At 46.8% G+C, this 180,131-nt stretch carries 152 protein-coding genes, 1 tRNA gene and 2 pseudogenes; 84 read left to right on the top strand and 71 right to left on the bottom strand.

The genetic code is table 11. The annotated features are described in order from the left end of the window. Nucleotides 1-310 precede the first annotated feature (310 nt). The 4 genes and pseudogenes from ONT19_RS15525 to ONT19_RS15510 all read right to left on the bottom strand — a co-directional run. Nucleotides 311-1,210 (bottom strand): MlaD family protein, encoded by a 900-nt coding sequence (locus tag ONT19_RS15525; RefSeq protein ID WP_264953290.1) that lies wholly within the window; start codon nucleotides 1,208-1,210, stop codon nucleotides 311-313. Nucleotides 1,211-1,260: 50 nt separating this feature from the next. Further along, the gene (locus ONT19_RS15520; protein WP_264953289.1) at nucleotides 1,261-2,601 is read right to left on the bottom strand and encodes an N-acetylmuramoyl-L-alanine amidase family protein; all 1,341 of its coding nucleotides are present in this window, start codon (nucleotides 2,599-2,601) and stop codon (nucleotides 1,261-1,263) included. Nucleotides 2,602-2,656: 55 nt separating this feature from the next. Beyond that, entirely contained in the window at nucleotides 2,657-3,034 is a 378-nt protein-coding gene (folB, locus tag ONT19_RS15515; protein ID WP_264953288.1) for a dihydroneopterin aldolase, read from the bottom strand. A 66-nt stretch (nucleotides 3,035-3,100) separates the two neighbouring features. Further along, nucleotides 3,101-3,559, bottom strand: a pseudogene (locus tag ONT19_RS15510) (adenosylcobalamin-dependent ribonucleoside-diphosphate reductase); the annotation flags it as partial. Between the two features lie 369 nt (nucleotides 3,560-3,928). Between ONT19_RS15510 and ONT19_RS15505 the strand changes: the two are divergent. Continuing rightward, complete coding sequence (locus tag ONT19_RS15505) at nucleotides 3,929-4,666, top strand: nitroreductase family protein (protein WP_264953287.1); 738 nt, start codon at nucleotides 3,929-3,931, stop codon at nucleotides 4,664-4,666. A gap of 166 nt (nucleotides 4,667-4,832) precedes the next feature. On the opposite strand, the gene ONT19_RS15500 is transcribed toward ONT19_RS15505, so the two are convergent. The 3 genes from ONT19_RS15500 to ONT19_RS15490 are packed head-to-tail and all read right to left on the bottom strand — an operon-like array spanning nucleotide 4,833 to nucleotide 7,005. Then, nucleotides 4,833-5,438 carry an FKBP-type peptidyl-prolyl cis-trans isomerase gene (locus tag ONT19_RS15500; RefSeq protein WP_264953286.1) on the bottom strand — a complete coding sequence of 202 codons (606 nt, stop codon included), beginning with the start codon at nucleotides 5,436-5,438 and terminating at the stop codon, nucleotides 4,833-4,835. Between the two features lie 22 nt (nucleotides 5,439-5,460). Beyond that, nucleotides 5,461-6,603 (bottom strand): DUF4848 domain-containing protein, encoded by a 1,143-nt coding sequence (locus ONT19_RS15495; RefSeq protein WP_264953285.1) that lies wholly within the window; start codon nucleotides 6,601-6,603, stop codon nucleotides 5,461-5,463. A 24-nt stretch (nucleotides 6,604-6,627) separates the two neighbouring features. Continuing rightward, nucleotides 6,628-7,005, bottom strand: coding sequence for a hypothetical protein (locus ONT19_RS15490; protein WP_118190085.1), 378 nt, complete (start codon nucleotides 7,003-7,005; stop codon nucleotides 6,628-6,630). 235 nt (nucleotides 7,006-7,240) lie between these two features. On the opposite strand from ONT19_RS15490, the gene ONT19_RS15485 reads away from it, so the two are divergent. Further along, nucleotides 7,241-8,884 carry a helix-turn-helix transcriptional regulator gene (locus ONT19_RS15485; RefSeq protein ID WP_264953284.1) on the top strand — a complete coding sequence of 548 codons (1,644 nt, stop codon included), beginning with the start codon at nucleotides 7,241-7,243 and terminating at the stop codon, nucleotides 8,882-8,884. Nucleotides 8,885-8,954: 70 nt separating this feature from the next. Here ONT19_RS15485 and ONT19_RS15480 read toward each other — a convergent pair whose 3' ends face one another. The 6 genes from ONT19_RS15480 to ONT19_RS15455 all read right to left on the bottom strand — a co-directional run bounded on the left by ONT19_RS15480 (nucleotide 8,955) and on the right by ONT19_RS15455 (nucleotide 19,016). Beyond that, complete coding sequence (locus tag ONT19_RS15480; RefSeq protein ID WP_264953283.1) at nucleotides 8,955-10,418, bottom strand: MFS transporter; 1,464 nt, start codon at nucleotides 10,416-10,418, stop codon at nucleotides 8,955-8,957. Between the two features lie 110 nt (nucleotides 10,419-10,528). Then, nucleotides 10,529-11,494 (bottom strand): 5-dehydro-4-deoxy-D-glucuronate isomerase, encoded by a 966-nt coding sequence (gene kduI / locus ONT19_RS15475; RefSeq protein ID WP_264953282.1) that lies wholly within the window; start codon nucleotides 11,492-11,494, stop codon nucleotides 10,529-10,531. 29 nt (nucleotides 11,495-11,523) lie between these two features. Next, nucleotides 11,524-12,888, bottom strand: coding sequence for a PTS galactitol transporter subunit IIC (locus tag ONT19_RS15470; protein WP_264953281.1), 1,365 nt, complete (start codon nucleotides 12,886-12,888; stop codon nucleotides 11,524-11,526). Nucleotides 12,889-13,141: 253 nt separating this feature from the next. Continuing rightward, complete coding sequence (locus ONT19_RS15465) at nucleotides 13,142-15,619, bottom strand: bifunctional UDP-N-acetylmuramoyl-tripeptide:D-alanyl-D-alanine ligase/alanine racemase (RefSeq protein WP_264953280.1); 2,478 nt, start codon at nucleotides 15,617-15,619, stop codon at nucleotides 13,142-13,144. A gap of 52 nt (nucleotides 15,620-15,671) precedes the next feature. Further along, entirely contained in the window at nucleotides 15,672-16,493 is an 822-nt protein-coding gene (locus tag ONT19_RS15460) for a GSCFA domain-containing protein (RefSeq protein WP_264953279.1), read from the bottom strand. A 15-nt stretch (nucleotides 16,494-16,508) separates the two neighbouring features. Then, nucleotides 16,509-19,016 (bottom strand): YfhO family protein, encoded by a 2,508-nt coding sequence (locus ONT19_RS15455; RefSeq protein ID WP_264953278.1) that lies wholly within the window; start codon nucleotides 19,014-19,016, stop codon nucleotides 16,509-16,511. Between the two features lie 239 nt (nucleotides 19,017-19,255). Between ONT19_RS15455 and ONT19_RS15450 the strand changes: the two genes are divergently transcribed. Beyond that, the gene (locus ONT19_RS15450) at nucleotides 19,256-19,933 is read left to right on the top strand and encodes a PorT family protein (protein ID WP_264953277.1); all 678 of its coding nucleotides are present in this window, start codon (nucleotides 19,256-19,258) and stop codon (nucleotides 19,931-19,933) included. Here ONT19_RS15450 and ONT19_RS15445 read toward each other — a convergent pair. Continuing rightward, complete coding sequence (locus ONT19_RS15445) at nucleotides 19,930-20,031, bottom strand: BRO family protein (protein ID WP_153091287.1); 102 nt, start codon at nucleotides 20,029-20,031, stop codon at nucleotides 19,930-19,932. The two genes, ONT19_RS15450 and ONT19_RS15445, sit on opposite strands and share 4 nt — an antisense overlap. A gap of 553 nt (nucleotides 20,032-20,584) precedes the next feature. Between ONT19_RS15445 and ONT19_RS15440 the strand changes: the two genes are divergently transcribed. From ONT19_RS15440 to ONT19_RS15405, 8 genes are all read left to right on the top strand, one after another. Then, nucleotides 20,585-20,680: a smalltalk protein gene (locus ONT19_RS15440; protein ID WP_153083472.1), complete on the top strand. Its 96-nt coding sequence runs from the start codon at nucleotides 20,585-20,587 to the stop codon at nucleotides 20,678-20,680. A gap of 597 nt (nucleotides 20,681-21,277) precedes the next feature. Next, complete coding sequence (locus tag ONT19_RS15435; protein ID WP_264953425.1) at nucleotides 21,278-24,304, top strand: SusC/RagA family TonB-linked outer membrane protein; 3,027 nt, start codon at nucleotides 21,278-21,280, stop codon at nucleotides 24,302-24,304. 12 nt (nucleotides 24,305-24,316) lie between these two features. Beyond that, complete coding sequence (locus ONT19_RS15430; RefSeq protein WP_264953276.1) at nucleotides 24,317-25,708, top strand: RagB/SusD family nutrient uptake outer membrane protein; 1,392 nt, start codon at nucleotides 24,317-24,319, stop codon at nucleotides 25,706-25,708. A gap of 26 nt (nucleotides 25,709-25,734) precedes the next feature. After that, on the top strand, nucleotides 25,735-26,961 hold the full coding sequence (locus ONT19_RS15425) for a DUF4929 domain-containing protein (RefSeq protein ID WP_264953275.1): 1,227 nt from the start codon (nucleotides 25,735-25,737) through the stop codon (nucleotides 26,959-26,961). Between the two features lie 29 nt (nucleotides 26,962-26,990). After that, the gene (locus ONT19_RS15420; protein ID WP_264953274.1) at nucleotides 26,991-29,816 is read left to right on the top strand and encodes a M16 family metallopeptidase; all 2,826 of its coding nucleotides are present in this window, start codon (nucleotides 26,991-26,993) and stop codon (nucleotides 29,814-29,816) included. A gap of 28 nt (nucleotides 29,817-29,844) precedes the next feature. Continuing rightward, nucleotides 29,845-30,717, top strand: coding sequence for a ChaN family lipoprotein (locus ONT19_RS15415; protein ID WP_264953273.1), 873 nt, complete (start codon nucleotides 29,845-29,847; stop codon nucleotides 30,715-30,717). Nucleotides 30,718-30,959: 242 nt separating this feature from the next. Continuing rightward, nucleotides 30,960-31,658: a 5'-methylthioadenosine/adenosylhomocysteine nucleosidase gene (locus tag ONT19_RS15410; RefSeq protein WP_264953272.1), complete on the top strand. Its 699-nt coding sequence runs from the start codon at nucleotides 30,960-30,962 to the stop codon at nucleotides 31,656-31,658. A gap of 101 nt (nucleotides 31,659-31,759) precedes the next feature. After that, entirely contained in the window at nucleotides 31,760-32,245 is a 486-nt protein-coding gene (locus ONT19_RS15405; protein ID WP_117587516.1) for an S-ribosylhomocysteine lyase, read from the top strand. A 22-nt stretch (nucleotides 32,246-32,267) separates the two neighbouring features. Here the strand turns inward: ONT19_RS15405 and ONT19_RS15400 are convergent, their stop codons facing one another. Further along, nucleotides 32,268-33,179: a transporter gene (locus ONT19_RS15400; protein WP_437183780.1), complete on the bottom strand. Its 912-nt coding sequence runs from the start codon at nucleotides 33,177-33,179 to the stop codon at nucleotides 32,268-32,270. 57 nt (nucleotides 33,180-33,236) lie between these two features. Then, entirely contained in the window at nucleotides 33,237-35,039 is a 1,803-nt protein-coding gene (typA, locus tag ONT19_RS15395; protein WP_144151912.1) for a translational GTPase TypA, read from the bottom strand. A gap of 184 nt (nucleotides 35,040-35,223) precedes the next feature. On the opposite strand from typA, the gene rpsO reads away from it, so the two are divergent. After that, nucleotides 35,224-35,493 carry a 30S ribosomal protein S15 gene (rpsO, locus tag ONT19_RS15390; RefSeq protein ID WP_022122065.1) on the top strand — a complete coding sequence of 90 codons (270 nt, stop codon included), beginning with the start codon at nucleotides 35,224-35,226 and terminating at the stop codon, nucleotides 35,491-35,493. Nucleotides 35,494-35,588: 95 nt separating this feature from the next. Then, complete coding sequence (locus tag ONT19_RS15385; RefSeq protein WP_264953270.1) at nucleotides 35,589-36,710, top strand: helix-turn-helix transcriptional regulator; 1,122 nt, start codon at nucleotides 35,589-35,591, stop codon at nucleotides 36,708-36,710. Between the two features lie 66 nt (nucleotides 36,711-36,776). On the opposite strand, the gene folK is transcribed toward ONT19_RS15385, so the two are convergent. From folK to ONT19_RS15330, 11 genes are all read right to left on the bottom strand, one after another. Next, on the bottom strand, nucleotides 36,777-37,184 hold the full coding sequence (gene folK, locus ONT19_RS15380) for a 2-amino-4-hydroxy-6-hydroxymethyldihydropteridine diphosphokinase (RefSeq protein WP_118080701.1): 408 nt from the start codon (nucleotides 37,182-37,184) through the stop codon (nucleotides 36,777-36,779). A gap of 92 nt (nucleotides 37,185-37,276) precedes the next feature. Then, nucleotides 37,277-38,461 carry a tRNA preQ1(34) S-adenosylmethionine ribosyltransferase-isomerase QueA gene (queA, locus tag ONT19_RS15375; RefSeq protein ID WP_006849071.1) on the bottom strand — a complete coding sequence of 395 codons (1,185 nt, stop codon included), beginning with the start codon at nucleotides 38,459-38,461 and terminating at the stop codon, nucleotides 37,277-37,279. Between the two features lie 13 nt (nucleotides 38,462-38,474). Beyond that, nucleotides 38,475-39,191, bottom strand: coding sequence for a tRNA pseudouridine(55) synthase TruB (gene truB, locus ONT19_RS15370; protein ID WP_117727307.1), 717 nt, complete (start codon nucleotides 39,189-39,191; stop codon nucleotides 38,475-38,477). A gap of 9 nt (nucleotides 39,192-39,200) precedes the next feature. Then, on the bottom strand, nucleotides 39,201-40,046 hold the full coding sequence (locus tag ONT19_RS15365; RefSeq protein ID WP_118151656.1) for an undecaprenyl-diphosphate phosphatase: 846 nt from the start codon (nucleotides 40,044-40,046) through the stop codon (nucleotides 39,201-39,203). A 29-nt stretch (nucleotides 40,047-40,075) separates the two neighbouring features. After that, a complete protein-coding gene (locus ONT19_RS15360; RefSeq protein ID WP_006849068.1) occupies nucleotides 40,076-40,306 on the bottom strand; it encodes a DUF3098 domain-containing protein in 231 nt (76 codons plus the stop codon). A gap of 79 nt (nucleotides 40,307-40,385) precedes the next feature. Further along, the gene (locus ONT19_RS15355; RefSeq protein ID WP_264953269.1) at nucleotides 40,386-41,264 is read right to left on the bottom strand and encodes a cell division protein FtsX; all 879 of its coding nucleotides are present in this window, start codon (nucleotides 41,262-41,264) and stop codon (nucleotides 40,386-40,388) included. Between the two features lie 285 nt (nucleotides 41,265-41,549). Beyond that, complete coding sequence (lpxA, locus tag ONT19_RS15350) at nucleotides 41,550-42,332, bottom strand: acyl-ACP--UDP-N-acetylglucosamine O-acyltransferase (protein ID WP_022122071.1); 783 nt, start codon at nucleotides 42,330-42,332, stop codon at nucleotides 41,550-41,552. A gap of 30 nt (nucleotides 42,333-42,362) precedes the next feature. Continuing rightward, nucleotides 42,363-43,757 carry an efflux transporter outer membrane subunit gene (locus tag ONT19_RS15345; protein ID WP_022122072.1) on the bottom strand — a complete coding sequence of 465 codons (1,395 nt, stop codon included), beginning with the start codon at nucleotides 43,755-43,757 and terminating at the stop codon, nucleotides 42,363-42,365. Nucleotides 43,758-43,784: 27 nt separating this feature from the next. Continuing rightward, a complete protein-coding gene (locus tag ONT19_RS15340; protein WP_264953268.1) occupies nucleotides 43,785-47,051 on the bottom strand; it encodes an efflux RND transporter permease subunit in 3,267 nt (1,088 codons plus the stop codon). Between the two features lie 33 nt (nucleotides 47,052-47,084). Next, entirely contained in the window at nucleotides 47,085-48,296 is a 1,212-nt protein-coding gene (locus ONT19_RS15335; RefSeq protein ID WP_118190945.1) for an efflux RND transporter periplasmic adaptor subunit, read from the bottom strand. Nucleotides 48,297-48,472: 176 nt separating this feature from the next. Continuing rightward, nucleotides 48,473-49,915, bottom strand: coding sequence for a CCA tRNA nucleotidyltransferase (locus ONT19_RS15330; protein ID WP_022122075.1), 1,443 nt, complete (start codon nucleotides 49,913-49,915; stop codon nucleotides 48,473-48,475). A gap of 193 nt (nucleotides 49,916-50,108) precedes the next feature. Here ONT19_RS15330 and ONT19_RS15325 point away from each other — a divergent pair, with 193 nt between their 5' ends. From ONT19_RS15325 to ONT19_RS15305, 5 genes are all read left to right on the top strand, one after another. Beyond that, nucleotides 50,109-50,657, top strand: coding sequence for a DUF1599 domain-containing protein (locus ONT19_RS15325; RefSeq protein WP_228112588.1), 549 nt, complete (start codon nucleotides 50,109-50,111; stop codon nucleotides 50,655-50,657). Between the two features lie 8 nt (nucleotides 50,658-50,665). Continuing rightward, on the top strand, nucleotides 50,666-52,759 hold the full coding sequence (locus ONT19_RS15320; protein ID WP_264953267.1) for a BT_3928 family protein: 2,094 nt from the start codon (nucleotides 50,666-50,668) through the stop codon (nucleotides 52,757-52,759). A gap of 143 nt (nucleotides 52,760-52,902) precedes the next feature. After that, a complete protein-coding gene (locus tag ONT19_RS15315) occupies nucleotides 52,903-53,550 on the top strand; it encodes an SPOR domain-containing protein (protein WP_264953266.1) in 648 nt (215 codons plus the stop codon). A 348-nt stretch (nucleotides 53,551-53,898) separates the two neighbouring features. After that, a complete protein-coding gene (gene folE, locus ONT19_RS15310) occupies nucleotides 53,899-54,492 on the top strand; it encodes a GTP cyclohydrolase I FolE (protein WP_117727317.1) in 594 nt (197 codons plus the stop codon). A gap of 125 nt (nucleotides 54,493-54,617) precedes the next feature. Further along, complete coding sequence (locus ONT19_RS15305; RefSeq protein ID WP_264953265.1) at nucleotides 54,618-55,370, top strand: exodeoxyribonuclease III; 753 nt, start codon at nucleotides 54,618-54,620, stop codon at nucleotides 55,368-55,370. A gap of 229 nt (nucleotides 55,371-55,599) precedes the next feature. On the opposite strand, the gene ONT19_RS15300 is transcribed toward ONT19_RS15305, so the two are convergent. After that, nucleotides 55,600-56,106: a toxin-antitoxin system YwqK family antitoxin gene (locus ONT19_RS15300; protein ID WP_022122080.1), complete on the bottom strand. Its 507-nt coding sequence runs from the start codon at nucleotides 56,104-56,106 to the stop codon at nucleotides 55,600-55,602. A 381-nt stretch (nucleotides 56,107-56,487) separates the two neighbouring features. Between ONT19_RS15300 and ONT19_RS15295 the strand changes: the two genes are divergently transcribed. The 7 genes from ONT19_RS15295 (at nucleotide 56,488) to ONT19_RS15265 (ending at nucleotide 64,927) form a co-directional block, all read left to right on the top strand. Continuing rightward, complete coding sequence (locus ONT19_RS15295; RefSeq protein ID WP_264953264.1) at nucleotides 56,488-57,693, top strand: zinc-dependent metalloproteinase lipoprotein; 1,206 nt, start codon at nucleotides 56,488-56,490, stop codon at nucleotides 57,691-57,693. Between the two features lie 46 nt (nucleotides 57,694-57,739). After that, nucleotides 57,740-58,984 carry a 3-phosphoshikimate 1-carboxyvinyltransferase gene (locus ONT19_RS15290; protein ID WP_264953263.1) on the top strand — a complete coding sequence of 415 codons (1,245 nt, stop codon included), beginning with the start codon at nucleotides 57,740-57,742 and terminating at the stop codon, nucleotides 58,982-58,984. Between the two features lie 20 nt (nucleotides 58,985-59,004). After that, nucleotides 59,005-59,388 (top strand): hypothetical protein, encoded by a 384-nt coding sequence (locus tag ONT19_RS15285; protein WP_264953262.1) that lies wholly within the window; start codon nucleotides 59,005-59,007, stop codon nucleotides 59,386-59,388. Nucleotides 59,389-59,433: 45 nt separating this feature from the next. After that, entirely contained in the window at nucleotides 59,434-60,234 is an 801-nt protein-coding gene (locus ONT19_RS15280) for a metal ABC transporter permease (protein WP_118151638.1), read from the top strand. Between the two features lie 47 nt (nucleotides 60,235-60,281). Continuing rightward, nucleotides 60,282-63,338: a tetratricopeptide repeat protein gene (locus tag ONT19_RS15275; protein WP_264953261.1), complete on the top strand. Its 3,057-nt coding sequence runs from the start codon at nucleotides 60,282-60,284 to the stop codon at nucleotides 63,336-63,338. Between the two features lie 63 nt (nucleotides 63,339-63,401). Then, nucleotides 63,402-63,923: an RNA polymerase sigma-70 factor gene (locus tag ONT19_RS15270; protein WP_264953260.1), complete on the top strand. Its 522-nt coding sequence runs from the start codon at nucleotides 63,402-63,404 to the stop codon at nucleotides 63,921-63,923. 53 nt (nucleotides 63,924-63,976) lie between these two features. Further along, nucleotides 63,977-64,927 carry a FecR family protein gene (locus ONT19_RS15265; RefSeq protein WP_264953259.1) on the top strand — a complete coding sequence of 317 codons (951 nt, stop codon included), beginning with the start codon at nucleotides 63,977-63,979 and terminating at the stop codon, nucleotides 64,925-64,927. 169 nt (nucleotides 64,928-65,096) lie between these two features. Here ONT19_RS15265 and ONT19_RS15260 read toward each other — a convergent pair whose 3' ends face one another. The 4 genes from ONT19_RS15260 to ONT19_RS15245 are packed head-to-tail and all read right to left on the bottom strand — an operon-like array spanning nucleotide 65,097 to nucleotide 71,082. After that, nucleotides 65,097-66,977, bottom strand: a complete 1,881-nt coding sequence (locus ONT19_RS15260; RefSeq protein WP_264953258.1) for an MGH1-like glycoside hydrolase domain-containing protein — start codon at nucleotides 66,975-66,977, stop codon at nucleotides 65,097-65,099. Nucleotides 66,978-66,982: 5 nt separating this feature from the next. Beyond that, entirely contained in the window at nucleotides 66,983-70,138 is a 3,156-nt protein-coding gene (locus tag ONT19_RS15255; RefSeq protein WP_437183486.1) for a glycoside hydrolase family 2 TIM barrel-domain containing protein, read from the bottom strand. 33 nt (nucleotides 70,139-70,171) lie between these two features. Continuing rightward, nucleotides 70,172-70,774, bottom strand: a complete 603-nt coding sequence (locus ONT19_RS15250) for a lysine exporter LysO family protein (RefSeq protein WP_264953257.1) — start codon at nucleotides 70,772-70,774, stop codon at nucleotides 70,172-70,174. Next, the gene (locus ONT19_RS15245; RefSeq protein ID WP_022122090.1) at nucleotides 70,771-71,082 is read right to left on the bottom strand and encodes a LysO family transporter; all 312 of its coding nucleotides are present in this window, start codon (nucleotides 71,080-71,082) and stop codon (nucleotides 70,771-70,773) included. The genes ONT19_RS15250 and ONT19_RS15245 overlap by 4 nt, the downstream gene beginning before the upstream one ends. Nucleotides 71,083-71,394: 312 nt before the next feature. On the opposite strand from ONT19_RS15245, the gene ONT19_RS15240 reads away from it, so the two are divergent. Together ONT19_RS15240 and tsaE are read left to right on the top strand one after the other, a co-directional pair. Continuing rightward, nucleotides 71,395-72,948 carry a PglZ domain-containing protein gene (locus tag ONT19_RS15240; RefSeq protein WP_264953256.1) on the top strand — a complete coding sequence of 518 codons (1,554 nt, stop codon included), beginning with the start codon at nucleotides 71,395-71,397 and terminating at the stop codon, nucleotides 72,946-72,948. A 50-nt stretch (nucleotides 72,949-72,998) separates the two neighbouring features. Then, nucleotides 72,999-73,409, top strand: a complete 411-nt coding sequence (gene tsaE / locus ONT19_RS15235; protein WP_022122095.1) for a tRNA (adenosine(37)-N6)-threonylcarbamoyltransferase complex ATPase subunit type 1 TsaE — start codon at nucleotides 72,999-73,001, stop codon at nucleotides 73,407-73,409. A gap of 89 nt (nucleotides 73,410-73,498) precedes the next feature. Here the strand turns inward: tsaE and trxA are convergent, their stop codons facing one another. Continuing rightward, the gene (gene trxA, locus ONT19_RS15230) at nucleotides 73,499-73,813 is read right to left on the bottom strand and encodes a thioredoxin (RefSeq protein ID WP_117727848.1); all 315 of its coding nucleotides are present in this window, start codon (nucleotides 73,811-73,813) and stop codon (nucleotides 73,499-73,501) included. 37 nt (nucleotides 73,814-73,850) lie between these two features. Continuing rightward, nucleotides 73,851-77,561: a DNA polymerase III subunit alpha gene (gene dnaE / locus ONT19_RS15225; protein WP_118081211.1), complete on the bottom strand. Its 3,711-nt coding sequence runs from the start codon at nucleotides 77,559-77,561 to the stop codon at nucleotides 73,851-73,853. A 165-nt stretch (nucleotides 77,562-77,726) separates the two neighbouring features. Between dnaE and ONT19_RS15220 the strand changes: the two genes are divergently transcribed. Together ONT19_RS15220 and pssA are read left to right on the top strand one after the other, a co-directional pair. After that, on the top strand, nucleotides 77,727-78,419 hold the full coding sequence (locus ONT19_RS15220; RefSeq protein ID WP_264953255.1) for a phosphatidylserine decarboxylase family protein: 693 nt from the start codon (nucleotides 77,727-77,729) through the stop codon (nucleotides 78,417-78,419). A 71-nt stretch (nucleotides 78,420-78,490) separates the two neighbouring features. Next, the gene (gene pssA, locus ONT19_RS15215; protein WP_144153662.1) at nucleotides 78,491-79,219 is read left to right on the top strand and encodes a CDP-diacylglycerol--serine O-phosphatidyltransferase; all 729 of its coding nucleotides are present in this window, start codon (nucleotides 78,491-78,493) and stop codon (nucleotides 79,217-79,219) included. Between the two features lie 105 nt (nucleotides 79,220-79,324). Here pssA and pyrH read toward each other — a convergent pair whose 3' ends face one another. The 3 genes from pyrH to ONT19_RS15200 are packed head-to-tail and all read right to left on the bottom strand — an operon-like array spanning nucleotide 79,325 to nucleotide 81,244. After that, entirely contained in the window at nucleotides 79,325-80,035 is a 711-nt protein-coding gene (gene pyrH / locus ONT19_RS15210) for a UMP kinase (protein ID WP_006847854.1), read from the bottom strand. A 59-nt stretch (nucleotides 80,036-80,094) separates the two neighbouring features. Then, the gene (locus ONT19_RS15205; protein WP_264953254.1) at nucleotides 80,095-80,832 is read right to left on the bottom strand and encodes a biotin--[acetyl-CoA-carboxylase] ligase; all 738 of its coding nucleotides are present in this window, start codon (nucleotides 80,830-80,832) and stop codon (nucleotides 80,095-80,097) included. 34 nt (nucleotides 80,833-80,866) lie between these two features. Then, nucleotides 80,867-81,244 carry a YraN family protein gene (locus tag ONT19_RS15200; protein ID WP_006847856.1) on the bottom strand — a complete coding sequence of 126 codons (378 nt, stop codon included), beginning with the start codon at nucleotides 81,242-81,244 and terminating at the stop codon, nucleotides 80,867-80,869. A gap of 103 nt (nucleotides 81,245-81,347) precedes the next feature. On the opposite strand from ONT19_RS15200, the gene ONT19_RS15195 reads away from it, so the two are divergent. Beyond that, nucleotides 81,348-81,794, top strand: a complete 447-nt coding sequence (locus ONT19_RS15195; protein ID WP_117587405.1) for a nucleoside deaminase — start codon at nucleotides 81,348-81,350, stop codon at nucleotides 81,792-81,794. Here the strand turns inward: ONT19_RS15195 and ONT19_RS15190 are convergent, their stop codons facing one another. Together ONT19_RS15190 and rsmI are read right to left on the bottom strand one after the other, a co-directional pair. After that, nucleotides 81,795-82,646 carry a hypothetical protein gene (locus ONT19_RS15190; RefSeq protein ID WP_200757044.1) on the bottom strand — a complete coding sequence of 284 codons (852 nt, stop codon included), beginning with the start codon at nucleotides 82,644-82,646 and terminating at the stop codon, nucleotides 81,795-81,797. Between the two features lie 70 nt (nucleotides 82,647-82,716). Next, nucleotides 82,717-83,481: a 16S rRNA (cytidine(1402)-2'-O)-methyltransferase gene (gene rsmI, locus ONT19_RS15185; RefSeq protein ID WP_022122104.1), complete on the bottom strand. Its 765-nt coding sequence runs from the start codon at nucleotides 83,479-83,481 to the stop codon at nucleotides 82,717-82,719. Between the two features lie 95 nt (nucleotides 83,482-83,576). On the opposite strand from rsmI, the gene ONT19_RS15180 reads away from it, so the two are divergent. From ONT19_RS15180 to ONT19_RS15170, 3 genes are all read left to right on the top strand, one after another. After that, nucleotides 83,577-84,161 (top strand): thymidine kinase, encoded by a 585-nt coding sequence (locus tag ONT19_RS15180; protein WP_119229586.1) that lies wholly within the window; start codon nucleotides 83,577-83,579, stop codon nucleotides 84,159-84,161. Nucleotides 84,162-84,175: 14 nt separating this feature from the next. Then, complete coding sequence (locus tag ONT19_RS15175) at nucleotides 84,176-85,303, top strand: AI-2E family transporter (RefSeq protein WP_153113106.1); 1,128 nt, start codon at nucleotides 84,176-84,178, stop codon at nucleotides 85,301-85,303. A gap of 78 nt (nucleotides 85,304-85,381) precedes the next feature. Further along, nucleotides 85,382-85,454 (top strand) — tRNA-Lys (locus ONT19_RS15170). An 82-nt stretch (nucleotides 85,455-85,536) separates the two neighbouring features. Here ONT19_RS15170 and ONT19_RS15165 read toward each other — a convergent pair. Further along, nucleotides 85,537-86,421: a DNA/RNA non-specific endonuclease gene (locus tag ONT19_RS15165; protein WP_264953253.1), complete on the bottom strand. Its 885-nt coding sequence runs from the start codon at nucleotides 86,419-86,421 to the stop codon at nucleotides 85,537-85,539. A 429-nt stretch (nucleotides 86,422-86,850) separates the two neighbouring features. On the opposite strand from ONT19_RS15165, the gene ONT19_RS15160 reads away from it, so the two are divergent. Next, nucleotides 86,851-87,495, top strand: a complete 645-nt coding sequence (locus ONT19_RS15160; RefSeq protein ID WP_264909652.1) for a DUF4840 domain-containing protein — start codon at nucleotides 86,851-86,853, stop codon at nucleotides 87,493-87,495. 185 nt (nucleotides 87,496-87,680) lie between these two features. On the opposite strand, the gene ONT19_RS15155 is transcribed toward ONT19_RS15160, so the two are convergent. Next, a complete protein-coding gene (locus tag ONT19_RS15155; protein WP_153093203.1) occupies nucleotides 87,681-88,928 on the bottom strand; it encodes an AAA family ATPase in 1,248 nt (415 codons plus the stop codon). A 285-nt stretch (nucleotides 88,929-89,213) separates the two neighbouring features. Then, a pseudogene (locus ONT19_RS15150) lies at nucleotides 89,214-89,336 on the bottom strand (Rpn family recombination-promoting nuclease/putative transposase); the annotation flags it as partial. A gap of 167 nt (nucleotides 89,337-89,503) precedes the next feature. On the opposite strand from ONT19_RS15150, the gene ONT19_RS15145 reads away from it, so the two are divergent. Both ONT19_RS15145 and ONT19_RS15140 read left to right on the top strand, forming a co-directional pair. Continuing rightward, nucleotides 89,504-89,800 (top strand): type II toxin-antitoxin system HigB family toxin, encoded by a 297-nt coding sequence (locus tag ONT19_RS15145; protein WP_106812020.1) that lies wholly within the window; start codon nucleotides 89,504-89,506, stop codon nucleotides 89,798-89,800. Between the two features lie 2 nt (nucleotides 89,801-89,802). Next, nucleotides 89,803-90,180 (top strand): helix-turn-helix domain-containing protein, encoded by a 378-nt coding sequence (locus ONT19_RS15140; protein WP_106812019.1) that lies wholly within the window; start codon nucleotides 89,803-89,805, stop codon nucleotides 90,178-90,180. A 145-nt stretch (nucleotides 90,181-90,325) separates the two neighbouring features. Here ONT19_RS15140 and ONT19_RS15135 read toward each other — a convergent pair whose 3' ends face one another. The 4 genes from ONT19_RS15135 to xylE all read right to left on the bottom strand — a co-directional run bounded on the left by ONT19_RS15135 (nucleotide 90,326) and on the right by xylE (nucleotide 93,592). Continuing rightward, nucleotides 90,326-90,466 (bottom strand): hypothetical protein, encoded by a 141-nt coding sequence (locus ONT19_RS15135; RefSeq protein ID WP_264953252.1) that lies wholly within the window; start codon nucleotides 90,464-90,466, stop codon nucleotides 90,326-90,328. A gap of 9 nt (nucleotides 90,467-90,475) precedes the next feature. Beyond that, a complete protein-coding gene (locus tag ONT19_RS15130; protein WP_022120813.1) occupies nucleotides 90,476-90,580 on the bottom strand; it encodes a smalltalk protein in 105 nt (34 codons plus the stop codon). 25 nt (nucleotides 90,581-90,605) lie between these two features. Further along, on the bottom strand, nucleotides 90,606-91,190 hold the full coding sequence (locus ONT19_RS15125) for an HU family DNA-binding protein (protein ID WP_181975300.1): 585 nt from the start codon (nucleotides 91,188-91,190) through the stop codon (nucleotides 90,606-90,608). A 950-nt stretch (nucleotides 91,191-92,140) separates the two neighbouring features. After that, the gene (gene xylE / locus ONT19_RS15120) at nucleotides 92,141-93,592 is read right to left on the bottom strand and encodes a D-xylose transporter XylE (RefSeq protein WP_118080861.1); all 1,452 of its coding nucleotides are present in this window, start codon (nucleotides 93,590-93,592) and stop codon (nucleotides 92,141-92,143) included. A gap of 206 nt (nucleotides 93,593-93,798) precedes the next feature. Here xylE and ONT19_RS15115 point away from each other — a divergent pair, with 206 nt between their 5' ends. The 4 genes from ONT19_RS15115 (at nucleotide 93,799) to ONT19_RS15100 (ending at nucleotide 97,823) form a co-directional block, all read left to right on the top strand. After that, nucleotides 93,799-94,755 carry a methylenetetrahydrofolate reductase gene (locus ONT19_RS15115; protein ID WP_118080863.1) on the top strand — a complete coding sequence of 319 codons (957 nt, stop codon included), beginning with the start codon at nucleotides 93,799-93,801 and terminating at the stop codon, nucleotides 94,753-94,755. Continuing rightward, the gene (locus ONT19_RS15110; protein ID WP_264953251.1) at nucleotides 94,756-95,868 is read left to right on the top strand and encodes an ATP-binding protein; all 1,113 of its coding nucleotides are present in this window, start codon (nucleotides 94,756-94,758) and stop codon (nucleotides 95,866-95,868) included. A gap of 87 nt (nucleotides 95,869-95,955) precedes the next feature. Beyond that, nucleotides 95,956-97,320: a PSP1 domain-containing protein gene (gene ricT, locus ONT19_RS15105; RefSeq protein ID WP_264953250.1), complete on the top strand. Its 1,365-nt coding sequence runs from the start codon at nucleotides 95,956-95,958 to the stop codon at nucleotides 97,318-97,320. 20 nt (nucleotides 97,321-97,340) lie between these two features. Further along, nucleotides 97,341-97,823 (top strand): gliding motility lipoprotein GldH, encoded by a 483-nt coding sequence (locus tag ONT19_RS15100; protein WP_118080867.1) that lies wholly within the window; start codon nucleotides 97,341-97,343, stop codon nucleotides 97,821-97,823. A 45-nt stretch (nucleotides 97,824-97,868) separates the two neighbouring features. Here the strand turns inward: ONT19_RS15100 and rodA are convergent, their stop codons facing one another. From rodA to ONT19_RS15070, 6 genes are all read right to left on the bottom strand, one after another. Beyond that, entirely contained in the window at nucleotides 97,869-99,332 is a 1,464-nt protein-coding gene (gene rodA, locus ONT19_RS15095; protein ID WP_217326957.1) for a rod shape-determining protein RodA, read from the bottom strand. Between the two features lie 31 nt (nucleotides 99,333-99,363). Beyond that, the gene (gene mrdA / locus ONT19_RS15090) at nucleotides 99,364-101,214 is read right to left on the bottom strand and encodes a penicillin-binding protein 2 (protein ID WP_264953249.1); all 1,851 of its coding nucleotides are present in this window, start codon (nucleotides 101,212-101,214) and stop codon (nucleotides 99,364-99,366) included. Between the two features lie 63 nt (nucleotides 101,215-101,277). Beyond that, nucleotides 101,278-101,775, bottom strand: coding sequence for a rod shape-determining protein MreD (gene mreD, locus ONT19_RS15085; RefSeq protein WP_264953248.1), 498 nt, complete (start codon nucleotides 101,773-101,775; stop codon nucleotides 101,278-101,280). Between the two features lie 29 nt (nucleotides 101,776-101,804). Continuing rightward, nucleotides 101,805-102,677: a rod shape-determining protein MreC gene (gene mreC / locus ONT19_RS15080; RefSeq protein WP_022120424.1), complete on the bottom strand. Its 873-nt coding sequence runs from the start codon at nucleotides 102,675-102,677 to the stop codon at nucleotides 101,805-101,807. A 31-nt stretch (nucleotides 102,678-102,708) separates the two neighbouring features. Continuing rightward, nucleotides 102,709-103,731, bottom strand: a complete 1,023-nt coding sequence (locus ONT19_RS15075) for a rod shape-determining protein (protein ID WP_006847875.1) — start codon at nucleotides 103,729-103,731, stop codon at nucleotides 102,709-102,711. A gap of 177 nt (nucleotides 103,732-103,908) precedes the next feature. After that, complete coding sequence (locus tag ONT19_RS15070) at nucleotides 103,909-104,502, bottom strand: IMP cyclohydrolase (RefSeq protein ID WP_264953247.1); 594 nt, start codon at nucleotides 104,500-104,502, stop codon at nucleotides 103,909-103,911. A gap of 488 nt (nucleotides 104,503-104,990) precedes the next feature. Here ONT19_RS15070 and clpB point away from each other — a divergent pair, with 488 nt between their 5' ends. The 4 genes from clpB (at nucleotide 104,991) to ONT19_RS15050 (ending at nucleotide 113,063) form a co-directional block, all read left to right on the top strand. Next, entirely contained in the window at nucleotides 104,991-107,507 is a 2,517-nt protein-coding gene (gene clpB / locus ONT19_RS15065) for an ATP-dependent chaperone ClpB (protein WP_022120423.1), read from the top strand. A 721-nt stretch (nucleotides 107,508-108,228) separates the two neighbouring features. After that, nucleotides 108,229-109,476, top strand: a complete 1,248-nt coding sequence (hflX, locus tag ONT19_RS15060; protein WP_022120421.1) for a GTPase HflX — start codon at nucleotides 108,229-108,231, stop codon at nucleotides 109,474-109,476. A gap of 28 nt (nucleotides 109,477-109,504) precedes the next feature. Then, nucleotides 109,505-111,361 carry a DUF4954 family protein gene (locus tag ONT19_RS15055; protein ID WP_117587997.1) on the top strand — a complete coding sequence of 619 codons (1,857 nt, stop codon included), beginning with the start codon at nucleotides 109,505-109,507 and terminating at the stop codon, nucleotides 111,359-111,361. A 43-nt stretch (nucleotides 111,362-111,404) separates the two neighbouring features. After that, complete coding sequence (locus tag ONT19_RS15050) at nucleotides 111,405-113,063, top strand: fumarate hydratase (RefSeq protein ID WP_264914129.1); 1,659 nt, start codon at nucleotides 111,405-111,407, stop codon at nucleotides 113,061-113,063. A 108-nt stretch (nucleotides 113,064-113,171) separates the two neighbouring features. Here the strand turns inward: ONT19_RS15050 and ONT19_RS15045 are convergent, their stop codons facing one another. Further along, on the bottom strand, nucleotides 113,172-115,835 hold the full coding sequence (locus ONT19_RS15045; RefSeq protein ID WP_264953246.1) for a thiol protease/hemagglutinin PrtT: 2,664 nt from the start codon (nucleotides 115,833-115,835) through the stop codon (nucleotides 113,172-113,174). A gap of 231 nt (nucleotides 115,836-116,066) precedes the next feature. Between ONT19_RS15045 and ONT19_RS15040 the strand changes: the two genes are divergently transcribed. After that, nucleotides 116,067-117,356, top strand: a complete 1,290-nt coding sequence (locus ONT19_RS15040) for a hypothetical protein (protein WP_264953245.1) — start codon at nucleotides 116,067-116,069, stop codon at nucleotides 117,354-117,356. Between the two features lie 13 nt (nucleotides 117,357-117,369). After that, nucleotides 117,370-118,428 (top strand): YncE family protein, encoded by a 1,059-nt coding sequence (locus ONT19_RS15035; protein WP_264953244.1) that lies wholly within the window; start codon nucleotides 117,370-117,372, stop codon nucleotides 118,426-118,428. 60 nt (nucleotides 118,429-118,488) lie between these two features. On the opposite strand, the gene ONT19_RS15030 is transcribed toward ONT19_RS15035, so the two are convergent. Both ONT19_RS15030 and ONT19_RS15025 read right to left on the bottom strand, forming a co-directional pair. Next, nucleotides 118,489-120,975 carry a C10 family peptidase gene (locus ONT19_RS15030; protein ID WP_264953243.1) on the bottom strand — a complete coding sequence of 829 codons (2,487 nt, stop codon included), beginning with the start codon at nucleotides 120,973-120,975 and terminating at the stop codon, nucleotides 118,489-118,491. 21 nt (nucleotides 120,976-120,996) lie between these two features. Then, the gene (locus ONT19_RS15025) at nucleotides 120,997-122,391 is read right to left on the bottom strand and encodes a hypothetical protein (protein WP_264953242.1); all 1,395 of its coding nucleotides are present in this window, start codon (nucleotides 122,389-122,391) and stop codon (nucleotides 120,997-120,999) included. A gap of 358 nt (nucleotides 122,392-122,749) precedes the next feature. On the opposite strand from ONT19_RS15025, the gene ONT19_RS15020 reads away from it, so the two are divergent. Continuing rightward, on the top strand, nucleotides 122,750-123,133 hold the full coding sequence (locus ONT19_RS15020) for a hypothetical protein (protein ID WP_234564652.1): 384 nt from the start codon (nucleotides 122,750-122,752) through the stop codon (nucleotides 123,131-123,133). Between the two features lie 685 nt (nucleotides 123,134-123,818). Here the strand turns inward: ONT19_RS15020 and ONT19_RS15015 are convergent. The 13 genes from ONT19_RS15015 to ONT19_RS14955 all read right to left on the bottom strand — a co-directional run bounded on the left by ONT19_RS15015 (nucleotide 123,819) and on the right by ONT19_RS14955 (nucleotide 141,260). Then, complete coding sequence (locus ONT19_RS15015; RefSeq protein ID WP_264953241.1) at nucleotides 123,819-125,483, bottom strand: ABC transporter ATP-binding protein; 1,665 nt, start codon at nucleotides 125,481-125,483, stop codon at nucleotides 123,819-123,821. Further along, nucleotides 125,480-125,746 (bottom strand): PqqD family protein, encoded by a 267-nt coding sequence (locus tag ONT19_RS15010; RefSeq protein ID WP_118415655.1) that lies wholly within the window; start codon nucleotides 125,744-125,746, stop codon nucleotides 125,480-125,482. The genes ONT19_RS15015 and ONT19_RS15010 overlap by 4 nt, the downstream gene beginning before the upstream one ends. Before the next feature lie 13 nt (nucleotides 125,747-125,759). Then, nucleotides 125,760-126,263, bottom strand: a complete 504-nt coding sequence (locus ONT19_RS15005; protein ID WP_218435482.1) for a S24/S26 family peptidase — start codon at nucleotides 126,261-126,263, stop codon at nucleotides 125,760-125,762. Nucleotides 126,264-126,302: 39 nt separating this feature from the next. Beyond that, the gene (locus ONT19_RS15000) at nucleotides 126,303-127,226 is read right to left on the bottom strand and encodes a hypothetical protein (RefSeq protein ID WP_264953240.1); all 924 of its coding nucleotides are present in this window, start codon (nucleotides 127,224-127,226) and stop codon (nucleotides 126,303-126,305) included. 251 nt (nucleotides 127,227-127,477) lie between these two features. After that, nucleotides 127,478-128,869 carry a phosphoglucosamine mutase gene (glmM, locus tag ONT19_RS14995; protein ID WP_203055442.1) on the bottom strand — a complete coding sequence of 464 codons (1,392 nt, stop codon included), beginning with the start codon at nucleotides 128,867-128,869 and terminating at the stop codon, nucleotides 127,478-127,480. Between the two features lie 20 nt (nucleotides 128,870-128,889). After that, nucleotides 128,890-129,588: a DUF4827 domain-containing protein gene (locus ONT19_RS14990; RefSeq protein ID WP_118151588.1), complete on the bottom strand. Its 699-nt coding sequence runs from the start codon at nucleotides 129,586-129,588 to the stop codon at nucleotides 128,890-128,892. Between the two features lie 163 nt (nucleotides 129,589-129,751). Further along, nucleotides 129,752-130,786 (bottom strand): DHH family phosphoesterase, encoded by a 1,035-nt coding sequence (locus tag ONT19_RS14985; protein ID WP_437183487.1) that lies wholly within the window; start codon nucleotides 130,784-130,786, stop codon nucleotides 129,752-129,754. Nucleotides 130,787-130,801: 15 nt separating this feature from the next. Beyond that, the gene (locus ONT19_RS14980; RefSeq protein ID WP_022120329.1) at nucleotides 130,802-131,713 is read right to left on the bottom strand and encodes a nucleotidyltransferase; all 912 of its coding nucleotides are present in this window, start codon (nucleotides 131,711-131,713) and stop codon (nucleotides 130,802-130,804) included. A gap of 187 nt (nucleotides 131,714-131,900) precedes the next feature. After that, nucleotides 131,901-134,306 carry a BamA/TamA family outer membrane protein gene (locus ONT19_RS14975; RefSeq protein WP_264953238.1) on the bottom strand — a complete coding sequence of 802 codons (2,406 nt, stop codon included), beginning with the start codon at nucleotides 134,304-134,306 and terminating at the stop codon, nucleotides 131,901-131,903. Further along, nucleotides 134,306-139,066 (bottom strand): translocation/assembly module TamB domain-containing protein, encoded by a 4,761-nt coding sequence (locus ONT19_RS14970; protein ID WP_264953237.1) that lies wholly within the window; start codon nucleotides 139,064-139,066, stop codon nucleotides 134,306-134,308. The genes ONT19_RS14975 and ONT19_RS14970 overlap by 1 nt, the downstream gene beginning before the upstream one ends. A 17-nt stretch (nucleotides 139,067-139,083) precedes the next feature. Beyond that, complete coding sequence (locus tag ONT19_RS14965) at nucleotides 139,084-139,752, bottom strand: RluA family pseudouridine synthase (RefSeq protein ID WP_264953236.1); 669 nt, start codon at nucleotides 139,750-139,752, stop codon at nucleotides 139,084-139,086. Nucleotides 139,753-139,780: 28 nt separating this feature from the next. Further along, nucleotides 139,781-140,539 (bottom strand): 3-oxoacyl-[acyl-carrier-protein] reductase, encoded by a 759-nt coding sequence (gene fabG / locus ONT19_RS14960; protein WP_022120325.1) that lies wholly within the window; start codon nucleotides 140,537-140,539, stop codon nucleotides 139,781-139,783. A gap of 91 nt (nucleotides 140,540-140,630) precedes the next feature. Beyond that, nucleotides 140,631-141,260, bottom strand: a complete 630-nt coding sequence (locus ONT19_RS14955; RefSeq protein ID WP_264953235.1) for a LexA family transcriptional regulator — start codon at nucleotides 141,258-141,260, stop codon at nucleotides 140,631-140,633. A gap of 246 nt (nucleotides 141,261-141,506) precedes the next feature. Between ONT19_RS14955 and ONT19_RS14950 the strand changes: the two genes are divergently transcribed. The 24 genes from ONT19_RS14950 to ONT19_RS14835 all read left to right on the top strand — a co-directional run bounded on the left by ONT19_RS14950 (nucleotide 141,507) and on the right by ONT19_RS14835 (nucleotide 161,978). After that, nucleotides 141,507-141,701 (top strand): hypothetical protein, encoded by a 195-nt coding sequence (locus tag ONT19_RS14950; RefSeq protein WP_154481224.1) that lies wholly within the window; start codon nucleotides 141,507-141,509, stop codon nucleotides 141,699-141,701. Then, nucleotides 141,698-141,898: a helix-turn-helix domain-containing protein gene (locus ONT19_RS14945; RefSeq protein ID WP_264953234.1), complete on the top strand. Its 201-nt coding sequence runs from the start codon at nucleotides 141,698-141,700 to the stop codon at nucleotides 141,896-141,898. Before ONT19_RS14950 ends, ONT19_RS14945 begins: the two co-directional genes overlap by 4 nt. 19 nt (nucleotides 141,899-141,917) lie before the next feature. After that, nucleotides 141,918-142,151, top strand: coding sequence for a hypothetical protein (locus ONT19_RS14940; RefSeq protein ID WP_264953233.1), 234 nt, complete (start codon nucleotides 141,918-141,920; stop codon nucleotides 142,149-142,151). A 34-nt stretch (nucleotides 142,152-142,185) separates the two neighbouring features. Further along, nucleotides 142,186-142,815, top strand: coding sequence for a hypothetical protein (locus ONT19_RS14935; protein WP_264953232.1), 630 nt, complete (start codon nucleotides 142,186-142,188; stop codon nucleotides 142,813-142,815). A gap of 2 nt (nucleotides 142,816-142,817) precedes the next feature. Continuing rightward, the gene (locus ONT19_RS14930; protein WP_264953231.1) at nucleotides 142,818-143,972 is read left to right on the top strand and encodes a DUF2800 domain-containing protein; all 1,155 of its coding nucleotides are present in this window, start codon (nucleotides 142,818-142,820) and stop codon (nucleotides 143,970-143,972) included. 34 nt (nucleotides 143,973-144,006) lie between these two features. Further along, the gene (locus ONT19_RS14925) at nucleotides 144,007-144,579 is read left to right on the top strand and encodes a DUF2815 family protein (protein WP_264953230.1); all 573 of its coding nucleotides are present in this window, start codon (nucleotides 144,007-144,009) and stop codon (nucleotides 144,577-144,579) included. Between the two features lie 83 nt (nucleotides 144,580-144,662). Beyond that, nucleotides 144,663-146,636, top strand: coding sequence for a DNA polymerase (locus tag ONT19_RS14920; protein WP_264953229.1), 1,974 nt, complete (start codon nucleotides 144,663-144,665; stop codon nucleotides 146,634-146,636). A 24-nt stretch (nucleotides 146,637-146,660) separates the two neighbouring features. Further along, on the top strand, nucleotides 146,661-147,398 hold the full coding sequence (locus ONT19_RS14915; protein WP_264953228.1) for a DUF1566 domain-containing protein: 738 nt from the start codon (nucleotides 146,661-146,663) through the stop codon (nucleotides 147,396-147,398). A gap of 470 nt (nucleotides 147,399-147,868) precedes the next feature. Next, nucleotides 147,869-150,322: a virulence-associated E family protein gene (locus ONT19_RS14910; protein ID WP_264953227.1), complete on the top strand. Its 2,454-nt coding sequence runs from the start codon at nucleotides 147,869-147,871 to the stop codon at nucleotides 150,320-150,322. 282 nt (nucleotides 150,323-150,604) lie between these two features. Continuing rightward, nucleotides 150,605-150,985 (top strand): hypothetical protein, encoded by a 381-nt coding sequence (locus tag ONT19_RS14905; RefSeq protein WP_264953226.1) that lies wholly within the window; start codon nucleotides 150,605-150,607, stop codon nucleotides 150,983-150,985. Beyond that, on the top strand, nucleotides 150,982-152,382 hold the full coding sequence (locus ONT19_RS14900) for a DEAD/DEAH box helicase (RefSeq protein WP_367399990.1): 1,401 nt from the start codon (nucleotides 150,982-150,984) through the stop codon (nucleotides 152,380-152,382). Before ONT19_RS14905 ends, ONT19_RS14900 begins: the two co-directional genes overlap by 4 nt. Before the next feature lies 1 nt (nucleotide 152,383). Then, complete coding sequence (locus tag ONT19_RS14895; RefSeq protein ID WP_154481201.1) at nucleotides 152,384-152,728, top strand: HNH endonuclease; 345 nt, start codon at nucleotides 152,384-152,386, stop codon at nucleotides 152,726-152,728. Nucleotides 152,729-152,883: 155 nt separating this feature from the next. Beyond that, nucleotides 152,884-153,588: a hypothetical protein gene (locus ONT19_RS14890; protein ID WP_264953225.1), complete on the top strand. Its 705-nt coding sequence runs from the start codon at nucleotides 152,884-152,886 to the stop codon at nucleotides 153,586-153,588. Between the two features lie 8 nt (nucleotides 153,589-153,596). Continuing rightward, nucleotides 153,597-154,325 (top strand): DNA-packaging protein, encoded by a 729-nt coding sequence (locus tag ONT19_RS14885; protein ID WP_264953224.1) that lies wholly within the window; start codon nucleotides 153,597-153,599, stop codon nucleotides 154,323-154,325. Beyond that, nucleotides 154,325-156,073: a terminase large subunit domain-containing protein gene (locus tag ONT19_RS14880; protein WP_264953223.1), complete on the top strand. Its 1,749-nt coding sequence runs from the start codon at nucleotides 154,325-154,327 to the stop codon at nucleotides 156,071-156,073. Before ONT19_RS14885 ends, ONT19_RS14880 begins: the two co-directional genes overlap by 1 nt. Before the next feature lie 303 nt (nucleotides 156,074-156,376). Continuing rightward, nucleotides 156,377-157,567 carry a phage portal protein gene (locus ONT19_RS14875; protein ID WP_264953222.1) on the top strand — a complete coding sequence of 397 codons (1,191 nt, stop codon included), beginning with the start codon at nucleotides 156,377-156,379 and terminating at the stop codon, nucleotides 157,565-157,567. After that, a complete protein-coding gene (locus ONT19_RS14870; RefSeq protein WP_264953221.1) occupies nucleotides 157,551-158,252 on the top strand; it encodes an HK97 family phage prohead protease in 702 nt (233 codons plus the stop codon). The genes ONT19_RS14875 and ONT19_RS14870 overlap by 17 nt, the downstream gene beginning before the upstream one ends. A 12-nt stretch (nucleotides 158,253-158,264) precedes the next feature. Next, a complete protein-coding gene (locus tag ONT19_RS14865; protein WP_264953220.1) occupies nucleotides 158,265-159,545 on the top strand; it encodes a phage major capsid protein in 1,281 nt (426 codons plus the stop codon). 8 nt (nucleotides 159,546-159,553) lie between these two features. Next, nucleotides 159,554-159,877, top strand: a complete 324-nt coding sequence (locus ONT19_RS14860; RefSeq protein WP_154481188.1) for a head-tail connector protein — start codon at nucleotides 159,554-159,556, stop codon at nucleotides 159,875-159,877. Next, nucleotides 159,867-160,172 (top strand): head-tail adaptor protein, encoded by a 306-nt coding sequence (locus ONT19_RS14855; RefSeq protein ID WP_264953219.1) that lies wholly within the window; start codon nucleotides 159,867-159,869, stop codon nucleotides 160,170-160,172. The genes ONT19_RS14860 and ONT19_RS14855 overlap by 11 nt, the downstream gene beginning before the upstream one ends. 11 nt (nucleotides 160,173-160,183) lie before the next feature. Beyond that, complete coding sequence (locus tag ONT19_RS14850; RefSeq protein WP_154481184.1) at nucleotides 160,184-160,732, top strand: hypothetical protein; 549 nt, start codon at nucleotides 160,184-160,186, stop codon at nucleotides 160,730-160,732. Between the two features lie 43 nt (nucleotides 160,733-160,775). Further along, nucleotides 160,776-161,120 (top strand): tail completion protein gp17, encoded by a 345-nt coding sequence (gene gp17 / locus ONT19_RS14845; RefSeq protein WP_195838427.1) that lies wholly within the window; start codon nucleotides 160,776-160,778, stop codon nucleotides 161,118-161,120. Nucleotides 161,121-161,124: 4 nt separating this feature from the next. Next, complete coding sequence (locus ONT19_RS14840) at nucleotides 161,125-161,592, top strand: phage tail protein (RefSeq protein ID WP_264953218.1); 468 nt, start codon at nucleotides 161,125-161,127, stop codon at nucleotides 161,590-161,592. A 56-nt stretch (nucleotides 161,593-161,648) separates the two neighbouring features. Further along, nucleotides 161,649-161,978: a hypothetical protein gene (locus ONT19_RS14835; RefSeq protein WP_264953216.1), complete on the top strand. Its 330-nt coding sequence runs from the start codon at nucleotides 161,649-161,651 to the stop codon at nucleotides 161,976-161,978. Nucleotides 161,979-162,300: 322 nt separating this feature from the next. Here ONT19_RS14835 and ONT19_RS14830 read toward each other — a convergent pair whose 3' ends face one another. Then, entirely contained in the window at nucleotides 162,301-162,726 is a 426-nt protein-coding gene (locus ONT19_RS14830; protein ID WP_264953215.1) for a hypothetical protein, read from the bottom strand. A gap of 72 nt (nucleotides 162,727-162,798) precedes the next feature. Between ONT19_RS14830 and ONT19_RS14825 the strand changes: the two genes are divergently transcribed. The 13 genes from ONT19_RS14825 to ONT19_RS14765 all read left to right on the top strand — a co-directional run bounded on the left by ONT19_RS14825 (nucleotide 162,799) and on the right by ONT19_RS14765 (nucleotide 178,036). Next, nucleotides 162,799-165,720, top strand: coding sequence for a hypothetical protein (locus tag ONT19_RS14825; protein ID WP_264953214.1), 2,922 nt, complete (start codon nucleotides 162,799-162,801; stop codon nucleotides 165,718-165,720). A gap of 670 nt (nucleotides 165,721-166,390) precedes the next feature. Beyond that, nucleotides 166,391-168,457 (top strand): hypothetical protein, encoded by a 2,067-nt coding sequence (locus ONT19_RS14820; RefSeq protein ID WP_264964890.1) that lies wholly within the window; start codon nucleotides 166,391-166,393, stop codon nucleotides 168,455-168,457. Further along, the gene (locus ONT19_RS14815) at nucleotides 168,450-170,042 is read left to right on the top strand and encodes a hypothetical protein (protein WP_264953212.1); all 1,593 of its coding nucleotides are present in this window, start codon (nucleotides 168,450-168,452) and stop codon (nucleotides 170,040-170,042) included. The genes ONT19_RS14820 and ONT19_RS14815 overlap by 8 nt, the downstream gene beginning before the upstream one ends. Before the next feature lie 11 nt (nucleotides 170,043-170,053). Beyond that, entirely contained in the window at nucleotides 170,054-171,208 is a 1,155-nt protein-coding gene (locus ONT19_RS14810; protein ID WP_264953211.1) for a hypothetical protein, read from the top strand. A gap of 19 nt (nucleotides 171,209-171,227) precedes the next feature. After that, entirely contained in the window at nucleotides 171,228-171,722 is a 495-nt protein-coding gene (locus ONT19_RS14805; RefSeq protein ID WP_264953210.1) for a hypothetical protein, read from the top strand. After that, nucleotides 171,715-172,758: a hypothetical protein gene (locus ONT19_RS14800; protein WP_264953209.1), complete on the top strand. Its 1,044-nt coding sequence runs from the start codon at nucleotides 171,715-171,717 to the stop codon at nucleotides 172,756-172,758. Before ONT19_RS14805 ends, ONT19_RS14800 begins: the two co-directional genes overlap by 8 nt. A 4-nt stretch (nucleotides 172,759-172,762) precedes the next feature. Then, nucleotides 172,763-173,923: a hypothetical protein gene (locus ONT19_RS14795; protein WP_264953208.1), complete on the top strand. Its 1,161-nt coding sequence runs from the start codon at nucleotides 172,763-172,765 to the stop codon at nucleotides 173,921-173,923. Nucleotides 173,924-173,944: 21 nt separating this feature from the next. Further along, a complete protein-coding gene (locus tag ONT19_RS14790; RefSeq protein ID WP_264953207.1) occupies nucleotides 173,945-174,715 on the top strand; it encodes a DUF1566 domain-containing protein in 771 nt (256 codons plus the stop codon). Between the two features lie 71 nt (nucleotides 174,716-174,786). Then, on the top strand, nucleotides 174,787-175,164 hold the full coding sequence (locus ONT19_RS14785) for a four helix bundle protein (protein ID WP_264953206.1): 378 nt from the start codon (nucleotides 174,787-174,789) through the stop codon (nucleotides 175,162-175,164). A gap of 265 nt (nucleotides 175,165-175,429) precedes the next feature. Next, on the top strand, nucleotides 175,430-176,614 hold the full coding sequence (locus tag ONT19_RS14780; RefSeq protein ID WP_264953205.1) for an RNA-directed DNA polymerase: 1,185 nt from the start codon (nucleotides 175,430-175,432) through the stop codon (nucleotides 176,612-176,614). Nucleotides 176,615-176,742: 128 nt separating this feature from the next. After that, entirely contained in the window at nucleotides 176,743-177,075 is a 333-nt protein-coding gene (locus tag ONT19_RS14775; protein WP_264953204.1) for a hypothetical protein, read from the top strand. Nucleotides 177,076-177,086: 11 nt separating this feature from the next. Further along, nucleotides 177,087-177,497 (top strand): N-acetylmuramoyl-L-alanine amidase, encoded by a 411-nt coding sequence (locus ONT19_RS14770; RefSeq protein WP_154481154.1) that lies wholly within the window; start codon nucleotides 177,087-177,089, stop codon nucleotides 177,495-177,497. Between the two features lie 11 nt (nucleotides 177,498-177,508). Then, a complete protein-coding gene (locus tag ONT19_RS14765) occupies nucleotides 177,509-178,036 on the top strand; it encodes a hypothetical protein (RefSeq protein WP_264953203.1) in 528 nt (175 codons plus the stop codon). Nucleotides 178,037-178,054: 18 nt separating this feature from the next. On the opposite strand, the gene ONT19_RS14760 is transcribed toward ONT19_RS14765, so the two are convergent. Together ONT19_RS14760 and ONT19_RS14755 are read right to left on the bottom strand one after the other, a co-directional pair. After that, nucleotides 178,055-179,293 carry a site-specific integrase gene (locus ONT19_RS14760; RefSeq protein ID WP_264953202.1) on the bottom strand — a complete coding sequence of 413 codons (1,239 nt, stop codon included), beginning with the start codon at nucleotides 179,291-179,293 and terminating at the stop codon, nucleotides 178,055-178,057. 221 nt (nucleotides 179,294-179,514) lie between these two features. After that, nucleotides 179,515-180,111 (bottom strand): TetR/AcrR family transcriptional regulator, encoded by a 597-nt coding sequence (locus tag ONT19_RS14755; RefSeq protein ID WP_006847902.1) that lies wholly within the window; start codon nucleotides 180,109-180,111, stop codon nucleotides 179,515-179,517. Nucleotides 180,112-180,131 lie beyond the last annotated feature (20 nt).

Here is a 180,131-nt window from a genome sequence, read left to right as displayed (position 1 = left end):
TGATTACTAATATTATTAATACTTTAATTCACAAATGACGGGACGCACCGAAAGATGCGAAATCACGTGCAAAGTTACAAAAAAAATAGGAGAAATGCAAATCCCCTTATTTAAAACATTTTAATAGATAGTCTTTAAATTACTGAATACCAAACACTTGTCTAAAATACAAATATAGCAGACTGAAATTCAGTGAAACAATAATGTAACGTCCCCGAAACGGCTAACAAACAAACAGTTTGCGAGTCATTTCGGGGCGTGAAACATACCGAATCTTATTTAGACTAAATTTATTTAGCTCGGACTCTTTTTACTTGTCTTTTCTGCCGAAAACAGAGAAATGGACATAGCGTTTCGGATGTGCCTTCAAGTCGATAACCAAGGAGTCGGCATGACCCATGGTTGACGTCAGATTGTCGTACAGCTTGGTATCGTTCATCAGCAATCCGAGGCTGCCCTGGTTGCTGTTCAGCTTCTCAGTAAACTGATGAGCACTCTCCAAAGTCTGGTTCACCTTGTTCAAAGTGCCCTGCACGTCAAGACTGGCCAGATTAGCTGTGAGGCGGTTGGTATTATCCAGCACGCCATTTGCCTTTCCTATCATACCCGGAACCTGTTTGTTGAGTCCTGCCATCAGCGTATTCAACTCACGTGTAGAAACAGTGAGGTTGCTTGTGATGGTTTCCACATTATGCAGCGAAGCAGCCAGAGCCGGATCAGCCAGCAGCGCATTCACGCTGGTAAGGATAGAATCCAACTTAGGCAACATCTTTTCCACTACCGGAACCAGGTTGGCAGCCTTATCCATCATGCCTCCGTTTACAGCACCCGGAATGATACCACCCGGTTCTACTCTTTCGCGCGGATTGTTTGCCAGAAGCAGATTCACCTGCAGGTTACCCATCAGGTCTTTTACTATTTCGGCTTTACTGCCCTGCGGGATTCTCAAATCCTTGATAATATCCACCTTTACTTTGATAGGACCATTCTCCTTGTAATCATATTCCAAACCATCCACGGTACCTACCTTATAACCATCCGCATAAATAGGCGTAGAGGCACCCAGTCCCTGGATGTCATCAAACGTTATAAAATAGGTATTGTTGGTAGAGAACAGATTCATGCCTTTCAGAAAATTGATTCCGAAATACATAATCAAAATACCGACAATAGCTACAAGAGCTATCTTGATTTCTTTTGTTAGCTTCATATTTATCTCTTTATATATTCGTGCTTATATCTTATCCTTACTCAGGTCAATCAGCGGTTTCTGTTCTGTTTGAACTCACGAATAGCCTGATTCACATCATATTTCTTTCCATTCTTGAAAGCTATGATGAAAGCTTCCGGGAACTTCTCGGCAAGCGTCTTGCGCAAGCGGAAAATCTCATTATAGTTGGTAGAGGCTCCCATCGTATATTTCACCATATTGCCTTCCTGATAACTGTCATAACCGGTTTCGCCCTTAAAATGGGCATCGCCCTTGCGGAGCATGCGGTTGCTGACAAATATCTGAAGCTTGAAGACAGGCGCATCGGCTACATTGGCTTTATGCTGTGCCGGCTTGTTCTGAGCTACAGTTCTGTTCTGCTGGTTCTGTCTGTTCTGCTGCGTCTGTCTGCTCTGCTGAGCCGGTTTATCCTGCTGGTTCTGTCTTCTGTTCTGCTGAACCGTTTTAGCCTTTGTTGCTCTGGTTTCCACATGCTTCACCGTTCTTCTCGGCGCAGTATCCACCTCCTCAGCACGGCGCTCGTTCTTCTCCTGCTTCGTATCAGAAACTATCTTGGCAACCGGCACCGATTCTGTATCCGCAGCTCGATAAGGAACCGAGATGGATTTATCGTATTTATTGCGATATTGCGCAAAACCTTCGTAGATACCTCGGGCGATATCATCCACCCTGCTGGCATCGTTGAGCAGTCTTTCTTCATCGGCAGTAGTGATGAAACCGAGCTCTATCAGACAGCTAGGCATCGAGGTTTCTCTGAGAACCAGGAATCCTGCCTGATGCACACCCTTATCCGGACGGTTGGCACCGTTGCATACCTTTCGCTGGATATTGCGCGCCAGTTCTACGCTTCTCTCCATATTCTTACCCTGTATGAACTCGAAGATGATGTAGCTTTCAGAAGATCTTGGGTTGAAACCCTGATAGGTCTGCTGATAGCCCTTCTCCATCGAGATAACGGAGTTCTCTCGCATAGCCACATCGAGATTATCCTTGGCACGGTGCATACCGAGCGTATAGGTTTCAAAACCGCGGGCTATCTTACCGGCTGGCAGCGCATTGGTATGTACCGAGATAAACAGGTCGGCATTGGCGCGGTTAGCAATGTTGGCACGCTCTTTCAGAGGAATAAAGACATCCGTCTTGCGGGTATAGATGACTCTCACATCCGGCATATTGCGCTCAACATATTTGCCAAACTGCAATGCCACAGAGAGATTGATATTCTTTTCTTTGGAAATAGCACCAAGTGCACCCGCATCATGGCCGCCATGACCTGGGTCGATAACGAGCGTGAAACGGCGGTTGGCGCCTGTCGCTGTCAGCACCAACATACACAATAGGGTCAATATGAATGTTATTTTCTTCAACATATCTTTCTGATGATTTTGCAAAATTACTACTTTTGTATCAGAAAACCTAAATCTACTATAAAGTTTTATCATTTGTTAATACAACTTCTACCCCTGCGCCGTCACAATCTGCTCCAAAAGGAGGATTAACTTTGGTAATGGCGAGTTGTATTTTCTGAATAGTCGGATATTCTGCAAAGAGTCGCTTTCCTATTCTTCCGGCTACATGTTCCAGCAGTTTGCTAGGTATCTCCATCTCCTGTTTCACGAGTTCATAGAGTTCTGCATAGTTGAGGGTTCCAGCCAGTTCATCGGTTTCCATGGCTCTGGAGAAATCATAGCTCACCTCCAGATTCACCACATAATCGTTGCCCACCAGGGTTTCCTGTGGCAGAACGCCGTGATATGCATGGAAACGGACATTCTTCAAGTATATCTTACTACGGAAAAGCATAGTTTATATCAGTTTCTATCTTGGGGATTAGGATTCGGAATCGCTATCATCGTAAAGTTTCATCAGGCTACCATCCTTCAGATATCTCTTCAGGGCTGTCACAACACCTTTCTTCCAGGTATTGATATTATCTGAAGTAAGCTGGAGCTGATAAACGAGTTTGATGACATGTTCGATAGGCATACGGTAGCGCAGCACACCGGAAATCAGCTTGGCATAGTTCCAGTATTCAGGATTAAACTTCTCGCTCAATCCCTCAACCGTAATCTTATAGCCTCGCTTGTTCACAAACTGGAAGTCGTATCGCTTCAAGCCTCCATCCAGAATGGTCTTCACAATCTTGCCTTTGCTTACAGATTTAGGCAGCATGATACCCTCGTCCTCATCCTGCAAACCCGTGAAGATTTCGTATGGATGACCGTCGAGCAGTCCTACCAGAGCCACCCATTTCTCCTTATTATTCTGGAATCGCACCACATCGCATTCCAGTTCTCGAGGTCGCACCTCCATCACTTCAGGAGAGAAAACAGGAAGATGAGTCTCCTCTGAAACAACATTGGCTATCTGATCATAGAGTTTATTCCAATCAGACTGTTCTACATGATAATTCTGATGAAGTGTTGCCAGATTAGCATTCAATTCATCTATAAGAGCCTTGGAAGCCTCTTCAAAAGTCATATTTTCAGTATATTTCATATCAAACGTTTCATATTTAGGTGCAAAATTAAACTTTTATTTCTAAAATCTGAAACGTTTTGGCATATATTTCACTAAAAAAGCGAAAGAAAGACAACTTTTTGGGAAACTTTCACTAACTTTGCAGCAAAATAGGGTTCTGAAATGGAACAGAACTCCTATATATATAATAAGGTATAATGATAAAATAAAAAAGATATGGAATCGATTAAGAACAGAACAAGCATCAGAAAATATGCAGAGAAGGAAGTATCTGAAGAACTCCTGAACCGCCTTTTGGAAGAGGCAGAGCACACCCCGACAATGGGAAACCTGCAGCTTTACAGTGTTGTGGTAACAAGAAGTGAAGAAGGAAAGAAGGCGCTGGCGCCAGCCCACTTCAACCAGCCGATGGTAACAGAAGCCCCTGTCGTCCTCACCATCTGTGCCGATTATCGCCGCACAACCCTCTGGGCAGAGAACCGCAAGGGAACCCCGGGCTATGACAACATTCTCTCTTTTATGAATGCAGCTACCGATGCTCTTCTTTTCACCCAGACCTTTACGAACCTAGCAGAAGAAGCCGGTTTAGGCACCTGTTTCCTGGGAACTACGGTTTATATGCCAAAGATGATCATCGACACCCTGAAGCTCCCTAAGCTCGTAATGCCAGTAGCCACATTGACCATCGGCTGGCCGGCAGAACATCCAGCCCTGAGCGACCGTCTCCCTCTGCGCAGCATCATCCACCACGAGCATTTCGAAGATTACACCCCAGAGAAGATTGACGACTTCTATGCAGAGAAGGAAGCTCTTGAAGAGAACAAGGAGTTCGTTCGCATCAACAACGTAGAGACCCTAGCCCAGGTTTTTACCGACATCCGATACACAAAGAAGGATTGCGAGGCGATGAGCGTTGGGTTTATCGAAGCCCTCAAACAGCAAGGATTTATTTAAAGGTAAAAAAGTAAAAAGGTAAAAGGGTAAAAAGGTAAAAGGGTAAAAAGCTCCCTCTCCCTCTTTGCGCCCCCGTTCCCTGCGATTCCATCGCAGGTCCCAATCCTTAATCATAAAGCCCCAAAAGCGCATCAGCAAACAAATGCCGATGCGCTTTTTTGTAAATTTACGTATGTTTTATTCCAAGCAACGTAATGTCAAATATCATTGTACTGTACGCAGGAACAAAAGGACTAACAGAACTTTGATTCTTCAAAGCAAGATTATATGGTACGTATACCATCCAGCGATCACCGATATGCATTTTCTGCAAAGCAGTAGACAAGCCATCAATTTCTTGTTTTTGCAATGTTCCTTTTGCAGAAATGGTTAATCGCAAATCTGAGGAGACATTCCTATCCTTCCCTGAAAACGTAGTATAAAATACAGTTCTCCTTTCTTCATTATCAGTTGGCATTAACATACCTTGAATATCTACCACAACCGAATCGGTATAAATCGGAACAGAAGTATTTGTACTATTTTCTAGAACATGCACTACGATATAATTTTCTTTCTGTACTCCAAACTGCTCTTGAAGAGACCAATTACGTATAATTTTCCAATTATTACTTCCAGCATTAATTGCTGAATCAGCCTTGAAAAATATACCTTGGAAAAACACATCATTCCTCTCTTTCCAATTAGCATATTCATCTTCTTGTTCAGATGATTCGCTACAAGATGCTATTGTCAAGAGTAGCAATACTCCATAAATCAGTTTCTTATACATTTTCATTCATTCCATTCATTTTTTATCTTTTACCTACTAAAGATATTTTACAAGGAAAAGAATTTTCTTTTTTGAACAAAGGGAAGTTTTCACGAGGAGCGTGTTGTGTAGGATATATAGAACTTCCGGTACTCTGATATATTACATTTCCATTAGCATCTTTCTCAGACATTCTATCTGTCCATACAAAAACTTTACCTGTAACTTCATATTTATTTATCATAACAATAGGATTTTGGGTAACTTCAGCTACATGAAAATTAATTTTTGTATATGAATAGAATTCTTTGGATGTGCCAAAATAATATGTATTCGGACTTAAATTTGAAGAAAGTGCATCCGGATTTAACTTATCTAATCCTTCCATGTTTTCCAATCTAAAAAAGAACTGTCGATTAGCCCTTTTCCATCCATACCACATTTTGTATTGCGCACCAAAATGTATAAACAACTTGAATTCATCAGTAACGTAAACAGAACAAATTGTTTTATGATTACCATCTTTTTCAATAAAACCATTTACTGGCCAAGAATCTTCACTCGTGTAGTCTTTCTCAACACTTCTTGTCGAATTTGGCGAATATTCTGTATAACTTGTTGCAAAGATTTTCTTATCGTCATCATTCATTTCATCAGAAAAAGGGATATCTCGAAGAGCACCATCAACTAGAACTTTATTACATTCACCGACTAAGTACGGAGCAACAGCAGTATCTTTTGAAGCAGGTTTATAAAGAGATAAGTCTGTAGAATCAGCAGCATTAGCTACTAATATACCTGCATACTTTGTCTTATAATCCAAATATTTTGCTCTGAAATCATCCACAGATGAAGCTGTTGCACCTATTTTATCAAGTTCCTTATCTGCTTTATCATTAATCATAGCCAAGCTTTCAAAGCCCAAACTTTTAACCAATTGAGCTCGTTGTTGTGATGTCTTTGTCCTTAGAATACCAACAAAGTGATTAAAGCCTTCCTCATTATCAAAAGCCAAGACTTTCACTTGAGATTTAGTATTCGAGCTACAAGTTACCTTGTCACCACTATTAATTGTAACGACATGTGGCAATTTCACGTTTGAAGTTGTTACATTAGCTCCATCTTCATCAGAACATGATGAAAAGAATGCGCATAGAAGCGCAAATAAAAAAAATACATTTTTCATTTTTAAAACCTTAAAATTAAACTTTTATTTAATAAAACCTATAAATTCACAATCATTAAGAACAATAGTAATTCTAGACACTTTGTTAATTATATCGGGTGCCATTGAAATAACAACACCATTTTCAAGAATACACTGTTTTCTATAAAGAAGGGTTCCGTCACCAGAATAAAAAGACAACACTGAGGGTTGTGGACTATCAGCACCATCAACAACAGAGACCATCAATTCTGTTACTTGCAACAATATTCTATTGTAACGAAGGGGAGCCTTATTAGAATTATGTCTACCACCATTATAGATAGAGCAAACTACATCATACTCCTTTTCGATACTCATATTCTCCTCTGCAGAAACACCTAGAAAAGAAAACACAATAAATATAAAAACTAAAACTTTCATTACTCTAATAATTAAAATTCGGATGCAAAAGTATTGAAAAAATGCATCATTAAACAATATAAACATTGACAACCATTTGACAAATGGGGAAATTAAGGAAAATAAGCATTTATCGCATAGATATTACAAATAAATGTATTAACTTTGCATTATGAAAAAGTTTATTTACATATTTATCGTTATGTGCGTTATGTCCTGCTCTAAAAGAACAGATAATCGCAGTCTTTTTTATGCTATGGCTAAAGATTTATACAAAGACCAAAACATAGCATCAAATTTCCTCGATACCATAAATGTCTCTTCATTCAACAAAGAAGAACAAATGTATGGTGAACTTTTAAAGATTCAAGCAACAGATCTAACAGATCATGACATCAAACCATACGAGAAAAATATCAGCAGAATAATCAATTATATGCAAAACAAAAAGGATTATACTTTTCTAAAATTAGCCTTATACTATGCAGGCAGAATAAAAAGTGAAAAAGACGAAGCAATGAAAGCTGTCAATTTCTACACAAAAGCAGCGAGTATCAAAGACACCATTTTAAACATAAACAACAAATGTTATTCCCAACTTGGAAATATTTACTACGACCAATACTTATACGACTACGCTATCGATATGTACACAAAGGCATATAACGAAGCATTCATCGCAAAAGACGATATTGCTATGGTCAAAATATTGAAAGACAAAGCCCTTGTTCTTTTAGATAAGGGAGAAACTACACTTGCGCTCAAACTTTTAAAAAAAGCTTTGAAAATGGCTGAACACACTAAAGATATCAGGTGTATCAATAGTGTAAAAAGCTATTGTGTTATTGCATATACGGATAAAAGAGATTGGGGAAATGCCCAAAAGTTGCTTCCAGACATACTACACAATATCAATAAAGCAGACTCTAGTGCAGTTTATTTTATTGCAGCTAATCTATATAAGCAAACAGATATATCCAAAGCCAACATGCTATATTCCTTTCTGAAGAATAAAGGAAACATATATGCAAAAGAAGAAGCATATAAGTTTCTTACAAAAGAATCACTAGGAAAAGAGAAGAACTTTGAAAGTATAAAATTTTTCGAACGGTACACACATATTGTAGACAGCATTCGGAGAAATACGAACTCTGAAATGATGGCAAAAATCAAAGGACTGTATGATTATCAAAAGCAGAAAGAAAGAATCACCAGAATATCAAAAGAGAAAAATGAATTCAAACTTTTGTTTGCTTCTACAACTGTTTTTTTACTCTTAGTTACAACTTTTGCCTTTTTATTAATCAGTAGATTGAGACGAAGAGCTCAGGAAGAAAAAAGGCAAGTATTCATGCTGAAGAAATTGCAAGAAGAGATGCGCCAAAACAGTCTGGAGAAAATAAAAGAAAACAACAAACGCATAGATGAATTAGAATTACAACTCATAAATGCTACAAATGAAAAAGATGAATTGAAGAAAAGATTAGCTGATGAGAAAGAAAAACTGTTAGCGCAGAATGCCATAAACAAACTGAAGATTGAAGAAGAAAATCGAGCTTTAGGCAGCATCAAGAACACTGATATAGGGATCATGATACAAAAGAAGAAAAGAAGTGAAACCAAAGAGTATCTGACAAAAGAAGAGAGAAAACAAATGGAAGATACCTTTAATCAGTTCATGCCAAGTTTTAAAGAAAAACTTTGGTCGGTTTATGATATCAGCAATCGAGAGTTAAATGTTTGCATGCTCATCAAATTAGGGTGCAAGCCTGCTGATATGGCATGTCTGTTAGGATGCACACCATCAGCCATCTCGAAAATAAGAATCAGATTATACAAAAAGTTCTTTAATAAGCTGGGGAGTGCAGAAGATTGGGACAGGTTTATTCTTTCTCTATAAGTATAAATATGATAAAAGCTCATTTGCCTTGGTGCAAATGAGCTTTTAACTTATATAAAATATGTGATGTTTATTCAACCACGATTGGCTTGTACTTAGGAACCAATGCCTTCATGATGCACCAGCCTACGAGGTAAGCTACACTACAGATGCAGAATACAATCATGTAGGCACCTGGCTTGCCATCGAAGCCCATGAAGCTGAAGGCTGAACCCTGACCCTCTGCATAGGTGAAGAGCATACCGGAACCCTTGTTGATCAGGAAGGAACCGATACCACCTGCCATCGCACCAATACCGGTGATAGTAGCTACAGTTGACTTAGGGAACATATCACCGATGGTTGAATAGAGGTTAGCTGACCATGCCTGATGACCTGCACCGAGCAAACCGATGATGATAGCTGGCCACCATGCACTGTACTCACCCATAGGCTGGGCAATCAGACCGAGCAATGGGAAACAAGCGAAAATCAACATCGCACGCATTCTACCGATATATGGATTCATACCCTTCTTGTCTACAAAGTAGGTTGGCAAGTAACCACCACCAATACTCAATACGGTTACAATAGCATAGAGAGTGAAGATAAGGGCGATACCCATACCTGAATCTGAAGAATAACCATACTGGTCAGAGAAATAAGCTGGTGCCCAGAAGAGGAAGAACCACCAAACACCATCAGTCATCAACTTACCTACGATGAATGACCAGGTCTGACGGTAGCTGAAGCACTTCAGGAAGCCGATAGTTTTCTCCTCAGCGGCAGTCTCTGTCTCTTTCTCAGCCTCAACCTTTTCAAGGTCCTCATCCTGCTCAATATAAGTAAGCTCAGCCTTGTTTACATGCTTGCTCTTAGATGGTTTGTCATAGAGCCATACCCAGAGGCCCATCCATACATAACCGAGCACACCGATGATGATGAAAGCCCACTCCCAGCCCATGCTGCGAGCCAACAATGGAATGGTAGCTGGAGCTGCCAAAGCGCCTACTGAAGCACCACTGTTGAAGATAGCGGTAGAGAAAGCACGGTCTTTCTTAGGGAAATACTCTGCTGTTACCTTGATGGCTGCAGGGAAGTTACCAGCCTCACCCACAGCAAGAATCAAACGGCAAGAGAGGAACAGCCATACACTGATTGTTGCAATCGCTACAGCTGCATCACTACCTGCCTGTACCATGCGGAGCGCCTCGATAGAATCATATCCTTCCATCTGCATAGCTACCCAACCGCAACCGGCGTGCATCACAGCACCTGTTGACCATACGAAGATAGCGATGAGATAACCTTTCTTGGTGCCCATCCAGTCAACGAACTTACCTGCGAAGAGGTTGGCGATGGCATAGAAGATTGAGAAAAGACCGGTGATGGTACCATAGTGATCATCTGTCCAGTGGAATTCTGGAGCAATAAAGTCTTTCCATGTTAAAGAGAGAACCTGACGGTCCATGTAATTGACTGTGGTTGCGATGAAGAGCAGCGCACAGATTACCCAACGGAAGTTGGACATTTTGCTTGTTGTAATAGGACTCATTTTGCAAAAAGTTTTTAAGCGTTATACTTATTTTTATTTTAGATTACTATTTAGACGGCAAAGCCTGGCTCAGATTCATCATGAACCAGGTTGCCATATCATGTATCTTATTATTCCAATGTAGGAATCTTCACTACCTGCATATCGTTGTAGATCAGATTCTCACCTGCCATACCCCAGATAAAGGTATAGTTGCTGGTACCTGCTGCACAGTGGATAGACCACTCTGGAGCAATCACAGCCTGCTCGTTGTTCAACCAGATAGGACGTGTCTCCTGTGGTTCACCCATTACGTGGAGAATCTTCTGACCCTCTGGTACATTATAATAGAGGTAAGTCTCCATACGGCGGAGGTGAGTATGAGCTGGCATGGTGTTCCATACAGAACCCTCCTTCAACTCAGTAACTCCCATCTGCAACTGGCAGGTACGAACACCGGCTACACCGTCGATAATCAACTGGTGGATTACGCGGTCGTTGCTCTCCTTCAGGCTGCCAGCCTTGATGTTGTTGGCATCCTTCAGGGTAACCTTCTTGGTAGGATATGTCTGATGAGCACAAGCGCTGTTCATATAGAACTTAGCTGGCTTAGCTGCTTCCTTGCTGCTTACCTCGATGTTCTTGGCACCACGACCTACATAGAGAGCCTCCTGGAAACCAAGTGTATACTTCTTGCCGTCAACGGTAACAGTACCCTCGCCACCGATGTTGATGATACCCAACTCGCGGTTGTCGAGCAGATTTTTCTGATCGTTTGGCTTGTCTGTATAGAGAGGAGCGATAGAAGTCAGCTTCAGAGGAGCAGTTGTTGGCTCAGCACCACCGATGAGGAAGCGGTCGAATAGGGTGTATGTCCAGTTTACCTCGCCTGGAGCAAACACCTTCTCGATAGCGAATTCACCGCGAAGACGGTCTGTTGTATAGTGCTTTGCATCCACCGGATTGCTTGCATAACGAACGTTGTAGTTAGTGTAGGCATTTTCTGCCTTCACTTCATAACCACATTTTCCACACTGGCCAAAAGCCTGACTTGCTGTTAATACCATTGCTGCTAATATTAATGTTAATTTCTTCATAATTATCTTGTTTTTACTTTTTTACCTTTTTACCCTTTTACCTTTCCCTCTTCCTTCACGATGCGCTGACGGTTGATAACCATCATGGCTACCGTGATGACTGCGAGAACACCCATACCTACGTATGAAAGCTTCACACCGCGATAGATAACCCATCCGAAGAGAGAGGATGCGAAATCGAGTGCACCGCCTGAGAATCCGTCAGGGATATGAGCGGCATTATCGCCTGTTGCTGCATAAACCTGGTTGGCTGCCAGCGTAAAGTCTGGTGCCATATCGGTAACGAAATAGAGACCGATGACGAGGGTTACCAGGCCGATGATAAGCGTCTTCACCACATTACCTCTTGTAAACGGCAGAATCATTGGGAAGAGGTAGAACATACCTGCCAACGATGCCAAAGGCAAGAACTGGTTGCCTGGCAGGAAGACTGCGATAGCCAAGATAACCGGAATCAGAATCACAGATGCTACCAGGGTAGTAGGATGACCGATAACCAGGGCAGGACTCATACCGATATGAACCTTCTTGCCGTTAAACTTGGTCTTCACCAACTCCTGTGTCTTCTCTGAGATAGGCTTCAAACCGTCGATAAACAGGGCTGTAATACGAGGAATCAACTCCATCACGGCTCCCATCGTTACACCCAGGAAGAGAATCTTCTTGATATCGAGCTGGGCTGCCCAACCTATCAGGGCACCTACGATAACACCGAGTACCAGTGGCTCACCGAGCACACCAAACTTCTTCTTCAGTCCCTCTGCATCGATATCAAGCTTAGAGAAGCCCGGAATCATATCGAAGAGTTTATTGAAAACGATTGCGAATGGCATGAAACTCTGGCAGAATGGCTGCGGAATAGAGATACCATCCAAATCGTAATATTTCTGGAATCTGTCGGCTGTCAGGTCTGCACAGACCAGGGTATTGATGTAGCAGACGATGGCTGCGAAATAGCCCCAGAGCAAACTCTGACCCATCACGAAGTAAGCCACCGCACCGATAAAGGCGAAGTGCCAGTAGTTCCAGAGGTCGATATTTACGGTACGTGTTGTCTTGGTAATCAACATCAGGAAGTTGACACCCAGACAGATTGGGATAATCAATGCGCCCACTGCTGTATTGTAAGCTACAGCTGCAGCTGCAGGCCATCCCATATCAAAAACGTTTAACTGTAGGTGGTAGATGTCTGAAATAGCCTTCAATGGGTCGTTGAAGTTGGTAGTCAGCAATGCAGTTACCACGCCCAAGCCTACGAAACCCACGCCTACGAAGAGTCCCGACTTCAGAGCCTTTCCGAATTTCATGCCAATACACAGACCGATGACCGTGAAGATGATAGGCATCATCACGCTCGCACCGAGACTGATAATATAGCTAAATACTTGTTCCATTTTAATTTTTTGAATTGTTTAATTGTTAGAAAATACTCGACAAGGAGCACCCTTTTTTGTCTTTAGATGATTTGTTGTGTGCAAAGATACACTTTTTTCTTCAATTACAATACGTTTTGATGGAAAAATTTACGCAAAAAAAAATCCTATCAGAACATTTCTGATAGGATTTCTCTATTTTTTATACGTTTTTAAATGATTTTTTACTGAATCGGTCTTCATTCTTCCCTCTTCGTTCTTCCCTCTTCACTTCCTAGTCCTGGAAGTAAACTCTCTTCACACGGTTGCTGATGGTGGTCAGCACCTCGTAAGGGATGGTCTCGAGGATGTCGCTCAGTGTCTGGACAGGCAGATGCTCGCCGAAGATTTCTACCGAATCTCCTTCCTTGCAAGGGATGTCGGTCACGTCTATCATAGCCACATCCATACAGATGTTGCCCACATAATCTGCCTTCTGGCCGTTCACCAGACAGTAGGCATGACGGTTGCCCAGACGGCGGTTCAGTCCGTCAGCATATCCGATAGGGATGGCTGCGATGACGCTGTCTCTGTCGAGAATTGTCTTGCGGCTGTAGCCCACACTGTCACCTGCCTTCACGTTATGCATCTGCAGAATGGTTGTCTTCAGGGTGCTCACGCAGTTGATGGTCTTGTTGTTGCGCGAATTGATACCATAGAGTCCGAGTCCCAGACGGCACATATCCAGCTGGCGCTCCGGGAAGTGCTCGATACCTGCCGAATTGCAGATATGGCGCAATATCTTATGGTCGAAGGCTGCCTGCAACTGCTTGCTGCCCTTGTCAAAGAGTTCAAACTGATGAGCTGAGAAATCATCGAAGCTGTCGTCATCGCTGCCCACGAAGTGAGAGAACACAGAACGTGGGATGATGGCATTCTGGTGCTTCAGCTTGCCGATGAGTTCCTCCATATCGTTCTCAGGGTCGAAGCCCATGCGGTGCATGCCGGTATCCAGCTTGATATGGACAGGGAAACCGGTTACGCCCTCTTTCTCAGCTGCCTTGATGAGCGCATCGAGCAGACGGAAAGAGTAAACCTCCGGCTCCAGGTCGTAATCGAACATGGTCTTGAAGGCGGTCATCTCCGGATTCATGATCATGATGTTGCTGGTGATGCCGTTCTTGCGCAGCGTAACACCCTCATCGGCTACAGCCACAGCCAGATAGTCTACACGATGATCCTGCAGGGTCTTGGCTATCTCCACGGCACCTGCACCGTAGCCGTCTGCCTTGATCATGCATACCAGCTTGGTTTCCGGCTTCATAAACGCACGGTAGTAGTTCAGATTGGCTACCACGGCGTTCAGATTCACCTCCAGCGTAGTCTCGTGTACTTTCTGTACCAGCAGTTCGGTGAGCTGGTCAAAGCCAAACTGACGGGCGCCCTTCAGCAAAATCACCTCATCGCGCAGGGAAGCAAACACCTCGCTGGCGATGAATTCCTCTACATTCGGGAAGAAGAACTTCTCTGAAATCTGAATCTCATCGTGCTGCTTGCAGAGTTCAGGACCGATACCGATGAACTTTACCACGCCACGTTTACGGGCTAAATCGCTCACCTCTTTATATAATGCCTCCGGTTCCTGACCGCTCTGGTAGATGTCGCTCAATATCAGCGTATGGCGACGACCGCGATGGTCTGGACGGCGGTTCATGAAGTCGAGGGCGATATCAAGCGAATTGATATCACTGTTGTAGCTGTCGTTGATCAGCGTACATCCGTGCTGTCCTACCTTCACCTCCAGTCTCATTGCCACAGGTTCGAGCTGTGTCATGCGCTTGTCGATATCTTCAGCCGAAAGACCGAGTTTCAATGCCACGACGGCAGAGATGATGGCATTCTGTACAGATGCATCGTCGATGAACGGGATAGAGAAACTGTCTTCCTCACCTTTATATATATAGGTAATCACGCTCACGCTCTGCTGCTTTTCGATGTTCTTTACATAGAAAGGAGCCTCCGGGTTCTTGAGCGACCAGAAGAGTTTCTCGCCTTTATAGTCGGGATATTCGGCTATCACCTTGTTGATAACCTCGTCATCGCCATCATAGATTACGGTCTCTGCATCATGGAAGAGGATGAGTTTCTCCCGGCATTTCTCCTCCAAGGAAGAGAAGTTCTCCTGATGGGCAGCACCCAGATTGGTCAGTACGGCGATGGTTGGCTGGATGATGTCACGCAGGGCAAGCATTTCGCCAGGCATACTGATACCTGCCTCGAAAACGCCCACCTGGGTCTGCTCGTTCATCAGCCATACCGACAATGGCACACCTATCTGAGAGTTGTAACTGCGCGGACTGCGGGTAACAAACATGCTTGGCGAGAGCAACTGGTAGAGCCACTCCTTGACCATGGTCTTGCCGTTTGAGCCCGTGATGCCTACGATAGGGATGTTGAACTCGTCACGGTGGCGCTCAGCCAGACGCTGGAGAGCCTCGAGCGTGTTTACTACCTTCAGGAAGTTGGCTCCCGGATAATCAGAAGCATAGCCCTTAGGCACATTCGTTACAACAAAGTTTTTCACACCTCTGCGATACAACTCAGGGATGTAGTTATGACCATCATTACGCTCCGACTTGAGCGCAAAGAACAGAGTTTCCTCTGGGAAACAAAGTGAACGACTATCGGTCAGGATAAAACCGATGTTGGTATCATTGTCTCCATAGCGACGCGCACCTATCAGTGTGGTTACCTTTTCAATAGTATATGTCATTGTCTTGTTATTTAAATATTCTTTATTTTATAAGAGATGATATTTCTCCATTTTATAAGAGATGATATTTCTCCTCAAATTGTCTTTTCTTCTCTTCCGTCCTGGCGATGAACTTCTGGTGTTCCTCGCTCTCGGGATGGAAGGGCTTGTGGCCGAGTGCTTCGCGGATAGGCCTCCAGTCTTCCAGAAACTGCTCGGCTGCCTTGCCGAAGTAAGTTGCCCGGAACCGCTCCCAGATATAGTCTACAGCCTGCTGGCTCGGGTGCAGCATGTCTTCCTTGTAGAAGCGGTAGTCACGGAGTTCATCGTTCATAATCTCGTAAGCCGGGAAATAGCTCACTACCCCCGGATTCTCCTTCACCAGCTTATCGGCTGCCAGCAGGAGCGTAGCCTTCGAAAGCTGACTCCCGTGATAGCCGTATTTCGCATAGCGGATAGGGCTTACCGTGATGATTACCTTCAGAGTGCCTTCACTGCCATCAGATGCTGCGGTCTGCGATTTCAGCAGACTGATAGCCTTCTGCAGATAGCCGGCACATTCGTCCACGCTCAGTTCCCGCTCTTCGAAGAGGCGCTGCGGGCGCTTCTGGCAGTTGTCCACTATCTCGCCCGTCTCCTTCAGGATATACACATGGTTGGTACCCAGCGTAAAGACAGCCACCCGGGGACGGACCTCGGAACATTTCTCTACCGTATGGAGAATGCTTGCCGGATTATACATCACCCCGAAGGGATTCACCGTAGCCCGGAAGCGGTTCTCCACAAACCGCCTACCCAGATTGTCGGCAAAGCAACTGCCCACAAAGAGCATCCGCTCTGCCGCCCCTATCTCGAAGTCGGCCTTCGGAATATCTATTTCTGTGCGAAACAGCATAAGTCTTTCTCCTTTTTATTCATTCACTTCCGGAGAAGCCTTCTTGCGTTTTCTCACCTCAACCACTACACCTATTATAATAAGGAGAGCCAGAACGCCATAACCGATGTAAGCCACCGTCTCGGTATTCTTGAGCGACTGAGGATGGAAATCGAGCACTACCTTATGGTTACCAGCCTTCACGTTCAGCGCACGCAGAATATAGTTCACTCTGCCCAGCTCAGCCGGCTGTCCATCAACCGTAGCCGTCCAGCCCGGATAGTAAATCTCAGAGAATACGATCACGCCGCCCTTGCTCGACTTGACCTCGTAAGTCAGGTTGTTCGGCTTATACTGAATCATCTTCACCACCGAAGTATCATCCTGCTTCACGCTCTGCGCCAGCTGTTCCTTGAATTTGGCATCAGCCACAGCCACATGTCGGAGGTTCACCTTTCCCACGCCATCGATTTCCTCGTTGGCATTGTTCACATACTTCACCTCGTCTACAAACCATGCATTGCCGTAGGCATACGGATTCTGAACCGGAACGGTCTGTCCGCCCTGCAGCGGCATGATGAAGTATTTGGTATTCAGCATGTTCAATACCGGATAGATACTGTCGCCGTTCACCTTGGTCATATCGCCGCCCGCAGCAGCTACAGCCTGCATAGTCTTCTGCATCTCAGGAGCGATGTGAGCATCAATCATCTCCTGGTAACGACGGAGCTTGGCTGGATGATAACCGCCGATGCTCTTGTGGTAGTAAGAGGTCTCGTTCTCATTGAATGTATTCGATGCCAGATTCAGCACACGGTAGTCGAGTGCCTTGTCACGGCAGATAATCTTGTCGGTCTCGGTCATCTGCTGCGGTGTATCGCGCTGCGCCTTGTCCACGAACATATCATCGTAGAGATAGCGCTTGTTCACCATCCACATATCCACCAGACAGAGCACAGCGATACCGGCAATCATATATTCCTTGCCCAGCTTCTTCATCTTGAAGAGCATCAGCAGTGCCGAACCGATGAGGATAATCCAGAACGAACGCCAGCAGTCGGATGTGAAGATGCCCTTGCGGATATCCGTCAGATTGCTCATGATTGGAGAGATATACTCCTGAGGCAACTGCTGCAGCGCCTGTGTCTCCTGTACCGATACGAAATCAGGGAAGAATACGCCCGGCATGATGGCAAAGAGCAGACAGAAGCCTGCTGTCAGACCGAAACTGGCATATACATATTTTATCTTCTCTGTCAGAATCTCCGGCTCATCTACAATCTTCTTCAGCGCCATCATCGCCAGGAGCGGGATGGTGAATTCTGCGATAACCAGGATAGATGCCACCGTTCGGAACTTGGCATACATCGGCACATAATCGAGGAAGAAATTGGTAAACGGCATGAAGTTTCTACCCCAAGCGAGCAGGATGCTCAGGATGGTGGCAGCAAGCAGCGCCCACTTCATCGGACCCTTCACGATAAAAAGACCCAAGATAAAGAGCATGCAGACGAAGGCACCTACATATACCGGTCCGCTCGTTCCCGGCTGGTTGCCCCAGTACTGTCCCAGCTGCTGGTAAATCTGCACAAAGTTAGGATCAGCCTTCTCCATCGCCTTCTGGTTCTGCGCCAGCGGCACGGAGGCACCGCCCTTGGCATCCGGAATCATCAGCGTCCAAGTTTCGTCGATACCGTAGCTCCACTGTGTGATATAGTCTCTATCCAGACCGCTGCTGGTCTGGTTAGCCGAGTTTTTCTTTACAAGTTCACTCTTTCCTCGCATGGTTTCCTGACCATACTGCCAAGTATGATAAAGGTTCGAGAGGTTGAGTGAGATACCGATGAGGGCACCCACCACGCATACCGCCGTAGCCTTTCCGAAGCGTGCGAGTTCACCTTTCTTAATGGCATCTGCCAGAAAGGCAATCACCATGAAGAGGATGATAAAGAGGTAGTAATAAGTCATCTGCACGTGGTTAGCCTGCACCTCGAAAGCCGAGAAGATGGCAGTAAGGAGCAGTCCCTTGAGATACTTGCCCCGATAGGCAAGCACCACGCCCGCAATCATCGGCGGCAGATAAGCCAGCGCCCATACCTTCCAGATATGTCCGGCAGCGATGATGATGAAAAAGTAGGACGAGAATGCCCAGATGATACTTCCCAGCGCCGCCAGCGACTGTCTGAAGTTGAAGGCACGCAGCATGATATAGAAGCCCAGGAGGTATACAAAGACATACCAAACATAGTCTGGCAACCACAGATGATATGCCTTCACAATCTGGCTGAGCACCTGATTACTGTCATACGAAGGCGACATCTGATAGGTAGGCATACCGCCAAACACCGAGTTCGTCCATCGTGTAGTCTCTCCCGTCTGCTGCTGGAAGAGTTCCTTTTCATGTCCCAGTCCCTTTCCTGCCGCTGCATCATGACGGAAGAGGATTCGTCCGTCCATATCGGCAGGCATAAAGTAGACGAAGGAGATGATTGCAAATGCAATAACTACCAGAATATCCAGTAGATACTTCTTCAAAAATTTCATATTTCTATATAAACGTTTATAATTTGAAGGCAAAGATAGCACAAATTGGAGACAAAACAAAAAAATATAGCAAAAATTTATATTTTTTTTGTTGAGAAAGTTGTATTAGGTCAGAAATAGGGGTTCCCCTCTATCATTTAGGGAAACGCTCGCTGCCGTTTCGTTTTTTATCCCTACCTTTGCACTGTAAAACAAGTTTCTTCAAACAGAATATATTAATGTATAAAAGAATAAGAATTATGAAAAGATTAGCATTCATCATGATGGCATTGCTCCTGGCTCTGATGCCAGCAGCAGCACAGAATTATCGTGACAGCAGATATTACAACAAGCAGACGGGGCATCTCGACTACCGTTACAACCACAACTATGGCAGCCCGTATTACGGATTCCGCATCGGTCCTGCCTTCACCTTTGTCAATTCCGACGATTCCCGTCTGGATGGTGGCGACTGGCAGACCGGCCTGAATGTGGGCGTAGTAGCCGGCATCCCATTGACCGACAGCGCCCCACTCTATCTCGAAACCGGACTTTCGTATATAGAGAAAGGTGGCAAGAAGGATCTTCCTGAAGGCAAGAAGATGACCTACGATCTCAACTATCTTGAGATTCCAGCCGTACTGAAGTACAAGTACGAGGTAGACGACCACTTCTCCCTCCAGCCTCAGGTAGGCGGCTATTTTGCCATTGGTGTAGGAGGCAAGATCAAGAACTTTGCCGAGCGTGAAGCAGAGAGTTCATTCAAGGATGCAAACTTCCGCCGCCTTGATGGTGGTATCCGCATCGGCTGCGGCATCGGCTACGACATGTTCTATGCCGATCTCACCTACGACATCGGTCTTGCCAACATCTGCCACGACAGTTTCGACAAATCGCGCAATGGAGCCCTCCAGCTCAATTTCGGAGTTAACTTCTAGGAAACCTCAGCCGTAACCCAGTTCTTGAACTTCACGGCAGTAGAAAGCTTAGAGCCGAGAACCAAAGCATAGAAACCGCTCTCGTTAACATAGAGCATCTGTTGGGCACAGAACTGCGGTTCTCCTTTTTTAAAAAACTACCCATGCACCCTAAAACAGGGGGCATGGGTAAGACCATCCGTATTCAGTATTCAGTTATTCAGTTTTTTTTTAAACCCTTACATGGATAAAGGGTTTGAAAACCCGGAAGAAAGGGATTGGTTATTTTGTAATGTATTTTTATATTATATTATATATATTAGATATAGATATATAGATAGTATATAAACTTTACTTTTTAAGGGGGTAAAAAGTAACCCCTTAAAAAAAACTGAATAACTGAATACTGAATAAGGTGCTGTGTTTTCTTCTCTTTAACTCTATGTTTTCTCTTCTGAAAAAGTATGAGTTGCGGGGCGCAAAACGGCGAGTTAGGATTTTTAACAGGTTTCGATTGAAAGCGTGCTGAAAATCGCGCCTTATCACACGCTGAAATTTGGTGGTATCGGGAAATTGGCGTATCTTTGCATCGTCGTTCGAAGAAAGGCTGCACTCGACAAAGCGCGCCCAACCAAGTTAACATTTAACACTTAACATTTAACATTTAAAAATATGAAAGTAAATACCTGGAAAACGATTTTGCAGATTGCAATCTCCTTCCTCACAGCCATCGCTACTACGCTCGGAGTTACCAGCTGTAGCCTTTAAAAGTAAAAAGGTAAAAAAGTAAAAAGGTAAAAAAAGCCTTAACCCCCTCGCGCCCCCGTCCCCAGCGATTCCATCGCTGGTCCCCTCAAGTCTTGAAAAATAGCCCCCGGTGCATCACGCATCGGGGGCTATTTTTACCCTTTTTCTTTTTTACTTTTAATAGAGATAAAACCGCAAAACGCGGTAGCAAGGTGGATTAGCTCATTGATTATCAATCAAATATTTATTTTACTACAGCCATAATAACTAAACATTTTTTAAAACATCATCCCAAAATCTTACTTAACGGTAAAAACAGGCAATCTGACGGCAAAAAATCACAAAACAGACACATATAGAAAGATAGAAACTCTAAAATACTACACCTTTCTACTAAGAACTAGGTATTTTACACTATTTTCGACAAAAAGGTACAAAAAAAATGTTTAATTTTAAAAAAAAATTGTATCTTTGCCGCAGAAAGAAACATTCCGCATTATTACTAAATTGAGTTTCATGGAAAGACAGAGAGAGAATTTTCTTATGACGAGAAAAGTAAATCATAGCGTTACTGTCGGATTGGCTGCCCTTGCTTTATGCTCGGTGTCGGCTAATCTCATGGCTGCTGTGAACAACCCCGAGATAGCCCGAGAGGTTATCTTACCACAAAACGAAAGTTTAATTGGATACGTTTACGACCAGGATAAGAATCCGCTGCCGGGGGTTACCGTAAAAGTGGAGGGAACACAAATCGTAACCGTTACGGATGATGAAGGCCGTTATTCCTTCAGCCAGCCTATCAAGCGAGGTGCTAACGTAAAATTTTCGATGCTCGGCTTTAAAACTAAGCGAGTTGTTTATAAAGGTCAGTCGACTATCAGTCCGATGCTCGAACCTTCTGCTACCTCGGTTGGCGAGGTGGTGGTAGTGGCGCGCAGCAACATCAACGCTATCGACCTGCGTGCCAAATCGGGTGTGGTAGAGAATGTGGATATGAAGCGCGTAGAAGCTAAGCCGATGATTGACATGGCACTGGCACTGCAGGGTGCCGTGCCGGGCCTTGTCGTTACCAATACGGGCGATTTGGGTTCTGCTCCGAAGATCCGTCTGCGCGGAAACTCTTCGCTCCGACAGGGCAATGCAACCAACGAGCCGCTGTATGTGATGGATGGTCAGATTATCTCTGCCGAGACATTCTATAACCTGAACCCATCTGACATCAAGGACATGAAGGTGCTCAAGGATGCTACAGCCTGTGCACTGTATGGTGTGAAGGCGGCTAACGGTGTGATTGAAATCACATCACAGCGTGGCCATTCGGGTGCTCCACTCATCAACTACAGCACCAATATGGGTGTAACTACACGAGGCCGAAGAGGCCTCAAGATGATGAGCTCTGCCGAGAAACTGGAACTGGAGAGACTCATCGGTAACGTGGAGACTCCTGGCTACAGATACAGCGAGGATTACTACCGCAAGTACTTTGCCGACAATCCGAATCTGGCAAGCATGATTGCCGATGGCCAGAACAAGCTCGATTCTCTGAGAAATATCAACACCGACTGGTTCAACGAACTCCTGCGCAACAGCTTTTACCAGCGCCATAACCTGAGTCTGCGAGGCGGCAATGAGCGAACCACCTATTTCCTCTCAGCCAACTATTCCTATCAGGGCGGCCGTATCGAGGGAAATGACAAGCAGCGTATGGGCATCCGACTGAATGTAGACCAGAAACTGGGAAAGATTGGTTATGCCATGCTGGGCGTTACGGGCTCTTATTCGAAGACCAATACGCCTAACGGAACCTCAAGTGATCCTTCTTCGCTGATTTACGAACTGAACCCTTATGAACAGAAGACAGGCAAACTCTGGTCGTATCCGGGACAGACCTATAAGGACCTGATGAACCAGTACAGCGCCGAATCTACCGACAAGGAGTTTGGCGTGAACGGTAACATCACCCTGAACCTGCTTCCAGGACTGGATGTTGCAGCTGTAGCCGGTATCGACTTCGTACTGGATGAGTCACACCAGTTTACACCTTCTACAGCCTACTCTGAGACCCATAGCGGTGTGCCAGAAGTGGCACGCGGTATCTATTCGAAATCCAAGAATACCACCACCAATATCTCTGCCAACGTGCGTGCTACCTATACCCGTACGTTCAATGAGATTCACGACCTCACCTTCAGTGCCAACATGGATTATTATGATACCAACATCGATAATCTGAGCACTACCGGTTATGGCGTAGGAACCCTGAACTCGGCAGCAGCCATCAACCAGTCGCTCACCGGCTCACGCCGAGTGAAGATGAGCGCTCCTAGAGACAAGAACCGCCAGTTGGGTATCGGTGGCGTGCTGGGCTACAGTCTGCTGAGCACCTACGACCTCTATGCTACCTACAAGGTAGATGCCTCTTCGGTTCTACCATCAGACAAGCGATGGAACAAGGCATGGGCGGTAGGTCTGGGATGGACACCATCCAACTATGCCTTCCTGAAGGACAACAAGGTGATTTCACGCCTCAACTTCAAGGGCTCGTATGGTATCACAGCCAATCTGAACGGAGTTTCGGCTTCTACCACAACAGGAACCTTCTCCTACTCCACCAATACCTACGAAGACCAGCGCGTACTGGAACTTATCTCCTTATATAATAAGGACCTGAAACCAGAGCAGAACAAGTCGGTAGACCTGGGTATGAGCATGGACCTTTTCAACCGCATCACGCTGGATGTAAACTATTACAACCGCCGTACCGAACAGGCTTTGCTCGATGTGCCAATCCCTACATCTGTAGGCTATTCTACCCTGAAGCGCAACATCGGTGTGCTGGAGAACAGAGGTATAGAGCTGGGACTGAGTGCCAAGATCATCGATACCTACGATTGCCGACTCAGCATCGGAGCCAACCTTGCTTACAACGACAACAAGGTGCTCGACCTGTATTATGCCGACAAGATTTACACCACCGAAGATGCACTGGTTCCAGACTATGAGGTAGGCAAATCATACGATATGCTCTACGGACCTACGTCGCTGGGCATCAATCCGCTCACCGGTTATCCGGTATTCCTGCTGCCAGACGGCACAGAGAAACAGGCTACCGAGGCACTTACCAAGGACGATGTAGTGGCATTAGGCCATCTCACACCACCTTATTCAGGTACCTTCAACCTGAGTTTCTCATACAAGTCGTTCGACTTCGATATGGACTTCTACTACGTTCATGGCGGAATCCAGCGTTTCAACTACTCGTATGTGAGAGACAAGGACAATGTGAACAAGAATGCCGTAGCCGGACAGACCGATAAGATGTGGTTCAAGCAAGGCGATGAGAACAAGACCTACTGGACACCGTTCTACACCTCATCCACCGCAGAAGACAACATAGCACTCTATCCAAACTCACGCACCGTGGGCAAGAGCGACTACCTGCGCCTCTCTATGGTGAGCATGCGCTACCGCCTGCCAGCCGCTACCCTACACAAGATACTGCCATTCATGCAGTATGCCACCGTAGGTTTCCAGGCATCCAACTTCTTTACGTGGACCTCGTATAAAGAGAGCGACCCGGAAAGCGGAACCCTTGCCGGCACCACACAGCCAATTTATACATTCAATTTGAATCTTACATTCTAGGAGACAGAAAAGATGAAGAATATCAAGAATATCATCAAGAAGGCACTACTCTTCACGGGCAGCACCCTGCTTCTGGCAGCCTGCTCGCTCAATGTGCCACCACCAGACCAGTTTTCAGACCCCGATGCCATCACCGATGTCAACACGGGGCGCTCTCTGCTCACCTCCTGCTATCTGAGCTATCCGCATCAGGAGTATGAGTTTTCGCTCCTGGGCAACGACTTCTGCCCTACCAACCTCTCGGGAAAGGATGTTGAAACCCAGAACCTCTACAACTGGCAGGACAAGAACATCAGCAACCTCTCGTCAACCGTATGGCCGGCGTATTACACCTGTATCTCCAACTGCGATGTACTCCTGGAGCGTATCGACAAGATTACGACCGAGACCGCAGCCGATTTGCAGGAGAAGCAGGCTATCAAGGCAGAGGCGCAGCTGCTGAAGGCAATGTGCTATTTCGACCTGCTGCGCATCTACGCCACTCCATACGATGAGAATCCGGAGGCCGACGGCATCATCATCAAGAACATGTTCGGTTTCGAAACCAATGGCCGCAGCAGCAAGAAAACCTGTATCGGCATGATCAACAGTCTGATAACAGAGGCATCAGAAGTGAGAAACCAGCCCTCAAAGAACGGATGGTTATCGCAGACCGCAGCCGATTATCTGCTTGCCGAAACAGCACTCTATATGGGCGATTACAAGAAAGCAGCCGAATATGCCGACGATGTGATAGAACAGGGCGACGACAGCAAGATAGGCGGCGAAAGCTACTCCCGACTCTGGCGCACCGAGAGCTATGGCGGCAGAATCTTTGCCTTCAACACCCAGAACAGCTATTATGTCGCCATCGAATACGACAGCTCTGAAGGCGACTATTATGCCGTCAATCCGGCATTCACCTTTACGGATGAGGATGTACGCGCGAAATATACGCTCTATCCGAAAGACCAGAACGGTAAGACCCGCAACCTGATGGGCAAGTACAACATGATGAACAAGCAGGGCACCCAGCCTAACTACATCAACCGCATGCGTTACGCCGGAGCCTACTTCATCGCTGCCGAAGCCTATGCACGCGATAACAACGAACAGATGGCACGCGAGCGCATCAACCATTACCTGCAGCTGGTTTCAGCCGATCCTATCGCAGATAACACAACGGGCGATGCGCTGGTTCAGGCTATCCTGGCAGAGAAGTACAAGGAATTCGTAGGCGAAGGCAGCAATTACTTCGACCTGAAGCGAACCCACGCAGACTTGAACCGTGTGTCGGCATGGGGCGGAGCAGCCACAGCGAAAATCAGCAAGGACGATTACCGCTGGAACTTCCCTATCCCTGCTTCGGAATATAAATATAACAACAATGTGACCCAAAACGACAAGTGGCCAATTAACAGATAATATTAACATTTAAAATAAAGAGAACAATGAAGAAATTTAAATTCATACTTATGTGTATGCTCGCGATGCTGACAGGTTTCAGCGCATGCAGCAGCAGTGATGACAATGATGGCAAGCAGATGACCAACTATGTATCGATTTCTGCAGCCGGAAACAATATCATCAACGAGGATGATGATGAAGAAGTAAAATTCAACATCCTCATCGGTAATACCCTGACAGCAGACGCTACCATCAATCTTTCGCTCGAAGGAAATGATGACAATGTGGCTACACTCACTCCTTCTACCATCGCGCTGAAGGCTGGTGCCAAGACTGCATCCTTCACCGTAAAGTCGAACAAGAAGAGTCTGCTCAAATCAGATCGCGTACTGACCGTAAAGGCAACTTTCTCTGATGCCAACATGAAGACAGACGGGAAAGCCGTAACCCTGACCATCAAGCCAGACTCCGACATTCCTGTCCTCACGGCAGAACAGCAGAAGCTCATTGAGGGCTACAAGCAGAACCTCAACATCGACCTGACCAAGATTCTCGGTAAGGTAAAGGTAGATACCAAGGTTACCTTCAATGACGATGACAAGATTGATATCAACGACAACAAAGATACCCGTTCTTTCAGCGGCGTTACCATCATCACACTGAGCGAGAAGGCTACTGCCGACAAACCTGTATTGAAGATGGTTTCAAATGCAATGGGTATGGCTGCGTTCAACTATGAAATGCTGAGAAAGAGAACCGTAGAAGATGCAGAAAACTGGACACAGATGCCATACGGTAAGGCTGTTATGGAGAACATCAACTACGATTACAATAAGGAAACCTTCACCATGACACTGGATGGCATCGAGGTAAACCCGGCAGATATGACCCTCAAGTTTACAGGCAGCAAGGTAGATTTATACGGGGAAGAGATTACTACCGTTCCATTCGACTATACCTTCTCAGCATGGGACCGTCTCAAGGCTATGGCTGATGCAAACAAGTCGTTTGAAGTAGACGAAGGAGATACCAGGACCAATGTTCCTGTACAGGAGATCATTGATGGTGGCGGTTCGCTGAATCCTTATTCATTCTTCGACAATACCGATGTCGTAGCAGACGGAGAAGCGACAGATTATAAAAACATCTACGTTGCTCCAACAGGCAAAATCGACTTCACCAGCGGCAAGATGACCTTCGCCTTCCCTTGGTATCTTAATGATACATACGGATGCCAGCGGGTTGAAGCAACCTATACATTTGGTAATTAACAAGCATTTCACCATCTAATGCCGACATTATGTATAAAATAACAAAACAATTATTCCTATTAGCACTGCTGGCAGCTTTCTGTCTGCCGGCAGGAGCGAACAAAGATTCTAAAATAAACCTTCCACGGGGAACCGTGGAAGGCTACCTTGATAACGGACTCCACTATATCATTATGCCCAATGCACTGCCTCGCCACGGCATAGAGATGCGACTGGTGATGAAGGTAGGTTCTCTGCAGGAGAACGACCAGCAGAAAGGTGGCGCTCACTTTCTGGAGCACATGTCTTTCTCGGGTACCAAGCACTTTCCCCAGGATGCATGGGTAGATTATTTCGAACGGCTCGGTATGAAATACGGACGCGACATCAATGCCTTCACCGGCTTCGACCGTACCATCTACTGGCTCTCACTGCCGGTTGCCGACTTCGGAACACAGGTAATGGACAGCACCCTTCTTGCCGTACGCGACATTCTCGACGGGGTTTCTTTCGAACCTCAACTCGTAGAGCAGGAACGTGGCGTCATCAAGGAAGAACTGCGCGGCTACAGCACGGGCGATGACTTCTACAACCTGAAGATTGGCGACGGAAGATACATCCAGCGCATGCCGCTGGGCACAGAGCAGGATATCGAAACCATCTCGCGCAACCAGTTGCTCAACTATTATCACCAGTGGTATCTGCCTCAGAATGCCTGTCTGGTGGTGGTAGGTAATGTAGATGCCCAGGACATGCAGAAGCGCATCCAGGATACCTTCAGTTCTATAGCCAAGGGCCAGCCTACTCCGCTGGACAAATATCCGCTTACCTATAAGAAAAGTATCACCCTGCACGAGGTGAAAGATACCGTAGGCACCAGTTCCAAACTGGAGTTCATCATCCCTCACGAGGGTGTGGTAGGCAACACCATCGCTTCTACCGCCCTGAAAGAGCAATACCGACTGCTTATCGCGGCTATCAGCAAGCGACTGGCAGCACGGGGTATCAGATGCGACATCAGCGATGCCTGGTATCTCGCTACCCAGAACCACTTCTCTTTCTCTGTAGAAGGCAAGGGTAAGCAGGAACTCAAGGAGAAGATGACCCAGGTGCTCGGTGCCTTCGCTGATATCACGAAAAAAGGATTCGGAAAAGAGGAACTCGCTGACTATGTAACCGAAAAGGTGAACAGGATGAAGGCGGATACCATTGGATTCCAGTCGGGTAAATGGTGTGATGACTTCGTAGATTACATCATCTCAGGCGACCGCTATGTGGCATGGGACGAGGATATGGAAAAGGTAAAACTTCTGGTAAGCAACACCAGCAGCAGCCAGCTCCAGAAACTCTTCAAGACCATTCTGAACGAAGGTAAGCAATCGCTCCTCGTAGCCTACCAGAACAACGCCGGGAAGACTGAATCCTTCACCGAAAGCGAGTTGCAGCAACTTTGGCAGCAGGGACTGAAGACCCGCATGCCGGCTTATACCTACCAGCGCAAGGAAGTAGAGGAAAAGCAGCACGTTGACATACCAGCCTGTCTGTCTGCCACCCACCCAGATGCCAACGCATCTATAGTAAGCAAGCGCAAATACGAGGATATCGGAGTATCGGAATATCAGCTCGCCAACGGACTGAGACTGGTGATGCGACCTACAACCGACAAGGACAGCACCATCTATATCGCCATGCACGGACGTGGAGGCGTAGGCGACCTCAGCAAGCAGGAATATCCGCTGCTCAAAGACGCCGTAAGCTATGTAGACATGGGCGGTCTGGCACATATCAATACCGACCAGCTGACCAAAGTGATGCAGGCAGAGGGACTCTCTATGAGCGTAGGCATCGCCGACTACTGGCACCAGGTGCTCGCCTCAGCCCCAACCGACAAGGCACAGGAACTGATGAACCTGGTTTACGAGAAGATTACGGCTCCAGGCAAGTCATACGAAGATTTCAAGGAAGTACGCGATGCGGAAATCGAGAGATTCGGCAAGGAAACCCTGCTCGAACGTCTGCTCAAGCGCGACATCAACCGCAGGCTCTCCAGAAGAGTGGATTCGCTGGTGTGCAACATGCCGGCAAACAGCGGTGTCAAAATCCAGAAGGAAGACCTCAACAGGCTCAATCTGGATTCCATGACCAACTATTATACATCGCTCTTTGCTAACCCTCAGCAAACCACGCTGATTGTTACCGGCAACATCGATGAAGAGCAGGTTCTGGGCACCATCGTCAACACCTTTGCGCGCCTCAAGGCATCAGCCCACATGACCCGTTTCGAGGACAAGCCAAGCAACATGCCGAAGAGTCCTTACAAAGAGGCTTTCGAAAACGACGTGGAGACGCAGACCGTGCTGAACTACATCTATTCGGGCAACTACAAGCCAGGACTCCGCCAGTCACTCATGCTGAAACTGATGCGTGATGTCATGCAGAACCGCCTGCTGAGCATCCTGCGCGAGAAGATGAACATTGTTTATTCTCCATACGCCGACCTCTACTATGCCGGAGTGCCTCAGGCTAAATACAACTTCTGGCTGGAGATTGCGCTGAAGAACGAGAACCGCGACAAGGCTATCCAGGCACTGGACGGAATCATCAAAGAGCTGCAGACCAGCAGAATCAGCGAGGGAGAGCTCAACAAACTGAAGATGTCGTTCCTCGTTACCAAGCGCAAGTCGCTCTCTGATGACGCACCGGCAGAATGGAAGAACATCCTCACCACCCTCTTGCAGAACGGCGAGAGTCTGGAAGATTTCGACAACTACAGCAACTGCCTGAAGAGCATCACTACCGAGGATATCCGCAAGGGATTCGAAGAGTATGTGCGTCCTGAGCGCGTAGCTCTGCTCTATAAGGGCAACCCATTTTAAACTTTAAACAACCCAAAGAAGAAAAGATATGAAGAAGATATTATGGATGGTCATGCTCATGATGAGCATGACTGCCTATGCACAGAAGACACCTGAGATATACCGTATTTTCGATGCAAAAGGCAAGGAAGTTACTTACGAGAAAATGATCAAAACCGTAGCCGCCAGCGATGTGGTGTTCTTCGGCGAAATTCACAATTGCGTCATCAGCCACTGGATGGAGCTGAAGGTATTGGAGTCGCTGGCTGAGAACAACAATAAGCTGAAGGTAGGTATGGAGATGCTCGAAGCTGACAACCAGCTCATCATCGACGAATATACCGGCAGCGTAATCTCATCCGACCGCTTCGAAGAAGAATGCCGTCTCTGGCCTAACTACAGTACCGACTATGAGCCATTGGTTTACTATTCCAAGCGCCATCATCTCCCGCTGATAGCAACCAACGTGCCTCGCCGCTACGCCAATGTGGTAAAGGAGAAAGGTCTCGCCTATCTCGATTCACTCTCAGCCGAAGCCAAGCGCTATCTCCCGAAGTTGCCTATCAAATATGTGGAGAATGAGAATGCCCAATCAGGCTTTGCTCTGATGGGACTGATGGGCAAGGCTAAGGATTCAAAGCCAGAACTGATGGCACAGGCTCAGGCTATCAAGGATGCCACAATGGGCTGGTTTATCGCCCAGAACCTAAAGAAGGGCGAGCAGATGATTCACTTCAACGGCACCTATCATTCTGACGCTAACAACGGCATCATCCCTTATCTCAAGGAATATCGTCCTAAGACTACCGTCAGCACCATCAGAGCAGTGCGTCAGGAAGAGATTGACAAGATAGATGAAGATTATCTAGGACTGGCAGATTTCTATATCTGTATCGCAGAAGATATGAATATGTCATATTAACCCATCAAAATACGCAACAAAAAGCCCCTGGTGTGTTCTTACATCAGGGGCTTTTAACATTACGGGGGACCAGCGATGGAATCGCTGGGGACGGGGGCGCGAAGGGGCTAAGGCTCTTTTTACTTTTTTACCTTTAAAAGCCCCTTTTTACCTTTAAAAGCCTTTTTCCTTAAAAACTCCTTAAACTTTGCTACTCTCTGCAATATTTTTAGTAACTTTGCACCCAAAAGTTAGTATACAAGATGAAAATAGGAATTATCGTTGCGATGGACAAGGAGTTCGCGCAACTCAAGACATTATTGACCGAATCGCAGGTTGAGAGAAAAAACTATAAGGACTTCGTTATCGGAAAGATAGGCAATAACGAGGTGGTGATGCAACAATGCGGCATCGGTAAGGTGAACAGTACCATAGGTGCCGTGGAAATGATTGACAACTATCACCCTGACCTCGTCATCTCTTCTGGCGTGGCTGGAGGCGCTGATATCAACCTCAACGTGACTGAGGTGGTGGTGGCAACCAACTGCGTTTACCACGATGCCTACTGCGGCGAGGAATGCGAATTCGGACAGATTCTGGGCATGCCTGCTTCCTTCAAAACACCTAAGGAATATGTGGAGAAGGCACTCGCCATCAACAACCTGCCGGGCAACAAGCACCCGAAAATTCATGCCGGTCAGATTGTGAGCGGCGAATGGTTTGTAGACAGCAAGGAGAAGATGCGCTCTATCCTGGAACACTTCCCTCAGGCGATGGCGGTGGATATGGAGAGCTGCTCTATCGCACAGACCTGCCATATCTACAAGACGCCTTTCATCTCCTTCCGCATCATCAGCGATGTACCGCTGAAAGATACCAAGGCACAGCAGTATTTCGACTTCTGGGCTAAAATGGCTGAAGGCTCTTTCAATGTTACCAAGGCTTTTCTCGAAAGTCTTTAGAAGTGTTGAATGTTGAGTGTTGAATGTTGAATGATTCTTCACTCAATATTTAACACTCAACATTCAACACTCAACACTCAACATTCAACATTATAAAAAAGATGAATAAGATTCCAAGTTTTACAATCAATCACAATAAGCTGCTCCGCGGCATCTACGTGAGCCGTAAGGACGAAGTAGGCGGAGAAGTCATCACAACATTCGATATCCGCATGAAGGTGCCTAACCAGGAGCCTTGTCTGCACAACGGTGCCATCCATACCATTGAGCATCTGGCTGCCACCTATCTGCGCAACGACGAGGAGTGGAAGGACCGCATCATCTACTGGGGACCGATGGGATGCCTCACAGGCAACTATCTCCTTATCAAGGGCGACCTGGAGAGCAAGGACATCGTAGAACTGATGAAGCGCACCTTTAAGTTTATCGCCGATTTCGAGGGTGAGATTCCGGGACAGGCGGCAAAGGACTGCGGCAACTACCTGCTCCACGACCTGCCTATGGCGAAATATGAAGCCAGAAAATATCTGGATGAGGTGCTCTGCTGCATCAGGGAAGAAAACCTCATCTACCCTACCCAGGATTAGAAACAAAAAAAATATGGCAAGCTTACCACTTAAGCTTGCCATATTTTTCTTTATACCAAAGTTGCCAGCCATTGACCAGATTCTGCCATACTACATAGGCTCCCGGTGCTACGGCAGCAAGAGGATTCAGGAAGGTGAGGGTGAGCCAGATGCCCACTACCGTATTCTTCTGTCCCAACGCCTGACCGGCACTGATACTCGCACCGAAATGCCTGCCTACCGCCTTGCCGATGGCAAACTGGAGGAGACATACCAGCAGCGGTACAAAGAGCAGCAGAAGCATCGTTACGCCCGATACCTCGGCATGGAGCATGTTGCGAACCGTTTCGCCCATCAGTATCGTGAGGTTGAAACACCACATATAAAAACCCAAATCCTTTACATTCTTCACCTTATCCACCCATTTTGGCAGGAACCGGCGGCTCAGCAAGGCAAGCAGCAGAGGCACCACCAGCACGGTAGTGACATTGCGGAACACCATCGCACTCATCATGAGGAACGATACGTCTGCCCCCTTCTCTACCATCGGGAAAAGACTCGGAATGATGATTATCGTAAAAATGTTGGCGATGACCGTATAGGTGGTCAGCGAACCGATACTGCCGCCCAACTTCTCCGTAACCACAGCCACAGCGGCTGCCGTAGGACAGATGAAGCAGATGAAGGCACCCTCGAGAACCAGTTTGGTACTGTAATCTGAACCGAACTCAAAGATGAGCACCACCATCATCAATGCCAGCGAGGTACGGATGAGCTGGAGGATGAAATGCCACGCCTTAGGCTTCATCTCCTTGATTTCTATCTTACAGAAAGTAACATAGAGCAGGGAGAACAGCACCACCGGCATCAGACTTACCAACCTCGGACCACAATAATCGCCAATGGGCACCAGGAAGGGCACATTGGCGAATATCAGGTAGCCCAATGCTCCCATAACCAGGGAGCAGGGCAATGAAAACTTTCTAAAAAATCTCCACAAAAACATTTCTGTTTAGTCTTTGTTGCTGCGCTTGCGCTTCAGGTGATCGAGCTCGATCTTGCGCATACGCATGTTCTTTGGAGTTACCTCTACGTACTCGTCCTCACGGATATACTCCAGGCACTCCTCAAGACTCATCACGGTCTTAGGAATGACGCGGGCCTTATCGTCAGAACCGGAAGCACGCACGTTGGTAAGCTGCTTAGCCTTGGTTACGTTCACTACCAGGTCGTTTTCGTGAACATGCTCACCTACAACCTCGCCGCCGTAAACCTCCTCACCCGGGTCGATGAAGAACTTACCACGATCCTGCAGCTTATCGATGGCGTAAGCAAAGGCTGTACCGGTTTCGAGCGCAATCATGCTACCGTTAGAGCGGCGGCTGATTTCACCCTTGTATGGCTGATACTCCTTGAAGCGGTGAGCCATGATAGCCTCGCCCTGAGAAGCGGTAAGCACGTTGGTACGCAGACCGATGATACCACGTGAAGGGATATCGAACTCGATGTCTACACGCTCGCCCATGTTCAGCATAGAGGTCATATCACCCTTGCGGCGGGTTACCATATCAATCATCTTAGAGGCAAACTCCTCTGGTACGTTGATGGTCAACTCCTCTACAGGCTCGCACTTCACACCGTCAATCTCCTTATAGATAACCTGAGGCTGACCTACCTGGAGTTCATAGCCCTCGCGGCGCATGGTCTCGATGAGTACAGAGAGATGGAGCACACCACGGCCTGATACAATCCACTTATCGGTAGAATCCTCGTAAGGCTGTACGCGGAGAGCGAGGTTTTTCTCGAGCTCCTTGTTCAAGCGCTCCTGGATGTGGCGTGATGTACAGAACTTGCCTTCCTTACCGAAGAATGGTGAATCGTTGATGGTGAAGAGCATGCTCATGGTAGGCTCATCGACAGCGATTGGAGGCAGTGGCTCAGGATTCTCGAAGTCGCAGATGGTATCACCAATCTCAAACTTTTCCAAGCCGATAACGGCACAGATATCGCCAGAATCTACATGATCGGTCTTCTTGTGGCCCATACCCTCGAAGGTGTGGAGTTCCTTAATCTTGGTCTTCTCCTGGGTACCGTCGCGGTGGCAGATAGTAACGTTCATGCCGTCCTTCAATGTACCACGGTGAACACGACCTACGGCGATACGACCAGTATAAGAGCTGTAATCGAGAGATGTGATAAGGAGCTGTGGAGTACCCTCGAGCTGCTTAGGAGCTGGGATAACCTCAATAATCTTATCGAGCAGATAATCGATATTGTCTGTTGGATGATTATAGTCCTCGCCCATCCAGCCGTTCTTGGCAGAACCGTAAACTACTGGGAAGTCGAGCTGGTCTTCTGTAGCATCGAGGTCGCACATCAGGTCGAACACCATCTCGTACACCTCTTCAGGGCGACAGTTAGGCTTATCTACCTTATTAACAACAACGATAGGCTTCAGTCCGAGCTGCAATGCCTTCTGGAGCACGAAACGGGTCTGAGGCATTGGACCCTCGAAAGCATCGACGAGGAGGAGGCATCCGTCTGCCATGTTGAGCACGCGCTCAACCTCACCACCGAAGTCAGAGTGTCCAGGAGTATCGAGGATATTAATCTTAGTACCTTTCCAGTTGATAGATACATTCTTTGAGAGAATGGTTATACCACGCTCGCGCTCCAAGTCGTTGGAATCGAGCACTTCGCCGCTGTTATCCTGGCCGTCGCGGAACAGCTTACCGGCGAGCATCATCTTGTCAACCAATGTAGTCTTACCATGGTCAACGTGTGCAATAACTGCAATGTTTCTAATGTCTTGCATTTTAATTTTTACCTTAAATACTTAAATTTGGGTGCAAAATTACAAAAAAATCCCGAAATGTTTGCATAATTCGGCAAAAAGTTGTATCTTTGCACCGCATTTTTAATGAAACCGCCGTGAGGAAGGTCATCAGATGCACAAAATTAAACATATTCATATTTTATTAAATTAAGTTTTTACAGCTATGTATTTAGACAAAGCAAAAAAAGAAGAGATCTTTAGCAAGTACGGAAAGTCTAACTCTGATACTGGTTCTGCTGAGAGCCAGATAGCATTGTTCTCATACCGTATTGCTCATTTGACGGAACATGTTAAGAAGAACCGTAAAGATTATACTACAACACGTGCGTTGACACAGCTTGTAGGAAAGCGTCGTGCATTGCTCGATTACTTGTATGATCGCGACATCAATCGCTATCGTGCTATCATCAAGGCCCTCGGTCTTCGTAAGTAATCAGCTTAGGCAGACACATTGCTTAACAGAACAGAATCCCATCGTTCGCAAGAGCGATGGGATTTTTCTTGCTTACTCATAAATAAAAAAAGAATATGATTCATTTCTTAGAACAGCACTTTGTAGAACTTGTAACCATAACCAGCATCATCTATCTGACGCTGGCAACCATCCTGTTGCTCTACCAGACACCTGATACGGCCGTTTACAAAACTTTCCGCAGATCTAAAAGACTGATGGCAGGCGGAATGATGCTCATCAGCCTGAATATATGGATCTGGATAGCTTCATTTACAGGAAGCTGGACGGAATATAACAACTGGGTTCCCTGTTTCGACATCATCCTCTTCTATCTGATGGGCATCTGCTTCAGCTTCTCGCTCAGCAGTCTGCTCGACCCTCATTATATCTCCCGGAAGCGCTGCAGGACGATAGCCGTAAAGTTCACAATGACGGCTTTCTTCGCCCTTATCGCCATGACAGATGCGCTGAAGGCATACCAGATACCCCTGCTGCTTATCGCCCTGATAGGACTGCTGGAGATGCTCATAGGGCATATCTACTACTTCAACAAGTGCTATCTGAGAAGCAACGCCCTCTTCGAAAACTACTTCTCGAACGAGAAGAGCCATTTCATCAGATGGCTCAAGGTGAGCCACTGGCTCTTCTACGGCATGCTGATACTGGGCGTGATATCTATCCGTACGGGTGCCCTATTCAACTGGCTGGTGCAATTCTATGTGGTGGGCATGAACCTCTATATTCTGGTAAACATCATCAACTATGCCTCTGAATACGAGACGCTGATGAAGGCAGACTGCGATAAGACGGAAGAAGAAAAGAGCGGAGAAGCCAGCCCGAAGAAAGCCTACATCGAAACGCTGCGCCCTAGAGTAACGGAATGGATTCAGGAGAAATCGTATCTGAAGGACCAGTTCACGATAGATGATCTTGCCACCAGGCTGTATACCAACAAAACCTACCTCTCCTCATTCATCAAGGAAGAATTCGGCATGAACTTCAGCAGTTGGATAGCGAGTCTGCGCCTGGAAGAAGCCAAGAAAATGATGAGCGAGCATCCTGATGCCAAGCTGAAGGATATCGCCTACAACGTAGGTTTCTCCTCGCTGCCCTACTTTTCGAGCGTCTTTGCCAAACCAGAAGGTGTTACGCCATCTGCCTGGATGAAAGAACGCAGCAGGAATGCAGAAAGATAAGAAACAGAAAACGGGCTAGGAGCGAAAAAGCTCCTAGCCCGTTTTTGTATACTTACTAAAATTAAATTACTTAAGTATCTCCTTCAGCGGTTTCATCACGAAATCACGCTCCTCCATCAACGGATGGGGAACCTTGAAATCGGGCTCATCTATCACCAAGTCATCTATCATCAGGATATCAATGTCGATGATGCGGTCCTGGTATTCGCCATCCACCGACTTCATGGTGCGCCCCATTTCGCGCTCTATGCGCTGCGTAGCCTCCAACACCTGGCGCGGAGCCATCGTGGTGAGAACCAACACACAGGCATTGATATAGTCGTTGGGAGATGAATAACCCCAAGGCTTGGTTTCGTAAAGAGCAGACTGGCGCTCTACCACACCAATCTGCTCTCCTATCTTTTCTATTACCTCGCGAATGTTGCGCTTTCGGTTGCCCAAATTCGTACCGAGACTTAAATATACCTGATACATACTTATTCACACTTTTATAAAATTGTGGATAACTAAGCTAAAACCCAGAATATCAACAACTTCTATGTGTATAAAAACTGTTTATACCACTGTTAATCTGGAAGCATCAACAAAGAATCACCATAGCAGCCAAACATATAGCCATTCTTCACAGCCATCTTGTATGCCTCGTAAACCAGGTCGTAACCGCCAAAGGCTGCAGTACTCATCATCAGGGTTGACTCCGGATGATAGAAATTGGCTACGGCACAGTCAGCAAGACCGAAATCGTATGGAGGGAAGATGAACTTGTTGGTCCATCCATCGAAAGCCTTCATCATACCATCGGTACCTACAGCCGTTTCTGTTGCCTTCATCACACTGGTACCGATAGCGCAGACGCGATGGCCGGCAAGCTTGGTCTTGTTAACCAGATCGCATGCCTCCTGGCTGATCATCATCTGCTCAGAATCCATCTTGTGCTTGGTAAGGTCCTCCACCTCAATATCGTGGAAGTTGCCCAAACCGCAATGCAGGGTGATATAAGCCTCGTTGATACCGTTGATTTCCATACGCTTCATCAGCTCGCGTGAGAAGTGAAGACCGGTAGCAGGAGCAGTAACAGCACCCTCTACCTCAGCGAAAACACACTGGAAATCGTCCATATCATCCTCTGTAGCGTGATGATCCTCACGTGCATCGATAACGTAACGAGGAAGCGGAGCCTCGCCCAGAGCGAAGAGCGAACGCTTGAAGACATCATGATTGCCATCCTCATCATAGAGGAAACGGAGGGTACGGCCACGGCTGGTGGTATTGTCGATAACCTCGGCAACCATCTCGTTGACATCATCGAAGAAAAGCTTGTTGCCGATACGGATCTTGCGGGCAGGCTCAACCAATACGTCCCAAAGGCGCATCTCAGGATTGAGCTCACGGAGCAGGAACACCTCAATCTTGGCATCGGTCTTCTCCTTGGTACCATAAAGACGGGCTGGGAAAACCTTGGTATTGTTGAAGATGAAGGTATCGCCCTCTTCGAAGTAATTCACGATATCCTTGAACTGCAGGAATACTGGATTGCCATCGGCATCAACCATATCCTTGCCGTTTTCATCTTTCTTGTACATCTCGATGGTTTCTGACTTCTTGTGGAGAACCATGAGTCGGGACTCATCGCGGCGAGTAATCTCGAATGTACGTTCACCACTAGCCGTTTTTACCACGTGCTTTGCCTTATGCGGATAAAGTGCCACCTGATCTTTTGGCAACTTAAAGTTAAATTGTGATAGCTTCATGTTATATTTTTTATTACTTGGATGGCTGAAGGCTGTCTTCGAGAGGCTGCTCATCAAGCCATTCCTGGAAATGTTCAAAACTGATGCAGTTTTCTACTGCGAAACTTCCTGCCTTGGTACGGCGGAGGGCGGTAAGGTAGGCGCCACTATCGAGAGCCCTGCCGATATCACGGGCGAGGGAGCGGATGTAAGTGCCTTTGCCGCAAACCACACGGATGCTGGCGGTCTTCTCCTCATCGTTATAATCGGTGAGTTCTATCTCGTCTACACGCACGGTCTTCGGCTTGAGCTGAACCTCTTCGCCTGCCCGGCGCAAGGCATAAGAGCGGTCGCCATTCACCTTTACGGCGCTGTAGGTAGGCGGAACCTGCTGAATCTCGCCCACAAACTGCTTAAGCGTTTCCTCCACCAGCTGGCGGGTGATATGCTTCGTAGGATAGGTGTGATTCACGCTGTGTTCCTTATCGTAGCTGGCGGTAGTAGCACCGAGCTGCAGGGTAGCTGTATACTCCTTGGTATGGGTCTGCAGCTGTTCTATCTGCTTGGTACATTTACCGGTGCAGAGCACCAGCACGCCAGTGGCAAGGGGATCGAGCGTACCGGCATGTCCTATCTTCACCTTAAAACCGAGCTTCTTGCTGAGCAGATAGCGAACATGTGCCAGGGCTCCGAAACTCGACATGCGATAAGGCTTGTCGATGGCAATAATTTCTCCTTTTCTGAAATCCATAGTTTATGTTTAGTCAACCATCTGCATATCTACACCGCATAGGCCGCAGATGATAATGATAAGTCCTACTACGATACGGTACCAGCCGAAAGCTGCAAAACCGTACTTGGTGACATAATTGATGAAAAACTTGATGGCGAGAATGGCAACGATGAATGCTACCACTGAGCCTAATATCAATGTGAACAGGTTGTTGCCCTGGGTGAGCAATGAGCCGCCGCCATGGCTGATGAGCTTATAAACCTCGAGACAGGTGGCGCCAAACATGGTTGGCACTGCCAGGAAGAATGAGAACTCGGCTGCTGCCTTGCGGGTAAGACGCTGGGACATACCACCCACGATGGTTGACATGGAGCGCGATACACCAGGAATCATCGCTATGCACTGGATGAAACCGATAATCAGGGCACGCTTGTAAGTAAGCTTGGTCTGTTCGCTGCCTTTATTGAATATCTTATCGCAGAAGAGCATGAAAATACCGCCGATGACAAGCATCCAGCCCACCAGTTGTACATTGCCAAGGTTTGACTCGATGAAATCATTGAAGGCAAGACCCAATACCACGGCAGGCACGGTACCTACAAGCAGACGGGCATAGAAATCGAACATCGCCTTCCAATAGGTCTTCTCACCGGTCTTCACAGCCTCTGGATAGAAGAATCTCTTCCAATACAGACAGATGACAGAAAGGATGGCGCCAAACTGGATGATGACAGTAAAGGCGTTGACAAACTTATCCTGGATATCTACACCCAGCAAATTTTCTACTATAATCATGTGACCCGTACTGGATACAGGCAAGAACTCGGTCAGTCCCTCTACGATAGAGATAATGATAGTCTGAATAAAATCCATCTAATAATAATATGTATATTAATTATAAATTATTCATTGTCTTTCGGTTTGTGAATCACCGCATAGATGATTGAAAGGAAACCTATCAATGTTACAGTTGGTGCTACAACGATGCGACGGGTACTGAAAATATCAGTATCGAAGGTATGCTCGTTAGAACCGGCGCCACTCATCAGCAGAAAACCGATGATGATAATCGCCATTCCGATGCCTAACAAGATAAAGTTCATCTTGTCGAATGCTAAATTCTTCTTATCCATTATTTTTAATGTTTAATGTGTAATGTTTAATGTTTAATAAAGCAAGAGAATTCTTCACTCTTCACTCTTAACTCTTCCCTTATATTTTATACAAGTCTCCCGCCTTCATCTTCAGGAACTTATTGACTGAGATGCAGGCGCAGAAGGCGGTGATGATGATACCGAAGAGGAAGACGGAGCCACCGGTGATGGCAAGTTCCTGCCAGCCCAAAACGTTCATCAACTCAGGTTCGTGGAGCGACCATACATAGAGACAACCGCCCAGAAAACCATCTGCCAGCAGGGCTGAAACAACGCCCACAAGCATAGCCTTGCGCAGGAACGGACGGCGGATAAAGCCCCAGGATGCACCTACCAGTTTCATCGTATGGATGGAGAAACGGCGGGCATAGATGCCCAGACGCACCGTATTGTTAATCAGCGAGAACGAGATGAAGGTGAGCAGGGCTGCTACTATCAGCAATCCGATACTGATCTTTGCCAACGAATTGTTCACCTGTTCTATCAGGTCGTGCTGATAAGTAACCTCGGTAACACGTGGATATGCCTTCAGTTCCTTGGCAATCCACTTCAATGAATCATTGTTCGCGTAATCTGCCTTCGTCGTAATCTCTATGGAAGGCTGGAAAGGATTGACACCGGCAAACTCGCTCGGGTCGGCACCCAAATCGCGGGTAGCTTCTTTCAGTGCCTCTTCCTTGGTGATATAAGTCAGCGTATTGACATAAGGTCTTGCATTCAGGCGTTTACACATCTGCAATCCCTCCGGGTTAGTCATATCCTGTTCGAGCATTACCTGTACCACGAGATTCTCCTTCACATAGGAAGAGAGATTACGTCCCATGAGGACAGAGAAGATAACTAACCCCAACAAAATGAGCACCATAGCGGTACTGATACACAAAGTAATGACCTGCAATCCACGATGATTGCTAGGCTTATATTGTTTCTTTCTCATTTTTAAAAATCTTTACTAACTTAAAACCAAAAGGGCACAATAACCCAAATTGTCTGCAAAGATACGCATAAACGAAGAGATTACAAAATAAAATAGCATTTATTTACATTTATTCAATTAATTAATCGAACCACAGGTAAAAGTTAAGTTCAATTGAAAAAGAAAAGGGCCAACCTCACGGCCAGCCCTTCACATAATAAGTAAAATTCAAATAGGTATGACTTGAATTTACTAATTTACAAATACAATATTAGGGATGAAAAAATCCCAACATCTACACAATCTTTACATCTTAGTGATGACACCCTTCTCTGAACTCTCCAGGAACTGGATGATGTTCTGAATCTCCGGTCCATCTGGCACCTGATCCTTGATCTGGTTAATGGCATCGAAGAGGGATGTCTGACCATGGAATACCAGTCGGTAGGCATTAGCAATATGCTTGCGAACCTTCTCGGTAAGCTCAGCTGCTTCCATGATGATGGTGTTAGGACCTGCATACTTCACAGGCTTTCCACCGGCAATGATATAAGGAGGAATATCCTTAGAGAAGGCAGTACCTGCCTGAATCATCGCCAAGTCGCCTACTCTAGTCTTGGCGTTCTCTACTACAGATGTTGAGTAGATGACACCGTTACCAATCACACAGTCGCCCGCAATCTTGGTACCATAACCGAATACGCAACCGTTGCCGATTACGGTATCGTGAGAGACATGGGCACCTTCCATCAGGAAGTTGTTGTTGCCCAGAACGGTCTTGCCGCCCTTATGGGTACCACGGTTGATAACCACGTTCTCACGGATGGTATTGTTATCGCCGATGACTACCTCACTCTCCTCACCTGTAAAGTGGAAGTCCTGTGGGAGCGCAGCGATAACGGCTGCCTGGAACACCTTATTATTATTACCCATGCGAGTACCGTTCATAATGCTCACGAATGGATAGATGGTACAGTTGTCGCCGATGACCACATCGTCCTCAATATAGGCGAATGGATATATCTTGCAGTTGTCTCCAATCTTAGCCTTTGGAGAAACCTCTGCCTTTGGACTTATTATACTAGCCATAACTATAAACTATTAATTATTAACTATAAACTACTTAGCTCCTCCACCCAATGCATAGTAGAGATTTACTACTGCCTGCATCTTGTAGAAGTCATCAGCTACCTTAGAAAGCTGTACGTTGAGGAGTGAAGACTGTGCCTGGATGATTTCAAGGTAAGAGCTGCCTGCAATACCCATCAATTCCTTGGTAGATTCTACATTCTTCTCGAGCACTTCTATTCGCTTCTGCTCTATCTTGCTCTTCTCATCAGAGTAGTTGTAGAGAACAAGCGCATTGCTCACCTCGCTACCAGCCTTCAGCACGGTATTCTGCCAGGTGTTGTAAGCCTGCTCATACTGCATCTTAGCCACCTTTAAACCGGCTATGATACGGCCGTTCTGGAAAATTGGCTGGGTAAGAGAACCTACAGCTGAGAGCAACCACTTACCTGGGTTCACGATGCCCATACCACCTGAATTGGTGAAGGCACCTGTACCGGAAATGGTGATAGATGGATAGAACTTGCTGCGGGCGGTCTCTACACCATAGAAGCACTGGGCAAGATTCATCTCGGCTGCGTGGACATCAGCACGGTTGTTGAGCAACTGGATGCCTACACCGGTTGAGAAATTAGAAGGAAGACTCTGGTTATCCAACTTGCCACGGGCGATGCTATGTGCCTGGTCGCCGATGAGCAGACTCAGAGAGTTCTCTGTCTCACGAATCTGGCGCAACAGATCGGTCTTCTGGGTCAACACAGAATAGTAGTTAGACTCAGCTGACTGGATGGCTGGTGTACGGTAACCCAATCTGAGATCGTGCATCTTCTGCATAGTCTCCCAAGTATCCTTGGTCAATCCTTCCATATTGTTAACCAACTCCACCTGCTTGTCAAGCATCAACAGAGTATAATACATGTTGGCGATGTTGGCGATGAGGTTGGTCTTGACAGATACCTGATAATCCTGCAACTGGAGCAGCGCCATCTGGGCACTGCGCTTCTGAGAGAGCAGGTTGCCGAAGAGGTCTACCATCCAGCTGGCTGTAACAGGCATCGTGTAAGTCTTGGTGGCAGCCTGACCATCCCAGGAAGCGATGGTTCCCTGAGGAGTGAAAGCCAGAGAAGGCACGAATGCCAACTTGGCACACTTCAGCTGCTCTTCTGCTATCTTCACGTTCAAAGCCGCATTGAGGAGGTTGACATTGTTGTTCAATCCCTTCTCAATGATTGACTGGAGCTGAGGATCGGTAAAGACACTGCGCCAAGGGATATTGGCGAAGGTAGTAGTATCCTTTACAGCCAATGTATCTGTATCAGAAGCTACATCGCGAACGATACCGCTGGTCTTCACATCCGGACGCTCATACTTTCCGTAAAGTGTCTTGCAGCTGCTCAGGGAGAGCGCTGCGAGACCCAATATGATGATATTTAAATTCTTTTTCATTGTTTCCTTTGAAGTTACATTGCGTTATTACTTCTTCTCGATACCCTTCATTTCGTGAGCGGCGTTGGCATACTGCTCCAATTCGGCAGCTACCTCCTCGTTCATCTCGTCCTCGAACTTCATTGGGGTCAACTTCTCCTGCAACCACTGGAAGACTGCGAAGAGAGCAGGAACCACGAAGATCTGGCAGATTGTACCGAGCAACATACCACCTACGGCGGCAGCACCCAGGGTCTGGTTACCATTCTTACCTACACCTGATGCGAACATCAGAGGCAACAGACCGATAACCATCGCCAGAGAGGTCATCAGGATAGGACGGAGACGGGCACCGGCACCCAGGATAGCTGAGTACTTGATAGCCATACCCGTACGACGACGCTCGAGGGCGAACTGTACGATAAGGATGGCGTTCTTAGCCAACAGACCGATCAACATAATCAACGAAATCTGCATGTAGATATCGTTAGAGTGACCGAAGAGGTTAGTGAAGATAAATGCACCAGCCAAACCGAATGGGATAGACAATACTACAGACAATGGCAAGATGTAACTCTCGTACTGGGCACTCAAGATGAGGTAAACGAATACGATACAGAGTGCGAAGATCAAACCTGTAGAGTTGCTTGATTCAGCCTCAGAACGGGTCAAACCAGAATACTCATAGCCGTAACCCTCTGGCAATGTCTCCTTGGCAACCTCAGCAATCGCCTTCATACCGTCACCGGTAGAGTAACCGCTGTTAGGAGTTACAGATACATCCATAGAGGTAAACAGGTTGAATCGGGTGATGTTAGCTGGACCATAAACCTTCTTCAAGTTCACGAACTCGCTTACAGGAGACATGGTGCCATCAGCACAACGTACATAAATCTTGCTCAGATCGTCTGGACGCATACGACTCTCAGGTCCAGCCTGAATCATGACACGGTAGAGCTTACCGTAGGCATTGAAGTTAGATGCGTAGAGACCACCGAGATAACCCTGCATGACAGACAATACTGTTGATGGAGAGATGCCAGCCTGCTTGGTCTTGGCAACATCTACATCTACCATATACTGTGGATAGTTAGGGTTATACTGAGTCTGGGCGGTCTGAATCTCAGGACGCTTGTTCAACTCAGCCAGGAACTTCTTCACATTATCAAAGAACTTATTCAAGTCACCACCGGTCTTATCCTGCATGGTCATGGTGATACCATTCTGCATAGAGAAACCGGAAATCATAGGTGGAGCGAAAGCAAGAACCTGTGCATCCTTAATCGTAGCAGTCTGCTTGTAGATCATACCCAATACAGAGGTATACTCCATAGGGTTGACAAACAGCGCCTCGATACCGCCACCGGTACAAGCCTCCTTGATACGGTGGAAGAATCCACCCGGACGCTCCTCGAATGGCTTCAGCTTCACGATGATGGTACCCTGGTTAGAACCGGTACCACCGATAAAGCTATAACCCATGATGGCGTTACGGGTTGCGATGGCTGGGTTGCTAGCCAGCATCTTATCTACCTGCTTAACGACCTCTGCTGTACGTTCCTGAGAAGTACCAGGAGCTGTAGAGATACAAGCGAAGATAGTACCGGTATCCTCATCAGGCACCAGACCCGTCTTGGTAGTACCCATCAGGGCAACCAGACCTACGATACTGACAGCCACGAGGCTACCAGCGATGATGCCGTGGTTGATAACCCACTTGACACCACCCTTATACTTATTGGTAATCTTATCAAACTGATAGTTGAATCCAGCGTGGAATCGGTCGATGAAAGACATCTTCTTCTCGTGACCCTCCTCATGTGGCTTCAGCAACACGGCACAGAGTGCAGGAGACAAAGTCAACGCATTGATAGCCGAAATAACGATAGATACCGCCATGGTTACACCGAACTCACGGTAGAAGTAACCGGAAGTACCACCGATGAATGATACAGGAACGAACACGGCAGACATCACCAATGTAATAGAGATGATGGCGCTGGAAATTTCGTTCATCGCATCGATAGCTGCAGTAAGGGCACTCTTGTAACCCTGGTCGAGCTTGGCGTGAACCGCCTCGACCACCACAATGGCATCATCGACCACAATCGCAATAGCAAGCAGCAAGGCTGACAGCGTAAGCAGGTTGATGGAGAATCCGAAGATCCAAAGGAAGAGGAACGTACCGACCAGAGCCACAGGCACGGCAATCATAGGAATCAGCGTAGAACGGAAGTCCTGCAAGAAGATATACACTACGATAAACACCAGTACCAGGGTGATGATCAAGGTGAAGATAACCTCCTCGATAGATGCGAACAAGAACTCAGTAACATCCATCAGGATGACATTCTTCAACCCAGGAGGATAACTCTTCTCCAGTTCATCAAGCGATTTCTTTACGTCGCTGGCAATCTGGGTAGCGTTGGAACCGGCAATCTGCTGAACCATACCCAGCACGGCAGGCTGACCATCATTGAGCAGGTTAACGTTGTACTGCAAACCACCCAACTCAACCTTGGCAATTTCGCCCAGACGGAGAGTCTGACCGGAAGTATTACTCTTGATGAGGATATTCTCATACTCCATTGGAGTCTTCAAACGACCCTTGTAACGCAAGGTATATTCATACTGCATATCAGAGCTCTCACCAAAGCTACCAGGGGCAGCCTCGATATTCTGCTCTGCCAAAGCCTGAGAAACATCAGAAGGAACCAGTCCGAACTCCTTCATCTTCTCTGGCTTCAACCAGATACGCATAGAGTAGTTACGGGTAGAAGGGCTCTGCACATCACCCACACCACTGATACGTTTCAACTGAGGAATGACGTTGATCAGGGCGTAGTTGGTAACAAACTGGTCGTCGTAACGGCCATCGTCTGTAGTCAGAGCGAACATGATAACGTTAGAACTCTGACGCTTGGCTACAGTGACACCCACCTTGGTAACCTCGGCAGGCAGCAGAGACTGCGCCTGAGACACACGGTTCTGTACGTTGACCGCAGCCATATCAGGGTCAGAACCCTGCTTGAAGTAAACGGTGATCTGAGCAAAACCAGAGTTAGACGCAGAAGAGGTCATATAAGTCATGTTCTCCACACCGTTGATACTCTCCTCCAGCGGAGCAACGACAGAGTTCAACACCGTCTGGGCATCTGCACCCGTATAGGTAGCAGTTACCGTGATGGTAGGCGGCGCGATATTCGGATACTGCTCGATAGGCAGCGATACCAAGCCGATAATACCCAGCAAGACGAAGAAGATGGAAACCACCGTCGAAAGTACCGGGCGCTTTATAAAGTTTGTAAATGACATAATTTACTATTTTTCTTTATACCTTATTATATATTACTTCTTTCCGCCCATAGCAGTAGCGAAGGCATGAGCGTTATCCTGAGACTCAGCCAACTTGGCAGCCTCAGCAATCTTCTGATTGTAACGCTCCAGAGTGATAGGCTTGATCTGCTGACCATCGGTCAACTTGGTAATACCCTTTAAAACAATACGATCGCCTACATGAAGACCTGCAGTTACGATATAGTTCTTGCCATCATCCTGTGGATTGACCTTGATCTCAGAATACTTCACCTTGTTATCCTTGGTTACGATGTAAACGAAGATCTTATCCTGAACCTGAGAGCAAGCCTCCTGAGGGATAACGATAGCGCTGTTATGATCGTTAGGAACCACGATAGAACCTGCACCACCACTCTTCAGCAACTTCTCAGGGTTAGCGAAGTGAGCGATGAGAGAGATAGAACCGGAAGTAGCATCGATGACACCACTCATCTTAACCACCTTACCCGGGTGATTATAGATAGAACCGTCTGCCAACTGCAACTTGACAGCTGGGAACGCTGCGATGGCTGCCTGAATACTACCATTGGTCTTAGACATGCTCAAGATCTGAGACTCAGAGAGTGAGAAGAACACCTCCATAGTGCTGATATTGGAAACGGTAGTAAGAGCCTGACCAGAAGCACTTACCAGAGCACCCACCTTGAAAGGAAGGCTACCTACTACACCTGCAGAAGGGCTGGTAACGGTACACCAAGCCAACTGCTCGCGGGCTGAAGCCAATGCTGCCTCTGCCTGAGCTACCTGAGCCTTAGCTGTTGCATAGCTGTTAGCTGCTGTAGAGAGTTCAAATTCACCGATAATCTTGCTATCATACAATTTCTTATTGTTCTGATAGGTCAACTTGGCTGTATTAGCCTGTGCCTTAGCTGTATTTACAGCGGCAGCTGCAGAACGGACAGCAGCCTGATAGGTCTCGCTATCAATAGAGAACAAAGCCTGACCTGCTGATACAGTCTGTCCCTCGTGTACAAAAACCTTAGTGATAAAACCAGAAACCTTAGGACGTACCTCTACATCCTGGATACCCTTGATGGTAGCAGGATAGGTAGTCTGCAATGCGGCGCTGGAAGTACCGATAGTAGCCACAGCGAACTCATCATCGCTGAAGTCAGGCAGACCGCCCTTCTTACTTCCACCACATGATGTCAACGCAGCAAGAACACAAACTGCTGCAACAAACAAAACGCTTTTAATTTTCATACCTATTTTTATATTATAAATTTATTATTTAATCTTTTATCTTCTCTTATTCAAAAGTTCTTTCCGTCCTCTAACGAAAACTTTTATGCGCCTTTAAGTTTTAAAAGCGGTGCAAAAGTACTAATAATAAATGAATAACGGCTCGCTAGGAGCCGTTATTTAACAAAAATTATTCTCTATTTTGAGTTTTCTGCATTTACCAATCCCATCTCCTGAGCCTTCTTCATCAGAAGTTCCATCAACGGTTCACGCTCATTAGCCACCTTATTATCCAATACAGCATCCTTGAGATACTGCTTCAGGGTGCCTACCTCGCGGCAAGGGGTAAGATGGAACATCTCCATAATCTCATTACCATCGATGCATGGCTGGAGAAGTCGCTTATAATCACGTTCCTGCAGATCAACCAGTTTCTCGCGCACCATCTTGAAATTATCCAGAAAACGCTGCTTGCGCACCTGGTTCTTACTGGTAATATCAGCCTCGCAGAGCGTCATCAGGTCGTTGATGTCATCGCCGGCATCATTCAGCAGGCGGCGAACGGCACTGTCGGTAACCTCCTCATCAGCAATCACAATCGGACGCATGTGGAGTTCTACCAGCTTCTGCACATACTTCATCTTCGCATCCATCGGAAGTTTCATACGGCGGAAGATACCCGGAATCATCTTTGCACCTATTATATTATGACTGTGGAATGTCCAGCCGATATTGTTGTCCCAGCGCTTGCTCTTCGGTTTACCGATGTCGTGGAAGAGAGCAGCCCAGCGGAGCCAGAGGTTATCTGAATGCTTGCACACATTCTCGAGCACCTCCATCGTATGGTCGTAATTATTCTTATGTGCCCTGCCGTTACGGGTTTCCACCTTGTCCATCGCAACCAGTTCTGGCAGAATGAGATCGAGCAGACCTGTATCTTTCAGGTAATAGAAACCGCTACTTGGGTGCTTGGAGAGCATAATCTTGTTCATCTCGTCGCAGATTCGCTCAGCACTGATAATCTTCAGGCGCTCGGCATTGCGGGAGAGCGCATCATAGGTCTCCTCCTCTATCTGGAAATTGAGTTGGGTAGCGAAACGCACGCAACGCATCATACGCAGCGGGTCATCAGAAAAAGTGATATCCGGGTCGAGCGGAGTGGCAATAATGCCATCTTCCATATCGTAGACACCATCAAAAGGATCTACGAGTTCTCCAAAACGGTCTTTGTTCAGGCAGATAGCCATCGCATTGATGGTAAAGTCGCGGCGGTTCTGGTCATCCTCCAGCGTTCCATCTTCCACAATAGGCTTTCTGGAATCGCGCTGATAGCTCTCCTTACGGGCGCCGACAAACTCCACTTCAGTATCCTGATACTTCACTTGTGCTGTTCCGAAATTACGGAACACAGAGAGATGCGCCTTTCTTCCGAGCATCTTCTTCAAGGCAGAAGCTACCTCTATACCGCTACCAACCACAACGACATCAATATCATTGGAAGGTCGCTCCAGGAAGAGGTCACGCACATATCCACCTACTACATAACACTCCACAGACAACCCATCTGCTGCCTCTGAAATCTTATGAAATATATCCTTATCCAGTATCTGTGCCAGTTCGGCATTGGTCAAATTTCTCATACTCTTTTTACTTTCGGGGTGCAAAGTTACTGCAAATCGAAGACAATACAAAATAAAAAAAGGTTTTTTTTGTTTTTATTGTTGAGATGCAGCGTAACTTATCAAAAGTTACAGCAATATAAGCGAAAAACAAAATAATTATTTGGCTATTTCATAATAAATGCGTAAATTTGCACCGAATTTCGAAATTATTATGGCAGATTTATTGAAAACAGAACAGCAGTTTAAGGATGTCATGAGTGAATGCAGGACATTATTTGAGAAGAAGCTTCATGATTATGGAGCCTCTTGGAGAATCTTGCGCCCTTCTTCTCTGACAGACCAGCTCTATATCAAGGCGAAGCGCATCCGCTCGCTCGAAATCAAGAAAGAATCTCTGGTTGGCGAAGGTATCCGTCCGGAGTTCATTGCCCTTATCAATTATGGTATCATAGGACTCATCCAGCTCGAAAAGCCTTTCGTGGATGAAGTGGATATGACACCCGAAGAGGCTATGAAACTATACGACCTCCATGCAAAGGAGGCACTGGAACTGATGCTCAGGAAGAACCATGACTATGATGAAGCATGGCGCTCGATGAGAGTCAGCAGTTATACAGACTTCATCCTGACCAAGATTCAGCGCGTAAAGGAAATTGAAGACATCGCAGGCGCTACCCTCGTTTCTGAAGGTATTGATGCCAACTATATGGACATCATCAACTATGCCGTCTTCGGTGCCATCAAAATGAGCGAGAAGTAAAATATAAAATGATGAAGAATAAGGCAACTCACATATTAACAAAGATAGCGGTCAATATCGGGCGACTGCTGATGGCTATAACCTTCATTTTCTCAGGATTTGTAAAGGGAATTGACCCATTAGGCACGCAATACAAGATAACCGACTATCTGGAGGCGCTGCACATCGACTGGATGTTCCCCGACTGGAGCACCCTCGTGATGTCGGTATTACTAGCCACTGCAGAGTTTGCCATCGGTATCTTCCTCCTCTTCGCCATCCGACGGAGACTGATGAGCAAGATCACCCTTGCCGTGATGAGCGTGATGACGCTGATTACCCTGTGGATCGTTATCGCAGACCCAGTAAAGGATTGCGGATGCTTCGGTGATGCCGTAGTGCTCACCAATATGGAGACATTCATCAAGAACATCATCCTCCTGATATTCGCCGTCCTGCTTTGGAGAAAGCCGCTGGAGATGCAGAGACTCATCTCGAAACAGACCCAGTGGGTGGTGATCAACTACACCTTCCTCTTCTCCATCGTGATGAGCATCTGGAGTCTGTGGTATCTGCCGCAATTCGACTTCCGTCCTTATCATATAGGTGTCAACATCGCCAAGGGCATGGAGATTCCGAAAGGAGCCAAGCAACCCAAGTTTGATACCACCTTCATCCTGGAGAAGAACGGAGAGCGGAAGGAGTTTACATTAGACAACTATCCCGACTCCACCTGGACTTTCATCGACAGCAAGACGGTTCAGACCGAAGAAGGATACGTACCTCCAATCCACGACTTCAGCATAGCTGATGCCAAGACGGGAGAAGACATCACCCAGGAAGTGATTCACGATAAAGGCTACACCTTCCTCCTGGTTTCGCCACATCTGGAATTTGCCGACGACAGCAACTTCGGCAATATCGATGAGATTTACGAATATGCCAACGACCATGGCTACCGTTTTCTCTGCCTTACGGCTAGTACGGAGAAAGCCATCAAGCACTGGCAGGACATAACTGGAGCAGAATATCCCTTCTATGTCACAGACGAGACTACGCTGAAGACGATAATCCGCAGCAACCCAGGTCTTCTTCTGCTGAAGGACGGAACCATCATCCAGAAATGGAGCCACAACGATTTGCCTGACATGGCAGAGATTGGTGACAAGCCACTGGAGAAGACCGAGATAGGCAAGATGCCGGAAGTAAGTGCCGCCAAGAAGACAGCCGGCATCATCTCCTGGTTCATCATTCCACTGGTACTCCTCACCATTGCCGACCGGCTCTGGGCTTGGGGCGCCTGGATCAGAAAGAAAGAGAATTCGAACAGAATATTATCAACTTTTAAAAAGAAAAGAAAAATGAGAAAGAAAATTGTAGCAGGTAACTGGAAAATGAACATGAACCTGCAGGACGGTGTTGCTCTCGCTAAGGAGATTAACGAGGCATTGGTAGCAGACAAACCAAACTGCGACGTAGTAATCTGTACTCCATTTATCCACTTGGCTTCTGTAGCTCAGGTTTTGGATTCAGAGATTGTAGGCCTTGGTGCAGAAAACTGCGCAGACAAGGCTAAGGGTGCTTTCACAGGTGAGGTTTCAGCTGAGATGGTAAAGAGCACAGGTGCTCAGTATGTTATCCTCGGCCACTCAGAGCGTCGTCAGTACTATGGCGAGACAGCAGAGATCTTGAAGGAGAAGGTAGAGTTGGCTTTGGCTAACGGTTTGAAGGTTATCTTCTGCTGCGGTGAGACTCTCGAGGAGCGTGAGGCTGAGAAGCAGAACGAGGTAGTAAAGGCTGAGTTGGAAGGTTCAGTATTCCACTTGAGCGCTGACGCTTGGAAGAACATCATCCTTGCTTACGAGCCAATCTGGGCTATCGGTACAGGTAAGACTGCTACTTCTGACCAGGCTGAAGAGATGTTGGCATACATCCGCTCTATCGTAGCAGAGAAGTATGGCAACGAGGCTGCTGAGGATACATCAATCCTCTACGGTGGTAGCTGCAAGGCTAGCAACGCTCCTGAGCTCTTCGCTAAGCCAAACATCGACGGTGGTTTGATCGGTGGTGCTTCTTTGAAGGCTGCTGATTTCAAGGGTATCATCGACGCTTGGAAGAAGTAATCTCATAAGGATATTACATTTCCCGAAGGGATGCCTTCTTCGTGAAGCGCATCCCTTCATTCTTCATTACACCTTATTATATATAGAGATCCAAGAATAAGGTGCTGTTTTAAAACAAGACGACAAACATAAAAGGAATAGTCATGAAACAATTCGTCACATTATTGATTATGATCCTCTGCTCAACATTCACAGCTAATGCGCAGAACTACCTGGACCATCTCAAAAAGAAGGAACCGGGAAAGGGTGTTGTAACCGTGAACCAAAGTAAGGCGATTGATGAACTGGTAAACGGCAAACAAGTGATTCCACAAGACGACAAGACTAAGACTACCCCACAGAAAAAAGAAAAAGAGCCTGAAACTCAGCACAAGCAGGGTCCTGATTCCCTGAAGAAGACTGAGCCACAGCATCATGAGGCAACCCGAGAGAATGCCCACGTGAACAATGCCCAAAAGGCAGAGAATAAAAACGAAGAAAAAGAGACACCTGTAGTGGATATGCGCAAGAAAGTGATGCGCAAGAGCTATAAGGTTACAGGATATAGAGTACAGGCTTTCGCTGGCGGCAATTCGCGTAACGACCGTCTGAAAGCAGAACAGACTGGCAATCAGCTGAAAGTTCATTTCCCTGAGCAGCCGGTTTATGTTCATTTCTACTCTCCAAGATGGATTTGCCGAATGGGCAACTTCCGCAGTTTAGCTGAAGCCCAGAAGATGCTTGCCAAGGTTCGTTCCCTGGGATACAGACAGGCATGCCTTGTAAAGGGACAGATTACGGTACAGTACTAGTTAATAGTTAACAACTCAAGTTTCGCAAGTGGTTTAAGTACGGGCTGAAGGCCCAAAAGCTCCTAGCCCAGGGCATCGCCCTGGGTATCATAGCAATCAACAAGGCGCCCTGTAAGGGCAAAAGCTTTATGTGTTGCTTGGAGTTTTAAAGCTTTTGCCCTTACAGGGCGACAGGTATGCGTCCGTAATTACCCAGGGCGATGCCCTGGGCTAGGAGCTTCTGCCCTTTCAGGGCGTGTGGTGCAAAACTTGCGAAACTTCAGATAACAATTAATAGTTAATAGTTTACAGCATTGATACCGTAGGCCTAATTATTAATTATAAATAATCAATTATAAATTAAATAAGATGAATCCAGAAACAGAATTTCGCGAGGGATTGGACGAACTCGCAGAACACTATACAGAAGTATTGAAGCTCTTGGGAGAAGACCCTGAACGTGAAGGACTTGTAAAAACACCGATGCGAGTAGCCAAGGCTATGCAGATACTGACTCGTGGCTATACACAGGACGCGCACAAGGTATTGACCGATGCCCTCTTCGAAGAGAAATACAACCAGATGGTCATCGTGAAAGATATTGATTTCTTCTCGATGTGCGAGCACCACATGCTTCCTTTCTATGGCAAGGTGCATGTAGCCTATATCCCGAACGGCAAGATTACCGGTCTGAGCAAGATAGCTCGTGTGGTAGATATCTACAGCCATCGTCTCCAGGTACAGGAGCGTCTTACCCAGCAGATTAAAGACTGCATTCAGGAAACATTGAATCCGCAGGGCGTGATGGTAGTGATAGAAGCCAAGCACATGTGCATGCAGATGCGAGGTGTAGAGAAACAGAATTCCATAACCACCACAAGCGACTACAGCGGAGTTTTCAATTCACTGAACACCCGCCAGGAGTTTATGAGTCTGCTGAGAGGAGAAACGAAGAGAATTTAATTTTTTAATGTTGAATGTTGAATGTTGAATGTTGAATTAGGCATACGCCATATCAACTCATCATTCAACATTCAACATTCAACACTCCTCCCCAATTCAACATTCAACATTCAACATTACCAAAAATGAAGTTTATATCCTGGAACGTAAATGGCCTGCGCGCTTGCGTAGGCAAGGACTTCGAGAACCAGTTTAAGGAACTCGATGCCGACTTCTTCTGCCTGCAGGAAACAAAGATGCAGGAGGGACAGCTCGACCTTCAGTTTGAGGGCTACCAGAGTTATTGGAACTACGCTGAGAAAAAAGGATACTCCGGTACAGCCATTTATACCAAGCACAAGCCATTAAACGTAAGTTATGGCATGGGCGTAGAGGAACATGATCATGAAGGCAGAATCATCACGCTGGAATATGACCAGTTCTATCTCGTTACCTGCTACACCCCAAATTCGCAGACAGAACTCAAGCGCCTGGATTATCGCATGACCTGGGAAGACGATTTCCGCAAGTTTCTGAAATCTCTTGATGCCAAGAAACCAGTCGTCATCTGCGGCGATCTGAATGTAGCACACGAAGAGATAGATATCAAGAATCCGAAGACCAACCGTCGAAATGCCGGTTTCACCGATGAGGAGCGAGAAAAGATGACCGTTCTTCTGAACGATGGCTTTACCGACAGTTTCCGTTATCTCCACCCGGATGAGGTAACCTATTCGTGGTGGTCATACCGTTTCAAGGCGCGCGAGAAGAATGCCGGTTGGCGTATCGACTACTTCCTTGTCTCCAACCGTATCAAGGAACAGATTACAGAAGCTAAAATCCATACTGAAATCATGGGCAGCGACCATTGTCCGGTAGAAGTAGATTTAACGTTCTAATCCTACCTGTCATCCAACATCAATAAGAATAATCAGAAGAGGGTGAATCATAAGTTTATGATTCACCCTCTTCTTGTTGTTGGTAAATATAGGTCATAAAAAAAGGGGATGCACCTTCCTCACGGAAGCCATCCCCATATTGGTCATATCAACATAAAATTTTAATTTATATAAGAGAGATTTTCTTCTAATTCAATGAAGTAACAAAACTATAGTTGCTTATTTCTGATTACATGAACTGCTTCAACTCAGAGAGATTTCTCTTCTCAGAAGAACCGTCCTTGTAAGTTACCATGAAGTAATCGTGAACAGACTTGCCATTCTTGAACTGAACGACAGCTACACCGCCTTCACGGAGCTGGAGTGTGAAGTAGCCTTCGCGCTTACCATTGACATAGTTGCCATGCCACTTCTCCTTACCATTCTTATAATAGGTAGTAACCTCACCATTAAAGATAGTATTGCGATCGTTGCCGAGGTCGATAAAGCTATAACCACCTTCAGCACGGAGATTACCGTTCATATAGAAGTCCTGGAAAACGTCCTTCTTGTTAAGGCCTGAACCAGTAGTCATCAGCAGTCTGTAATAACTAGCCTGATCTGCACTGGTTACATTGCTCATATTTTCTGCATAGAAAATAGTGTCAGCTACAACTGTTGCATTCTCTACGTGCTTACGACCGAAAGCTGCTATGGTCATCAAAGCCATCAATGAGAATAATATCATTCGTTTCATATCGTTTATTTTTAGGATGTTATTGTAATTGTCTTTGTTTCTTTTTCTGGTGCAAAGATACAACGATTTCCGAAAAATTCATAATTCCTTAACGCTATTTTATCTTATTTTTTGAGCAAGTAATACTTTTTGTTTTTGAACGCACACAAGCTTACAATTTGCAATTTCATAGCCTGAAATTTCGCATATTGTACGAAGACATACCTTACAAAACGCTGTTTTCATGGTGTCAAGTTTACAAAATGTAACTGAATTGACATACATCAAGAAGATGAAAGCACAAGTTTTTTGGCATTTTGAGAAACTTTTTCAGGATATTTCTCGCCTATCTTCTTTTATTTTTGTATTTTTGCACGAAAATATATAATATAAGGTACGCGCATGAGAAAAATTCTTTATTTCATGATCGCCCTCACCGTCCTCAGCTTTGCATCATGCAAGGATACCGAAGGCTCTATCGGCGACCCTATCATATCCAACGGGCAAGACCGTGACACAGATATCATTACAGGCGATGATTATGTCTATCATCTGCCTGTCATCTTCCATGTCTTCTACAGTAACACCACGCAATACATTAAATATGACCGCCTCAAGGAGATTCTCTCCAACGTGAACGAACTTTACCAGGGTGATGTATACAACTATCAGATGGATACCATCCCGAGCGAGAACCTGCATATCCTGTTCGAACTGGCTGAAAAGGATGAGAGCGGCAAGAGACTCAGTACACCGGGTGTGGAATATATCAAGGTTTCAGAATCAGAGTTCGACTGCGAGAGTTTCATGAAGGACAAGAAGTATGTACAGTACTGCTGGGACCAGAACAACTACATCAATGTGATGGTATATGCCTTCAAGAAGACCGATGAAAACAGCACCACGCTGGGCATCAGTCATCTGCCTTACCAGGTAGGCGGCTATCCACAGATAGATGGTTTGAGCAATGGCAAGAACTATCCGCTGAGCAAACCGGGCAAATTTCCATATTGCGTTTCGCTCAATTCTATCTATGTGGGAAAGAAGAATGAAGGATCCCGGTATACTGAAGACAAGTATAACAGGAGATATAAACCCGATATGTTTGACCCGAATGCTACTTTAGCTCACGAACTGGGTCATTATCTGGGTCTCTTCCACTGTTTCTCTGAGAAAACAGTAAAGGGCAAATCAGAGGCAGCCGATGATGATGACGACTCAGACTATTGCGATGATACGCCTAGCTACAACCGAATAGAATACGGCAAGTGGCTGACAAAATATATCAGTGATGCTAAAGCCAACAATAAGGATACTTTAGACATGAGAGAGGTGGCCATACGCACCAACAGCAAGGGTGAGAAATGGCAGTCAGACAATCTGATGGACTACAGCATCTGTTACAGCATGCGATTCACCCCAGAACAGGCAAACCGCATCCGCCAGGTTCTGTATTATTCGCCCCTGATACCGGGTCCGAAGAAGATTCGTCCGAGAACCCGTGCATGGGATGAGATGCCGGAAACAGAAGATGACCTCCCTATCCGATATGCCAAGGAAAAGGCTGTCTGCATCAAGGACATCCGGATATTGAAGGCTGAGAAATAGCAAAATCAGGAAAAAGAGTATTAAAAGAAACAGAAACAAGAAGAAAATGAAATATACAATCAAGGCTCCACGCCAACTCAATGCAAGTATCAACTTGCCAGCTTCCAAGAGTATCAGCAACCGTGCATTGGTAATCAATGCCATGGCGGGATGCAAGTTGCAGCCCCGCAACCTGAGCGATTGCGATGATACAGAAGTCATCATTTCGGCACTGCGCGATATGCCTGATGTCATCAACATCAAGGCTGCCGGTACCGCCATGCGCTTTATGACCGCCTATCTTTCTGCTACACCGGGCGAGCATACCATCACAGGTACCGAGCGCATGCAGAACCGCCCTATTGCTATCCTGGTAGATGCCCTGCGCTACCTCGGAGCTGATATACAGTATGAAAAGAAAGAGGGCTATCCTCCACTCCACATCGTAGGTAAGCCACTGGAAGGCGGACATCTCGAAGTGGTGGGAAACATCAGTTCGCAGTATATCTCGGCGCTGCTGATGATTGGTCCTATCCTGAAAAACGGTCTGGAACTGAAACTGACGGGCGAGATTGCATCACGTCCTTACATCGACCTCACGCTGTGGACGATGCAGAACTTCGGAGCCAGTGCCGAATGGACCGATGTGGATACCATCACCGTAAAGCCACAACCTTACAGCTGCGTAGCCGACTACACCATCGAGAATGACTGGAGCGCTTCTTCTTACTGGTATGAAATGATGGCGCTGAACGGAAACCCTGATTCTGAGGTAAGACTCGAAGGTCTGTTCGACAGTTCCAAGCAGGGCGATTCTGTCGTGAAATACATCTTCAGTCTGCTGGGCGTGAAATCAGAATTTGAGAACCGTGATGTTCTTTCTCCTGTCAAGTTGAAAGTCCAGCGCTGTCTCTTGCCTCGTTTCGACTACGATTTCAGCGGTTCTCCAGACCTAGCACAGACCATCGTTGTAGCCTGCTGTGCCCTGGGCGTAAAGTTTAAGTTCACCGGCCTTGCCAGTCTCAAGATCAAGGAGACCGACCGCATCGAGGCATTGAAGAAGGAGCTGAAGAAGGTGGGTTACGTGATTTATGACGAGAACGATAACACGCTGATTTGGGATGGCGAGACTTGCGAGCCTAGTTTCGAGCCTATCGACACCTACGAGGACCATCGCATGGCACTTGCCTTCGCCCCTCTTGCCTTCAAGTTCCCTCAGATTGAAATCAACAATCCTGAGGTAGTGAGCAAATCCTATCCTCATTATTGGGAAGACCTGGAGAAAGTTGGGTTTGAGATAGTTGAAAGTTAATAGTTAATAGTTAACAGTTTATGCTATATTTAGTTTTGGCCCTGGTGGTCCTAGGCTTGATAAGCGCCATTTTTGGCATCATTTCTCATCGCAAGGGAGAGGGTGAAGAACCGCTGCAGGAAGGAGTTTCATGCAATACCTGCAACGGAGAGAACTCCAAATGCGAACAGGAATGCATGATGGAAGCCGCCACCAAGGAAATAGAATACTACGATGACGAAGAACTCGACCGGTTTGCAGGAAGAGCTGCCGACGACTATACCGATGATGAGGTAGAGGAATTCTCGGAAGTGCTCTATACGATGCAGCCAGACGAGGTGGCGGGATGGAATCGAAGTCTGATACTGAGAGGCATCAACCTGCCTAACCAGATTAAGGACGAAGTCATCAGTTTTTTAAGTTAAACATGCAATGCGCAAAGTTCAAAGTTCAAAGTTCAAAGTAAAGACATGGATATACTGCAATATACATTTTTTCAGAACGCGCTGATTGGCGCCCTACTGGCAAGTATTCTGTGCGGCTTTGTAGGCACCTACATCGTCACACGCCGGCTGGTTTTCATCAGCGGTGGCATTACGCATGCCTCTTTTGGCGGCATCGGTATCGGCGTATTTGCAGGCATCAACCCCATACTCTCTGCCATGGTATTCGCCATCTTGAGTGCCTTCGGCGTGCAATGGGTATCACGGAAGAAAGATGTGCGCAAAGACTCTGCCATCGCCATGTTCTGGACCCTGGGCATGAGCGTGGGCATCATCTGCTGCTTCCTTACTCCGGGATTCATGCCTGACCTGCCCTCTTTCCTCTTCGGAAGCATACTTGCCATCGACAGCACAGACCTCTGGCTTCTGGCAGGTCTTACCCTGTTTGTTGCAATACTGTTCACCTTTCTGCTGCGTCCTATCCAGACCATCGCATTCGACAGCACCTTTGCCAAATCGCAACATTTGCCGGTTACAGCGATAGAATATATGATGATGACGCTCATCGCCATGACCATCGTGGCAACCATCAAGATGGTGGGCATCGTACTTGCCATCAGTCTGCTCACCATACCACAGATGACTGCCAACCTCTTCACCTACAGCTACAAGCGCATGATAGGAGCCAGCATCGTGATAGGCTGCATCGACTGCATCGTGGGTCTCTATGCCAGTTATCTGCTCAATGTGCCATCAGGTGCAACCATCATCTTCGTCAGCATCATCCTGTTTGCAGCAGCAAGGATACTGGCAGCCAGAAAGCACTAAGGCTTTCACACGCCCTAAAAGAAAAATTTTAAATAAAGAAGAAACTTATGTTGAAGCATTTCCCATTCAGAAACCTCTTGCCAGCTATGGTTATCCTTGCCTTTGCAGTGACCATAGCAGGATGTTCTGCGCAGAAGAATACGGCGAAGAGCAGATGGTGGCATGCCTTCAACGCCCGATACAACACCTATTATAATGGGACCGTAGCCTATATCGAAGGCTCGCTCGAAAAGGAAAACGGAAATAAGGACAATTACTCTGAAATGATTCCTTATTATACGGTTGGCAACAAGAATAGCCGCGAACTGGGCAAGTCGAACTACGACCGCGCCATCGAGAAATGCGAGAAAGCCATTCACCAGCATAGCATCAAGCGCCGCCCGGTATGGGACAAGAAACGCCGCAAGACAGCCAAAGACCTGGAATGGCTGCAACGCCGTGAATATAATCCGTTCCTCTGGAAGGCATGGATGCTGATGGGGCGTTCCCAGTTTTTTGAAGGCGATTTCCAGTCGGCAGCAGCTACATTCGCCTATATGAGCCGCCTCTACGCTACCCAACCCGGCATTTACGGCAAGGCACGTGCCTGGCTCGCCAAGAGTTATCTCGAATCGGGATGGATATACGATGCCGAAGATGTAATCCGTAATATCGAGCGCGATTCCATCCACTGGCGTGCCCAGAAGGAATGGGACAAGACCTATGCCCTCTACTATCTGAAGACCGGACGCTATCAGGAGGCCGTTCCGTATCTCCGCAAAGCCATCGGCTATGAGATGCGACGCAAGCAGAAAGCCCGCCTCTGGTATCTGATGGGACAGGTAGAAGCACTACAGGGACATACCCAGAATGCCTACCGTGCCTTCAAGCATGTCATCCGTCTCAATCCGCCTTACGAACTGGAGTTCAATGCCCGCATCTCCATGACCGAGGTACTGGCAACCAACAACTCCCGGAAGATGGTATCTAAATTGAAGCGAATGGCAGCGAGCGACAAGAATCAGGAATATCTCGACCAGGTTTATTATGCCATCGGCAACATACATCTCAACCAGGGCGATACCCTTCAGGCTATTGCTGCATACGAAAAGGGTGCCGCGAAATCAAGCCGAAACGGAGTAGAGAAAGGTGTATTGCTGATGCATCTGGGCAATGTATACTGGCAATGCCACCGATATGGCGATGCCAAGCGATGCTATGATGCAGCCATCGGACTCCTAGACCAGGACCGCAAAGACTACAAACAGCTCTCCGACCGTTCGAAGGTTCTCGATGAACTGGTGCCTTATACCGACGCCATCCATCTGCAGGACTCCCTGCAATCACTTGCCCGCATGAGCGAAACAGAACGGAACGTCGCCATTGACAAGGTGATAGATGCCCTGAAAAAACAGGAAAAGGAAGAAAAGAGAAGACTTGCCGACCAGGAATTGGCAGAACAGCAGGGCAACTCTGACTTCGGAAGAAACAACGGCAATGGTTATAACAGCAGAAATAACAGGAATCAGGGAAACAGCAATGCCTCATCCGGCTTCGGAAACGGAGCCATGGGCAACGGCGGTTTCGGCAACACCAATACCTGGTATTTCTATTCCCAATCTGCCGTAGCCCAAGGCAAACAGCAGTTTGAGCGCCTCTGGGGCAAACGAAAGAACATAGACAACTGGCAGCGGAGTAACCAGACCGTAGTAGCCGATGCCAAAGGTGTAGAAGAAATGACTGATGAACAGCGCGATTCACTCCTCAACGAGGCACAGAAGAAAGACCTTGAGAAGGAGAAAGAGAAGAATCTGAGTGCAGAAGAAGATCCGCATCAGCGTGCCTACTATCTCGCTCAGATTCCGCTCACCGAAGAAAAGATGGCAGAAAGCAATCAGATTCTGGACGACGGACTGCTGCATGCCGGCATCATTCTGAAAGACAAACTCAATGATCTGGACGAAAGCGAACGCATGCTGCAGCGACTGGTGAAGAAGAACGCAGCATACGAACATCTCGATGATGCCTACTATCACCTCTACCTGCTCTACAACATCAGGAAGCAGCCAGCCATCGCCAGCCGCTATCTCGACCTGTTGAAAGCGAATTATCCGGAGAGCCAATGGACCGCCCTGCTCACCTCTCCTTATTATGAGGAAGATGCGAAGATGGGCATTCATCTCGAAGATTCGCTCTATGCTGCCACCTACGATGCCTTCAAGGCTAACCTCTATAATAAGGTGGTACACAACAGGGCTATCTCTGACAAGCGCTATCCTGAAGGAGCCAACCGCGACAAGTTCCTCTTTATCGGCGGACTCACCCAGCTCCACGAGGGTAATATCCAGGCTTGTCTTGATGATATGCAGCAGGTGGTAGAGAAATATCCGAACAGTCGACTCAGCGAAATGGCGGGAATGATTCTCAACGGAGTGAAAGCCGGCAGACAGCTCAAGGGCGGCACATTCGACCTGAGCAATGTATGGTCGCGCCGCAACGCCGTACTCAATGATGATGTCAAATCCAAAGCAAAGGTATTCAGCATTGAGCGCAACGAGCCGTTCGTCTTCATGCTCGCCTACGTTCCTGATTCTGTAAACGAGAACCAGTTGCTCTTCGAGATGGCGAAATATAATTTCACCTCCTATCTCGTGCGTAATTTCGACCTCGTCATTGACGAGCAGAATGGTCTGCACCGCATGCAGGTAAAGGGATTCCGCAATTACGACGAAGCACGCCAGTATGCTAACGACATCTACCAGCATCAGGCCATCACCCAGCTCCTCTCAAAGGGAGCCCGTGGCATCGTAATCAGCGAGCCAAACCTCCTGCTGCTGGGCACTAGTCTGAGCTACGACGACTATACCCTCTTCTATACCCAGCATCTGGCACCGCTGAAAATCAGCAAGGACCCACTGCTTGAAGAACCGGAGGAAATCATCCAGCAGGAAAAGACTGATGATTCAGAAGAAAATGAAGAAGAAACCGGAACTGCCGAAAGCGGAACAACCGGATTCCAAGAAACCGATGCGGATATAAAGGAAGAAAAAGCACCAAATACAACTTTCGACAACGACGACAGTCTGGATTTGGACAGCGAAGAATATGATTTAGATGGATTTTAGTGAATAGTTATCATGTTTAAAAAGACAGAAACAGAACTTATCCTTCAACTCAAAAAAGGATCTATGAAGGCATTCGATGAAATCTACGGGCTGTATGCCCGCAGACTCTTTGCCTTTTGCCTGAAATATACCAAGTCGAAGGAGAATGCCGAAGAGATCATGGAAGATACCTTCGTGTGGCTCTGGAAAAACCGAAGCACGCTGGAAGAGGCAGACAGCGTAAAGCCGCTGCTCTTCCTCAGAGCCAAGCATTACCTCATCAACGCCTACAGGAAGGTCATCAATTCGCCCGTATACGAAGACTACATGGACTATCTTGACCATCACAACAGCACCACTGCAGACAGCCAGTTGGAGTATGATGATTTCGTCAGACAGCTCAACCAGATGCTTGCCAAGCTGCCCAAGACGCAGCAGGAAATCATCCGACTCTCCAAGTTGGAGATGCTCAACAATCAGGAGATTGCCGAGAAGCTCAACTATAGTGAACAGACCGTTAAGAACCAGCTGTCCATGGGGTTGAAACAGCTCCGACAGCTTATCAACAACCGCACCAACCTGATGTGGCTCTTGTTTTTAGTATAATTTAACGGTACATTCTCTACCGAACCGTGTATAATCTAAAAAAAGATTGTTTTATGTTAGACGACATCAAGAATAGTACAGACTTAGCTAATCTGAAGGAACGGATCAACAACTGTTCTGATGAAGAATTAGCAGCAGCCATGGAAGAGGAATGGCTGCACGGCATCATCCCGGATAGCGGTATCTCTGACGAAGATTTGGCACGTATCAAGGCCGAAATTCATGAACAGATAGGAACCCGTAAGCAATTCACCCTGAAGCGCGTCCTCAAGTGGACCCAGATAGCGGCAGCTATTGCCCTGCCTATCTGCATGGTGATTATGGGAATGATGTATAAGGAAAACAAGCAATATGCCGCAATTCCGCTGACAGAAATCACCACCCAGGAAGGCGAACAGGTGAGCATCACCCTACCCGACAAGAGTGTGGTAGCGCTCAATTCGCTCTCCAGCATCAAGTATGCACCACAGGATTTCTGCAAGGACAATCGCGAGATTGAATTTGAAGGCGAAGCTCACTACAAGGTAGCCAAAGACGCCCGACATCCGTTCATCATCCACATGCAGGAAATGGAAATCAAGGTATTGGGCACTGAGTTTAACGTCATCAACAGAAAGAAAGAACAGACTGCAGAAGTTGCGCTGCTCAACGGTAGCGTGATGCTCACTTCCCTTGCCAACGGCAGCACCTATACGATGAAGCCAAACGAAATCGTAGTGGTGAACAAACAGACTGGAAAGATGGATATCCGCGAAACATCGCATATCGAGGATGCCTGTGCATGGCAGAAGAAGCAGCTGGTATTCCGCGATGCATCGCTGGGCAGAGTCATCAGAAGCCTGGAGAAGAATTACGGAGTAGAGATTGCTGTAGAAATGGATACCATCGAACCTTTCACAGGAACCTTGCCGAACAACAGCCTCACCGAGGCGCTGCAGATTGTCTCTGAAGCCTATCAGGTGAAGTTCTGCAAGACACCAGCCGGAAAGTATGTTTTGAGATAATATACACACACGCTTTCCAAGCGTATGGAATTTGCTTATTACAGTACATCATTTAGGGTAAAAATAAGCCTTTGAGCTATCATTTCCGATATGCTCAAAGGCTTTTTTATTTAGGCCTTAAGCTGTGCCAAATCCCGTTGGCATGACGTTTAACACATGAGAATCTCGTTTATTTTCCATAATCATTGTACATCATAATCAGGCAAGCGGCGCTCCAGCTGAAGTGGGAAGCCTGCATTGGCTTGCCGGTATGCGTGTCATAATTCTCATAGATTGGGGTACCTGCCGAAATGCCCTGCAAGTTGCGGAACACCTGGTCGGTATAGGCATCTGCCTTCTTCTTCTCACCATAGTTGCGATAGCCCTTGATGCCATAATAGGTCTGGTCGAGCCAGATAGGACCGCGCCAGTAACCCTGTGGATTGTACTTCGGATTATCGGCTGCTATCGTCGGGAATGGGATGAAGGTAGAAAATTTCTTCTTGTTGTCGAGCAACTTTCTTGCCTTGGCAAACTGCTTAGGCGTTGCTATGTTCGCCCAGAAAGGAATATAGCCCTCACAACCTGCTTCACGTACAAAACTTCTGTCGCCATCCAAACGGCGGTCGTAGAAGAAGCCATCTTTCTGGTCAAAGAAATAATCGGCAACCAGTCCACGATAGTCAGGCAAGTCGAAAGGCTCGCCCAGCAATCCGGCAAACTTCTTGAGCAAGGTATACTCCAGCGAGAGATAAGCATTCAGGTCAACACTCTCCTGGTCTGTACTCCATGCATCCTTGCCGTTCTGCAACATCTTGGTGCCGTCGAAACGGATGGCATTATCCATACCGCTCTCCCAGGCAGCTGCCTCCAGGGTTCCATCCACCGAACCGAACTCACAGATATGGTTCTTGTCATGATCCCTCTTCTCATACCACCACTTATGATATTTCAGAAGCTTCGGATACATCTCCTTTACGAAAGCCAGATCCTGGGTATGCTCGTAAATCTCGTTCACCGCCCAGGCTGCCAGAGGAGGCTTACTGTCGCGGTAGTTGTTCTCTGAAGCATCCGGATAGATGCAGTCGATAATCATGCCGTCTGGCTGCTGGTAGTCGAACATCACGCGGATGTTATCCTTCGCCAACTCTGGGAAGAAGGAAGCCATACCGGCAGAGAAACGCCAGCAATCCCATGCCCAGCAACCTACGAAATAGCCAACAGCATGACTAGGCACGATACCGTCATGATACAGGGCACCTCGCTTGGCACGCCAGTTGGAAAGCAGGGTGACGATGGATTTCGCAGCCACCCGGTTGTATTCTGCTGGCATATCATCACGTATCACCTTCTTCAGATAACCGTTCCAGCGCTTCTCGTTTTCATCGAGTGCAACCTTCGGATTGGCAAGCAGACTGGCTGTATGCACATGCTGAACCGAAGCCTCGGTATCCTGCTCTACTAGCGAAATGGCGATGGTGAGCTGCTCTACACCTCTTGGCACAGTAGCCAGATAGTTGTGGTCGGTATCAGTCACCTTAACCTCCTGAGGGAAGTCGATGATGACGCGTTCACCGTAGAAGTCACCGATGGTAACACGGTTCTTGTAACGTGATACATTGGCGCGAGTACTGATGCTGTCGGCAGTAAACGTGAACGGAACCTTAGACGGATTGGTAACTGTAAGCAACGCCGTACGGGCATCTACAAACTGCAGACTCTCATGGATATCGGCACCATCCTTCTTCAGACTCATCCTGATTTCGCCCGGATAATAGCTCTGTTCCTGCACGGTACCATCAATGAGAGATACCAGCGAACGGGCATACCAGTTGCGGTAATAGATACTGAAAGGTCCGCAGAAGCCTGCGGCAGGTTTCTCCTTCTCTGAGAGGGTGAACCCCATCCATGAACCCATATCCGTGAAGCATCCGTTCTGACGGCGGGGAGCACCCGGTGTCAGCTGGATGTCAAGAATATCCTTATACTCCTGACGGGTGGTCTGTGCCATGCCGTCCATAGACAGCATGGCAAGCCCCATAGTCAGTATAGCTATAGACTTAGTCTTCATATCGTTTATTTTAAGTTCTTAATAGTAAAGCTATAGCTCCACTCCTTTGGTGTGATGGTATATTCCGGATGCACCATAGCGCCCCAGGTATTATCGCCACCAACACCCATCTGCAAATGGTCGATGTTCACCCAGACCATGTCCTTCTTGTCAACACAGCCGCCATGACGGTGCTCGATGGTAGAAGGAACATAGAGGAGATCATCCTGTGGGAAGTTCCAGGCACTTACGCTCAATGGCTCAGCACCTTCCACCCTGATACCGGCTCCAGCCTTCGAAGCGAGGGTGAACCAGCGTACATCACATTTGTTGGCGGTTTCCTGTGCTCTTACGTATGGATGATACTGCTCCCATACGCTGGCAGAATACTTACCGATGAGGTAACCGCTCTTACGGTCGGCATAGTTCTCCTGCGGACCTCTACCCAACCAGGTCATCTGGTCGTAGTCGCCCTTCAGAATCATGCGCATACCGAGACGAGGCATCTCCGGCAGCGCCTTGTTGCCAGGCATGAAGTGCATGTTCACCTCTACATTTCCATTGGCAAGCATCTGATAGGTAATCTGCATCTGAGATTCCTGCTCAGGCATATCGAAGTCTGCGATGACGGTAGCCTTCTGGTTGTCTGCCTGGGTCTTGATGCCCTTCAGTACCATCTTCTTTCCAGCCTCACGCCAGGTAGCGCAGCGTTCCTGAGTGCCGTTAGCCACATCGTTGTCGGTAATACCGCGCCAGAAGTTTGGCTGCAAACCAGCCAGCAGCATTTCCTTGCCGTCATATTTCAAAGAGGTCATCTCGCCGGTCTTCTTAGAGAAGCTGATGCTGAAATCCTTGGTCTTTCCCTGGATGGTGACGGCATCTTCTGTCTCGGTCTTCTCTATCTGTCCGCTTACCTGTTCCTGAGCCTTTTCCAGTCGTACAGGCAGCTGCATCTGCTCGATGGCTACCTCGTGACCTGCAGGAACAGCTCCGGTAGCCTGCTTGCTGAAGGCGCGCAGGGTGAGGAAGTATTCCTTGTTGTCGGCAGCAGGAAGAGTGCCCATCGGTATCTCCATCTCCTTAGCCTGATGAGGCAGGAGGGTTGGGAAGTTCATCTTGCCGCTTCTGATGGTTTCACCGTTGGCTTCTACTGCCCAGAAGAGTTGATAATTGTCAAGCGTGGTATAGTCGAATCGGTTGGTTACCTTGATGCGGTTCTGCATGAAGGCTACTGGCTCGAAGGCGATGTTCTGGTAAACTTTCTTCACCTCCCAGATATGTGGATGCAGCGAGCGGTCGGCTGCTACAAGTCCGTTGGCACAGAAGTTGGAATCGTTTACTACACCTACGAATCCCATATCGCCACCATAAGCCCAGTATTTGTGTCCCTTGTCATCGGTCTTGGCGATGGTCTGGTCTACCCAGTCCCAGATGAAACCACCCTGCAACTGGTCGTATTTGTAAATCAGATCCCAGTAATCCTTGAGATTACCCTCGCTGTTACCCATGGCATGGGCGTATTCGCAGAGAATCAGCGGACGCTCATCACGCTGGTTGACATGGCGGCGCAAAGACCAGATGCGGGCATACATCGGACAGTAGATATCCGACTTGGCGTAGTAACCGCCGCCCTCATACTGTACCGGACGGGTTGGATCCATCGCCTTGCTCATATCGTAGAGTTTCTCGAAACTCTTGCCATATCCGCTCTCGTTACCCATAGACCAGATGATGACGGCGGTATGGTTGCGGTCGCGCTTGATCATGCGGTACATGCGATCGTGGAAAGCAGGATACCAGTCTTCTCTGTCTGCCAGCTGCTTATATTCTGTATCCAGAATACCATGACATTCGATGTTTGCCTCGCCCACCATGTAGAGACCATACTTATCGCAGAGCTGATACCACTCCGAATAGTTTGGATAGTGAGAGGTACGCACGGCATTGATGTTGAACTGCTTCATCATCTTCACATCCTTCACCATCTCACCGATGCTGAGGGTTCTGCCGTGTACGGCATTGTGCTCCTGTCGGTTTACACCCTTGATGGTGATGGCAACACCGTTTACCAGAAGCTGTCCGTTCTTCATTTCGATGGTACGGAAGCCGAAAGGCTGAGCCACACTCTCCTCTACCCTACCATTCCTGTCGGTAGTATTGATGACGAGGGTGTAGAGATAAGGGCTCTCGGCACTCCAAGGCTGCACGCTCTTCAACAGCTTTTCGAAATGAATCAAGGTATCAGCAGGTGAGGTGATGCTCTGGATTTGTTTGAAGAGAGATTTACCTGTTGCCGAAAGCACTTTCACCTCAACCTTCTGACCCTTCTGTGGATTGAGCATATTCACATCGAGTGTGAAATTGCCATCCTTATATTGATTGATTAGTTTATTTCCCAATACGTAGTCGTTCATTCTGCTCTTAGGACGAGCCTGGATGAACACATTGCGCTCTATGCCGCTATACTTCCAGTAGTCCTGGTCTTCCAGATAACTGCCGTCGCTGAAGCGGAACACCTTCATGGAAAGGCGGTTCTTGCCCTTCTTCAGGAACTTGGAGATATTGAAGTGGGCTGGCAGACGGCTATCTTCACTATAACCCACCATCTTGCCGTTGATCCAGAGATAGAAGGCTGATTCTACACCTTCGAAATCCATGATTACATCCATGCCCTTCCAGTTTTCAGGCACGGTAAATTCGTGTACATAATGTCCTACAGGGTTGTAATCCTGTGGTACGAAAGGAGGATTTGCCTTGAAAGGATAGGTTACATCGGTGTAGATTGGCGCATCGAAGCCCTGCAACTCCCAGCTGCCAGGCACATTGATATTCTGCCAATCGCTTACGTTATAGGATGTCTTGAAGAAATCGGTCAAGGCAAGACTCGGATTCTTCACCAGTTTGAATTTCCATACACCATCCAGCGAGCGGCGGCGCTCATTCTGGGTGTTCAACTGGAAACGGCGGGCGTCATCCATCTTCAACTGTGCCAAGGCTCCGTTCTCGCTTGTAAAAGGCAAGTAATGAGCGGTCATCGGCATGCGGTTGATATGGGTCACGGTGGCGTCCTGCCAAGGGTCTGAAGCTGCTGGCTGCTTACCATCCTGAGCCGCAAGGGCTACTGAGGTATGGGCACAGCACAGGCTCAGACATATCATGAATGAACTGAAAATATGTCTCATACGGGTTTGGTTTAAAACTGCTTTTAGTTATTTCTACAAAGAACAGAAGAAGGTAACCAGGAAGGGTACAGAAAAGTCGACACAGAAGCCATGGAAGATGGAAACGATGATGAAACTCTCGCCCGAATATCGGGTGATGATAGGCAACGTTGTATCCATGGTCGTGGCTCCACCTACACAGATAGGTGCCAGTTTGCCGAAGTATTTTGCCAGCAGCGGAGCACACAGCAGGGTGAGAATCTCGCGGAAGATGTTGGCAAGAAGGGCGATGGTTCCCAGTTCGGCGCCCCGGTATTCGGTGATGAAGATACTCGAAAGTGAGTAATATCCGAATCCTGAACCGATTGCCAGACAATCGGTAAGCTGGCGGTGGCTCAAGATGAGAGATACGGCGGCACAACCTGCCAGCGTACCCAGAATAGTCATCACAGGGAGCATCATCAGACGGGGATTCACCTTCTTGAAACTCTTCAGCACTGAGGTATCGCAACCGATGCTGATACCTACGCAGAACATCAGGCAGCAGAGCGCATAATAGCTCACGTCGCTATCCAGAAGACCTGCCGGAACCACATCACACAAGCCTACGATGATGCCCAGAACAAAGAAGCTTACGATAATCAAACTGCCTTTCATGCCTTGCCTCCTTTCCCGGTTTCAGCGTGAGCCGACGATTTAGCCTGCTTTGCTGTAACATACTTCCACAATGCCCAAGCAAAGAGTGCACTACCCAGACTGCCTCCCAAGGTCAGGGCTATCGCCTCAAGTCCCAGAGTCTGAAGACCGCTGATGATACGAGGGTTAGAACCTACCTCGATACCGAGCAGGAACAGGAGTACCCATATCAGCGCCGTGATGATACGGCCGATAAAACTCATTTTCTTGTTGCGGAGCAGATAGCCGGTACCTATTCCGCATAGCATAATCATTACTATCTTGAGCATTGTTTCTTGTTTTTCTTCTTTTTATTATTCGTTTTTATGAATTACCTTACCATAAAAAACGGATTCCCGGCCGTATTATTGCTAAATAGACAAACTTTTCAAGTAATTGCGTCTGATCATAATGCTTACGTTTAGTTATACAAATAAGTTTAAATTAACCTATGTTTTTAGGTTTTGTCACAAGGTAATACAAACGTTTTCATAAAAAGTACCAAAGAATCTTTATCATTAACTCTCTTTAACACAAAGTCGTGTTCCTCATTCCATTTTTCTTTGTACTTTAGCACCCCGAAAAGAAAAAGGATATAAAATATGAGCAACGGATTATTACTTTGGATAGACGACGAGATAGAACTTCTCAAGGCACACATCATCTTTCTGGAAAAGAAAGGATACGAGGTGCAGACGGTAAGCAACGGCCCTGATGCCATTGAACTTTGCCGCCAGCAGACCTTCGACCTCATCCTGCTCGATGAGATGATGCCGGGACTCAGCGGACTGGAAACCCTGCTACGCATCAAGGACATCCAGCCTGCCACACCGGTAGTGATGTGCACCAAGAGCGAAGAAGAAAACATCATGGACCAGGCAATCGGTTCAAAGATAGCCGACTATCTGATCAAACCCGTAAACCCGAACCAGATTCTGCTCTCGCTCAAGAAGAACATCCACCGCAAAGACATCGTGGCGGAGGTGACGCAGAGCGGATACCAGCAGGACTACCAGCAGATAGCCATGCAGATGATGGAATGCAGAAGTGCGGAAGACTGGATGGAGATTTACAGGCGACTGGTTAGCTGGGAACTGAAGCTGAGCGATACGGCAAGTCCGATGGCTGAGATGCTGGGCATGCAGAAGGAAGAGGCTAACCAGGGTTTCGCCAAATACATAGCCAAGAACTATCTCGACTGGGTGAGTCCCGACAACAGAGACCGACATCTGATGAGTCCCGACATCTTCAAGCGCAAGATATTCCCGCTGCTCGATGAGGGCAAGAAGGTGTTCATGATTGTGATAGATAACTTCCGCTATGACCAGTGGCGCATGCTGGCAGAAGACATCGGCGACCTGTTCGACATCGACGAGCAGCTCTACATGAGCATCCTTCCTACCGCCACGCAATATGCGCGCAACGCCATCTTCAGCGGTCTGATGCCGAACAAGATAGCCGAAATGTTCCCTGACCTCTGGGTAGATGAGGACGAGGAGGAAGGCAAGAACCTGAACGAGGCGCCGCTGATACAGACCCAGATAGAGCGATTCAGAAAGCACTATACCTTCAGTTATCACAAGGTGAACGATTCGCAGGGTGCCGACCGCTTCCTGGAGCATTACAACGAGTGCCGCAACTACGATTTGAACGTGCTGGTGATTAACTTCATCGACATGCTCTCTCACGCGCGTACCGAATCTAAGATGGTGCGCGAGCTTGCCAACAACGAGAGTGCCTACCGCAGCATCACGCAGAGCTGGCTCCGCCATTCGGTTCTCTCAGAGCTCTTCAAGCTCCTTTCGCAGAGCGATTACCAGGTAGTGCTCACCACCGACCACGGCAGCATCAGGGCATCGAAACCTATCAAGATAGTAGGCGACCGCAATACGAACACCAACCTGCGCTACAAGCTGGGCAAGAATCTGGCTTACCAGAGCAAGGAAGTGTTCACCATCAAAGAGCCTCACCGCGCCCAGTTGCCGGCACCTAACCTGAGTACCTCGTATGTATTTGCCACGGGCGACAGTTTCTTCGCCTATCCGAATAATTACAACTATTATGTGCAATACTACAAGGATACCTTCCAGCACGGTGGCATCTCGATGGAGGAAATGCTCATACCGCTCATCACGCTGACACCGAGAAAAAGGTAATGTCAGTTAATAGTTAATAGTTGATAGTTAACAGTTTATAGAAAACATATATGAAGATAAAAATTGACTCATTAGACACGATCCATGAAGCAGCCAAGGAATTTCTGCAGAACATGGGCGACGGCAAGGTCTTTGCCTTCTATGGCAAGATGGGAGCCGGAAAGACAACATTTGTAAAAGCCATTTGCGAAGAACTGGGCGTAGAAGATGTCATCACATCTCCTACCTTCGCCCTCGTAAACGAATATACAGCGGGCGACGGCTCACCTGTCTACCACTTCGATTTCTACCGCATCAAGAAACTCGATGAGGTATACGATATGGGCTACGAAGATTATTTCTACAGCGGCAACCTCTGTTTCCTGGAGTGGCCGGAACTGATAGAAGAACTGCTGCCGGAAGACTGCACCAAAGTGACTATCACCGTAGAAGAAGACGGAACAAGAAGCGTAGAATGGTAAGTCACCGACAGCCCCGAACAAAAAAAAGCATCTGGCTGAGAACATGTTTTCTCAAGCCAGATGCTTTTATCATTTCCTATCCGGGCTGATTACAGGAGGGCCTGGATCTTCTCGGTAAGGGTTGCCTTAGAGGCTGCGCCAACAAACTTGTCTACCAGCTGGCCACCCTTGAAGAAGAGGATGGTAGGGATATTACGAACACCAAACTCCATAGCGATGTCGTCATTCTCCTCTACATCACACTTACCTACTACCACCTTGCCGTCAAACTCCTCAGCAAGCTGTGATACGATAGGAGCAACCACGCGGCAAGGACCGCACCATGTTGCCCACAAATCTACTACCAATGGCAGTTCGCCATTCTTGTAGCTCTCGAAATTCTCGGTTGTAATTGTTACTTCCATTTTTCTATACCTTTTTATATTAAAACTAAAATTACTTCTAATTGATCTGATAGCTCATCTTAGGATGCTGCTCGATATACTGGATGAGGGCATGGCCCACACCCACCGTATGCTCACGGGCACGCATCAGCAGATAGGTATTGCTGTCTACATCATGTATCTGGAAAAAGAGCTGCGCCTTGCCCTCGTCATTCTCCAGAATAGTCTGCAGGTCGCTGACCATCGTTTCATCTATCGCATCGCTCTCCACATTGATGGTAAAGCGGTCGATGCGGTTCTCCTTGACCGTCTGCAGATACTCTACATTGCCTATCTGGAAATCGAGATAGTTGGCATTGCCGTAACGGGAAACGCACTTGGCGGTGATGTAGATGGTGCTGCCTTCAACCATGATGCCGCGCCACTTGCCCCAGTCCTCGCCAAAGAGAGCCAGCTCGCCTGAACCCTCAAAGTCTTCGAGCGTAACGAAACCGCACGGCTTGCCCGTCTTGGTAAACTTCGACTTCACACCCGTGATGATGCCGCCCAGCACCACATCCTCCTTCTTTGCCAGCTCCTGCTTGTCGCCCAGTTCAGAACAATGGGTATTGCAGAGGGAGTTGAGGATAATGCTGTACTCATCGAGCGGATGGGCAGAAAGATAGATGCCCACAAGCTCGCGCTCACGGTTCAGACGTTCGATGGTGCTCCAGCTCTCTGCATCAGGAATAGGCGGCGTAGCTATCTCTATCGCCTCGGTACCGCCAAAGAGTGAGTTGGCAGCCTCGTGCTGTTCCTGCTGGAAGAGCTGACCGTAGCGCACCAGCGTATCGAGGAAGGTTTCGCCCTTGTTGTTCTTGCCGAAGAACTGCTCGCGACGGATACCGAAACTGTCGAAACCGCCACTCAGCGCCAAGGTTTCGAAAGCCTTGCGGTTCACGCTGGAGTAATCTACACGCTCGGCAAAATCGAAGATGGTTTTATAAGGTCCGTTCTTCAGTCGCTCTGCTACGATGGCATCGGCTGCCGGAGCACCCATACCCTTGATGGCTGAAAGACCGAAACGTATCTCTCCATGCTCGTTCACACCGAACACGCGATAACTCTCGTTCACATCCGGTCCCAAGGTCTTGATGCCCATCGACTGGCACTCCTCCATCAGCTTGGTGATTTCGGTAATCTGTGCAAAGCGGCGGGTCATCAGCGCCGCCATATATTCGGCAGGATAGTGCGCCTTGAGATAGGCAGTCTGGTAGGCTACCCACGAATAACAGGTGGCATGAGACTTGTTGAAGGCGTAGGAAGCAAACTTCTCCCAGTCGCCCCATATCTTCTCCAGCACCTTCGGGTCGTGGCCGTTCTCCTGTCCCTGCTTGATAAACTTAGGCTTCATCGCATCTACGATAGCCTTTTTCTTCTTACCCATCGCCTTACGCAGGGCATCTGACTCGCCTCGGGTGAAGCTCGCCAACTGACGGGAAAGAAGCATCACCTGCTCCTGATAGACCGTGATGCCGTAGGTATCCTTCAGATACTTCTCCATACACGGGATATCGTAGGTAATCGCCTGCTTGCCGTTCTTGCGGGCAATGAAGTCAGGGATATAATCCATAGGTCCCGGACGGTAGAGGGCGTTCATGGCGATGAGGTCCTCAAACACCGTAGGCTTCAGTTCACGGAGATACTTCTGCATACCCGGCGACTCGAACTGGAAGGTTCCAATGGTCTGACCGCGCTGATAGAGCTGATAGGTCAGTTCGTCATCGATAGGGATGGTATCGAGGTCAACGACATCGCCCGTAGTCTGCTTGATAACCTTGCATGCCTCCTTCATCTCGGAGAGGGTCTTCAAGCCCAGGAAGTCCATCTTGATCAGACCGGTGGTCTCGATGACATGGCCGTCGTACTGCGTTACCGCCGTCTTCAGTCCCGGGAAATCAGGGTCATCGGCAGTAGATACAGGCACCCAGTTGCTGATAGGGTCGCGGCAGATGATGAATCCGCAGGCATGGATACCCGTGCCTCGGATGGTTCCCTCGAGCATCTTGGCATACTTGATGGTATTGCTCTCGCGGGGATCGTTGGAGAACTCTGCCTCGCGCAGCTCTGGGGTATATTTGATGGCATTGGTCAGGTTCATCTTGGCACCGTCAGGCAAACGGTCTGGGATAGCCTTGCAGAGTGCATTCGCCTTATCCAACGGCAACTTCTCTACACGCGCCACATCCTTGATGGAGTTCTTCGTCGCCATGGAACCGTAAGTAATGATATGGGCACAGTTCTCATGACCGTACTTATCCATTACCCAGCGCAATACCTTGCCTCGGCCGTCATCATCAAAGTCGGTATCAATATCCGGAAGGTTCACACGGTCTGGGTTCAGGAAACGCTCAAACAGGAGGTCGTACTTCAATGGGTCAATCTTGGTAATGCCCAAGCAGTAAGCCACCACCGAACCTGCCGCAGATCCACGTCCCGGGCCCACCATCACGCCGAGTTCCTCGCGCGCCGCCCTGATGAAGTCTGACACGATGAGGAAGTAGCCTGGGAAACCCATGGTCTTCATCACGTGGAGCTCGAAGTTTACGTGCTCGTCTACATTCTCGGGCAGCGGGTCGCCATAAAGCTTTTTAGCTCCCTCGTAGGCAAGGTGGCGCAGATATTCTGCCTCAAACTTGATACGGTATATCTTATCGTAACCGCCCAATCGGTCGATTACCTTCTGACCTTCCTCTGGTGGCAGCGGGTTCTTGCCGTTCTCATCAGAGGTAAACTCCTTGTAGAGGTCTTCTTCTGATACCTTCTGTCGCAACTGCTCCTCGGTACCGAAACTCTCCGGAATCGGGAAGAAAGGCATGATAGGACCATGGTCGATGCTGTAAATCTCCACCTTATCCAATACTTCGAGGGTATTGGAAAGCGCTTCGGGAATATCCGAGAACACATCGTTCATCTCCTGGCGGGTCTTGAACCATTCCTGCTTGGAATAGCGCATACGGTTAGGGTCGTCGAGATCCTTGCCGGTAGCGATACAGAGCAGATGGTCGTGAGCCTCGGCAGTCTCCTTATCCTCGAAGTGGCAGTCGTTGGTGCACACCAGTTTGATGTTAAACTCCCTTGCCATCTTGATGAGTTCCTTGTTGGCACGCTGCTGCAACTCGTAAGCCTCGCGGTTGGCAAGCAGACTTGGGTCATCGGGCACTTTATGGCGCTGGAGCTCGAGATAGTAATCATCGCCAAAGAGGTTGTGGTACCACTGGCAAGCCTCGCGGGCTCCTTCCAGGTCGCCATGCAGAATCTTGGATGGCACCTCGCCTGCAATACATGCCGAACAGACGATGAGGTCTTCGTGATACTTCTCCAGATCGGCACGGTCGGTTCGTGGGCGCATGTAGTAACCATCCACCCACGAATTGCTCACCAGCTTGATGAGGTTCTTGTATCCATTATAATTCTTGGCAAGTACAATGAGGTGATAACCGCTCATATCGCCCTTATCCTTCTCTCGGTCGGCCTTGGTTCGGCGTGCCACATACATCTCGCAGCCTATGATAGGCTTGAAAGGTTCAAGTCCCTCCTTCTTGCGGTCTTTATTAATCTTGCCGCAATAGTCGGTGAGTTCCTTGATGCCGAACATCACACCGTGGTCGGTTACCGCCATACCCTTCATGCCGTCCTTGATAGCCTTATCTACCAGATGCGGTATCTTCGACTGGCCGTCGAGGATGGAGTATTGGGTGTGTACATGCAAATGAACAAAATCTTCCATTATCTGTTTAAAATTCGAATTTTGACAACAAAGTTACGGCGAAATATTGAAAAAGCCAAAAGAAATATGCGAAAATATTGAAAAAGGTAAAAGAAACCCACAAAAAATTTGCAAAAGTGATAAAAATGACGTACCTTTGCACCAATAAAAACTTAATCCTAATATATGGGACAGAAAATAAAGAAATTAAAGAAGATAAGATTGCACCGCGAAGGTACCGATCAGCTGGTTACCGGAGCGATAGCGTTAGTAGCCATTGCGGCTATATTGTGGACAACCTTAGACAACAAGATTCCGTTCTGGGTTTTTGTTGTTGTGTTCGGTATGGTATATGGTATCGTGCTCAACTTCTATCGTTGTCCTGTCAGATACCTCAACGTAGAGGATACTTCGAAACTGGTAGTAGCACCAGCCGACGGTAAGATTGTGGTGATAGAAGAGGTGGAGAATGCTCCCTACTTCGGTGACCGCCGCCTGATGATTTCCATCTTCATGAGCCTCTGGAATGTTCATGCCAACTGGTTCCCGGTGGATGGTAAGGTGAAATTCGTGAAGCATGTGGACGGCAACTACCACAAGGCATGGCTGCCTAAGGCTAGCGAGGAAAACGAGCATGCCGACGTGATGATTACCACACCTAAGGGAGTGGATGTACTCTGCCGACAGATTGCCGGTGCGGTGGCACGCCGCATCGTAACCTATGCCAAGGAAGGGGAAGAATGCTTCATCGACGAGCACCTGGGATTCATCAAGCTAGGTTCACGTGTGGATGTCTACCTGCCTGTAGGTACAGAAGTATGCGTAAAGATGGGACAGTCAACTACAGGCGACCAGACCATCATCGCTAAATTGAAATAACATATTGACAGATAGAGGGCAAGCCGGAACATACTTCCGGCTTTCACTCTATCATAATATACTGGAAAGAAATGAGTATCAAGAAACATATTCCAAACACGATAACCTGCTGCAACCTGGTTTCGGGCTGCATCGCAACATCGTTTGCCTTCGGCGGAAACCCAAAGATGGCATTGTTATGGATTATCATCGGAGCCGTATTCGACTTCTTTGACGGCATGAGCGCCCGCCTGCTGCACGTTTCATCGCCAATAGGCAAGGAGCTGGATTCGCTGGCAGATGACGTAACCTTCGGTGTGGCTCCTGCCACCATCGTATTCTCACAACTCTTTGTGATGGAATATCCGGGTTTTCTGGAGCCTTTGCGCCCATGGCTGCCTTACGCAGCCTTCATCATCGCAGCCTTCTCGGCATTGCGACTGGCTAAGTTTAATCTTGATGAGCGCCAGACTACCTCTTTCATCGGTGTTCCTACACCAGCCAACGCCCTGTTCTGGGGTTCGCTGATTGTGTTCAATCCAAGCTGGCTCGAAGGATATTCATGGTCGGTATTCATCATTCTGGCTCTGATACTCATCACCAGCTATCTGCTGGTTTGCGAGATGCCTCTTTTCGCCTTGAAGTTCAAACAGTGGGGTTTCAAGGGCAATGAGGTGAAATATGGCTTTGCTGCGCTCACCCTCATCATCCTCGCTACTTCGGTAGCACTCGATGGTCTGACCGGTTTCCTCACCGGCTGGTGGCTTGTCATCGTGGCATACGTCATCATCTCGGCGATTATTTATCTGAAGAAGAAGTAGAAGAAATTCCCTTTATGGGGACATTTGGGTATTTAGGTTTATAAAAAATGCGGCTAGATGTGAATCCAGTCGCATTTGCTTTTTTCTTCCTGTTGAGAGAGATGATTAGTTGTGTACGAGCGTACCAATCTCCTCACCATCCATCACCTTCTTGAGGTTACCTACAACATCCATATTGAACACGTAGATAGGGAGGTTGTTTTCCTTACACATGGTGGTAGCAGTCAAATCCATTACCTTCAAGCCCTTGGTATAAATCTCATCATAGGTGATATCCTTGAACTTGGTAGCTGTAGGATCCTTCTCAGGGTCGGCGGTATAGATGCCGTCTACACGGGTACCCTTGAGCATCACGTCAGCCTCGATTTCGATACCACGGAGAGAAGAACCGGTATCGGTAGTGAAGTATGGACTGCCTGTACCTGCAGAGAAGATGCAGATATAGCCTGCCTCCATTGCCTCAATCGCCTTCCACTTGGTGTAGAATTCGCCGATAGGCTCCATGCGGATGGCAGTAAGCACCTTGTTTTTAACGCCCAAGGCTCCGAGCGCGCTGCTCAATGCCAGGGAATTGATAACGGTAGCACACATACCCATCTGGTCACCCTTGACACGGTCGAACCCCTTCTGGCTTCCGCTCAAACCGCGGAAGATGTTACCACCACCAATCACAATGCCTATCTGAACGCCCATCTCATGGACCTCCTTTATCTGCTTAGCATAATCACTCAGGCGCTCTGGGTCGATGCCGAAGCTCTGCTTACCCATCAGACTCTCGCCACTCAATTTCAAAAGAATTCTTTTAAACTTTGCCATTTTATTTTAATTTACAATTTACAGTTAACAGTTTATAGGGCGTAGCCTCCTATAAACTATTAACTATTAACTAGAAACTTGATTTCTCCGAACGCATACGAGCGGATTACTCCCTTCTTGTCATGAAGGATGAGATGACCATCGTCCTCCACCTCTACGAAAGCACCCTCGAACTTACCGTCCTTATCCTCATACCAGTGATAGCCCTTGCGACGGTAGAGAGAAAGATGATAGATGCCCGACACATCCATATAGTCGGCACGACGCAGAAGTTCGTAGTATTTGCAGAAAGCCTCAATCACCTTCTGCAGCACCTCTTCCCTATCCACCTCATACCCCAGAATCTGAGCCAGAGATACAGGGTTGGGCGCATCGCTGTGGAACTCAGTCTGATTGACATCAATGCCGATACCGAAGATGCAGCGCTTGATGCCCTTGGAGTCGATGGCAGTCTCTATCAGCGTGCCACTGATTTTCTTGTCATACCAGTACACATCATTCGGCCATTTCAGCGTAATGCCGTCCGTATAGGAATCAAGAGCATCCTTCACGGCGAGCGCACCAGCCTCGGAAAGGAGGAACTGCTGGCGCAAAGGAACCCACTTAGGACACATCATCATACTGAAGAGGAGGTTCTTGCCCGGTTCACTCTCCCAGGTATGCACGCCCTGTCCCCTGCCCGATGTCTGATAATCAGCAATGGCAATGGTCAGCGCATCTTCATCGTAAGTATCCAAATTCTTCAGGAAGGTATTCGTGGAATCCACTTCCTTTAATCGTATAATCTTCTTTTCCATGTCTATATAATAATGTATAGCGAATCACAACGGGTTATCCAATCAGCAACGGGTTGAAGGCATCCACAAGATGCTCGATGCGTTTCACCTGATGCCCTACACCTACCACGGTAACAATATCAAAGCGAAGTTCTTTTTCCACCTTCTGTTCCTTGACGTAAGTATTGGCGGCTATTGCCAGATTGCGCATCTTCCTGACATCTACGGCTTCCTCGGGCTGCTGGTATTCTTCACCCGAACGGGTCTTTACTTCTACCACAACCAGCGTCTTACCATCCGGCGAAACGGCAAGGATATCCAGATCCCGCTTGCCGGCTTTCCAGTCTCTGTCGATGACGACATAGCCTTCATTCTCGAGATAGAGCGTAGCCTCGTCTTCTCCCCATTTGCCTAATTCATTATGCTCTGCCATAGTCTATTTTCTTTATTTTGCATCAAAAGATGCTTTTACCTTGCAAAAATAACAAAAAAAGTCCACACTTCAAACTTTTTTATGTAATTTTGCACGAAAAACAATGGAAGATATTAAGAATAAAGACGAAGCATACATGCGCCGTGCTCTGATGGAGGCTCAGGCGGCATTCGATGAAGACGAGATTCCGGTAGGCGCCATCATCGTTTGTAAAGACCGGATCATATCGCGTGCCCACAATCTTACGGAGATGCTGACCGATGTTACGGCTCATGCCGAAATGCAGGCCATCACTTCGGGAGCCAACATGCTGGGAGGAAAATACCTGAAAGACTGTACCCTCTACGTTACGGTAGAACCCTGCGTGATGTGCGCCGGAGCGCTGGGATGGGCACAGATCAGCCGCGTGGTATATGGTGCCAGCGACGAGAAAAGGGGGTATACAAAATATGCGCCCGATGCACTGCATCCTAAGACGACAGTTACATCGGGCGTATTGGAAGATGAGTGCCGCGCACTCATGCAGGATTTCTTTCAGAGAAAGAGATAATTACTTAACGAGCACTACAAGATACTTGCTGGTGCTCCAGAAAATCTGTGGATTGGTGATGCGGAGTGTATACTGCTTGTTAGCATCACGTACCAATGCATAAGAGCTGGATGGGTGGGTAGTGAGCAACTTAGCCGACTTTGACATCAACTTGATTTCAGAAATGTTGCGGATATCAACCTTGGTGAAATAACTCTTGTTGAAATTACCGGTCATTACCTTACCACCTTCCATGATATGCTGCTCCTTCAACTCCTTCTTGGTACCGAATACATACCAGGCAGTGTTGAGCTGCTTGTCCTGTGCATTGATTGTCTCTGTCTTCTGGCTGCTTTCAGTAGTAAGACGAGAGGTCTTGGTATTCAGATTGTTGATAGTCTCGTCGAGCGCTGCAATATGAATATCCTTCTTATCCAACTCCTCGCGAAGCACCTGAAGTTCCTTATCCTTCTGTGCAATCTGCTCCTGAAGGTTTGCGATGGCCTTCTTCAACTGGTCAGCCTGCAAAGAGCTGTTAGCCATCTGCTTCTGCAGTTTAGCCAGGAGTTCGCGGTTCTGCTGCATGCGGGTAGCGATGAACTGAACATCCTCCTTGAGCTGCTGTCTCTTGTTGGCACCCTCACCGTTCTTCAGAATAGTTACTCTGTGTTCAGCCTCACTAATCTGGTTCAAACCGTCCTGGATTTCATTCAATGTACCCATCATATCGTTAATTTCGCTATCTTTCTGAGCGATGATACTGTTTAGCGAATCATTCTGCTGATTTGCCAAATCCTGGGTGTTGTTCTTGCCGTTGTTGCAACTGGTCAAGCAAAAAGCAGCTAAACATGCCGCAAATAATAGCTTTTTCATAATCATTTTCCTTTTTAATGTTTGATTTAAAAAATTATTTTTTCGCGTAAAACGCGTCGCTTCCTATACTTTATTCATTACTTTCTTCATCCCTGCGAGCCCCGTTTTTCTTCTGCCGGCGCTCTTCACGCTTCTTTTCCTTCATCTCCTCCTTGAGCTGTTTAGGATCTTTTCCTGCCAATACGATGACAAATTCGCCCCTTGGTTCTGTCTCTTCAAAATGAGCGATGACCTCGGCAAGCGTACCCCTCACACTCTCCTCGTGGAGTTTGGATATTTCACGACAACAGCTCACCTGTCTGTCATCCCCGAAAACCTCGGCAAACTGCTGCAAGGTTTTCACCACACGATAAGGCGATTCATAGAAAATCATGGTGCGCACCTCATCCTTCAATGATTCAAGATAGGTCTGTCTGCCCTTTTTCTGCGGAATGAATCCTTCGAAGCAGAAACGGTCGCATGGCAAACCCGATGAAACGATGGCCGGTATGCATGCCGTAGGACCAGGCAAAGTCTGCACCGTGATGCCTGCCTTGGCTGCCTCGCGGGCGAGGTAAAAACCAGGATCGCTGATACCCGGTGTTCCGGCATCGCTGATCAAGGCGATGGTTTCGCCACCCTTCAGTCGCTCTACGATGGCAGAAGATGTGCCATGTTCGTTAAACTTATGGTGAGCCACTAATCGATTTCTGATATCGAAATGCTTCAGCAGAACACTCGATGTTCGAGTGTCCTCAGCGAGTACCAAATCCGCTTCTTTCAGTATGCGAATGGCTCGCATTGTCATGTCCTCCATGTTACCAACTGGAGTCGGAACGATGTATAATGTGCCCATACTGACCGCAAATGTAGTTAATTAATCTTTCATAGCAAAAAAAAAACGCGTTTCTTTGCATTTTTTAAAACCTTATTATTAATTTTGCCCCCGAAATGACAGAAAATCTAATTGGGGAGGCACACCGTCCCGGAAGAATTGAAGTGGTGTGCGGATCGATGTTCTCCGGAAAAACAGAGGAATTGATCCGAAGAATGAAGCGTGCGAAGTTCGCCAAGCAGAAGGTAGAAATCTTTAAGCCGGCGCTTGACACTCGTTACTCCGAGGAAGATGTAGTGAGCCATGATCAGAACTCTATCCGGTCTACTCCTATTGAGTCCTCTGGATCGATACTGCTATTGGCTTCTGATATCGACGTGGTGGGTATCGATGAAGCCCAGTTCCTGGACAATGGGCTCGTGGAGGTTTGCAACGAACTTGCCAACCGTGGCGTGAGAGTCATCGTGGCAGGACTGGATATGGACTACAAGGGAGTTCCCTTCGGTCCGATTCCTGCCCTCTGTGCCATCGCCGACGAGGTGACCAAGGTTCATGCCATCTGCGTAAAGTGCGGATCGGTTGCCTATGTGAGCCACCGGTTGGTCAATAACGACAAACGGGTGCTCCTGGGCGAGAAAGATGAATACGAGCCACTCTGCAGAGAATGCTACCAGAAGGCGATTCTTAACGAAAAATTATAACAAAAGGAACAGTTATGGGAAAGGAGATTACATTTGATAAATTTATAAGATGGGCGGGTGTTACCCTCATCGTACTGGCCGTGCTCTACATGACCAATTATCTGAGCAGCGTACTGCTGCCATTCTTCATTGCATGGTTTTTCGCTTACCTGCTCTATCCGGTCGTGAAGTTTATCGAAAACAAACTCCACGTCAGAATACGTGCGCTGTCTATCCTCATCGCCATGGGAACGGCTATCGCTGTTATAGGAGGCGTGCTGTGGCTCATCATCCCTCCGATGATTGACCAGTTTGACAAACTCGGTGAGGTGTTGACACGATGGCTGCATCAGACGACTCATACCAACAACCTGACGGCGCTGATCAAAGACTGGCTGCAGGCCAACCAGGAGCAGATAGAGCATTTTCTGAAAAGCAAGGACTTCAGCGATGCCATCAAGACCACCATGCCTAAGGTCTTCTCGGTAGTCAGCCAGACGGCAACGGTACTGATGAGTATCGTGGCATCGATGATTACCTTATTATATATGTTCTTCATCCTGCTCGATTATGAGACGCTGACAGCCAACTGGGTGAGAATCTTCCCCAAGAAGAACCGTCCGTTCTGGAGTGCGCTGATGAAGGATGTGGAGCGCGAACTCAACAATTATATCCGTGGTCAGGGACTGGTAGCGCTCTGTATGGGCATCATGTTCTGCATCGGTTTTACCATCATCGGTTTCCCGATGGCGATAGGTTTGGGTATTCTCATCGGCATCATGGACCTGGTTCCGTATCTCCATACCTTCGCCCTCATCCCTACGGCATTCCTTGCCATGCTGAAGGCTGCCGACACAGGTCAGAACTTCTGGCTGGTATTCGGTCTGGCTGTTCTGGTGTTCTGTGTGGTGCAGGTCATCACCGACATGGTAGTTACCCCGAAGATCATGGGTAAGGCGATGGGATTGAACCCAGCCATTCTCCTCTTGAGTCTCTCGGTTTGGGGTGCACTTCTGGGCTTCCTGGGATTGATTGTAGCCCTTCCGCTCACAACGCTCATCATAGCCTACTGGCAGCGGTATGTAACGAAGGAGAAGCCGCAATATCATGAAAAAACGGGCGAAAATGTCCCGATTTCGGATAAAAATGAAGAAAATCAGTAAAAATATGGCAAAATATTTGGTTATTTCAGATTTTTGCCGTACCTTTGCACTCGCTTTTGAAACATAAAGCAGAAGATTGACTCGCTAGCTCAGCTGGTAGAGCACAACACTTTTAATGTTGGGGTCATGGGTTCGAGCCCCATGCGAGTCACAGATCTTCAAGAAAAAGGCTTTCCATTACGGAAAGCCTTTTTTTGTTATATCCTATTACTGGATACTGCAGAAATTCCTTTTTAAAACATTTCAGCCTTAGCCTCTACCCTCTTCTCAACATCATCCGGAAGCTGAGGGAAGAAATCATAGCCGGTGATACGCTCCACTTCATCTACTGAATTTACGAATTCCGTCTTCTTTCTGCCTTTCTGCGACTGGTTACGGCAGATAAAGCCGACGGCTTGCGGATTCTTGCCCGTATGAAGAACCACCTTGAAGAAGGCATCAGGCACTACCACCTTGTTCTTGCCCAACTTGCGATGCTCCTTATTCAGAAATATCGGTCCGCAGACAATATAAACCTTACCATACTGCTTCGCCCAGTTGCGGCACTGCTGCTCTATCGTGTTCCATACCCCCGCATTCAGACTGTGGTTCTGCGGACACATATTGGTCATCAGGAAACATTCATCCATCGCCTGCTGGCTCCATTTGTTGTCACCAGCCGGACACATGTGTCCCCTGTCCAAACCACTGTTATAATAATCCGCCAAAGTACCCACGGGTGCCGGCATCTCCTCATCATCAGCAAACTTACCGCGCGGCAACTTACCAGATGCATGCTCCCCCGTCAGCGCCCAGGCTACCCAATTCGGCTGTCGCGTATCATGATTATAAGATACCGTATAAGCCAACCGATGCTTGATGGTTTCAGATACCTTTACCTTAGATACCGGAATCTCCAGCCCCAGCGCCTCCAGATTCGCACCCTCTCCAGCAGTTTCCTGCTTATTCTCTGCAGACGATTCATCGCCCGCAGCATCAGCAGCCTCCTGCATATTCTCCTTTACAACAAGTGCCTGATCTTCTGTTGCCAACGAAGAAACCTTCGGCAAGACAGAAAACGCCACTACTGCGGCAATCGCCAACAGCCAAATCTTAAATGTACCTACTTTCTTTTTCATATCAGATTCATCATTAATTCATTTTCCATGAGACTCAGAGTCTACACTATTCATTCCGCTTTAAGGTGAATAATCCCTAAAATCTCCACAAAAGTAGTATTTTTATGCGAAAAAGAGAAAGAAAATCATAAATTTCTTGCGCATTTCAAAATAAAACACTAACTTTGCATCGCTATGTAGGACAAACCTAGACATAACACAGTAAAAAGCTCAAACAACTAAGAACTGAAAGTCAAAGGTTACGATACATTGGCAAAAGTGCTCTATGAAATGGACAAGTGAAGAGCATTAACAGAGATTAACTAAAAGTGATGCAAGTTTCCCGCCTTTTCTTGTTTTATACAAGGACTGAAGAGCCTCGGGCAACCATATCGGGGTACATTTAGGCTGAGAAATATGAGAAAATAAAAATCAAAACATAATAGCAAAATGAAAAAAATCAAATTATTCTCAATTGTAGCTGCCTTCGTTGCAGCTTTCGCATTCACTTCTTGTAATACAGGCGACAGCGATGACTTCCAGTGGCCTACGCCTCAGGAGTCTCAGGCTCTCTTCAGCCAGATTCAGGGTATGCACAATGGTGGAATCCTCTTCCCTGGCAGCGTAGGCACTACAGATGCAGAGAAGTTTGACAAGGATTCAGTTACCACTTATTGCTATGTAACTCCTAGCGACAGTATGCTCACTGTTAGGCAGGTAGAGGTGAGCAAGTTTGCAAAGTACTTCAGCGATGCCACACTGAAAGCTGAGGTAGAGAAGTTGCCTGCACAGGACTTAAAGATTAAGTTGCTGCCTTACAATGCAGCTCAGCAGATGTTTATCACTGCTACTCAAGACATCACTTACACCAATGCTGATGGCAAGAAGGTGCAGATTCAGTTCTATAGCGGCTTGAGCAACTATAGCTTGGCTTACATCGGCACAAAGAAGACCAACAACAAGAAGGAGCTCGGTGTATATATCACACCAGGCAGAGTGCTCGTAGATGGTCAGACTAAGGCAAATGCTCTCAAGTCATACGTTTACCGTGGTTATCTACAGGCTTACTACGCTATGCTCGAGATGGAACTCTAAGCCCATCTAAGAGCTAAGTTGCACAAGGAGCAGTAATCCTTATATATCAAGTAAGAAACTTACACTTACAAATATATATATGTTAATACTCTCTTAAAAATTAAACAAAAAAAGAAAACTATTAGAGGCGCAGTCTTCGTGAGAAGGTTGCGCCTTGTTGCATATATACAAAGATCAGACGCTCCTTAAAACTTATATATAGGCAAAACCTTGACCTTATATCCATTTTTCTCAATTACCCTTTCCTCATTCATCGTGACAATGATCAGATTGGAGCATTTGAGTTCTCCCGCACATTCTATGATGCTATCTATCTCCCGCTTGAGTGTTCGTTCGGAAGAGAGGTCATAACATACTTGTATCAGACTTTCTACATGAGCACCCTGCCTTGTAACAAAATCAGTCTCCTTGTCATTACGGGAGCGATAATAGAAAAGCGATGTTTCTGCATGATATCCCCTGCGAACCAACTCTATAAAAACCTGATTCTCCAATAACCTGCCTAAGTTCTCACTCACACTAAAAGCCTTGGCTTCTACAAAACCATTGTCAACCACATATACTTTCTGTGGAGCTTTCTTCATCATTTTCAACTTGTTGTTGTAACGTGGCAGATAATACAGGAGATAGGGTTCTCTTAAAAATCCCATGAACTTCTTGGTGGTTGCTACGCTCGAAAATCCCAGCGCTTCTGCCAGTTCGTTGGCACTGAAAGGATTGCAGAAGTTAGAAACCAGATACATGGCAAGACTGTTCAAATCCTCCACATTGCGTACTTTATGGCGCTTGGCAATGTCTTTCCAAATGATGGAATCGAAGAGTGTGGAGAGATAGTTTTGGGTCAGGCTTCTTGCTGCTACAGTCTCAGGATAACCACCATGGTGCAGATAGTCAGCTATAAGCGAGAGGTCGGATACGCTATCTTTCATCTCTGATACTTCCGAAAGATTCCTGTGGTTCCAGATAAAGAATTCAGAAAGACTGAAAGGCAGCATCTCTATCTGTATATATCTGCCTGTAAGCAATGTTGCCATTTCGCTACTCAGCAATTTGGCGTTGCTTCCCGTAATGACCATGTTGATTCCCATGCGGTAAAGCTTGGAGACCCACAAATCCCAACCATCCAGATTTTGAACCTCATCGAGCAGAAGATACTCGAAGTCGGGATAAACGGCACGTAGCGTTTCCCAAACCAGATCATCGTCCCATGCACTCAGGAGTTTGCCGTCATCAAAATTCAGATAGGCAAAGTTCCTGCCTTTCAGCATCAGCAAAGCCTCTGTCGATTTGCCGGTTCTTCTAGGCCCCGTTATCAACTTGATTTGCTTGCTTGCCAACAGTTCATCCACATCATATTGGGTATGACGTGTAAGATAAGGACGGGAAAGCAGAATATCCCGTTCCTTTTTCTGGTTATTGATAATTGTTCTCATTTCTCTTCAGATGAATTGATTAAACCGGGGCAAAGATACAAAAAATATTCAATATATCATTCGTATTGAATAAAAAAGTACTGATTTTATTCAATACGATGGATAAAATGAATAAAAAACGACAAGGATCTATATGCCACGATGAACAGGTGGCGTATAGACCCTTGATTATATGGTGATATTCGTAATCTACATCTCCGCTATTATATTTTTTATGAATTGCTCAGATTCTTAATGATTTCCAAAGGTAGCTGAGTAGCTTTGGAAACCTGTTCGGCAGAAATTCTGTTGTATCAGTTCATCTTCATTGAGTGACTGAAGGCTATTCAGAAGGTTTTTCAATCGATCGGGATGATTGCCGAATATCTTCTTGAACGTAAGGTCTGCCTTAGGATCTAAGTACTTCATAACCATCTGTTTTAAAATTCTATAGCGCAAAGTTACGACTTTATTTTCAAACCCGCAAGAGATTTCTGTACGTATAAGTTAAATATTGCTAACATTTATTTCTTTTCTTGCGAAAAGTTCTCTGTATCGAGAACTTTTCGCTATTTTTGCAGCAAAAATAAACGATTATGAAGATATTAAAGTTCAAATTGCTGAAAGATTTTGCAAGGAAACATCCTGATGCAGCAGATCCGCTTATGCGCTGGGCAGAGTTTGTTGAAAAGACAGAATGGAAAAGCCATGCAGAATTAAAGCAAGCATTTCCTTCGGCAGATTATGTCGGGAATGACAGATATGTCTTCAACATATCAGGCAATAAATTTAGGCTTGTAACTATCGTTGTGTTCTTTCAAGGATTTCTACATATTAGATTTGTTGGAACTCATGCTGAATATGACAAGATTAAGGATATCAAAAATATATAACTATGACTATTAAAGACGAAAAAACATATAATGAAATTGAAGAGCGAATGGAGGCTCTGCTTGCAAAGGGCACCCAATTGGGCGGCATGGACTTTCTCAGCGAAGTAGAAAAGGAAGAATTAAAGGTCCTCAGCGAAGCTGCTTACGATTGGGAATGCGAAGTTGATCCCCATCCATGGCGAGTTAAGCCTTCACTCATAGCTGCCATCAAAGTTGCTTTTCGCCAAAAAGGCTACAAGCAAAAGGAGGCTGCAAAAGCTATAGGCGTGTCAACAACCGCATTAAGTGATATTCTCCATGGACGTCGTGCAATTAATTTTGATGTTGCAAGAAACATATACCACAACCTCGGCGTTCCTGCCAATGTTGTATTGGGATAGTTGAGTGTTGAATGTTGAATATTGAGTGTTGACTGAAAGAAATATGACGACAAAGAAAAAGGGCGCATCGGATTGGATGCGCCCTAACTTGTTAAATAAATTCGGAGGGATTCTGCTCTTGAAAAACCCTCTTAATGGAAGAGAATCAGGAAGCATCCAGGAGGTACTGGAGCTTCGTGGCATCAAAACACGGACAGGCTTTCTGAACGCCAGGCAAATCGCGATGACCCAGGATGGTACGGATGCTCGGAAAACGGTGGTGAAGATCCTGAATCAGATGCTTCATCGACTCCTTCTAAAGTCCACCTGCCGAAACGCCCAACGCCCCGAGGAGAGCTGTCAGTACGGTTACTGCAAACTTGAGAATCTCATTCCATTTCTGCTTGTTCTTTTCTGTCATAATCTATTCTGTTTTAAAAGGTTAATTATTCTAATCCGTCTCCTGTGTCACCGTTGCCAGTGCTGCCAGTTCCACCGGTCTGCTCGCCTGAGGTGTTGCCACCCGTGGTATCGCCGCCAGAAGGAGCATTGTCCTTGGCAGGCTTTTTCTTAGCCTCCTCGATGTCGAGGGTCTTGGCACCCTCCTTCTCAGCCTTGAGGGCAGCCTTCTGTACGGCACGTGATGCAACCTGCTCAAACTCCATACCTACGAAGATGTTGGCAAGATCGCTGCCCGGGATAAACTGGATGTTCACACCCTTGATGTTGATGTCGCTCTTAAATTCGGCTGCGGTTGCAGCACCCTCACTGGTAAGCTGGAGGCGGAACTTGCCCAACTCGCCGAAATCAATCTGGTTGCCTCGCTGCAACTCGATGATCATGTTCTCCTGCATACTGACCAGAACGGCTGTTACATCCGCATAGGATACAGTGGTCTGCATAGAGATCAACTTCGCGAACTTCTTGAGCGAAATGGAGTCTTTCATCTGAGCACGGGCGTAGAAAAGAGGAACTCCTGCTTTGTCACCAAATTTTGACGCAAGCTTTACTAAACTGTAATTAATTGCCATAATACATAAAATTTTAAAATTGTGAATAATCATGTTGTGCACCGGTCTCTTCCCGAATGCTGATACAAAGATACAACATCGGCGGTGCCCCACTTGTCCACTTTGGTACGATAAGTACCAGTTGTGCTCTATTTGGCTCAATTATGTATACTTTTGCACGCAAGCGTATGCTGCAGAATATTCAAGTGGCTCAGTTAACTTACTCAAGTGGCTCAGTTAACTTACTCAAGTGGCTCAATCAGCTTACTCAAGTGGCTTTGTCAGATTACTCAAGTGGCTCAATCAGCGAGTCCAGCCGTCTGAGTAAGCGAATCCAGCCGTCTGCGTAACCCAGTTCAGCCATATCCTTAACCCGACGCAGCCACATCAGTTGGTAAACGGAAGAACATCGTTTGTTTACCTCATTTGGGTGGGCAATGACTACCAGAGAGAATTATCCTTTTTTGATGACTACCAGGGCCAATAATAGGTACCATCAGAGCCAATCATGTGCCTTCTGATATGCCCCAATGACTACCAGGGCGAATCTTAAAAATACAAGATATTGAATATCAGATAGTTAGGTGTTAATTTTTCTTCCCTACATTATACCAAGTATATTATATATATACGTTTACATTTTTTACATTATACGTAATACGTGAGGAAAAAGATTTTTTTTCAACAAATCAGCCATTAAAATGCATTTTTTCTCTTCAAAAAATTGCATAAGTCTGAAATAAAGATTACTTTTGCATCATGAAAGCGCGGAGAATGTGATTCTCCTCCCGATGAAGGACACCAAGCTTGCCCCAATCGGTAGGCCACTAACAATTTAAAGAGAAAAACGAAAATGGAAAAATTAAATCATATCATGGTATGGATTAAGCTGACGAGCCGGGGGCATAAAGAAAAACCGCCAGGCGTTTCTTTCTACGCCTGGCGGTCTTGATATTTCACAGAATAAGAACTTAGTTTTTCTTCCAAAGCTTGGTCATATCCTCCAGTGTCTTACCCTTGGTCTCAGGAACGAGCTTCCATACAAAGATGGCAGCGAGGATACAGATAACACCATACAGGCCATAGGTGAACCAATAGCCCAGGCTGTTAGCCATCGGAACGAAAGAGGTAGAAACAATCCAGTTGAAAATCCACTGGAAGGCTACGGCAATCGCTACAGCAGCACCACGAATCGTATTAGGGAATACCTCGGCGATAAGTACCCAGCAGATTGGTCCCCAAGAGAACATGAATGATGCAGAGTAAACCATGATGGATACCATGCACAACAACTGCAGATTAGGATTACCGAAGGTGATGGCTACACCGATGGCACCCAATGCCATGCCCAGAGAACCGGTAATGAGCAAAGGCTTACGTCCCAACTTCTCTACCGTAAAGATGGCTACACAGGTGAAACCGAGGTTCACGATACCATTGAATACGGTCAATACCATCGGATTGTCAAAGCCCATAGCATCATAGATACGAGGAGCATAATAGAGCACGGCATTGATACCTACAGCCTGCTGGAATACAGAGAGCATCACACCTACGAAGATACAGAGCACACCGTAAGTAAGCAGTTTCTCCTTCTTCTCAGTAACCGTATTCTTGATGTCATCCAAAATCTTCTTAGCCTCCTCAGCACCATTGATGCGAGCCAGGATACGCTCAGCCTTCGCATCCTGACCAACCATGGCAAGATAACGGGGAGTCTCAGGAACAAAGCAGATAAGCAGAGCAAACAAACCCGCAGGAACCATCTCAGAACCAAACATATAGCGCCATCCGGTTTCGATAGCCCAGGCAGCCTCGCCACCATTCAGAATCTGGTTCATACCGTTGCCCACACTCTGGATAGCAGGAGCAATATGATCGCCAAGAATGAAGAAGTTGACGAAATAAACCACCAGCTGACCGAAGATGATGGCAAACTGGTTCCAGCTGACCAACATACCACGGATGTTACTAGGCGCAATCTCACCGATATACATCGGACATACAGCAGATGCCAGACCCACACCGATACCGCCAATCACACGGTAGAGGTTGAACACGATGAGAAGCGTAAGATTAGGTTCGCCCTTTGGCAACACCAAAGACTCAGGACACATAGATCCCCATGCAGAGATGAAGAACATCACACCCGCAAAGATCAGCGAACGCTTACGGCCCCAGTTAGAAGCCAGCACACCCGAAAGCGCCGAACCGATGATACAACCAATCAGAGCACTGGAAGAAGTGAATCCATGCCAGAAATCGGTATAGGTGAAATCCTCAGCACCCATGAAGAATGCCTGCAAACCCTTCTCGGCTCCCGAGATTACCGCGGTATCATAACCGAAAAGCAAGCCGCCCAAAACGGCTACCATCACAATTGAAATAAGATAGGCTCTAGAGCCTGTTTGTTTTTGTTCCATTATTTTTTAGGTTTAAATTTTAATCACTTTTCTGTAGAATAGCGTAGCATTTACCGGCAGGAAATCTTCTTTTTTCATGCCAAAAATCAATCTCCACCTAATAATATACGTTTTTTCTTTATAAATATTACGTTCAACATGCGGTTTTCCCCTATTTTTTTTGTAAATTTGCACCAAAATAAGAAGAAACATAGAATTTAGGTAATATGAACATAGCAGATTTTCTACATCAGCAGGGCGATAAGCGAGGCTTTTCGTTCGAGGTTTTACCTCCGCTCAAAGGTAACGGAACAGCAGCGCTCTTCCGTACCATCGATGCGCTGAGCGAGTTTGGTCCTCGCTTTATCAACATCACTACGCACCATAGCGAGTATGTATACAAGGAACTGGAAAACGGTCTCCTCACTCGCCAGCGTGTGCGCCGCCGCCCGGGCACTGTGGCCATCGCAGGCGCTATACAGAACAAGTACGACATACCTGTCATCCCTCATATTATCTGCAGCGGTGCTACGAAGGAAGACATCGAGTACGAACTGCTCGACCTCCAGTTTCTGGGCATCAGCAACATTCTCGTTCTGCGAGGAGACAAGGCGAAAGAAGACCGGCAGTTTACACCAACCGAGAACGGTCATGCACATGCCACCGACCTCCTGAAGCAGGTGAATCAGTTTAATGACGGTTTCTTCTTTGACGGCACTCCCATCAAGCACCCGGGCGACAAGTTCTGCTGCGGTGTAGCCTGCTATCCGGAGAAACATGAAGAGGCGCCAAACCTCGAAATGGATATGCAGCATCTGCTGGAGAAACAACAGTTGGGCGCAGCGTATGCCGTTACCCAGCTCTTCTACGACAACGAGAAGTTCTATGCTTTCGTTGAAAAGGCTCGGCAGATAGGCGTAACCATTCCTATCATTCCTGCCATCAAGCCTTTCGCCAAGTTGAGCCAGCTCACTGTAGTGCCGAAAACCTTCCACTGCGATATTCCTGAAGAACTCGCACAGGAGGTATTGAAATGTAAAACTGACGAAGATGCCAAGCAGCTCGGTATCGAGTGGACTACCGCTCAGGTGCAAGATCTTTTCGAACATGGTTACAACAATGTTCACTTCTTCACCGTATCGGCTGTAGACAGCGTCAAGCAAATAGCAAAAATTCTGTTTTAAATGCAAAGAAATGAAGTTATAGGTCAGCAAGAAGTATGGAACCGTCTCATGGAGATGGTTCAGGAGAACCGTTTGCCCCATGCGCTGATGTTCTGCGGCCCGCAGGGCTGCGGCAAACTGGCGATGGCACTGGCTTTTGCCAGCTATCTTCTGGGCGATTCACCGATGCTCAGGAAATGGGAACATCCGGACCTCCACTTCACCTTTCCTACCATCAAGACCGCCAATATGGGCAGCGAGCACAAACCGGTGAGCCTCGACTTCATCAAGGAATGGAGAGAGCTGCTGCTTTCTAAAGGTCCCTACATCCAGATTAGCGACTGGATGCTGAAGATGGGCAAGACGGATGTCGACTATAACAAACAGGCTATCATCACTGCCGAAGAAACCGATGCCATCTCTCACGAACTGATGATGATGTCGAGTCAGGGCGGATATAAGATAAGTCTGATATGGCTCCCGGAACGTATGAACATACAGAGTGCCAACAAGATACTGAAACTGCTGGAGGAACCGCCACGCCAGACGCTATTCCTGCTGGTAAGCGAGAATCCGGAACTGCTGCTCGAAACCATCAGAAGCCGTACGCAGCGTATCGACTTCAAGAAGATAGAAACCGCTGAGATGGAAAAAGCGCTGATAGAACGGAGAGCGCTGGAGCCAGACATGGCACACCGCATAGCCCGTATCGCCAACGGCAACTGGAACCTCGCACTCGAAGAACTGGATGCAGGAAACGAAAACCGGCAGCATCTCGACATGTTCATCATGCTGATGCGACTGGCTTACATGCGCAAGATAGGTGACCTCAAGAAGTGGACCGATGTGATAGCAACCTTCGGAAGAGAAAAGCAGAAACGCATGCTCGACTACTTCATGCACATGCTCAGAGAAAGTTTTATGTACAACTTCCGGAATCCGGAACTGAGCTACATGACGCAGGATGAGGAGAACTTTGCCAAGAACTTTGCCCGCTTCATCAACGAGGCAAACATCATTGACATCTCCAACCTCTTCGAAGACAGCAAACGCATGATTTCGCAAAATGCCAATGCCAAAATCGTTTTCTTCGATATGGCGCTCAAAATCATCGTTCTCCTTTTAAGGAAGTGAAGAGTGAAGAATTCAAATGAATAACGGGGCAGATGCCGGTCATTATTCATTGTACATTATAAATTATACAATATAAATTAGATTATCGTGGATTACAAAAATATGAAATTCAGGATGTGTAACGGCTGCGACCGTGGTCTGTGCGCTAAGGGCGTAGGAAGACAGGACAGACAGCTCAACACATACGACTGGCTTGCCGATCTACCCGGCAATGCTGAAAGTACTGACCTCGTGGAGGTACAGTTCAAGAATACCCGTAAGGGATATTACCATAATGTGAATAACCTCGACCTGAAGAAGGGCGATATAGTGGCGGTAGAGGCTAACCCGGGTCACGACATCGGTGTGGTTACGCTGACCGGAAGACTGGTAAAACTCCAGATTAAGAAGGCAAACCTCAAGTCGCAGGATGATATCAAGCGTATCTACCGTATCGCCAAGCAGGTGGATCTTGACAAATGCAAGGAGGCTAAGAGCCGTGAACACGGCACCATGATCCAGAGCCGCCAGATTGCCAAAGATCTCGGACTGAAGATGAAAATAGGTGATGTAGAATATCAGGGAGACGGCAACAAGGCTATCTTCTATTACATCGCTGACGAACGTGTGGACTTCCGCCAGCTCATCAAGGTTCTTGCCGATACCTTCCATGTGCGCATTGAGATGAAACAGATCGGTGCACGACAGGAAGCAGGCCGCATCGGTGGAACGGGTCCTTGCGGCAGAGAACTCTGCTGCGCTACCTGGATGAAGAACTTCATCAGCGTTAGCACCAATGCAGCACGCTACCAGGACATCTCTCTGAATCCTCAGAAACTTGCCGGTATGTGCGCCAAACTGAAGTGCTGTCTCAACTACGAGGTAGACAGCTATGTAGAGGCTAGCAGAAAGTTACCTCCTAAGGATGCCGTACTGCAGACTGCCGACGGTGATTTCCATCAGTTCAAGGTGGATATCCTGGCAGGTCTTATCACCTACTCTTCTGACAAGAACCTTGCTTCCAACCTCGAAACCATCAGCATCGAGCGTGCCAAGGCTATCATCGAAATGAACCGTCAGGGCGAGAAGCCATTGAGTCTGCTGGAAGACGGTAAGGCAAAACCTGTAGCCAAGCCAGTCGACCTGCTTGCCGAAGCTGATTTGAGCCGCTTTGACAAGGCTAAGAAAAAGAAGAAGAAGAACAATAAGAATAAGGGACCTCGTCAGCAGGAGGGAGACAACAAGCCTCAGAAGAACGAGAACCGCGCGCAGAATGGCGACAACAAACCTCAGAAGAATGAAGGCAAGCCAAACAACCAGCGCCGCGACAACCGTAATCAGGGCAATCATCCTAAGGGTGACAACCGCCAGCCAAGAAACGACAGACGACCTAACAAGGGCAACAAGCCGCAGAATGGCAACAAGCCGCAGGGTGGAAACAAGCCGCAAGGCAACAACGCCCCACAAGAATAAAGAATAGGAGCTAGAAAAAGATGAAAAAGACTGTTTATTTCATCGTTTTGACAGCGATCGTTCACATTCTCTCTGCCTGCAGCGGTTCGACCGTATACGATGAGTATGCCCATACACCGATTGCAGGATGGGAGAAGAACGACACCCTATCATTCGAAGTATCACCTCTACTCGAGCCCGGGCATTACAAACAAAGCCTGGGACTTCGCATTACAGGTGCCTACCCATTCATGGGACTTACGCTCATCGTAGAACAGACGGTTTATCACCGAAACAGAAAGATACCTGGCGAATGCAAGATAGATACGGTAAACTGCCAGCTGATTGACAAAAACGGCGTGAGCAAAGGACAGGGTATCAGCTACTATCAGTATAACTTCCCTATCAACATCTATCAGATGCATCAGGGCGATTCCATACACGTAGCCATCAGACATGATATGAAAAGAGAAATCCTGCCCGGTGTGAGTGACATCGGCATCAAGATTTCAAAGATACAATAAAAAAAGAGTGAACAGATTCATCAACAATCTGTTCACTCTTTTTTTTTAACTTCTCACTAAGTTCCTTCCCGCATCAATTCTCAAGAAGATGAAAAGAAGGATGGTGAATCCCCATAACGAACTGCCACCATAACTGAAGAACGGCAGCGGAATACCGATAACCGGTGTTAAACCCAGCACCATTCCCACATTAATAAACAGGTGGAAGAGGAATACCGACAGGACACAATAGCCGTAGATACGCCCGAATTTATAAGGTTGCCGCTCAGCCAGATGCATCAACCGCAATATCAAAGCCAGGAAAAGCAGCAGCACGCCTGCCGAGCCGAGGAAACCTTCCTCCTCGCCTACCGTACAGAAAATAAAGTCTGTATCCTGCTCAGGCACGAACTTCAGCTTGGTCTGCGTTCCATTGAGGAAACCTTTTCCCTGAAGTCCGCCGGAACCAATGGCAATCTCACTCTGATGCACGTTATATCCCGCACCAGCCAAATCTTCATCCAGTCCCAGCAGTACGTTGATACGCACTCTCTGATGAGGTTCCATCACATGATTCAACACATAATCGGCAGAATAGAAGAAAGCGATACTTCCCAACGAAAAGATGGAGATGAGGAAGTAATTCCGGAACCGGGTTCTCAGTCCCTGATAAACCAGGAATCCGATGAGCATAGCACACAGGAAGAGCTGGATCCACACAATGTCGAACGGAATGACATAGGTAGAAAAGAGCACGAAGAGCAGCGTAATGCCTACCGAATAGGCAAGAATCATCAGTGCCTGTTTCCTGTCGCCCGTATAGGAGTTCACCATGCCAGCCGTAAAAATCTGCACCAGTAGAAGCACGACAAACTTACCCACAGAAGTATAGGTATCCCACATCATCACGTTCTCATACTTCACACCCACTACGAAGTAAGCCACCATCGACACGCCGGTAAAGAGAATGGCACCCGGCATTCCTTCGCGGTAAAGCATGAGGAAGAATGAAAGATAAACCAAGGCAGAACCCGTTTCGCGCTGACCTACGATGCAGAGCATCGGCAGAACGATAATGCCTACGGCTGCCATGAAATGCTTCAGGTTCTGCATACTGAAACCATAGCTTGACATAAACTTGGCTACCGCCAGAGCCGTAGCAAACTTACCAAACTCAGCCGGTTGCAGTCGGAGCGGTCCCAACACCAGCCAGGAGTGGGAACCCTTGATGCTATGCGGATTGAATATCGTAGCAAAGAGCAAGAGTATCAGGACGCCATAGATGACATACGAGAAGGTATCGTAAAACCGGTCATCAAGCAGCAGGATTACCAATCCCAGTGCTATGGATGTGCCAATCCATATAATCTGCATACCCGAGCGGGCACCCAGACTGAATATCTCGTTGTCACCATAGTTATAGCTGGCTCCACAGACGCTCACCCATCCGAAGATGAGGAGTGCCAGATAAAGACCTATCGTCCACCAGTCAAGTGAAGCAAGCACACTAGGTTGTTTATTATCGATCATAATCTATAAACTATCAACTATTAACTGAAAACTATCTACTGCTTAATCCGTAGGCGATTCTACGGGCCTGCATCTCTGCAGCCCTGCGCTCAGAATCAGGAGATAACTTACCCTTGAGATACTGTTCCATCATCAGACCACCGATAGGCACACCATAGTCAGCACCCCAACCACCATTTTCTACATACACGGCAATGGCAATCTTCGGGTTGTTCATCGGAGCAAAGCCCATGAATACAGAGTGGTCATGACCACGGTTCTGTGCCGTACCCGTCTTGCCGCAAGCTTCGAAATCGTAGCGGCCGAGCAGCTTACAGGTTCCCTTCAGCGCCGAACTTCTCATACCGGCTACCACATAGTTGTAAGCCCGTCGGGAAGCCTTGGTATAATGGCGTCGGGTATAGAGCGTATCAAGCGGTTCACCCTTCACCTTTCTCACTACATGAGGCACATAATAGTATCCCCTGTTGGCAATGGTAGCACCCAGGTTGGCTATCTGCAACGGCGTGAGGTTAACCTCACCCTGACCGATAGAAATACTGATTACCGTCAGTCCGTTCCATGAACCATTGTAAGCCTTATCATAGAACTGTGCATTCGGAATCAGACCGCGTTTCTCGCCAGGCAAGTCGATGCCCAACTTATAGCCGAATCCCATGCTCACCATATAATTTTTCCATACGGTCATCGCATTCTGTACGCTGCCATACTTCTTGCGGTTACCTATCATATAGTAAAGACCCCAACAGAAGTAACCGTTACAAGAGGTACTGATGGCATCAACCAGCGAAATAGGCGACGGGTGACCATGACAGCCTACATGCAGACCCTTATAAGAGAAACCATGATTACATGGGAATGCTGTTCCCGGTGTGATGATACCTTCAGTAAGATAGGTCAGCGCCTGGCTGGTCTTAAAGGTAGAACCCGGAGGATACTGTCCCTGAATACTACGGTTCAGGAGCGGTTTCCAAGGATTCTGCGAGAGCCACTTGTGCATCTTGCCGCGGTTTCTACCCACCAGACGTCTTGGATCGTAAGAAGGAGAAGAAACCATAGCCAGCACATCGCCCGTTCTAGGATCGATGGCAACGATACTGCCGATTTTACCCTGGAGCAGACGTTCGCCCAAGGCTTGCAACTTGACATCCAATCCCAGCGTCAAGTCCTTTCCAGCCACAGGTTTCTGGTCGAGTTTACCATTCTGATAGCTACCCTGTATTCTTCCGTGGGCATCTCTCAGCATGATCTTCACACCCTTCTCACCACGCAGCTGCTTCTCATAAAACTTCTCGATACCCAGTTTTCCGATATAGTCACCAGCCTGATAGTAGTCATCATCTTCAATATCGCTTTGCGAAACCTCACCCACATCACCCAGCACATGGGCTGCATAAGGGTAGGTATATTCTCTGACGGTACGTTTCTGGACATAGAAACCGGGGAATCGGAACATCTTCTCCTGGAACACACTGAAATCCCGGTCGCTCAGCTGTCCCATAAAAAGCTGCTGGGTATAGCGCGAATAGCCCGGGTTTTTAGAGCGGTCCTTGATATCGTTCATTCGCTTGATAAAAAACTCTTTCGTGATACCCAGCGAATTACAGAAATCCATCGTATCAAGCCTGCCGCTCTCCTCGTTCATGACCACCATCAGATCGTAAGACGGCTGATTATACACCAACAGCTTACCATTACGGTCGTAAATGGCACCACGGGCGGGAAACTCAATATGCTTCAAGAAGGCATTACTGTCGGCATTCTTCTTGTAGTCGTCGCTCATAATCTGAAGCGTAAACAGACGAATCATGTAAATGACCACAATAGCTATGGCCACTCCACCGATAACGAATCTACGTTTTTCAAGATTGTAATCCAACATACCTTATTATATATAGCAAACTAAAAATCGTGTTCTTTTCTCTCTCATCACTTATCCGGAATCTTACTTTCTGAAACGTTCTGTCGCCATCACCAATATATAAGTGATAACCGTACTTCCGCCTATACATTCCAACCAGTGAACCCAATTAAAGAAATTGAATGTTTCGAGTGTAAAGAACAATAGATTATAAACGAGAATGATGAAGAATACGTACCAGCAATATGCACCTACGCCGATAGAACGCATGGACGGTTCCAGATCGTCGGCGCTGTCACGCGGTACGAAAAGTTCAAACAAATAAGGTTGTAGCAGTCCTACGGCAGTCATCGAAGCTGCTGCAACACCTGGCGTATTGGCAAATACGTCCACACAAAGCCCCATCATAAAGCACCACAATAACACCGCCCATTTAGGATGGTTGCGGCGGAAATGCAGTACCATAATGATATACAGCAAGGGGGTGGCACAATTGAATAGATGAATATGATTAAACACCAATCCCTGTACCAGCACGAGCACCACAAAGGTAGCTAGTCTTTTCACTAAATCTATACTCATTGCTTTTTATATCCTCTTACTATACGTCATTATTGATTATTGTCTCCATTTGTTGCGATGCTATCCTGTGCTGCACGCATAATCTCCAACCGCTCTTTCATGGCGGCATCATCAATTACACATACATCACGCAGACGGGCAAAATCGGTAGAGAGGCGAAGTTGTACGCGATACGACAGTCCATCGGCGGAGTTGAACACGTGCAATATCCTGCCTACTCTCACTCCAGGAGGGAATACTGCGGAATAGCCACTCGTTACCACATAGTCACCCAATTTAAAGTGAGCATGACGTGGCACCTCTTCCAGATAGGCAAGGTCAGACACACCACCCTTCCAGCGCAGATAGCCAAAATAGCCTCTATTCTGAATCATACAACTGATGTTCGACTTCGTGTTCAATACCGGAATCACGATAGCGTAATGTTCTGCCACCAGATACACGATACCCACAACACCCGTACCGCTGATTACACCCATATCCTTGTGGATGCCATCCGCGCTACCCTTGTCAATTGTCATCAGGTTGCCGGGTTTATCGACACTATTCGCCACTACCTTAGCCGGAATCAGACGATAGTTTCTCAGCAATGCAAATTGGTCACGATGGTAGATGCTGCTATCCTTGGTCACGCTCACGAGACTGTCGGAAAGTTTCTGCACCTCCTGTTCGAGATATGCATTGCGCTGTGTCAGTTCCTGGTTCACCTTGGTAAGTGAGAAGAATGTTTCTACATTCGCATCCCATTCATACAACTTACCCGTTACGGCATTAGCCGAGGAGAACCAGGCACTGCCCTGATAGCTGTTATACTGAAACAACAGCACCATACTCACCACCTCAAGAATCAGGAAGACAAACCAATGGTTGTATTTCGCTAAAAACTCTAAAAGGTTGCGCATACTTTATTCTTACTATTAGAATAAGTTCTGATTATCTCATCAAGAATGAGAATCGGTCTACATTCTTCAACGCAATACCAGCACCCTTGGCAACACTGTGCAATGGATCTTCTGCGATGTGGAATGGGATATTGATCTTATCCTGCAAACGCTTGTCGAGACCGCGGAGCAAAGCACCGCCACCAGAGAGCCAGATACCATTCTTCACGATATCGGCATAAAGCTCAGGAGGTGTGTTCTCCAATGCTGAGAGCACAGCGTTCTCAATCTTTGCCACGGTCTTATCCAGACAGTGAGCAATCTCCTGGTAGCATACAGGTACCTCCATAGGCAACGCTGTAATACGGTTAGGACCATGTACGATGAAATCTTCTGGAGCCTCATCACCCAGATCGGTCAGAGCTGAACCCACATGAATCTTGATACGCTCAGCCATACGCTCAGAAACCTTCACGTTGTGCTGACGGCTCATATATTCCTGGATATCGGCAGTAAGGTCGTCACCGGCTGTACGGATTGAGTTGTTCGATACGATACCACCCAATGAGATGACAGCGATTTCGGTAGAACCACCACCTATATCAACAATCATATTACCCTCTGGAGCCTCAACATCGATACCGATACCGATAGCGGCTGCCATTGGCTCAAAAATCAAATATACATCACGTCCGTCGGCATGCTCGGCAGAGTCGCGCACAGCACGAAGCTCAACCTCGGTAGAACCAGAAGGTACACCGATAACCATACGGAGTGAAGGAGAGAAGAGACGGCTACCAGTATGAACCATCTTAATCAATCCACGCATCATCTGCTCACAGGCAGTAAAGTCGGCAATCACGCCATCTCGCAATGGTCTGATAGTACGGATATTATCATGAGTCTTCTCGTACATCATCTTAGCCTTCTCGCCCACAGCAATCATCTTGTCGGTGCGGCGATCAAGGGCTACAACAGAAGGTTCATCCACTACAATCTTATCATCACTGATAATGATGGTATTGGCTGTACCCAAGTCCATTGCGATTTCCTGAATAAATGAAAAAAATCCCATTTCGTTTCTAAATTATTTTAAGCTTAAAATTTTCTTTTTATTTAAGGAGTTAAGGAGTTAAAGGAGCATAGAAGCCACGGCAACAGTCTGTCATATACCAGGGATGGAATCCCCGCAGACACCTGTCCTGACTTCTTCCACTTCTTAACTCCTTAACTACTTTATTTTTCCGAGAGTTTACTTAGCAAACCAAGCATGGATTGCAGTATCGTAGTGAGAGCTTACACCGAATGCACGCTCTGCAAACATCTTGCGGTCTTCGATATCTGTCTCAGCACCCTTCTTCTTCAGGATATCGAGCAAAACGCCGTATTCTGCCTTGCTAGGAACGATCACCACGTCCTTGAAGTTTTTGGCACCTGCACGGATCAAAGAGATACCGCCAATATCGATTTTCTCGATGATATCAGCATCGCTAGCGCCGCTAGCTACAGTCTGTTCGAAAGGATACAAGTCTACGATGACGAGATCGACAGAAGGGATTTCGTATTCCTTCATCTGCTCCTGGTCACCCTCGTTGTCACGGCGAGCCAAGATGCCTCCAAATATTTTAGGATGAAGAGTCTTTACGCGACCACCCAAGATAGATGGATAGGTAGTGACCTCCTCAACTTTCTCGCATTCATAACCCAAAGATTCGATAAACTTCTGGGTACCACCAGTACTCAGGAATTTTACACCCTCTTCATTCAACTTGGCGAGCAATTCGTCCAAGCCATCCTTGTGGAAGACAGACACCAACGCTGTCTTGATTTTCTTTGTTTCAGCCATTGAACTTATAAATTATAATTTATGATGGTGCAAAGGTACGAAGATTATTTTGATTACACAACATTTCCCCCCATAAAATAGCATTATTTAAAGGATATTTAAAAGATAATTGAGAGAAATCAAGAAATAAGCAATCTGAGCGAATTCTAATTCTATCATTTCTTCGCGTACTGAACTTTCGCAAGTAAGCCCCACACGCCCTGAAAGGAACCTGAGTCTTCAGGGCGTGCTGCTTCTGGAGCATTTGGGCCTTCAGCCCGTACTCAAACCGCCTTCTTCTGTCATTCTGTCCGGGAATTTCTCTTATTTCTATCTTTTACCTACCCAAAACAAGACAGATTGTCAGTAAACCATTGATTTTCAACGAATAGGCATAAGTTTCGCTAAAGGATGGGAGGAACGCACCGGGAGGTTTCCGAAGAGGAGATTCCGGCGCTCATCCAAATAACACAAATATGAATATATAATATAAGAAAGGAGATATTAATATGACATTCGACAAATTTACAATCAAGGCGCAGGAGGCGGTACAGGAAGCCGTAAACATTGCGCAGCGAAATGGTCAGCAAACCATCGAACCGGTGCATCTGCTTAGCGGTATCCTTGAAAAGGCTACCGATGTGACCAACTACATCTTCCAGAAGTTGGGCATGAACGGACAGCAAATCGCCATGCTCTTGCGTCAGGAGATGCAACATCTGCCTCGTGTGCAGGGCGGCGGTCAGCCGTACCTCAGCAACGAGACTAACCAGATACTGATGAATGCCGAGGATACCGCCAAGAAAATGGGCGACGAGTTCGTTAGCGTAGAACCTATCCTGTTGGCTATCGTACAGGGCAACTCTACTGCTGCACGTATTCTGAAGGATGCTGGTGCAAATGCCAAAGATATGCTCGCTGCCATCCAGGCATTGAGACAGGGACAGAACGTAAAATCACAAAGCGCTGATGATAACTATCAGAGTTTGGAGAAATATGCGAAAAACCTTGTAGAACAGGCAAGAAGCGGCAAGCTGGACCCAGTTATCGGACGTGATGAGGAAATCAGAAGAGTACTCCAGATTCTGTCACGAAGAACCAAGAACAACCCTATTCTGATAGGTGAGCCTGGTACAGGTAAGACTGCCATCGTAGAAGGTCTTGCCGAGCGTATCGTGCGTGGCGATGTACCGGAGAATCTGAAGAACAAGCAACTCTATTCTCTCGATATGGGTGCGCTGGTAGCCGGTGCCAAATATAAGGGTGAGTTCGAGGAGCGTCTGAAGAGCGTCATTAAAGAGGTAACCAACGCCAACGGCCAGATTATCCTCTTCATCGATGAGATTCACACGCTGGTAGGTGCAGGCGGTGGCGAGGGTGCCATGGATGCAGCCAACATTCTGAAGCCAGCCCTGGCTCGTGGTGAACTGAGAGCCATCGGTGCTACTACCCTCAACGAGTATCAGAAGTACTTCGAGAAGGATAAGGCGCTGGAACGCCGTTTCCAGACCGTCATGGTCAATGAGCCTGACGAGGTAGACGCCATCAGTATCCTCCGTGGTATCAAGGAGCGCTACGAGAACCATCATAAGGTACGTATTCAGGATGATGCCTGCATCGCAGCCGTCAAGTTATCAGAGAGATACATCTCTGACAGATTCCTCCCTGATAAGGCTATCGACCTGATGGATGAGGCAGCAGCCAAACTGAGGATGGAGCGTGACTCTGTACCAGAAGAACTGGATGAGATTACCCGCCACTTGAAGCAGTTGGAGATTGAGCGTGAGGCCATCAAGCGCGAGAATGACCAACCTAAGATTCAGCAGTTGGATAAGGAAATTGCAGAATTGAAGGATCAGGAGCATGACTTCCGTGCTAAATGGGAAGGCGAAAAAGCACTCGTCAACAAGATTCAGCAGGATAAGCAGGAGATAGAAAACCTGAAGTTTGAGGCTGAACGCATGGAGCGCGAAGGCAATTACGAACGCGTAGCTGAAATCCGCTATTCTAAACTGAAGGCGCTCGAGGATGACATCAAAAAGATCCAGGAGCAGCTGAAGAGTACACAGGGTGGCGCAGCGATGGTCAGAGAGGAAGTTACAGCTGATGATATCGCTGAAGTTGTAAGCCGCTGGACCGGAATACCAGTAAACCGTATGATGCAGAGCGAGCGTGAGAAACTGCTCCACCTGGAGGAAGAACTCCACAAGAGAGTCATCGGACAGGACGAGGCTATCACCGCTGTAAGTGATGCCGTTCGCCGCAGCCGTGCCGGTTTGCAGGATCCTAAGCGTCCTATCGCCAGCTTCATCTTCCTCGGTACTACCGGTGTAGGTAAGACGGAACTTGCCAAGGCGCTGGCTGAGTATCTGTTCAATGACGAGTCGATGATGACCCGAATTGATATGAGTGAATATCAGGAGAAGTTTAGCGTAACCCGTCTGATCGGTGCGCCTCCAGGGTATGTAGGCTACGATGAAGGTGGTCAGTTGACCGAGGCTGTACGCCGCAAACCATATAGTGTGGTTCTCTTCGATGAGATTGAGAAGGCGCATCCTGATGTTTTCAATACCCTGTTACAGGTATTGGACGATGGCCGGTTGACCGACAACAAGGGTCGTGTAGTCAACTTCAAGAACACCATCATCATCATGACTTCCAACGCAAGCCGTGAGATGTTGCGCAAGACCTTCCGTCCTGAGTTCCTGAACCGTATTGATGATATCATTACCTTCAAGCCGTTGACCCAGGAGCAGATTGCCGAGGTTGTAGAACTTCAGATGAAGCGAGTAAAGAAGATGTTGGAGCCTCAGGGCTTTGAACTTCGCTGGACTCCTGCAGCTATCCAGTATCTGGCAAAGGTAGGATACGACCCTGAGTTTGGTGCCCGTCCTGTAAAGCGCGCTATCCAGGATTATGTATTAAACGACTTGAGTAAGAAGATTCTTGCAGAAGAGGTTAGCAGAGAGAAACCAATTACCATCGATCATACAGATGCAGATGGATTGGTCTTCAAAAACCAATAATTCCAGCAGATAACCAATCCGCGGAAAAAACGGATTGAAACATAAAATAAAGAGGGTGACAGATTCAGATATCTGCCACCCTTTTTTATTTATTATACACTGTTTTCCATCAACACACTCCACCTTGACCGCCAATCTGCCATCAGGTGATATTACTTCATAATTGTTGGCTTGCGCACAAACCGCGCCGAGCAACAAAATACCAGCAATACATTTTTTTGCTTCATTTTCATTGTTAGGTTGAAATTATTATCTGTCTATGACGCAACAGCAGTATAGCCGACGTTCCAGCTTCTGTTACTGTAGCGTACAACAAAAATCGCTACTGACGGAAAAGAAACCAAAAAGCCCCGACATCACGTCGAGGCCTTTGAAGTTTTTGAATGTTTCAGCAGTTTGTGTTTTTTATGTAGTTATGATTTGTTCGTTTTTGAAAATCAATTCTTTTTCTGGGTGCAAAATTAAGACAAATATTGATATAAATCAAATAAATCTCGATTTTTTATGCAAAAAACCACGTAAACGTTTACAATTTTTGCGCACCCAAAAGACCCTTTGTGAGCAGTTGTGGCTAAAATACAGCTGTGCATTTTGTGTCTTTTGAATATTTTCTGCCACATTAATAAAAAAGTTAAAATATTGATGCTATATTTTGTTTTCTCTGTATTTTACACTATCTTTGCACTATCTTTTCACATTATTATATATATAAAGAAATTAGATGAAAGAATTTGTAATATCAGAAGTCAAGGCGGAAACCGCTGTACTCGTGGGTCTGATTACCAAGACACAGGACGAAGCCAAGACAAAAGAATATCTCGACGAGCTGGAATTTCTTGCCGATACTGCGGGGGCTGTCACCGTAAAGCGATTCACGCAGAAGGTGGTTTCTCCTAACCAGACCACCTATGTGGGTAAGGGTAAACTCGAAGAAATCAAAGAATATATCAAAAACGAAGAAGAGGAAGATAGAGAAGTAGGTATGGTCATCTTTGATGATGAGCTTTCTGCCAAACAGATCCGTAACATCGAACAGGAACTGCAGGTAAAGATTCTGGACCGCACCTCACTCATCCTCGATATCTTCGCCATGCGTGCGCAAACCGCTGCGGCTAAAACCCAGGTAGAGTTGGCGCAATATCGTTATATGCTCCCTCGTCTGCAAAGACTCTGGACTCACCTGGAACGACAGGGTGGTGGTTCAGGTTCTGGTGGCGGTAAGGGATCTGTTGGTCTGCGTGGACCGGGTGAGACCCAGCTCGAGATGGACCGCCGTATCATCCTCGGCAGAATGAGTCTCCTCAAAGAGCGACTGGCAGAAATCGACAAGCAGAAGACTACACAGCGAAAAAACAGAGGCAGAATGGTGCGCGTAGCACTGGTAGGCTATACCAACGTAGGTAAATCTACCATCATGAATCTGCTCAGCAAGAGCGAGGTGTTTGCAGAGAACAAACTCTTTGCCACCCTCGACACCACCGTACGCAAGGTAGTGGTAGACAACCTGCCGTTCCTCCTTGCCGATACCGTAGGATTCATCCGCAAATTGCCAACCGACCTGGTCGACTCATTCAAGAGTACCCTTGACGAGACACGCGAGGCCGACCTTCTTCTGCACGTAGTAGACATCTCACATCCCGACTTCGAAGAGCAGATCCAGGTAGTAGAGAATACGCTCAAGGAACTGGATTGCGCCGATAAGCCATCGATGATTATCTTCAACAAGATAGACAACTACTCATGGGTAGAAAAAGAGGAAGACGACCTCACACCGATGGAGAAAGAGAACATCCCGCTGGAAGACCTGAAGAAGACCTGGATGGCAAAACTCAATGAGGACTGCCTCTTCATCTCGGCAAAGAACAAGGAGAACATCGACGAATTCCGCGAGATACTCTACAAGAAAGTAAGAGAGTTGCACGTACAGAAGTATCCATACAACGACTTCCTGTACCAGGATTATGAGTAAGAACATAAATATCAATAACAAGTAAGTTATGAATGATTACAGACCTTTAACCACCGAGGAAATCGAGGTGCTTAAACATAACGACTGCTGGGCCGAAGACTGGACCTCAGTCAATGTATCAGAAGATTTCAAGCCCAACTTCATGCACCGCGTGATGCTCTATGGCGAAATAAACATCGGATCCTTCAACAAGAACGTGGAGGTGAGCCAGGGCTTCGTAAAGCATTCGGGCATCAACAATGCCACCTTGCGCAATGTAACCATAGGCGACGACTGTCTGATAGAAAACGTAGGCAATTTCATCAACAACTATACCATTGGCGATGATTGCTACATCTCAAACATCTCGACCATGGAAACCACCGAGGGAGCTACTTACGGCGAAGGAAATCTTGTGAGCGTACTCAACGAGGTGGGCGAAGGCAACGTAATCCTCTTCAGCGATCTGAACAGCCAGCTGGCAGCCTTCATGGTGAAGCATTTCCCTGACAAGGAAATGAAGGAGAAGATTCGCCAGCTCATCAAGACCGACATCGACAACAAGATGCCGGATCGGGGACAGATTGGCAATAATGTGAAGATCATCAATACCAAGGAGATTACTAACTGCGTAATCAATGATTACTGCGAAGTGAACGGTGCTTCCCGTCTGAGCGACTGTACGCTATTGGGCTCTGTTCATGGCAACGTATATATCGGCACAGGCGTTATTACAGAAAACAGCATCATCGCTGAAGGCGCCAGCGTCATCAACAGCGTAAAGATACAGGATTGCTTCGTAGGCGAAGCCTGCCAGCTGTCTAACGGCTTTACCGCATCAGCCTCCGTATTCTTCGCCAACTCCTATATGAGCAATGGCGAGGCTTGTGCAGCCTTCTGCGGTCCTTTCACCGCTTCTCATCATAAGAGCAGTCTGCTTATCGGAGGCATGTTCTCTTTCTATAACGCCGGTTCTGCCACCAACTTCAGCAACCATGCCTACAAGATGGGACCTATGCACTGGGGCATTCTGGAGCGCGGTTCCAAGACAGCCAGCGGTGCTTATCTCCTGATGCCAGCCACTCTGGGTTCCTTCTCAGTATGCTTCGGCAAGCTGATGCACCACCCTAACACCCGCAATCTGCCTTTCGCCTACCTCATTGCCGATGGCGACAAGATGTTCCTCATCCCGGGCAGAAACATCACTACCGTAGGTCTGTACCGCGATATCAAAAAATGGCCTAAGCGTGATCTCCGTGCTATGGAGAACCGCAAGAGCATCGTCAACTTCGACTGGCTTTCACCTTATTCTGTTGGCGAGATTCTGAAGGGTAAGAAGATTCTTGAAAACCTGCGCGAGGTAACGGGCGATAATGTTTCGCAGTATCTCTATCACGAATATATCATACCGGCTTCATCGCTCCACAAGGGCATCAAATATTATGATATCGCCCTCCGCATCTACATGGGTGCCGTATTGAAGCGTGTACTGAAGCGCGACCCAGCCATCACCCCTCCAGCCAGCCATGTCGGCGTGGGCGATTGGGATGATCTTTCGGGACTCCTACTCCCGGTTTCTGAAGAAGAAGGCATCGTTAGGGATGTGAAGGAAGGAACTATCGAGAATATAGAACAGTTGCTCGACCGGTTTGAAGAAATCAATGCCAACTATCGCGACTACCAGTGGGCATGGACCTACCAGATGATCTGCGATTACTACGGCATCAGTGACATCACACTCGAAGATGCCAACCGCATACACGAAGATTATATCAAGGCACGCCGCTCATGGATAGCAGAAATCCGAAAGGATGCTGAGAAAGAATTTGCCATGGGCGATGTGGAGGAAGAGGTTTTCCGCAACTTCGTCGACAGCCTCGACCAGGAAATAGAATATGAGAATTAATTAGACTTGAATATTTCAACAGTTTAAAATAACAAAAAACATTATGGCAAAAACTCCAGATTTTAAGTATGCTCCAATGTTCCAGATTGGAGAGGACAAGACAGAGTATCGCCTTATCTCTAAGGAAGGCGTAAGTACAGCAGAGTTCGAGGGTAAGACTATCCTCAAGGTTTCTAAGGAAGCTCTTACTTTGCTGGCACAGCAGGGTTTCCACGACGTAGAGTTCATGCTCCGTCGTGAGCACAACCTCCAGGTAGCTAAGATCCTCAGCGACCCAGAGGCTTCAGAGAACGACAAGTACGTAGCACTCCAGTTCCTCCGCAATGCAGAGACTGCCGTGAAGGGCATCCTCCCATTCTGCCAGGATACAGGTACTGCTATCATCCACGGTGAGAAGGGCCAGCGCGTATGGACCGACTTCGAGGACGAAGAGGCACTGAGCCTGGGTGTTTACAACACCTACACACAGGACAACCTCCGTTATTCTCAGAACGCTCCTCTCAACATGTATGATGAGGTGAACACCCGTTGCAACCTTCCTGCTCAGATTGATATCGAGGCTACAGAGGGCGACGAGTACCGCTTCGTGATGGTAGCTAAGGGTGGTGGCTCTGCCAACAAGACCTACTTCTACCCAATGACCAAGGCTACTATCCAGAACGAGGGCACATTGCTCCCATTCCTCGTAGAGAAGATGAAGAGTCTGGGTACAGCAGCATGTCCTCCTTACCACATCGCCTTCGTTATCGGTGGTACTTCAGCTGAGAAGAACCTCCTCACCGTGAAGTTGGCTTCTATCAAGTACTACGATGAGTTGCCTACAACAGGTGATGAGACGGGTCGTGCTTTCCGTGACATCGACTTGGAGAACAAGCTCCTCGAAGAGGCTCACAAGATTGGCTTGGGTGCACAGTTCGGTGGTAAGTATCTCGCTCACGATATCCGCGTGATCCGTCTGCCACGTCATGGTGCAAGCTGCCCTATCGGTATGGGTGTAAGCTGCTCTGCCGACCGCAACATCAAGGCTAAGATCAACAAGGACGGTATCTGGTTGGAGAAGATGGATGAGAACCCAACAGAGTTGATTCCTGAGGAGCTCCGCAACCCAGGTGAGGGTACCAAGGGTATCGAGATTGACCTCGACAAGGGTATCGACGCAGTTCGTGCTGAGTTGACCAAGTATCCTGTAAGCACCCGTGTTAACTTGAAGGGTACCATCATCGTGGCTCGTGACATCGCTCACGCTAAGCTCAAGGCTCGTCTGGATGCAGGCGAGGAGATGCCTGAGTACTTCAAGAACCACCCTATCCTCTATGCAGGACCAGCCAAGACTCCAGAGGGTTATCCATGTGGCTCTATGGGACCTACCACAGCCAACCGTATGGACCCATACGTAGATGAGTTCCAGGATCATGGCGCTAGCCTTGTAATGATTGCCAAGGGTAACCGTGGCGATGTTGTTACAGAGGCTTGCAAGAAGCATGGTGGTTTCTACCTCGGTACTATCGGTGGTGTAGCTGCCGTTCTCTCTCAGAGTTCTATCAAGAGCATCGAGTGCGTAGAGTACCCAGAGCTCGGTATGGAGGCTATCTGGAAGATTACCGTAGAGGACTTCCCTGCATTCATCCTCGTAGATGATAAGGGCAACGACTTCTTCAAGCAGTTGAAGCCTTGGACTCCTTGCAAGGAATGCCAGAAGTAATGATACTGAAATCATGATAATGAAAAAAGCTCAGGGCAGATAGCCCTGAGCTTTCTTTTTATACTTACATCGAATAACCTGTTCTGTTTCCGAAACAGGAACATCCGTTTAAAGCAGCAGTTTATATGTCTTGCTTTGCATACCGTTTTCTACCCGCAACAGATAAACGCCTTGTCTGATACCCTGTAAAGAGAGACTGACTGTTTTTCCATCCGTACCAGATGCCTGTCTGAGCAGGTTTCCTCCCGCATGATACAGTTTAATCTTTCTCACGTCCTTGCCCGAAACCAAGAGTTGCTGTCCCTCGCGACAGATCTCGGTTTCAGTATCAGAGATGGTAGCATTTTCTATTCCTGTAGCTGTATCCTGATAGAGAATAAGGATATCGCCCTTTCGCTTGAGAAAATAAGAAGGTTCCTGCGGATTCTTCAGTTCCACTTTCTTTCCTCCTATCTCGCCCATCACCCTGAACAGATAGGTATGACCGTCGGTCCAAGGCAGATTATTCTTGCGCAGCCAGTAGCTGTAAAGCGGCACGTCTAAAGCTGATGAGACGGTTACATCATCGCTGATTCCATTTACCTCTATTTCTTCCTTTGTATGTACATCTTCAGAGATGAGGGAAACATGCCCCTCGTAACTGCGGTCTTCTGTCGTACGCAGCGAAACACCCATCTTGAAGAGAGATACCTTCGATACATCGACGCTTCCGGTTTCTATCTTCTCGTTCGAATCATCAGCCAGAAAGACTTCAGCTTTTGCCATCAGCGGTTTCTCTTCTCCCTTTACCACCTCTATATAGGCTGCATCCTGGTCGTGGATTCCGTTGACCGGACAATCCTGGGTTTCGGCTTCATCCGAAGTAATCTCCAGTTTCACCTGATAATATCCCGGAGCAAGCTGGGCAGGAACCGAAAGGAGAATCGGGATTTCGGTCTCGCTGAAACCATCTATTTCGGTCAGCTGGTCCACACGTGTACTCAGCACAACCTCCTGGTTCTCATCCAGCAGTTTCACTCTCAGGTAACAGTCGCGTGGCACACCATTGAGGTTCTTGATAGTGAAGAAGGCACGTACCTTGCTGCCCTGTTCAGCTTTGCCGTCAAGTCTTGGCTGCCCCATCAGTTGGAAGCGGGCATCTTCCGAACAGATTTCAGAGATGCGGCCGGCACCGTCTTTCAGTTCCACCCCGATAACAGGTGCCTTCTTCATCGGCAGGAAATCATCCCATGAACCATCATCCTTCCGGGCTGCACATATAGCAATGATACGGTAATAGCCGTTTTCAAGACCGGCAAGACTGAGACTGATTTTCTGAGCCTGATTGATAAGATAATCAGTTCCCATCCATCCCTTCTGCTCTCCGCCATAAAGTCTTTCCGTAAAGCCTCCCTGCTGATGATCATCTGAATAAACCACCTGCTTGAGATTCCCTGCTTCATCATAAACGGCAACACCGATGTCACCCCTGAAAGGCTTGCCTCTGTTGACGAAGGAATTCATCTCGACAGTTACCGGCTGTGAAGGCTCGAATAACTTTCCCGACGCCTCTTTCAGGCTGAGAGAACCGCCCTCGTTGAACATCAGCTGCGGCGAAGTTTCCAGCAGTCCGCGCTCTATTTCGGGATATTTCCCGTTGTTGGGATGAGCTAAAATGGCGGTAATGGCACGGTTAAAGGCAAGCGGTTTGCCCTGAAACTCACTTCCGGTCTGCGAAACATTGAGATTGGTGAGCGAATAGTAGGCATCGCCCTGTCCCTCCCAACCGAAGTTCATGTGGAAGAGGCCGTTTTCATCGAAACCATCAGTTACCCAGGCATGACCGGAAGCCGAACCGGCTGGTCTGCCTTCCAGATAAACCGGACATCCGTTAAGCAGTTCCTGTCTCAGGATTTCGGCAAACCTTCCCGGTCCTTCTACAGCTTTCGTAACATAGGCTGCCGAATAATCGAAATGCTTCTGCAACGCCTGATAGGCGAAGACTCCCTGGGTTCCACTTGCGCTGGGCGTATATTGCATGAAAGAAGCCACACCCACATCGTTCATCAGTAAGGCTACGGCATCAATCTCTGCAGGAGTAGCCTGAACCGGATAGCGGTAGTCGGGCAACATGTTGGCCCAGTCGTAATGCGACTGACTGAAATCCGCACTTTTCTTGTCCTGGTAGTAGGTTACCACATATTCGTTTTTTCCCTGTCCCTGAGCCGGCCACTGATGATAATACATCATCTGAGCCACAGCCGTAGCCACACAGCCGCTGTATTCATATCCCGTTTTAGCATTAAACGGATACGACTGTCCCCATTTGCTTTTCAGCATCGGCGCTACGGTTTTAGAGTAAAGTCCGTTGCGTGTATGGCTTTGCACCTTCACCTTTCCTTCTTTCAGCACCTCGAAAGTCTGTCGGTATCCCGAAAGCAGCAGTTTTACGCAGGGATTGGCATTGAGCGTATCGAGACTACCTTCTTTGCTGTATCCCAGCACTTCACCCATCTGGTCATCACCTGATACGATAACGAATCCCTGTCCCCGCGCATCATTATATATATAATAAGGTGTACCAGCCTTATTTTTCCTGCCCTTCTCCTTTGCTTTCATACCGTCGTTTTGCGGCAGAGTGACATATCTCTTAGCAATCTCCGCCGCCTTCTGCCAGTTAATTTCCTCGGCATGAACAGTTTGAGAACAGGTCATCATCAGAGCAACGAATCCCACAAATAGGTTCCCCATTTTCAGTCCCTTCCATTTTTTCCTTTCTTCTTTCTTTTTCATTTCTTCAGGTCTTTTTATTTGATATTGAGTTAATTACGCCACCTTCTGGAAATATCAGATTAGCTACACTTTGCCATCATCCAGAAAGTTTTCTGCAAATATACAACTTTTCTTTGAAAAAAAAGAGATTTTTCAAAAATATAACAGCATGATTATTTGGACAAACCAATATTTATTCTTATCTTTGCATCCTATTTTTCATAGTAAGTATTTTAACAGTAAAAACTCAAAATGATGAAGCAGAAAAAACATCGAAAGATTCCGGCACTGGCTGCTGGAACCACACTCGTGGCAGCGATGACCCTGATGGCATCCTGCTCCACCGATTATGAAGACCAGATCGTGTACAACGACATTGAAAAACCGTTTCAGGAAGATTTCAAAAAGGATACGGTGGTTTTCGAAAAGTTGCCGGCAGAACGGGCTAAACACATCCTGAATCTATCTGACCCATCAACTGAAATCGTAGACAAACCGGATTACACCTTCCAGACAGACAACCTCATCAATGTTAAGAAATCTACTGAGGATGAATCGCTCGTCATCACCAGTTGGTCGGCAAAACCAGTCTCCAACGTAACACTCGAGATGTATATCCCGGAAGTGGATGAATACATTCCGGTGGCGTTCATTAAATCCATTCCCGCCTTCTCCCGCTTCTCCTTCAAGCCATCATTCGTTGGCAGACGGAATATCTGGAAAAAGAAAAACGGAAACTTCGTGAGTTTCACCTGCCCGTATCTCGACCTTAACAGGATGAAGACACGTCTCGTGAGCGATGATGAGCACTTCAAGATGCTCCAAAAGATTGACGCCAGATGGACCTGCAGTTTCTCCAACTACGGGTGGACTCCAGAGGTTGGAGAATCGCACAAGTTCCGTGAAATGAAACCTATCTACGCCCGCGAATGGGTGGTGATTGTCACCAACTATACCTATATGATGACCACTCCGGAATATAAGTATGTGATGGCAAACTTCAAGAAGGTGATGGGCGGCGATCTCTACGACAACAATAAAGTAACGTTCACTGCCGAGAAATACCAGAGCGAAATGGAAAGATTCAAGGCACCGAAAAACTTCGTGCTCGGACAGTCTAGTCCGGCATACGGTGGATTGGGCGGCGGCTACATCTGGACCGTTACCGACTGGAACTTCTATGGCCATTATGGTTCGTTCAGCGGATGGGAAGCAATTACCCACGAGCACATGCACTGCATGGACTATAGTCACGACAGCAACATGACGTATCCAGCCAAAACACCGGAAGGCGTCAACGTAGGATGGCCGGAATTTATCTGGCAGCTGCACATGTGGTTGAGCCATAAGGGCGATCTCCCTTATACCGACCGCAATCTGCTGGGCTTCCACAAAGATGAGAATGCCAAGTATCGCGACTGTGGTATCAATGATACCTTCAAGGATGATGCCAAACTGCAGAAGACCATAGAGGATTTTTACAAAAAGAGCAGACTGGTGAAATATTTCACAGAGAACCCGATTAAAGATCATGCAAAATAAAGGAGGAAACGATATGAGAAAAAATATGATCATGATAGGAGCAGGAATGATGCTGGCTTTAGCTTCCTGCGATAAGACAGAAATACGTGAGATAACGGAAGACAGAGTGGTACCGCAACCGGTAGATACCATCAAGGTGGCAGATCATTTCTATCTGGACGGACATCTTTCCCGCACAGCCGAAGATTTAGGTGGCAGACCGCTGGATGCAGCCAACCTCTTTCACGATGGCGAAGAGTTGTATGTGGCGAATTTTGCAGGCAAGTGTGTCGATGTCTTCGATGCCGAAACGTTGGAATTCAAGCGCAGCATGAGCAACGGAGACCGCACGCTGGCACGCGATGTTTATGCTGAAGGCGACCATCTCTTTGTGGCTGCCGGCGAAAATCAGGAGGTACAGATCTTCGACAGGAAAACGGGCAAATATCTCAGCCGTCTGGGCACAGGTTCCTGGCCAGCCAGCATGATTTCGAAGGTGGGCTGTGTTTGCGCAACCCCTCGTCTTGTTTTCGTGCGCGACTCAAAGTATACCAACATCCGAGTCTTCGACCGCGAGGCGCTGAACCTGGAGGCAGCAAACAACAATAAGGTATTTGCCAAGCTCAGTACGGGTGGCGATTTCATTGGCAGCAGTAATGAGCCGCTTGGAGAATCCTACGATATGGAGGTGATTGGCGATTCGCTCTATGCCTTCATCCCTCGCACGGGAACCATCTATTCATGGAAAGTAGAAGACATCATCCAGCAAAAGGATTATGCCCCGCTCAAGGTTTCCCGTTCTCAGGAGTTCAAGCTACGTTCCATTTCAAAGACCGGTGACAAGGATAAGTTCTTCGTATCAATGTTGAAGGACGGCAAGATACAGTTGGCAGAATACAGTCTCGCCGATTTCCAGGCAAGAAACTTTGCCAATCCGTTGCGCAGTTTCACCGCCGATGACCGCGTCCTCCTTCCTTCGCAGACCATCATAGCCTACCAGAAGGAGAAACTGATACTCACCAATGGTGCAAAGTTAGACCGTTGGGATATCCGCAACAATCCGGCATACGAAATCAAGCCAAGACAGAAATAACCGTAGCGTTGTCTAATTTTAAAAATTATTGAATCAATTACCTGTTTTTTCTGTCAATTATTATTTGCGCATTACCACCTTCTTTCCATTCCGGATATAGATGCCCGGCTGGGTAACTTTGGTAAGTTTGCGGCCATCCAACCCGTATACTGCATCAGAAGATGAAGAGGCGGCTGCACTGCCCGTGCCCTGCGATAGAGCCGGCTTCGTGATGCCTGTAGTCGGCGCCTTGCGGTAGAGCGTAATGCGGCGGCGCAACGTATTGGCATTCCAGCGGTCCAGCCACATGCCGTCACGCTCTATATCTACATGTATCTCGTAGGTGCCCTCTGCCAACTCAGAAAGATTCACGGTATGGCGGGTAGAACCCGTAAGATCCGTATCATTGTTGCACGGAATGCTCACTCTGCTGATGCTGCTCGTATACGCAGTCTCGCCCGTAGCCACATTGACCAGACGGTAGCGCATGCGGGTTTGCAGACTGCCCTGCGTCAGATACTTCATATAGCCCGACATACCCAGCACCAGCTGCGGCTTCTGATCCAGGTCGAAGTAATGGGAAGGCACATAACTGCCCGCTTCATCCAGGAGTTTCACCGATGTAACGGTCACCCTGCCTTCGTAGTTGTTAGGATATACCTCGAGCAGGAAATCTTCCGGCACCGGAATCTCGTAGACACCAGGATTCTTCGTCTCGATATTGTGGTTGAAGCGGAGCTTCATGCGATACTTGCCTGCCTTGAGCTCATGAGAGCCGGTAGGGCCCGAATAGGATGTCATGAACCTCACGAGCCACTGGGTAGTATCCATGCGCTGCGCCACCATGTGGATGAGATAGGCATTCGGTACCTGATAGGTTTCACCCACCAGATTTCCCGTGCCCTCCAGTTCCACCTGTAACTCGCCGCGAGCCTGATAGCGGCTCAGGTTAGATACATTCAGCAGAATGCCTGCCAACTGGCTGCTGTACTGATAGGCTGGCTCCAGCACCTCTGGTTTTCCCGCAAGCAACAGGTGAGGCTTGTTGTCTGCCTGTACCAGCGTAACCTCGCCACGGTTTACAATCATCGGCACGGAATTGCCATTCACCATCTGCCTCCAGTTTTCCCAAACACCCTTGTCAGCATCCAGGAGCCGGCGGCCCAAAGGTCGCAGAGTGTAGGTGCCGTCTGCCAGACCATCTATCTCATTCAGGTCCATCCTCCACCAGTCATATTCGAAATTGTAGCTGGTATAATAGGTAGCCCAAGTCAAGATACCCGACTGCCCGAAGACATGCATACACTTTCCGTCCTGCGTAAAGAGTCCGATGCCTATCTGTCCGGTATAGGCGCCTCCGGCATCCTGAGCCACATTGCGGGCTCCCACACCTTTGATCTGCGCCGGAATAACCGACTTCACCGTCATTCCTTCACTCGCCTGAAACTGCAGTCCCTGGTCATTGTTCACCGACAGCACCACCGGTTTAGGCTGCAGCGGTTCTATCATTCCGTCGTTCGGATGCACGAAGAGCGCTATCTGGTTTTCGTAGTAACAGCCGTCGCTGCCGTAACCTCCGCCAGCCGTCGCTGCTGTATTGATGTCGAAATAGCCATTGTCCAGACCAGCCCATCCCCAGTTTATATGCACCAGTCCGTTCTCATCATAGCCATCATATAAAAAGGCATGGTCGCCGCCCGTCATGAAGACCGGACAGCCGAGAGACAGTTCCTGGTAGATAGCCTGCAGAAACTCGCCGCCCGGCAGTCTGTCCTTCTCCAGCTGGCGCACATTGCAGTTGTAATCGTTCTCGAGGGTATTCCATAACTTTGCCTCATCACAGAGGGTTCCGTGCACACCGTAGGTAGCCTGGGCCAGTTTTCCCAAGTCGCGCATCAGCACGCCCACTGCCTGTGCCTGAGCCTCGCTGTACCCTCCTCCGCTGTAGGAATCGAGCATGTTGTCCCAGTCATAATAATCGTATGCCATGGCACCCTTACCCCGGTTTACCCCCTCGGGTCTCATCTTAGGCCAGCGGTGGGCATAGAGCACCTGTGCCATCGCCGTGATGGTACAGCCCGTATAGGTAGGCTTGCCGCTGGTGCTGCTGCGCGGGGTATAGTAGTTATAAGGATAATCCTGGCTCCACTCCGCACTGACGAGCGGTTTTACCGATGCCTTCGGCGGTTTGGCATAAACCGGCGTCACGCTGATGCTGTCTACCTTCACCAGCTCCACCACCCGTGCATATCGCTCCAGGAGTTTTTTCATCGGAGCCGACATATTTTCAGCATCCAGTCTTCCCCTGTCGCTATATCCCAGTACCCCGCCTACCCGGTCATCACCCGCCACGATGACGAAGCCTTCACCATCCTGGTTGTTGAAGAGGTGGAGCGATGGTTCTGAAGTACGGGTTCCGCGGCTTTTCACCACCGACGGACCCACACTCACAGGATTTCCGATAAACTTTTTTGCCATTGTCTGCGCCTTGTTCACGTCTACCGGTCCGGCATAGACATTCATAGCACATATCGCCGATACGGCTATGGCGTAAAATTTCTTATCCATCATATCTCAGGTCAAAAAGAATTATCTGATTACCGTTTTCTTGCCGTTCACGATATAGATGCCCGGCGTCGGCTTGCCGTTCACCTTGCGTCCCTGCATGTCGTAGATGCCCTCCGGTTTTTTCTGCTCCTGAACAAGGTTAGGACGGATGCCTGTAGTGCCATGATTGCGCACACTGCAGCGGGCAGCATTTTCTATCTTCCCGGTCTTGGTGTTGAAGAGCACCGCTGCTATCTCTATCTTGCTGCGGTCGCGGATCACGCTGTATTTGTTTACACCCTCAAAAGTGGTGGAGTGCGTCTTCACCTCGTCTGCCCGGAAGTCGGTCATCTTCGAGTCCTCCAGTCCGTTGTCCATACCCTGCGATTCTATCGCTACATGGTTATACACCATGCCCTTTACCTGCGACCACCCCTCTACATAGTTGGCAGCATCGGCATAGAACTTCATCTCTTCGGGTGCATCCTTATAACTGTCGCTGGAATACTCGGCATAATTCGACTCCTGTCGCCATTTGTCGTCGCTCAGTCCGCTGGCAGTCATCACATAGCCTATGGCAAACGTTTCTCCCTCATCAGGCAACATGCATGGTTCTACCTGGGTTTTCACACGTATGTTATTACCGTTCTCATCCCATTCTGCGTCCACCTCCATGTTCATGTAGGTAACCTTGCTCTTTTCTATCTTGAAAGCATCGGTAATGTCAAAACCGGCAGCCTTGTTATCACGTGCCACCCATACGGCAGGAACCGTTACGGCATAGCGATCTATCAAGCCTTCGTATACCAAACGGGATACAACCTTGCTGATATCATCAGTTTTATGAACAGAAACAGCCACTACATCGTCGGGATACATACGCGCTATGGCATCGGTAGCCACCAGTCCGATAGGACAGTGCCAGCACCACATTCCCGCATAATCTTCTACCAGTACCCGCTTGTGCGGCATCTTGTTGACCGTGCAGCAGGTAAGATAGGCATATCCCGCCGAAGCCTCGTTATACTGTCCGTTCACCTGTGTGATATTGAAGAGCACCTCTTCCTTTCCCAGTTTCTGGCCCGGTTTGATAGGAATTTTTACCTCTCGCGTTTCTCCTTCCTTGAGCGGCTGGTCGAAGTGCAACACGAAAGGTCCCTCGCTCACCTGCTTATCTGTATAATAAAAGGTATAGCTGATGCTGGTCACCTCGGTATCACCCCAGTTGGTCAGTTTTAGCGGCACCGCCGTTTCCTTATCCCCCATTTTCAGGAATACGTTGCCCGGCGTCATAGGCGCCACCGAATTCTTTGCCCAGCAGCCAATTCTTTCCGCTATTTTCTGCGCCTGTTGCCAGGATTGTGGCCCGGCAGAAAGATGAGGTGGCAATACGAATAAGATTAGCAGCGACACTGCTGTTAAAATGGTTCTTTTCATCTTGTTTTTCTCGTTAAATAATTACTAATTTTGAGTTTCTGTTTTATTCTGTCATCTCATGGATCACTACGAGTCACGCCGACCCGTCTTTTCGGCTACAAATATACTATAATTTTTCCAAGACAGGACACGCTTAAACTTTTATTAACAGATATCCGTTATTTTTTCTTTTAAACCGACCGTTCGCATGTAGTACTGTATAATCTTCAAAGCAAAAAACAGCCTAAAAATTTGGAAGTTACAAATATTCAGCGTATCTTAGCAGATGATAAACTGCACTCGGCAAAATATTCAAGCAAGCTTGATATTCTGCGCTCGTTAGCATTATCTTTGCAGTACAAATAAAAACATAAAGCGTATGAAACAGGTAGAAGAAAGATACATCAGCTTGCTGACCGATTTCGGCTTCGACCGCCTCTTCGAGGAAGCCGAGATAGCCAAGTTTACTCCTCAGGAAATGAGGGAGTACGAGACCAGCAAGATGGCATATCGCGACATCAAGAATTCCGTAGACACAGCTAAGCGTGAAGGTATAGCTGAAGGTATGGAAAAGGGTATGAAGGAGGGAATGGAATTAGGTATGGCGAAAGGTAAGCAAGAAGGTCTTGCGGAAGGTATGGAAAAAGGTATGAACCAGCGAAGCCTTGATATTGCCAGAAATATGCTTGCTGATGGCGTTGACCTCAATCTGATTATGAAGTATTCCGGTCTTACCCAGGAACAGATAGAAAAATTGAAATAAGATATTATCTTAGAGGTAACAGATAAGAAATTCCCCTGCCTACTTTCGCAAGCAGGCTGGGGGCTTATACTTTCCGGGGATTTTGCCTTGCAGCAGATTCCGGGAAAGTATTTATAATGCTATAAAAACAGCACTCCGCTTCACTGCGTCGGGCTGACGATTCATAAATAAAAGTAAAAGTTTGAGGGGGCTCTCGCCCGCTGAAACAATTTCGACCTGTATGGTTGAAAAGTTTTATGGTTACATTCAAGCACATGAAGAAGAATACCCAAGTGGTTAAGTCAGCTAACTCAAGTGGTTCAGTCAAGAAACTCAAGTAGTTCAGTCAAGAAACTCAAGTAGTTCAGTCAGCGAGTTCAGACGTCTCTGTTGGCTGATGCAGACGTCTCGATAAGCTTACAGATACGTCTCCGTTAGCCTACGCAGTCATATTTGTAACCCTACGCAGTCATATTCGTAACCCGATGCAGTCATATTCGTAACCCTACGCAGCCATATTTGTAACCCCACGCAGCCATATTTGTAACCCGATGCAGCCGTATTCGTGAATAAGTTTTATGTAATCATCTATCATCCATCACGATTTGGGGTTATCCCTCACGATATTCTCACTACACATTACCAGATACTACCTGAGGGCTGGGGATAACCTATCCCCAGAGCATAAAGAGGTTAGGTCATTTCATCACAGCCGTATCTGCTCCTGGCATCTGTCTGCCACCTCCTTCCTATGCGTAACACAGATAATAGTCTTATCGGCATACGAAGTAAAGAGACGGTCGAAAAGAAGCTTCTCGGTTTCGGCATCTAGCGATGAGCTGATTTCATCAAGCAACAGAATATTACCCTCGCGCAAAAGACTGCGGGCTATAGCAATGCGCTGTGCCTGACCGCCACTCAAACGGGTGGCATGCTCTCCTATCTTCGTATCCATACCTGTCGGCAAACTGAAAACGAAATCGGCACAGGCTACATGAAGGGCTTCGGTAAGCTGCTCATCGGTAGCCACGGGATTGGCAAGAAGAAGATTATCGCGAATGGTTCCGCTCATCAGCGTATTACCCTGCTCTATATACACGATATGCGAACGCATACTGGTTCCTTCTACCATTTTGCCCTGTGCATCATACAATACAATCCTTCCGCTATCGGGCTGGATGATACTCGACAGCAGGCGCAGGATAGTGGTCTTGCCACAACCGGTTTCTCCTACTATCGCCACAGATGTGGCGGGACGGAAATCATAAGAGAAATGACTGACAACAACTTTCTTTCGCTCATCGGGATATGAATAACTCACATCCTGAAGACGGATGCCGCAAGCACGCTGCAAAGGTATAGAAACATCTGCCTGTACCAGAGATTCCTCCTGCTCGGTATTTTCTATTTCTACCAACCGGTCTACACTCGCTGATGCATGAATCAGCTGGGGAATCATGCCCAAGAGCGACATGATAGGACTCTGTATCTGCCCCACCAACTGCAGGAAGGCTGTCATCACACCAAAGGTTATCAACCCGTTCTTGAGTTGGATGGCACCATAGACAAAGGCTCCGAAATAGCCGTAACTGAAAGTGAAAGCCAGGAGCAGACGGGATATCAACGTAAAACGGATACGACGGCGGACCAGATGATGCAAACGCTGCTGCATGCTGCCTACCCTACCGGAAACCGCGCTCTCTGCCTGCAAGGTCTTGATGGTGAGTTCATGTTCTACCGTCTCCTGAATCATCATCTGTATGCTGCTCTCCTCCTCGCGTATCGCCAGCGTCATCTTCTTGAGTCGGCTGCCGAGATACTTGGCACAGACTGCAACTACCGGTGTCAACACCAGAAGACTCCATGCCAGAATGGAATCGATGGAACGCATCAGGAAGAAGGCACCGAAGAGCTGCACCAGGGTGACTACGATTGTGGGCAGGATATCCGTAACTACCGAAGAGGCTGATGAGAGATCGCGCTCCAAACGCTGGCTGATGTCGCCGGAAAGCATATCAGAAGCAGGCTTTCCGGAACCAGCCTCAGCCTGATGCTTAACGGCATAGAGTTTCCTGCCCAGCACAAACCGGAAGAGGCGGCTACGCATATCATTCTGGAGGATAACCTCGGTGATGCCGGAAAGATAGAATACCAGCTGGCGAAGGGCTATCAGCAGGGCGATGACAGAAAAAAGCACGATGGTTTCGCGCAGCACATTGCCACGCAAGATCACCACATCGATGAACCGGCGACACAGCCAGACGAGCCACAAGCCTAATGCTACCTGCAGAAGACCGGCGATGATGCGCAACAGCAAACGTCCACGGACAGCAGACATCTGGCGGAAAAACCATAGTGCATACTTCCTCATACCAGTCCCTCTTTCTGCCACTGAGCAATAATCGCCTCGCAGTCTTTTTCTGCCTGAGCCATGACTACATCATACTCATCGCACAGAGCCTGAGCCAACGAAGCTATCGTAAATTCACCCTGTTTCTCAGCCGCCTTCCAAAGAAACGCAGCTGTTTCGTTGAGACTAATCAACTTGGTAAAGTCTACAGCTTGCATACCTTCGGCTGTTACCACATACTCACCGCAAATTTCGCGGAGCTTGAAATCTTTCTTGATCTTCATTGTATCTTGTTTTTTAGTTTTTATATGATAAACGGATATAGAGCTTGATTATTTTAAGCAAGACCCTACGCACAGGCCTCAACCTCTGCCATCTGTGCCAGTTTCTGAGCGCTTTCTGCGAGATGAGACTCTTGCGGCTGCCGTCGGGGCAGATGACAGCATGCGCCTTCGCAATGACATCCTTGCGCAGGCAATGCTCCTTAAAACCGAGATTTCCATCGCCCGTCAGCACGATACGGCAATCATCTGCAGAAAAGGATGCGGGGGAAGCTGCTCCTGCAACAGGCTCTATCCCGATGATGCGATGCACCACCGGATAGCCTTCTTCTACCCTCGCCATCACGATATCGCCCACCTTCAACTCGCCTTCTACCGGATAGAATTCTACGCAATCTCTATCACCTACGATAAAGGGAAGCATGCTGGTTCCTTTGACCGGAAACTTGACAGGACGACCTTCACGGATGAATAGCTCGAGCGCGGCTATTGCCTTATATTTTGAATCGGATGTATTCATCTTTCTATTGTACGATTGGTTTTTACCCGACGGTTGGTTTTACTGACTGATGGTCTGACTGCAAAGGAGGGCTGCACCGGCATCAGGCAGACAGTCGAGCAGATAAAGCCGGGTAGCCCCGATCAGCTTCTCTATCGTTTGATGCTGGCCATCTGCAATTTCCTTCTCCCATGCCTTGCCGGAAACAGAAGTCTTGATAGACACATAAGACTCTATGACGGTCTGTTTTCTGATTTTATTCTCTGGTGCCTGGCGCAATTGGACAATTGCCCCTATCGGATATTCCTCGTTCTTATAGCAAGGTGTCTTTCCGCTCCAAGGCGAGCCACTCACCATGGGCGTTCCTTCGTGCGATATATATACCACCGGGTTATCATCATTGAGCAGTCGGGTACCCTCGATATATTTGAGCCACAGTCCGGAATGCGTACTCTTGCCCGTTCCGCTCTTGCCCAGGAAGAGATAAGCCTTTCCCTCCTTTACTACGGTAGAAGAATGAAACAGGAGTGTATCTCCGGCAGCCGAACGCATGGCATAGAGCAGCATCAGCGAGGTGTCAACGGTTGCCTTGAGGGATCCGAAAGCCGACTTCTGGCTGAAGGTGCCAGCAGGAACCAGAAGACTGGAATGCTGATAATCATGACCTGTAACCAGTATCGATTTCATATCAGTCATTGCCATCAGGAACGCCTTCTGCTTCTCTCCCAGACTACCGCTGATAATGAGCTGTCCCTCCTCATCCTGTCTGCATTCCTCCTTGAAACCGGCAGGTTTCCTCAGTTCTTCCCCGCTTTCGTTCAAGGTAAGAGAGAAGGAGGTCAGGGCAGCAGACGCGACCTGTTCATCGCATTCAAACGCCTGATAAGCCTCCAGTAAAACAGCCATCATCTCCTGAGAGGAATCAGGATAAGAAAGGCTGAACCCGACATGGGCTACCTGATAATGCTTTATAATAGATTCCATTATTCTGTAAATTCATTTATGCTCCCTATAAGGAACGGTTCAAGTTTTTCATTACTGCAACAAAGGCTCAGAGGCCTCATTGTCTGCAATTTCGCAACAAAAATACGATTTTTATCTGAGAAAGCCAAATCTTTCTCTATCTTTCTTCAAATTACTGAAGTTTTGCAGATGGAAATCGGCGCACAAAAAAAAAGAGATGAAGCTAAATCTACGTTGCTTCATCTCTTTTTTATGATCTCATATTCAGTATCTTACTGCATATCGTAAACCACCTGCATGAGTTTCTTGCCCAGTTCATCAGCCTGTTCCATGGTAGAGGCCTCGCTATATACTCGGATGATAGGCTCGGTATTACTCTTGCGGAGGTGAACCCACTTGTCAGGGAAATCGAGCTTGACGCCATCGATATCTGTTACGGTGACATCCTTCTCCTTACCATACATCTCCTTAACCTTCACGAGGATTGCATCTACATCGGTAGATGGAGTGAGGTCGATGCGGTTCTTTGCGATGAAATAGTTAGGGAAGCTGGCACGGAGCTCGCTCACCTTGCAGCCCTTGTGAGCCAGACTGCTCAGGAAGAGGGCGATGCCAACGAGGGCATCACGACCGTAATGGCTCTCTGGATAGATAACTCCACCATTGCCTTCACCACCGATAACAGCGTGAACATCCTTCATCTTGGTAGTTACATTCACCTCGCCTACAGCAGCTGCAGTGTACTTGCCACCATGCTTCTCTGTAACATCACGGAGGGCACGGGTAGATGAAAGGTTGCTGACGGTATTGCCTGGAGTCTTGCTCAACACGTAATCTGCCACACTTACCAAGGTATACTCTTCGCCAAACATCTTGCCATCTTCGCAGATGAAAGCCAGACGGTCAACATCAGGGTCTACAACGATACCCATATCGTAGCCACCCTTCTTCAACTCATCCATGATACCACCGAGGTTCTTCTCCAATGGCTCCGGATTATGAGCGAAGTCGCCTGTAGGCTGACCATTGAGGAAAGTATATGCTACCCCGAGCGCATCGAGCAACTCAGGAAGTATAACGCCACCAACAGAGTTGATGGAATCTACACAAACCTTGAAGTGGGCATTCTTGATTGCTTCGACATCTACGAGCTTCAAAGCAAGTACGGAGTCGATATGGCGCTTGTTGAAGGTATTGTCTTCAGTATATTTTCCGAGATGATCCACATCCGCATAGTCGAAGTCTTCCTTCTCTGCGATACCCAGCACCTCGTTACCATTAGCTGCTGTGAGGAACTCACCCTTCTCGTTGAGGAGCTTGAGGGCATTCCACTGACGTGGGTTGTGAGAAGCTGTGATGATGATACCGCCGGCCGCACCACTCATGGTAACAGCAAGTTCGGTGGTAGGAGTAGTAGCCAGACCGATGTTCAGCACATCGTAGCCCATGCCCATGAGGGTTCCACAAACCACATTCTTTACCATCTCGCCAGAGATGCGTGCATCACGGCCTACAACGATGGTATTACTCTCTGAAGCACCGCTACGGCGAATGAAGGTAGCGTATGCTGAAGTGAACTTTACGATATCGAGCGGATTCAAAGTATCGCCCGCTGGACCGCCGATAGTACCGCGGATACCAGAAATTGACTTAATCAGTGTCATAAATATATCTCTTTTTATGTTTATCTTCCTTTCTGCAGAGTCATGTCGTAGACACATGCCTGCACACTGCCCGATGCCGATGTGGTACCGTAAGAGTGAGGTACGAGCAGGCGGACATGAGCGATGCGTTCATCATCAGTCTTCGGTCTGCCTATCTTAATCCAGGTGAATGGTATGAGCCAGCCGCTAGGCACGGTAGAACTTACACTGCCATAATTGGATGAATTATATGTATTGGCCATCAGACTAGCTGAAGGATCTACGAAAGAACCGGTGAATGTACCGGAAGTATTGGTAACGCTTATCTTATCTACATAATAGGAATAAGCAGGAACTTTGTTTGAAAGCGTGAGACACTTATCGCTCATTTCAGCAGCATACGAAAGGTTATACTCATCAAAGCGGACCAATACATCTACCGATGTACCTTTCTTGATATAGTCGCCACATCCCTGGTCAATCACCTGCATGTAGATACCGTTACTGTTGAAAAGTACCCATTCGTTGTTGTTCTTTGCTGTATCCGTCAGTTTCTCATTATTTTTCCAACGTCTGTTGAACTCATCCTCAGAGATGACCTTAATATTTTCCTTACGCAAGAAAGAGCTGATAGAATCGAGCTCTCTGTCGCGCATGTCCTTATAAGTCTCACTATCATTGCATGCGGCAAACGATAAAACAGCCGCAAAAGCAATCATTGCAAACAAAAATTTCTTCATTCTTCTTTTTAAAATCTGATTTATTGGGCAAAGGTACAAAAAAGATAAGACAACACCGAGAGGAATAGGTTGATTTTATTATTATTTATCACTTATTATCATCCTATTGCCTCAAAACGGGGTTGTTTTCTGTCTTTTTCGTCATTTCTAAGGAAAAAAACGGCTACTTCAGCATATCGGCGTATGCCAGGATAGCCTTCAGTGCTATCTGCTCTGCCTCCTGTATGCTGCAAAGCAATTTGCCGCCAGAAGCATTGCGATGACCGCCACCATTGAAGAACTCGGCTGCCATCTTATTGCATGGGAAATCGTCTACCGAACGGAGACTTACCAATATGCGATTGTCTATATCCGTATCTTCACGAAGAGAAATGGAGAGTTTGTGTCCCTTGATGGTAAGAGGTACGTTCACCAATCCTTCCAGATCGCCCTTGATAAAGTCATACTTCTTCAACTCTTTACGGGTCACGGTATAGAAACTGGCATGAAGTCCCTCTACTACCTGCAACTTTTCATTCATCAGATAGCCACGGAACCGGACTGCCGGAATGCGGGCATTATTGAAGACATTACGGTAAATCTTATCCTTGTCGATGTTCTTGGTAAGCAGCAAGCAGATGATGTAATAGATATAAGGCTGGGTAGAATTATAGGTGAAACCGCCCGTATCGGTCATCATGCCGCAATAGATGCAGGTAGCCCAGGTCTGATCCATCTGTGGGAAACCTCCCAACTGCCAGACTACACGGAATACCAGGTCGCTGGCACTGCTGGCATGTGGCTGCGAAACCAGCAGCTTAGCCTCAAGATTAGGAGACAGATGGTGGTCGATGATGACACGCTGAGTCTTGCAACCCAACAATAAATGATCCATCTCATCAAGACGTCCCTCACTGCTAAAGTCAACACAGCATACCAGATCGGCTTCATCGAAAGCTCGCTGCACCAGTTCAGGCTGTCTGTCATATCGCAGGATACCGGCAGCTCCAGGCAACCAGGAAATAGAATCCGGTATCATATCCGGCACACAAATGTCAACTTTCTTGCCCAAAGAGCGAAGATAACCAGCCCATCCCAAAGAAGAGCCGACGGCATCACCGTCTGGCGACTTATGTGCACAGACGACAATACGATGAGAAGCCGCTATCGTCTCTCGGAGAATAGCGGCTTCCTGATCTGTCAATATATTAATGTTTATATCCATCACATTAAATTAGAAGAGCTTGTTAGGATAAACACCCTCATCGATAAGATGCTGGATCTTATCAACAACACTCTGGCGGTCGGCTGCATAAGTTACACCAAACCACTTGCTGGTAGTATCGAGCACCTTAACGGTAGCTGTACCCTCATTGATGAGCTTGTTGACCATCAATGGGATGAAGAACTCAGCCTTCTTGTTTTCCATATTCTTAGGATCACTCAAGAACTCCTTGAAGTACTCCTCACTATGCTGGAAGTAATCAGGTGTGAAGCCCCAAACGTTCATGGAAACAGGAGTATTGTCGCCAACAGCAACCCACTCGCCCTGCTCGTCCTTGTAAGATACCTTACCGTCAATACGCATGATCTCGGTACGCTCTACACAGGTAGTAAGGTTCTCATCAGCATCCTTAGAGCAGATGCCGCGAGCTACGGTACCATTCTCACTCAAGGTATTACCTACACGGAAACCTACCATGGCGTAACGGTTCTTGCTGCCCTCTGGAAGTTCAGAGAGGAACTTGCCGATTACCATGAAGCAATCGCGGTTGTAGAAGTCATCGCAGTTGATTACGCAGAAAGGTTCCTTGATGATATCCTTTGCCATCAGGACAGCATGGTTTGTACCCCATGGTTTCTCACGACCTTCTGGAACAGAGAATCCCTCTGGGAGATCATCCAATGCCTGGAAGCAAAGCTCTGCAGGAATATGACCCTCATACTTTGAAAGAATCTTCTCACGGAACTGATCTTCGAAGTCCTTGCGGATAACGAATACGATCTTTCCGAAACCAGCCTGAATAGCATCATAGATGCTGTAGTCCATGATAGTCTCACCATTAGGACCCAGACCATCAAGCTGTTTCAAACCACCATAACGGCTACCCATACCGGCAGCCAAAAGCAATAACGTAGGTTTCATTTTGTCTATACTTTTATTTATTAATAGTTGATAGTTATTAAAAAAATAACGATGCAAAAGTAACAAAAAAAATGCAGTTAACCGCACGTTTTCCTATTTTTTTTTGATTAATATCAATTTTTGTCCTTTTATGCACTATCTGTAACACATATCAGACTTATTTCCGGACACATCTCCCAGGCTAAACCTAGAAAGGATAACCCACAGCGAAATGCAGACTCTGGGCATCCTTGAACCGACGGATGTTATAGATGCCATTCTTGCCGGTATCGTAAGGAACATGCAGACCGATACCCCAGTCGACACGTATCACAAACATACCCATGTCATAACGCACACCGACACCGGTGCCTACCGCCAGCTGCCGGAAAAACTTGTCTACATCAAACTTGCCGAGCGGACTATACTCATGGTTGCGTAAGGTCCACACATTACCTGCATCCAGGAAAAGGGCTCCATAGAGATCGCCCCATACCTTCTGACGGTATTCCAGATTCATCAGATACTTGATGTCGCCCGTCTGGTCGATATACGAATACTTGCTGTTGGTAGGCTGGTATCTGCCCGGTCCGATGCTTCTCACATTAAAGGCTCGCACACTGTTGGCACCACCGATATAGAACTGCTCATAATAAGGAGCATTCTCGGCATTGCCATAACTCCAGATAATGCCGGCATTGACATGTCCCACCAGCGTACCATTCTGGGTGATACGCCAATATTTCACGAAATCTGTCTCCAGTTTCAGGAACTGAGCAAACGGATTCTTGAACATCTTCTTGTCTTTCTCGTTCCATCCCTTTCCGGCCGCCATGTAACCGAGCGAAAGGATATTGGCTGCCTCGCTGATGGTGGTTGACCAGGTGATAGGATGGCGGTAACGGCGCGGACTGCGATAAGTATAGGTGTAACTCATCTTAGGCACAAACTGGTCGCGCATCGATATCTGAAGATAAGGATGCAGGGCGAGGATGCTATCGAAAGCGGCTGTGCGACTGTTCATAAACTCATAAGAGAGAATCAGCGGACTGAAAGAATGCTGATGCTGGTAAGAGGTAGACCACGCATAGGTTAACTCGCCCGCTGCCACATGACGCCGGAAATAGCTGGCTCTGTTCAGTACATTCATCGAAGCCTTGACGGTTGTGGTCGGTACTCCCCGATATCGGGTAGGCATGTGTCCGGCACGGTATCTGCGCTCATTCTGCTCCATCGTTCTGAACATATTCCAAGGCGTGATGATGCGAGGGAACTCTACGGATACATCCGATCCGTATTCATAGGAATTGATGCGGGTAGAACCTCCACCAGCTTGACTGATGGTTTGCCACTCATGCGAACCATGCAGGTTGACAGTAAGTTTCTCGCCTCCATGAAAAGCATTGCGCTTGGTAAGACCCACTACCAGCTCCGGTCCTACTCTACCGGTCGTTTTACCGCGGGCATTTGCCTCGACATAGAAATCGTATGGCTTGTCGAATACCAGATCGATATTGGCATCCAAGGTATCACGATATACTACATTGCCCAAACTGTCTAGGGTCTGCACCGAACGGGGGGTAAACTGGATGCTGGAATAGCTGAAGAGTCCCATCTCCTGAAGTCCGGTCTTGGCACGTTCCTCGGTACGTACCCGATACAGTTCACGGGGACGCAGGCGCAGACTCTGCAAAACGATGCCCGGACGTATCGGCATCTTTCTTCCATTATAATGGAAACTCAGATAGCTGCGCACAAAGGAATCCTTCAACTCCTCCATATACTGCTTTCTGAAATTAACATGAATCTTTCCGATATACCACTGGCGGGTAGCCCTATCGTCCACGCTGTCTGCCATCATCAGCCGCAACTGCACCTTGCCGGGCACATTCACGGTATCGGCAAGATAAGAAGCATAACTGTTCTGATAGAAATAATAGCCCCTGTTGCGGAACAGACGGGTGATACGCTGACGTTCCGATTCCATGTTGGCGACATTGAAAGGACTCCCCTTCCGGATGAGCGCCTTGTTCATGGAGGCATCTATGAGCTGCTTGCTCTTGGCAGGGAAGTTGAGATAAGCCATAGAATCAAGCGTCCAGAGATGACCGAAGTCTACCTGATAGGCAACCTTCGCCTTCTTCGGATTGCTCTGTGTCAGCACATCATAAGTCACCTTACCGTTAAAATAGCCATATTTATCGAGCTGATGCTCGGCTACCTGGGCACGGAGTTGCGGATTCACATTCGCCATCAGCTTAGGTTTGGAACCGAATACCTTGGTTATCCACTTAGCCAGTGCTCCATCCGACTGAGAGAAAGCATTCCATATCCACAGGCGCACAGGGAACGGCGTGCGGTAATAGCTGCTCCCAAACAAGGCACCGTTCGGAGCCGAAGCCAGGGCATACTCCATCTCGGTGATGGTAGAATCAGCATAAGTTCCCTTCTCGTAGTTCTTATACTCGATAGGTACCAGACCCGTAAACAGCTGCTCGTCTTCTTTCAGTGCACTGGTTGAAGAGCAACCCGTTATGAGCTGCCCCGACAACATCAGCAATGCTGCCACATATATAATAAGGTATAACCTGTTCTGCTGTTTCATATCGCTCATTACTTTTCGTTAAGTTTCAATGGGTCAAAGTCCTTTGTTCTGGCTTTCTCCATCGTATCCTTCTTTTCGTTCGTACTCTTCTTCACCGCAGGATTCTTCTCCATTGGGGCTGCAGGAATCTGCTGCTTATCGGTCTTGAACCGGAAGATGTCCTTGAAATGCTGCAACTTTCTCTGCCATTTGAAACCGACACCGTACTCACCTATCAAACCTTCGAGCCAATTGTAGGTATTGTTGTTGTAGAAGGCACGGATATACTGGCTCGCACCTTCGTTGAGACGGTACTGCAATTCGATATTGTTGAAGAATGCATCATCATTGTTGGCTGCATTCTCCATTTCTGCACCGGTAGAAACCTTACCGCCCACACTGAAACTCAAGCGGTTGTTGAAGAACCGCTTGGCAAACTTAAAGTTGTAATCGGTGTGCATGGCACCTGCTGCATTGGTGGAGTTATCTACCGACATACCGACATCCACACCCACAGAACGCATCGCTGAACCTGCAATATTATTGATCTCTGAGTTGAGGAATGAGGTCAAGGCACTGTTCATGGAGAACGAATTGGTATTTCCGTTGGCAAGATACATGCCCGAAGCCAGCATCGTAATGGCTATCTTACCCCGCTCTTCAATACTCATCGTGTTCAGTTCATCCTGCAAGGTGGCATCGTTTGGTGAGGAAACGATAAACTGGATGCCTGGCTTATTCAATGTCTGCGAGAGTTTTACGCCACAAATGAAATCCACCGAGCGGCCGGTTCCCTGTCCCTCGTTTACCGTTGTCCTGACATTCTCTGTTGCCGTGATGTTCAGGGTCGGGTTGAACGGATCGCCGTTAAACTCTATGTAGCTGCCGTCCTGGATATCAAACGTCTTGAGCGGAATGATAGGCAGCGAATATTTCATCTTGCCATTGTTCAGGGTATACTTGCCCGTGATGCCGATGCCATCAACCGAATTGTAAGTCATCGTCAGATTACCACCGCCCATCAGGTCGATGTAGTTGGTCTGGTCGGCATTCAAAGCACAGAGGATATGAGCCGACTCGTCTATCGACATGCCCAACATCATGTTCAATCCTTCCAGTGCCGGACGCTTGACAACGACAGGCTTGCCACTCTTGAAATTCGTAAACTTCACCAGCTCATCGAGCTGCGTATCAGTAGTCAGTTCCGATTCTTTCAGCACATACGTCATATCCGTATTGCCGAGGACATCCAGTTTACCCTGCATCTTCAGATTGCTTACCGGTCCGCGCATCGCACCATAGAAGTTGACATACGCCTTGCCGAAAGCCTCGGAACGGGCATTCTCCTTGGCATCAATCAGCAGAAAGTTCTGTGCTCGCATCCGGATATCGAGCATCATCTTCTCTATATTCGTAAAGTCGAGACTGCCCTGGATATTGAGCGGACTCTCATTGTTGGCATACATCATGAAGTTTTCGAAGAGCAACTTGCTGTCTATGATACGGACAGGATCGTTGGCAAAACGCATCGTGATGCCATACGGCACACTGACGAGGTAAGCCGAATCCAGATATACTTCGCCCTCTACATCCAACTGGCTCAAGGCTCCCTTCAAACTCAGTTTTCCTTCGCCATATCCCTTCAGACCCATAATCTGGTCAGGAACAAAACCGTTGACAAAATGCAGAGGCAACTTCTCCATACCCACTTCGGCATCGAGATAACCGTTTCCTTCCGACTTGTAAGTACCCTTTACGGTAGCTACTTCTTCACCCTCATAATTGAGGAAACCATCTACATAATGAGAACCGTCGCTCTTTGGCATGTAAACGAATTCAGTACCGACATCTCCCATCGGACACTTTTCGTAAACCATATTGTCGATGTTCAGATTAGAAGAAACCGAGAGTTCATCCTTGGTCTGGATAATATGGAAGTCGCCGTCAAGAATACCCGAGATATCCGGCATATAAGGAATCACGCTGAGCACTTTATCCAGATTAAACTGGCTCATGCTGACCGTAAGATCCTGCAGCGCTTCTTCGTTTTCATCATTGCTGTATATGCGGATACCCATGCCGTTGGCTGCCTTCAGACTCAGATTGGCAGAAACACGGTCGTCATTGCCCAGCATCAGATAGTTGTCATCGTTGGCAGTAAACTTTTTGTACCCCAGGACAGGATGGGTATCGATGAGCGAAATCTTCACGCCGTTTTCCAGCAACAGCGCCTCCAGACCCACATCTACACCCAATCTGTTTTTGGCATCATAGATGCGGGCATCGATATTGGAACCCTTCTCCTGCAGTTCGCCCTCTACCTGTGCCCGGAACACATACTGAGGATTATGCTTGTTGTTCTGAACACGTGCTGCATAGCGGATGGTATCGCCCTCAGTCTTCACCAAGGCACGGATCGTATCCAACTGCATACCACTCGCCACCAGTGAATCGATGTTGAGATAACCATTGACACCTGTTACAGGCGACATGGTCATCTTCATATCCACCATCTTGAAATCATAACCGCAGTAAGCGATGAAACGGGAAATGAAATTGTCCTTTCCTGTGGTAAGATAAACATGACCGAAAGGGAACTGACTGCGAATCTTCACCTGATCGATATGATGGTTCCTAAGCTGATGAGCCAATTCTTTCTGCAATCCGGCAAAACGGCTCATCAACTGCTTATAGCCTCCGTGTACATCCATGTTGAGATGGAAGTCGCCGCAATCGATGACTGCGTGCGTGGTATCTCTGCGGGTAAAGACATCAGCGTCAACACCCACCGGACGGTAATTCTTTTCTGCCGTACGAACCGTAATATCACTCATCGAAGCCATGATGTCATGACTGTCCTTCAGGTCGGACCTGATATCCATGTGACCGCAGAGCGACAGGCGCATCGGTGCCTTTGTAACCTCTAACGAATAAAGATTCACATCGCGGACATCTGCCACCAGGGTAGCCTCCAGTTTCTTGGAATTCGTAAGTGCATCAAGGCTTACGAGTCCCGTAAGATACTGGTTTTTGCTGTCGATATCGGCATGCACCTTACCATTAGCAACGTGAGCCACTGCCAATACATGATCCAGTTTGTATTTGCCATACTGAATCTGGCTTACCTGTGCCTTAGCCTGTAATCGGGTACGCGGAGAAAGGAAATCGGTTCCCACTCCCTTCGCCTGCAATGAGCCGGTGAAAGAATGCAAATCCTGTTTTGGCAGGAAATGCTTTGCCTGGATGTTGTGCGCCTGAATCTTAGCCTGATAAGCCAGACGGTTCATATCGATACTGCCGTCTTTCCGGGTCTTCGCATCTATCTTGGCATCTACCCTCATTCTGCCACGACCTTCGGTAATGGCGAGTCGGGTAGCATATCTGGAGCCGTCTGCCTGAATGTTACCACGGATTCCGATACCGCTAGGCACACGTATCTCCTGCATCAGAGAAGGGTCAAGCATGGCGGTAATGAAATCCAGATGATAGGTACGGGCGTTCAGATCTACATTTGCCTTCAGACGGTTCAAATCCGTCAGGTTACCCAATTTTCCATCAGCACTCAGTTCGAAGGCTGTAGGCAGCGACAGTTTCAAGCCCGAGAAAGATGCCTGCTGCATATTTCCCTTGAACGAACCTTCTATCTTCATCGGATAGAATGGCCATTTCTTCTTCATGGCGCCTGGGAAGGCATCGCCTGCAAAGAGGAACAGGTCTGAACGGCCCAAAGCTCCCTTCAGCTGTGCCATCAACTTGCCAGGTTTCACCTCATCAAAGGCATTCATATCCATATCCACCGTTGCCTGCAACTGGGAGTATGGGGTACGGAGACAGATATCAGGCAACTGCAGTTTCACGGAATCCATCACGAATCTGCCATAGAGCTGGTCTACCTGCAAACCGCTTTTCTCCTTAAACTGAGCTTCACGAATCTTGACATCGATCTTCGAATCGCAATAATAGAAAGAGTCTGCCTTCAAAGTCATGGCCGACAGGGCGATATGGTTAAAGTCCATGCCCGATACCGGACGGATATAGTTTTGGTCATAGTTCACCTTGCCATTCTTCCAGTCAAGATGACCTATCTGATAAAGTCCTTTATAAAGGTCGAGATAGGTAGTCTGCGCCACCGCATCTCCAAAATAAGCATTCACCTGAAGAGTATCTCCAGGCATGTGTAATACGAAATCAGTATTCTTCAGTTTCAGTTTTTCGATATTCACCTTCCAGAAATTGGTACTAGGAGTAGTATCCGGCGGCACCGTATCGCTCAACTCTACCGAGAGTCGGGCATCAGCCAACAGGGCATGATTCACCCTGACCTTCTCCTTTCCCAGGTCAATGCCATGAGCCTTCAGGCGCAGATTACCTACATTGCCCTTGATTCTTGCTTCGTGAATAAAATTAGTGGTATTCACCTTCATCTGGGTGAAATTGAGTTCATCCACCATGACTTGACTTTCGAAAAGAGGCAACAATTGTACGTCTACCACCATCTTCTGGATGTCGGCAACGGTATCTCTCTTATTTCTTAAAGCCAAGTTTGGGGAATTCTTGAGTGAGTCGATTGGCTGAAGTACCTTTACGCCTTCCACTCCCAGTTTCAGAGGGAAGACGAGGCGTACTTGCTTTACCGAAATATCCATACCCGTCGACTCTGAGGCATAAGCAGCCACTTGCTTTACCGCCCAATTCTGAACAGGTGGCAGATAAAGCAGAATGGATAACAACAAGATGAGCACCAATGGAGTCAACACCGTGATTCCTGCCCATTTCGCATACCTCTTCATAAGCATGGATTTTTGAGTTAGGGTGCAATAGCCCGCCAAAGATTATCATCCGGCAGCGGAGCCTCTGCTACTATTGTTTCTTTAGACACAGGATGAACAAATTCTACTCTGTGTGAAAGGAGAGAAATACTGCCATCTGCATTGCTACGTGGAGAACCGTATTTCAAATCTCCCTTGATAGGACATCCCATCTTGGCAAGCTGGCATCTTATCTGATGATGACGACCCGTCATCAAATTCACCTCCAGAAGTGTATAATGGTCTGTATGACCTATCACCTTATACTTCAATATCGCTTTCTTCGAGTTTTTCACCTCACGGTCGTAAGCATAGCTCTTATTCTGCTTTTCATTTCTTACAATCCAATGGGTGAGCGTAGCCTCAGGTTCCTTTGGCATGTTCTTCACGATTGCCCAATAGGTTTTGTGAACTTCGCCATCCCGGAACATATTGTTCAGACGGCTCAATGCCTTAGAAGTTTTGGCAAATACGACCAAACCCGAAACAGGACGGTCAAGGCGATGCACCACACCGAGAAATACATTTCCCGGCTTGTGATACTTCTCCTTGATGTACTGTTTCACAGTCTCCGAGAGAGGTTCGTCGCCGGTCTTGTCGCCCTGCACGATTTCGCCACTTCTCTTAGAGACTATGATTATATGGTTGTCTTCGTAAACTACCTGCATGTTTTATCAACAAAACGTTGCCGAGAGATTACATGTTCATACCACCGTCGATCTGAATAACCTGACCGCTTACATAGCTAGACAAGTCGGAAGCGAGGAAGAGGCAAACATTTGCGATATCCTCAGTCTGACCACCACGACGCAATGGAATCTTCTTCATCCAGTCCTTGCGGATTTCCTCAGGCAACTGTGCAGTCATTGCAGTCTCGATGAAACCAGGAGCTACTGCATTAGCGCGTACACCCTTAGGACCCAACTCCTGAGCGATAGACTTAGCCAAAGCAATCATACCAGCCTTAGAAGCTGCATAGTTGCACTGACCTGCATTACCATGAACACCTACTACAGAAGCCATGTTGATGATAGAACCACCACGCTGACGAAGCATGATTGGAGAGCAAGCATGAATGAAGTTGAAGGCTGACTTCAAGTTTACATTCAAAACAGCATCCCACTGAGCCTCGCTCATACGGAGCATCAAACCGTCCTTGGTGATACCTGCATTGTTAACCAGGATATCAATAGAACCGAAGTCCTCATGAATCTGCTTAACTGTCTTCTGTGTCTCCTCGAAATCTGCTGCATTACCAGCATAAGCACGACAGGTTACACCAAGAGCCTCAATCTCCTTACGAGTAGCTTCCAAACCGGCAGCCATATCGTCGTTGAGTACGAGGTCTGTAAATGCGATGTTAGCGCCCTCAGAGGCGAACTTCATAGCGACAGCCTTACCGATGCCGCGAGCAGCACCTGTTACAAGGGCTGTTTTACCACTTAATAATCCCATTTTGTTCATAACTTATTAATAATCAATTATTTATAATTTCTAAAATTTCGTTTGCCGATTTTTTACCGAATGATAATAAGGCCTATCTTACCTAAATTCGTAGTAATCCCACTACTTTGAAAACACCGAACACATCATTTTTGTTCACTAAAAAATCGGGATAATCAGAGTTGAAAGATACACATCTGTAGTTGTCACCCTCATCGTACAGACGTTTTAGAACAGCTCCATCCCTAGTATCGAGTACATAGGTTTTTCCCCATTCTATATAGTCATAGACCCTACGGATGGCGATCTCATCTCCACCCTCAAACTTTGGCTCCATGGAGTCTCCTTTGACTATCATGGTGTAATCGTAAGGAGGAAACGCTTTGATAACAGGAACCTGTTCGCAATCCAGGAGTATCACACCATCGGAGAAACCGGACAGGGATCCGGCGGCAACCGTCTGGGGGATCCGCGGGCGAGTCTCATCAACACTTTCGTTTATATCCTTTTTCTCATCCTCCTTAATATTATATTGTATAACAGGAGGAACATGGTACATCTCGGCAATAGATAAGCCGAGTACATCACAAATGCGCTCAATCAATCCGCTCTTAATATCAGCGGCGTTAAGTGCCTGATTGAGATGTTGCGGGGACATTCCCAATCTTTTTGCTATATCCGAAAGTACTAGCCCCCGGTTTAATAGCTCATTTTTCAAGATTTCACCTGTCATAAACACTAGTATTTATTAAATAGTCTTAAAATACCACACAAATAAACACTTTTAGTTGGTGGTTTAAACACTTTTGTGTATCTTTGCACCCAAGATAAGTAAGTAACTAAACTCTCGGAGCACAAAAGAGGCTGTCAGGCTTTTTGCCCAACATACCAATATCCTACTGCAAATATACGGCAGTTTTTCTTTTTCTCCAAGGGAATAAGTAACTAAGTAAGTAAATTTAATAATATTTAAACAAAAATGGAGAAATTGACAAGAAAAGACTTAGAGAACATCGGAATGGGTCTCACAGAGACATTCAATTTGCCGAATGCTAAGGCCTGTGACAATGGCAAGGCTTTGGCTTATCAGTATCAGAATCAGCTCGGCTGCAAGTTCAGTATCCAATCGGACTATGCTAACAGCCGTCTCACCATTACAAAGAAACCCGCATGATAGAGACAGAGCCAAAGGTAACACCGGAGGGCTTGTATAGTGTCACCCAGACAGCGATCATCCTCGGGGTGAACAGGCAGACCATAAGACGGTATGCAAACAACGGAGATCTGAAATTCAAGATCCGTAAAGCAACCCTCAGAAAAGTAATCAAGGGATCCGAGATCCTCAGATTTTGGAGATCCACAATCGTGTAATCATTTAAAATTAGCAGATATGGTTAAGTTATTAAAGAATTGGAGATTTTGGGTATTGATGGGCATTCTTTTCATCGCCCTCATTAATGCTTTGATTGATCCACCGGAGAATTTTTCAGAAAAGACATTGATCCTCATCATCGTTAAGATCAATACCATCGTGCTCGTATGGCTAGACATCCAATTGTTCAGATTTTGGGTACGTACCCGTAAGATCGATGATATTGTGAATTATATCCAAGAGGATAAGTAATATATAATAATGTATAACATAAACATTTTCGACAATGAAAACAGATTTCAGTATTAATGTGAATGTAAGTTTGGGTGTGACCCCGGAGGTGATCGCCCTAGTTGGAGCCATCCTGTCTAAAAAGCCTGTTCCTGTAGTAGCAGAGCAACAGCCATCCAAGGACGATCATCAGGAGGATGCCCCACAGGCTCCTCAGAAAAAGCCGAATGGGCGAAGTAGCAAAACCGCCAAGGCAGAACAGGAGCAGCAGCCATCTGGCGAAGAGGCAGCACCGGGCAAGACAGAGGATAATGCCGATGGTGACAACGACACCAACGACACCAAGGATGAGGCACAGGCACAGACTCAGGAACAGCAGCCTCAGCCACCTATTGACAAGGCTCCGGCCTCTAAGTTTCCAACAGCGGCAGATCTGAGAAAGGCAATGAACGATCTCAGAGATCGCATCGAGGGAGAGGACTATGCCAACAAGAAGAACACCGATGCTAAGGTGAAAGCCCTCCACAGATTGGTGACATCTACTCTTAAGAATGTGGCAGCCCTGTTCGGAGCAGAGAAGCCATCAGAGATCGTAGAGGATAAGAGACAGGCATTCATGGATGAGATTGCATTATTGGAGTTATCATCCGATGGTAGTAAATTGGAAAAACCGTTAGCATTTTAATTATGGCACATGCGTTATTATCACCTAGTGCAGCTCACAGATGGTTGAATTGCACGGCAGCGCCCCTCCTCGAAAAAGACGTAAAGGACAGCGGCAGCACATTCGCAGAAGAGGGCAGTTTAGCCCATGCGATCGCAGCGAAGAAGTTAAAGACATTCCTCAAGCTCGACACATCCGAAGAAGATAAGGAGATCGCGAAGTTAAAGGATAAGTACTATTGTGGCGAGATGGAAGAGTACACCGATGCCTATGTATCGATTGTACTAGAGAAGTTCAATGCAGCAAAGCAGAGAACCAAGGATGCCAAATTGCTCGTAGAGGTGAGATTAGATTTTTCTCACTACGTTCCAGAAGCATTCGGCACATCGGATGTGGTGATCATCGCCGATGGCTTGATGGAAGTGGTCGATCTCAAATATGGCAAGGGAGTGAAAGTCTCAGCCATTGAGAATCCTCAGATGAAGATCTATGCCCTCGGAGCCTATGATGCTTTTAACTTTGACTACAAGATCGAGAATATCCGAATGACCATCATACAGCCGAGAATCGACAATCTCAGCGAGTATGAAATGACCATCCCGGATTTGTTGAATTGGACTGTAGATATTTTGCAGCCTAAGGCAAAGGAAGCATTCAGCGGCAACGGCAGACAGATGCCGGGAAAATGGTGTCAGTTCTGCAAGGTCAATGGCCGATGCAGAGCACTCGCAGAGCAATGCACAGACATTGTTAAGAAGCATCCCGATCCTACATTGATCAAGCCGGAGGATATGGCAGAACACATTTTGCCTCTCATCCCGGTAGTCAAGACATGGTTGTCGAGTGTTGAGGAGTACACTTTGGAGCAAGCCCTAGCGGGCACTCAGTATGTGGGCTACAAGTTGGTAGCGGGCAGATCCATCCGTAAGATCACAGATGCCAATGCCGTTATCGATCTCCTCGAAAAGGCGGGCTTCGCCAAGGATATGATCACCAAGCCGACAGAGCTTAAGAGCATCACGGATTTGGAAAAGTTAGTTGGCAAAAAGAAATTTTCAACACTTTGCGCTGATCACATCTTTAAGCCGGATGGCAAACCGACATTGGTCCCAGAGGAGGATAAGAGACAAGCCCTCAATCCGATGGTGGATGATTTCAAGGATGTAAACATCGAATAATAGTAAATTATAAACTTTTTAAAAAAATATAATTATGATTAATCCAATTGTAAAAGAGACAAAAGTAGTAATCGGCCCTGTGCGCCTCAGTTATACACACGTTTTCGAGCCATACGCCCCTAAGGATGGCAAGAGTGAGCCAAAGTACATGACTAATCTCCTCATCCCTAAGACGGAGAAAAAGACCATCGAGGCCATCAACAAGGCGATCGAGACTGCAAAGCAACAGGCGATCGTTTCCAAGTTCGGCGGTAAGGAGCCTAAGAAATTGGAGCTCCCAATGCACGATGGTGACGAAAAGGACAATGACGATGATGGCATCTATGAGGATCATTTCTACATCAACGCCAAGGCCAAGACCCGCCCGGGCATCTGTGATAAGAAGCGCGTGCCTATCATGGACGAGGAGGAGGTTTACAGCGGTTGTTGGGCCATCATGAGTGTTACGTTCTATGGCTACGATGTGAACGGTAAAAAGGGCATCGCGTGCGGTCTGAATAACATCATGAAGTTCAAGGACGATGAGCACTTGGGCGGCCGTGTTTCTGCTGAGACCGATTTCGCCGACATCCCACAGTTTGACGATGAGGATGATGACGATCTGTAGAATAGTCTTTTCATTGATAATAAAGCCGTGAGGCAGCGGGGCTACGGCCCCAACGCCCACGGTGATCTCTAACAAAACAAGACATGAAAGAATTAGGAATTGACATTGAGACCTACAGCAGTAACGATCTTACTACCGGAGGAGTATATAAGTACATCGAAGCAGAGGATTTTACGATTTTGTTGTTCGCCTACTCCATCGATGGTGCTCCCGCTAAGTGTGTCCAATTGGCCTGTGGTGAGGAATTGCCTCCGGAAATCCGGGCTGCATTGACCGATCCCGAAGTTACCAAGACAGCATTTAACGCTACATTCGAGAGACTTTGTATCTCAAAGTATCTGGGCATGGACAAACCGATGGATCCGGCACAATGGAAATGCACCATGGTGCGGGCAGCTAGAATGGGATTGCCGTTATCCCTCGCTCAATGTGGTGAGGTGCTTAAGTTGGAGGATCGAAAGATGAGTGAGGGTAAAGCCCTCATCCGTTATTTCTCATGCCCTAACAAGGTCAAGAAACAGGGTATGGTGAGAATGATCCGGCATCACCCGGAATCAGATCCCGAGAAATGGGCCACCTTTGTCAGGTACAACATCCGTGATGTGGACGTAGAGCAAGCGATCCTCAAAAAGGTTCGCCGTCTGGAGGTTCCCAAGTTTGATGAGGATCTCTATGTGGCTGATCAGGAGATAAACGACAGAGGAGTATTGGTCGATCAGGTATTGGTTAACAATGCAGCGAGATTTGATGCCGAGTACAAAGATGAGTTATTGGCACAGGCCAAAGAGCTTACCGGAATGGAGAATCCCAACAGCCCGGCACAGCTTAAGATCTATCTGAACAAAGTGACAGGACTCAGCATCGAGAGCCTCAACAAAAAGGATATGGAGGATCTAGATCAGCAGTTGATGTTCTGGCCAAGAGCTCAGAAGATGTTGAAGCTACGTAAGGAGATGGCCAAGACGAGCAACAAGAAATATAATGCCATACAGGAATGTATGTGCAAGGATGGCAGAGTCCATGGACTCCTCCAATTCTGTGGAGCCGCCCGAACAGGCCGATGGGCGGGCAGATTGGTTCAATTACAGAATCTCCCTCAGAATCATCTAACCGATCTCGACTATGCCCGGTATCTGGTCAAGCAGGGTGATTTGGATGAGTTCGAGATGAATTACTCGAATGTGACCCAAGTACTGAGTGAATTGATCCGCACAGCGTTCATCGCAAAGCCCGGATGTATTTTCCATGTGTGCGATTTCTCAGCGATCGAGGCGAGAGTTATCGCTTGGGTAGCGGGTGAGAGATGGGTGATCGATGCGTTCAAACACGGAAAAGACATCTATTGTGAGACCGCGAGTAAGATGTTTAACTGCAAGGTGGAGAAACATGGCGAAAACGCCGATCTCAGACCGAAAGGAAAGGTGGCAGTATTAGGCCTCGGCTATGGTGGAGGAGTAGCAGCACTCGAAGCCATGGGAGGAGCCAAGCTAGGTTTAACACAGGATGAGGAAAAATCCATTGTCAAGATGTGGAGAAATAGTAATCCTCATATTGTGAAGCTGTGGGAGAACGTAGAGAAAGCGGCGATCTCAGCCATACAGACCGGAAACACCGTAGTAGTCAACAGAGGCATCGAGATCTCCAAGAAATGGGGAATGCTTTGCATCAAGCTACCGAGCGGCCGTACCATCTGCTATCCGAGAGCCGAGGTCGGTGTGGAAAAAGATGATGGTTGGAGAAGCGATCATCCTATCATCGAGTATGAGGGATTGGATCAGATCACCAAGAAATGGGGCAAGATCCGAACCTACGGAGGAAAGCTCACAGAGAACATCATCCAAGCCATCGCCCGAGACATCCTAGGAACCGTGATACTCAGAGCCAAGAGCAAAGATCTGAATGTGGTATTCCACATCCACGATGAGATCATTGTCGAGGCATCCAAAGATCAGACCCTAGAAAATGTGGAGGCTCTATTTAGTGAACCGATAGAATGGTGTCCGGGGCTCCCATTAAAAGGAGCGGGATATTCGACACCATATTATCTCAAAGATTAATAGCAATTTAAAAAGTGAACAATTATGGAAGTACAGACAAATAAAGCATTGTCACCAATGCAAAGTTTTAGATATGAATTGCTGCAATGGTGTGGCAATGTGGAGGATGCCAAAAAGGCAAATTCTTTTGTGATGGGTAATGAAAACCCTGAGCAAGCGCAGTTGCCAAAGCCCGAGTGGAAACACGGAGAGGCACAGATGCCATCAGAGGACATGCCAGATGGTGTTTATCTCGTTCAAGCCGATGGGCAGGTTGTGTTGTATGTGGATGATTTGACCGCCGACACAAAGGATGTGATCGGTGTGGGCATCAAGATGGGCAGCTTTAATCTCATGGTGGCTTTGCATGATGCCGCCAAGGGTAAAGCGGTGGCTTTGACCACAAAAGACAATGGTACGGATGAAAACAAGGACGATCCGTATTATTTCAAAGGCTACATTCGAGCAGTAGAAAGTATGAATGGCAAAGCATATACCGAACATTTGCGCCCGATCCTCAACCCAGAGATCGAGCTGTCGGATGGATGGTGGATCCCATCATTGGGAGAGATGTACCGTATCTTTATTAATTTCGGAACCATCAACAGAGCTTTGAAATTTGCGGGTGGAGATCTTATTAAACAGGATTGGTATTGGACATCTACCGAGGGTAGTGCGACCAACGCTTGGTGTCTCTACCTCATCGATGGTGGTACGGGCAGTTGGTACACTGAGGCTAGCTACACGTTCAGAGTTAGGCCTGTTTCAGCATTTATTAGTTAGTTATTAGTATTTAGTTTTTAACCTTTGCACGGCGAAAGCCGTGCTTTAATATCTTTTGTCGTATGAGAATAACCCTGTGCAAAACATGTTTATCCTATCAAGCAGAAATCAATGATCCCGAGCATGGAGAATGCCAAGTATCTGGGAACCGGGTATGCGGTGAATGTGCAGGGTGCATCGATTGGAGATATTATAAAATTCGGATCCCGGAGTTATGAAAGAGAATGATTTAACGAGTGTAACAGAGTTTATTATCCATTCGAGAGATCTGTTTAAGTTTTATGATCTCATGGACAAGACATTGACACCATGCAAAGCAAGTGTCTCAATATGGTGCAAGGGCAAGAGACTGATCAAGATCTATCATGAGCCTCAGCACCGTAATCATTTCGTAGCTCTTATGACTTTGCATTTTGATGCCGAGAGAGTGTTTATCGCAAAGAATAAAGCCCTCATTAAAATTAAGAATAATGAAACTCATAAATGATTTTGAAATAGACATCGCTACAGCTCACAGCCGTTTATCCAAGAAGTGGAAGAACAAAAGGTGCAAATGGAGCTCATTGGTTGAGAAATGCAGCAGCACCAAATACACTAGTGAGACCGTAAAGGAATATGAGAAGATGCCGAGAGACGAACAGAGCGACATCAAGGATGTTGGCGGTTTTGTGGGTGGCTACCTGAGCGGTGGCACTCGCAAGACGGCCAATGTGATGTGGCGTAGTGTTGCGACTCTCGACATTGACTATGGTACAGCAGATCTGTGGGATGAGTTTACGATGCAGTTTGATTTTGCCGCCATCCTCTACTCCACCCATAAACATACAAAGGATAAACCACGATACCGTCTGGTATTCCCATTCAACAGACAGGTGAAGCCAACGGAGTATGAACCGATCTGTAGAAAGATCGCTGAGGCTTTGGGCATCGATCTGTTTGATGTGACCACCTATCAGCTCCCGAGACTCTTCTATTGGCCATCCACTAGTAAGGACGGAGACTTTGTTTTCCAATGCCAAGATGGCCCGGCCTGTGATGCTGATGAGATCTTAAGCGAGTATGTTAATTACAAGGATGTATCTACATGGCCTCTATCCAACAGAGAGAACGACATCATTACCCATGAGATCAAGAAAGCGGGTGATCCTTTGGAAAAGCCGGGACTCATCGGGGCGTTCTGTCGTGCATACACTATCGAGGAGGCGATTGACACGTTCCTGTCTGATGTATATGACAAGACGGCGATCGATGGTAGATACACATACAGACTCGGTACGGTGGCGGGCGGTCTGGTATGCTATGATGATCGCTTTGCCTACAGCCATCATGAGACGGACCCGGCAAGCAGACAGTTATGTAATGCTTTTGATCTCCTGAGAATCCATAAATTCGGTGTGGAGGATGAGGGATCTAGGCAGACGGACGTAACCAAAAAGCCATCGTATCTTAAGATGCAGGATTTTGTTGCGGCCGACAAGAAAGTAAAGATGCTCATCACAAAGGAGAAAAAGGCTGAGGCTATTAGTGATTTCGCTGATCTCGACCTAGAGGATGCCGGGGAGAGCGCAGTTACCGAGGAGGAGGAAAATACCGAGTGGATGGGTGATCTAGACTATGATCGCAGAGGACAGATTAAGCCATCCCTCAGGAACATCATTACCATCATGGACAATGATCCTCATTTGGCGGGCAGGTTCAAGAATGATCTGTTCAGCGGCTTTGTACTTATCAATGGTGGATTGCCATGGAGAAAGGAGGCAAAGAGATGGGAGAACACGGATCCGGCCAATCTGAGGGTATATCTCGATACGGTCTATGGTATCAGCGGAAAGGATAAGATCAAGGATGCCACACAGGCGATCTTTACTAAGTACAGATGCCATCCGATCCGTGAGTATCTGGACAGCCTCGAATGGGACGGTGTTCCTCGCTTGGACAGACTAATCATCGATTATGTAGGTGCGGAGGATAACGAGCTCAACCGGGCCATGACACGTAAGCATTTTACCGCGGCGGTGGCCAGAGTGATGAATCCCGGATGCAAATATGACTATTGCCTGATCATCGCAGGAGCGGAGGGAATCGGTAAATCCACTCTCTTCTCGGTTATGGGTGGCGAATGGTTCAGCGACAGCCTCATGACCATGGAGGGAAAAGCGGGCATGGAACAGGCCAGAAGCGGATGGGTCATTGAGCTCCCTGAGCTTGGTGGAATCAAGAGATCGGATGTGGAACAGGTGAAAGCATATATTAGCAGACAGAATGATATGTACCGCCCGGCGTATGGTGAAGTTGTGGAAGCCCATCCGAGACAATGCGTATTCTGTGGAACCACGAATGAGCGATATTTTCTGAAAGGTGACACCGGAAACCGCCGATTTTGGGTCATGAGCGTTGATGCCGATCTGAGGAAATACCCGGATCCCCGAGAGGCGCTGATCCGTGACAGAAATCAGATATGGGCTGAGGCTGTGCAGCGTTATAAGGAGCATGAGCCTCTCTATCTGAGCCCCGAATTGGAAAAGGAGGCAAGGGAAAGACAGGCCACATTCAATGATGATGCTGATGATCCGATGGTATCTCTCGTTCGTAGCTTTGTGGATATGAAGCTCCCGGCAGATTGGAACACATACGACATCGCACGCCGTAGGGCATACATCAAGAACCCGGATCCTTTGGAGCCTATCGGGACTGTTGTGCGTACCAAGGTCTGTGCGGCAGAGTTCATTTGTGAACAGCTAGGTAGGGACATGGGCGATAAGGAGTACAAGTATTTGGCCAGAAAGGTATGCAAGATCATGGATGAGTTCGAGGATTGGGAAAGAGTTAGCACATCAAAGCATGCCAGAGCCTTATATGGGACTCAGAGGGCGTACAAACGAATAGAGCCAAAATGTAAAGGGGATGAGGAGGACGATATTTAGTAAACGGAAATACTCAGTTTACCAACAAATGTAAAAAATTCTAAATCCCTTTTAACATAAGGTAAACTGAAAAAATTGGTTTACAATGGCCGTTTACTATTCTGTTTACCCTTAAATCTCTATTAATCAATACTTTATAATATGGTAAACTAAAATAATATAAAAAGTATATAGAGAAGAAGAATAAGGGGAACAATAGTAAAAATAGGAATATAGGAATAAAAATAGATATATAACACAATATACATATAAAGTATAAATCTTTAAGTTTACTGTTTCATCATGAAAAAAAGTATAGAAAATATAGTTCATCATTCCGAAGTTTCGGAGAAAGAGATCGAAAAATACTTGGTAAAACAGGTAAGAGCCATGGGAGGCATCTGTCTTAAGTACTCAAATGCCAACATGGTGGGCTATCCCGACAGGGTGGCAATCCTCCCATTTGGCGTGACGGTATGGGTGGAATTGAAGAGCAGAGGCAAGAAGCCTACTAAGATACAGGTGTTGAGACATGAGGAGCTTAAGGATCTCGGGCATCATGTTATAGTGTTGGACTCCAAACCTAAGATCGATCAGATGGTGACGATATGGGGATGCCTCATTGAGGCGGCCAGACTATCAGCGGGATCAGCGGGATCAGCGGGAAAGGAGGAGGGACGATGAGATATAAGCCATACGAATATCAGCGAGAGGCCATGCAATGGATTTTGGATCATCCCAGATGTGGATTGTTCCTCGACATGGGACTAGGTAAGACGGTGAGCACTCTCACAGCACTACAGGAGCTGATGGATGAATGTGAAGTGAGCCGCACATTGGTTGTGGCTCCCAAGAAAGTGGCCGAGACCACATGGACAACGGAGGCTGAGAAATGGGATCACCTGAGGGGCCTTAAGGTGGCCAAGGTGATGGGTACGGAAAAGCAAAGAAATCTAGCTTTGGCATCCAAGGCCGACATCTATGTGATCGGCAGAGACAGTTTCGTCTGGTTGTTCGGCAAATATGGTGGAGAGCTACCTTTTGATGCTTTGGTGATCGATGAGCTTACGTCATTCAAATCATCAAAGAGTGAAAGGTTCAAGGCCATGAAAGCAGCAACGGCATCCGTCAAGAGAGTGATCGGCCTCACCGGAACCCCGGCCCCGAATGGCCTCATCGATCTGTGGGCACAGATGTACTGCATCGATATGGGTGAGCGGTTGGGCAAATCTGTTTCCAAGTACAGAAACGCCTACTTTGAGACGCACAAGTGGAATAACATCATCGTAAGGTGTGATGTGAAAAAGGGAGCTGAGGATGTGATCAGGGAGAAGATCTCAGACATCTGTCTGTCCATGCAAGCAAAGGATTATCTCCAATTGCCTGATATGATCGTTCATTCCACCAAGGTCTATCTGTCCGAGAAGACGATGGCCGAATATTCCAAGTTTGAAAAGGAAAAGGTGTTGGAGTTCACGGAGCTGCATACAGGCGAGAGTGCAAACATCCTAGCCAATAGTGCAGCGGGTCTGATGAATAAGCTATCTCAGTTTGCCAATGGAGCCATCTATGATGAGGACAGGGATGTGCATGAGATCCACAATGAGAAGCTAGACAAGTTGGCCGAGATTGTTGAGGCGGCGAATGGCAGCGGCGTTCTGGTCTTCTATCAGTTCAAGCATGACATCGACAGGATCAAGAAGAAACTAAAGGGATATAACGTCAGATCCTATGAGGGTGAGAAAGAGCTTAAGGCATGGAACAACCATGAGATCGATGTGCTGTTGGCTCATCCTATGAGTACAGCTTTTGGATTGAACATGCAGCAGGGAGGACATTACATCGTATGGTTCGGCACAGGTTGGAATCTGGAATTGTACCAACAGGCCAACGCCCGATTGCACAGACAGGGACAGCAATATCCGGTGCAGGTGTATAAACTGATCTGTGCGAACACGGTGGATGAGAGAGCTGAGGCGGCGCTTGATGGCAAGACCGGAGTGCAGCAGAGCCTGATGGACAGTCTCAATTTCCTGTTGAGAAAGTACAACACGACAATAACAATCAAAGACGAATACTAATATGGCTAAGGATAAGGACTATAAGAGAATGATCCACACATCGAGATGGTTAAAGCTGAGACGAGATAAATTGTCTGATTATCCATTGTGTGAGAGATGTGAACAGATGGGCAAAGTGACAGCAGCCACGGAGGTTCATCATGTTCATCCTGTAGAGATGGGATTGACCCGACAGGATAAGGAGAGACTGATGTATGACTACTTTAATCTGAGATCCCTGTGTCATGATTGCCATGTGCAGACACATGTAGAGATGGGCAGATGTGGGAAAGTACAGGCAAAAAACAAGGCAAAGGTGCAGTTGCAGAAATTTGCAGAGAGGTTCCTCGGCAGATCAGCAGACTGAAAGCGGGGGCCATGTTTTTTAATGGGGGTGAGTGTCGGTTAAACCTCGCCTATCCCTATTTCCACGCGAGAGTAATTTTTTCGGCCTGTGGGGGATCTATGGATTTTGGAGCCCCATCTGGCTGTTTACGATATTGACTTATAAAAATTAGAGTTATGGCGAAATTTGGTGATGGCACTATAAATTTTGGCAAGTTCGGGGGATCCCCGGTATCTGTCTCCCAAGTCGAGGAGGCGGATCTGATTGTCGAGGATCCTGAGGAGGATGCCGAGAAAGTGGTCGGGGCAAAACGTGCCCATCGGAGAACCAAGGCATGTACGGAGTTGTCTCAGCGGTATGAATACCGCAGGGCATTCAGCGAGATCAATATGTTGGAGGCTATGGAGTATGTACGCCTCCAAAAAGGTACTACATACAATTTTATCACGGCGGGGGATGTGGATAGCCTATCCTATCTCAAAGTTGTGCTCAATCAGCACAATCTGGATCATCTGCTGTTATCGACATGGTGTATGGGTGCAGAAGACATTTTGCAGTTACAGCAATGGCATGAAGAGGGCCGTATTAAAAAGATCGACATGTATCTGGGGGAGATTTTTCCCGGCAGCTATAAGATCGAGTGGTCGATGGTTCAGCAGTTCTACAGGGAGCATCCGGAGGTCGGCCGGGCAGCGATTTTCAAGAATCACAGTAAGATTTATGCCGGATGCAATGTGGAGGATGATTTCTATTTCGGCATTCAGACGAGTGCGAACATCAATACCAATCCGAGAACAGAACAGGGCAGTATCACCATCGATCGGGCCATGTATGAGTTCTATAAAGAGTATTTTGACGGCATCCGTTCATTTGTAAAATAGCACAGAGCATGAAAGACGAAAGAAAAGATAAATTTGTGGATGCCCTAACCAATGCTAAGGGCATCATTTATTTGGCGTGTGAGGCTGTAGGAATCAGCCGACAGACTTACTACAATTGGAGAAAGTCGGATGAGGTGTTTAGAGAGGCCGTAGATGAAGTGTTGGAGACTCAGGTGGATTGGGTGGAGAATAAGTTGCTCAATCTGATCAATGCCGGGGACACGACAGCTACGATCTTTTATCTTAAGACCAAGGGCAAGAAACGAGGCTATAGCGACAAGGCACAGCCAAAGGATGAGGATCATAAAGATCCTGTTGTCACAGATGCCATTGCCATGTTGCCCGGTCCTGTTCCTACTCCATCGGAGAAAGATAACAAACGTATCGAGAATCGTATCAAGAGCAAAAAGAATTATATCATCAAGCTGTTGAAGAAGCAGGGCAAATATTCGGCCGAGCTCACCTATCAGGTAGAGATCACAGCTCAGTTATTGGTACGTACAGAGATCCTCGCTGATGAGATCTTTTCCGAGGGCCACAAGGTTGTCAATGTGGAGTATTCGAGAGAGGGCAATGAGCGCCTAAGCACCAATCCTCAGGAGAAACTTTATTTAGATCTCCTCCGGCAGAGTCAAAAGGCACTCCAAGCACTCGGCATGAATACGGAGGGTAAGGAGCGTAAATCTGATGAGGACAGTTTTACTAGTTTAATGAGTGAATTTAGAGACGATAGCTAATGCAGGAAGAGGAAAAAGTAAAGTGGAGACAATACAAGGCAAGAGTGGTCGAGGAGTTGCGGAGCAATAGAGATCTCTATGCCAAAAGATACGCTTATGCGCTTGTAGATACAGACAAGCGTATAGGCGATTATGTGTTTAATAACATCGATCATCCGGAGGAGCATAACCTATATGAGCTATTGGCCATCCTCCGTTTTTTCAAGATGCTCGATAGGAATGATTGGAAGCCGAAGCGGGTGAAACTGTTTTTCAAGTTTTATGAGATGCTGAGATTTAGCGGCATCAATGGACGCAGACGATATAAGTTGACTCCGGTACAGGCTTTTCAATTTGGGAACATCTATGGCTTTGCCCGGAAGTCGGACGGTCGCAGACTGATCAGAACGGCATATTTATTTGTTCCTCGTAAGTACAGCAAGACCACATCCTGTGCGGCCCTCGCAGTCTATGACATGTTGCTTGGGGATAACAATGCCGAGGCGTATGTGGGCGCGAATAGCTATGATCAGGCAAAGATCTGTTTCGATGAGATCCGTAACATCATGCTCGACATGGATCCGAGGGAGAAACATTTCCGGGTCAATCGAGAGAAGATCACGTTCAAGGACCGAGGGAGAAACAGCCTCATCCAATGTTTGACGGCGAATGCCCGGACTAAAGATGGTCTGTTTGCCTCATTGGTGATCATGGATGAGTATGCCCAAGCGAGGAACACAGCTGGGAAAAACGGAGCGGATCTTAAGAACGTGCTCACGACATCCATGGGTCCGAGAAAGGAGCCTCTCACTATCATCATCACCACGGCGAGCGATGTAGTGGATGGCCCATTTGCACAGGAGTTGGTGGGTGTTAAGAAGATCCTCCGGGAGGAGTTGGAGGATGATACCACGTTTGCCGCCCTGTTCATGCCGGATGTGGATGATGAGGAGGACGATCCGCGTACATGGAGCAAAGTGCAGCCTCATCTGGGTGTGACGGTGCAGCCGGATTACTATGAATGGCAGTACAGGGAGGCTTTGAAGTCGGCCGAGAATATGATGGCATTCAGGACCAAGTTGCTCAATATCTTTGCGATCAATGAGCAAAAGAGATGGTTCGGTCGTGAAAAGGCAAAGGAATTATGCAGGGGCTTTAATATCGACACCGTGCAGGGAAGACCGGAATGCGCCGTATCTTTTGACCTGTCTGTGCATGATGATTTCAGCGCTGTTACATATTTGCTTTATGCCTCATTCAATAAATGCTTTTATGCTTATACGGATTATTATTTTCCGGATGGCGCGCTGAGAGGGCATCCGAATGAACAGTTATATCAGGAATGGCATAAAATGGGGTATCTCAAATTCTGTAAGGGTGATAAGGTCGATGTGAAGATGATAGCCAATGATATTTTGTCGAAAGCTAAGATTTTGAACATCATCCGAATTGGGTATGACCAATACAAGAGCCGGGACCTAGTAAACATCCTCTCCTCTCTCGGAGGTAAGAATGCCCTCACTCCATACAGCCAGACATACGGCAGTTTCAATCTCCCGGTAGAGTCGTTTGAGATGCTAGCTTATGAGAATCCTCCTAAGATCATCATGAATGATAATCCGATCAATGTGTTCTGTTTGACCAATTGTGTGTTGGATGAGGATCATCTGGAGAATAAAAAGCCGATAAAGTACTCTCAGTACATGAAAATTGATGGAGTGATCACTACTCTTATGTGTATAGGATTGATGAGTTCCTATGAAAGATAGTATATTTGCGGAAATGGAAAGTATAAATAATATTAAATATCTTCTATTTCCGCATTTTTTCGATGCACAAAATCCGAAATTTGTGCTCACTTTGTAGCATAATATTTCTTTATGTTTCAAAATGTTCCCAAATGTAGCAAAATGTAGCTAAAACGCTGATTTTGAGCGTATTATTATTTTTTGTATCTTTGCAAGCAAAAATATAAGATAATGGGATTTTGGACTGATTTTATAAACATATTCAAGAGAAGTGCAGAAGCGGACCCCACTCCGGCGGGGTCTGAATCTCCATTGTCCCCTCGTATGGGAGGTGATTACACGGACTTTTTCACATGGAGCGGTACAACCAACACCGCCCTGTCTGTTGCAACAGCCTACAGATGCGTAAAATTCCTCAGCGAGGGAGTGGCAAATCTCCCGATACTCTATATGAGGATCAAGGATGGAATCTTTGTCGAAGACACCAACAGCCGATTGCATTATCTCCTGTCGGTGCAGCCAGATAGCACAAAAAGTGCTTTTGACTTTTGGAAAGAAGTTGTGGAAAATGTTTTGTTAGAGGGAAATGCGTACATTGTGCCAATCTATAATACCGTCTCCATGGAGGTGGATAGATTGGTGCTTTGTGGGCGCGGAACAGTAAGCCACGACATCTATAATGATATATACACGGTCTCGGATCCGGTTAATGGTGTGTATGGATCGTATGATGAGGATGAGATATTGCACATCAAGTTTCATACCCTCAATGGTAAGTCAGGCCTCAGCGTTTTATCGTATGCCCGGCTAACATTGAACATTGCCCTGTCCGGCGATCGAGAAACCTACACCCGATTTGTCAATGGTGGAACCGTGAGAGGCATTGTCAGCAACGACAAATCGGTGACAGGTTTCGGTGAGTATCAGGACAAGGAATTGGAAAAGACGGCGGGCAGTATTGATGGTAAATTCCGTAATGGAGACAGAATCGTCAGTTTGCCGGGGCAGGTTGATTTCAAACAGATCTCTCTATCATCTACTGATATGCAGTTTTTGGAGAGTCGGAAATTTACGGTTCGAGACATTTGCCGTTTCTTTGGTGTTCATCCATCATTCGTTTTCGATGATACGAGCAATAACTACAAATCGGCCGAGATGGCAAATGTGGCATTCCTGTCCAATACATTGAATCCGATTTTGCGAAACATCGAGAATGAGTTTTTGAGAAAGTTGGTGGCTCCATCTCTATGCTGCAAACGAAAGTTTCAGTTTGATCGTCGAGGCCTCTATGCCTGTGATCTAGACAGCCGGGTGAAATATCAGGCAGCCACGATCGCCGCCGGAATCTACACAGTCAATGATTGGCGCAAAGAGGAAAACAAGCTCCCGATCGAGGGTGGAGATAAGGTTTTGGTTTCGGCCAATCTCAGAGACATCATGGATGAATCCAAGGTTGCCAATAATATCAAATCCGATAATAATAAAAAGGAAAACGAAGATGAAACAGGAGAATAAAGATAAAGTGATCCGCCGATCTCTTTATACTCCCACAGAGTTGAGAGTGAGAGAATCAGCGGAGGGTGAGGCTCCTAGCCGCACAATTGTAGGATATGCCATTTTGTTCAATGTTCCGTCAGCACCTTTGTGGAGCGATGATGAGAGTGAGGCAAGAGAGGTCATTGATCCAAGCGCAGTTACAGAGGATCTGTTGAAAACGCAGGACATCAAAATGACTATGTTTCATGATCGACAGCTCATCTTGGCCAGAAGCAACAAGGGTGCGGGAACACTCTCCTACTCTATTGATGATAAGGGAGTGGCTTTTGAGTTTGAGGCTCCTCACACAGCAGATGGAGACAAGGCTTTGGAGCTAGTCAAGAGAGGCGATATTTCCGGATGCAGTTTTGCATTCACCACCCATTATTGGGATCGTGATTTTGTCGAGCGTACAGCCACAGTTGTCAATGGTGTGTCGATGATTGAATATCGTGTCAAGGGTATGACAGGAATCTATGATTTCACGTTAGCCATCGATCCGGCCTATCCGGACACAAGTGTCGAGGCTAGGGAGTTTGCCAAAGAGCTCGAAAAGGAAGAGCGAGAGAGCAAGAATCCGAAGCCTAAGACGGAAGAGGAGAATAAAAAGGTTTTGGAGCAATTGCGGGAAATGCAGATAGCTGCAAATAAAAGTATTATTTAATTGTTATAAGTTATGCACAAAAAGAAAGTAAATTTTCGCGAGCTGATTGATACGTATCAGTCTAATTGCGATCGCATCCAAGAGATTTTGGATGTGTGTCAAAAGGAGAATCGAGAGCGAAACGAGGAGGAAAACAAGGAGTTTTCGGCCCTGTCTCGCGATAATCAGATGCTCCAGATGAGAATGCAGATCGCCACAGCAGAACATTTGCGTGAGCACCCAGATGCCATGAATGATGCTGTTAAGATCTTGCGTGAGAATGCCAAGAACCACCAGAAGACAGAGATCATTATGGTTCGAGACATGATGATGGTGTCCGATATTAACAAGGGCAATCTCGTTCCTCTCAATATTCAGGACATCTTGGAGCCTCTTCAGGAGGGCTTTATCCTCGATAAGGTCGGTTTGCCAATGCCTACAGGTCTGTCCGGTGATTTTGTATGGCCAATGTATGAGATGGTTGAGGCTGAGATCGCGGGTGAGGGCGCAGCTCTCTCAGATCGAAAGATCCCATTCTCTAAGATGCAAGCTAATCCGGATCGTGTCGGTATCGCCATCCCTGTTACCAATCAGTCATTGGAGCAGTCTGATGGTGTGTTGGAGATGATCATCCGTAAGATCATGCCTATGGCGATCCGTCTGTTGCTCAACAAGGTGCTGTTTAGCACTACTAAGGTCAACAAGGCCACCAATTTGGTGGGTCCATTCGTTGGCATGAAAGACTCGGCTGTTGCTTTGTCTAAGGTTCCTACATTCGAGGAGCTCAATTCAAAGATGAAAGCGGCAGTTCTGTCCACAGGTATCGATGGCGATATGATGTGTTGGGTGATGAGTAAGAGCTTGGAGGCCATCTTGGAGGGCACTCCGGTTAACGAAAAGGGAATTTTCATCCCTATGGTTCAGAACCACATGCTTTGCGGTTTGCCTGTTTACACAACCAATCAGATCTGTGATCGTACCATCACATATAAGAAGTACACCGGATCGGCTTGGAGTGATCATACTCTCACCGATGGCGATGAGGCTAAGATCAAGGCCACATATACGTCTGCATCTGATGTTCCGGCAAAGGGCACAGAGGGCGATATTGTACGTATCATCGATGTTACTGAGTACATCGGTCTCGGTGATTGGCGTTATCAGCCTCTCGGTCAGTTTGGCACAATCCGCTTTATTGTGGATCCATACTCTAAGGCTCGTCAGGATAGTGTTGATTTCGTGCTCAATACAGGCTTTGCCACCAAGACTCTCCGTCAGGAGGCGTTTAAGTTGGGTAAGGTCGCTAAGGTATAATCACCTATATGGCTGTAGTAAGTTTGGATGTTTTCAAAAAGCATGTTAGGGCTGATGATTTTGCCGATGATGATGATTATTTAACTGAATTATTGGAGACGGCCGAGAGCGCAGTTATCAAGGCCACGAATAGATCAAAGGATGAATTGGAGCAGATGGAGGGTAAATTCCCTCCAATGCTCAAACATGCGATGATGATGTTGGCGGCACATTGGTACAATCAGCGTGAGAGCGTGAGCACCGTACAGATGCACGCTGTTCCAGATGCGCTACAGGCCCTTATCAAACCTTTTAGAAAGTTAGTGGATGATAGCGGGAAGAATGAAATATAAGTTAGAGCTGTTGGAGCCTGTCATTTCCTCCAATGACTACGGAGCTGAGAACACCGAATATCGCGGCACTCGGACGGTACATGCCGAGCGGGTGAAGCAGAGCGGAAATCGCAGCGAAGAAGTTGGAGAGCATTTTTCGGATTATTCGGCAGAGTTCAATATCCGGGATGTTCATCCTGTTGAGGAGAATTGGCGGGCAAGACAGATCGGCGGGCATCTCTACACCGTCACTAACATCATCCCTAACTTGGATAAAGGCATGAAAACATTGGTGTGTGTAAGAGTTAACGAATAATTGCTTAATCGATGGGAAACGAGGTTGATCTGCAAAGACCATTCGCTGATGTGTATAAGGCTTTGGATCTTAAGACACAACGTAAGGCGATGAGGAGCGCAATGAGAAAAGAGGGAAACAGGGTTAAAAAGGTCGCTGTGTCCACATTGCACTCTAAGGCCATAGGACCGGGAACCAAACGGAGTTTGGACAAAGGTATCTATGTGAGGACATACCCGAACCGATTTGGTTTAGGTTTCATGGTAACTGTCAAGCCATTCGGCAAGAAAGGAATCCATGAGAATCGAAGAAGTTTGGAGAAGCCTGTCCTGATGTGGGCTGAGGATGGTACTAGATTGCGCCATGTGGGAAAGAGAACATCGTCTTTTTTCAGTAAGAGCCGATGGTCGGGTAACAGGGTGAGACAGTATCGCCGAGATGGCCACCAGACAGGAAAGATGCCCGGATATAGGTTTTTGGCTGAGACTGAGGAGAAGACTGCGGGATCTGTTGAAAATAATCTTTTTGACAGTTTTCAATCCAACATCGAAAAAGCAGCTAAGAAACAAGGATTGATGTAATATGGCAAAGACATCGTTAAGTGTTGGCAACGTTATTAGAGATATGCTTATATCTAGTAAGGAGGTGGAGTCTAAGACAAATAAGATTTTCCCGGTAGCCATCTCTAAGGCAGTTTTGCCATACATTCTCTATCGTAGAGCATCATTGGATCAGGCTCCTACAAAATCCGGTTATCCCGGGGCAGATACGGTTCAGATAGAAATCGTATGTTATACTCAGGAGTATTCGGACGGAATAGAATTAGCTGAGGCGGTCAGAGAGGCCCTAGAAACCAAGAAAGGTGTTAAGGGTGATCAGAGAATCGTCAGTTGCTATTTAACCGGAAGTGAGGAGGGGTATGAGGATGATGCTTATGTTCAACAATTAGTATTCACAATTAAGGTTTAGAAATATGAGTAAAGGTTATGTGAATGGTAGTGATTTGCTCCTGATGGTCGGTGACAAATGTGTCGGCCATTGTACGAGTCACTCGGTCACTTATAATAGTGAGACCAAAGAGCATGCTGTTAAGCCCGTATCTACAGCTAAGAAGAGCGCGGGCAAATGGAAAGGTAAGACGGTCACAGGTCTGTCTATCTCTATCAGCTTTGAGGGTCTTTGTTTCTATGACGAGACAGAGAACGGACATGCAGAGATCGCTCCAATGTGGGGCAAGGGTGACAGCATCGATGTTAAGGCTTTCGAGCGAGAGGGCGATGCCACACCATCGATCGTCGGTAAATTCGTGATCGCCTCTCTCGAAAAGCAAGCTCCGGCCAATGACGATGTTACATACAGCGGTACATTGGAGAACGATGGTGAGCCTACTACCTATCCGGGTAAGGCCACTACATCGGGGGTCGCACATGAGAGCGAATAGAAAGTTTTTCTTTGTTAGTTCCATAATTAAGGTTTAAGTTTTTAAATGTAGTTGTTATGCCAGAAAAAAATGGTGTTATCAACATTCTTGTCAACGGTAAGGCATACCCTTGTAGGTCTTCTATGGGGGCTATGCTCCGTTTCAAGAAGTTGACAGGTAAAGAAGTGACAGAGGCAGGTGAAAATCTGTCGGAGATGTGTACGTATCTCTTCTGTTGTGTGGCATCCGCTTGTAAGGTGGATGGCATCGAGTTCGATATGGATCTGATGAGCTTTGCAGATAATATTTCGCCGGAGGACATGATGCAATGGTCGGAAGCTATCAGCGAGGGACCGGGTGAAGATCCTGAGAATGATGCCGAGGCTGATGCTGAAAAAAAAAGTTAGGCATTTATGAAATCTTGGGGATCGCCATAGGTGAGATTGGTCTGTCTTATGACGATTTTTGCCGATTGTCCCCAGAGGAATTTGGGCACATCTATTCGGCATATTGCAAAAAGATGGAAACTGAGCATCAAGAAGTATGGGAGCAGACACGAATGTTAGCGTTATATTGTGTGGCTCCTTACTCCAAAAAAGCACTTAAGCCACAGGATCTTTTTAGGTTCCCATGGGAATCCAATACAGGGGCAACAGCGAAGAAAAAGCAGTTATCCAAGAAAGAACATTTGGAAGTGTTTGAAAAATGGTGCAAGAAGTTGGAGGGATCCTAGACCCATCCCCATTCACTCCAATTGGCTTTGGAGGCTATGTTACTTATTTTCCACCATGATCCGTAAAGGAACGCGGTGAAAGATACGCCGAATATGGCCGCACAGATATAATTGATCTCCATATTACCGAGAATTGTACTGATGATGCCGACAGCGAGGCTAAGGGCACTAATCAGCAAACAGAAAAGCATAGAGAAAGTATAGAGATCGCTGATCTCTTTTTTCTCCTTTTCTTTCTTTGGCTTTGCGGGTTCAATTTTTGGCAGAGCGGCATATATCCCGGAGAGAAAGATGCCGAACAGACTCAGATAGATGCCAATAGATGGGTGGCTGAGACTATCTTTAAAGGATAGAACCAGAATGAGGGATATTGTAAAAAACATAAATCCCAATACGGCTGTTTTGCTCCAATATACTTTCATACGATAAGGGTTTTATATCTACTGCAAAGATACGAATAATATTTTAATTTAGTTACTTACTTATGTGAAAATATGGCTAAAGAGATAAAATTTAACATTAAGTTAACGATTGACGGAAAGGAGCAGCTCGGGGTTGTTACTACAGACGTAGGCAAACTGAGAAAAGCGATGGATGACTCTAAAAGTTCAGCCACCAAATTACGTGATGGACTGATTAGTGTCAACCAAGCTATTACTGTGTTCCAGAACGTATCTGATGCCGTAGTTTCATTGCAGGGCGTGATGCAGGGTCTTACTACATCATACAATGCCGTGCAACAGGCGAACACACAGCTCACTACTGTGATGAAGCAGAGAATGAACGCCACGGAGGATGATGTTAAGAGCATCAATGCCGTGATCAGCGCTCAGTCTAAGCTCGGAGTTGTCGGCGGTGTCGTTCAGAAGACAGGAGCCCAACAGATAGCTACGTTCCTCTATGAGAAACGAAGTCTAGAGACATTGATCCCAGCGATGAACAATCTGATCGCACAGCAAAAGGGATTGAACGCCTCAGAGGAAGATGGTCGCGCCGTAGCGAACCTGATGGGTAAGGCGATGATGGGACAGACATCGGCGCTTAAGCGTGTTGGTATTACTTTCACGGAATCCCAGAAACAGATTATGGAGTATGGTACGGAGAGCCAACGAGCCGCCATGTTAGCCCAGATCATTAAAGACAATGTGGGCGATATGAATGCCGAATTGGGCAAGACGGATGCCGGACAGATGAAGCATCTAGAACAGAGATTTACCGCCGTCAAGCTAAAGATCGGTGAGATCGTTCAGCAGGGATTGCCATTCGTTTCGTTCATTGCCCAGACTACAATTCTCACAGGATCCGTTATCAAGCTAGGCAAGGCGATGCAGGGAGCTGTGCTAGTTTTCGCTAATTCTAAGATCGTAGTCGGTCTGTTGTCGGGAGCCATTACCGGACTCAGAACCGCCTCACTCGTAGCCTCAGCCTCACTGAGATTACTCCGGGCGCATCTAACAGGAACGGCCGTAGGTGCAACCACAGCGGCATTTGCAGTCAAGGCATTGCGGGCGGCAGTCAAGGGATTATTAATATCTACAGGTGTAGGTATCGCAATATATGCACTAACAGAAGTGATCTCTTCTCTCTCCTCATCATCGGATGATGCAGCGGCAGGGATGAAAGCATTATCATCCGCGGAGGAATCAGCTAAAGCGGCAAGGGCACAGGAGGCTAAACAGATCTATGAAGTGCAGACCGCCCTCGATATGAACATCTCTAAACTTAAGGATTTTAAGGGAAGCAAGACCGAGGAGAAGAAATTGGTATCTGAAATGAATAGCACCTATGGTGAGGCTATGGGGTATTATTCTACTGTGGCTCAATGGTACACGGCATTGACAGGAAACAGCAAGGCCTATTGCAATCAAATGATCAATGAGATCCGAATCCGTAGCCTCGCTAATCAGGCAGCGGATCTACAGCAGAAGCGATATGATCTCACTCATGATGCCAATGGCAAGACTAAAAAGTTTAGCGCTAAAAACAAGACGCGGCGCAAGGCAGTTGGGCAGATTGATGCCGGAGACGGAAAGATCATCCCAATGTATCAGGACGTTGAGGTCAAGGGCACAAGTCAGAGGGATATTGTTTCGAGACAGGCTACTGCATTGTATCGTCAAGAGCAGAATGCCAAGAAACGGATGGAGGCCCTCGTTAAGCAGAATGCGGGCACATCTTATAAGCAATTCAATGGTTATTCCTCTACAATGCCGGGTGAGGGATCCGGAGGCAGAGGCGGTAAAACCACTCCGGCAAAAACCGGAAAGATAGAGGAAAAAGAAGCTGTTGAGAATAGTATTGATTGGTATCAGAAAAAATTAGATGATCTGAGAAAGAAGATCAATGCCACAGGTGATGAGAGTCTGGCCAAGGATCTGCAAAAGCAATATGGGGACATCGAGACTAAATTTAAGGAGCTTAAGATTAGAATCGGTGTTGAGAAACCGGATAAGGAGGTTGTTAAGACCGCCCTAGAACAGTTACAGGATGAGCTGCAAACGGCTCAGAAAGGTTTCGATAATGCAGTTACCGTAGATGCCAAGGTCGAGGCCATGGCAAAGGTTAGAGACATACAGGCAAAGATCGATGAGGCAACCAAGGGCAAAGTTACTATTGCCGCCATTGCCGAGCCTACATATATCAAAGCGGGCAGCGATGATGATAAGAGGCAGAGTCATTCTAATGCTCAGGCAAAAGCGGGTCGCATTCAATCTGATTATGAGATCGGATTGATCGGTAAGGATCAAGCTCTACAGGATCTCAAAGAGATCAATGCCGAGTTAGATAAGTTGGGGCTTAAGCCTGTTACGATCGATGTGCAGACGGAGGACATTGATAAGGCCAAAACTAAGATGCAGGGAGCCTGTGATGCAATATCGGCCATGGGCAGCAGCCTGTCCGGTCTGGGTGAGGCCATCGAGGTCCCAGAGCTCAATATAGCGGGCACATTAGCACAGGCGATAGCCACCATGACAGCGGGCTATGCTACGGCCACCACACAGGCGGCATCCATGGGACCATGGGCATGGGTGGCTTTTGCAGCCACAGGATTGGCTCAATTGGTATCTATGATCTCCACCGTCAAATCTGCTCAGGGCTTTGCTACAGGTGGTGTTATTGGTGGAACATCGGTTTCGGGTGATAGGAAATTCGCTAGAGTGAACAGCGGAGAAATGATCCTTAATAAGTTTCAGCAGACTCGGCTGTTTAATATGGTCAATGGCTCAAATTATCAGATGCCATCGTTTTCTGATAGATCTATTCAGCCTGTTATCTATGATATGGGCGGGCTCGCAAATTCATTGCAGCCTCCTGTTGTGAATGTGGATATTAGCATGAATCCGAAATTCCGGAGAATGGTTGAGTTCATTCGCAATGAGGAAAAGGTGGCGGGTAAAAGTGGAAAGAAATTTTAAATTCTAGGTTATGTACATACACGGCAAATTCATAAATGAGGTTAATGACATTATCACGGTTCACATCGTGACAAATAATGATCGTACCAAAGAAATCGAGATTGGAATTGAGAATGTATTGTTTGCAGATGATCCTGTTGAGATCTCCAATGAGGTGAATGATACATTCGATCATCTGCTACGTAGTAGTGCGAAAATCCGATTGCTTTGCCGTGAGTACATCCCGGAATTTTTCTGCTCATCATGCCGGGATGCAATCGTGAATGTGTATCAGGGCGAAAGATGTGTGTTTGCAGGGTTCATTGAGCCGCAGACATTTTCTCAGTCATTCGTTCAGTATTTGGATGAGCTCGAGCTTAATTGTATCGATGTATTGAGTGCTTTGCAGTACTCCAAATACAAGAATATTGGATCACTAGGTGTGATCTATTCGATCGTCAAGAATGAGGCACAGCAGCGCAGTATCTACGACATTATTATGGAGATCTTAGATGGTATTACATCCACTCTCGATATTTTGGGTACAGGCGCAGTTAGTTTTTTGTATGATGGCAGCAAAGCCATTGACAGCAAAGCGGGCAACAGATATTCAATATTATCTCAGCTATCAATATCAGAATTATTGTTTTTGGGTGATGAGGAGGACGATGTGTGGCAACAGGATGCCGTTATGGAGGAATGTATCAAATATCTTAATCTCCATATTGCCCAAGACGGTTTCAAGTTTTATCTCTTCTCATGGGAAACGGTGAAATCTGGAGAGGCCATCATCTGGTATGATCTTAAGAAGAAAAAGGCCAATGCCGCGGAATCCTATCGAATTGTAGATTTCTCCAATGCTAATGTATATGGAACGGACACCACAATCAGTATTGGAGATGTGTACAATCAATTATTGCTCACTTGCAAGATTGAGGATGTGGATAGCATTATTGAAAGCCCATTGGATGATGATCTTTTGGTGTCTCCTTATGCTAATATGCAGAAATATTGCACAGAGTATGCAGCAGATGGAGAGGGCAAAAGTGCGTATAACGCATTTTATGCTATGACCCATGAGGCCAATACAGACTATGGAGCGGGATCCGTTACTAATTGGTTCCTCCAAGTTATGAGAAATAGCCAATGGAGTTTTCCGGTCGGATCCCTAGGATCCACAGATCTCATCTCCAAATATGCCGCCGAGGGACTGAATCAGCAAGCCCTCCCAAACTATCTGGCCAATCATCTGGGTGGGGCTATCTTCTCAATGGGTAAGATCAAGATCGAATCTGCAAAGGATGATAATGCCCCGGTGTCTAAGGTGGATATGAGCAATTATCTGGTCATAAGTGTTAATGGAAACGGAATCGATAATGACGAGAGCAAGACATACCCGAGTGAGACGGCGATCAAGGACAAAATCCCTTATGCCGTATATACCGGGAATAAGGTTGGAGGTGTCTTCTCTCCATCGGATAATGAGACAACCAATTATATCGTATTGTCGGGCAAGGTCATTCTGAATCCAACGATGAAAATGACAAATACATATTTTACCCTTAATACGAAAGAATGGGCATCTCCTCTTGAAATTGGTAAGCCCAATACGGTATATGTATGGCATCAAACTGTTCCGAGTCGAAATAACGGAGATGGACGGTATTACACTCGAAAGTATTGGAAAGCAGAAAGACCGAACACAGAGGAGATCTATGACCCTAATACCCAATATGGTTTCATCCCCTACTCCGGTGAGGGGCCACAGGAATATGAGTATAAGTACAGCGCCTATGGCGAGAGCTCGGATAAGATCTCCAAGGTTGCGGTGTTGGCCTGTATGCTGATCATCGGAGGCAAATGTGTTGTGGAGAAGACTCCAGATAATGATTTGGGCACAGGTGTACCATATACAGGTAATGGTTGGCCTCAGGATTTTGTCTGGCGTGATTATAAGCCGAGGGAGTCATGCGCGAGCGATGAGGAATATTATCAGCAATGTTTCAATATTGGCTTTGACCCTAAAATCGGAGATAAGCTAATCGGAACAGAATATTCTTTGCAGGGTAACCATGATTATAAAATTGGTATTGATGCCGAGGGAATAGCCATACCAATCAGAAAGGCTGATAAGGTGAGCGGACGAGTACAATTCATGATATTGGGCCCTGTCAATACCGTATGGGGTGAAATCACTCGTAGGCATCCATCATTTTGGAGACATACCAAATGGGGAACCAACGAAATTCCATTATTGGCCCATGTAAGCAGTATCATGCTAAAGTCTTTTGAAGTCAAGGTATATAGTGACAATGGTCTGATCAATAACAACAACGATGATAATGATGTGATCTACATGAGTGACACGAAAGAATCATTCGTTAACCGAAAAGACGATTTGGAGTTTAAGATCAGCAGCGCTTTGACATCATCGGAATGCCAAAAATTGGGTGTTAGCAATGGCGTGAAACTCTCGACTTTGCTCAATAATCAAACAGGCGATGGTATTCTCTCGATATATGATTATAATGCCAAGGTACAGGATAAGGCAGAACATCTGTATGTGGATAGTTATTACCGGGAATATCACAAGCCAAGGGTGTTAATGGTTCAGAGTATTAAGGATAATGGATCTATCGATCTGTTCACTCATTACAGGCATCTGGCCATGAATCGGGAATTTTATATTCAAGGTATCGGCAGAAATCTCATGGAGGGGTCTGCTGAGTTAACGATTAAAGAGATAGGAAATGATTGAGATTAAGCAAATAGGAAAGCCAAAGGGCAATAGTGGCAGGGGATCCTACTCAGGAGGATCCGCCTCCGGATATATTGAGGGGATTGTCGATGAGGCGAAACATGCGGCAAAAGCTGACAAAGCCACATTTGCGGAACAGGCGCAGTATGCGGAAAAAGCGGGATTGGCCGATAGATCCAAATTTGCTGATAAAGCCTATGATCTCGATGCAGAAAGCCCGATATTCGATAAATTCCTCAGTAAGATTGCGGCCGATATTGCGGAGGGACATATAACATTCAAGCAGGGATTGACATCAATAGCCCTCTCAGTATTCAAGGATGGAGCTCATTTTGGAGAATTTGTCAAATCCCTGTATGCGGGAAAAGGCGCAGGTGTTGATGCCAAAGGTAACATGGAGGTTGAAAGCCTGAGAGTGCGCAGTTATTTTGAGTGTGTGGAGCTCATCATTAATCGCCTCTCAGCGATTGAGGGAGACCAATTGCTCACCGAAGCGGACACCATCGAGAGCATCGATGATCTCGGGGATGGTTGTTATGGTCTCCATCTCAAAAGTAAATGGGACGGATATTTCACAGGGCAAGCCGAGAATAATGTGCTGAAAGGTATTATTAATACTTTGGCCACCGGAAGCGGAAAATACTATGTATCATGGTTTCGTGTCAATAGTGTTAATCCTACGAACAATTATATCGAGGTTGTAATGTACCCGGATGAGGATGTGCCATCTGGGAAAAATTATCCTCCATGCGAAATGATGAAGATCGCCCGATGGGGTAATCAGACCGACACAAAGAGACAGAGCTGCATATATCTGTCAAGCACAGAGGGCAGAATCGTCAAGCTCAGAGATGTGACAAAGCCGATCCTCGATAACGCCAATTATGGAGCTACCTTTGGATCTTTGCCGGAATTTGTGCGGGAGATCCTAGATGATAATGGGAATCCTTTGCCGATTAAGGACAATCTCGATTATATGTATATACCGGGCATTGTCACCATGGACATAATAAGACTGAACCGATGGACCGGAAAACCGATTGTCACTTATGTGGATCGGGGCAAATGGGAAGAAGGGCAGCTTTATTATTGTGAGGCCGAAAATCCGAACACCGGGGTATATGAAACATCCGATGTATGGTACAATGGATGCAAGTATAGATGCAATAAGAATCTTACGAAGACAACCCCGGCATGGAATAACACGGATTGGGCTATGATCGAGGGTAATCCTGACTTTTCTGTAGATTTCGCGGAGAGTGAAGATATATTTGATCCGGATAATATCGATACGACATTAACCATTGTGGCCAAGCTACATAACATCGACATAACGGATGATATTCTTATCTCGGATATTGCTTGGACTAGATACAGCGAGGATGCAGAGGGAGTTGAGAGAGTGGCATCTGATCTGTTATGGACAACGAAACATGCCAACACCGGAAAGAGCCTCCATCTCACAAAAGAGGATATGGATTTTCTAGGGTACATGCCTAAAACAATCCGGTTTACGGCCACCGTCACATTGCGAGATGGGGATGGAAAGGAAGCTGCAACCGATAGTGTTAGTTACGAATTTTAAATAAGTAGAACATGAGAACGAAAAGATTTGATTTCAATTTCAAGCCATTACAGATCAATATCAGTATGGTTGTCGATGGGAGTGTTCCGGACTCGCAGAATTATGATGCAGATACCGATACATTTACCCCGGATTATACAATATCTAGTCTCATTGTACAGCCGATTATCAGCCGATTGGATAAGGACGAGATTTTAGCCGCCGGACGAATCAATCACGAATTGGCAAATGTTACTTGGGCTGAGATTGTCAATAGTAAAGAGGTGCTCATCGAAGATACTAACGCGAATTATAAGATTATTCGCAGCGGAGGACAGGCGGGTCGAATCGAGGTGAAGAAGAATGCAAGACCCCAAATTCCGATCAATCTCCTTTTCCGTGCTACATACCAAGATAGTAGGAATGGACAAGTGCATAACTTGGTTAAGCCCTATCAGGTACAATGCAAGAACTCGACAACATATATTCCTTATGTGGAAGTTGATGCCGCGGATCAGACATTGTATGATCCATTCATGGATCCGGACAAACAGACGGTCAATGCTTATCTGAGAATAGGAAAGGATATAGCAAATTCGGCCAAGGTTAAATTTGTCTGGGAGAAATACCGAGGGAGCGGAAATTGGTCTGCAATTGGCTCCGATAATATGGACTATGACGTATCAGTCTCGGAAAATGGAGCTAATTGTGTTGTGGATCGAAGTCTCATGGGAAATGAATTGTATATTCGATGCCGGGCAAAGTATTCGGAGAATGGTGATCCGAACGCAGTTGTATTAAGCAGCACAAGCCCGGAAAAGATATTCAGTTTCGTTCGCCGTCTCCCTAAATACGAATATGATTTTGCGGTTCCTACGAACATCGAGGCAGGTCTGTTGAAGATTTCTCCACAGATGCTTGTATGGAATACAAAAGGATCAATAACGAATCCGGAAAAAGAACTTTTGCCTCTATGGATGGTAGCAACGAATAAGCAGAGCGGCAGTCTGAGTTATAGTATCATTGGCCATGGCCAGAATCCTAATTTACCGACTAAGGCCATGGATGCCCAGATTGGAGCGGTGTATGGCTTGGATCTTAAGGATGTGGGACCAACGGCAGCATGGGCAGATAGTGACGGATCCGTATTCGTAGATGGAGATGGAAACATTATTTTGATTAAATAACTTATAATTCTTTTTAATTATGGCAAGATATATTAAGGTTAATCCACTTGTAGCGGATTATTTGAATCTATGTAATGATCGTAACACCGTCAAGGATGGAAATTATCTGCTGTGGCAAGCTGATATGTTACGTTTCGGTCCACTCACTCAGTTGACGGAAACTTTAAAACAGATCGGCGGATTGGCTCTTATGCCGCATGAGGCTAAGGAGGAGCAGGACGGAACAGTAGTAAGAGATCTCCCTATTGCCGAGGATCCTAGATTTGTGTATGGTAACTCGGTTAACACGGAGGGAGATAATTCCACGCAGACCACAGAGGGAGTACAGGAAACTGAGGATCCACAGCCATCTGTTGATACCGGGGATAATAATTCCGCAGAAACCACAGAGGGAGTACAGGGGGACGGGGCATCCTCTTCTGAGTCTGAGAAAGACAGCCAAGTTATAAACACAGAGCAGCAGACAGATAAGCCTGAGGCCAATAAAGAAGAAAAGGAGGTAGAGCATGAGTAGTGGATCAGCAACGAGAACGATTAAATTCCTCAGCAAAGCGGGCACATATACAGCTACGATTTTATGCCCGGATGGAGATCTCTATCAGGAATGGGTAGGATCTGAGAGTGAAGTGAGCAAGATTTATCCTAATTTTGCCAACACTACCCCACTCCTTAATTTTGTGTGTACATCGAGCCGATCAGCCGAGGGAATTGTAACACCCGATGCTGTGCTCTATTATTTCAATGGCCAGAAAATTGAGTTTAATGGAGATACATCGAGCGGAACATTTGCGGGGTTGTTCAAAAAGATCTCTCCAAGTACAAATCAGTTATACTATGGCTTGAAGATTGTCAAGAACATTGTGGAGGCCTCCGGCTTTGCTCCGGCAACAATAAAGATGGTGGGTACTGTGAGCTATGGTACACAGGTTGATCAGATCCAAGCTACCTACACCATACCAATCCAGAAGTCAACAGGCACAAGTTATCGTGTGACAATTAAGGCGGGTGATAACAATAACTTTGTCATTCGCGATAAATCCGGATCCTGTGTGCTTAAGGCCGTAGCAAGTCAGAACGGTGAGGAAATCACAAAGGATCTCACTTATCAATGGGAGAAGATGGGCAAATCCGGATGGGCAATCCTAGCGAACAAAACAGCTCAAACGATAACTGTTGCAGCCACAGACATCGATACATACGGAGAATATCGTGTGACCGTCAATCTCGCGGGAGTAGAAATTGGCAAAGATATTCAGGGGGTGATGGACTCCTCGGATCCATTCGACATTGACCCTCATCCTGTCCCAGAAGACGAAACGATCGATGAGGATGCTAGCGGTAATGGGCAGGTTGTTTACACTCCTGTTGTAGTCAAGAGAGGAACAGGAACCAAAGCCCTCGATACACAATTTTATTTTGTGATCAAGGACGCGGCGGGTGTTATCCTCAACACCGATAGCACTACGGCGAAAAGCTCATGCACTGTTAAGAGAGAGCATTGTGTACAGGCCGGAGGTGATGTATCAATAACAATGACAGCTAAAGATTAAAGCTATGGGATGTGCAATAACGAGAATTGTAAAATTCCTCCGTAGAGGAGAAAAAGGTAACAGCCTAATAACGGCTGTTACCGAATTGCGCCGTTATACACAGGCGCAATGGCAAGCGTATGGAAAAGTTGGCACAGAGATTAATTGGACAGGCATCAATAACGCCTCAGATATGAAGATCGGAGACACCATCGTAATCAACGGTGTTGTCACGGATAAAGAAAATATCTCGGTTAGCCTATATGGCACTATTGTGGCAATCAACGGCACAAGTGTGAAAGAAAGAGCGACCGTCTTAATTATGAGCGGTGAAAGGGGCAACCCGGGATCATCGGGGAGTAAGGGAGACCGTGGCCCAGCACTACGAGGCCCACAAGCGTGGAGCGATTGCGCCGTAGGATATATGTTTCAGTCGGGAGCAAGTGGCGAGGAATACAAGGACGTAGTTTTGTATGGTGGCTACTATTATTCTTGCATCAAATCGCACACCAAGACTGCAAGCAATAACCCAGGAAGTGCAACAGACACCAATAGCGGACTTTGGAAGTTAGCCGACCCGGTGGAAATTGTGGCTACAAAGATACTGTTAGCGCAGTACGCTTTAGTCAAAAATTTGGGGGTTGAGGCTATCGACATGAAAGACGCTAACGGTAACATCATCTTTCAGGCAAAAGACGGCAACGTTACTTGCAATAGCGGAACTTTCAAAAACATTACGGTAAAAGGTAATAGTTCTTTTGAGGGATCAGTGAAAGCCAATATGTTTTATGGCACAGTCAGAAAAGTAACGCCCGGCAGTACATACACAATAGACCCGGTAAACGAGCCGTACAACTTCTACTATGTAGAGAATCCGACAAAACGGACATTTATAGTTTTGCCAAAGGCAGCTAACTATGATGGTTTAGAAATTAATATCTTTACCAAAATGCCGCCGTCGAGTTCTTTAAGCTATCGTACAATCGTTAAAGCACAGGACAATGACGATTTTTATGTTAAGCAAAACGCAGCCATCGTGTCAAGCAACATAGCGGTAGAAAAAATTAATGTTGAGTACACCAATTTTAAAAACGACGTCGTTACAACGGCACCAGACGCCTATATACGCTTTAAGTGTATTGGTGGTGCATGGTATGCGATTAGCGGACAATTTACAGGAGAATAATTTAGTAATACATTTTAGATTATGGCAACAGTAAAAAAATTAAGTTCACAGACGGCGGTAACAACCATCAATGCGAATCAGAAGTTTCCAATGACGGATCCGAATGGTAAGGTGACTCTCATCAGTCTCAATGATCTTAAGACTGCATTATTGGGAGGAGCCAATCTCAACCAGATGTATGATGGTGTTTTCATCATGTATCATCGTAAGAGTGATGATTATCCTTTAATGGTCAAGCCTCATAAGTGGCCATCACTCCAGAGTAGTGGCGAGATCGCAGATGGTGTTGTAGTTGTCGAGGGTGGAAAGATCCTCGTAGTAGCACCGACAGAGGCATCATTGAAGTGGAGTAGCGCAGCTATCAGCGGCGGCGGTACGACAACAGGTGATCGAGTAACCGCCATGAATGATTGGAATGGTAAGGCATCAACAGCTAAACAGGTGGCTGCCTCCACATCGGCAGCTATCACCAACACAGCATCGTATGCTCCGGGATATTGTAATCTCTACAGCAGAGCGAACGCGAATGGTAAGGGACTCACAGCGGGTAAATGGTGGCTCCCATCATTGGGTGAGATGTTCATGATCTATGCCAATATGCAAAAGATCAATTATTGCCTCTCTCTCATCAATGGTGCTACACAATTAGCTGAGACTTGGTATTGGACATCTACCGAGGGTAGTGCGACCGACGCTTGGCTTCTCACCCTCGGCGATGGTAGTACGGGCGGTTGGTTCACTAAGGCTAGCACCACGTTCAGAGTTAGGCCTGTTTCAGCATTTATTAGTTAGTTTTCAATTTTTAATCTTTAATCTTAAAAGGTACGGCGAAAGCCGTACCAATTACTTAGGTATATGGAATAATGGCAGAGGAACAAAAGAAACTGAAATTGGTATCAAATACACAGATATATTTAGATACTCGCAGATTGCTTGATAAAGTCTTGGATGTAACACCAAACATTCCGAGAAACTATAAATTCACTATCGGCAGCAGAATGCAAGATACAAGTGTATCTTTAATACAGGAATTTGCAGCAGCGTATATGACCAGAGATAGAAATGAACGTATCAAGCACATCGATAATTTTAGGGCCCTGTTTGAGACTCTTAAAACATTGATCCGAATAGCCGGAGAAAGAAAATGGATAAAAGGTATGGGCATCCATGCCGAGATAATTGAGCTAACAGATAAAATAGGTAAACAAATGACAGCGTGGAAAAACTCTCTATCTAAGTAATAGGGAGTAAGCCAGAATCGGAATGTTACGACAGAACCGAGCGAGCAGTTTTCCGTGATAAATGGGGCATGTACCCTCATTTAGGGTTAAGAATAAGACAATATGCCACAGATTGCGGCCGAGAATAGTGCGACCAACGCTTGGAATCTCAACCTCAACGATGGTAATACGAACAATTGGAACACTAAGGCTAGCAACACGAACAGAGTTAGGCCTGTTTCAGCATTAATCATGGAAGCTAGCGCAGTTATTAAATATATATAGTATGGTAACAACAGAGTGGATGCTAGAAGCATATTTTGATTGTAGGCACAGCAAAAGAACCTCAGCAAGTTCAATCGTATATGAAATGAATTATGAGGAAAAGCTGATCTGTCTAAGAGACAGGATCAATGATAGGACATACCGCCCCGGTAAGTCTATATGCTTTGTTGTGACTAGACCAAGATACCGGGAAGTATTTGCAGCGGCATTCGAGGATCGAATCGTGCATCATTATATTGCGATAAGATTAAATCCTCTATTCGAGAAAATATTTTCTCCTCGGACATTTAATTGCAGAAAGGGAAAAGGCCAATTATATGGCATCAACATCCTTAAGCAAGATATTATCGAGTGCAGCAATAACTACACAGAAGATTGTTGGATCCTAGGCTTGGATCTAAAAGGTTTCTTTATGAGCATCATCAAAAGAATGTTGGCAGACATGATCGATGAGTTCATTGTTGAAAACTATGAGGGTCCAGATAAGGAGGATCTCAGATTTCTTTGTCGTGTTGTCATATTGCACCGCCCTGAGGAGAATTGTGAGCGGCATAGCCCGGCGAGCTATTGGGACCATCTCGACAAATCAAAATCGTTATTCACGAATGGTGAGGGCAGAGGCATCGCTATCGGCAATCTCTTTGCCCAGATCTTTGCTAATTTCCTCCTCAACATTCTTGATTGGTATATCGAGGCCGAGGGAATTAAGCACCATGGCCGATATGTGGATGATTTCTTTTGCATCAGCAAGGATAAGCAAAAACTATTGGCGCTCATCCCGAAGATCAGAAAGTTATTAGCGAAATATGGTTTGCGGCTGAATGAGAAAAAATTCTATTTGCAACACTACAGCAAAGGCATCGAGTTTACAGGATCGATTGTAAAACCGGGCAGAGTATATACTTGCAATAGAACCATCACAAATGCGATCTCAATGGTGAGGAGATTAAACAAGGCAACCACAATCACCAAGGTAGAGCATTGTGTTAACAGCCTCAATTCCTATCTGGGTTTACTCAGGCACACGAATGAGTATCATAACAGGCGTAAGATCTTATCTATGATTTCGCCTCATATATTCAAGGAATACGTATTTGTCAAAGGCCATTTTGAAGTTTTGGCCATCAAGCGAAAATATAGAAAAAGATGTATAACTCTTAAAAGAATCAGAGACGGTGACTATTAAGAATCATAAGATCATCCTCGCATCGGATTGTTTGGATGTAGAGTTAGTAAAAGTTTTAAGCTCCCACTACAATGTTATTGTGGAGCAAAAACGAAACAAAGTTATATACGAATTAGAAATGATATAAGATGGAAATGATCGAAATAATTGCATCGATGATCACCGCTTTGGGCGGATGGGAGGCCTTAAGATACCTACTCAATCGCAAGACCAACCATCGCAAGGAAGAGGCTGAGGCTGATAACGTAGAATTTAATGTTCTACGTGAGACAACAGATTTTCTGCAATCTCAGCTTAAAGCCAAGGAGGAGCGATTTGCCGAGCAGACCGACCTAGTGAGAAAACAGAATTTGGAGATCCTAGACCTAACCAAGGAAAAGGCCAAGCTAGAAATGGATCTGCAAAAATATAAATGTGTTATTAAGGGTTGCGCTAAACGCGATCCACAAAATGGTTATTAATTATTAGAGATATGAGAAAGATCAATGAGATTATCGTGCATTGTGCGGCTACACCTGAGGGCAAAAACTTTAAGGCTGCCGACATCGACAGATGGCACAGAGAGCGTAAGATGAAGTGTATCGGCTATCATTACGTAGTCGATTTGGATGGTACGGTTGAGCCCGGCAGACCAGAGAGCGAAATCGGAGCTCATTGCCTCGGGCATAACCAGAACAGCATCGGAGTCTGCTATGTGGGGGGATTGGCCGCGGATGGTAGAACACCAGAGGACACAAGAACGGCGGCCCAAAAGGAGGCGTTATTGGCCCTGCTGAAGAAGCTCAGAGCCAAATATCCTAAGGCCTCTATTCATGGCCACCGTGATTTTGCGGCCAAGGCCTGTCCATCATTCGATGCAACGACAGAGTACAAGAACATTTAATTTTTTAGCGTATGAAACGATTTTTTTTATTTTCCGTATGCTTACTAGTATTGGTAAGTTTAGGGGCATGTAAGAGCAAACAGCCATGTGTCCGAGAGTCTGTCACGTACATTGACAGCTCCCGTGTGTATGCAGACAGCCAAGCTGTCAAGGTAACAGCGACAGATACAAGTACAACGATCATCAAGAGAGATCAATGGCTCCGTATCGATTTTACCGACAGTTGCGGATCTGTGAGTGTGGATAAAGATGGTAATATAATCCTCCATAAGGTCAAAGGGATCCATGGGGGCTCATCTATCAATGCTCAGGAGCATAAAAATATATCTGTTATCAAAGATACATCGACCAATACTAAGGCCTCTCAGAATGCAATCAAGGCTAATCAGAATAAGGATCCGGATCCGGCAAAATTGAAAACTAAGAAAGAGGCGGGATCCTCGAATACTTGGGTGACATTCGGGATTGTTGTCTTGGTGATTGCTATCCTCCTCGGAGTGTCCAGATACATGGAGAAAAAAAAGAATAAGGCAATATAATAAGTAAAGGTGGTGAGGCTATGCCCCACTACCTTTTATGTTTAATACGTAATCTATGACTTTTCGGTTTGCCGCGTCAATCTTATCTCTATTGAATTTGATATATACACCTGTGACCTTTGCACCATGGGAATGACCAAGAGACTCGCTGATCGTGTCTTTTGGTATATCGAGATCCGCGGCGTATGTGGCCCATGAGTAACGAGCCCAATAGAGAGACAGGCCTTTTTGCAGCGGTTTCATTATTACACGGCCATTGCCCGCTTTTTTAATTTTCCCATCTGCATCGACATCGGGAAGACCCATTTTTGCCAAGGCATTGTTTACGGAGCCCTGTAGAGCCTTATAATCTTTGTAGCGGTCAAATATACTGATAAGATGTTTTTTGCCCCGGTAGTGATTAATAATCTCCATCGCCTCCGGCTCCACCTTAATACTATAGATCTTATTAGTTTTGGATCTTCTGTATTCTATTCGGCCATCCACCAGACTTTCGGGTGTCAATCTCGATAAATCCACCGTATTGATGCCAATCAGATAAAACGTGAGGAGATAAATATCCCGGTATTCTTTGTACATTCCCGGAAGATCCAAGGCCATTAATTGCCTCATTTTCTCAATTGGAAGATCCCTCATCCTCGTTTCCTCAGATGGAATGTGGTATGATCGGAATGGATTGTTAGTTGTGAGATCTCTATCCAAGGCCCAATTGAATGCCCTACGTAGCATCCTCATATAGGTTGATTTGGTATTGACAGATAAATCACTCATCGACATATAGAAATCCTCCAACCATGTGCGGCTAATATCGCTAAAATGGATTTTGGAGACATCCCCACAATAGGCATTCAGCTTAAGGATCGTGCTTTTAACTATCGCTTTGGTATTGTCACGCCTACCGATCATCATTTTTTCAAAGACCTCGGCCAATGTAGGAATCTGTTCAGATGGCTTTTCAAGATCCACATCTAACAGCATCTCCCGGATCTGTGGGCGGGTCAGTTTATTCCACATTCCGATCTCTTTGAGTTCGAGGATCCTGTTCCTAACAGATGTGAGCATGGCAACCAAGGCGCTGTTGACACGGCGGGCATTTTTGCCTACATACATCAGAGTATATGGATCCCACTCCTCCGGAGCCGCCGATATTCCTGTTCCTATATATAGGTCTGTGTTATGGCCAACCACAATCTGTATTGGGTATGTGCCATCTTTCAATGGGCGGCGCTTATCTAATCTAAGAGTTGATTTTGCCATAGTTTCATTAAGAATTTGCCGAGAATTTGCCGAATGATGTATCTAAAGGTAGCAAAAACAGCCATTTTTGACCCTTTTTTAAGGGGCTAAAACCTAGAAACATCGATGTAACCATTCTGATAACCAAGGTGTTAGGCACTAAGACACCAACACCACTTAATAATCCCATTTCTTTCTTATTTAATTAATTATCAATTAGTTACGTATTTACTATCTTTTATCTAGAGTTTCAAGCCCGACTTTCCCAAGGCACCATAAACCACCTTGGCAACCAGAGGTTTGCTCGACTCCACATTCATGCCATGGCCCAAACGTCCATAGATAAACGGAACCTCGAGACCTTTGATACAATAGTGAGTAATATCGGCCACCAGATCGATGTTATCAATATCAAACTCACCATCTTCTCTTCCTTCGGCATAAATTCTTCTGAGAATCTCTATTTCGTCTTCATCGAAGTTTTTTCTCGCCTTCTCAACCATCCAGATGTTTCGGAAGAACTCAGCACGGAGGTTACCGTTTCTTACAACCGTTTCCTTGATCATACTGAGGTGAGTATAGATAAGCTCGATGATTTTATCCTGTGGACGCATCTTGCAATTAGCAACCTCGTCCAACTTATCCGAAAGACGCTCCAACTCTGATTCTATCACCGCGTAATAGACATCCTCCTTCCTACTGAAATAAGTATAAAGCGTACGTCTTCCCTTACCAGAAGCTACAGCAATATCATTCATCGTAGTATTTGCTATACCATTCTTGGCAAAGAGTTGTCGTGCGACATCTACCAGTTTTTGTCTTGTTTTGGATACTGACATATTGAAGCCCTTCCTTTTTT

The sequence above is a fragment of the Segatella copri genome (assembly GCF_026015625.1).
In the GTDB taxonomy this organism is placed as follows: Bacteria; Bacteroidota; Bacteroidia; order Bacteroidales; family Bacteroidaceae; genus Prevotella; species Prevotella copri_H.
This window is presented reverse-complemented; position numbering and strand designations above follow the sequence as displayed.

Bases quoted from the DNA above. Each gene is read 5' to 3' on its own strand.
- ONT19_RS15525 (WP_264953290.1), bottom strand. From the start codon at position 1,210: ATGAAGCTAACAAAAGAAATCAAGATAGCTCTTGTAGCTATTGTCGGT.
- ONT19_RS15520 (WP_264953289.1), bottom strand. From the start codon at position 2,601: ATGTTGAAGAAAATAACATTCATATTGACCCTATTGTGTATGTTGGTG.
- folB (WP_264953288.1), bottom strand. From the start codon at position 3,034: ATGCTTTTCCGTAGTAAGATATACTTGAAGAATGTCCGTTTCCATGCA.
- ONT19_RS15505 (WP_264953287.1), top strand. From the start codon at position 3,929: ATGGAATCGATTAAGAACAGAACAAGCATCAGAAAATATGCAGAGAAG.
- ONT19_RS15500 (WP_264953286.1), bottom strand. From the start codon at position 5,438: ATGTATAAGAAACTGATTTATGGAGTATTGCTACTCTTGACAATAGCA.
- ONT19_RS15495 (WP_264953285.1), bottom strand. From the start codon at position 6,603: ATGAAAAATGTATTTTTTTTATTTGCGCTTCTATGCGCATTCTTTTCA.
- ONT19_RS15490 (WP_118190085.1), bottom strand. From the start codon at position 7,005: ATGAAAGTTTTAGTTTTTATATTTATTGTGTTTTCTTTTCTAGGTGTT.
- ONT19_RS15485 (WP_264953284.1), top strand. From the start codon at position 7,241: ATGGCTAAAGATTTATACAAAGACCAAAACATAGCATCAAATTTCCTC.
- ONT19_RS15480 (WP_264953283.1), bottom strand. From the start codon at position 10,418: ATGAGTCCTATTACAACAAGCAAAATGTCCAACTTCCGTTGGGTAATC.
- kduI (WP_264953282.1), bottom strand. From the start codon at position 11,494: ATGAAGAAATTAACATTAATATTAGCAGCAATGGTATTAACAGCAAGT.
- ONT19_RS15470 (WP_264953281.1), bottom strand. From the start codon at position 12,888: ATGGAACAAGTATTTAGCTATATTATCAGTCTCGGTGCGAGCGTGATG.
- ONT19_RS15465 (WP_264953280.1), bottom strand. From the start codon at position 15,619: ATGACATATACTATTGAAAAGGTAACCACACTGATAGGTGCGCGTCGC.
- ONT19_RS15460 (WP_264953279.1), bottom strand. From the start codon at position 16,493: ATGCTGTTTCGCACAGAAATAGATATTCCGAAGGCCGACTTCGAGATA.
- ONT19_RS15455 (WP_264953278.1), bottom strand. From the start codon at position 19,016: ATGAAATTTTTGAAGAAGTATCTACTGGATATTCTGGTAGTTATTGCA.
- ONT19_RS15450 (WP_264953277.1), top strand. From the start codon at position 19,256: ATGAAAAGATTAGCATTCATCATGATGGCATTGCTCCTGGCTCTGATG.
- ONT19_RS15445 (WP_153091287.1), bottom strand. From the start codon at position 20,031: ATGCTCTATGTTAACGAGAGCGGTTTCTATGCTTTGGTTCTCGGCTCT.
- ONT19_RS15440 (WP_153083472.1), top strand. From the start codon at position 20,585: ATGAAAGTAAATACCTGGAAAACGATTTTGCAGATTGCAATCTCCTTC.
- ONT19_RS15435 (WP_264953425.1), top strand. From the start codon at position 21,278: ATGGCTGCTGTGAACAACCCCGAGATAGCCCGAGAGGTTATCTTACCA.
- ONT19_RS15430 (WP_264953276.1), top strand. From the start codon at position 24,317: ATGAAGAATATCAAGAATATCATCAAGAAGGCACTACTCTTCACGGGC.
- ONT19_RS15425 (WP_264953275.1), top strand. From the start codon at position 25,735: ATGAAGAAATTTAAATTCATACTTATGTGTATGCTCGCGATGCTGACA.
- ONT19_RS15420 (WP_264953274.1), top strand. From the start codon at position 26,991: ATGTATAAAATAACAAAACAATTATTCCTATTAGCACTGCTGGCAGCT.
- ONT19_RS15415 (WP_264953273.1), top strand. From the start codon at position 29,845: ATGAAGAAGATATTATGGATGGTCATGCTCATGATGAGCATGACTGCC.
- ONT19_RS15410 (WP_264953272.1), top strand. From the start codon at position 30,960: ATGAAAATAGGAATTATCGTTGCGATGGACAAGGAGTTCGCGCAACTC.
- ONT19_RS15405 (WP_117587516.1), top strand. From the start codon at position 31,760: ATGAATAAGATTCCAAGTTTTACAATCAATCACAATAAGCTGCTCCGC.
- ONT19_RS15400 (WP_437183780.1), bottom strand. From the start codon at position 33,179: ATGGGAGCATTGGGCTACCTGATATTCGCCAATGTGCCCTTCCTGGTG.
- typA (WP_144151912.1), bottom strand. From the start codon at position 35,039: ATGCAAGACATTAGAAACATTGCAGTTATTGCACACGTTGACCATGGT.
- rpsO (WP_022122065.1), top strand. From the start codon at position 35,224: ATGTATTTAGACAAAGCAAAAAAAGAAGAGATCTTTAGCAAGTACGGA.
- ONT19_RS15385 (WP_264953270.1), top strand. From the start codon at position 35,589: ATGATTCATTTCTTAGAACAGCACTTTGTAGAACTTGTAACCATAACC.
- folK (WP_118080701.1), bottom strand. From the start codon at position 37,184: ATGTATCAGGTATATTTAAGTCTCGGTACGAATTTGGGCAACCGAAAG.
- queA (WP_006849071.1), bottom strand. From the start codon at position 38,461: ATGAAGCTATCACAATTTAACTTTAAGTTGCCAAAAGATCAGGTGGCA.
- truB (WP_117727307.1), bottom strand. From the start codon at position 39,191: ATGGATTTCAGAAAAGGAGAAATTATTGCCATCGACAAGCCTTATCGC.
- ONT19_RS15365 (WP_118151656.1), bottom strand. From the start codon at position 40,046: ATGGATTTTATTCAGACTATCATTATCTCTATCGTAGAGGGACTGACC.
- ONT19_RS15360 (WP_006849068.1), bottom strand. From the start codon at position 40,306: ATGGATAAGAAGAATTTAGCATTCGACAAGATGAACTTTATCTTGTTA.
- ONT19_RS15355 (WP_264953269.1), bottom strand. From the start codon at position 41,264: ATGAGAAAGAAACAATATAAGCCTAGCAATCATCGTGGATTGCAGGTC.
- lpxA (WP_022122071.1), bottom strand. From the start codon at position 42,332: ATGGCTAGTATAATAAGTCCAAAGGCAGAGGTTTCTCCAAAGGCTAAG.
- ONT19_RS15345 (WP_022122072.1), bottom strand. From the start codon at position 43,757: ATGAAAAAGAATTTAAATATCATCATATTGGGTCTCGCAGCGCTCTCC.
- ONT19_RS15340 (WP_264953268.1), bottom strand. From the start codon at position 47,051: ATGTCATTTACAAACTTTATAAAGCGCCCGGTACTTTCGACGGTGGTT.
- ONT19_RS15335 (WP_118190945.1), bottom strand. From the start codon at position 48,296: ATGAAAATTAAAAGCGTTTTGTTTGTTGCAGCAGTTTGTGTTCTTGCT.
- ONT19_RS15330 (WP_022122075.1), bottom strand. From the start codon at position 49,915: ATGAGAAATTTGACCAATGCCGAACTGGCACAGATACTGGATAAGGAT.
- ONT19_RS15325 (WP_228112588.1), top strand. From the start codon at position 50,109: ATGGCAGATTTATTGAAAACAGAACAGCAGTTTAAGGATGTCATGAGT.
- ONT19_RS15320 (WP_264953267.1), top strand. From the start codon at position 50,666: ATGATGAAGAATAAGGCAACTCACATATTAACAAAGATAGCGGTCAAT.
- ONT19_RS15315 (WP_264953266.1), top strand. From the start codon at position 52,903: ATGAAACAATTCGTCACATTATTGATTATGATCCTCTGCTCAACATTC.
- folE (WP_117727317.1), top strand. From the start codon at position 53,899: ATGAATCCAGAAACAGAATTTCGCGAGGGATTGGACGAACTCGCAGAA.
- ONT19_RS15305 (WP_264953265.1), top strand. From the start codon at position 54,618: ATGAAGTTTATATCCTGGAACGTAAATGGCCTGCGCGCTTGCGTAGGC.
- ONT19_RS15300 (WP_022122080.1), bottom strand. From the start codon at position 56,106: ATGAAACGAATGATATTATTCTCATTGATGGCTTTGATGACCATAGCA.
- ONT19_RS15295 (WP_264953264.1), top strand. From the start codon at position 56,488: ATGAGAAAAATTCTTTATTTCATGATCGCCCTCACCGTCCTCAGCTTT.
- ONT19_RS15290 (WP_264953263.1), top strand. From the start codon at position 57,740: ATGAAATATACAATCAAGGCTCCACGCCAACTCAATGCAAGTATCAAC.
- ONT19_RS15285 (WP_264953262.1), top strand. From the start codon at position 59,005: ATGCTATATTTAGTTTTGGCCCTGGTGGTCCTAGGCTTGATAAGCGCC.
- ONT19_RS15280 (WP_118151638.1), top strand. From the start codon at position 59,434: ATGGATATACTGCAATATACATTTTTTCAGAACGCGCTGATTGGCGCC.
- ONT19_RS15275 (WP_264953261.1), top strand. From the start codon at position 60,282: ATGTTGAAGCATTTCCCATTCAGAAACCTCTTGCCAGCTATGGTTATC.
- ONT19_RS15270 (WP_264953260.1), top strand. From the start codon at position 63,402: ATGAAGGCATTCGATGAAATCTACGGGCTGTATGCCCGCAGACTCTTT.
- ONT19_RS15265 (WP_264953259.1), top strand. From the start codon at position 63,977: ATGTTAGACGACATCAAGAATAGTACAGACTTAGCTAATCTGAAGGAA.
- ONT19_RS15260 (WP_264953258.1), bottom strand. From the start codon at position 66,977: ATGAAGACTAAGTCTATAGCTATACTGACTATGGGGCTTGCCATGCTG.
- ONT19_RS15255 (WP_437183486.1), bottom strand. From the start codon at position 70,138: ATGAGACATATTTTCAGTTCATTCATGATATGTCTGAGCCTGTGCTGT.
- ONT19_RS15250 (WP_264953257.1), bottom strand. From the start codon at position 70,774: ATGAAAGGCAGTTTGATTATCGTAAGCTTCTTTGTTCTGGGCATCATC.
- ONT19_RS15245 (WP_022122090.1), bottom strand. From the start codon at position 71,082: ATGCTCAAGATAGTAATGATTATGCTATGCGGAATAGGTACCGGCTAT.
- ONT19_RS15240 (WP_264953256.1), top strand. From the start codon at position 71,395: ATGAGCAACGGATTATTACTTTGGATAGACGACGAGATAGAACTTCTC.
- tsaE (WP_022122095.1), top strand. From the start codon at position 72,999: ATGAAGATAAAAATTGACTCATTAGACACGATCCATGAAGCAGCCAAG.
- trxA (WP_117727848.1), bottom strand. From the start codon at position 73,813: ATGGAAGTAACAATTACAACCGAGAATTTCGAGAGCTACAAGAATGGC.
- dnaE (WP_118081211.1), bottom strand. From the start codon at position 77,561: ATGGAAGATTTTGTTCATTTGCATGTACACACCCAATACTCCATCCTC.
- ONT19_RS15220 (WP_264953255.1), top strand. From the start codon at position 77,727: ATGGGACAGAAAATAAAGAAATTAAAGAAGATAAGATTGCACCGCGAA.
- pssA (WP_144153662.1), top strand. From the start codon at position 78,491: ATGAGTATCAAGAAACATATTCCAAACACGATAACCTGCTGCAACCTG.
- pyrH (WP_006847854.1), bottom strand. From the start codon at position 80,035: ATGGCAAAGTTTAAAAGAATTCTTTTGAAATTGAGTGGCGAGAGTCTG.
- ONT19_RS15205 (WP_264953254.1), bottom strand. From the start codon at position 80,832: ATGGAAAAGAAGATTATACGATTAAAGGAAGTGGATTCCACGAATACC.
- ONT19_RS15200 (WP_006847856.1), bottom strand. From the start codon at position 81,244: ATGGCAGAGCATAATGAATTAGGCAAATGGGGAGAAGACGAGGCTACG.
- ONT19_RS15195 (WP_117587405.1), top strand. From the start codon at position 81,348: ATGGAAGATATTAAGAATAAAGACGAAGCATACATGCGCCGTGCTCTG.
- ONT19_RS15190 (WP_200757044.1), bottom strand. From the start codon at position 82,646: ATGAAAAAGCTATTATTTGCGGCATGTTTAGCTGCTTTTTGCTTGACC.
- rsmI (WP_022122104.1), bottom strand. From the start codon at position 83,481: ATGGGCACATTATACATCGTTCCGACTCCAGTTGGTAACATGGAGGAC.
- ONT19_RS15180 (WP_119229586.1), top strand. From the start codon at position 83,577: ATGACAGAAAATCTAATTGGGGAGGCACACCGTCCCGGAAGAATTGAA.
- ONT19_RS15175 (WP_153113106.1), top strand. From the start codon at position 84,176: ATGGGAAAGGAGATTACATTTGATAAATTTATAAGATGGGCGGGTGTT.
- ONT19_RS15165 (WP_264953253.1), bottom strand. From the start codon at position 86,421: ATGAAAAAGAAAGTAGGTACATTTAAGATTTGGCTGTTGGCGATTGCC.
- ONT19_RS15160 (WP_264909652.1), top strand. From the start codon at position 86,851: ATGAAAAAAATCAAATTATTCTCAATTGTAGCTGCCTTCGTTGCAGCT.
- ONT19_RS15155 (WP_153093203.1), bottom strand. From the start codon at position 88,928: ATGAGAACAATTATCAATAACCAGAAAAAGGAACGGGATATTCTGCTT.
- ONT19_RS15145 (WP_106812020.1), top strand. From the start codon at position 89,504: ATGAAGATATTAAAGTTCAAATTGCTGAAAGATTTTGCAAGGAAACAT.
- ONT19_RS15140 (WP_106812019.1), top strand. From the start codon at position 89,803: ATGACTATTAAAGACGAAAAAACATATAATGAAATTGAAGAGCGAATG.
- ONT19_RS15135 (WP_264953252.1), bottom strand. From the start codon at position 90,466: ATGAAGCATCTGATTCAGGATCTTCACCACCGTTTTCCGAGCATCCGT.
- ONT19_RS15130 (WP_022120813.1), bottom strand. From the start codon at position 90,580: ATGACAGAAAAGAACAAGCAGAAATGGAATGAGATTCTCAAGTTTGCA.
- ONT19_RS15125 (WP_181975300.1), bottom strand. From the start codon at position 91,190: ATGGCAATTAATTACAGTTTAGTAAAGCTTGCGTCAAAATTTGGTGAC.
- xylE (WP_118080861.1), bottom strand. From the start codon at position 93,592: ATGGAACAAAAACAAACAGGCTCTAGAGCCTATCTTATTTCAATTGTG.
- ONT19_RS15115 (WP_118080863.1), top strand. From the start codon at position 93,799: ATGAACATAGCAGATTTTCTACATCAGCAGGGCGATAAGCGAGGCTTT.
- ONT19_RS15110 (WP_264953251.1), top strand. From the start codon at position 94,756: ATGCAAAGAAATGAAGTTATAGGTCAGCAAGAAGTATGGAACCGTCTC.
- ONT19_RS15100 (WP_118080867.1), top strand. From the start codon at position 97,341: ATGAAAAAGACTGTTTATTTCATCGTTTTGACAGCGATCGTTCACATT.
- rodA (WP_217326957.1), bottom strand. From the start codon at position 99,332: ATGATCGATAATAAACAACCTAGTGTGCTTGCTTCACTTGACTGGTGG.
- mrdA (WP_264953249.1), bottom strand. From the start codon at position 101,214: ATGTTGGATTACAATCTTGAAAAACGTAGATTCGTTATCGGTGGAGTG.
- mreD (WP_264953248.1), bottom strand. From the start codon at position 101,775: ATGAGTATAGATTTAGTGAAAAGACTAGCTACCTTTGTGGTGCTCGTG.
- mreC (WP_022120424.1), bottom strand. From the start codon at position 102,677: ATGCGCAACCTTTTAGAGTTTTTAGCGAAATACAACCATTGGTTTGTC.
- ONT19_RS15075 (WP_006847875.1), bottom strand. From the start codon at position 103,731: ATGGGATTTTTTTCATTTATTCAGGAAATCGCAATGGACTTGGGTACA.
- ONT19_RS15070 (WP_264953247.1), bottom strand. From the start codon at position 104,502: ATGGCTGAAACAAAGAAAATCAAGACAGCGTTGGTGTCTGTCTTCCAC.
- clpB (WP_022120423.1), top strand. From the start codon at position 104,991: ATGACATTCGACAAATTTACAATCAAGGCGCAGGAGGCGGTACAGGAA.
- hflX (WP_022120421.1), top strand. From the start codon at position 108,229: ATGAAAGAATTTGTAATATCAGAAGTCAAGGCGGAAACCGCTGTACTC.
- ONT19_RS15055 (WP_117587997.1), top strand. From the start codon at position 109,505: ATGAATGATTACAGACCTTTAACCACCGAGGAAATCGAGGTGCTTAAA.
- ONT19_RS15050 (WP_264914129.1), top strand. From the start codon at position 111,405: ATGGCAAAAACTCCAGATTTTAAGTATGCTCCAATGTTCCAGATTGGA.
- ONT19_RS15045 (WP_264953246.1), bottom strand. From the start codon at position 115,835: ATGAAAAAGAAAGAAGAAAGGAAAAAATGGAAGGGACTGAAAATGGGG.
- ONT19_RS15040 (WP_264953245.1), top strand. From the start codon at position 116,067: ATGATGAAGCAGAAAAAACATCGAAAGATTCCGGCACTGGCTGCTGGA.
- ONT19_RS15035 (WP_264953244.1), top strand. From the start codon at position 117,370: ATGAGAAAAAATATGATCATGATAGGAGCAGGAATGATGCTGGCTTTA.
- ONT19_RS15030 (WP_264953243.1), bottom strand. From the start codon at position 120,975: ATGGATAAGAAATTTTACGCCATAGCCGTATCGGCGATATGTGCTATG.
- ONT19_RS15025 (WP_264953242.1), bottom strand. From the start codon at position 122,391: ATGAAAAGAACCATTTTAACAGCAGTGTCGCTGCTAATCTTATTCGTA.
- ONT19_RS15020 (WP_234564652.1), top strand. From the start codon at position 122,750: ATGAAACAGGTAGAAGAAAGATACATCAGCTTGCTGACCGATTTCGGC.
- ONT19_RS15015 (WP_264953241.1), bottom strand. From the start codon at position 125,483: ATGAGGAAGTATGCACTATGGTTTTTCCGCCAGATGTCTGCTGTCCGT.
- ONT19_RS15010 (WP_118415655.1), bottom strand. From the start codon at position 125,746: ATGAAGATCAAGAAAGATTTCAAGCTCCGCGAAATTTGCGGTGAGTAT.
- ONT19_RS15005 (WP_218435482.1), bottom strand. From the start codon at position 126,263: ATGAATACATCCGATTCAAAATATAAGGCAATAGCCGCGCTCGAGCTA.
- ONT19_RS15000 (WP_264953240.1), bottom strand. From the start codon at position 127,226: ATGGAATCTATTATAAAGCATTATCAGGTAGCCCATGTCGGGTTCAGC.
- glmM (WP_203055442.1), bottom strand. From the start codon at position 128,869: ATGACACTGATTAAGTCAATTTCTGGTATCCGCGGTACTATCGGCGGT.
- ONT19_RS14990 (WP_118151588.1), bottom strand. From the start codon at position 129,588: ATGAAGAAATTTTTGTTTGCAATGATTGCTTTTGCGGCTGTTTTATCG.
- ONT19_RS14980 (WP_022120329.1), bottom strand. From the start codon at position 131,713: ATGAAACCTACGTTATTGCTTTTGGCTGCCGGTATGGGTAGCCGTTAT.
- ONT19_RS14975 (WP_264953238.1), bottom strand. From the start codon at position 134,306: ATGAGCGATATGAAACAGCAGAACAGGTTATACCTTATTATATATGTG.
- ONT19_RS14970 (WP_264953237.1), bottom strand. From the start codon at position 139,066: ATGAAGAGGTATGCGAAATGGGCAGGAATCACGGTGTTGACTCCATTG.
- ONT19_RS14965 (WP_264953236.1), bottom strand. From the start codon at position 139,752: ATGCAGGTAGTTTACGAAGACAACCATATAATCATAGTCTCTAAGAGA.
- fabG (WP_022120325.1), bottom strand. From the start codon at position 140,539: ATGGGATTATTAAGTGGTAAAACAGCCCTTGTAACAGGTGCTGCTCGC.
- ONT19_RS14955 (WP_264953235.1), bottom strand. From the start codon at position 141,260: ATGACAGGTGAAATCTTGAAAAATGAGCTATTAAACCGGGGGCTAGTA.
- ONT19_RS14950 (WP_154481224.1), top strand. From the start codon at position 141,507: ATGGAGAAATTGACAAGAAAAGACTTAGAGAACATCGGAATGGGTCTC.
- ONT19_RS14945 (WP_264953234.1), top strand. From the start codon at position 141,698: ATGATAGAGACAGAGCCAAAGGTAACACCGGAGGGCTTGTATAGTGTC.
- ONT19_RS14940 (WP_264953233.1), top strand. From the start codon at position 141,918: ATGGTTAAGTTATTAAAGAATTGGAGATTTTGGGTATTGATGGGCATT.
- ONT19_RS14935 (WP_264953232.1), top strand. From the start codon at position 142,186: ATGAAAACAGATTTCAGTATTAATGTGAATGTAAGTTTGGGTGTGACC.
- ONT19_RS14930 (WP_264953231.1), top strand. From the start codon at position 142,818: ATGGCACATGCGTTATTATCACCTAGTGCAGCTCACAGATGGTTGAAT.
- ONT19_RS14925 (WP_264953230.1), top strand. From the start codon at position 144,007: ATGATTAATCCAATTGTAAAAGAGACAAAAGTAGTAATCGGCCCTGTG.
- ONT19_RS14920 (WP_264953229.1), top strand. From the start codon at position 144,663: ATGAAAGAATTAGGAATTGACATTGAGACCTACAGCAGTAACGATCTT.
- ONT19_RS14915 (WP_264953228.1), top strand. From the start codon at position 146,661: ATGGAAGTACAGACAAATAAAGCATTGTCACCAATGCAAAGTTTTAGA.
- ONT19_RS14910 (WP_264953227.1), top strand. From the start codon at position 147,869: ATGAAACTCATAAATGATTTTGAAATAGACATCGCTACAGCTCACAGC.
- ONT19_RS14905 (WP_264953226.1), top strand. From the start codon at position 150,605: ATGAAAAAAAGTATAGAAAATATAGTTCATCATTCCGAAGTTTCGGAG.
- ONT19_RS14900 (WP_367399990.1), top strand. From the start codon at position 150,982: ATGAGATATAAGCCATACGAATATCAGCGAGAGGCCATGCAATGGATT.
- ONT19_RS14895 (WP_154481201.1), top strand. From the start codon at position 152,384: ATGGCTAAGGATAAGGACTATAAGAGAATGATCCACACATCGAGATGG.
- ONT19_RS14890 (WP_264953225.1), top strand. From the start codon at position 152,884: ATGGCGAAATTTGGTGATGGCACTATAAATTTTGGCAAGTTCGGGGGA.
- ONT19_RS14885 (WP_264953224.1), top strand. From the start codon at position 153,597: ATGAAAGACGAAAGAAAAGATAAATTTGTGGATGCCCTAACCAATGCT.
- ONT19_RS14880 (WP_264953223.1), top strand. From the start codon at position 154,325: ATGCAGGAAGAGGAAAAAGTAAAGTGGAGACAATACAAGGCAAGAGTG.
- ONT19_RS14875 (WP_264953222.1), top strand. From the start codon at position 156,377: ATGGGAGGTGATTACACGGACTTTTTCACATGGAGCGGTACAACCAAC.
- ONT19_RS14870 (WP_264953221.1), top strand. From the start codon at position 157,551: ATGAAACAGGAGAATAAAGATAAAGTGATCCGCCGATCTCTTTATACT.
- ONT19_RS14865 (WP_264953220.1), top strand. From the start codon at position 158,265: ATGCACAAAAAGAAAGTAAATTTTCGCGAGCTGATTGATACGTATCAG.
- ONT19_RS14860 (WP_154481188.1), top strand. From the start codon at position 159,554: ATGGCTGTAGTAAGTTTGGATGTTTTCAAAAAGCATGTTAGGGCTGAT.
- ONT19_RS14855 (WP_264953219.1), top strand. From the start codon at position 159,867: ATGAAATATAAGTTAGAGCTGTTGGAGCCTGTCATTTCCTCCAATGAC.
- ONT19_RS14850 (WP_154481184.1), top strand. From the start codon at position 160,184: ATGGGAAACGAGGTTGATCTGCAAAGACCATTCGCTGATGTGTATAAG.
- gp17 (WP_195838427.1), top strand. From the start codon at position 160,776: ATGCTTATATCTAGTAAGGAGGTGGAGTCTAAGACAAATAAGATTTTC.
- ONT19_RS14840 (WP_264953218.1), top strand. From the start codon at position 161,125: ATGAGTAAAGGTTATGTGAATGGTAGTGATTTGCTCCTGATGGTCGGT.
- ONT19_RS14835 (WP_264953216.1), top strand. From the start codon at position 161,649: ATGCCAGAAAAAAATGGTGTTATCAACATTCTTGTCAACGGTAAGGCA.
- ONT19_RS14830 (WP_264953215.1), bottom strand. From the start codon at position 162,726: ATGAAAGTATATTGGAGCAAAACAGCCGTATTGGGATTTATGTTTTTT.
- ONT19_RS14825 (WP_264953214.1), top strand. From the start codon at position 162,799: ATGGCTAAAGAGATAAAATTTAACATTAAGTTAACGATTGACGGAAAG.
- ONT19_RS14820 (WP_264964890.1), top strand. From the start codon at position 166,391: ATGGAGGAATGTATCAAATATCTTAATCTCCATATTGCCCAAGACGGT.
- ONT19_RS14815 (WP_264953212.1), top strand. From the start codon at position 168,450: ATGATTGAGATTAAGCAAATAGGAAAGCCAAAGGGCAATAGTGGCAGG.
- ONT19_RS14810 (WP_264953211.1), top strand. From the start codon at position 170,054: ATGAGAACGAAAAGATTTGATTTCAATTTCAAGCCATTACAGATCAAT.
- ONT19_RS14805 (WP_264953210.1), top strand. From the start codon at position 171,228: ATGGCAAGATATATTAAGGTTAATCCACTTGTAGCGGATTATTTGAAT.
- ONT19_RS14800 (WP_264953209.1), top strand. From the start codon at position 171,715: ATGAGTAGTGGATCAGCAACGAGAACGATTAAATTCCTCAGCAAAGCG.
- ONT19_RS14795 (WP_264953208.1), top strand. From the start codon at position 172,763: ATGGGATGTGCAATAACGAGAATTGTAAAATTCCTCCGTAGAGGAGAA.
- ONT19_RS14790 (WP_264953207.1), top strand. From the start codon at position 173,945: ATGGCAACAGTAAAAAAATTAAGTTCACAGACGGCGGTAACAACCATC.
- ONT19_RS14785 (WP_264953206.1), top strand. From the start codon at position 174,787: ATGGCAGAGGAACAAAAGAAACTGAAATTGGTATCAAATACACAGATA.
- ONT19_RS14780 (WP_264953205.1), top strand. From the start codon at position 175,430: ATGGTAACAACAGAGTGGATGCTAGAAGCATATTTTGATTGTAGGCAC.
- ONT19_RS14775 (WP_264953204.1), top strand. From the start codon at position 176,743: ATGGAAATGATCGAAATAATTGCATCGATGATCACCGCTTTGGGCGGA.
- ONT19_RS14770 (WP_154481154.1), top strand. From the start codon at position 177,087: ATGAGAAAGATCAATGAGATTATCGTGCATTGTGCGGCTACACCTGAG.
- ONT19_RS14765 (WP_264953203.1), top strand. From the start codon at position 177,509: ATGAAACGATTTTTTTTATTTTCCGTATGCTTACTAGTATTGGTAAGT.
- ONT19_RS14760 (WP_264953202.1), bottom strand. From the start codon at position 179,293: ATGGCAAAATCAACTCTTAGATTAGATAAGCGCCGCCCATTGAAAGAT.
- ONT19_RS14755 (WP_006847902.1), bottom strand. From the start codon at position 180,111: ATGTCAGTATCCAAAACAAGACAAAAACTGGTAGATGTCGCACGACAA.